The organism is Archangium gephyra, assembly GCF_049060025.1.
GTDB lineage: Bacteria > Myxococcota > Myxococcia > Myxococcales > Myxococcaceae > Archangium > Archangium gephyra_A.
In genome coordinates this window covers 2875085-3105770 of sequence record NZ_JBMEQQ010000002.1, presented here as the reverse complement: position 1 = coordinate 3105770, position 230686 = coordinate 2875085, and the positions used below count along the sequence as shown (strand labels likewise).

The window sequence follows — 230686 nt, the reverse complement described above, 5'->3', positions numbered from 1 at the left end:
GGGCGGGGGATTCGGGGGACGTGGCGTCCTGCGGGGAGAGCGCCAGCAGGGCCGTCAGGGCGAGGGAGGTCGTGGTCGCGAACATGCCGGCCTGTACTGCAGTGGACGGGCCAGGGATGTGCACTGCTGGAAATTCCGGCACTTGGGGCGCTGAACCCGGCCCGTGTACAGCGGCCTTCACAGGCATCCGGCCGGCTGCGCACCCGGTCGCTCGCCCGGGGAACGGCCGTGTCAGACCGGCCTGCTATGCCGCCCGAGGGCTCCCACGAGGAGGAAGAGAGCAGGCAGGGGCCCGAACCCAGGCCGCCTGTGGAATCGGTTGAGGAAGGGTAGGGTCTGTTCTCGCCCGGACAGCCCCCTGGTCGTCAGGCCGGTGGGCGCCATGCTTGCCTGCTCGCATATCGTCACGCATGGCAGGGTCATGCTTGATCGGCTGAGATCCAGCGTGCTACTCGTCTGATCGCTCCGAGGCCGATTTTTCGGCCTCCGGAACGCTTTCTCGCCCGTCCGCTCACCTTTCGGGAGCACGTTTCACATGCGAATCAAGCGCCTCGACATCACCGGCTTCAAATCGTTCATGGAACGCAGCGTCTTCACGTTCGATGACGGCGTGACGGGCATCGTCGGCCCCAACGGGTGCGGCAAGTCGAACGTGGTGGACTCCATCCGCTGGGTGATGGGCGAGCAGAGCGCCAAGAACCTCCGTGGCCGCGGCATGGAGGACGTCATCTTCAACGGCTCGGAGTCCAAGCCGCCCCTGTCCATGGCCGAGGTGTCGCTCACCTTCCACGTGGACGAGACGGACACCCTCCCGGTCCACCTCTCGGGCCTGCCGGAAGTCACCGTGACGCGCCGCCTCTTCCGCAGCGGCGAGTCCGAGTACCTCATCAACAAGACCACCTGCCGCCTGCTGGACATCACCGAGCTCTTCCTCGGCACCGGCGTGGGCACCAAGGCCTACTCCATCATCGAGCAGGGCCGCGTGGGCCTCATCGTCTCCAGCAAGCCCGAGGACCGCCGCAACCTCATCGAAGAGGCCGCCGGCGTCACCAAGTACAAGTCCCGCCGCAAGGCCGCCGAGCGCAAGCTGGAGGCCACCCAGGCCAACCTCCTGCGCGTCACGGATATCACCAGCGAGCTCGAGCGCCGCCTGGAGAGCCTGTCGCGCCAGGCCAAGAAGGCCGAGAAGTACAAGAAGCTCAAGGCGCGCATGCGGGAGATCGACCTGCACTCGGCCTCGCACCGCTTCCTGGAGCTGCACGCCGAGTCCAAGGTGCTGGTGGAGAAGCTCAACAGCCTGGGCGGCGAGGAGCGCGAGAACCTCGAGAAGATGCGCGAGCTGGAGGTGGTCATCACCAACCGCCGCACCTCGCTGGAGTCCGAGACCGAGGCCCTGCAGAAGCTTTCCGCCGAGGTGCACACGCTGGAGAGCGCCGTGCAGCGCGCGGACCAGGACCTGGCCTACTGGCGCAAGGACCTGGAGGAGACCAGCGCCCGCGTCGCCCAGTCCGAGACCGAGCTGCACACCGTCAAGTCCCGCCAGTCCGAGCTGGCCGAGACCATGGCCGCCCGCGAGTCCGAGCTGAGCAACATCGCCGGCTCGTGGAAGGAGGACGAGGTCTCCATGAAGGTGGCGCAGGAGGAACTGCGCCGGGTGAGCCAGCTCCAGGCGGAGATCTCCCTGCGGCTGGAGCAGGAGCGGGCCGCCGTCGTCACCGTGGCGAGCCGCCTGGCCAACCACGAGAGCAACCTCGTCAACCTGGCCCGCCAGAAGACGGACCTGGAGTCCCGCCGCGCCCGCAGCCGCGCCGAGGCGGATGCGCTGCGCGAGCAGGAGAAGCAGCTCGAGGACGCGCGCCAGCATGTGGCCCGCCGGGTGGAGGACAGCCGCCACCTGTCCATGGAGCTCGCCGAGCGCAAGGGCCATGAGGAAGAGGCCCTGATGCGCACGCGCCAGGCCTTCATGGAGAACGAGGTCCAGGTCATCGGCCTGCGCGAGGAGCTCAGCGACAAGCGCAGCCGGCTGGCCTCCCTGGAGGCGCTCCAGAAGGACTACGAGGGCTTCGACAAGGGCGTGCGCGCGGTGATGGTGCGCGCCGGTGAGGAGGCCCGGCAGCAGGGCATCTTCGGCCTCGTGGCGGACGTCATCTCCACCACGCCGCGCTACGAGCGCGCGGTGGAGGCCGTGCTGGGCGAGCGCCTGCAGCACGTCGTCGTGGAGAGCCGCGGCAAGGGCGTGGAGCTGGTGGAGTACCTCAAGTCCGCCCTCGAGGGCCGCGGCAGCTTCCTGCCCGTGCCCACCCCCGAGCGCGTGCCCTCCGCCGTGCAGCCGGACGTGTCCCGTGCCGGCGTGCTGGCCCGCGCCCTCGATGAGGTGACGTGCGAGGAGTCGCTCAAGCCCGTGGTGCAACTGCTCCTCGGGGACGTGGTCATCGTGGAGGACCTGGGCGTCGCCAAGGCGTACGCCGAGGCCGAGGGCTCCGCGTGCACGCTCGTCACCCTGGACGGTGAGGTGTTCCGCCCGGACGGCACCATCACCGGCGGCGAGCGCGAGGGCGCCGCCGTGGGCGCCCTGCAGAAGAAGCGTGAGATCATCGAGCTGGCCGCCGAGGTGGCCCGGGTGGAGGAGCGCTACAACGAGATCCTCACCCGCCACTACACCCTGCAGAAGCAGATGGGGGACACCGAGGACGTCCTCAAGGGCCTGGCGAAGAACCAGCACGCCGAGGAGCTGAGCCTCGCCAACCAGGAGAAGGATCTGCACAAGGCGAGCGAGGATCTCGCCCGGGTGCGGGACAGGCTCCGGGCGCTGGACGCCGACGAGGCGCAGCTCACGCAGATGTACGACGGGCTGGCCCACGAGGAGGAGAACAGCCGCGGCGAGGTGGCGCACGGCCAGGCGGACCGCGAGGCCCGTGAGGAGCGCGTGAAGCAGCTCGTGGGCGAGCTGGAGTCGCTCAAGCAGCGGGCGGAGACGGCCACCAACAACCTCACCACCCTCAAGGTGAAGGTGGCCGCTGGTGGCGAGCGCGGCGAGGCGGCCCGCAAGGAGCTGGAGAGCCTGCTGGCCCAGAAGGAGGAGATGGCCAACCGGGTGCGCAAGCTGGAGTCCACGGTGCGCGAGGGCTCGTCGCGGGTGGAGGAGTTCCAGCGCCGCATCTCCGAGACGGAGGCGGAGCGCGCCAAGAAGGCCGAGGATCTGGCCGTGACGGCCGGCGTCCTGGAGTCGCGGCGCTCGGCCCATGGCACGGCCTCGACCGAGATTCGCGAGCAGGACAACGTGCTGCGCGAGCTGCGCACCCGGCTGGAGGGCCTCACCCAGGGCCTGTCGCAGATCACCCTGCGCGAGCGGGAGATCGCCCTGGAGCTGGAGCACCTGGTGGCGGGCATCCGCGAGCGCCACGGGACGGAGCTGCCGGAGGAGGTGCACAAGTACCACCTGCTGCCGTCGCTGAACGAGGAGACGGAGCAGGAGCTGAAGGAGCTGCGCGCCCAGGTGGAGAAGATGGGGGAGATCAACCTCACGGCCATCGACGAGCACGCGGACCTGACGAGCCGCTCGGAGTTCCTGCTGACGCAGAAGAAGGACCTGTCGGACTCGATGGAGAAGCTGCAGGAGGCCATCCGGCGCATCGACGCGTCCAGCCGGGAGCGCTTCAAGCAGACGTTCGACATCGTCAACGAGAAGTTCCAGGCCATCTTCCCGCGGCTGTTCGGCGGCGGCCGGGCGAGCCTCGTGCTGACGAACGAAGGGCAGGGGGGCGAGCCGGGCGTGGAGATCGTCGCGCAGCCGCCGGGCAAGAAGCTGCAGAGCATGAACCTGCTGTCCGGCGGCGAGAAGGCGCTGACGGCCGTGGCGCTCATCTTCGCCATCTTCCTCATCAAGCCGACGCCCTTCTGCCTCCTGGACGAGGTCGACGCCCCGTTGGATGAAGGCAACGTGGGCCGCTACAACGACATGGTGAAGGAGATGAGCAAGCAGTCGCAGTTCATCCTCATCACCCACAACAAGCGCACCATGGAAGTGGCGGACACGCTCTACGGCGTGACGATGGAGGAGCCGGGTATCTCCAAGCTGGTGAGCGTGAAGCTGCGCGAGGCCAAGGCGGCCAACGACAACATCACCGCGGCCTGAGCACCGCCGCGAGCTGTCCCTGAGTGAAGGCGCGGAACCTGACTCCAGGTCCCGCGCCTTCGCCGTTTCAGGGTCTGGTAGAACCGCCCCATGCGCAAGCGCACGCTCGCGGTGGCAGTGGCCCTGGGGCTGGGACTCGGGTTGCTGCTGCTCCTCACTCTTCCGTCGCGCGAGGCCGAAGCGCCCTCCGGTAGCACCCCGGCCGTGACGTCGGGCCCACGGCGGCCGCGCCCGGCCGTCCGGACGGAACGTGCCGAGGACCCGGAGGTTCTCGGCACGGCGGAGGCGGGCGGCACTCCGCCCCTCGCACACCCCGCCACCGAGGCCGATGGTGTCCTGCGGGTCGAGGTGTTCGCGAAGGAGCGGCCCGTGCCGGGCGCCAGCGTGCGGCTGTACTGGCGGGGCCCTCGGGATCCCAACCTGGGGGAGGTGCTGTGGCGTCTGGCGGGCTCGGGCTCCACGGATGCGCGGGGACACGTGCGGCTGCCCTCGCGGCCCGGCAACTACCTCGTGACTGTGCGGGCCCCCGGTCAGGCCACGCAATCGCGCGACGTGGTGCGCCCCCATGGCGAGGCCCTCACCCACCTGCGGCTCACACTCGACGCGGGACTCAGTCTCTCCGGGCGCACCGTGGAGAAGGGCTCCGGCGAGCCCCTGCCCCTGGTGGAGCTTCTCCCTCATCCCCCATGGCCGGAAGCTGAATCCCTGGGAGGAGGTGACGGCGCCCCTCGAGGAGCGGGTATTCGCCCACAGCGATGCCCGGGGCGCCTTCCGGGTGGAGGGGCTGGCCGCCGGTACCTGGCTGCTGCGGGCCTCGGCGCCCGGGTACGGGCCCGCGCTGTTGAACGAGGTGCGCGTGCCCGCGCGGGGGCCGCTGGAGATCGCCCTCTCCCGGGCGGGCATCATCGAGGGCTTCGTCGTGGATGCCGGGGGCCGGCCCGCTCCGGGCGCCGAGGTGCGGGTGAGTGGCGGCCTCACCCAGCAGGTGGTCACCACGGGCGAGGGCGGAGGCTTCTCCGCGGAGGTGGAGGCCGGGAGCCATACGGTGTCCGCGCGCCGGGGGAACGAAGCGGGCGCGCTGGAGACGCCCGTGGTGGTGGCCGCGGGTGGGACGGTGCGGGACGTGCGGGTGCGGCTCGGCGCGAGTTCCCTCCTCGAGGGCCGGGTGGTGGCTCGCACGAGCAAGGCGCCCGTGGTGGGCGCCACCGTCGACGTCAGCCCCGCGGGCGCCAACGGGGACTCGGGCCGCGCGGTGACGGATGCGGAGGGCCGCTTCTCCGTGGGGGGCCTCGCTCCCGGCCTCTACGACGTGGTGGCCGCCGCCACGGGCTTCTCCGACGTCATCTGGCAGAACCTGACGCTGGCACCGGGCGAGCGCTTCCTCGTGGAGCTCGAGCTGGAGGGCACCGGCGCGGTGGAGGGTACGGTGAGGGACTCGGCGGGCCGTGCCCTCGCTGGCGTGCGGGTGTTGGGCGGCGAGGCCTGGACGGAGGAGGGCCCGAGCGCCTCGCCCGTCGAGGCCCGCACCAACGCCGAGGGACACTACCGGCTCGAGGGCCTGTCCTCGGGCCCGGAGCGCCTCATCGCGCGTCGGGAGGGGGCCTCGGCCGGGGAGGAGCGCTTCGTCTTCATCGAGGAGGGAGGGACGGCGCGGGCGGACTTCACCCTGGCGGAGACGGGCATCCTGGAGGGCGTGGTCCGCATGGTCTCGGGCCCGCTGCCCACAGGAGCGCTCCAGGTGTACGCCTACCGGAATCAGGGGGAGAGCGGCCGCTCGCCAGGGGACAGTGGAAGGGCCGAGGTGGAGGGCGCGGGCACCTTCCGGATGGTGCTCCCTCCGGGCCTCTACGACGTGTACGCGGAGCCCCTGGAGAACGCCGGCCCTCGCCAGCTCCTTCCGTCGCAGGTGGACGTGGAGGCGGGGAAGACGGTCCGGGTGGAGCTGATCCTCGCGGAGCTCGAATCCCCTCGAGGCCTGCTTCGCGGGCGTGTCCTCGAGCCAGACGGCTCACCCTCGCCCTCGGCCCTCATCATCGGGGAGGGCCCCGTGGAAGATCAGCAGTCGCACTTCTGGGTGAACGCGGATGCGGAAGGGCGCTTCCAGCACTCCATTCCCGCGGAGGCCTCCCTCACGTTGCGCGCGAGCAACGGAGGGCGTTTCGGCATGGTCCAGGGGGTGAAGGCCGGACAGGAGGTGGTGGTGACGCTTCAGCCGGCGGCCTCGATTCGCGGCCGCGTGGTGCGCGCCAACGGCGCCCCCGTGCGGGGCTTCACCGTCGGCGTGGAGCCGCTGCGGCCCGGCTCGGCCCCATGGACGGGGAATGAGCAGGAGTACGCCGCGGAGCGCTTCGAGTTGAAGGACGTGCCGGGCGAGAGCGTGAGGTTGGAGGTGCGCACGAAGGATGGCGCCCGGGGCGAGGCGGCGGTGAGTCTGACTCCCGGCGCGAGCGCCGAGGTGGAGATCCTCGTGCGTGACATGGCCCGCGTGCGCGGCCGGATCGTGGACGCGACGGGGGCCGCCGTGGCCGGTGCGTCCATCTTCCTCTCGACGGCCGAGTCCACCCGGTTCCAGGACACCACGCGGGCCGATGGCCGCTTCCTCGTCGAGGGCCTGTCCGAGGGCGAGCACATGCTGCTCGTCTTCGGCCTGGACGAGGCGGTCCGCGAGAGCCGCCCTGTCACGCTGCGGGCGGGCCAGACGCTCGAGCTGGGCGACGTCCCGCTCCGCCCGCCCTCCCGGTGAGGAAAGACAAAAGGCGCGGAACCCGCCGGGAGGGCTCCGCGCCTTCGTCATGTCAGGCCCGTTTCCGGGCGCCGGTCACTTGTAGTTGACCTTCGGGCAGGCGCCCTGGTCGGCCTTGAGCCGCTCCTGGGCGTTCTTCACGTCCTGCTCGGTGGCCGTCACGGCCTCCTGCAGCCTGCCCTCGAGCTCAGCCCAGGCCGCGTCCTTGGCCTTGAGCTCCTGGACGTTGGCCAACGACTGCTGCTCCGACTGGAGCTGCGCGTTGAGGGCGTCCACGGACTGCTTGGAGGCCTCGACGAGCGCGTTGCACTTGCTGGTCAGCTCCGGCAGCAGATCGTACTGCTTCTTCGGCGGGGTCTTCTGGAACTTGACGATCACCGCCTCGTACGTCTCCGCGGCGTTGGCGCGGGCGCCGAAGGCGATGGCCGTGTTCGCGGCGCGCTGATTGCGCAGCAGATCGAGCTGGTAGAAGCGCAGCTCGGGCGTCATGTCCGCGGACGCCTCGGTGGCCTGCGAGTGGAAGTGGGTGAAGCGGTAGGGGAACTTCACCTCGGTGACGTCCAGCTTCACCGGAATGGCCATCATCTTGGCCTGGAGGCAGGCGGCGAGCTGATCACCCTCGGGGGTGTTGGTGGGCTCGAAGACGATCTCCGCCGCGGTCGCCGACTCCTTCTTCAGGTCCACGGAGGCCTTGAGCTGGGGCGGGGCCTTGGTGGTGAAGGGGGCGTAGCACTCGCACCAGGAGGGCTGGGCGAGCCGCACGGCGCCCGAGAAGTCCGAGCCCGGGTTGAGGCCGAACTTGACGCTGGCGCTGTTGCCCACCTCGTGGACGAAGGTGCTCTCGGACTCCACCGGCTGGGCGCCCTTGGGCAGGGCGGTGAGCGGCACGCGCGCATCCACCACCTTCTGGATGCAGGCGGTGCCCTCCGGGGTGAGGTTCTCGCCGGTGATGGCGTGGGTGCCGCCCTGCTCGTTGACGGTGGTCTTCACCACCACGCGGGTGGACTCGGCCTCACCGCGGGACTTGGGGTCCACCAGGCACTCCATCACCTCCGGGCGGGTGGTGAGGAGCGCGCCCACGAGGATGCCCTGGTTGGTGGGATTGGGCAGGGTGAGGGACTTGGGCTGGCACACCGCCACGTCGAAGGGCGGCTGGTTGGTGATGCGCAACCGCTCCTCGGTGGTGGTCGGGCCCTTCTTCTGGGCCTGCTGCTGGCCGGCACACCCGGCCGCGAGGAGGACGGAAGCGATGGCGATACGGCGCATCATGCTGGGGGAACTCCCTTGGGGTTGGGGAAAAGCGAGGGCCTATTTATCAAGGCCCTCGGCATTCTTGAGATCCTTCAACCGCAGCCCGTTCTTCTTCAGGAGGCGGTAGAGGCTCTGCATGGACAGGCCGGTGTGCTGCTCGGCCGTCTTCATGTCGAAGTTGGACACGCGCATGACCTCGGCGAAGTAGAGGCGCTCGAAGTCGGCCACCACCCGGTCCTTGGCCTCGTGGTAGGGCATGCCCGTCACCAGGGCGGCCACGCTGGTGGAGGGCGGCTGGCCCTCGTCCTTGCGCTCGGGCTGGGCCATGAAGTCCAGCCAGCTCACGTTGCCCGTCTCCTGCATGAGGGCCCCGCGCTCGAGCACGTTGCGCAGCTCGCGCACGTTGCCGGGCCAGTCGTAGCCCTCGAAGAGGCCGAGCGTCTGGGCGGTGAGCTCGAAGGAGGACTTGAGGCCGCGCAGCAGGGACTGGGCGAGCACGGGGATGTCCTCGCGCCGGGTGCGCAGCGGGGGCAGGCGCACGCGCGCCACCGCCAGGCGGTAGTAGAGGTCCGCCCGGAAGCGGCCCTGGCGCACGTCCTCCTCGAGGTTGCGGTGCGTGGAGGCGATGACGCGCACGTCCACCGGCACCGGCGCCCCGTCCAGCGAGGGCACCTCGCGCGACTCCAGCACGCGCAGCAGCTTGGGCTGCAAGGACAGCGGCAGCTCGCCCACCTCGTCCAGGAAGAGGGTGCCGCCCTGGGCCGCCTCGAAGACGCCCTTGCCGCCCTCGTCGCCGTTGGAGCGCAGGCCGCCGAACAGCTCGCGCTCGGCCTTCTCCTCGGTGATGAGGTTGCAGTCCACCACCTTGAAGGGGCCATGGCGCCGGCGCGAGTGCTCGTGCACCGCGCGCGCCGCCAGCTCCTTGCCCGTGCCCGTCTCGCCTTCCAAGAGGAGGTTCATGTCCTCCCGGGCGATGCCGCGCAGCTGCGCGAAGACGACGCGCATCTTCTCCGAGGTGGCCACCAGGGCGCCGAAGGCATCCGCCCCGCCCATCACCTCCACCTCGGTGGCGCGCGCCTCCTGCTTGAGCGCCAGCTTGGTCTTGCCCAGCATCACCTTGTCACCCGGCTGTATCAGCGCCTGCATCACCTGATGGCCGTCCAGGAAGGTGCCGTTGCGGCTGCCGAGGTCGCGCAGGACGATGCCCTTGCTCGTGCGCTCCAGCTCGATGTGCCGGCGGCTCACCGTCTGGTCACTCAGCACCAGGTCGCTCGCCACATCCGAGCCCACGCGCAGCAGCGCATCCTGCGTGGTGACCTTCTTGCCCTTGTCCGGGCCGGCTACCACCTCCACCGTCCAGTCGCGCACTTGAATCCGCGTCGAGCGCCCCTCGGGGCTCTGCACGGTCTGGGTGACCTCCGGCCTGTCGTCGATCATTGGCGTAGACCCTCCAACCCGGGGCGGCGGAGTGGGTACTCCGCCAAGCGTCGCGGGAGTTTCCTGTTTATGGGGCTAATACGGCGGGAGCAAGCGTTAGTGTCGGACTGTGCGGGGCGCTGTGTCAGGGCAGCAGCCTTCCGGGAAGATTCCCATCGGGGCGGCGGGCGCGCGCGAAACGAAGCGGCCCGGGGAGGCCAACCCCCCCGGGCGCGCGTGCTTCGTCGGGTATCCGGGGCCCGCTAGTACCGGGCGGGCGAGTCGCTGGCCGGGAAGGACTCCTTGGAGTCCTCGTCCACGATGTCATCCGACTCGTTGCCGCCGGACTTCACCTTGGCGTTGGTCTGGGCCCCGGGGGAGGCGCCGCCCTTGGCCTTGAGCTTCTTGCCGCCTCGGGTCTGGGCGCTACCGCTGGCCTTCACGCCCTCGGTGCGGACCAGCCGCGCGCCCAGCAGGTTCTTCGCGCGCTCGGCCAGGTCTCTCTGGGACTCCTGGTAGTCGCGGAAGAAGTCCACCAGCTCCTGATCGCCGCTCTCCTCGGCGTCCTGGATGTACTGGCCGATCTCCGAGGCTCCCTGGAGACAGTGGTAGAGAACGCTGATGACGTCGTAGTTCTCGTCCTTGGTCCCCGTGGCCTGCTCCCCTGCCTCTGCCATCGTCCACCTCCGTGCGTGAGCAATTGCTCCGGGCAACCTGCGCACGGGGAAACCGGGGTGCCCGGGGAGCACGGCTGCCCGCCTGCCCCCGGGGGACGGGGCCCTGGTTTCAGGCCTGGAGCATCGGGTCGAGCCGCCCCTCGCTCTCCAGCCGGGCGAGATCCGAATAGCCGCCCACGTGGGTGTCGCCGATGAAGATTTGCGGCACGGTCCTCTGGCCGCCGCTCATCTCCACCAGCTTCGACCGCATGTCGTCGTCTCCGGTGACGTCCAGCTCCTCGTACTTCACGCCCTTGCGCGTCAGCAGGTCCTTGGCCCGGACGCAGTAACCGCAATAGGTGGTGGTGTAGATTTTCACGGGCTTCACGCGTGTCCTCCCTCGTGTCTTTCTCCAAACTAAGAGGGGGAGGGACGCCACGCCACCCGGCGCACGCCCGGCTCCCTGAAACGCGAACGGCCCCCGGCTCCACGAGGGAACCGGAGGCCGTCCGAGAGACACCGGAGCGCGGGAGGCACCCGCGCTCCAGGGTCTGGGGGCGACTACATGCCCATGCCGCCCATACCGCCCATGCCGCCCATGCCGCCCATACCGCCGCCGGCGGGCATGTCCTTCTCCTCCTTCGGGCGCTCGGCCACCATGGCCTCGGTGGTGAGCATGAGGGAGGCGACGGAGGCCGCGTTCTGCAGTGCGTAGCGGCTCACCTTGGCCGGGTCGATGACGCCGGCGGCCAGCAGGTCCTCGTAGACGCTGGTGGCGGCGTTGAAGCCGTACGAGCCAGTGCCCTCCTTGACCTTGTTCACGATGACGCTGCCCTCGAGACCGCCGTTGCCGACGATCTGGCGCAGGGGCTCCTCGACGGCGCGGCGGATGATGTCCACGCCGAACTTCTCACCGGCCTCCACCTTGAGGGTGTCCAGCACCTTGGAGCAGCGCAGCAGGGCCACGCCACCGCCGGGGACCACGCCCTCCTCGACGGCCGCGCGGGTCGCGTTGAGCGCGTCCTCCACGCGGGCCTTCTTCTCCTTCATCTCCGTCTCGGTCGCGGCGCCCACGTTGATGACGGCCACGCCGCCCACCAGCTTCGCCAGACGCTCCTGGAGCTTCTCGCGATCGTAGTCGCTGCTGGTCTCCTCGATCTGGGCGCGGATCTGCTTCACGCGCGCCTCGATGTCCTTCTGCACGCCCGCACCGTCGACGATGGTGGTGTTGTCCTTGTCGATGGTGATGCGCTTGGCCTTGCCCAGGTCGTTGAGCGTCAGCGTCTCCATCTTGATGCCCAGGTCCTCGGCGATCATCCGGCCGCCCGTCAGGGTGGCGATGTCCTCGAGCATGGCCTTGCGGCGGTCACCGAAGCCCGGCGCCTTCACCGCGGCCACGTTCAGCACGCCACGGATCTTGTTCACCACCAGGGTGGCCAGGGCCTCGCCCTCGATGTCCTCGGCGATGATCAGCAGCGGCTTGCCGGAGCGGGCCACCTGCTCGAGGATCGGGAGCATGTCCTTCATCGAGGAGATCTTCTTCTCGTTGATGAGGATGAGGCAGTCGTTGAGGACGACCTCCATGCGCTCCGGGTCCGTCACGAAGTACGGGGAGAGGTAGCCGCGGTCGAACTGCATGCCCTCGACCACGTCCAGGGTGGTGTCGAGGCCCTTGGCCTCCTCCACCGTGATGACGCCCTCCTTGCCGACCTTCTCCATCGCATCGGCGATGATCTGCCCGATGGTGGTGTCGCCGTTGGCGGAGATGGTACCGACCTGGGCGATCTCCTTCTTGTCCTTGGTCGGCTTGGCCAGGTTCTTCAGCTCGGCCACGATGGCCGCCACGGCCTTGTCGATGCCGCGCTTGATGTCCATCGGGTTGTGACCGGCGGCCACCAGCTTCGCGCCCTCGCGGAAGATGGCCTGGGCCAGCACGGTCGCGGTGGTGGTGCCGTCACCGGCCACGTCGGAGGTCTTGGAAGCAACCTCCTTCACCATCTGCGCGCCCATGTTCTCGAACTTGTTCTCCAGCTCGATCTCCTTGGCGACGGTCACGCCGTCCTTGGTGATCGTGGGGGAGCCGAAGGACTTCTCGATCACCACGTTGCGGCCCTTGGGCCCCAGGGTGACCTTGACCGCGTCGGCCAGGATGTTCACGCCGCGGAGAATGGCCTCACGAGCGCGCACGTCGAACAGAATGTCTTTCGCCATAGTAATGAATTCCTTTGGGTAGGGTTGAGGAGCGGGGAAGGGGACGACTACTTCTCGATCACGCCGAGCACATCCTCCTCACGGAGGATGAGGTGCTCCTCACCGTCGATCTTGATCTCGGTGCCCGCGTACTTGCTGAACAGGATGGTGTCACCGGCCTTGATGTCGAGCGGGCGGACCTTGCCGTCCTCGAGCACCTTGCCGTTGCCGACCGCGATCACGTGGCCCTCGAGGGGCTTCTCCTTGGCGGTGTCGGGGATGAACAGACCGCCCTTGGTCTTGTTCTCCTCGGCCACGCGCTTGACGATCAGGCGGTCCTGCAGGGGACGAATCTTCATGGTCTGTCTCCTTGAGATGGGGCGCCCCGGCATGCGGAGCACCCATGGGGGTTGGGGATGAGGGCCTCGCGGCCCGGGCCGTTAGCACTCGCACCTCGCGAGTGCCAATCAGCCGGCGCGCGGGATAATAACCAGGGAAGTCGACCCGTCAAGCGAGCCGGGACGATGGGGAGGGATTCCGCCAAGTCCCCGTCACAACTCGGGTTTTCGCCTCTGTCTCCCTGTGGACGTTGGGATGCGGGCAGGGGGCCGTCCCCCCGTTTCTGGCAGTCGCGAGGGTCGAGTGCCAGCGTAAGTACCCGGAATGATTGGGGGTCTTTTTGCCGCGTGTGGGGGGTCGTTGGTAACTTTTACGGGGCGCCCCCGGCCCGTTCAACCTCGGGGGGCGTTGGAGGTCGAGAGTCCATGAGTCAACTGGTGACGGCCCCGTCGTTGAAGGAGTTCTTCAAGGCGCTGTTGGAAGAAGTCATCCGGCGCCAGAAGCTCGCAGTCGGGGAGACGACCGAGTTCTACCTGGTCAACCTGCTGGCCGAGTTCGCCTGCACCGACAACCTGTTCAGCAAGGGAGAGGACGGGCGCAAGGAGCAGGAGCCGCTGGCGGTGCTCTACCACCGCTCGCTGCAGCAGCAACGCGACGAGCGCATCCGCACGCTGAGGCGCCTGGGGGACGTGTCGCTCTACCAGGCGGGCTTCTTCTCCGGCGCGCTGCGCGAGGGCCCGGTGGGGCAGGACTACTACATTCAAATGGGCGGGGCGGCCTACGGGCAGCTCGCGGACCTGGCCCCCGCCGCGGGCTTCGCCGCCGTCTACCGGGAGCTGAGCGCCCGCTTCCGCGCCCTGGTGGACGTGCTGGAGGAGATCGCCGCGCGCGGGTTGGTGCAGAACCCCTCGGGCGCCCTCAAGGTGTACGAGAGCTGGGTGCGCACGGGCAGCGACAAGCTGGAGCAGGTGTTGGTGGATGCCGGCCTGGTGATGCCCAAGGGCCTGCCGAACTGAAGCGGGGAGGCCCTGAATGATAGGCCGCGTGCAAGAGCACCTGGAGGCCATCTACGGCATCACCTGCGCCGCGCGGGCGGAGGGCTTCGTGGTGGACACGGAGGCCGCCGTCCAGCTCGGCGCCACCGGCCGGTGTGAGGAGGAGCTCCTCGTCCACGAGGCGGAAGGGGAGCTGGAGATGGCCCTCTACCTCGCCCCCGCGCTGCTCCACCGTCTCGCGCCCTACTGGAGCGGCGGCCCCCTGGACTCGCTGCTGGAGCGCGAGCTGGACGGCTTCTGCCAGCTCGCCGAGGGCGTCTCCCACTTCCTCTATGTGGCGCACACGGCCACACATGGACGCACCGTGTCCCTGTTGGAGCTGGAGGCGCAGGCGGAGGTGGACAAGTTCGCCCTGTGCCTGCTGCACCGGTGGGGGGACGGGGTGGAGGCGTGGGCGGAGGAGCTGCTGGGGAGGCTGTTCGACCGGGTGTCCTACCGGGAGCGGCTGTCCGAGGCGGAGCGCTGGCGGTACGAGGAGGCCAACCGGCTGTCGCGCAACTTCTGCTCCCGGCTGATGGGACACGTGACGGGGAGGCGGCTGGAGCGGCTGCTGACGGACCTGCGTTACGCGTACCGGTTGGGCGCAGAAGCCAAGCTGCGGCATTTCGGACAAGTCTCCTGACCGCGGCGGCCGGGCATCGGTTACCTTGAGGGCCTATGCCCCGTGAGGCGTCCGCCGGAGGAGTAGTCATCCGAGAGCAGGGGGGCGAGCTGGAGGTGGCCGTCATCCGGCCCCACGGCCGCTCCCTGTGGGCGCTTCCCAAGGGGCATGTGGATCCGGGGGAGACGCCCGAGCAGACGGCCGTGCGCGAGGTGTGGGAGGAGACGGGCCTGAGGGCCACGCTCGTCGCGCCGCTGGGGGAGATCCGCTACGTCTACCAGTTCCGGGGCCAGCGCATCTTCAAGCGCGTGCACTTCTACCTGTTCCGCTACCAGTCCGGGCTGCTGGGAGACATCCAGCACGCGGGGCACCGGGTGGAGGTGGACGAGACGCGTTGGGTGCCACTGGCACGGGTGGCGGCGCTGCTGGGCTACAAGGGCGAGAAGGCCATCGCCGCGCGCGCGGCCAGGATGCTGCTGCGCGCGGGGGCCAGCCTCGCCCTGTCCGGGGTGATACGCCCGGAGGGCTCCGGCGACTAGGCGCCGTTGGCCTTGTCGTCCTTGTTGTACTTGCCGGTGAGGGCCTCGCGCACGTCCCGGTCGAACTTCACGCGGCCGGTGGCGACCTCGCGCAGCGAGAGCACGGGCGGCTTGTTCTTCGAGATCTCGATGATGGGGCGGGCGCCGGCCATGAGCTGACGGGCGCGCTTGGCCGCCAGCAGCACGAGCGCGAAGCGGTTGTCGACCAGGGGGAGGCAGTCTTCGACTGTGACGCGAGCCATGGTGGGAAACGTCCTTCGCTAAGTACTGGGGAGAAAGGGATCAACCTAGAGAGTGGCCTCTGGCGAGTCAAGGAAGGATGAGGCCCGCTGTCGGACGGGGGAAGGATCACCGGGGGACTCGGCCGCCCGTGTGCTAACCTTATAGGCGCCTGTACGGACAGACCGGCTGTCGATGCCCAGGAGCCTCCCTTCCCCGTGAACTCCGACATGCTCCGTTCATCCGGACCCGAGCTGGAGCAGCCCGAGACCGTCCCACGGGGAGGCGTGTGGAGCCCCCGGCTCGTCTGGGTGCTCTGTGGCGTCATCCTCTTCTTCTTCTGGGTGGATGGCCTCTACCTGGGCGCCTTCAGTGCCTGGATGCTGGGCATCCGCGTGGTGTGGGCCTCGAGCTTGCTGGGCTACACGTACTTGATCCGCTCGGCGCCCCTCTCCTGGGCGGGTCCGCTCACGGACCTGAACGTGCTGGTCTCCACGGTCTGTGTCCTGGGGCTCACCGTGGAGATGGGAGGCGTGGGCGGCCCCTACTTCCTCATGGTGCCCGCCCTGCCCATGGTCATCACCCTCATCTACCGGCGGCACGTGCGGGCCGTGCTCCTGTGCGGCGTGGTGGGAATCGCCGGGACCGCCGTGCTCCTGGGGTGGCAGGGCCATTCCCCCAACCAGGCCTTCACCTGGCTGGCCGTGGTGACGGGCATGGCCCTGCTCGCGGCGTACTTCGCCCGGCAGACGCTCCAGGTCCAGCAGGTGGATCAGCGCGCCCGGCTCGAGCGCGCCCGCCGCGAGTCGCTCGAGGCCCTGGCCTGCAGCGAGCACCGCCGGGCCCAGTCGGAGAAGCTGGCCATCGTCGGGCGGCTGGCGTCGGGCGTGGCGCATGAGATCAACAACCCGCTGGCCTACGTGGGCTCCAACGTCAACTTCGTGCACACCGAGCTGCTGGAGGCACGGGAGCTGAACCGGGAGGAGCTGGCCGAGGTGCTCACGGAGACGCGCGTGGGCATCCAGCACATCCAGCAGATCGTCTCGGACCTGAGGGGCTTCGCGCGCATGGACGCCAACGAGCCCACGGAGTGCTCGCTGGCGGACGTGGTGGCCGATGCGATGAAGCTGGCCTCGCTCCGGTTGAAGCACGTGTCGTTCCTGCAGGTGGACGTACCCGCCGAGCTGCCGGAGATCCTCGTCCTGCGGCAGCGGCTGGTCCAGGTGGTGCTCAACCTGCTGATCAACGCCGGAGACGTGCTGGAGTCCCACCCGGTGCCGGGCAGCGAGGTGCGGTTGATCGGCCGCGCCGAGCAGGAGCGCGTGGTGCTGCTCATCGAGGACAACGGGCCCGGCTTCGCCCCGCATGTGTTGCCCCGGCTCTTCGAGGCCTTCTTCACCACCAAGAGCCCCGACAAGGGCACCGGCCTGGGCCTGACGCTGTCGCGCGAGCTGGTGGAGCAGTTCGGCGGCACGCTCTCCGCCAGCAACCGTCCGGAGGGCGGCGCGCGCCTGCGCATCGAGCTTCCCCGTCCGCCCGGCCAGGCTCTCCGAGGAGCCCGCCACCGGGGAGGACGAGGACAGGGTGCGCGGAGCCGCCTGACCCACAAGGCCGCCGGGCTCACGCGACCCGTTCGGTCTCACCCACTTCCGCGTCGAAGCGCTCCACGAGCTTGTGGGGCGTGTCGTTGAACATCAGCCGGAGCACGTCCGGGCGAGCGTAGTGTCCCGCCGGATCCGCCACGGCCTTGGCGAGCGGGATGAGCCCCAGATCGAGGTCCGCGTAGACGAGGCCCTCGGCGCGCTCGTCCAGCGGCTGGGCCAGGGCCCGGCCATCCGGACCGAAGATCATCGCGAAGCCGCCCCCGGCCAGCAGCATCTTCGCCCGGTCCGGCGCATCGCACAGCAGGGCCGTCATCTCCTCGGAGACCGTGGCGCACGAAGCGATGACGAAGCACTGTCCCTCCACCGCGTACATCCGGCTGGCGGCGAGATTCACCTCGGGCCCGAGCGCGTACGCCATGTCCCGATAGAGCGAGAAGCTGGGCCACGCCGACACATGCACCTGCTCGCCCTGGGTGAACATCGCCTGCTTCACCAGCGGCTGGAGGTGCTCCCAGCAGTTGAGTGCCCCCAGCCTGCCGAGCGCCGTGGGGTGCACCTTCAGATCCCCGCCGTCTCCCTCTCCGAATACCGTGCGCTCGGCGTGCGTGGGCTTGAGCTTGCGCCGCGCGGCGATGAGCCCCCCCTCCGGGCCGATCAGCGCCTGGCCCATGTAGAGGCTGGACCCGGAACGCTCGCTGTAGCCCATCACCACGTGGATGTTGTTCTGCCGGGCCGCCTCGCGCAGCCGTGACATGTGGGGGCCCGCCACCTCGAGCGACTGGTCGAAGTAACGCTGCACGAACTGCATGCCCCAGCCGGGCGCGCCGAGCCAGATCCAGAACGGGTAGCCGGGCAGCCACGTCTCCGGAAAGGCGATGAGCGAGGCGCCGTTGCTCGCCGCCTCGGTGATGAGGCGCACGGCCTTGTCCACACCGGCGTCGAGGTCGAGGAACGCGGGAGCGGCCTGGACGGCCGCGGCCTTGAATCGGGGATGGGTCGTCTTCATGGCTCATGGGTACCGCGCGTCCGCGCACGCGGCTTGACCGGGAGCGCACGGCGGCTTGACCCGGAGTGCACGGGGCGCACAGGGGGTACCTCGCGTGGCGGGAGGCGGACCGTTAGCGTTCGGGGCATGGGGAGCCTCCTGACGACGGCGCGAGTGCCGCCGCGCGAGCAGTTCGACTTCTGGCGTGAGGTGGTCTGCCAACGGTTCGTCCCCCTGGACACCCGGCGCCAGGACGCTGGCCCGTTCCTGGGGAGCCTCGAGGCGACGCCGGTGGGTGGCCTCGTGGTGACGGACATCACTGCGGACCCACAGCAGGTGGTGCGCTCGCGCCAGTCCATCAAGAGCTCGGACCCGGACGTGCTCATGGCCTGCCTCCACCTCGGAGGCGCTGGCGCGGTGGAGCAGGACGAGCGCGTGGCGCGGCTCTCGCCCGGGGACCTGGTGATGTTCGACAGCACGCGCCCGTACCGGCTGCTCTTCGACAGCCGCTTCCGGCAGCTCGTGTTCCACTTCCCCCGGCAGCGGCTGTTGCCCCGGCTGGCCGCTCCAGAGGCGGCGATGGCGGTGTCCGTGGGCGGGCGCGCCGGGGTGGGTCGGATCGCCGCGGACTTCCTGCGCTCCCTCGGGGAACAGGCCGGAGCGCTGGATGACCGCAGCGCCCCCGCCATCGTCGAGCAGGTGTTGGGGTTGCTCGCCCTGGCCTTCGGCACGTCTCCCGAGCCCGAGGACGCGCCCGCCTCGCCGGCCCACCTCGCCCGGTTGAAGCGGCTCCAGGCGTACCTCGAGGAGCACCTGGCCGAGCCGGAGTTGTCTCCAGCGGACCTGGCCGCCGCGCACCACATCTCGGTGCGCTACCTGCACCGGCTGTTCGAGCTTCTCGGGGTGCTCCATGGGCGACTGGTTGCGCGAGCGGCGGCTGGTGCGCTGTGCCGAGGCGCTCGTGGATCCCCGTCAGGCGGGGCGGAGTGTCTCGGAGATCGCCTTCGCCTGGGGCTTCAACGACGCGAGCCACTTCAGCCGCGCCTTCAAACAACGCTTCGGCATGAGCCCGAGGGACTACCGCGCCCGGGCCCGCGAGTAGTGCCCGCCAGGGGCGTCCATGACAAAGTGCGCTCCCAGAGAGCCACCATGCATCGTCTCCTCCCGCTGATCGCCGCCTTCGCGCTGTGTTCCCTCGCCTGCGAGCGGAAGTCCCCGCCTCCTTCGGCCCCCGCTCCGGTGGCCGCTCCGGCGGAGCAGCGCGCCCCCTCACAGGAGGGGCCCATTCTCATCGGCACGCTGGGGAGTCTCACGGGCTCGGAGGCCTCGTTCGGCACGGTGGTGCGCGATGGCATCCAGTTCGCCGTGGAGCAGGTGAACGCCGCGGGCGGAGTGAAGGGCCGCGAGGTGGAGCTCCGCTCCTATGACACCCAGGGCAAGCTCGAGGAGTCCGTGGCCGCGGCCAAGCGTCTCCTCACGCAGGACCGCGTGGTGCTCATCCTCGGAGACGTGACGTCGTCCGGCTCGCTGGCCATCGCCGACGCGGTGCAGGCGGCGCAAGTGCCCATGGTGACGCCTTCGTCCACCCACCCGGACGTGACGAAGAAGGGCGATTTCGTCTTCCGCACCTGCTTCATCGATCCCTTCCAGGGGGGCGCCATGGCGCGCTTCGCCCGGGAGAACCTGAAGCTCGAGCGCGTGGCGGTGTTGCACGACAGCAAGAACGCCTCGTCGCTCGGCCTGAGCGAGGCCTTCACCGAGGCCTTCCGGAAGCTGGGCGGGAAGGTGGTGGCGGTGGAGAGCTACTCGAAGGGGGACACGGACTACCGCGCGCCGCTGCTGGCCGTGAAGAAGGTGAAGCCCCAGGCCCTGTACCTGCCGGGCTTCTACAGCGAGGTGGGGGTCATCGCCCGCCAGGCGCGCGAGATGGGCCTGACGCAGCCGCTGCTGGGCGGGGATGGTTGGGAGTCGGACCGCCTCTTCGAGCTCGCCGGCGGCGCGCTGGAAGGCGCCTACTTCTCGTCGCACTACGCCGAGGACAACCCCGCCCCCGAGCTTCCAGCGCTTCATCACCGCGTTCCGCGAGCGCTACGGCCGCTCTCCCGAGGCCGCCTCCGCGCTGGGCTATGACGCGGCGAAGGTGGCGCTCGCGGCCATCGAGCGGGCGAAGTCGCTCTCCGGCCCGGACATCCGCGAGGCGCTCGCGAACACCCAGAACCACCCCGGCGCCACGGGCACCCTCACCCTCGACGCGGATCGCAACCCGGTGAAGCCCGCCGTCATTCTCACGATTCGCGAAGGCAAGCGCCGCTTCGCCGCCGCCGTGACGCCGTGAACGCTGACGCACCGCGGTAGCTTCCACCGGAGAACATCCGCTTCTTTTCCGGGGATGACGGATGGTCCGGAGTGCGGATGTTCGCGGCCACGCTCCGGGAGGTCTGAATGGCGGATATGCGCGACGAAGCGGTGGCCGCGGAAGGCTCATCGCTGAAGGTCGTGATGATTGCCTCGGTGGCCGCCGTGGGTGGCTTCTTGTTCGGCTATGACACGGCGGTCATCAATGGCGCCGTCGGGGCCCTGGAGGCGACCTTCCAGGCGGGGGACACGGCCATCGGGCTCTCGGTGTCCTCGGCGCTCATCGGCTCGGCCATCGGGGCGTTCATGGGCGGGCAGCTGGCGGATCGCCTGGGCCGCATCCGGACGATGGTGGTGGCCTCGGTGCTCTTCTCGGCGAGCGCGCTGGGCTCGGGGCTCGCCTTCGGGCTCGTGGACTTCAGCCTGTGGCGCCTGGTGGGCGGCGTCGCGGTGGGGATGGCCAGCGTCATCGCCCCCGCCTACATCGCGGAGATCGCTCCGGCCCACCTGCGCGGGCGGCTCGGTTCGCTCCAGCAACTGGCCATCGTGACCGGCATCTTCTCCGCGCTGCTCGTGGATTACGGCATCGCCGCCGGGGCGGGAGGCTCCGCGCAGAATCCCTTCTGGCTCGGACTCGGGGCCTGGCGGTGGATGCTCCTGTCCGAGCTTCCCGTCGCCATCCTCTATGGCATCGGCGCCCTCATGATTCCCGAGTCCCCCCGCTACCTGGTCGCGAAGCATCGCGATGAGAAGGCTCGGGAAGTGCTCCGCTCCATCATCGGGCGCCGCGCGGAGTCCAAGGTGGAGGAGATCCGCCAGAGCCTCTCGGGCGAGCAGACTGGCACGTTCGCGGACCTCCGGGGGCGCTTCGGGCTGCTCCCCATCGTCTGGGTGGGCATCGGGCTGTCGCTCTTCCAGCAGTTCGTGGGAATCAACGTCATCTTCTACTACTCGAGCGTCCTCTGGCAGGCGGTCGGGTTCTCGGAGCGGGACTCGCTGGCCATCACCGTCATCACCAGCGTCACCAACATCGTCACCACCTTCATCGCCATCGGCACGGTGGACCGTTTCGGGCGCAAGCCGCTGCTCATCGTGGGCTCGGTGGGCATGTCGCTGACGCTCGGGACGATGGCGTACCTGTTCGGCACGGCCGGGATGGATGCCGCGGGCAAGCCCGTCCTGGAGGGGACGGCGGGCACCCTCGCCCTGGTGGCCGCCAATCTCTACGTCTTCTGCTTCGGCCTGTCGTGGGGACCCATGGTGTGGGTGCTGCTCGGGGAGATGTTCAACAACCGCATCCGCGCCCGGGCCCTGGCGCTCGCGGGCTCGGCGCAGTGGGTCGCCAACTTCCTCGTCTCCGCCACGTTCCCCGCCCTGCGGACGGCGGGCCTGGGGCTGGCCTACGGGCTCTACACTGCCTCCGCCATGGCCTCGCTCGTGTTCGTGCTCCTCTTCATCCGGGAGACCAAGGGCAAGGAACTGGAGGACATGTAGCCTCCCGCCGGGCCGTGCTTCACGGCTCCAGCGCGGACACGTCCGGGCACGCCGAGGCACTGCCCACCACGGCCGTCTCCCAGCTTCGTTTCAAGTAGGTGAGCCGGAAGCGGGCGTCCCAGCACTCCACCTGTGTCGCGGTGAAGCCCGCGGGCACGTCTCCGCCCGTCACCGAGATGATTCCCACGCCCCCCCGGTCCTTCGTCCACCGGCTGAGGATGGCGAGGTCCTCCTTCTGGGTGCCGGGGAGGATGTCGGTGTCCTCCAGCAGGAAGCCCATTTCTCCGAGGCCGCCGGGAAGCTCGCGATAGGCGTAGAGGAACTCGGACGCCGTTTGGGGTGAGGCGGGCACGAAGCGCATCCGCACGCTGATGGGGAGAGCGCGCGTCTGGTAGACGATCTCCAACAGGTCCAGGTCCGCGAGCCCTCCGGCGTCGAAGCCGTGGGCCTTCGTCTGCTTCACGAGGAGCCTCACCGCGCCCGTGCCCTTGCGCAGCCCACCGTCCGGCTGGAAGGTGCCCTCCACGGCGGACCACCACCGGTCCTCGCCGGAACCCCGAGGCCGGTACTGGAGCAGATAGGTGAATTGCTCGGGCTCGCGCTTCATCGCGAAGCGCACCTCGTGACCGGGGTGGTTCGGGGCCGGCCAGGGTCCCCACACGCGCACGTCCGGCGCACGTGTCGTGGGCGGCAGCTTCCGGATCTCCTCCAGCAGGGTGAGCAGTCCATCCATCCCCCTGTTGAACGCGTCCGAGGCCGCGCGCGTGTCCCGGTAGAGCGGGGACGGCTCTCCCACGGCCAGGGCATCCGAGCGCTGTCGCAGGCCTCCCTCGCTCACCGGGCCGCTGGAGGCGGGCAGCTTGGAGGCGAGGTCCTCGCGGGTGGGCAGGGCGTTGAGGAACTCGAGATCGTCGTTGGAGAAGTTCCCGCCACACGCGGCGGCGAGGCAGCCCAACAGCAGGAGCCAGCAGGTGCGCATCACGTGCTCCCTGTCAGAGGCGGTACGTCACGAGCGCGCCGAGCTCCCAGTAGCCCAGGGAGCGCTGTGCGTCGACGTTGTAGAGGAGGTAGTGGACGCGGGCGCGCCCGGTGAGCTCGAAGCGATCCGACATCCGCCAGCGCACGCCGCCCACGAGGCCCGGGGTGAGCACGGCGTAGAACTGGTCCGGGAGGCTCGCGTCCTCGAAGTCCCGGCCCATGACGAGGTAGGCGAGCCGGGGGCCGACGAAGGGGGACACACGGCCCAGGGGCCACTCGGCCACCAGTGAGGTGCCCACGGTCAGCAGCGAATAGCGGTAGCGCGGCCCCGAGAGGGTAGGGAGCTCCAGCGTGGCCTGCCGCCCACCGAGCGCCAGGTCGATGTCCCAGCGCCAGTTCTCGCGGAAGTAGTGGTGCAGCCCCACCTCGAGGCCGAGCAGCGGCGTGGAGAGGAAGAGGTTCTCGCGGGTGGGCGTATCGAAGAAGGAGTGGTAGCCGCCGGTGAGTCCCAGTGTCCAGTACGTGCGCGGTCCGCGCTCGCGGGGCGCCACGCCCTTCACCGGATCATCCGAGAAGGGCGCGTCGCGCAGCCGGGACTCGTCGAGCACCGTGGTGCGCCCGCGCTGGACCTCGGCCTCGCCGATGCGCAGCCGGTCCGCCAGCCGCCGCTTCACCGTGTACCGGCCCGGGGCCAGGGCCAGCCGCCGCTCGGTGTCCACGGCCTTGTCCAGCTCCGCCACCACCAGTCCACCCGGGTTCACGAAGTAGTAGGCCCCCGCGGGTGCGGTGCGAGGCACCAGCAGCCCCTCGTCGCGTCCCCGCAGGTCCGTCAGCACCAGCTCGCCATTGCCAGCGAGGTCGTAGCTGAAGGTGGGGTGCTGGGCTCCGGCGCTGCTGTCCGCGGTGTCCGCCACGGTGCGGGCGTAGGCATGTGAGTATGCTTCGAAGAGCGTCACCTGCCCGTCGCCCGAGCGGTCCGCCTCCCCCAACAGCCCGCTGCCCAGGTGGTGGGTGAAGTAGCTGCCCCCCAGCAGATCCGACTCCTGCGAGTCCTCGTCCGCCGAGCTGGAGGTGAGGATGACGAGCCCCCGGGCCTCGCGCGTGGCGCCCGCGTCGATGGCGAAGGCGGGCGCGCGCCGGGCGCCTTTCGTCCGCGTGAGCGCTCCGGAGCGGCACGAGTCCAGGATGGCGATGCGGATGTCCGCGGGAGCCGCCAGCAGCCGCCGCTTGAGGGATTCCAGGTCCAGCGCGCTGTCGCCCAGCCGCAGCGCGCCGTCCTTCGCATGGCCCGAGTAATAGACGATGAGCGCGGTGCGCTCGCCCCGGGCCCGTGCCGTCCGTGCACCCGACTCCAGCTCGGCCAGGGCCCGGAGGAAGTCTCCGCTGTCCTCGTCCAGCAGCAGCCGCGCGTCACCGGGCTCCACTCCGCCCAGCCGCGTCAGCAGGCCGTGCATCTTGCGCGCGTCGTCCCGGGCGAAGCGCAGCGGCCGGGTGTCCGCGCCGCCCTCGTCGTTGCCCGCCACCAGCGCGAAGCGGCGCAGCGGCTGGGCCTGCACCACGGCCGCCAGCACCAGCGCCAGGACGAGCACCAGGCCTTGTCCGGGCAGGCGTCTCATGGCTTGCGCAGCAGCCAGTGGGTCTCTTCGCCACCCGAGTCCAGCGTGGTCATCGCCTCCACCTTGCCCCCGGCCGCCTCCCAAGCCCGCCGGGCCGACGCCTGGACCGCCTCCACGCTCAACGGCCTGTCGGAGAGCACCATCACCACGCGCTCGTGGCCCGAGCCGGTGAACACCACGCTGTCGGGCAGCCAGCGTCTGCCGGGGCCCGCCTCCACGGGGAGGCTCATTCCCCCCTGGGCGTAGAGCTCCGACACCTCGCCCGCCTCGTCCACTGACACCGCCAGCACGTAGCGGTAGGGCCCGGCCACGTACCCCAGCCGCACCTTCTCGCCCGGCTCCAGCTCCTCGGTGTCTCCCGGCAGGACGCCCCGCTGGGGTCCGCCTCCGCCGATGCGCAGCTCCGCCGAGGCCCCGCCCTTGAGCCGGTTGGTGGGGGGGTTGGAGAGCATCGGCCGCACCAGCACCACCAGCAGCACCGAGGCCGCCACCGCGACCAGCACCCCATTGAGCAGGGGACGCGAGGGCCCCGTCTTCGGCTTGTTCAGGGCACGCTCCACTCCGGCCTCGAAACGCGCGAAGGGCACTTCCTTCTCGAAGCGGGCCTGGTCCGCCTCGAGGCCCTCGAGGAGCGCCTGGCACTCCGCGCACCCGGACACGTGCTCCCGGGCCAGTTCGGACTCCTTGCCGGGGAGCTCTCCGGCATGCAGCCGCCGCAACGTCCACTCCGACAGGTGCGCGCTCATGGGACCTTCAGCTCCTCGTTCGACAGGGTGGCGAACTGCTCCAGCCGCTTCCGCACCGTGGGCACCGAGCGCCCCAGCATCGCCGCCACCTCTTCCAGCGTCATCCCGTCCACCCAGTAGTGCACCACCGCCGCCTGTGTCTCCACGTCCACCCGCGACAGCAGCGAGCGCACCAGCTCCCGCGTCTCCAGCTTCCGCGCTCCGTCGTCACCTTCCGGCCGGGCCAGCTCGTCCCGCTCGAACCAGCGCCGCCACGGGGCCCGCTCCGCGCGCAACTGGTTGAGGCAGTGGTGGGTGGCGATCTTCATCAACCACGCCAGGGGCGAGGACCCGGCATGCAACGTCTCCGAGTGGGTGAGGGCGCGGGCGAACACCTCCTGCATCGCGTCCTCGGCCTTGCTGGCGTCCTTCAACAGGTAGCGGCAGCGCCCGTACACGCTGCCGCCATACGCCGTGTACAGCTCGCGCAGAAGCGCTCGCCGATCCTTCTGACCGCCATCGAGGCCCTTCAGGGCCGGTGGGCTCGCTCCTGCCACGAACTGCCTCATCTCGCTGCGGGGTGGGAAGTCCCGAGCTTACAACGAGCGCCCACCCCGAGGGCTCACAACGAGGAGTAGTCGGCCGTGGTGAAGGCGCAGTCGCTCGCCTCGATGCCGTAGCGCACCTGGGGGAGGGCGTAGCTGGCGTGCAGGTAGCGGCTGGCGAAGGCGGTGTCCCAGCACTCGTTGGCGGTGGCGGACTCCGTCCCCAGGTCTCCGCCCGTCAGCTCGACATCCGAGCGGCCAGCGCCCGACTCCAGCCAGCGGCTCCTGATGGTGAGGGTCTCCTTCGCGGCCGAACCGGACATCTTGTGCCAGTCCTGGCTCAGCTTGAAGTCGAACTGGCCGCCCTGGGTGGGGGTGGCGGCGTAGCGGTAGTCCGCGTCCACGCGCTTGCTGGCGTCGTTCTCGTCACGCACCTGGCGGAACGCCGCGTCCACGGTGGCGGAGCTCTTCTCGTCCAGGCGCGCGTACTTGACGGTGAAGCGGCCCACGTTGAGGCCATGCTCGGGCAGCGTCGCCTCCTTGTCCCAGTCGAGGGTGAACTCCCCCTGGCCGAAGCCCTTCCGCGGCTCGCCGGCCTCGTCCACCGAGGCGGTATGGGTGCCGGTGATGACGTCCACGAAGGCCGAGTCCTGCGCCTCCTTCGCCTTGGCCGACACGGTGTAGCTGTACGTCTGGTCGCCCGTCTTCTTCACGGTGAGCTTCCAGGTGTTGCGCGCGAGCGGCTCGGTGTGCGGGCCCCACACGGCGGTGTCCTCGGTGAGGGTGGTGGGCCGGTGCTCCGTCACCGCGTCCACCAGCCCGAGCACCAGCAGCGTGCCGCCGTTGACCCGCTTGGTGGTGGACCGGGTCAGGGTGTAGAGCTCGCTCAGGTCGCCCTGGCCCTGCCCGTGAACCTCTCCGGACGTGAGTGCCTGGCCGCTCTTCGCCGGCGTCTTCACCTCCACCAGCTCCTGCGTGGGCAGCACGGAGCGGAACTCCGCCTCGCGGTCCATCCGGCCACAGCCAGCGAGCATCAGGGCGGAGATCAGCAGGCTCTTGCGCAGCGTCATGTATCGATCCTTTCGGGGGTCCGCCCGGCCTTCCGAGCCGGTGCGGGTCATCTGCCCGGAGGGACACAGCAGGGTCCAAAAACAGAAAAGGCGATTTTCGGCGGGAGGAAACCCCAGGAATTCCAATGCCTTGGAGGCCCCCTGGTTGCTCTCCAGGCATACCGGACGGGGGCTCCGACGAGAAAAAGGACCCGTTCCTAGGTTTGCCCCATGGAAAAGCGACACCCCAACCACCCCGGGGAGATGGGAATCGACGCCTCACTCGCCGAGAGGAGCCGGACCACGGACGAGATCAACGCCCGTGGCCGCGCCATCGAGGTGTTGCTGGACGCCGGTGTGCCGTTCCTCGTGGGCGGCGCCTACGCCTACTCCACGTATACGGGCATCTATCGCGACACCAAGGACCTGGATCTCTTCCCGCGAAAACGGGACGCGGAACGGGCGCTGGTGGAGCTGGAGAAGGATGGCTGGCGCACCGAGCGCGCCGACGAGGCGTGGATCTACAAGGCCTACAAGGGCGAGTACTTCGTGGACTTCATCTTCTCCTCGGGCAACGGCGTGGCCTCGGTGGACGATGAATGGTTCGTCCACGCCCGGACGGCGTCCGTCTTCGGCCACCGGTGCCTCATCGCGCCGGCCGAGGAAACCATCTGGTCCAAGGCCTTCGTCAACGAGCGCGAGCGCTACGACGGGGCGGACATCAACCACCTCATCCTCAAGGTGGGGCGGAGCATGGACTGGGAGCGGCTGCTGCGGCGCTTCGACCGGTACTGGGAGGTGCTGCTCAGCCACCTGATGATGTTCCGCTTCGCCTACCCGTGCGAGCGGGACCTGGTGCCGACGTGGCTGATGACGGAGCTGATGTCGCGCACCCTGGACACGCTCAAGGAAGGCAACTGGGACGAGCGGCTGTGCCGCGGGAATCTCATCTCGCGGGTCAACTACGCGGTGGACATCCATCACTGGGGCTACGGCGACGGCCGGTCCTGGGACGAGCGAGACCGAGAGAAGGGGGAGGCACGTGGCGCGGGACGCGAACTCGAAAATACGCTTGGCGGCGGTCGGTGACTTGCACTGCCGCGAGGATCAACACGGGCGCTTCCGCCAGCTCGTCAAGCAGGTCAACGCGGAAGCGGACATGCTGCTGCTGTGCGGGGACCTGACGGATCGGGGCATGGTGGAGGAGGGCAAGGTGCTCGCCGAGGAGCTGTCGGCGCTCCGGGTGCCGGTGGCGGCGGTGCTCGGCAACCACGACTACGAGCACAGCCAGGCCAAGGAGATCTGCGGCGAGCTGTCGAGGGCGGGGGTACACATCCTCGATGGGGACCACTTCATCTTCGAGAAGGTGCTGGGAGTGGCCGGGGTGAAGGGCTTCGGCGGCGGCTTCGGCAACGCCACGCTGCAGGCCTTCGGCGAGGGGCAGACGAAGTCCTTCGTGCAGGAGGCGGTGCAAGAGTCGCTCAAGCTGGAAGCGGCGCTCAGCCACCTCGACACGGAGAAGAAGGTGGTCATCATGCACTACGCCCCGGTGCCGGAGACGCTGGAGGGCGAGAACATCGAGATCCGCCCCTTCCTCGGGACGAGCCGCCTGGCGATGCCGGTGGACCACTACGGAGCGGAGGCCGTCTTCCACGGGCACGCGCACCATGGCGCGCACGCCGGAAAGACGAAGAGCGGCATCCCCGTCTACAACGTGGCGATGCCGCTCATGACCAAGATGCACCCCGACCAGCGCTTCATGCTGCTCGAGGTGTGAGGCGGGAGCTGAAGGGGTGCCGGTCCCGGCCGGCGCCCAGCTAGGCTGGGCCTCATGAAGACCGAATTCATCCTGCTCCGCCATGGTGAGACGGAGTGGAACACCCTGGGGCGCCTGCAGGGGCACCTGGACAGTCCGCTGAGCGCCAAGGGCCTGCGTCAGGCGGAGGCGCTCGCCGCGCGCCTCGCGTCCGTCTCCTTCCAGGCGCTCTACTGCAGTGACCTGGGACGGGCCCAGGAGACGGCGCGCCGCATCGCCGCGCGCACGGGCCACTCCGTCCTCGAGGACCTGCGCCTGCGCGAGCGCGGCCTGGGAATCCTGGAAGGGCTCACGCGGGACGAGGCGAGCCAGCGCCACCCCGAGGTGTTCGCGGAGTACGCGGCGGGCGGGCCGGACTTCGTCGTCCCCGGGGGCGAGAGCGCGTCCCAGCGGCTCCGCCATGCGGTCGGGTGCCTGGAGGAACTCGGAGCCCGGCACGGGGGAGGGCGCGTCGTGGTGGTCACCCACGGGGGCGTGCTCAGCAGCCTGTTCCGGCACTGCCTGGGGATTCCGCCCGGTACGCCGCGCACCTTCTCCGTGCTCAACGCGAGCTGGAGCCAGTTCGACTACCACGAGGGGGCCTTCCGGCTGGTGACCTGGGGGGACGTGAACCACCTGAGGGACGCCAGCCGCGACGACACCTGAGGGGCGGCTCGTGGAGCGCCAGCGCCAGCCAAATCCAGACGCGGCGGATGAGGAAGCGCTCGGACGTCCAGCCGCCGCTACTGTCCGCGCGAGTGAGGTTGCCTGCTCATGGAGCAAACACTGACTGTTGTGCCTGCTCGCCCTGGGTAAACACTCATCATCCAGACAGGATACGTACGTCTACGGATACAAAGTGTTGAGTATCCAATGGTATGCGGAGCCCCTTCGCCATCAACGAGGGGTTTCATGCCCGTAAGCGGTCGCGGCCGTTGTCTGCCGCTCTTCCTTCTTCTGCTCGCCACCACCCTGCTCACGCGCTGCGCGTGCACGGACTCGGCGCTTCCGGTGGTGTACACGCCCAGCGGCTGCGGCGTGAACTGCGCGGAGGGCCAGACGTGCGTGGCAGGTGAGTGCCTCCCCGAGACGTGTGGCGGAGAAGTCTGCAACGCGGACGAGGTGTGCCAGGGCGAGCGCTGTCTCGCGAGGACCTGCGTGGGGGTGCTGTGTCCCGGCAGCCAGGTGTGCGTGGCGGGAACGTGTCTGCCGCATGCATGCGGGGAGACGGAGTGCGGCGCCAACGAGGCGTGCGTGAGCGGGACGTGCCAGGACGTGCGGTGCGTGGGGCGCGAGTGCGCGGCGGGCACGGTGTGCGCCAATGGCACGTGCTACGCGCAGTCCTGTGAGGGCCAGGCGTGCAAGGCCGGCCAGGAAGTGTGCGTGGACGGCGCGTGCGAGGACCGGCGGTGCGTCGGGGTGGTGTGCCCCACGGGCCTGCAGTGCGCGGAGGGCCACTGCGGCAAGTGCCCCTCGGGCTTCTACGAGGAGGCCGGCGGGTGCGTGCCCAAGCGGGACGACAGCGCGGCCTGCACCGACAGCAGGCAGTGCGGTAGCGGGAGCTGCGCGGATGGCGTGTGCTGCGCCACGGCCTGTAACGGGCCGTGCGAGACGTGCGGCGCCGACGGCCGGTGTGCCCCGGTGGCGGCGGGCGGGGCGGACCCGGCCTGCGGCACGTACGCGTGCAACGCGGCGGGGGCGTGCGAGACGGGCTGCACCACGGATGCGCAGTGCCAGACGGATGCGCGCTGCATCGACGGGACGTGCACGGCCACGCGCCCGCAGGGCACGGCGTGCGTGACGGGCCTGGAGTGCAAGAGCGGCAACTGCGTGGACGGCGTCTGCTGCGACTCGGCCTGCGAGGGCGCCTGTGAGAGCTGCGCCCAGGAAGGGCGCGTGGGCGTGTGTCTGCCGCTGCCGGCCGGCACGGTGGGCGAGGCGGGGACGGGGACGTGTGCCCCCTACCTTTGTGACGGCTCGGGCACGGCGTGCCCCGAGAGCTGCGAGCTGCACCGGGAGGTGCGCCGACGGCAACTACTGCGACGGCCGCGCCTGCGTGCCCAAGCTGGACGCGGGCGAGGCGTGCTCCCTGGCCGAGCAGTGCGAGAGCAGCCACTGCGTGGACGGCGTGTGCTGCAACACCTCCTGCGACGGGGCGTGCGATGCCTGCGACCTGCTGGGCAACAAGGGCAACTGCTCGCCGGTGCCGCCGGGCGATACCGGCGCTCCCTCCTGCTCGCCGTACACGTGCGATGGCACCGGGACGTCCTGCCCCGCGGGGTGTACCGCTGACGCCCAGTGCGCCGAGGGCAACTTCTGCAATGCCTCCGGCACCTGTGAGACGAAGAAGACGCCGGGCAATGCGTGCGGCGTGGAGACGCAGTGCGCCAGCGGCCAGTGCGTGGACGGCGTGTGCTGCGACACGGCGTGCACCGGCGCCTGCGATTCCTGCGACGTGCCGGGCAAGACGGGTACCTGCAGCCCGGTAGCGGCGGGCGGAACGGGCAGCCCCTCGTGCGGTGCCTACGTGTGCGGTGGCGGCTCGGCGGCTTGTCCCAGCGCGTGCACCTCGGATGCGCAGTGCGCGGCCGGCAACTTCTGCCAGGCCGGTGCGTGCGTGCCGAAGCAGACCCACAGCACCGCCTGCACCGCGAACAACCAGTGCGGCAGCGGCCAGTGCGTGGACGGCGTGTGCTGCGACACGGCGTGCACCGGTGCCTGCGATGCCTGCAACGTGGCGGGCAGCGCCGGTACGTGCAGCCCGGTGGCGGCGGGCAACCCGGGCTCGCCCTCGTGCGGTGCCTACGTGTGCGACGGCACCTCCGCGAGCTGCGGCTCCACCTGTGCCTCGGATGCCCAGTGCTCCGCGGGCAACTACTGCAAGGCGGGCACGTGTGCACCCAAGGAGACCAACGGCACGAGCTGCGGCGGCACCAACGCGTGCGCCTCGGGCCAGTGCGTGGACGGGGTGTGCTGCGATACCGCCTGTGATGGGGCCTGTAACTCCTGCGCCCTGCCCGGCAACGTGGGGAGCTGCACGCCCTTCCCGGACGGCAGCGCGGGCAGCCCCACGTGCGCCCCCTTCGTGTGCAGCGGTGGCGGCGCGTCCTGCCCCTCGGCCTGCACGAGTGATGCGCAGTGCGTCTCGGGTAACTACTGCGACGCGGGAGCGTGCGTGCCGAAGAAGACCAATGGTGGCACGTGCACGGCGGCCAACCAGTGCGGCAGCGGCCAGTGCGTGGACGGCGTGTGCTGCAACTCGGCGTGCACCGGCTCCTGCGATGCCTGCAACGTGACGGGCAGCGTGGGTACCTGCGGCCCGGTGGCGGCGGGCAACCCGGGCTCGCCCTCGTGCGGCGCCTACGTGTGCAACGGCTCCTCCGCGAGCTGCCCCACCGCCTGCACCTTGGACGCCCAGTGCGGCGGCGGCAACTTCTGCGACGCGGGCGCGTGCGTGCCGAAGAAGACCAACGGTGGGGCGTGCTCGGCGGCCAACCAGTGTGGCAGCGGCCAGTGCGTGGACGGCGTGTGCTGCAACTCGGCGTGCACCGGCTCCTGCGATGCCTGCAACCTGCCCGGCGGCGTGGGCACCTGCGGCCCCGTGGCGTCGGGGAGCACGGGCTCTCCCTCGTGCGCCCCGTACGTGTGCGGTGGCACCTCGGCGAGCTGCCCCACCTCCTGCACCAGCGACGCCCAATGCATCGCCGGTGACTACTGCAACGCCGGTAGCTGCGTGCCGAAGAAGTCCGCGGGCGCCACCTGCTCGGCGGCCAACCAGTGCGGCAGCGGGAGCTGCGCGGACGGCGTGTGCTGCAACACGGCGTGCGGCGGCTCCTGCGATGCGTGCAACCTGCCCGGCAGCATGGGCACGTGCAGCCCCGTGGCCTCGGGGAGCTCCGGCAGCCCCACCTGCGCGCCGTTCCTGTGCAATGGCTCCTCGGCCTCCTGCCCCACCACCTGCACCAGCGACACCCAGTGCGCGGCCGGCAGCACCTGCTCCGGCGGAGTCTGCACCAGCCTGAAGCCCAACGGTGGCGCGTGCACGGCGGGCTCCCAGTGCCTCAGCGGAAGCTGCGTGGACGGCTTCTGCTGCAACACGGCATGCGGTGGCTCCTGCGATGCCTGCAACCTGGCCGGCAAGGAGGGCACGTGCAGCCCCGTGGCCTCGGGGAGCACCGGTAGCCCGAGCTGCGCACCCTACGTGTGCGGCGGCTCGGCTTCCTGCCCCTCGGCGTGCACCAGCGACGCCCAGTGCAGCGGCGGCAACTACTGCGACGCGGGCGCGTGCGTGCCGAAGAAGACGAACGGTGGCACGTGCACGGCGGCCAACCAGTGCGGCAGCGGCCAGTGCGTGGACGGCGTGTGCTGCAACTCGGCGTGCACCGGCTCCTGCGATACCTGCAACGTGGCGGGCAGCGTGGGCACCTGCGGCCCGGTGGCGGCGGGCAACACCGGCTCGCCCTCGTGCGGCGCCTACGTGTGCAACGGCTCCTCCGCGAGCTGCCCCACCGCCTGCACCTCGGACGCCCAGTGCGGCGGCGGCAACTTCTGCGACGCGGGCGCGTGCGTGCCGAAGAAGACCAACGGTGGCACGTGCTCGTCCGCCGGCCAGTGCGGCAGCGGCCAGTGCGTGGACGGCGTGTGCTGCAACTCGGCGTGCTCCGGCTCCTGCGATGCCTGCAACGTGGCGGGCAGCGTGGGTACCTGCGGCCCGGTGGCGGCGGGCAACACCGGCTCGCCCTCGTGCGGCGCCTACGTGTGCAACGGCTCCTCCGCGAGCTGCCCTACCGCCTGCACCTCGGACACCCAGTGCGGCGGCGGCAACTTCTGCGACGCGGGAGCGTGCGTGCCGAAGAAGACCAACGGTGGCACGTGCTCGTCCGCCAGCCAGTGCGGCAGCGGCAACTGCGTGGACGGCGTCTGCTGCAACACCACGTGCGGCGGCGGCGCTTGTGATTCGTGCAACCTGCCGGGCTCCGTGGGGACGTGCAGCCTCATGCCCTCCTCCTTCCAGTGCCGCGGCTCGGCGGGCACGTGCGACCCGGCCGAGTTCTGCACCGGCTCCAGCGCGGTGTGCCCCGCCGACGCGCGCTCCAGCGCCACGACGGTGTGCCGCCCGGCCTCGGACTCGTGTGACGTGGCGGAGACCTGCGATGGCTCCAGCGTCTCCTGCCCGGCCGATGCCCTGGTGAGCGCGGGCTCCGTCTGCCGTGCCTCCTCGGGCACCTGTGACGTGGCGGAGACGTGCAACGGCTCCAGCAAGGCCTGCCCCGCGGACGCGGTGGTGCCCGCGGGCTCCGTCTGCCGGGGCTCGGCGGGGGCGTGCGACCCGGCCGAAGCCTGCAACGGCAGCTCCAAGTCCTGCCCGGCCGACACCCTGACCGCAGCGGGCACCACGTGCCGCGGCTCGGCGGGGGCGTGCGACCCGGCCGAGACGTGCACCGGCTCGAGCGCGGCCTGCCCGGCCGACACCCTGACGGCCGCGGGCACCGTGTGCCGGGGCTCGGCGGGAGCGTGCGATCCGGCCGAGTACTGCACCGGCTCCGGCGCCTCCTGCCCGGCCAACACCCTGACGGCCGCGGGCACCGTGTGCCGCAGCGCCACCGGGGCGTGTGACGTGAGGGAGACGTGCACCGGCTCCAGCGCGAGCTGCCCCGCCGATGGCTATCGGAGCGACGGCACGAGCTGTGGCAGCGCCAGCTACGGTGGCTGGAGCACGTGCGGTGGTTTCTCGGGCACCTGCGGCCAGACGGGCAGCCAGTCCCGCGGCGTCACCACCTATGCCTGCAGCTCTGGCTCCTGCCTGGGGTCCACCTCCAGCGAGTCCCAGAGTTGCAGCCGCAGCACCACGGGGAATAGCTGTGGCAGCACCAGCTACGGTGGCTGGAGCGCGTGCGGTGGCTTCTCGGGCACCTGCGGCGAGTCGGGCAGCCAGTCCCGCACCGTCACCACGTATTCCTGCGGCTCCGGCTCTTGCGGGGCCTCGAGCTACACCGACACCCAGAGCTGCAGCCGCAGCACCACGGGGGCGAGCTGCGGCGCCACGGTCTACGGGGCATGGAGTGCGTGCGGTGGCTTCAGCGGCACCTGCGGCGAGTCGGGTACCCAGTCCCGCACCGTCACCACGTATTCCTGCGGCTCCGGCTCCTGCCAGCCCTCGAGCTACACAGAGACCCAGGCCTGCTCCCGGAGCACCGCGGGGAATAGCTGCGGCACCACCACCTATGGCTCGTGGGGGACCTGCGTGCGCTGGAGCGTGTGCGGTCCGGGCGAGCAGACCCGCACCGTCACCACCTACACCTGCTCCGCTGGCGGTTGCGTGGGGAACACCGGCACGGGCTGGCAGAGCTGCCCCGGCAACACCTGCCCCTCTGGCACGTCGTGCCAGTGCGGCGGCGATGAATGCCTCCGGCCCGGTCAGGTGTGCCGGTAGCGGGGGGGTAGGGCCGGGCCGCCGGTGTGTCAATCGCCGTTGACGCGTCAGAAAGGTCCTTTGACGCGTCAATCCGGTCCGGCCAGCCCGGGAAGACGCCTTTCTCCTCCCCCCGCCCCTCGGAAGTGCCCGGAATTCCTCTACATGGGTCGTGGGCATGATTCGTGGTAGGGCCCCCCACGACAGGGACCGCGACCGCGGTCCGCGAGTGGAGGAGAGCCTTGTCTGTACGAGTACTTCGACAATGTCTGAGCGGTGCCCTCATTCTCGGGGCGTGTAGCGCACTGGCGCAGGAGCAGCGCATCCCCAGCTTCGAGCTGGAGCGGCTCCAGCTCAATCCGGGCGCGAGGGACAGCCTCGTGCTGTCCACGGGAGATCTGCTTCTCCAGGGGCAGTACCGGCTCGCGCTGACGGGCCACTGGGAGCACAACCCCCTGGTGCTGCTCGAGAATGGCGAGCGCACGGCCGTCATCGTCAAGGACCGCGTGACGGCGCACGTGAGCGGCGCCTACGCCCTCTATGACTGGCTCGAGCTGGGCGCGCAGGTCCCGCTGGTGGGGCAGTGGGCCGGCAACCCGGGCGCCGTGGGGCTGGCGGCGCCTTCGTCCTTCGCGCTGGGCACTCCCTGGGTGCAGGGCCGTGCGCGCCTGCTGTCCGAGGCGAACGAGGACGCGCTGGACCTCGGGGTGCACCTGGGCGTGGCGCTCCCGCTGGGCAGCGCGGAGGCGCTGACGCGGGATCAGGGCTTCACCTTCACGCCGCGCGTGGGGCTCGGCAAGCAACTGGGCAGTGGGTGGCGCGTGGGCGCCGACGTGGGCGCGCTGCTGCGCACGAAGACGTACGTGCTCTCGCCCGACACGGCCCAGCCCCGGGACGAGCTGGGCGTGGAGATCAACGGCGGCCTCAACATCACGGGCCCGCTGGTGAGCAAGGTGCGCGGCGAGCTGCTGCTGCGCGGCACCGTGCCGCTGGCCCGCTCCCCCCTGTCCATGGAGGCCCTGCTGGGCCTGCGCGCCCCGGTGGGCCCTGTGGAGGTGTACGCCATGGGCGGCCCCGGCTTCGGCAACACGGTGGGCACGCCGGCCTTCCGCTTCCTGGCCGGAGTGGCCTACGCCCCGAGCGACAAGCCCGTGTGCGTGGAAGGCCAGTCCTACCCGGTGGCGCTGTGCCCCGAGCTCGACGCGGACGGCGATGGCGTGAAGAACGTCGCGGATCGCTGCCCCCAGGATCCCGGCCTCGCTCAGCTCGAGGGCTGTGCGGACAAGGATGACGACGGGGATGGCGTGCTCAACCTGGCGGACCGCTGCCCGAAGGAGCCGGAGAACGTCAACGGCTTCGAGGACGGCGATGGCTGCCCGGATGACCCGGACTCGGATGGCGACGGCATCGCCGACTCGAAGGACCGCTGCCCGAAGGAGCCCGAGGACAAGGATGGCTTCCAGGACGAGGACGGCTGCCCGGATCCCGACAACGACGGGGATGGCGTGGCGGACAAGGACGACTCCTGCCCGCTCGAGGCGGGGCCCGCGGCGAACAAGGGTTGCCCGGACAAGGATCGGGATGCGGACACCGTCGTCGACCGGCTGGACAACTGCCCCGACGAGCCCGGCACCGTGCAGAACAACGGCTGCAAGGAGAAGCAGCGCGTGCGCATCGAGACGGGCCGCCTCGAGATCCTCGAGTCCGTCTACTTCGAGCTGAACAAGGACGTCATCGATCCGCGCAGCTACAAGCTGCTGGACAACGTGGCCTCCATCCTCAAGGCGCACCCGGAGATCGAGAAGATGCGCGTGGAAGGCCACACCGACAACCAGGGCGACGCCGAGTACAACACCGGCCTGTCCCAGCGCCGTGCCGAGTCCGTCGTGAAGTACCTCGTCGGCAAGGGCGTGGCGCGCGAGCGGCTGGAGGCCAAGGGTTTTGGCCCCACGAAGCCCATCGCGGAGAACACCAACAAGGAAGGCCGCGCGAAGAACCGCCGCGTGGAGTTCCACATCGTCGGCGATACCGAGGGCGTGGAGACGCGCCCTGGTGAGCCGAGCCCCGACACCGTCAAGTGAGACCGACCATGAACCTGAAATCCAATTCCTGGCGGAGCCCGGTGATGCTCGGGCTCGTCCTCCTCTTCAACGCGGCGGGCTGCGATGCGCAGTTGGAGCAGCCCTCCGCCGACTCCGCCCTGGTGCAGTCCAGCCAGCCGCTCGCCTCTGTCTGTGGCAACGGCCTCGTCGAGGAAGGCGAGGCGTGCGATGACTCGAACACGGTCGCGGGTGATGGGTGTGATGCCACCTGCGCCATCGAGCCGGGCTCCAGCTGCCACGACGCGCCCTCCCTCTGCACCGCCGGGTGCGGCGATGGGACGCTCGGCGAGGGCGAGCAGTGCGAGGACGGGAACAGCACCGCCGGTGACGGATGCTCCGCCACCTGCACCGTCGAGCCGGGTTACGTCTGCGCCGGCACGCCCGTGTCGGTGTGCACGGTGACGTGCGGCGATGGCGTCAAGGCCCCTTCCGAGGCCTGCGACGATGGCAACAGGACCAACGGCGACGGCTGCTCGGCCACCTGCACCATCGAGGCGGCACAGGGCTATGGCTGCCAGAACACGGGGAAGAGCTTCTTCTACTCCCGCCTGGGCAAGAGGGACTGCACGAATGTCAGGGACCTGGTCACCCCGGATCTGACCGCCCTCCCGGCCCTGCCCGCGCTCAGCACGCCGGACCGCTACCGCATCCGCTACGTCGCCGGTGCCGTCAGCTACTCCGGCACCAACAACTGGTTCCCCGGCATCTTCGGCGTCAATCCCACGGAGGGTTCGACGAGCGGGGCGTTCGCGCTCGGGTACAGCCCGCCGGGCTCGAGCCCCACGCGGGAGCTGGCCGTGAGCAGGGCCTTCACGAGCTCGCTGGTGAAGGACTTCGATGCGGCCTCCGGTGGGGTGCGGATCGCGCTCATCGACACCGACTGCGTCCTGTTGAACAACACCGAAACCGCCGTCTTCTACCGAGTGGATGCGCTCTCCATCTGCCAGCTCATCCCCGTCATCACCACCCCGGCCGAGGGCGCCACGTCCTCCGGGACCATCTCGGGCACGGCGACGCCGGGCTCCACGGTGAACGTCTACGTCGATGGAAGCACCACCCCCGCGTGCACGGCCACGACGGCCGCCGATGGCACGTGGACGTGCACGGTGCCGGGCATCACCGACCGGGTGCAGACGATCGTGGCCCGCTCCACCGTACTGAGCGCCACGGAGAGCTCGACCCCCCGGACCTTCGTCGGGGACATCATCCCGCCCGACACCACCATCCCCGCGGGTCCGCCCACGAGCGGCCCGGAGCGCACCGGCAGGTTCGAGTACGCCTCGGACGATCCCACGGCCACCTTCGAGTGCAGCCTGGACGGAGGGGCCTTCGTCCCCTGCGAGGCGGAGTACACCGTCGAGCCGGGGCCGCACACCCTGGTCGTCCGCGCGGTGGATCCGGCGGGCAACGTGGATCCGACGCCGGCCGAGTACTCCTGGACGGTGGTGGATGACACCCCGCCCGACACCACCATCACCCAAGGACCGCCCGAGCGTGGCACGGGGCGCACCGGCGGGTTCGAGTTCTCCTCCACCGAGCCTGGCTCCACCTTCGAGTGCAGCCTGGACGGAGGGGCCTACGCTCCCTGCGAGGCGGAGTACACCGTCGAGCCGGGGGAGCACACCCTGCGCGTCCGCGCGGTGGACCCGGCGGGCAACGTGGATCCGACGCCGGCCGAGTACACCTGGACGGTGGTGAATGACACCCGGACGTTCGCGGGCGGTGGGTGCAGTGCCATGCCCGGGCCGTCGCTCGTGTCGCTGTTGGCGTTGATTGCCCTCTGCCGGCGCAACCGCCGCTGAGAGGGACGGGGGGCCCCTGGTGGATGCACCAGGGGCTCCTCCCGGACCGCCAGACCAACGCACCTTTCCGACGGGAGCCGTGTTATCGCCCGTATGCTTGAAAAACATACACGGAGGCGGATCCATGCGTTCACAGGCTCTTTCGGCATTACTCTTCATCCTGCTACTCACCTCGTGCAGCTCCGCGAGGCCACGGCCCGAGATGGGCAACGAGGGGCCCTCGGGCGCGCAGAGCGGCAACGTCGCTTTCGCCGGTGCCGCGGGAAGCGTTCAGAGCATGGACGCCAACCTGACCACCTACAGCTATGTCGCCGTCACCAACGGCGTCATTTCCGAGCCTCGGTTCCGGCACTCCTCCGGCCGGCGCCATCCAGCTCCCCGCGGGCGCGGCCGTCTACCCGGGGTTCATCGACAGCCACTCCCACGCGGTCAGCTTCCTCGTCCCCACCATCAATGGCCCGGACGGGAGCCCTTTCTGGCTCAACCTCGCGAACGTCAACGTGATGTTGCAGCCGAACTGCCCGGCGCAGCCGTCTTGCTTCGCGCCCATGACCACGCAGGACCAGGTCATCAACGCCCTCAAATCCGCCAAGCCCAACGCCATTGGCTGGGTGCTCGGCTGGAATTACGAGCCCTCGCGCCTCTCCTGCAACGGCAACAAGAGCTACGGCTTTCTCTGCCCGGATAACTTCGAGAACGCAAACCAGCAAACGGCCCTGCAGCAGATGGACGCGATCCGCAGCGACGTCCCGATGATGGTCACCAGCGAGTCCGGCCACATCGTGTATGTGAATACGAAGGGTCTCGCGGCCCTGAACCTCTGCCCTTCGGGTAGCGCCACGGCGAAGTGCCAGGCGCCCATCGTCAATCCCAGCGCCGAGTGGAAACTCGCCCAGAATGGTCAGTTGGACGAGGACCTCGCGATGTCTGCCGCCAGCTACATCCTCGGCCAGATGAACGAGGTCATGAAGACCCAGGACGACCCGCTGCCGGTGTTCCGGCAGTTGATCACGTCGTCGACGCGGAAGTACAGCCAGCTCGGCTTCACCACCGTCCAGGAAGGCGCCGCCAACCCCGCGCTGATCGCCGCCTATGTCGCCGTCGCTCGAGCCGCCCCGCTGCCCGTCCGCATGGCGTTGCTCGATTACATCGAGCTTTCTCCCAGCGACGCCGCCACCTACCAGAAACGGATCGCCGTCGCGGCCGCCCTGCGCGACAGCCTCGCCGGCTCCGACATGTTCCTCGCCGGCATCAAGCTCTTCGCCGACGGCAGCAATCAGAGCTACACGGGCGATATGTCGAGCCCCGTTCAGTACTCGAACCTGAACAAGCCCTTCACTGACTCCACGATCTTCCCGCAGCAGCCCTACGACGGCCTGCCCGATCTCGACGCGAACGCCCTCGGTCAGGTGGTCCAGTGGGCGCATGCGAAGCAACTCCCCGTCTTCATCCACACGAACGGCAATCAGGCGCAGGCGAACACGATCGCCGCGCTCACCGGGAACCCGGCGGCGGGGATCCGCGACGTCATCGTCCACTTCACCATGCCCACCCAGGCGCAGATCCAGAGCCTCGCGAAGGCCGGCAACATTGGCGTTACCTTCCTGATGAACGATTTCTATTACTATTACCAGCCGCTCTGCGAGCAGGTGCTCGAGGTGTCCTCGACCGCCAACATGTACCCCGCGGCGTGGGCTGCCTCCGCCGGCCTCCGCCTGGGCCTGCACTCGGATACCAGCGTCACGCCGCCGTCACCGCTTTTCAGTGCGTGGGTCGCCTCGACTCGCAGCGTCCAGGCCCCGGCGTGGATGCCCGCCCTGAGCCCGCAGTGCCAGGCGAACCGGACCAACCAGACCATCTCTCGGTTGCAGGCGATCAAGGCCTACACCAGTGACGCCGCATGGCTGTACAACCGCGACGCGGCGCGCACGGGCATCACCCCCATCGGTTCGCTGCAGAATCAGTATGCGGGTGACCTCGTCGTCTTCTCGGCTGACCCGCTGAACCCCGCGACGGACCTCTCCACCGTGAAGGTGCTCTACACGGTTCACAACGGCAAGATCGTCTATTCCGATCCCACCGGCAGCAATCCGGTGGTCTGGCCGAATTAGAACGGCCTGGGTCTGCGAAGGCCTTGCACCCGCGGTTGGCTGAGCCCGGCCGCCTCGCGGAGGGGCTCCAGCGCTTCATCCTGGCGCCCCAGGCCGTTCTCGGGGGAGGGGAGCAGCTCGCGGAAGAGGGTGATGGCCTCCAGCGCCTCCCCTCCGTTTCCCGCATGGCCGCCTGCGCCTCCTCCGGGCGAGCCAACACGCCTCTGCATGCCAACGACAGGCAGAGGCTGGCGGGAGGCGCTGACCGATGGTGCCCTCGGCTCGCTCACACTATCTGATGCGTGCAACCGAACCCATTCACATTCCCCGGGGGTGCTGTGCAGAGCCCTTCCTGACCAACAAACCGACGCACCTGTGGTCGGCCGGGTTGTATGAAAACTGAATGACGTCGGTGTCGGCAAGCTCTTGAATCACATCAATGTAAGCCTGGGAAGCGCCGGAAACCTCGCACCAGCCCGTAGCGCCGTTGCTATCCTTGGCATCGCATCTCAAATAGTTGTACACACCGGACGATGAGGCATTCACCTGAAAAACGCACTCAATGGATTGGGTCGAGTCGGATGAATTGTAAGCCCCGGCCATCGAGCCTGATACCATACAGAGGGTCGAAACTGGACAGTTGACCTTGACTTCGACGTTCTTTCTTTCCCCTGCAGACGCGGCTGTGCCCAGAAGCAGAATGCCAACAAAGAGCAGATGTGCGGCTTTCATGAGTTCCTCCTCACATATCGAGAGCTGAACAACAGGACTAACCTACTTTATCCGCGAAGTCCTGTCGATCCCTGGTAGTCGGCTTTTGCAGCAAGGGAGGGGCCGGCCGTGTCGTTCAGAAGCGGGCGGAGGATGGCCGCATCGCGTACAGGATGAAGCGCCCGCTGCCCGAAGGCCGTGGGGCCCCAGGCCTTGACGGTGGCGGCGTGCTCAGGCCAGGGGGAGCAACAGGGCGCGGAGCCTCCTCGGGCGCGTGGAGCACCTGCCATCCCTTGGGGGAGAGGGAGAGCAACTTTCTGGAGGCCAATGCCGCCAGGGCCCGGTCCACGCTGCGCCGCGCCGCTCCTATCTCCAGCGCCAGCCGCTGACGGGAGAGGGGATGGCGGATGACGAGCCCTTCTTCTCCCGGGCGGCCGAAGTGCTCCGCGTACTCCAGCAACACGCGGATGAGCCGCTGCTCGCACCCATCGAAGCCCATGGCGCGGCTGACCCGGATGGTGCCCTCGAAGCTGGCCGCCAGGTTCGTCAGCACCGCGGTGGTGAAGCCGTGGTCCATCGCGAGGGCCTCGCGGAACACGGGGGCCGGGAGGACGTATCCCTCCAGGGGCGTGAGCGCCTCCGCGGAGGCCACCCAACGGCGGGCCTGCATCACCTCGAGCACCCCGAGGATGTGCGGTGCCCGGAGCAGCTTCACGGTGAACTGACAGTCCGGCGACAGGGCGTGGAAGATCCGCACCACGCCCTGCGACAGGAGCGTGAGGCCCTCGACGGCCTCCCCGGCGGTGTGGAAGGTCGTTCCAGCGGGAAGCTCGAGCGGAAGGACCGCGGCCTCCAACTGGCTCCGTGTCGTCCGGGCGCATGTGCTCAGCGGGCTCCAGGGGGGCAGCGGGCGACGCACGTCCATACCCGAGAGAGGGCCCGGGCCCGCCCGCATCCCAGAAATCGGATTTCGGCGGGATTTTCCCGCGCTCGCACTGCGCCAGATGTCGCAACCTGTTTTGGGGGGATATTGGGTTTAAGTGGGTAGTCCAGTATTCCTGGGTTGTTCCCACGGCAACCCCCGGAGGCAATCCCCCATGTTTCGATTCCAGACCCAGTTCGTGGCGCTGTCCCTTCTCTCCCTTTCGCTCGCCGTGACCGGCTGTGGTGGTGTCGAGACGGAGGACATGGCTCCGGATGAGCAGGCGTCCTACGACGCGAACCACGACGTCCACGCCGACCACGGGCATGAGCAGGACATCGGCACCACGGAGTCGGCGGTGTGTGGCAACTGCGACAACTGCGTGCTGCACGCGCGCTGCCGACAGCCCAACCTCCCGTACGGCCTGACCTACTGGAGCGACAAGGTCGCGATCATCAACAGCAACCACGCCCACAGGGGTTGCGTGGCGATGATCCCGACGTCGAGTGTGTACGGCCACGTCGCGTATGTCTCGAACGTGGACACCGCGCCGAACCCGAACCGCATCACCCTGCAGGAGGCCAACTGGGTGGGCAACACCTGCAGCTCGCGCACGGGCACGAAGGATGGGTTGAACATCCGCAACTACTGGTGCCCCGCCGGCGCGCACACCGCGAACTGCGCTGGCCGGCTGTAAGACCCGCACCCGCGGGTTCTTGGCTCGGCGTGCCCGTGCGTTTGGAGCGTCCAATGCTGTTTCAGTATGACGTCTGGCCGTCCGGTGAACACCGGGCCAGGACGGACCCGTACACGGGCGCCGGGACATGCGTTAAGCTCCACGGCGTGAGTCTCACGCACATCCAGTCCTTCATCGCCGTGGCCGAGGAGCGCAACGTGGGGCGCGCCGCGCGCCGGCTCCACCTCACGCAGCCGCCGCTCAGCCGCCACATCCTCGCGCTCGAGGACGAGCTCGGCACCCGGCTGTTCGAGCGCACGCCGAGCGGCATGCACCTGCTGCCGGCCGGCGAGGCTTTCCTCCAGCACGCGCGCCGCATCCTCGCCGAGGTGGACGCCGCGGTGCACACCGTCCGGGGTGTCGCGGCGCGCAAGCAGGACTCCTAGTCAAACTCCGGGGTGGCCGCCGGCTCGAGCAACGCCTGCTACACCCAGGCCAGCACCTGCTCCTGCGTGACGCCCAACTGACCGGCGAGCCCGTGGGCTCTCCCGAGGCTGGAAGCCGGCGCGAATTTCCATGCACTGGAGGCCATCGCCCTGTGGGCCTGCCTGGCCATCGGCGCGGCGGTGGCCCCCCGTCGGTGGTCTGGACGTGGCTCTAAACAGGAAATAGCCGCCTATTCACTTTAATCAGTAAAATTTGCAAGAGACGTTCAAAGGATACCCCCATGACGCCCCTCCGCCGTCGCTCCCTTGGAGCATCCGCCGCGCTCGCCGTCTGCCTCAACGTCTCCCTCCAGGCAGGCGCTGCTCCCCGGCCCGTGTACGCGCCGGGTAGCGGGTTCGCCGACCCTTCCGTGGTCAATCACAACAACCAGTTCTACGGCATGTCGACCGGGAGCCTCGTCCCGGCGGCCCAGGGGAACATCGCCTCCGGTCCCTGGGTGGCCGAGGGTCCGGCCCTCACCTCGAAGCCCTCGTGGGCCACGGGCGGCGGCATGTGGGCCCCGGACCTGGAGCGGATCAGCGCGAACGAGTGGGTGCTCTACTTCTCCGCTCCCGTGGACGGGCTGGGCGCCAACCAGCGCTGTATCGGCGCGGCCACCGCCAGCTCGCCGCTCGGGCCGTTCACCCCGGTCGCGGGCGGACCGCTGGTCTGCCCGGGACTGGCGAACGTCCCCACCGCGGGTGACACCGTCCCGGGCCGCCCCCTCACGAACGCCGGTGTCATCGACCCGTCCGGGTTCAAGGACAGCGATGGGACGCGCCTCCTGCTCTACAAGACGCAGCAGCTGCCCTCGTCGCTGCGCATCGTCCGGCTCAACGCCGCCGGCACCCACGTGGCCAGCGGCGCCACCAGCCGTCAGTTGCTGCGGTCGGACCGCATCGTGGAGAACCCGGTCCTGGTGAAGCGCGCCGGGGACTACTTCCTGTTCGCCTCGCGCGGGCCGTACAACAAGTGCACCTACGAGACCATCTGGATGCGGGCCAACGGCGTGGGCACCAACGCCTTCAACGCCGTCACGCAGCACCCCCTGCTCACGGATGGGAACACCGGCGGCGTGTGTGGCCCCGGCGGCGCGGACATCGCCGAGGCGATCGACACCGGGCAGCGGATCTTCTTTCACGGCTGGCTGTGCGGCAGCGGCCCCTGCCCGATCAACTTCGACGCGCAGACCGACGACGGGGGCCGCCGGGGCATGTACCTGGGCGTGCTGGGTTGGGACTCCCAGAACAACCCGGTCGTCAACAAGTTCCTCAGCCCGGAGTGACCCGGTCCCTTCGCGCCTCCCCGCTCCAGTCCCATTCACCCCCCTGAAAAACCATGCTCAAACTCTTGTCCTCGGCATTCCTCGGCCTGCTCGTCTCCCTGGGGTTCATGCCTTCCACCAGTCCGGAGGAGACGGTGGCGCTCGCCGCCACGACGACCACTGTCGCGACCCACAACACCCTTCACGGGAGCGCGAACCTCAGGCCGCTCGCGGACGTCATCGGCTGGCAGGAGGTGGACACCGACGAGGGCCATTCCAAGCTCGGCGCGCTCGAGTACTACAACCACTACCGTCCTGGTGAGAATCGGCTCGACGCCCGCAACTCCATCGCCATCTCGTGGCGCAAGAACAAGTACGAGAGAACGGGAGGCGGCTCCCGGCTCACGCACGGAGGTGAGGCCGGGGTGACGCCCTCGCGCTTCGTGAACTGGGTGGTGCTGAAGAACCTGGACACCGGCGCGAAGCTGGCGTTCATCAACACCCACTACATCTCCGGCGCCTGGAACGGTGAGCACCCCGAGCGCCAGGAGCGCTGGCGGACGCACAACGCCGTGGTGCGCGAGGTCGTTGCGGATCTGCTCTCACAGGGGCTGCCCGTCGTCCTGGTGGGCGACTTCAACCGTCAGCTCTCGCAGGACATCCCAGGGATGAACCACCTGCGGACGGCGGGAGTCGACGGCGTGCCCATCGACCAGATCTACGTCACCCGTGGCATCGGCACCGGTCCCGCCGACCGCTTGGAGAAGTACGGCTCCGACCACTTCGCCTACACCACGACCGTCCAGTACTGACGCACGGCGAGCTCGCGGATACGGGTGGAGGATCATAGGCGGAATAGGCGCCTTGTTGAGGGATCGGGCTGGTGCAAAGGCGTCGAGGAGGGCCGCTGCCGGAGCGAGCAGGACCGAGCGCCGCGCCGGTGCCTTGTCCATCAATTCGAAAGGACATGAAGCGCTGGACCGTGATGTGCCGCACGGCTTCGGCATCCACCTGTCGAAGTTCTCGAATCGGGGTGACAACGCCGGCAACAGCGTCATGCTCCGCGGTTCCAGAAGGAATCCGCCCGGCTCGGCTGGGGAAGGGAGCTCGTTCATGTACGCATCACGTCTGTGGCCTCGTCTCTTGTTGGCCGCCACATTGGGTCTGGCCTGTGTGGAGCAGACCGGCAACCCCGCTTCGGATGCAGGCACCCCGGATGCGGGGGAGACGGACGGCCCTGATGCCGGCCACGGTGACGCGGGGTCGCAAGACGCGGGGCTTCCGGATTCGGGGACACCTGACGCCGGGTTCCCCGATGCCGGTCCCCCTCATGCGCGAGCCCGGATCTTCTTCTCGGGCCACAGCCTGCTCGACAACCCGATGCCCGACTACGTCGACAGCATCGCCAGGAGCCTGGGCAAGGACATCCTCTGGAACCAGCAGAACAGCATCGGTTCACCGCTCCGGGTGCGCACCTGGGGCAACACGGGTTGGGAAGGGTACCGCCAGGGCAAGAACCGTGAGGGATATGGCATGAACGTGGTTCAGGAATTGCTGTCGCCGCGGACGCTGGGCCCGGGAGACCAATACGACACCCTGCTCATCACCGAACGGCACGACATCCTGGGAACCATCGAGTGGGAGAATACGATTGGCTACCTGCGCCACTACCATGACCGTCTGATTGCCGGTAACCCCGAGGGCATCACCTATTTTTATCATACGTGGCTGGATATTGATAAAGCCAACCCGGCCCGGTGGATCAACTACGAGAAGAACGCACTGGCCGCATGGGAGTGCGTGTCCTCGAAGGTGAACCTCACGTTGCAGGACGCGGGGCGAGGTGATCGCGTGGTGACGCTCCCAGGTGGCGCCGCCCTGGTCGACCTGGTGGAACGCGTCCTCGCGAACCAGGTCCCGGGGATCAGCGGCACCACGGAGCAGAAGCTGAACATGATCTTCAGCGACAACGTGCACCTGACGGCCCTGGGCGCGTATTACCTGGCCGCCGTCCACCACGCGTCCGTGTTCCGGGATTCTCCGGCCGGCGCGGCGGGTCCGCCCGAGGCCAACGCGGAGACTGTCCGGGCGCTCCAGACCATCGCGTGGAACTTCGTGAGTGCCTATTACGCCCAGCCCGGCGCGGGCACGCGGACGATGGCGGACTGCCGCACGCGCATCTCCCAGGACGTCTGCCCCGGCTTCTGGACGATCCTGGGCCAGCCCAGGAACACCGCGGGTTGTCAGAACTACTTCAGCAACGCGAACCCCGGTCCCGGTGGAAACCCGTTCGTCTGGCCCGATCCGAACTGGCAGCCGCTGCCCTCTCCGTGAGCCGCCCGTCATCGCACCTGGATGGCGTCTGTGCTCCCCCTGCTCCAGGAGAGGAAGCCCCTGGCTCCTGGATTGCTTGATCGTGAACCATGCTCCACCATCTGCGATTCTTCGCTGAACGAAACCCCGAGGCGCATCAGGTCCACCAGGAGAGTTTCTGTGGCGTGTGCCAGGGCCAGGGGCGCTTCACCGGGGCCGTGAGCACCCTGGCGATCAACTACCTCCAGGCCTACTTCAACCTGCTCGCCTGCGGGCTGGAGGGGGCGCCGTCACAGACGAACGCCTGCCGGACCGAGCGGTGGACACAGGTGGGCGTCCGGCGCGCTTCGCCCCCGGTGGAGCGCTTCCTGGCGGCGGCGAACCTGGCGCTGCTCGCCTCCTGGCTGCGCCACCAGAAGGAGAAGGGGGACCGTCGGGCCCCGGTCGCATTGTTCCTGGTGCGCTCGGGCCTGCGCAAGGCCGAGGCGGAGCTGCGTGAGGCCGGCCTGGAGCCGGCTCGCTTCGAGGGGCTGCCCCGGGCCCCCCCCCTCGCCGACGAGGGCCTGCCAGCGGTGTTCGCGGACATCATGGTCCGGCTCGCCCGGCTGTGCGGGCGGCCGGAGCAGGAGGAGCGGATGGCCCGGACGGGACGCGCCCTGGCCCGGAGCCTGGTGCTGTGGCACGTGTCGCTCCCGCCCAGTCCCGACAACCCGGATTGGTTCCCCGAGCTGCGCCAGGAGCTGGCGGGCCATCCCGAGGCGCTTCGTCAGCAGCGGGAGCTGCACCTGGCCGAGCTGCGTGAGCACCTGGAGGCGCTGCCCCTGGGCGAGTCCCGGCAGGCCGCGCTGGCGGTGGTGGACTCCATGGCGGAGGGAGAGCGCGTCCAGCAGCCCTTGAGGGGCGATCCCTTCGAGGCCTTCAAGCGCCGGTGGATCCAGTCCGGCGATCCCTGCGAGCTGCCCGGCGGCACCATCCGCCGCTGAGCGCGGGTGGAAGGCGTCGCCAGCCACCACCCGGAATGGTCTCAGGGGGTGCCGGACGCGGCCGGTGCTCCGTCCATGAGCTCCGTCAGGGCGAGGGGCAGGGCCTCGAGGGTGGACTTCTCCACCTCGAGCACGTCCTCGGACGAGCCGCGGGCCCACAGGCGCTGCGGGTTGCCCTTCACCGGAGTCCCGAGCCTCAGCCGGGCCACCTCCTGGCCCTGCGCGTCCTGCAGCGTCACCCCGCCGGACGTGTCGCTGATTCCGTACTTGCTCCAGCTCTTCGGGCTGGACTCGCCGATGGCCGACGCCTCGAGCTTCTCCAGCGAGCCGAGCAGCGAGGCCACCTTGAACTGTCTGGCGTTGGCCACCATGGGGCTCGCCATCTCCCACTTGCCGGTGTCGGGGGCCAGCACGACGGAGATCGTCTCCCCGCCGGGGGCGGCCGGGTGGATGACGATGCGGTGCACGTCGCGGACGGAGAAGGAGAGCACCTTCCGGTCCTTGAAGTCCTTGGGCTCGAGCTCCAGCGCATTCAGGGCGAGGCTGTCCACCTGGGAGAGCATGGACTCCGAGTCCCACTCGGACAGGGCGAAGGTCTGCTTCACGCCGTCCAGCTCCAGCTCGGTGAGGCGCACGCGCACCGGCCCGCCGATCTTCCGCACGAAGGTCGCCTGCGCCAGGGGCTTCTCCAGGGCCTGACGCACCTTCTCCTCGTGCTTCGGCTCGGGGAAGGAGATGGCGCGGTACCCGTTGAGCGCCGACACCATCCGCGTCACCTGCCCGGTCGCCGCGCGCAGCTCCACCGGCTGCGCCAGCTTCCACGGCTTCTCGGTGGTGGCGCGCTCCAGCACGAAGGCGTTCTTGCGGGCCTTCACCTCGATGCGCAGGAGCGAGGGCTCCTCCACGGGGAAGGCCACGCGGTCTCGCCATTCATTGGTGTGCTTGAGCAGCAGGAAGCGGAGCCCGCCCTGGGCGGTGTAGACGCGCGGGTCACCCTCGCGGCGCACGTACACCGAGCCGTCGAAGTTGTTCTCCAGGCCCAGGTAGACGGTGATCGAGCGCTGGCGCGCCGGATCGTCCGCGCCGCCGCCCTGGGCGTCCGGCACGTAGGCCCGGGCCATGATGGTGGCGCGGGGCTGCTTCAGCCCGTAGCGCTCGATGTCGGCGTCGGTGGGGTTCTCCTCCAGCGTGGCCTTGAACTTCGCGGCCGAGAGCTGGCTGACGAGCGTGCTCACCTCCGTCTTGTCCGCCAGTGCGGACACCGGCGAGGTGATGCGCCAGGTGTTGTCCTGGAGCTCCATCACCGTCTTGCCCTGGGCCACGTCGACGGACAGCCAGGTGAAGACGGGCTCGGGCGAGGTCCCTCCGTCCGTGCCGGGCTCCCCGGGGGACTGGACGGCGAAGACCTTCTCCTCGGCCTGCTTGCGCTGGGCGTCCTGCTGCTCCGGCTGCATGACGCCGAAGTACGCGTAGAGACCGAGCCCGCCGGCCACCAGGGCCACGGCGAGCAACGTGACGAGGTTCTTCTGTTGGACGTTCACTTGTTGCGCCTCGAGAGCCAGATGGCCAGGCCCACGCCGAGCAGCGACAGGGGCAGGACGTCGGTGGATACGAAACGGATGCGGTTGAGCATGTCCGCATCCAGTTGGAGGGTGGAGGCCGCGCGGTCCGGCGGGCGGATGGTGACCTTGTCCACCTGGCTGGTGGCCCAGCCGAACGCGTTCATCACCAGGTTGCGGTTGCCCTCATGGCCCCAGTTGGAGTCCATGAGGATCTCCGAGTCACCCACCACCACGAGCCGCGCCTCGTCGAAGCGCCTGTTCTGCGCGCCCGAGGTGGTGCGCGTGCTGGCCGTCACCAGGGGAATCTGGCCGGTCCGCTCGCCCTCACCAGCGGCCGGCTTCTCGTCGGGCGTCAGCTCCGCCCAGCCGAAGGGCGAGCTGCTGACGACCGGCACCACCTTCACGCCCTCGGCCAGCCCTTGGGTCAGCACGGTGAGGGGGCGCGCGGTGGGGAACTCGATGTTGAGCTGCCGCTGGCTGAGGGGCAGGGAGATCTCGTGCTGGCCGTAGAAGAGCGAGAGGACGACGTAGGGGCTGCCGCCGTTGAACTGCGCATCGGCGACCACGCCCTTGTCGACGGCCACGCCGTACTCGGCGAGCAACCCGGACATCTCGGGGCCGGGCTCACCGTAGGCCTCGGCGAAGTAGACCATGCGGCCGCCGCCGGCGAGGTACTGGCGCAGGGAGTCCACCTCGGAGGGGCTGAAGCGTCCCTTGGCGCCCGCGACGACCACCAGCGCGGCATCCCGGGGCACCGTGGTGCCGCCCGCGAGGTTGATCTCCCGGGTGCTGTAGCCCTCCTGGTTGAGCTGCTGCTTCATCTCCGAGAGGCTCGTCGTCCGGCCGCGCTGGCCGGGCATGGGCACCGGCTGCTCCAACGGCCACTCGCCGTGGCCCACCACGAAGTACACCCGCTGCTGGCTCACCTGGGTGAGCTTGATGAGGGCGTTGGTGAGTTCCTGCTCGCTGATGACGTTGAGCGAGGTGTGTGACTCGCTGGAGCCCTCGCCGCGGGTGAGCACCACCGTCGTCTGGGCCTCGGTGAGCTGGTACTTCTCGGCCAGGTCCGGGTAGCGGCGCGGATCCTTGAAGGAGTACTCGAACTTGTCCGGCGCCTCCGTGTGGTAGCGCTCGAAGGTGGCCTGCAGGGCCTCGTAGGCGGGGTGATCCGGGGGGATGAAGCCGATGGCGCGCACCGGCTCGTCCAGGCCCTGGAGCGTGAGCAGCGTTTGGGGCGAGAGCGTGAAGATCTTCTGCTCCGTCAGATCCCAACGCACGTTCTTCTTGTGGGCGATGTAGTTGATGGCCACCAGGGCGCCGAGCGTCAGCAGCAGCATGAGCGCGGTGCTGCCGAAGAAGAAGCTGGAGCGCCGCGAGGCGAACTGGCCGAACTGCTTGAAGTTCGTGGCGACGTAGAGCCCCAGCAGCACCAGACCGGCCACCACCTTGGTGGCGACGATGGCGAAGGAGCCCGAGGAGAAGAAGAGGGTGAAGGGGCTGGAGAACAGCAGCAGCAGCCCGAAGCCACCCAGTATCTTGCCGATGTTGGCCGCTTTCATGGGCACACTCGAGGGGGGCACGTCATGCCCAGCGCTGCGCTTCCACCGTGCGGTGGCTGAGCAGCAGCGAGAAGAAGATGACGGAGAAGAAGAAGACGATCGCCTTCAAGTCCAGCACGCCGCGCATCAGGCCCTGGAGCTGCGAGCCGAAGGACAGGTAGTTGATGAAGGAGCGCACCGGCTCCTCGGTGGCCTGCGCCAGCCCCTGCAGCAGCATCCACGGCAGCAGCACCGCGAAGGTGACGAGCGCGGCCACCATCTGGCTCTCCGTCAGGGAGGAGATGAAGAGGCCCACGGCCATGCAGGTGGCACCCCAGAGCAGCAGCCCGCCGTAGCCCAGCAGCACGGTGCTCCACTCCAGCGCGCTGCCGGAGTCGGCCCGGCCGAAGACGGTGAGCAGCAGGGGGAAGAAGATGGTGAGCCCCAGGGTGGCGGTGATGATGCCCAGGCCGCCGAGGTACTTGCCCAGGACGATCTCCACCGGCCGCACCGGCGCCGTCATCAGCAGCTCGAACGTCTTGTTGCGCTTCTCCTCCGCGAACAGCCGCATGGAGAGGAAGGGCACCACGAAGAGCGTGATGATCATCACCGTGGACCAGAAGGGCACCATCACCCCGTCGGTGAGGTTGCGGAACTCCTGGGGGATGCGCTCCCAGCCGTACGCGCGCGCCATCTCCTGGGCGCGCTGGAACTCGTAGAGGCCGTTGACGAAGAAGAACGACGAGATGGCCAGCATCGCCGTGAAGACGGCGTAGGCCCAGGGCGTGGTGAAGTAGATGGACAGCTCTTTGCGGGCGATGGCCAGCGCGGTGCGCATGGGGCCTCCAGGACCGTGTGCGGGGGGACTCGCGCGCCTCAGGCCGCGGTCAACTTGATGAAGATCTCCTCCAGCGAGACGTTCTCCGCCTTGCCGCCGTGCACCTTCGCGAGCTTGCGGATCTGATCGTACGCCACCACCCGGCCCTGGTTGATGATGAGGACCTTCTCGCAGGTCATCGTCACCTCGGGGAGGATGTGGGTGGAGAGGATGACGGTGTGCTTGCCCGCCAGGCCCTTGATGAGGGAGCGCACCTCGGCGCGCTGGGCGGGATCCAACCCCTCGGTGGGCTCGTCGAGGATGAGCACCGGCGGGGAGCCGAGCAGGGCCTGGGCAATCCCCACGCGCTGCTTGTAGCCCTTGGAGAGGTTCTGGATGACGCGGCCCATCACGTCCGCCAGCCCGGTGAGGCCGGCCACCCGCTCCAGCTCGGCGCGGATGCCGCGGCCGGGCAGCCGCTTGAGCTCGGCCACGAACTTCAGGTACCCGGCCACCGTCATCTCCGGGTAGAGGGGCGGGGTCTCGGGCAGGTAGCCGATCCGCCGCTTGACCTCCAGGGGCTGCTCGAAGACGTCGAAGCCCGCCACCTTCGCCGTGCCCTCGGAGGGGGGCAGGAACCCGGTGAGGATCTTCATGGTGGTGGACTTGCCCGCGCCGTTGGGCCCGAGGAACCCGAGGATTTCTCCCTCGGCGACCGAGAAGTTCAGGCAATCCACCGCGACCCGCTCCCGGTATCGCTTGGTGAGGTTCTGGACCTCGATCATGGGCATGGGAAGGCTCCGGAAAGAAGCGTTCGACCGGCGGCCGATATAAGAGCCGGTTTCGGACTGTCAAGGCGGGCAGGCAGGCGTGGGAGAGACACGGGGTAGCGCTGGCGAGCCTTGTGCATGAGGGACTTCCAGTGTGTCTGGGCGGACACGCCCGGCAGGTTACCTGTGACCTTCACCGGGCCCTAGGAACAAAGCAGCGGGTGCTTTATGCCGATTGTGGTTCAGAAGTACGGCGGCTCGTCGGTCGCCGATGTGGAGAAGATCCGCAAGGTCGCACTCCGGGTGAAGGAGACGCGGGAGCGGGGCTACCAGGTGGTGGTGGTGGTGTCCGCCATGGGGGACACGACGGACGAGCTGCTGGCGCTGGCCAAGCAGGTGTCGCCGGATCCGCCGAGGCGCGAGCTGGACATGCTGCTGACGTGCGGGGAGCGCATCTCGATGGCGCTCCTGTCGATGGCGCTGCAGGAGCAGGGGGTGCCGGCCATCAGCTTCACGGGGAGCCAGAGCGGCATCATCACGAACGACACGCACTCGCAGGCGCGCATCGTGGAGGTGAGGCCGTACCGCATCCAGGACGAGCTGGCGCGGGGCAAGGTGGTGATCGTCGCGGGGTACCAGGGCGTCTCGTTCAAGCGGGAGGTCACGACGCTGGGGCGGGGGGGCTCGGACACGACGGCGGTGGCGCTGGCGGCGGCGCTGAGCGCGGAGTCGTGTGAAATCTACTCGGACGTGGACGGGGTGTTCAGCGCGGATCCGCGGGTGGTGCCGGACGCGAGGAAGCTGGAGACGCTCTCGTACGACGAGATGCAGGAGCTGGCGAGCGCGGGGGCGAAGGTGCTGAACGCGCAGGCGGTGGAGTTCGCGAAGGCGAAGGGCATCGTCATCCTGGCGCGCACGGCGCATACGGCGGGGACGGGGACGGCGGTGCAGGAGTGGGTGGCGCCGGCGGACACGCGGGTGAAGGGGGTGACGGCGGAGGCGGAGATGGCGGTGCTGTCGGCGGCGGTGGAGGCGGTGAAGCTGCCGGAGCTGCTGGAGTTCCTGGACGCGCGAGGGGTGCGCGGGAGGGCGCTGGCGTTCGACGGGCTGATGGGGCAGGGGAGGACGTTCATCGCGGTGCCGTTGCAGGACGTGCACGGGCTGGAGGTGCTGAAGCGGGACGTGGGGGCGCGCTTCGGCGAGGCGGTGACGCCGCGGGAGGAAGTAGGGACGGTGACGGCGGTGGGGGCGGGGATGAACGCGGACTGGAGCTACCTGCGGAGGGCGCTCGGGGTCGCGGAGGAGCTGGGCGCGAGGGTGCACGCGGTGCACACGTCGCCGTTGCAGCTCACGTTGTTGGTGGACAAGCAGCACCTCAAACCGCTCACGGCGAGGCTGCACCGGGAATTCCTCGGAGCCTGAGTCACGAGACCGAGGCCATCGCCGTGTTGAATGGGAAGATCGGAACGGACCCTGGCGCCGACACCACGGCGCGGGAGATCGAGCAGACGCTGGCCCAGAGCCGGGCCTCCGCCGAGCGGAGCATCGCGCTCTACCGTGTCTGGATCGTGGGTGCCGTCGGCGCGCTCGCCATCTGGCCCTTCCTGGCGGGCGGGAGCGCGTTCTCGTTCATCGTCTCCAGCGTCTACCTCGCCTATTCGCTGGGGGTGCTGGCCTGGACGCACCGCCGCATGCCGCGCTGGCTGGGCGAGGCCACCCTGTTGGTGGATCTCGTCTCCATGGCCGTCTTCTACGTGGTGCTCTCGCGCTTCGATGGGTCCGGGGAGACGCCGCGCTGGACGCTGTACATCCTGCCGTCGTTGATGATGGCCACCCTGCTCAGCAACTTCCTGCGGTACTCGGGCCGGTTCGCCATCGCCAGCAGCGCGGTGGCGGCGGTGCTGTTCCTGGGGGTGAGCGTCTCGCAGGACGACTTCCATCCGGCGCAGGTGTCCACGGCGGCCATCCTCGTGGTCTCCGGCTTCATCGCCGCGAGCAGTGGGGCGCGGGCCCGGCAGAACCTGGATACCTTCGCCCGGCTGCGCCTGTTGCGCCGGTACCTGCCCAAGGTCGCGGTGGAGCGGGTGCTGGAGGATCCGCGCGCGGGCATGGCGCTGGGAGGCCGCTCCGTGACGGTGACGCTGCTGGCGGCGGACCTGCGGGGCTTCACCTCGATGAGCGAGAAGCTCTCGCCGGAGGAGGTGGTGCGCCAGCTCAACGCGTATCACGCCACGCTGCTCGAGCAGGTGGAGCGGCACGGGGGGACGCTCGACAAGTTCATCGGGGACGGAGCGCTGGTGGTGTTCGGCTTCGGAGCACCGGAGGCTCCCGGGTCGGACCACGGCGCGGCGGCGGCGCTGGCCTGCGCGAGAGACATGCTGGACGGGCTCGAGCGCCTCAACCGGGAACGCGCCCAGGCGGGCCAGGCGCCCCTGCGGATGGGGATGGGCCTGCACACGGGCCTGGTGGTGGCGGGGAACATCGGCGTGCCCGGCGTCCGGCTGGAGTTCACGGTGATTGGGGACGCGGTGAATACGGCCGCGCGGCTGGAGGGGCTCACCAAGGAGGCGGGGGTGCCCGTGCTCATCTCGGCGGAGACGGTGGCCCGGCTGGAGGCACCGGCGCTGCGCGAGCTGCCCGCGATGCGCGTCCGGGGCAGGGACGAGGCGGTGCGGGTCTTCACGCTGCCCTGATAGAATGCGGCCCGATGGCTACGTACAACATCTCCCTGGCGGATCTGAGGCAGGACATCGCGGGGGTCATCCCGGCCGGGCTCGTGCTGGGCTGGAACGGGCAGGAGAAGACCTCCGCGCGGCACGAGCACCTGCTGGCGCCCTTCCGGAAGCGGGGGACGCTCGTCTCCACGGACTCGGCGGGACTGTCCACGCTGACCCAGCGTTACTCCCTGGCCCAGGTGATGAAGCTCGTCTCCGAGCCCAAGGAGGTGATCCACGCCTACGGGACGGCGATCGGCGGAGAGGCCATCGGCATCTGGGCGGCGGACAACTCGCAGATGTTCTTCGAGGAGCAGATTGCCCCGGCGCGAGTGGTGGCGCAGATGCTCGCGGTGCAGCAGCGGGTCAAGGCCCTGCGGGTGCAGGTGGGAATCGGCATCCACGCGTGCGAGTGCTACAAGGTGGGCGGGGGGCTCTTCGGCGAGGGGGCTGACTTCATCGAGGCCATCGCGGAGGACGAGACCTCGGGAGGAGAGATCGTCCTGTCGCGGACGATCGTCGAGCGCCTCACGGGCCCGGTGCGCGACGCGGCCCGGGTGCGCGAGGATCTCCAGGCGGAGGGGGAGCTGTGGTCGCTGACGGACTTCTCCGGGCGCGTGGAGGCCGTGGAGGGCGGCAACCCGCACTATCCGACGCCTTTCGACGCGGCGTTCTTCCAGCGGGTGCGTTCGACGTCCATGGAGGCGCTCGGGAAGGAGGAGTTTCCCGAGTACCGGAAGAAGCGGACGGTGGTGTTCGTGAAGGTGGACCACCGCCCGCACGAGTTCCTGCTGGACTCGTTCACGGACATGTCGCTCATCGACCTCGCGATCCGCCGGATCGCGTCGTCGCATGGAGCGGACGTCGTGAAGTCCAACGGCACGCTGGCGATCGTGCTCTTCGAGGAGGGCCGTGAGGCGGTCGCGTTCGCGCGGGACATCATCGAGGGGAATCGCGCCCTGGGCTTCAAGGCCCATGCCGGACTGGCGCGGGGCGAGGTCTACCTCTTCCCACTGGCCAACGGGGAGCGGGAGATCGCGGGCAATCCCGTCAACATCGCCTCCAAGCTCGCGGAGGACTCGGGCCTGGAGGGAGTGCTCGTCGAGAAGCCCGTCGCGCTCGGAGCGCTCGCGGGGCAGGGGGAGCCCTTCCAGCTCACCCTCTCGAAGGTGGAGTTGACCGGACAGCGTTTCGAGGTCTGAAGGGCGTTCGGCCGGTGGGCTACCCTCGGGCGCTCCCGAGTTGCTGCGAGAGGACGATAGCGCGGCCGTTCTGGAGACCGACGAGCACACTAAGGAGCGAGTCGAATGTCCGGCGTGCGCCGGAATGGCGCTCGAGCTCGGGGCGGTGCTCGCTCCAGATGAGCTCCAGCAAGCTGATCAGCGCGTCATGTTGCTTCGTGTCGGGGGAGGGTTTCCTGTGAATACACGAGGCGGATGTGGAGCGGGTGAGCCAGAGCAACGACTCGACCCGGAGGCGTCTGGCGGCGGGAGTTTGGAGCAATGACAGAAAGGCCGTAGCGCTCTCTGGCTCAGCCATCGCGCTCCCGGCCCAATGGCTCCATTGCTTGCGCAGCGCGGTGGCGAGGGACTCTTGCTTGGCGTGCCAGTAGCACTGGAGTGCTTCATCGTCCTGGCAACCGAGGAGCAGGCAGAGAGTTTTTCCACGGTGCAGGGGCGCGGATGCTTGCCCAACGGAGGCGAAATCGAGGATTTCGGTGAGAGTGGCGCGGAAGAAGGGCGTTTCTCCCGTCTTGGGAAGGCCTTCCCCATAGAGCGATTCCAGGAAGGAAGCGGTCCATTCTTCACGGTACTCGGGCAGACGCAGCCAGGGCTCCCAGAGGCGGCGCCGGGTCGCGCTGTCGGCGATGTGGACCGTGTAGATGACACTCAATGCGGGGAGGTAGGTGCCTTGGTGTGGAAAAGACCAGGACCCGTCCGGCCTCTGCTCCAGATCGCCCGTTGGAGCCCAATACAGGGAGGACACCATGAGCTGCTGCAACCTCTCGACAGCGCCGATGAGGAAGGCGCGATCCGGGAGGTCCTGGTACTGTGCTTCTGGGTACAGCCAGCTCCAGGCCGCGAGCAGATAGTTGATGTGGAACCCTGGCTTTGGAACCGCAGCGGGGGATGTGAACCCCTCCGGTACAGCCGAGGCGAGCCCTGTCCAGTCCACGGGGAGGGGCGGCAGGCTCTTGTCGGCGAAGGACTCCCGAAGGCGCGCGAATACCGAGTCCACCTCCTGCTTCCACGCGTCCGTGATAGGCCTTGCCTGTGCGAGGACACGTAGCCGTGAGAACCAGAGCGCGAGATGGAGGAGCCGCTGGAAGTCTTCAGGCACGCGAGTGCGGTGATGTGCTGCGCCCATGAACAGCTGCACGACGGTCTCGTTCAACTGGGCTCCGGCCAACCTGGCCATGGACCGGCGCAGGTCGGGTGCGTCTGGCTCTTCGCTCCACAAGCCGACGATGCCTCTGGCACACAGGTTGGTCCACTCATCGAAGAAGACGTCAGTGAAATCGGTCTCGTAATCGAAAACGGATGAGGTCAAGGACGAGCACGCCTCGACCAACCACTTCTGGCACTGCTGCTTCCACTCTGGATGCTCTCGTAGGTATCGGGGGAAGCGAACGATGGCGATCGCGGCGGCACCACATCGCTTCAAGAGCGTGGTCTCCCCATTCTCCCTGGAGAGGCTGCTGGTGGATGAGAGAAGTCCTTCGATCTGCTCCTCCGTCATCGGCTCCGTTCCGTTGAGGACGCCGTGGAAATAGGCAGTCCGCGTCATGGGGAAGTTGAAGAAGAGACCTCTGGCCTGCTCTTGGAGCTGCTGTGTCAGCTGCTCTTCACGGAGGCGTTGCTCTGGAGGAAGAACGAACTCGAGGTGGGTCGTGCCATCCGGAGCGCGCTGGGTCCTCCAATTCCTGGAGTCCAACTGTGCTGGCAGTCTCTCGCGCAGGAGCGGAGCCACTTGTGCAGTGGGAAAATCCTTCCACTTCGCGAGCAGCCGATCCACGGCGGGCCACTGCCATTCTCTCCGTGCGAAGGTCTCCGTGACGGCGGTCAGGAGGTCCACGGGACGATGGGGGAACTGGCGCCATTTGAGCGCGATGGGGCGCAGCTCTGGCTGGTCACCCCAGGGCAGTGGCGTCAACGCTGCAAGACTGTCGCGGCTGAAGGTCCATTGGTAGAGCGCGGGTTGTTCCACCAGCGACTCAAGGGGTCCTTCCAGAAGCTCTGGATACCGTAGGGCCATCTCCATGAGCACACCGATCATGGCAACGGAGTGACTCGAGTGCAGCAGTGTCTCCAGGAAGTCGGGCGGCAGCTGCTCCTGCTCCAGCTGCTCATACAGCCAGGCTTCCAATGCCATCAGGGCCGCGGCGAGGACTTTGGGCTGTGAGCTGTCTTTGTGCCACGAGAAGACGTTTTGATTGCCAACGTAGACGCTGCTCTCGCCTTGAGTACTCAGCGTGAGCCCTGAGCGTGCTTCCTCGTCGCGCTCCACCTCGACTTCCTCACTCCAACGTTCGGTGGCGAAGTCGACCAACGCCATCACGAACTTCAATCCGTGTTCCGGGTACCGGTTGAGCAGCCACCACGCGGGATCAAGGTCGTAGGGAGGACTGTCTGGCCTCCTGGGGTGGAGGAGATCGACCTGTGACGGAAGGCGGGCGAGGTGAAGCCAGTTGCTGCCTCTGGGGCTGCGCGGATGCTCCAGGAGCAGCGCGAGGAAGACCTCCAACGCTAGATTCAGGTCAAGCGAGCTCAGCCAGGCTGTTCCGGGATGGGAGAGCACGGCGGCGCGGAAGTCCTCATCCGGGGGCCATTGTGGTCCTTCGGGCCAGGAAGAGGAGGCGGTCTGGGCCGCGAGGGACTCTCGGTCTGCCGGGCGTCCCGACAGCTTCCGGATGAGGGCGGTGGCGCGGGCGGGCTCCGTGCGGCCCGCCAGCAGGGCGAGTGCATAGGTCCACATGCGGTTCTCTCCCGCGCGTGGAGGGTCTCCCTGTGCGTGGCTCCATTCCGCGATGCTCAGGACCAGCTCGCTGAGTGGCTGGAGAAGGCGGGGCTCCAATGGACGGAGGTTCGCGTCCTCCACGAGCCAAGCCGTGGCGATCAGGATGAGCTCATCCGGGGCGTGGGTGTAGAGCTGCTTCCATCGGCGCTCAAGCCACTCCAGGGTGGGCAGCCCAAGTCGGGGGATGGGCGTTCTCTGCCGCGTCGTCAGCACGCTGCGGAGTTCCTTGGGGGCACTCTCCAGGAGATGGGAGTGAGGCACGGTCGCGGTGTAGAAGAACCGGATCAGGAAGCGCCGCAGCAGCACGGCCTCGTGCTCGGAGAGCACCGGCGGAAAGATCTCATCGAGGAACGGGCCAGGCCGCGCGGTGAAAACGAGGGCCTCCAGCAGCAGGTCCATGCCGGCGCTGCCAGTGGGCTCCTCGGTCTCCATCTGTTGGAGCAGCTCCCGCCACTCCTCCAGGCCGTGCTCTCCCGCCCGCGCGGGCTGCTCCAGCAGGTGCAGTCCCAGCAGCCGGACGGCGCGGTGCCAGAGCGGGTTGCCAATCCGCTTGAGCATCTCCTCGATGCGCTGGGCCCGGAGCTGTCCCAGCAGGTATTGCTGGCGGGCGTAGTCCGCATGGAGATCATGGGTGAAGCGGAGGGTGTCCTCCCTCTCCGAGAGGACGCCCAGGCGCACCAGCTCGGGGACGAGCTTCGTTTCTTCTCCCGACAAATCAGGGAAGGGCGTGACGAACTGGCGCTCATCGGCCTGCGTCTGGGCCAGCTTCTCCACAAGGCGAGCAGCCTGGAGGCCTCGTCCTCCTGCTCGCAGGTAGCGCTCCCAATACCACCGGATGAGGCTGGACTCCCCCTTCCACTCCGCTCCCTCCGGGAGGCGCACCTCCGCGACGGCACGGGCCAGGAGGTCCAGCACCTTGGCGTTGCTCGTGAGGGGTCTCAGGTCCGCGCGAGCGAGGATGGGTTCGAGGGTTGGCACCCGCTGTCTGAGTGTCCGGAGTTCCTCCTCTTCGAAGGGGTCGAGGGAGATGACGAAGGAGGGCGAGAGGGGGACGCCACGGGCCTGCAGCTCATCCCGCAGCCCTTCCCAGGCGGCTCGCTGGCAGAGGAGGAGCAGCCGCCAGGGGGCGCCTTCCTCCCGGAGGCGGAGTGCTCGCAGGAGGCGGGAGACGGACTCGAAGTCCTGTGGGCGTGAGAGCCGTTCCAGCCCATCGAGCGCCAGGAGGGCCCATGCCGCAGGCTGGGTGGACACCAGCTCCTCCAGTGGCCGAGAGGGCGCCAGGGTGTGGGCCCGCTCGTCGAGACGCGCCACCTCATCCGCGGGGAGGCAGAAGGTGGGGCCGGGGAGCCCTCTAGCGGTCATCAGGCCCTTGAGCAGGGCGGATTTTCCGCAACCAGAGTCTCCCAGGATGACGAGGGCGCGGTGGGTCTTCAGGGCGTCGTGGAGCCCCTGGAGTGCGCTTCGCCGGGGGAGGTGGAGGCCTCCAATCGTATCCTGCGTATCCCCCAGCCAACGGGTGGTGAGCTTCTCCATCCGCTCCCAGTCCGGAGCGTGGTTCGGGTGATGCTTCAACCGCACCCGGCCCCGCAGCCGGTCGAGGAGTCTCTCAAGGGTAAGCTCGCCCGCCGAGGCCCGTAGATCCTTCACGAATGCGAGGAGTGCCTCCCAGAGTCCGAGACTGTCCTCCTCGCCGCCGGACTCCACCAGCTCACGGCAGAGCCGGAGGGCGTCGGCCCTGCTGCCCGCGTCCACCCGGGTGAAATCGAACTCCAGGAAGCGGACGGCCTTGAGGAGGGCACCCGCCTTCTTTCCATGAACGGGATGCGCCCCGGGAAGGTCCGGGGGACAGGCGAAGCTCTCGATGAAGGTGCGGACCTCCTGGCTGCACCAGCTCTTCTTTCGCAGGCGCTCGTCGAGGCGTTCCGGGGATTCATGGAGGGCTCTCTGGAGCGCGTCATCCACGGTGTCCCGGTGGCGCTTGGAGAGCCGGGAGGTGATGAGGACTAGGTAGTCTTGCGAGGCATCGAAGCCGGTTTCCCTGGGGTTCAGGTGCTGCTCCCAGCAGTCCCGGACGAAATCCTGGGGGGCCCGGCTGGCCTTGAGGACGTCCCCGCTCTTCACGGAGATGGCCGCGCGGACGGGGCCATCGCGGGGAGCGAAGTTGGCGACCAGATCGTCCAGGAGCCAGCCGTCGGCACGGGCCTGGAACGAGAGCTGCGTGGGCGGCCCTGCTCTCGTATCCAGGGGACAGCGCCCCGCCAGCAGGTTCAGCATCCACCAAGCGCTGACTTCGTCCTCGAAGTTGTATCCACCACCCCCCGAACTCTTGGGGGATGCGATCTCGCGAGCCATGTCCTGCCTCTTGGATGGGGAGCCACGGAGGCCCGTCAGGGGGTTGGATAGTGCTCAATGTGGGGCCGCTGTGGATTCGCCTCTTTGTAGCAGTCGTCTATGCCGCTGGAGTCGGTGTGTTTGCTGCCACGGTGCCAATCTGTCCGACATGCCTCTCTTGGATGGGTGAAACACTTCCCATGCTGTGGCTCGTGCTTACCCTCGCAGCCCCAAGGGGGTCGGGAGGCGGGCATGGGAAAGGGCGTTCGAGTCATCGGGGTGTTTGTTGCCGTACTCTGCCTCCTGGGCCTGACCGGAGGGTGTGAGGAGACCGGGACGGGGCCGGGCGAGCCGAATGGCGGTGGGCGCGACAATCCCCCACTGCAGCGCTCGGATGGTGGAGAGCCGGACATCGTGGACGGGGGCCCGACGCCGCCTCCGGAGGATGGAGGGACGGATCCGGTTCCACTTCCGCCGCATGACGCGCAGGCGATCCGCAAGGAGAACGCGCGTCCGGGGACGGCGGCGTGGCGCATCACCAGGCGGGCCGCCAACAACAATGAAATCGAAGGGTACGCGCTCGTCTCCACGGTGACGCAGGGAGAGCGGGTGCCGATCGCGGTCTCGGTGACGGGAGGGCCGCGCAAGTTCAGCTGGGAGGTGTACCGGCTCGGCTACTACGGGGGCCTGGGCGGGCGGGAGGTGGTGCGCGGAGGGCCGCTGCAGGCGGTGCCGCAGGCGCCGTGCCCGCCGCAGAAGCCCACGGGCATCGTCGCGTGCAACTGGACGCCGACGCTGGAACTCGAGACGAACGCGAGCTGGGTGCGCGGGGTGTACGTGGTGAAGCTGGTGCGGGACGACGGCTACCAGCGCTACGTGCCGTTCTTCGTGAGGGATGTGCAGCCGCGCTCGGAGGTGACGGTGATCATCCCGACGGCGACGTGGGCGGCCTACAACACCTGGGGCGGCACGAGCCTCTACGACGACAAGTTCCGCGTCACCGGGAAGGGGCGCGCCTTCCAGTCCTCCTACGATCGGCCTTTCTACCGGGGCTACGGCTCGGGGCACCTGCTGGATGACGAGCAGGGGCTCATCATGTGGCTGGAGGCCCAGGGGCTGGACGTGGCGTACGTGACCAACGAGGAGTTGGATCGGAGCGGGGACTCGCTGCGCGAGGCGAAGGTGCTGGTGATGTCCGGGCACGACGAGTACTGGACGCGGACGATCCGTGACCGTGCGGACAAGGCGGTGGCGGAGGGCCGGTCGATCGTCAATCTCGGAGCGAACCAGGCCTACTGGCAGGTGCGGCTGGAGCCCGCGGCGGACGGCAGGGCGAGGCGCATCGTCACCTGTTACAAGGGGGACGCGCAGGATCCGGTGGGGCTGAGGAGCCCGGATCGGACGGCGAAGTTCAGGGACCTGGCCACGCCGCGGCCGGAGAACGCGCTGTTGGGGGTGATGTTCTCCAGCCGGTGGCACCAGTTCGCCTTCCCGACGGTCATCACGGACGCGAACCACTGGGCCTTCGACGGGACGGGGTTGCGCAACGGGGACACGCTGTGGAAGGCGAACGGCTACGAGCAGGATCAGGTGGTGGACAACGGCCACTCGCCCGCGGGGCTGGAGGTGCTGGCGGAGTCTCCGGCGTTGTCGCTGCAGGGCGCGTTCGGCTTCGGGCAGATGGTGGTGTTCCGCAAGGGGAACGCGTGGGTGTTCTCGGCGGGAGGCGTGGACTTCGTGCACACGCTGGGGACGAGTGACTCGGCGGATCCGCGCGCGGCGCGCCTGGTGGCGAACGTCCTCTACCGTGCGCTGGGGCGGGCGGTGCCGAAGGATCTGGTGGTGCTCCCGGCGACGCCGTTGCCGAAGCCGCGAGGCTCCTACGCGCCGGCGGTGCGCACGGTGGCGGGGGAGGCGGGGCGGCGCGGAGATCAGGACGGTGCGCCGGGCCGGGGTCTGCTGGCGGCGCCCGTGGCGGTGGCGGTGCTGCCCGGCGGAGGCTGGGCGGTGGCGGACGCGATGGCCAACAAGGTGAAGCGGGTGGCGCCGGACGGGAGCATCTCGACGCTCTCGCCGGTGCGGCTCAACGGCCCGATGGGGATTGCCGCGGACGCGCAGGGCAACGTCTACGTCGCCGACTCGGACAACTACTGCATCCGCCGCATCACGCCGGACGGGACGACGACGGTCTTCGCCGGAGCGGTGATGGAGCCGGGCCTGGTGGACGGGCCGGCGGCGCAGGCGCGCTTCAACCAGCCGGCGGGGCTGACGATCACGCCGCAGGGGGAGTTGCTGGTGGCGGACCTGGGCAACGGCGTCATCCGGCGGATCGATCTGCTGGCTCCGGGGAGCCCGGTGACGACGCTGCCGTCGAACCTGTGGCTGTACCGGCCCTCGGCGGTGGCGGTGGGGGCGGACGGGACGGTGTACGTGGTGGAGACGGGGATGTCGCGCGTGGTGGCCCTGCGCAACGGCACGGTGAGCGTGGTGGCGGGAGCGCCGCCGGGAGGCTTCGCGGACGGTGCCGCGGAGAACGCGCGGATGCTGCCGTACCTGGGCCTGGCGGTGCTGGCGGACGGGAGCCTGGCGGTGTCGGATCCCGGCAACTACCGCGTGCGGCGCATCTCCCCGAGTGGAGAGGTGACGACGCTGGCGGGCACGGGCCGCTTCGGTTCGCGCAACGGGACAGGAGCCGAGGCGGACCTGGTGCTGCCCGCGGGTCTCGCGGTGGGCCCGGACGGAACGTTGTACGTGGCGGAATCCGGCAACGCGCTGCTGCGAGCCATCACGCCGTGAGCTGAGCCAGTCGGCTCACGGGACCCACCGGCCTCCCGGCCGCGCTCTCCATCAACTGGTCCAACAATCGGACCAGTTGCTCGCGACCGGGCCCGGCGACCGGCGGGCTCAGCGCCCCGGGCCGCGCATGCCGCCCGGAGGTGGGCCGGGCCGGATGTCCAACTCCTGACGCATGCGCCGCTGGTCCGGCGTCTCCTTGGGCAGCTCCACGAAGCTGCACATCTCGCACAGCCGGCTGTAGATGCGCTCGCCCACGCGCTCGCGCAGCAGCTCCACGTCACGCGCCGCGCTCTTCGCGTCCTCCGTGGTGCGGTAGCCGCTCGGCGCCGCGGACCGGACGCTCTTGCGCTCGGGCTCCAGCGAGTAGTTCGTCGCGAAGAGGGTGGTGCGGCCCGCGTTGTAGCGGCGGGCGATCAGCTCATCGAGCGTCTCCATCTCGAACTGGCTGCCGCGCCCCTTGCCCATCTCGTCGATGGCCAGCACCTCCACGTCCGACAGGGGGCCGATGATCTCCCCGCCGCTCTTGCCCTCCTGGAAGCCGCGCCGGATGGTGGCGTAGAGCAGGGAGATCTCCACGTAGCGCGCCTCCAGGCCCACCTCGAGCACCAGGTGCTTGAGCGTGGCGGCCAGCAGGTGCGTCTTCCCCGTGCCCACCGGGCCGCTGAGGATGAAGCCCTTGTTCACCCCGCCCTTGGTGTAGTGGTGGGCGAAGTGCATGGCCTGGTTGCGCGCCCGATCCTGCGCCTCGTTGAAGGCCCGGTAGTTCTCGAAGCCCGAGTGCGCCACCACGCCGGGCAGCCCCACCTGGTTGAAGTGATCCATGCGCTTCGCCCGGTGCTGGCAGACGCACGGCACGAGCACCTCGTAGCGCTTGGGGCCCACCTTCGCGCTGAAGGTCTCCTCGCGCACCTCGTACGCGTACCCTCGGCCCTCACACAAGCCGCACCGGGCCGAGCACGTGCACACCCGTGCATGCGCCCGGTCTCCGCGCCGTTCGATGAGGTACGTCCGTCCCCCACACTCGCCACACACCTCGCCGCTCGCCTTGGTGCCCATGACCGCAGGCCATAGCAGAGCGCCCTGACGCTCGTCAGCATGCTACACGGACCTTCACCCACCTACCGCTCTAGGAATCCATCAGCCCCAGCCGCCGGCGCACCACCGCCAGCAGCCGGAAGCGCCGGGCCAGCCGCCGCGCGCGGAAGGACATGTACTGCTGGTCCGTGTCCTCTCCTCGCGCCGTGCGCCACAGCTCCAGCCGCTCGGGGAAGGGGAGGGCGCGCAGCAGCATCAGCCCCACCAGTGTCTCCAGGGCCTCCATCCGCGCGAAATCCGTGGGCACCTCGTGCAGCACGGCTTCCAGCAGCCGGTGGACGCGGGGGGCCAGCACCGGCTCCCGCTCGGCCAGCCGCTCCAGCGAGGCCTGGAGCTGGCCGTGGCGCAGCTCCTCCCACGAGCGCGTCCGGGCCGTGCGCCCGGTGCCTTCGCTGCCGGCGCCCGCCGTGAGCGCCCGGTGCTTCTTGAGCTCCGCCTCCACCTGCCTGCGGCACGCCCGGAGGCTGCGCAGCACCGGCTCCCCGGGGCGCGCGTCCCACAGCGCCTTCTCCGCCGAGCGGGCGATGCCCCGCGCCACCACCTCGAAGGGAACTCCCTGCTCGGCCCAGGACGTCAAAAGCTCCACGTCCAGCGCGGACAGCATCAATCCGCTGCCTCGCATCGCGAGGAAGTAGTCCTGCACCAGCTCCTCGAAGCTGGCGCTCTCGGGCAGGAGGCTCATGTGTCGCTACATCTCCCTGGTGGGCAACCGGACGGCCGGGCGCAAGGCTCCCCTTACCAGCAGGGGCTGACAGAGCAACCTGCACGACGCTTTTCGCACAGCCCCTCTGAAATCTTTCCGGCTGGGTCCAAGCAGCCCAGCATGCCCCCAAGGCCCTGTTGACCGGCCACAACGCACCGCGCATAGTGCGCAGCCTTCCAGATGGAAATTCCCGAAGAGTCCCGGACACTTGCCGAGCAGGCGAGGGGCCGGGCCGGTAGAACCCCGCAGAGGAACCCCATGCGCCGTACGCTCCTCCTCAGCCTTCTGCTCCTGGCCACGACGGCCGACGCGCAGGACAAGAAAGCGCCGCGCGACGCCGCCCTCGGCAAGAAGAGCTCCACTGCCGTGGTGGACAAGTCGCTCGCTGGCGATATCAGCCGCAAGAAGGAGAAGCAGGACAACGCTCCCGCCCTCCAATACGACCAGTTCCGTCTCGGCGTGGAAGGCCAGGTCGCCACCAAGCGCCGCGAGCAGATCGAGTCGCTCAAGAAGATCATCTCCCTCTCGGCGGATCAGAAGGAGCAGCCCTCGCTGCTCTTCCGCCTGGGCGAGCTGTACTGGGAGGAGTCGAAGTTCTACTTCTTCGAGGCGAACCGCAAGGACGACGAGCTCCTCGACGCGATGAACCGCGGTGACACCGCGGGCCAGAATCGCGCCAAGGCGGGCAAGGCCGAGCTGCTCACGCGGATGAAGCAGTACGGCAAGCTCGCCCTCGAGCAGTACACGAAGATCGTCCAGGAGTACCCGGACTTCGAGCGCTCCGACGAGGTGCTCTTCTTCCTCGGCACCTACCTGATGGAGGACGGCCAGGACCGCAAGGCGCTGGTGGCCTTCAAGCGCCTGGTGGAGAAGCACCCGAAGTCCAAGTACATCCCCGACGCCTGGCTGGCCTTCGGCGAGTACTACTTCAACAACTCGAAGGGCAAGCACTCGGACCTGGAGAAGGCGCTCGCCGCCTACAAGAAGGCCGCCGACTTCCCCGAGAGCCAGGTGTACGCCTTCGCGCTGTACAAGCAGGGCTGGTGCCACTTCAACCTCGGCGACTACACCAGCGCCAAGGACAAGTGGAAGGCCGTGGTGCTCTACGGCGAGCTGGCCGGTGCGGCGGCGGTGGAGAAGGACGGCACGGCCAACAAGAAGGGCAGCTCGCTGGTGCGCGAGGCGCGCACCGACTACGTCCGCGCCTACGCCCGCGAGGGTGACGTGATGCTGGCCCGCGAGGACTTCTCCAAGGTCGCCACCAACCCGGACGACCGCTTCGCGATGATGCGGACGCTGGCCAACATGTATTACGGCGATGGCAAGGACCGCGAGGCGGCCATCACCTACAACACCCTCATCAAGGAGAAGCCGCTCTCCCCCGAGGCCCCGGGCTTCCAGGGCCGCATCGTCGACATCGTCCTCCGCATGGGCAACAAGGAGCGCACCGTCACGCAGGTGCGCCGGCTCGTGAAGATCATGAAGGAGGTCGAGGGCTCCGGTGTCATCAAGGAGGAGAAGGACAAGAAGGCGCTCGCGGAGGCCAAGGATCTGGCCGAGCGCACCCTGTCCAACCTCGCCGTCACCTGGCACAACGAGGCGAAGAAGACGCGCGAGGAGGCCACGTTCGGCTACGCCGACATGATCTACTCGGACTACCTCACGCTCTTCCCGGAGAAGCTCCAAGGCGTACGACCTGCGCTTCTTCTGGGCCGAGCTCCTCAACGACAACCTCCAGAAGTACGACAAGGCCGCGGCCAACTACACGCTCGTCGTGTTGCAGGACGTGAAGCAGCTCGAGGCCAAGGACGAGCAGGGCAACCCCAAGCCCGGCAAGCCGGGCAAGTGGCTCAACAACGCCGCGTACAACGCCGTGCTCGCCTATGACGAGATGGTGAAGGACGCCGAGGCCAAGGGGATGTTCAAGGAGGAGGTCAGCAAGGACATCCGCAAGAAGGCCGCCATCCCGCAGGCCCGGAAGGATCTGCTGGAGGCCTGCGAGCGCTACCTGAAGTACGTGCCCAAGGGCGACAAGAAGGTGGAGATCGCCTTCAAGGCGGCCAACATCTACTACCGCCACAACCACTTCGACGAGGCGGTGCTGCGCTTCAGCGAGATCGCCCTCGGCTCGCCCGAGTACAAGTTCGAGACCGGCGAGCGCGCCGCGGAGATCTCCGCCAACCTGATCCTCGACTCGTACAACCTGCTCGAGGACTGGGCGAAGGTGAACGAGTGGGCCCGCAAGTTCTACGCCAACGACAAGCTGGCCACCGGCAAGTTCCGCGACGAGCTCTCCAAGGTCATCGAGCAGTCCAGCTTCAAGCTGGTGAGCCAGCTCGAGGCCAAGGGCCAGTTCGAGAAGGCGGCCGAGGCCTACCTGTCCTTCGTGGCGGACTTCCCCCAGACGGAGATCGCCGACGTGGCGCTCTTCAACGCCTCGGTGGACTACTACAAGGCGAAGATGCTGGATAAGGCCATCCAGGTCCGCCAGCGCATCATCGAGCAGTACCCGTCCTCGCGCTTCGTGCCGGAGTGCATCTACAACAACGCGGAGGCGCTGGAGGCCATTGGTGACTTCCAGGAGTCCGCGGACGTGTACGAGCAGTACGTCGCCGGCTACGAGAACAGCAAGAATGGCGGCTCGGCCCGCGCGGCCCCGGCTCGCGCCAAGAAGGGCAAGGGCAAGGGCAAGGCCTCCCCGGTGGTGTCGGACAAGCCCGGCGCTCCGCAGAAGTGGGAGGAGTCCAAGGCCCAGGTGGCGCTCTTCAACGCGGCCACCTACCGCGAGGGTCTCGGCCAGTTCAAGGCGGCGCTGGCCCTGCGCGAGCGCTACCTGACGCTCTGGCCCAAGGCCAAGGACGCCGAGGACGTGTTCCTCGCCATCGTCGACCTGCACGAGAAGACGGGCAACTACATCAAGGCCATGACGCAGCTCGAGGAGTACGAGCGCCAGTACATGCGCAGCCCCAGCAAGTTCCTCATGGCCGAGGGCCGCATCGTCGACATCTACGAGAACAAGCTGCGCCGTCCCAAGGACACCGAGCGGCTGTACGCCCGCATCCTCGACTACTACGAGAAGCTGCCCAAGCGTCTGCAGCAGTCGCTGGAGAAGTCGGCGCTGGAGCCCGTGGGCCGTGCCCAGTTCCGCAGCGTGGAGCAGGACTTCCAGTTCTACTCGCGCCTGAAGCTGTCCTGGGGCCGCCCGGCCAGCCCGGAGAAGTTCAAGGGCTCCATCAAGGACAAGAACGACTCGCGCGCGGTGGTGGAGAAGAAGTACGTGCAGACGGTGCAGATCGGCGCGGCCGAGCCCGGTATCTGCGCCCTGTACCGCCTGGGCCTCGTCTACGACAACTTCGCCGACAAGCTCATCAACGCTCCCATGCCCCCGGGTATCGACGAGGAGACGGAGATGGCCCTGCGCGACGAGTTCGGCAACAACGCCCAGCCGCTCAAGGAGAGCGCCGCCGACGCCTTCGGCAACGCCGTGGCCAAGGCCCGCGAGCTGGACATCTTCAACAACTGCGCGGCCGAGAGCTTGAAGATGCTGCGCAACACCTACCGCCCCGAGCAGTTCCCCACGATGCTCGAGGAGACGGTGGCCCTCTCCAAGGGCCGTGACCTGGTCATCGGTGGAGATCTGCTCACCGCCATCCAGGACGTGCCGCCGCCCGTCGTCGAGACCGCCACGGCCGAGAAGAGCCAGACGCAAGAAGCCGTCGAGGACGTCTCGGATCTGGCCAGGCGGCTGCAGCAGCAGACGGCCACCCAGGTCGATGGTCCGTCCGCTCCCACCAAGGAAGGGACGCCCAAGAAGGCCGGGACGGACGAGCAGGAACCGGAGGACTTCCTCTAATGAATCGCCCCCCCATGATGCGCTCACTCCTCCTGGCCGCTCTCGCGGCGCTGTTCGCCGCGGGCTGCGCGGGCACCAAGGCCGCCAGCACGGATGGCGGCACCACCGGTGGCAAGTCGGCCACCAAGCCCAACGAGCCGCCCCCCATCTCCAACCGCGCCAAGCTCCTCTTCGAGGACGCGCTCGGCGCGCTGGAGGCCCAGAAGAAGGCCAACGCCTTCGACTACCCGTCGCTCGAGCGGAAGTTCAAGACCGCGCTGGACGCGGACCCGAACCTGGCCGAGGCCGAGTACAACCTCGGTGTGCTCGCCGAGCGCCAGGGCAACATGCAGGAGGCCATCTCCCGCTACCAGGTGGCCCTCAAGAAGAAGCCCACCCTGCGCCAGGCCTCCGAGAACCTGGCGGTGATCGCCCAGAACGCCGGCGACATCTCCGGCGCGGTGTCCATCTACCAGGGCATCCTCAAGATCTACCCGGACGACGGCAACGCCCGCGCCCGGCTGGCGGAGATCTACCGGCAGACCGGTGATCACGAGAAGGCCATGGAGCTCTCGCGCGCCGCCCTCATGCGCGAGCCCCAGTCCGTCACCGCCTACAAGGTGATGATGCGCAGCTACCTGGAGCGCAAGCAGCTCGCCATGGCCAAGCTGGTGGCCCTCCGGGCGATGAAGATCGACCAGAACGATCCCGAGCTGCACCACACCATCGGCCTCATCCTCCTGCAGGAGGAGAAGAAGGACGCGGCGCGCCTGTCCTTCAAGCGCGCCGTCGAGGTCCGCGCCGACTACGTCCCCTCGCGCGTGCTGCTGGCGCAGATGGACCTGGAGGCCGAGGACTACCCCGGCGCCGAGGAGCACCTGCGCCGCATCCTCCAGGCCGACAGCAAGAACGCCGCCGCCCACCTCAACCTGGGCATCGCCTACAAGGGCCAGGGCCAGCTCGACAAGGCCATGCAGGAGTACGACGAGGCGGAGAAGCTCGATCCGAAGATGGCCGCCATCTACCTCAACCGCGCCGTCATGCTGCACCGCCACAAGGGTGCTCCGGAGCGGGCCATCGAGCTGTACCGCAAGTACATCGCCATGTCCGGTGGCGAGGTGGCCCTCAACGCCGAGCACCCCATCTTCGGGCTGCTGCGCGAGGCGGAGTCCATCGTCCAGGCCCAGCGCGAGGCCCTGGCCGCCGAGGAGCAGCAGAAGAAGCTTGAGGAAGCTCCAGAAGCAGCAGCAGGAGCTGATGAAGGCCGAGGAGGCCAGGCAGGGTGGCACCGTCACCCCCGCCGCGGGCACCGACGCCCCGGCGCCGGCCACCCCGGCCGGTGGGACTCAGCCTCCCGCCGCCAACACCCCGCCCGCCGACGCTCAGCCGGCCGCCGCGCCCCAGCAGAAGAATCCAGCCAAGACGGATCCAGCCGAGCCGTCTGACGACATCTTCTAGGAGGCTGTGGCGAGGGTGGGGGGATTGATGCGAACCTTCGTCCGCTGGCGCCGGATTCCGGCGCCGGTGGACGTGATGCGGAACCCCGGTGGGGGAGCCGCTCGGAGAAAGTCATGCGGAAGCTCCTGATGCTGTGCGTGGTACTGGCGGTGACCCCGGCCGTTGCCCAGGACGAGGGCGACAGTGCGCCGCGCCGGGAGGCCGGTGGTGGTGGCAAGGCCCAGAAGGGCCCCCAGACCATCGACTTCGAGGACGACACCATCGAGGGTGACCTCACCAAGCCGGACGGCGAGTACGTCGAGGCTCGCAAGAAGGTCCAGCACTCCAACCTGATCCGCATCCGCGAGGACTTCGAGGACAAGGTCATGCAGTCGGTGGGTGAGCTGTAAAAAAGCCGGGAACCCGCCACCGCACGTGTTGTCCTAGAGATCGCCGAAAGCCAACTGGGGAATTTCCATGCCCGTCCCTCTGACACTCAAGGTCTTCAAGGGTGAGACGCTCGTCACCGCGAAGGACTTCGAGCGCGACATCATCAAGATTGGCCGTCTGGCCTCCGCACACCTGTGCCTGGAGGACGAGAAGGTCAGCCGCATCCACTCCGTCATCGAGGTCGCCGCCGACGGCAGCCTGTCGATCATCGACATGGGCAGCGTCGAAGGCACCTACGTCAACGGCAAGCGCGTCAACAAGGGACTGCTGTCCTTCGGCGATGAGATCAAGGTCGGTGGCACCACCATCCGCCTGGAGAATCCCGCCGCCGTGGCCGCGGTGAACCTGGCGTCCGCCGCGGCGAGCACCGCGCCGGCGCCGGCCCCGGTGGCCGCTCCCGTGGCCGAGACGCCGCTGGCCGTGGGCCTGTCCCAGGCGGCGGTGTCCCCGGCCGCCGCGGCCGCCGTGACGCCCGCCCCCGTACCGGTGGTGGTGCAGCAGCCGGTGGCGGCTCCCGCTCCCGCTCCTGCTCCCAAGGCCGCCGCGCAGCCGGTGGCGGCTCCCGTGGCGGAGTTGGCCGAGCCTGCTCCGCGCGTGCGCCGGGTGGCCCGCAAGGGCAACGGCCCGCTCGGTCTGGGCATGCACTTCGTGTGGGGCGATCAGCGCGTGGGCGACTACTTCCTCGCCCCGGGCCAGAAGCGCTCCTTCACCGTTGGCTCGGCCAAGGGTGTCGACTTCATCATGGGCGACGCCAAGCTGGGCGGCGAGCGCTTCGAGGTCGTGCGCACCGACGGCCAGGGCTACACCGTGCTCTTCACCGGCAAGATGAAGGGCGAGCTGACCCGCAAGGGCGAGACCTCGGACCTCAAGGCCGTCATCGAGTCCGGCAAGGCCAGCCACGAGGGCGAGGCCTACGCGCTCACCCTCAAGGAGGATGATTTCCTCTGGGTGGACCTGGGTGGCGTGACGCTGGAGGTCCTCTTCGAGTCCGTGCCCAAGCGCGCCGTGGCGCCGCTGGGCGAGTCGATGGACTTCGCGGTCATCAACATCTTCCTGGTGATGTTCTTCCTCGCGTCGATGTTCGTCATCGCCGCGGCCAACCACGCCGCGGCCGGTGAGGAGTTCGCGGACGAGCTGGCGGGCAACAACTCGCGCCTGGCCAAGCTGATCGTCAAGCCGCCCGAGACGCAGAAGAACAAGTTCCTCGAGAAGCTCAACCAGCAGAAGGAGGAGAAGAAGGCCGCCAAGGCGAAGAAGGAGGCGGGGGCGAAGAAGGAGGTCGTGAAGCAGACCGCCCAGCCCGCGTCCAACGCCAAGCCCGACAAGAAGGCGGCGGCCAAGAACATGGCGGCCAAGATCTTCGGCGGCAAGGGCGGCGCCTCCAGCCTCTTCGGCGGTGGCGGCCTCGGCGGTGATCTGAAGAGCGCCATGGGCGGCCTCGTCGGCAAGGGCAGCATGGTGGGCGGCCTCGGTGGCCTCGGTCTGAAGGGCGGCGGCGGCGGTGGTGGTGGCGGCGGTGACGTCATCGGCATCGGCGCGGTCGGCACCAAGGGCCGCGGCGGTGGCATGGGCGGCTACGGCTCCGGCGTGGGCGGCCTGGGTGGCAAGCAGAGCGTGGACGTGGGCATCGCGGCCGAGGAGGCCACGGTGAGCGGCTCGCTCGACAAGGAGCTCATCCGCCAGGTCATCCAGCGCAACAAGGGGCAGATCCGCTTCTGCTACGAGAGCCTGCTCAACCGCTACCCGAAGCTGGGCGGCAAGGTGTCCATCCGCTTCACCATCGCCTCCGAGGGTAACGTCATCACCTCCACGGTGGCCCAGTCCTCCGCGGGCAACGCCGAGCTGGAGCAGTGCGTGGCCGGCCGTGTCCGTACCTGGGCCTTCCCCAAGCCCAAGGGCGGCGGCTCGGTGGTCGTCACGTACCCGTTCATCTTCAAGGCGGCCGGCGAGTAGTCTCCGCTGAGCGGTGAAAACGTTCAGGTGGGCGGTTCCGCCGAGGCGGGGCCGCCCATCTTGCTTTTTGGCACTGGCGTCCCGGCGCTGCTGGGCTAACGTCCGCCCCCGCATGAAAGCCTTCCGCCCCTTTGTCGTTTGCGCCGCTCTGGCCCTTCCCGCGCTCGCGCATGCGCAGGCCGCCGGTGACAGGCCGGCCGAGTCCTTCGAGGAGATCGAGCGCGGCATCTACTTCTCGGTGCTCGGTGGCCCGTTCTTCATCGTCAACCCGCCGGCCCCCATGGGCAGCCCGCGGCCCTTCTCTCCCGGGCAGATGGCCCAGGTGGAGGTGGGCGTGGACCTCGGCGAGCGCCTGTCGCTGGGCGTCTTCGTGATGGGGGCCTCCAACCGGGCGGGCTCGGAGTACGTGGGGAACTCGGGAGGCGCGGCCTCCGGAGACTTCTCCATGCTGGTGCCCGGCGCGGTGGCGCGCTTCCACCTGGTGGGTCTGGCCGATGCCCAGGACGTCCAGCGCACGTGGATCTACCTGCGCGGTGGTGCCGGCTACGCCCTGTTCAGGCCCCAGCAACTCCTGCCGGACCCCGACATTCTGGTATTCGCCGGACCGGGACTGGAGTACTACACACGCCTTCGCCACTTCTCGGTAGGTATCGAGGTGACGGGCAGCTTTTTCGTCAGGTCTCAGTCATTCGGGTTCGCGGTGACGCCGAACCTTCGCTACGCGTTTTAGCGGGAGAGTCACGTGCCTCAGGAGAATGGAAGCGGTGGTCCGCGCGGTGGTGGGCGGGGCCCGGGCGGCGGTCCTGGTCAGGGTCCGCGCCGTGAGGGTCCGGGTGGTGGTTTTGGTGGTCGCGACGGGGGTTTTGGCGGTCGTGACGGCGGTCGCGGACGGGGCGATGGTCCCGGACGTGGCCGTGGGCGCGATCGTGCGGAGGGCCCCGTCGGTCCTGGCCAGCGCGTCATCGCCGATTTGAGCACCCTGGAGAAGGCGCTGGGCAAGAGCGATTTCGCCGCCCAGAAGTCGCCGCTCGAGTCGATCGTCCGCTCGCTGCGGACCATGCGGGTGAAGTCGCTCGAGGAGCTGGACCTCAACGTGCGCGGCCGGCTCATCACCACGCTGCTGCGCGTGCAGCGCCAGACGCGTCCGCCCGAGGCCGGCGCCGCCGAGGCCACCCCGGACGCGGGTGCCGAGGTCCCGCAGGCTCCCGCGGAGGTCACGGCCGCCGAGGGCGCTCCGGCGGAGGGCGCGGAGGCTGCCGCTCCCGCGGAGGGCGCGGCTACGCCCGCGGCTCCTGCGGCTCCCGCGGCGGATCCGGTGAAGGAGAAGTTCCAGGCCTACGTGGACGTCATGTACCTGGTGGGCCGTGCCTGGCGCGCCGCGGGTGATCAGGAGCGTGCCTCGGCCGCCTTCGCGCTGAGCGGCCGCGAGCCGCAGGCCGAGCGCGAGGAGCCCGCCGCCGCCCGTCCTCCCGCCGGGGAGCGCCGGGAGGGTGAGCGCGGTGAGCGCCGCGAGGGCCGGGGAGAGCGCCGCGAGGGCCGGGGTGAGCGCGGCGAGCGCCGTGAAGGCCGTGAGGGCGAGCGTCGTGAGCGCCCTGAGCGCGGCGAGCGCCGGGAGCGCGGCGAGCGTGCCCCCGAGGGCGAGCGCCGGGGTCGTGACGATCGCGAGCGCCGGCAGCCCCTGCCGGAGCTGACGGGTGACTGGCCGGAGCAGGCGAAGCAGCTCGAGGGCATGGGCCGTACCCGCGACGCGGCGCGCATGCACGAGCGCAACAACTCCTTCGCCGATGCCACCCGGCTCTTCGAGGCCGGTGGGGATCTGAAGAGCGCGCTGCGCACCGCGCTGGCGGGCAAGGACAACGACACCGCCCGCCGCCTCATGGCGACGGTCCCCGCCGAGCAGCTCCCCCAGGTGCTCGAGAAGGCGGGTGCCTATCGGCTTCCTGATGGAGATCTACATCGGCAAGGGTGACTTCGAGAACGTCGCCCGGCTGTACGAGCGTGCCCGTCAGTTCGATCAGGCGGCGCTCGCCTACGAGCGTGCCGGGAAGCTGGCGCTGGCGCGCAAGGCGTACGAGCGCACCCGCGACTTCGCGGCGGCCAACCGCATCCGGGACCTGGAGGTGAAGGCCCTGGTGGAGCGTGGGGACCGGCTCGGTGCGGCCACCCTGCTGGTGAACGCCGGCCGCGGCAAGGAGGCCGTGGAGGTGCTCGGCACGCTGCCGCCGCCCAAGGCCTTCCACTTCCTCAACCGGCTGAAGCTGGCCGACGAGGCCAAGGCCCTGGCGCAGAAGGAGCTCGCGCGCGCCGAGGCGGAGAACAAGCCGGCCGGCCGCGCCCGGTGGCTGGAGCTGCTCGGGGAGTCCGCCACCGCGGCGGCGCTCTACGAGGAGATCGGCCGCAAGGAGAAGGCCATGGTGCTCTACGAGCAGATTGGCCACCTGCCCAAGGCCGCCGCCCTGGCCGAGGAGCTCCAACTGCGGGACAAGGCGACCGAACTGTTCACCAAGCTCGGTGACAACGAGGGCGTGCAGCGCGCCCAGGCCTTGCCCGCCACTCCACCCCCCAAGCGCCCCGCGGATGCCGCCGCGGCCGCCGAAGAGGCTGAAGAGACTGGCGCCGAGGGCGAGAAGGGCTCCGAGGCGAGCTCGTCCGCTCCGGCTGCAAACGAGCAAGAAAGCCAATAAATCTCGACAGTTGGCGGGATTTACGCGATTGCTGGGGGCGGTGAGCGGGCTGTAGAGTCCGTTCCCGCCCCTTTCTTTTCGCGAGGCCTGCCCTTCATGGATCAGTCGAACCTCCGTCGACCCGCTGAGCGTGTCGCTTCCGACCGGCCTTTCGCCGAGGTCGAGGCTTCACTCGAGAAGGCTGGCCGCGTCGAGGATCTCATCCGTCTGTACGAGGGACGTGCGCGTGAGACCCCGAACGCCGAGGCGGTCCGGGTGCTCGTGCGCGCGGGACAGCTCGCCTACGAGCGGCTGCGCAACCCTGGCCGTTCCGAGGAGCTGCTGCGGCGCGCGCTGCTGATCGCCGAGGACCCGAGGCCCGTGCTGCGCGGGCTGAAGATCGTCTACGAGGCGCGCCAGGACATGGCCGCGCTCGTGGACGTGCTGGAGCGGCTCGGTGGCCTGAGCCAGGGCGAGGAGGCCGCGTCCTTCTTCCTGAAGGCGGCCAACCTCCACGAGCAGAAGCTGTTCCGGAGGGATCGTGCGGTGCTGTGCCTGCAGCGCGCCGCGCGCGCGAAGCCGGAGCGCGCCACCTTCAAGCGGGCCCGTCAGTTGCTGATGGCCGAGGAGCGCTTCCAGCCCGTCTTCGAGTCGCTGGAGCGCGAGAGGAACGCGCTCGGTGGCGAGGGCATGGTGGAGGAGTACGCCGCCTTCGCCGAGCGGCTGGTGGAGGATCCCACTGAGCACGTGCTCGCCCAGCAGGCGCTGGCCGTCGTGCGGGAGCTGGATCCGCAGCACGCCCGGGCGGAGAAGGCCACGCAGACGCTGCAGCGCTTCGAGCAGGCGTGGCGCGAGCGTGCGCGCATGCTGCGCGGCATGTCCCTGGAGGAGCGCGATCGCAAGAGCGCGGCGCGGCTGTCCCTCCTGGTGGCCAAGCTGCACGCCTGGTACGAGCCGGCCGCCACGGACAAGGTGAAGGAGGCGCTGGATCGCTGCTTCCTGCTGTGGCCCGGCATGCCCGAGGCCCTCAACCTCATCGAGCGCGTCGCCGAGCGCAACGGTGACTTCGGGCCCGCGCAGACCTGGTTCGAGGCGATGGCGGGCGAGGCGCGCGAGCGCAACACCCAGGTGGACCTGTGGCTGCGGCTGGGCACGCTGCGCCTCACCCGGCTCAACGACGCGGCCTCGGCGCTCGCCGCCTTCGAGAAGGCCGTCAGCGTGGACCCGTCGCGCGCGGACGTGGCGAGCCTCGGCGCCGAGCTGCTGCTGGAGCAGGGCAGGGCGGCGGACGCCCTCGCCATGCTGGAGCGCTACCTCGGCACGGTGAAGGATCGCGTGACGCAGGTGGCCCTGCGGCTGCGGCTGGCGGACCTCTGCCTGCACCAGAAGGACGGGGACGGGGCGCGCGCGCACCTCGAGGCCGCGCTCAAGTTGGATCCGGCCAACGCGCTCGCGGCCTTCCAGTTGGCCCGCCTCCTGGCGGAGGACGAGAACTTCGAGGCGATGGAGCCGCTGCTGGACCTGGCGCTGCTCGCTCCCCGCCCGCGCTCCGAGCGCGTGGCCTTCTGCGAGGGACTCGCGCTTCTCTATGAGGAGGCGGACAACGCGCGCGGAGCCTTCGAGGTGCTGGCCCGCGCCCTGGCGTTGGAGCCCGGCCGGCCCATGCTGCTGGACTCCGTGGTGGAGCAGGCGGGCAAGGCCCACGCGGAGCCCGCGCTCGCGGTGGCGCTGCGGCGGGCGGCCGTGATCGCTCCCCCCGATGCGGCCCTCACGCTCTGGCGGCACCTCGCGCAGTTGCTCCAGGGCACGCTGGCGGATCCCGCGGGCGCCGAGGCGGCTTGGCGGGAGGTGCTCGCGCGTTCGCCGGGTGACAGCGCCGCGCAGGAAGCGGTGAAGTCGCTCCGGTCCGCCGCCGCGCTCGCGGATGACCCGAAGGCGCGCCTGGAGGGCGAGATTGCCCGGCGCGAGGCCACCGGCACGGCTCCGTCCGAGCTGGAGCCGATGGTGCGCGAGCTGGTGAAGCTCGCTCCGGAGGATCCGTCCCCCGTGCGGCGCCTGCAGGCGCTGTGCGTGGCGCTGTCCAAGTTCGAGGAGGCCGCGGCGCTGGCCGGGAAGCTGGCGAAGCTGGCCGAGACTCAGGTGGAGCGCAGCGACTGGGCGGCGCGCCAGGCCCGGCTCTACGCCGAGCGCCTGAACCGTCCGCAGGACGCGGTGGGCATCTTCCTCCAGTTGCTCGCGGAGAACGTCGCCACGGGCGTGGTGCTGGGCGGGCTCGAGCGGCTCTCGGCGGCCGGTGTGCGCACGGCGGAGATCTCCGAGGCGCTGGCCGGCCATTACGGCCGCGCCGGCGACCACCAGCGCCAGGTGTCCGCGATGCTGCAGCAGCTCGAGGCCACGAAGGACGCGGCGCTGCGTCAGCGGCTGTCCGGGCAGATCGCCGACATCCACGAGAAGCAGTTGGCCGACGGCCGGGCCGCCTTCGACCTGCGCGTGAAGGCCTTGCGCGAGGCTCCCGCGGACGAGGTGAACCGCGCCGAGGCGGCGCGTCTGGCGCACGACTTGTCCTCGCACGCCGAGCTGGTGCGCGTGCTGCGGGCGCTGGCCACCGAGGCCGAAGTGCCCGCGCTCGCGGTGCAGTTGCTCACCGAGGCGGCGACGCTGGCCGAGCAGTCCGGGGCGCTCCCGGAGGCCATCGGCTCGCTGGAGACGGCGCTGCAGCGCGAGCCCGAGTCGCCCGAGGTGCTCGGCCGGCTGATCACCCTGTACGGCAAGTCGGGGCGCGCGGCGGACGCGGATGCCCTGCTGCGCAAGCGGATCGGCACCGCCACGAAGGCGGAGAAGATCGAGCTGCAGATGCAGCTCGTGGAGCTCAACGCCGGGCTGGGCCGGCCGCTGCAGGCCGCCGAGGCCCTCCAGGCCGCCATCCACTCCGGCGCGGACGAGGTGCGTCACCTGCCTCGTCTGGCCGAGCTATACGAGAAGGCCGGCCGCAAGCGGGAGCTGGGCGAGGTGCTCGCGCGGCAGATCGCGCTCGCGGAGGACGCGGGTGATCTGGATCGCGTGGCGCGCCTGACGCTCAAGCGCTCGCAGGTGTTGCAGGACTCCTCGGGGGACCGCACCGACGTGGTGCGCAGCTTCGCGGACATCCTCCGCCAGCGCCCCTCCGACGTGGACGCCCGTGCCGCGCTCGAGGGGATGCTCGGCTCCGGCAACGCCCGCGAGGAGGCCGCGCGCGCCCTCATTCCCGCCTACGAGGCCACGAAGGACCACCGCAAGCTGGTGGCCGCCCTCGACGTGCTCGCCGAGGTGGCTCGTGACGACGCGGCCCGTGTGCTGGTGCTCCGTCAGGCCGCGCAGGTGCACCTGACGCAGCTGCGCCAGCCGGAGCTGGCCTTCGCCTCGCTCGCCCGGGCCCTGCGCCTGGCACCGGGGGACATGCCGCTGCGCGCCGCCGCGCGCCAGGCCGCCGAGGACGCGGACTCGCTGGACGCCTACGCGGAAATCATCATCGAGCTGGTGGAGGAAGGGCACGCGGGTTCCGCCCAGGCGGGGCTGCTGCGCGAGCTGGCCGAGGTCCAGGAGAAGAAGCTCGACGATCGCGATGCCGCGCTGAAGTCGCTCCGCGACCTGTTGGCGCTGGAGCCGGGCAACCTCGACTGCCTGCGCTCGCTGCAGCGCCTGCACCGCGCGGGTGAGGAGTGGGCCGCGCTCGCCGAGGTGCTGGAGAAGCTGGCCGCCGCCGCGCCCGAGCTGGCCGAGCAGCTCGCGTACCTGCGCGAGGCCGCCCTGCTGCACGAGTCGAAGCTGGCCGACAACGAGAGCGCCGCCGCCGCGTGGCGCGCCATCGCCGAGCGGGATCCGCTCCAGCGCGAGGCCGCCGTCGCCCTGGACCGGCTCTACGCGGAGCTGGGCCATGAGAAGGATCTGGCGTGGGCGCTCGGCCTGCGGCGGACGCAGGAGGGCCAGAGCCCGCAAGGCCGCGAGGTCTCCTTCCGCCTCGCCGAGCTGAAGCGCACCCGGCTGGATGACCCCAACGGCGCGCTCCAGCTCTACCAGGGCATCCTCGCCGAGGACCCGGGCCACCCCGGCGCCCGTGCGGCGCTCGAGGAGTGGGTGAAGGCCGCCGTGCCGATGAGCGCGGGGGCGCTGGAGGTGCTGGATCCCGTGCTCGCGCGGCTGGGCGATCACCCGCGCCGCGTGGCCCTGCGCGAGGCGCGCATGGCCTCCGCTCTCAGCGCGGAGAAGGTGCAGCTCGCCGCGGACATCCGCCGCATCTACGAGCAGGACATGCAGCAGCCGTCGCTCGCCTTCATGGCGGCGGTGAAGGCCTTCTCGCAGGGCCTGGATCGCGAGGGCCAGCAGCCGGATCTGGAGCGGCTCGCGCGGGAGACGGGCTCGTTCGAGATGCTCGCCGAGCTGTACGAAGAGGCCGCCTCGGACCTGCCCACGGGCGACCCCTCGGGGCTGGGCCTGCTGCGCCGGTCCGCGGAGCTGCGCGAGCAGGTGGGCCAGACGGAGGAGGCCGCCACCGTCTGGAAGAAGATCCTGGAGGACGCGCCGCAGGACCGGCAGGCGCTCGAGGCCCTCTCGCGCCTGTACGAGCGCGGGCAGAACGCCAAGAGCCTCTCCGAGGTCTACGCCGCCCAGTCGGCGCTGGCCAAGGACCCCGAGGACCGGCGCGCCCTGCTGGTGAAGTCCGGCGAGGCCTACGCGGCCGCGGGCGACGACGCCAAGGCCATCGAGACGTGGCGCCAGGCGCTGGCCATCCGCAGGGCGGCCGACGGGCTGCTCGCGCTGGACAAGCTGTTCGGCAAGGCGCGGCGCTTCACGGAGCAGGCGGACGTGTTGGACCTGCTCGCCGAGCTGGCCACGGACACCGAGTCCCGCCGCGGCTTCATCCTGCGCCGGGCACAGTTGGTGGAGAAGGAGGGCAGCCACGCCGAGGCGCTGAGCGCGTACCGCGACCTGCTGGCGCTGACGCCGGGAGATCCGCAGTCCGTCGCGGGCCTGGAGCGCATGCTTCAGGTCGATGCGCAGCGGGTGGAAGCGGCCCGGTTGCTGGAGCCCGTCTACCGCGGCCTCAACGACACCCGGAAGCTGGTGGAGGTGCTGGAGATCCTCCTGCCCGTCACGCAGCCCGTGCGGCGGCTGGAGCGCATCCAGGAGATCGCCACCCTGCGCGAGGCGCTGGGCCAGACGTCGCTCGCCTTCGCCGCGCGCCTGCGTGCCTTCAACGAGGCCCCGCAGGACGACGGCGTGCGCGACGACCTGGAGCGGCTCGCGGCCGACTCCGGCTCCTTCGAGGAGGTGGCGGCGGCGTACGAGGATCAGCTCGAGCGCGGAGCCACCGAGCCCCTGGCGGGCGATCTGTGGCGGCGGCTCGCGGGCATCTACGACGGGCGCCTCAAGCGCTACGATCTGGCGGTGCGCGCGCTGGAGGAGGTCAGCCGGCGCGATCCGCAGAACAAGCAGGTGCTGGAGTCCATCGCCCGCGTGCACCGGCGGACCGGTGCCAACCGTGAGCTGGCGCTGGCCATGCGCCGGCAGGTGGGCGCCGAGCCGTCCGTCCCCGCGCAGGTGAACCTGCTCTTCGAGCTGGCCCACCTCGCCGAGGAGACGCTCTCCGACAAGGCGCTCGCGGCGCAGACGTACCGCGACATCCTCGAGCGCCGGCCCGAGGACGCCAACGCGCTCAAGCTGCTGGGCCGCGTGCTGACGCAGATGGAGCGCTGGCCGGAGCTGGCGCAGCACATCGAGCGGGAGATCCAGCTCACGGATGCGCGCAAGGCCCAGGAAGAGGGCAGCGAGCTGCGCGTGCGCCTGGGCCGCCTGAAGTTCAGCCGCCTGGATGATCCGCGCGGGGCGCTGGAGCTGTACCAGGAAGTGCTCCGCCGCCGCGAGGGACACCCCGGAGCGGTGGGTGCGCTGGAGGAGATGGCGCGCTCGGAGAGCCCGCTGCGTGGGCAGGCGGCGCTGGCGCTCGAGCCGGTGTTCGCGTTGGTGGGCGACCACCTCAAGCAGGTGCAGATGCTGGAGTCGCGCGTCTCCGCCGAGCCGGTGCCCCAGGAGCGCGCGGCGCTGCTGCGCCGCATCGCGGAGACGTACGCGGGCCCGCTGGACAACGTGGAAATGGCCTTCCTGGCCGCTACCCGCGCGCTGCGTGACGCGTCGGATGACGCCCGCACGTTGGAACTGTGCCTCTCGCTGGTGGACAAGGCGGGAGCGGCCGAGGAGTTCGCGGCCGTCCTCTCGGAGATTGCGCCCCGGGCGAGTGACTCGGCCCGCGCCGAGCTGTACCGGGCCCTGGCCCGGCTGCAGGCGCGCCTGGGCGAGGATGACGAGGCCCTGGCCTCGTGGCGCAAGGTGCTGACGCTGCGCCCCACGGACACCGACGCGCTCGACAGCGTGGCGCGGCTGGTGGCGGATACGGGCACGCCGCAGGAGCTGTTGGAGGTGCTGCGCCGCCAGCTCGCGAGCGCCGAGGAGCCGGCACGCCGTGCGGCGGTGCTGCTGCAGATCGCCGTGCTCCAGGAGGAGAAGCTGCAGGACGGGCTGGGCGCCCTGGCCACCCTGCGGCGCCTGCTGGACGTGAAGCAGGACGACGCCTCCGCGCTCACGCGGATGGACAACCTGTGCCAGAAGCTGGAGCGCTGGCCGGAGATGGCGGACGTGCTGTCCCGCCGCATCGCGCTCGTGACGCCCGAGGAGGGGCTGGAGCTGCGCTTCCGCCTCGCGGTGCTGCGCGAGACGAAGCTGCTGGACAAGGCGGGGGCGCTGGCCCTCTACGGCGAGGTGCTCTCGGTGCAGCCCAACCATGCCGGCGCGGTGGGCCGGTTGGAGGCGCTGGTGAGCCGCGAGCCGCAGAACCTGCTCGCCGTGGAGACGCTGCTGCGCGCCTTCCGGGCGAGCGGGGACGTGGCGCGGCTCGCGTCGGTCATCGAGACGCGGGCGGGCGTGTCGCCGGACTCGTACGAGCGCAAGGCGCTGTTGAGCGAGCTGGCCACGCTGCGCGAGAGCCAGGGCGAGCCGGAGCTCACCTTCCTGGCGCTCTTCCGCGCCTTCAAGGAGGACCCGAACGACGGCGAGCTGCGCCGGCGGTTGGAGAACGCCACGGAGGCGGCCGGCTCGTATGACGAGCTGGTGGTGGCCTACGAGGAGTCGCTGCCGCGCGTGGCCGAGGCCAAGGACGCGTCGGACATGTGCCTCAAGCTGGGCCACCTGTTCGAGGCACGCCTGCAGGAGCCCGAGCGCGCCGTCGTCTACTACGAGCGCGCGCGCACGCTGAACCCGGCGGCACAGCAGAAGGCGCTGGTCGCGCTGGATCGGCTGTACGTCACGCTGGAGGCGTGGCCGGAGCTGGCCAACGTGCTGGAGGCGCTGGCCTCCTCGGCGGAGGAGACGGCGGACAAGGTCGGCTTCCTCTTCCGTCTGGGCCAGTTGGTCCAGGAGAAGCTGGACGGCATGGACCGGGCGGCCTCCGCGTTCGAGCAGGTGCTGAAGCTGGAGCCCGGGCACCTCGCCTCGGCGCGGCTGCTGGAGACCATCTACGACTCGGCCGGCGCGCACGACAAGCTGTACAACATCCTCAAGCTGCAGTCCGAGCGCGTCACCGGCCCGGAGCGTGAGCGTGTCCTCACGCGCATGGCGCAGGTGTCCTCCGAGGGGCTGGAGGACCTGGACCGCTCCATCGAGCTGTACCGCGAGCTGCTGGCGAAGAACCCCCGCAACGAGCAGGCGTTCACGGCGCTGGAGGGACTCCTCGAGAAGTCCGGCCGGCACGAGGAGCTGCGCACGCTCTTGGCGGACCGGCTGGCGCAGACGCTGGATCCGCGCGAGGTGGTGCGGCTCAACGAGCGGCTGGGCCGGGTGCTGTACCGTCTGCTGAAGCAGCCCGAGGCGGCGGTGAGCTACCTCAAGGCCGCGCTGGATCGCGACGCGCGGCACCGGGGCGTGCTGGACACGCTGCGCGAGCTCTACGAGGAGACGGCTCAGGCGGAGGAGCTGGTGGGCATCCTGCGGCGGCTCATTCCGCTGCAGGAGGCGGCCGAGGGCGTGAAGGCCCTGAGGCTGCGGCTGGCCGAGGTGCTCTCGGGCATGGGCCGCCGCGAGGAGGCCCTGGACGCGGCCCGCCGCGCCCTGGAAGTGGAGCCCCACACGGTGGCGGACCTGGAGCGCGTCCATGCGCTCTTCGTCTCGCTGCGCGCCTACAACGACGCGGTGCGGGCGCTTGAGCTGAAGGTGCAGGTGCACCAGCAGGCCGAGGAGCGAGAGCAGGCGGTGGCCACGTGGTTCGCGGTGGCGGACCTGTGGACGGGCGCGGGCAACAAGCCCGAGCTGGCCGGTGGCGCGCTGGAGAAGGTGCTGGAGCTCGATCCGGCCAACCCCACGGCGTACGCCCGCGTGTGCGAGCTGTACCGGACGCACAACGACTGGCGTGCCTACGCGCAGGTGGTGGATCGCTACCTGCCGCACCTCGTCACCGAAGAGGAGAAGCTGGGCACCCTCAAGGAGCTGGCGAGGGTGCAGGAGCAGCGGCTCGGCCAGAAGGACGTGGCCTTCCTGGCGCTGTGCCGTGCGCTGCAGATCGACGCGTCGGACGACACGCTGCGCGAGGAAGTGGAGCGGCTCGCCGACGAGACGGGCTCTCACGAGGAGCTCGCCGCCGTCTACGAGGAGGTGGCGGATGCCCTGCCGCGCGGTCCGCTGGCCGAGCGCATGTACGCCACGCTGTCGCGCGTCCATGACCTGAAGCTGAACGATGCGCAGGCGGCCGAGGCGGCGCTGCGGAAGATCCTCGAGTTCGATCCGACGAACGCCACGGCGCTCGATGGGCTCGCGGGGATGTTCCAGCGGCGGGGCCGTGAGCGCGAGTACGTGGTCGCGCTGGAGCAGAAGCTCGAGGCCGCCGGTTCCATCGAGGCGCGCAAGGGCATCCTCCGGGAGATCGCCCGCGTCTTCGAGGAGCAGGGAGACCCCGACGAGTCCGCGAGCGCGCTGCTGCGCTCGTTGGACCTGGAGCCGGACGCGGAGACGCTCGGGGTGCTCACCGAGCTGTACCGCCGCCAGAAGGCCTGGCGGGAGGTGGCCTCCACGCTGCTCCGGGCGCGGGACCTGGCGGCGACCGTCGAGGAGCGGGCGCGCATCCAGATCGAGGTGGCGAACGTCTACGAGCGCGACATCGGCGACGACGAGGCGGCGGTGGCCGCCTTCCGTCAGGCGCTCGAGTTCGAGCCGTACAACCTCCAGGCGCTGGAGTCGATGGAGCGCCTGTACACGAAGCTGGATCAGCCGGCGGAGCTGCTCTCCATCTACGAGCGCATGCTCGAGGTGGTCGGTGACTACCGTGAGCGTGTGCGGGTGATGTTCCGCTGCGCGAGCATCTGGGAGGACAAGTACCAGAACCCGGCCAACGCGGACGCCTTCATCGAGGGCGTGCTGGCGATCGATCCGCAGAACCTGCAGGCCATCAAGACGCTGATCCGCCTGCGGCGCGTGCAGGCGCGGTGGGAGGACCTGGTCGCCGCCTACGAGCGGCAGTTGCAACTCGCCACGTCGACGCAGGAGCAGGCCGAGCTGTACGTGGAGATCGGCAACGTCTACCACCAGCAGCTCAAGCAGGTGGACCGGGCGGTGAACACGTACCACCACGCGTTGGGGGTGGACCCCGGCTGCCGGCCCGCGCTGCACGCGCTCGGCAAGCTGTACGAGCGCAGCGGCAACTGGCCCTACGCCCTGGAGATGCTGCATCAGGAGGCGCAGTTGGCGGGCGCCGCGCCCGACGCGGTGGAGCTGTACTACCGCATGGGCAAGATGAACGAGGACATGCTGATGGACACGGGCAGTGCCCGTGCGGCCTATCAGAACGCCCTCTCCATCGACCCGGGCCACCTGCCCAGCATCCGCGCCCTCAAGGGCATCCAGGAGCAGGAGAAGGACTGGGGCGGCTACGAGCAGACGCTGCTCCAGGAGGCGCAGCAGACCGAGGACGCGGAGGCCAAGGCGCGCTCGCTGCTCGAGGTGGCGCGCTACAACGCCGAGACGAAGGGCGACCCGGAGATGGCCACGGCCTACTACGAGGAGACCCTCAAGTACGCCCCGGACAGCCTGGAGGCGGCGCGTCCGCTCTCGGATGTCTACAGTGCGCGCGAAGACTGGGTGTCCGCCGAGCGGATGCTCGACATCGTGGTGCGCAAGATGGCGGAGAAGGCCATCGCGGAGAAGGATCCCGCGATCGCCGCGGAACTCTGCCGGCAGCTCTACCGGCTGGGCTACGTGGCGGACAAGCTGGGCAACCGCGACAAGGCGCTCGCCTCGTACAAGAAGGCGTACGACCTCGATGCGACCTACCTGCCGGTGCTCGAGGGCTACGGCCACCTGCTCGTGCAGCACGCGAAGCGCTACGACGACGCGCTGCGCATCTTCCAGACCATCCTCATCCATCACCGTGAAGAGCTCACGGACATGGAGGTGGTGGAGGTCTACTGGCAGCTCGGCGACATCCACGCGAAGCTGAACCAGGCGGACAGGGCGCAGAACCACTTCGAGAAGGCGCTGGCCGTCGACCCCAGCCACGAGGCATCCCTGCGTGCGCTGGTGGCGCTGATGGACCAGGGCAGCCGCTGGGAGCGGGCCGCCGAGGTCCGCCAGCAGCTCGCCAACGTGCTGGAAGGGGAGGCGAAGGCCCGGGTCTTCCTGGAGCTGGGCCAGCTCGCGCGCGAGAAGCTGAAGGATCCGTACCAGGCCATCGACGCGTACACCGGCGCGCTCAAGCTCATGCCGGAGTCGCTCGAGGTGCTGGACGCGCTCTACGTGCTGTTGCGTGAGGCGCGCCAGGGCCAGAAGGCCGCGGACATGCTGGAGCGGATGCTCCGGTTGCCCGCGCTCGTCGCCGAGCCCAACAAGGCGAAGCGGGTGTGGTTCGCGCTCGGCGAGCTGCGCCGGGACGAACTGCGCGACGTGGAGGGCGCGGCCGTGGCCTTCAACACGGCGCTGGACCTGGATCACCGCTTCATCGAGGCCTTCAGCGCCCTCGAGGCGATGCTGGGCGGCGCGGGCCAGTGGAAGTCCCTGGAGGAGAACTACGCGAGGATGCTCGGGCGCATGCCGAAGACGCCCGACACGCACGGCGCGCGCATGGGGCTGTGGCGGGCGCTGGGTGACCTCTACCGCCAGGTGATGAAGAACCAGGAGGGCGCGGTGGCGGCCTACGGCGTCGTCGCCAAGGGCCTGCCGGACGATGCGCAGGTGCAGGAGGTCTACGCCGAGCTGGCCGCGGCCTCTCCGGGCAAGGAGGACGAGGCCATCGCCGCGCTCCGCCGCGCCCTGCCCAACACGAGCGACGCGCGCAAGGTCGTCTCGCAGCTGGTGCGCCTGTCCGCGGTGCGCAAGGACTACGACGGCGCGTGGATGGCCGCGCAGGCGGCGGCGGGGCTGCTCGGCGAGGCGGGGGATGACGAGAAGGAAATCCTCACCAAGCTGGGGCCCTACGCGAAGCGCAAGGAAGTCGCCCAGCGGCCGCTGTCCGACCAGATGTGGCTGACGCACCTGCTGCACCCGAAGCTGCGGGGGCCGCTCACCGAGCTGATGGGGCTGCTCTTCGTGCAGGTGGGCCACCTGTACGCGGTGCCCCACCAGAACTACCAGATCGTCCCGAAGAAGCACCGGGTCGACCTGGCGAGCGCGCAGGAGTACCACGTGCAGCACTACCGGTACGTGGCGCGCCTGTTCGGAATGGACGCGGTGGAGCTGTACTCGCCGCACCTGGTGATCCGCCGCGAGAACATGGCGAAGCGCTCCAACGAGCCGGCGCCGGATCCGCTCGTCAACGTGGAGGTGCTGCAGACGCACCCGGCCTGTGTGCGCGCGGGTGGGCGCTTCTTCGCGGAGCAGGGGCAGCGCGAGGCGTACTACCTGCTGGGGCGGACGCTCGCCCTGGTGCGTCCGGAGCTGGCCATGAGCCAGCGGCTGGTCCCGGAGCGGCTCGAGGCCGTGGTGCAGGCCGCGCTGAGCCTGGTGGTGCCCAACCTGCGCTTCACGGTGGACCCGCGGCTGGTGGATGCCGAGCGCAAGCCGCTGGAGAAGGCCTTCAGCGAGCCGGCCCGCGCGGCCCTGGCCAAGGTGGCGCGTGTCTACCTGCCCACGGCCACGCCGGGGGATGTGCGCCAGTACCTCGAGGGCGCGGAGCTGACGGCCGCGCGCGCCGGCCTCTTCGCCGCGGGCGAGTGCGAGCCCGTCAAGCGCATGGTGATGGGAGAGACCGGTTCGGCCTTCCGGGTCCCTCCGAAGACGAAGTTGAAGGAGCTGCTCCTGTTCGCCACGTCCGACGAGCTCCGCGAGTTGCGTGTCGCGGTAGGTACGGACGTGGAGGTACAGGTAAGGAAGTAGATGAGCGGCTCGAGTGTGCGTGAGACCCGAAAAGGGGTCTCACGCGTTGAACGAGCGACCGGGCGGGCAAGAGCGGCATCCTTGACCCCCCCGGAAGCCACCTCTACGATTCCGGCGGATTTTCTGCCGTCATTTCTGAGAGTTGCGGGGAACGATGCGTTTCGTCTGCGATAGCTGCCGCGCGCAGTACATGATTAGCGACGACAAGGTTGGCGCGAAGGGCGTCAAGGTCCGTTGCAAGAAGTGCGGCTACAACATCGTGGTCCGCCCAGCCGGCTCCGAGCCGGTGAAGGAGGAGGGGACGGGTGGTGAGGCCGCTGGCGATGCGGCCGCGTCCCAGGGCCAATCGACCAACGACGGCTTCGGGTTGCCCCCGACGCTGGGCACGCCTCCCGAGGGCGGCATCTTCAGCGGTGTCGAAGATGACGAGCTCGGAGCCGTGTTCGACCAGGTGCTCAACTCCGGGTCTCACAGGATTCCGGCGGGCGAGGCGGCCGGTCCGGCGCAGCTGGACTCGTCGGCCCTGTCGGACGCTGGCGAGACGGTGCGCAAGCTCGCGGAGGCCGAGGGGAACGCGAAGTCCGCGGCCTCGCACGAGTGGTTCGTCGCCATCGACGAGAAGCAGGTCGGTCCGCTGTCGATGGACAAGGTGAAGGACTACTGGGATCGGGGCGAGGTCGGTCCTGACAGCCTGTGCTGGCGCGCGGGCTTCAGCGACTGGATTCCGCTCTCCGAGACCTCGGAGCTGGCGTCGGTGCTGGCGCCGCGTCCGACGAAGCCGGTCATCGTGGAGCCCGCGCCGATGGCGTCGTCCGCGCCGGTGGCGTCCGGGCCCGTCGAGTCCGCCTTCGCCAGTGGCCTGGCGAAGCCGGCGAAGTCCGATACGCCGGCGCCGGTGCCGTCCGCGCAGGATACGGGCTGGAAGCCGTCGGCCGCGAGCGTGCTCGCCTCGCTGGTGAAGGAGGAGAACGAGGCGCTGTCGAAGCCCGCGTCCAAGGCCGCGCCGGCGGAGGAGAAGAAGGTGAAGCCCGCGGCCTCGGGGCTGCTGGATGTGCCTCCGCCGGAGACCGGTCCCGTGGCGGTACAGAGCCCGCTGATGGCCGAGCCTCCCGCGCCCGCTCCGGCGCCGTACCTGCAGCACGCTCCGGCGCCGGCCTATGCGCAGCCGCCCCCGCAGGCGTACGCGCCACAGCCGATGGGCCAGCCGTATGCGCCGCAGGCGCAGCCGTACGCGCCGCCTCAGGGATACCCTGGCTATCCGCCGCAGGCCGCGCCGAAGCAGGGCGGAAAGATGGGGATCATCATCGGCGCTGCAGCCGTGGTGGTGCTGCTGATCGGTGGGGTCGCCTTCATCGCGACCCGGTCCTCCGAGCAGCCGGCACCCGTGCCGCAGCCCGCGGCGACGCAGCCGATGGCCCAGGCGCCGTCCAAGCCGGCAGAGCTGCCGCCCATGCCGGCTCCTCCGGCGGCGGTGGCGCAGAACACCGCCACGCCCGCGCCGGGCACGGCCCAGCCGGCCACGGCGCCGGGCACCGCTCCGGCGACTGCCCCGGCGGTCGCCGCCGCGGGGACTCCTGGGACCGCGCCGACGGCCGCCCCCGTGACGCCTCCACCCGCCGAGACGGTGAAGCCCGCCGAGCCGGTGAAGACGGAGCCGCAGCAGGTGGCCAAGGCCGAGGTGCCGGCCAAGCGGACCCCGACTCCGGTCAGCCGTCCTCAGCCCGCCCGGGAGGAAGAGCCGGTCGTGCGCAGCAAGCCGCAGCCCGCCAGGAGCGGCGGGAGCGCGGATGACGAGTTCGATGAGCTCTTCGGCACGAAGAAGCCCAGCTCTTCCAAGAGCGACACGGTGTCGGCGAACGGCCGTACGGCCTACATCCCGCCGGAGCCTGGCGGTGGTGGTGCGGCGCAGGACAAGCTCGGGCAGTCGGACATCATGCAGGTGGTGCTGGCCAACAAGCCGGCCATCATCAAGTGCGTGAACGAGCAGAAGAAGAAGGATCCGGGCCTGAGCGGCAAGCTGGTGATGCGCTGGACGATCCAGACCAACGGCAAGACGAAGAACGTGTCCTGCCAGACGTCGGAGTTCCGCACGACCTACATGGCGACCTGTATTTCGGGGCTCATCAAGGGCTGGAGCTTCCCGAAGCACAAGGTGCAGGGCGATCCCATCGATTTCCCGTTCACGTTCTAATAATCCGAGGAGCGGACAGTCACGTTTGAGTCACTTGGCTCGTACGACTGTCCGCTTCCAGGGATGTTGAATTGCCTCTTGGAGGATGCGTCGAAGGTCGCGTCGACATTCGTTGACACGTCTGGAGCGCCGGGACTAAAGCCGCGCGCTGAAGGGGGGCCTGAGTGAGTGGCCGGCGGCCCGCCTCATGCGACGTATCCATTCAGGAGGAAGTCGAAACATGCAACTTCGCAAGATGACGTTGATGGTCGCTATGCTGGGCGCGATGAGCATGGTGCTGACGGGTTGCCCCGACGGTGGCCGTGAGAGCCTGGCCTGTACGGCGGATACGGACTGCGATACGTCCGAGATCTGTCATCCGAACGCCAAGATGTGCGTGCAGACCTGTACCATCGGAGATGATTGCCCCGAGTCGTCCAAGACCTGCGAGGCGATCAGCGCCACGAACAGCACGAAGATCTGCAAGTGCGCCACGGATGCGCTGTGTCAGCGCGACGAGCGCGTGTCTGATGCTTCGGGCCTGACGTGCTCGAACGGGGTTTGCACGTCGCCCGGTGGTACCACGCCCGCCTGCACCACGGACGCGAACTGCGCCTCGGGCCAGGTGTGCTCTAACGGCACGTGCACGGCCGCCAGCGCCACCTGCTCGGGCGAGGGCAAGAGCACCTGCGCCTACGGTCAGTTCTGCAGCAGCAACACGTGTGCGGCGGTCCCTGCTCCTACGTGCGAGAACTACGAGAACTTCACCCAGCGTAACGAGCTGGGCACGACCGGCCCCATCATCTTCAAGGCCGTGACGACGAGCGCGGCACTGGATAGCTTTTGCGGCACTGGGTCGACTCCCAAGCGGGTGAGGGTCACCGTGTCGGCCTATTCCAGCACTCCGTTCCCGGCGACCAAGGACGAGCTGAACGGCCTCTTTTATGTTCGGGTTGCGGGTGTCAAGGTGGATGGCTCCGACATCATCAGCAGCTCGGCTGGCAACTACACGGTGACCGGAACTAACCGTGAGCGCGCGGACTTCGTCATGAGCTTCTGCGTTGCTGAGGCTAGCGACACCCTGTCTATTGGGGCCTACTTCACCAATGGCAACTTCTTCTGCTACCAGGCGAACTACTGACGCTCCAGGTATGAGCGTTCGCTAGTTTCCTGACAGCCGCAGTCATTCCCTTGGAACCCCATCCAGTGTGTCACTGGGTGGGGTTCTGCTTTTTTGAAGTGGTAGGCTTTCAACCCGGCGACTAACGATTCCGCATCGGGAATCGGCTCTGAATTTCTCCTGAACAGGAACGTCATTTGAAGTGAGCACACGGGATTCCGGCGTACTCATCAAGGAGAAGCACATGCTGCATTCGAAGCTGACTCGCACGCTCGTTATCGGACTGACCCTTGCCGCCCCCATTGCGTTCGCGCAGGGCACTGCCTCCAGCAGTGGCTCCACCCCCAAGCTGACGTGCCCCGCGGGGACGAAGCAGACCGGCAACCAGAATGATGGCCTCTACTGCCGGAAGGTCGATGCGAAGGCCGGCAGGAACGATGCGCATGGGCCGTACGCTTCCTACTTCCCCAACGGCAAGAAGAGCGCCGAGGGGCAGTACGTCGATGGTTTCCGCTCCGGTCTGTGGACCTTCTACAGCGAGGACGGCCAAGTTCGCGGCCGGACTGAGTTCCAGGGGGGCAACTACCACGGCAAGCACGTGGAGTACTTCCCCAACGGAAAGCAGCGACTGGTCGAGGAGTTCGCGAACGGCAAGCGCCACGGTCTCGTCCAGGAGTTCTCCGAGGACGGCAAGCTCGTTCGCCAAGCTCAGTATCGTGATGATCAGCAGGTCGCCGCGAAGTAGGCGCTCCGCCTCACGGTGACTCCCTGAGGGCCCTCTCCGAGCAGGCGAGGGCCTTCTGCTTTTCCGGAAGCGCTTCCTTCGATGGGCGGGCTCGGCTAGAAGCCCAAGCGTGAAGTCCGCGCCCACTATCCCACAGTTGCCCGATATCCCCGTTTGCACCGTGGCGGACATGGGCCTCCGCGAGCTCGAGCGCATCCGGCTCATCCTTCGAGGAGGCTCGGTCATCGACTGGCGACGGATGCACTTCCAGAGCCGGGACGAGGTCGACCGCTTCCTCCGGCTCTGTCAGATCGACACTTCTCGGTCCGAGGACGAGGCCTGGGCCCGCACAGTCCTCGCCGATGCCGTCGAGTACCTCCGGCAGACCTTCGACTACCGGGTCGCGGATTCCGTGGCGGAACCGGAGGAGATCCACGATCTCTTCCTCTATGCCTCCGGAGTGAAGGGTCTCCCGAGGCACCGTCGCATCGCCTGCATCGTGCTCAAGGTGATGCACGTCCTCCAGCACATCGAAGGCCGGGACCTGATGCACCGCCTGGCGGTCTCCGAGGCGGATCTGTCCGAGCTGGTGACCGCCAAAGTGTTGGGTGTGGCGCAGGTGCTCCGGGACAAGGGGCTGCCCGTTGCCGAGTTCGCCCATTCCATCAAGTCGCGCGAGTCCCTCATCACGAAGCTGCTGGCCAAGAAGGAAACGGTCGCGGCCCAGATCTACGACCGGACGCGCTTCCGCATCATCACCCAGAAGCCGACGGACATCGTTCCGGTCCTCTATTTCCTGACGCAGCACCTCTTCCCCTTCAACTTCGTCGTCCCTGGCCAGACCGAAAATACGCTCGTCTCGTTCAAGTCGGTGCTCGAAGAGAACCCCCATCTCAAGCAGTTCGCTCAGCAACTGCATCTGGACCTCGACTACGAGGACCGCGAGGATCGCACTCGCAACCTGTTCTCAGGAAACACCTACCGGGCGTTGAACTTCGTCGTGGATGTGCCTGTTCGGATGGATGCGTACCTACCGCCACCGGCAGAGGACACGCGCGAGCGCAAGAACAGGACGGTCTTCACACTCGTGGAGTTCCAGATCATGGACGAGGAGACCGCTCGCCAGAACGAGGAAGGGGAGAACGCCCACAAACTTTACAAGCGACGGCAGAAGCGGCGTGTCCTGCGTCGCCTGTCCCGTGGGCTTGTCGTTCCTAAGCGGCAAGACTGAATCTTAGCCCTGCCGCTCTCAACGAGCTCAGAAACCTTTACTGTGGGAATTGTCGTCTTGAGTGGTTGTTTAGGAGCTGAGGGACCTATTCGTTGTAGCGTTGCATGTAAGCATATTCCCCGCCGCCGCTCCCTGCTGCATTGCGGCCCTCGTGCCAGACGAGTACAGGTCTCCCGACCGAATCAAGGACAAGCGCTGGTTGCGCGCTGCTTTTCTGACTCTGGTTCATACCATCCTCGACGGTTAGGCTATTCCAAGATTTGGTGTCCCAGTAGCTGGCAAACAGATGCATGTATCCTGTCTCGGATATTCCATCGAACTCTGTCCAAGTGACGAAAAGCTTGCCAGTGGGGGTGGCTCGGAGCCGTGCCTGCCCTGCATAGGTGTAACCGCCGTATGCGCTCAGGGGGCTTCCAACCCGTTCCCAGGACTGTGGACCAGTAGAACGGAAGATTTGGATGTCCCTGGGTCCATCAAAATAAGACTCTTCAGCCCAGGCCAAATACAAGTTGTTCTGGGCATCAATGGTCAACGAGCAGTCGCGCGCCCATGTGTCTCCTCCTGAGGAAGCGCTGAGGCCGCCGGATACGTAGCCGCTGGTATCGTCACCGTAGAAGGGTGGAACTGCATAGGCCCAGTAGCCGTCTGGCTGCAGGCGCATGACGTAGATGTTCGTGGGAGAGTATTCTTCCAAAGTCTGTTCTTGGAAGGCCACAATGGGTTGGCCATTGCTGTCCAACACGAGTGAGGGCTTGGTTCCACTGGTCAACTTGCTTACAGCACTGATTGTGCCTCCACCATGACCCACTCCGATGAAGGCTCCACCATCGACTGACTTCCGGACATAGATGGAGGAGAACTCATCGGCGTTCATTTCATCCCAAGCGACGTATATCTCATTCCCGCGCACTGCGAGTGAGGGGTTTTTTGCTGGTGTTGGCTTTGGAGTGGTACGAGTGTCATTCTCTGCGGATAGCGCTCCCGTCCCCACTGACTGCCAGGCAGTTCCGGTCCAGCGCCTGATGTAGATGTTCTCGTTGAACCCATCCGACTCCTGCCATGCAACGATGGGGTTCCCGCTGCCATCGAGCACCAGGGCAGGCTTGTAGGCGGAGCCGCTCGGTGTGCCGTTCAGGCCGCTGCCAATCGGGGTGAACGCATGACCATCCCAGCGATAGACGAAGATGGATGTCCTGCCTCCAGGCGCGGACTCTTCGCTCCAGGCAACCACCGGGTTGTCACGGCTGTCGAGAGCCATCGCGGTATCTTTCAGCAGGGTACTGCCGCCCACTGCATTCAATGGCCCGCCGAACGAGTACCAGTGCGGAAGCTCAAAGCTCCACGCCGTGCTCGGAACGATGAGAGCATTGCCGGCTGTGTCGGTGATGCCGCTGCTCAGACCAATCGAGAAGGTGGCTGGCAGAGGCGGCTTTGCCTTGGGCACGAGGGTCAGCGTTCTGCCGTCGCTCGAAAGCGAGAGGGTCTTCTCCGCCAGCACCCCAGCGACAGCGAAGCTCACGGTGGTGTCGCTGATCGTCGTGGCCTTCACTGGCTTCGTGAAAACCACCTGGATGGGCGTGCTGTAGGCCACGTTGGTCGCGCCCGGGGCCGGCGAACGCGAAGCGACCTGCAGGTTGGTGCGGTCGACGATGACGGTCACGGGCGCGCTGGAGAACGTCCGGCCTGACCTCGTGGCGTGAGCTGTCAGCGTGTAGCTGCCCTCGGGCTCGGCTGCGGTATTCCAGGTGTACGTGTAGGGCGCGGAAAGCGTTGCGAGCTCCACCGCATCCTTGAAGAGCCGCACCACCTCGGGCGTCCCTCCGCGGACATCGACGGAGATGGCCACGGATCCGCTGGTGTAGAACGTGCCCGTTGGAGCGGTGATCGTGACAGTCAGGTCAGGTGTTCCTGAGTCCGGCGTATCCACCGCTCCCGCGTCTGGCTGCTGTGGGGTGCTGGTGTCGATCTCCGGCATGTCGAGGCATGCGGACATTAATCCGGCGAGGAACAGGGGAAGGTAGCGTTTGAGGGTTGGCATGCCACTCCGCAGTGCAGGGTCCATTCCAGGAGCCTGTGGCTGAGTCCCAGGGTCTTACGCGCGTAAGCCCCCGAAACGACTCGCGGAGAATGCCTCAGTTCTGCTCGGGTCGTGAATCGGCTCGTGAGACCTCGTCCCGCTCCCTGGACGCAGCGTCTACGAAGCGGGACCCCCTGGTCCCTCGAAGCACCCGCGCCGCTCCAGGAGGCCCTCCTTGGGGCTTCCTGAGCGGCGCGTAGGTGACACCGGAGTCCGCGGTGGCGGCTACTTCTTCTTCCGGTTCTTCTTCTTGTTTTCCTTCTCGCGCTTGCGGCGCTCCTTGATGGCGTCCTTGTTCTCGGGCTTGGCGGCCGAGGGCGGGGCGTACCCCATCATCCGCGCCTTGGCCATCGCCGCCTGTCCCATCGGCGCCGTGTAGCCCGGGGCGATCTGCGGCATCTGCATCGGCATGCCGCCCATCCCCATCCCCGCCATGGCCTTCTCCATCATCTTCGGGTCCTTCCCGAAGACGCTCGACAGGTCCATGTTCTTCATCTGCGCCAACTGGCCCATCTGCTTGAAGCCCGGGATGCGCCCCAGCAGGCCGGGGTTCTGGCCAATCGTCCCCATCACCTGCTGCATCATCCCGAACTTCTGCAGCAGCTCGCGCACCTCTTCCGTCTTGCGGCCGCTGCCCTTCGCGATGCGCTTCACCCGGCTGTCGTTGATCAGGTGCGGACGCAGCCGCTCCTGCTCCGTCATCGAGTCGTACATCGCCTCGATCTTCGTCAGCTCCTTCTCGTCCGGGTTGAGCTGCTCGGTCATCTCGCCGAAGAGCGGGAACTTCTCCAGCAGATCCTTCAGCGGACCCATCTTCCGCACCATGCGGATCTGCTCGACGAAGTCCTTCATCGAGAAGTTGCCCGACAGCAGCTTCTGCGCGTCCTCGGCCGCCTTCTTCTCGTCGACGACGCCCTCGAAGTCCTTCATCAGGCCGACGATGTCGCCAAAGCCGAGAATCCGGCTCGCCAGGCCGTCCGGGCGGAACTCCTCGAGCTTGTCCATCGACTCGCCCATGCCCAGGAACTTGATGGGCTTGCCCGTCACTTCCTTGATGGACAGCGCCGCGCCACCGCGCGCATCACCGTCCAGCTTCGTGAGGATGAAGCCGTCCAGGCTCAGGCGCCGGTCGAACTCGGCCGCCGTGCGCACCGCGTCCTGGCCAATCATCGCGTCGCACACCAGCAGGATGTTGTCCGGCCGGACGTTGCTCTTGATGGCCTCCAGCTCGGTCATCAACGCCTCGTCGATGGCCAGCCGGCCCGCGGTGTCGATGAGCACCACGTCGCACTTCTGCTCGCGCGCCGCGGCGTACCCGCGCTTCGCCAGCTCCGGCGGCGACACGTTGGGCTCGAAGTACACCGGTACCTTCAGCCGCTCGCCCAGCACCTTGAGCTGATCCACGGCCGCCGGACGGTAGATGTCCGCCGCCACCAGCAGCGGCTTGCGCCCCTCCTTGAGGAGCTTGCTGGCGAGCTTGCCCGTGGTCGTCGTCTTACCCGAGCCCTGCAGGCCCACCATCATGATGCCGCTGACCTGGTCCTTGGGCTTGAGCTGGATGCTCGTGTCCACCGGACCCATCAGGGCCTCGAGCTCGTCGTGGCAGATCTTCACGAAGTGATCGCCCGCCGAGACGCGGTGCTTCTGGCCGGCCTTGTCGGTGACGGTCGTCTGCACCACCTCCCCGACGGCCTTCTCGCGCACCCGCGCGACGAACTTCTTCACGACATCGAAAGCGACGTCCGCTTCGAGCAGGGAGACGCGGATGTCGCGAAGCGACTCGTCCACCATCTCCGGGGTGATCTCTCTCTTGCCCGCAAGGCGGTTCTTGGCGGCTCGGAAGCCCTTGGCGACGGTCTCAAGCATGGCGGTCGCTATATAACAGCGCAGGCCAGGACGGGATGCCCAAGTGCGTGGAGGCGTCCAGCAGTCGAGAGATGGCGGTTTGTCACCCCCCGTCCCGCCCCAGCATCCGGCCGGCAGAGACCCGGGCAGCCCGGTTGCCCTCCGCGGGGCCCGTGGGCCGCCAGGGGAGGGGACGCGCTCCCTGGCTCCCAGGAGGGCCACCAAGAGCGGAGAGCGGATGACCGGGCCGGGCCCAGCAAGGCGCCTGCCGCCCGGGCTGGACGGCAGGTCCTGGCACTGCCTCAGTTGGGGCGCGACTGCGCCTCCATCTTCTTGCGCAGGCTCAGGGGCCGCATGTCGGTCCACACCTGCTTGATGTGCTCCAGGCACTCGGCCTTGGGGCCCTGCTTGCCCGCGTCCTTCCAGCCCGGCGCGTTCTCGCGATCCGCCGGCCAGATGGAGTACTGCTCCTCGTGGTTCATCACGACCTTGTAGACGGTCGTATCCTCGTGCTCGCTCATGGCTGCGTGCTCCTACAGGTGAAGGGGAGGGTGGGACTTCAGAAGAAGAGCTCCGCCTGGACGTAGGGCAGCGTGGCGGTGATTCCCCGCTCCTGGCTCCAGGCCAGCAGCTTGCGGGCCTCGACGAGCTGCGGCGAATTCTCGTGGTAGCCCATCGCCATCACGTGGCCCATCCAGGGCTCGCGGCCCATGGCGTAGATGTGGACCTGCTTGGGGTTGATGCGCCGGGCGATCTCGATGGCCCGCTCGGCGTTGGAGCCGTTGAGGCGCCGCGACTGGTCCATCTTGCGCGGCAGCGGCGCGGGCAGCATCGGCCCATACATCCAGCTCAGCGGCCCTCCCTCGGACTCCATCCCGAGGAACAGCACGTCGATGTCCCCCACGGCCGCGTGGACATGATCGTACAGGCGCGGCTCGAGCGCGTTGGAGTCCGCCGCCATCAGCAGCGAGCGGCCCTTGAGCTGCACCAGGTGGGCGATCTTCGCCTGGATGTTGAGGTCCGCGTGCTCGCCGATGAAGGGCACGCCGGTGATGGAGCCGTCCGGCAGCTCGAGGCTCTCCAGCTCGGACAGGGTCACCACGTTCTTGAAGCCCACCGCCTTCAGCATCAGCTTGAGCGAGGGGTCCGCCAGCGCACCGCCGTTGCTCGCCGGGACCACCACGGTGCCGATCCGCTGGCGTAGCTGCAGCAGCGGCTCGAACATCAGGTGGTCGGCGTGCCCGTGGGTGATGAGCACGTAGTCGATCTTCTCCGGCAGATCCGCGTAGGTGTAGCGGGGCAGGTCGCTCGGGAAGTCGTAGCTGACGACGGGATCCGTCAGGATGCTCACGTCGCGCGTCTCGATGAGCACGCAGGCGTGGCCGAAGTAGCGCACGCGCACGCCGTCACCGTCGTAGCGCGAGGCCGGGCGCGGAGCCTGGTCGGTGAAGAAGGTGGAGAAGAGCTCGGCGTCCTTGGCGCCAATGCCCATGGCCTCGCGGATGGCCTCCACCGGGCCCGGGGTGCGCCGCATGGCGTAGAGCCTGTCGATGGCCTCGTGGCGGAAGGGGAGGTGCACGTGGAGCGTGTCCTTGTCCGAGTCCAGCCGCGGCGTGCTGAAGACGTACGGCCGGGAATCCCCCTTCAGCAGGCGGAAGGACAAACTCTGCGAGGTCTCCTTGTAATGGGGGCTGCGGTAGAGGAGCGACTCGAAGAAGCGCGCCGACGCCCGGTTGTTCAGGTCGTACGTCAGCTCCACGTACCCCTGGAGGATGTCCGGCACCTTCTTGTACAGCTCCTCCAGGGACGAGCCGTTGGCCGGAGCCAGCAGCTTGTCCAGTTCCGCCACCGCCTGGGCGAACTGGAGCGACGCCGCCTGCTCCTTGCGCGTCCGCTCCAGCAGCTCCTTGACCTCGCCCGCCCGCTCGACGCCGTAGTTGAGGTAGGGGCCACCGGCCAGCGCCGGGTTCTTCAGCGCGGCCACGTGGATGGCCGGGTTGGCCACGAACGACTCCATGAGCTTCACATGGTGGTTGGCCACGTACAACGGCGCGGTCGCGGGGGCCACGAGGTACCACCACGCGTACCACTGGTTGTACAGCGGCTCGACGGCGACGTTCTGCTTCAAGTACAGCGCGGGCTGGGACACGCAGGGCTCCTCGGGCCCCCAGGAGCCCGGATGCGAGAGGGGTGGGGTGATGATGAAAGAGCGGGAAGCCCGCGGCAAGGGGGGGCCCGTGCCTCGGCTCCCGGAGGCTAGAAGGAGGTACCTGCCTCCAGCAGCGTGAGGTGCATGGATACTCCGCGGCCCGGCCACTCCGAGCCCACTCCCACCCCGAGCTCGAACAGCGAGAACTGCGTCCCGGAGTGGGTGAAGCGCAGGGGGGCGAGCTGCAGCCCCACGGTGAGCGCGGGGGCCACCACGGGCGTGGAGCGGGCGGACGTCATGAAGCGCATGCCCCCACCCGCCATCCCCGAGACCATCACCAGCGCCGCGGGAGTCCAGGTCCCTTGCCGCTGGATGCCCGCTCCCGCGCGCAGCTCCACCGCGTTGCCGAGCCCCAGCAGGTAGCGCGCATCGGCCTGGAAGATGAACCGCTCATCCACGGTGTCACGCACGCCGAGTCCTCCCCCGATACCTCCCATCGTGCGGAAGTCGGAGAGGAAGAGGCCCAGTCCCGAGTGCACATAGGCGGTGATGCGGTGGGAGCCAGGCTTCGCGGGGGCCGCGTCCTCCTGGGCGATGGCCGTGGACCCCAGCAACACTCCCAGCCACAGTCCGAGCCGGAACCCCGAGCACTGCGTCTTCATTGGGGTCCTCCCGCCCAGGTGGCCAGGCCCACGGCGGATACCTGCACCGCCCGGCGGAAGAAGTCGGGCGCGAGCGTCTCCGGCTTGTCCGACTCCCGGTGGTAGTGCGGGTTGCGGAAGTTGGCCGTGTCGGTGAGGAAGAGGGCCTTGTGCCCCTTGTACCAGAAGGGGGCGTGGTCGCTGCGCATCAGGCTCGCGCTGACGGGCACGGCGGAGGTGCCATCTCCAGGGGCGATGATGGACACCAGGTTCATGAGCTCCAGGTGATCATTGAGCTGGTGGAGCTCCGAGGCCATGTCGAGCGAGTGGTCGTTGCCGATGATGGCGAGGAAGTCCCCCGTGTCCGGAGAGGGAAGGCCGGGCATGGACCTCTGCGAGCCGGGCTTCGTGTCGTAGTAGCCGATGGAGTCGAAGATGACGGTGGCCACCAGCTTTTCGTCACCGATCATGTCCACGTAGTGGCCGCTCCCCACGTCGCCCAGTTCCTCGAGATCGAAGCCCACGAAGCGCAGGGTGCGCTCGAAGCGGTACTGGGAGAGGACGCGGGCCAGCTCCAGCACCCCCGCCACGCCCGTCGAGTTGTCATCCGCGCCCATGTAGTGGGCATCGAAGTGGGCGCCGACCAGGACGATCTCCTCGGGCCGCGTGGTGCCCGGAAGATCCGCCAGCAGGTTGGTGAAGGTGAACTCTCCGCGCTGGCCCTCCTGGTTACGCACCTGGAGCCCCGCCTCCTCCAGGCGAGCTCGCATCAGGGCTCGCGCCCGGTCTCGCGTCAGGTAGCAGACGGGGACGTGCCGCTCGCGTTGCTCGGGCGAGCAGCTCAGCGGGGTCTCCTCCACGTGCGCTCCGGTCAGCGCCTGGACATGGTCCATCAGCCGCGTGGTCTCGATCTGACCGGCCAGCGTGGAGAGCCGGGCGAGCTGCTCCTCCGAGAACCCGGAGGTGGGCGAGCACGCGCTGCCCAGCAGCAGGCCGGCGGCGGCGAGGCCCCGGCGCCAGAAGCCTGGACGTGTCTGGGTCATAGCAAGCCTCCGAGGCTCAGCAGACCGAGCTGCAGGCGCAGGCTGGCGCTCGGCGCTCGAAGGCCGGTGCCCACATGGAGTTGGAGCGCGCTCGCCTGGAAGCGGCCCACCTGGAAGCGCAGGGGAGCCATGACGAAGGAGCCATAGGCCGGGCCGAGGGTCGCGTCCTCCAGCCCCTCGAGCCGATTGTGGGGAAACAGCCGGATGGCGACGCGCTGGTTGAAACCCGTCAGCCCCAGCTCGAAGCCTCCCGCGGGCCGCCAGAAGCCCAGCTTCGCGCCGAGCTGCACCCGGAAGAAGGCCTCCAGGGGCAGCTTCTCCGGAGCCTGGGGCCAGCCCACCCGGAGCCCACCGCCGAACTGCACGGCGCTCAAGGGGCCCTCCTCGGCCGCGGTCCGCAGGCCGGCCACCTCCACCAGCATGAAATCCGGCGAGGAGCGGAACGTCCCCATCTGGAACATGGTGGACAGGCCCGCCGACAGTTCGTGGCGGGGTGCGGCCCCGGCGGTGGTGGCCAGCAACAGGGGCGCCATCAGCAACAGCCGTCGTCCGTTCATGTCTCGGCGAGCGACTCTATCCCGCACGAGAACAGGATTCTACGCCCACCCCTGAAAGCGCCCTTCCCAGAGGGAGAGGCCGGTTCTGGGCGGGTGTCGGCCCACCTGGACACGGGAGCTGGTAAGGAAGAGGGGCGGTCGGCTTCATTTCCAGTGCTGCCTCGTAGCAACATGGCCCAAGGGCCCCGCGCACCTTCGTTGGTCGTCCCGAAGGAATGGACGCGGAGACTCGCCTCCGCGGCGAGCCCTGGGCGAGTTCGGGCTTTTGGACCTCAGGAGATGAACGGCATGGACGGTGTACAGCGGCTGGTTGCACGGCGTGTGGAGAAGATGCTGGATGCGCTTGCCGCCCAGGTGGCTCGCGGGCGCACGGGAGAGGAGGTGCCGACCTTCAACCTCACCCTGCACCTGGCGCAGGGGATCCGCCTCTCGGGGGTGCTGATCGACTATCTCCCGCGCGAGGCGCTCCTCCTGGCCTCCGCCAAGGAGGGGTTGCTGTCCCGGAACGAGGCGGTCACGTACGTGGAGTTCTCCTCCATCGTGGCGGTGACGGTCGAGTCTCCGGCGGTGCTCAACCAGGTGCCCTTCCTCGTCCGGCCCGCCCTCAACAAGGAGGACCTGCTTCGGCATGCGGAGCGGCTGGCCAGGGGGCTCACCGAGCAGTTCTGGCCCTCGGAGTCGCAACTCGGCGGCCAGAACATGAGCTTCGAGGTGGACTGGGTGGAGCTGGACACGGAGCCCGGGAGGCGCGCGCTGGAAGACGCGATGAACGCCGTGACGCACGCGTTGCGCCTCATCGGACGGGAGCAGAACGGGCGGGACAACATCCGGCGCATCGCCCGGGTGAAGTTCTCCAAGGGCCGCCAGATGGCGGCCACCCTCGAGGGAGACACGGGGCGGGTGTCGATCGAACCGTCCGCCTCCGTGCCGCCCGCGCAGGTCTTCCGCAAGGGGCTCTCCGCGGGTCTCTGAGCCCGCGTGGCCTCAGGGGAGGGGCTTGTTGGCCGTTGCCTTCGGCTCCTCCTTCGGAGGCAGGGGCACGACGGTGGGCTTGTCGGGCAGGGCCTTCGCGCCCGCGAGCAATTGCTGCTCCACCATGCGCACCCACAGGGAGGGCGCGCTGCCCACCAGCACGTTGTCCTCCACCTTCAGCGTCCGCTCGTTCTGGGCGCGGCGGTAGAGGCGCTCGGGAATCGACGGCTGCTTCGGATCCGAGTCGCTCACCGCCACCTGCTCCTGCAGGGTGATGGCGTCGGCCCCGAAGGTGAGGGTGGACGTCAGCTCGAACTTGCGGCGCAGGCCGCTGGGCAGCTCGAAGACCTGCTCGCGGCTGAGGGGGAACCAGGCCGCGCCCAGGCACTTCCGCTCGGAGTCGGACACCGCTTCCGCGAAGAAGCGCCCGCTGCGGAGCGGCAGGATGCGCGCGGCCCTGCGGCACACCTGGGGCTCCTCATGGGTACAGGCGTCTCCTTCGGCCACCAGTACGTCCGTGGAACCCACGTGCTCCATTCGCAGCCGGACGTTCTCCGTCATGCCGCGCATGGAACCCAGTCCCCGGACGGTGAATCCCTTCGGCGTGGTCTCCACCAGGGCCACGGGACCCAGGCCCTCCCCGTTGCTGAAGCGCCGGGTGATGACCCATACCAGCCGCTCATTGGCCTGGGTGGTCTCCAGCACCAGGTCCTCCTCGGTCAACCGCTCCTTGGGGGGAAGCGGCGTGGGCTGGGGGCCCGGCTCGCGGCACTCGTCCGCCGCGGGCTCCTCCCACGCCACGGGTGCGCCCGAGCAGTCCACGGCGGGCCGTGGCACGGCTCCCCGGTTCTCGTCGAAGCCGTGCAGCAGCAGGGCGAACCACGTGTTCGGCGTGGGAAACGAGCGTTTCTGGGGGGAGACCTCGGCCTCGCACAGCCGGGCCTTCGGAACGGTGGCGCAGCCCGCCAGGGCGGACACTGCGAGGGCTGCGACCAGAAGTCTTCGGTTCATTGTTTCCTCGCTAGGCCTCGGCGAAGCGGATGTCCCAATCCCCCTCGGGGGAGAGGGCGATGTTCAGTTGGGGCGGAAGCGGGCCGGCGGCCAGGCGCTGGAGCAGCTCGCGGGAGAGGGCGGGCATCAACGAGCCCTGGAGGATGTGCTCCGCGTTGCGCGCTCCCGTCTCGGCCTCGGTGCAGCGGCGCGCCAGGTTGTCGAGCAGCTCGGGGGCGAGCGTCGTCTCCACCCCATGGGCCGCGCGCAGACGCCCCACCATCTTGTCGAGCTTCATGGCGACGATCTCCCGCATGATGCTGGTCCCCACGGGGGCGTAGGGGACGATCGTCATGCGCGCCAGCAGGGCCGGCTTGAAATGCTTGCTGAGGGTGGGGCGCACCCGGGCGATCATCTCCTCGGCGGTGGGCGTCGCGCCAGATTCGTGCATCCGCATGAGGATGTCCGAGCCCAGGTTGCTGGTGAGGATGATGATGGTGTTGCGGAAGTCGACGGCGCGGCCCTCGCTGTCGTTGAGCACGCCCTTGTCGAACACCTGGTAGAAGAGGTTCATCACCTCCAGGTCGGCCTTCTCGCACTCGTCCAACAGCACGACGGAGTAGGGCCGCTGCCGCACGGCCTCCGTCAGCAGGCCGCCCTCGCCGTAACCCACGTAGCCGGGCGGAGAGCCGATGAGGCGCGAGACGGTGTGCTTCTCCTGGAACTCGCTCATGTTGAGCGTGGTCATGAAGCGCTCGCCACCGTAGAGGCTGTCGGCCAGAGCCAGGGCCGTCTCCGTCTTGCCCACGCCGCTCGGGCCCACGAAGAGCATCACGCCGATGGGCGCGTCCGGGTTGCGGATGCCCGCCTGGGAGATGCGGACGATCTCCGCCACCTTGCGCAGGGCGGGGTCCTGACCGCGCACGCGCCCGGTCAGCTTCGTCTCGAGGCTCAACACCGCCGAGAGCACATCGCTCCGCATCTTGCCCACGGGGATGCCCGTCCAGCTCGCCACCACGCGCGCCACGATGTCCGCGTCCACCTCCGCGTGGACCAGCGGCTCCTCTCCGCGCACCCGGGCCAGCGTCGCCGAGGCCTCCTCCAACGCGGTCTTCAGGGGCGCCTTGTCCGCCTCGGGAGGCGCGGAGAGCAGGGCCTTGCGCGCGGCCATCAGCCCGGCCACCGCGGCGCGCTCGGTCTCCCACCGGGACTGCATCGAGACGAGCTGGTCGCGCACCGCGGCCAGCTTCTCGTCCAGTTTCGTCACCCTCTCGGCGTCGCCCGGGTGGCCCTCGGCGAGGTCCCTCCGCCGGGCGTCACGCTCGCGCTCCAAGGCGGAGATCTCCTGCTCGAGCGCCACCAGCTCGTCGGGCTTCGTGGACAGCTCGATCTTCACGCGTGCGGCCGCCGTGTCGAGCAGATCCACCGCCTTGTCCGGGAGCTGGCGGCCGGAGATGTACCGGCTGGACAGCCGCACCGCCGCGGAGACGGCCTCGTCACGGATGGTGATGCCGTGCGCCGCCTCGTAGGTGGGGCGCAGGCCCCGGAGCATCAGCTCCGCGTCCTCGACGCCCGGCTCGTCCACCTTGACGGGCTGGAAGCGCCGCTCGAGCGCGGCATCCTTCTCGAAGTACTTCTTGTACTCGCCCCAGGTGGTGGCGGCGATGGTGCGCAGCTCACCCCGCGCGAGCGCGGGCTTGAGCAGGTTGGCGCCGTCGCTTCCGCCCGCTCCGGCTCCGGAGCCGATGAGCGTGTGGGCCTCGTCGATGAAGAGGATGATGGGGGTGGGGGAGGCCTTCACCTCGGAGATGACGGACTTGAGCCGGTTCTCGAACTCGCCCCGCACGCCCGCGCCGGCCTGGAGCAGGCCGAGGTCGAGCCCCAGGAGTTCCACGTTCTTCAGTGCGTCGGGCACCTCGCCCTTCACGATGGCCCAGGCGAGCCCCTCCACCAGCGCCGTCTTTCCCACGCCCGGCTCACCCACCAGGATGGGGTTGTTCTTCCGGCGCCGGGAGAGGATGTCCACCATCTGGCGGATCTCCTGGTGGCGGCCGAAAATGGGATCGATCTTCCCCTCGCGCACCCGGCCCGTGAAGGACGTGGCGAAGCGGCGGAGCGCCTCGCCGCCGGCCGAGCCACCCGTGGACGCTTCCGAGGCGGCACCCGGGACGGGCTCGGGTCCCACCTCCAACGTCTCGGGCGAGGGCCGCAGCACGGCATCCAGGGAGGCCATGAGCTCGTCGCGGGAGATTCCCTCCAGCTCCGGGAAGAGCTCGGCGGTGTAGCGGTTGCGGCGGGCCACGAACTGGGCGAAGAGCGCCCCGGAGCGCAGGCGCGTGGCCCCGTGCTCGACGGAGGCCGTCAACCAGGCGTCCTCGAACCATTGGAAGAGCGATTCGGAGAAGACGGGCCGGCCGGCGTTGCCGGAGCGCAGCCCCTGGAGCGCTCGTTCCACGCTGGTGGCCAGCCGGCGGCGGTCCACCTGGAAGTGCTGCAGCAGGCGGGCGACGTCCGAGTCCTCTGGCTCGAGCAGTTGCGCGAGCATGTGCTCGACCACGATTTCATAGAAGCGCCCGCTGCTGGCGCGCGCGACCGCGGCCTCCAGCGTGCGGGTGGCCGTGGGCGTCAGACGGCGGACGAGGGCTTTCGGTTCGACTCGGATGGCGGCACCCTCCAACAGGGGACGGCACAAGGTCTATCAGGAGCGCCAACGCCGTCGGTTGCCGGCACCCCCCGGAATCTTGCTTCACATGCCTGGAATCGAGAGACGTACCTGCCGGCCCTTCCCCAACCACGTGTCCCGCCCCAACTGGGCCGACTGTGTGCTCGAGAGGTTGAACGTCTGGGTGACGCCTTCCGTCAGCCCCAGCTCGAACTCGTACTCGAGGGGATCCTTCAGGAAGAGCCGTACCACCTCTCGCACCTGGGGCAACAGGTCTCCCCCGGGCAGCATCCGCCGGTACACGGAGGTGGGCATGGGTTCGATGTGGATCTTGACCTTCCCCATCCGGTCGAAGGCCTTGCCGCCCAGTACGGTATTCTTCCCGAGGCTGTTGTTGTCGCGGCCCAGCTGCAGCCGGGCATCGATGTCCACCCATCGGCCCACGAACTGCTCCACCCGCACCCGTGCGCCCGCCAGCTCCTCGCCGAGCACGTCCTCCAGGGCGGCCTCCAGCTTCTCGGCGGTGCGCGCGCGGGAAGCCAGCAGCGGGACGATGCGCAGCAGTCGCCGGATGGGGAGCTTGCTCGTGCGCTCGCCCTCGTACGTGTCGAAGCCGGCGAGCGCCAGCAACCGCCGCGACCACTGGTCGGTGTTGTCGAAGTTGGACTCGCTGCTGACGCGGTACTTGGACTCGATGCGGTAGAGCAGGGACAGCAGCCGGTGGTGGAAGAGGTCCAGGAACTCCCGGCGGACGGCATGGTCCGGATCCTCCTGAGCGACCTCCTCGGCGATGTACATCGGCAGCGGGCTGATCGAACCGGTGAGCCCGAGGAAGTGGGTGACGACCTCGAAGAGGGGGCGTCGCGAGTGGGGCTCCTCCGCGCGCACCGGCACCTGGCGCAGCGTCACCGAGCTGACGTCCCCCGAGGAGAAGCCCAGCGAGGGATCATGCCGGAAGCGGATCATCTCCTCGTTCACCGGGCCGGCGCTCCCGACGCGAGCCGTCCCGGAGGCCGTCAGGCGCTCCAGGTAGGCCACGAGCTGGAAGAAGCCCAGGCGGGGGGCTTCCTCGGTCAGCTTGCGGGCCGGCTCTACAAGAGCTTCAGGGAGCCGTTCCTCGGGAGCCATGAGAACTCGGTTTGCGAGGGCTGGAGCCGGATGGCCAGCTCGTTGAAGGAGTTGAGGGTGACGTGGGAGGCCAGCAGCTCGTCGAGGATGCATCCGAAGAGGAAGGCATCCCCCACGCCCATGAAGTTCGTCTCGTCGAGCTCCACCAGCGTGCGGTTGCCGCGCAGGGGAGATCCCTCGAGGAAGCGGGTGAGGGGCCGGGTCTCCACGGTGCGGATGGCATTGATGCGCAGGCGGCTGGCGCGGGCGGCGAGGTTGTCCGCGAGTGCCTGGAAGTTGTACAGGTCCAGCAGGCGCCGGAGCGCGGCGGCATCCGCGATGGAGTGCTGGTTGATGGCGAGGTGCGAGAGCAGCCGCCAGTGAAGCTCCGTGCCCAGCGGTGCGCGGGCCGGCCGGCTCACCGGAGAGATGTTCTTGAACTTCGCGTTGGTGGGCGACGCCGACGTGGGCAGGCAGATGTCCCCCACCTGCAGCCGCGCCGGCAGCGTGCGGTTGGTGCAGGTGAGGTCGATGGACAGCACCTCCTCGGTTCCCAGAGTGGGCACCACGTCCCGCGGTGTCTCCAGGGTGAGGTAGGTGTCGATGCCGTCATCGACGGGGGAGTGGATCCGCCGCAGGCGATAGAAGGCCGACTCGGCTCCTTCCCCCGCGGTGTGCTCGAACTCATGGAAGGGCCGGTAGGTACGGCGCTCGCTGCGCCCGGCCGTCAGCCCCGTCACCGAGTCCACGGAGTACACCTCCGCGTGCTGGGGAGGCAGCTCCGAGGCCCGGACCAGGTGCTCGCGGTCCAGGGTCTGGTGGAAGAGCGGATCCGCGGGAGCCCGGAAGAGGTTGATGACCGGGGCGCAGTGCAGGCGGAACATCTCCCGGGTGATGCGCGCATCCAGCGGTGGCGGGCGCTCCAGGTGGAAGGCGATCTCGAAGCGCTCCTCCATCACCGACGCAGCCGCCTCCAGCCCCTGTACATCGAAGAAGAGGAACTTCTCCGGCAGGGTGAAGTACTCCTGGAGCAGCCGGTAACCCTCGAAGGCTCGTGGCCAGGGCAGCAGGGGGAAGTCGCGATCGAAACCCACGGGGCGGATGCACTTGGGCTGGAGCACCACACCGTCCCCACCGGAGGCGCCGCGCACCCTCACCTGGCGGCAGTAGCGCAGCAGCCACAGGAGGATGAGCGTGCTCGCGGACATCTCCCCGTGGATGAAGAGGCGCAGGCCCTGGGGGCGTTGCAACTCCTCGCGTCCCTGCTCCGTCGTCTGGAAGAAGAGGCGCAGCACGGGTGAGGACACGGACGAGCGGTCCAGCAGGGCGTCCTGCACGCTGAGCGGCAGCAGATCCACGTCGCTGGTGGTGCGGAAGACACAGCTGGTGCCGTCGAGCGCCTGTGAGGCCACCTCGGCGCCCGCGGCGATGCGGGAACGGCCGCGCAAGGCGCGAATCTGGGGCGTGAACTCCACGATGGAGCACGCGGGCACCGGGCGCAGGTAGTGGGGCAGCAGCAGCTCGGACAGCCCCTGCACCATCTCGGGGACATCGTCCTCCACCCGCTCCCGGATGCGCGCGGTGAGGAAGGCGAAACCCTCCAGCAGCCGCTCCACGTCGGGATCCGCGCCGCGCTCCACCAGCAGGCCGGCGACGCTCGGGTTGGCCAGGCCAAAGGCCCGTCCCATCTCCCGAAGGTAGCTGAGCTCGCTCAGGTAGTACTTGCTGAACATCCTCGCCCTTTCACCAGAGGTCCACGCGGCCGCCGGGGTGCAACTCGGTGTGGAAGCGCACGGTGCCGTGCGCTTCCTTGAGGTTGAGCTGCGCGATGACGTCGAACCGGAGCGCGGTGGGCTCCTTCTCGTCCGGCACGTGCAGGACGACGACGTTCTTCAGCCGCGGCTCGAACTCCTGGATGGCGGTGCGGATGGACTGCTGCATCCTCGGGACGGCGGCCGGGAAGAGGTGGATGATGTCGTTGAAATCCATGATCCCGAAATTCGGGGCGGCGGCGGCCTCCCCCTTTCGGGTGTTGAGCAATGCCTTGAGGTGCTCGGCGATGGCGCTCACCGCGTTGCCCCGGGGCGCGAGCGAGCCCTGGCTGCTGGCGGCCAGACGTGTCAGGAGTCCTCGTTCGGCCATGGCGGGTGAGTTCTGCTCCGGAGCGCCCAGGGCTCACCCGGGCGCTCCGGAAGCACGGTGTACTAGCGCTGGGTGTCCCAGGTGTCGGTGTGCGTCACGCCACCGTTGGTGATGGTCCAGTCGATCGTGTGGAACACGAAGGTGACCTCCTCCATCGGCGGCAGGTTGGTGCTGGTCGGCACGAAGCTGTCCGGCACGTGCTGCTTGATGCTGTTGATGCGGCCCTTCTTGATGGCGATGCTGTAGAACTGCTCGGTGGTGCCATCACCGGTCGGGTTGGGGCGGAAGAACTTGAAGGTGCCCTCGATGACCTGGTTCTCGCACAGGGCCTTCATCATCAGCGGCGACGACTTGTCGATGCGCTTGGTGATGGTGATGGGCGGGTACTGACGGCGGCCCGTCGCCAGACCGGAGCCGGCCTCGCGCGCGGTGATGACCTCGTGCGTGAAGGCGATGCACTCGATGGAGTCCCCACGCCCCAGGCTCGTCTGCGTGCTCTCGCCCTTGATGTCCGTGCCATTCGCCTTCAGGTACAGGTGTACTGACTCAGCCATTAGCCACCTCATTGCGCCGTTTCGGGCGCGGAAGGCCGGGCTCCATCAGGGAGCCCGGGTTGCTGGAGCCCGCGAGCTGAAAAACCACGCGTCACGGGTGCGACGGGCTCACTCCTTGTCCAGCTTGCCCACCAGGGACAACGTGAAGGCCGCGCCCATGTACTTGAAGTGCGGGCGCACCTGGAGGTTGCAGCGGTACCAGCCCGGCTGTCCCTCCACGTCCTCCACCGTCACGCGCGCGGCGCGCAGCGGGCGGCGTGAGCGGACGGAGGGGGCCGGGTCATCCATGTCGGCGATGTACTGGCTCATCCACTGGTTCAGTTCGCGCTCCAGGTCCGAGCGCTCCTTCCAGCTGCCGATCTGCTCGCGCTGCAGCACCTTCACGTAGTGCGCCAGGCGCGTCATGATGAACATGTACGGCAGCTGCGTGCCGAGCCGGTAGTTGGTCTCCGCCGCCTTGCCCTCCGGCGTGCTGCCGAAGAACCGGGGCTTCTGCGCCGAGTTGGCCGAGAAGAAGGCCGCGTTGTCCGCGTCCTTGCGGAACACCAGGCCGATGAAGCCCTCCTCGCTCAGCTCGTACTCGCGCCGCTCGGTGAGCAGCACCTCGGTGGGCACCTTGGTCTGGATCTCCCCCATGGCCTCGTACTGGTGCAGCGGCATCATCTCCACCGCGCCACCGGACTGCGGGCCGATGATGTTCGGGCTCCAGCGGAACTTGGCGAACGAGTCCGCCACGCGGGTGGCGAACGCCGTGGAGGCGTGGCCCCACAGGTAGCGGTCGTGGTGGCCGACGACATCCTCGGTGAAGTTGAAGGCCTTCACCGGAATCGTCTTCTCGCCGTAGGGCAGGCGCAGCAGGAAGCGCGGCATGCACAGGCCCACGTAGCGCGCGTCCTCGCTCTCGCGGAACGAGTGCCACCGGGCGTACTGCGGGCCCTCGAACTGGGACTTGAGATCCTTGAGGTTGGGCAGGTTGAGGAAGTTCTGCTCGCCGAACATCTCCGGGCTGGCGTTGGCGATGAAGGGCGCGTGCGCCATGGCCGCCACGGACGCGCACTTGCGCAGCAGATCGATGTCCTGCGGCCCCGGGCCGAAGTCGTAGTTGCCCAGCAGCAGGCCGTAGGGCTTGCCACCGAACACGCCGTACTCATTGGAGTAGGCGAGCCGGTACAGGCCGGACTTCACCACCTCGGGCGAGTCCTCGAAGTCCTTGAGCAGATCCTCCTTGGAGACATTGAGCATCTCCACGCGGATGTTCTCGCGGAAGTCCACCCGGTCCACGAGGAACTTCAGCGAGCGCCACGAGGACTCCAGCTTCTGGACCTCCTCGTGGTGCATGATCTCATTGACCTGGGACGTCAGGCGCCGGTCGATCTCCGCGATCATCGCGTCGACGAGGGCCTTGTCCACGCGCTCCTCGGAGCGGTGGGGCGCCAGCATTTCGGAAATGAAGGCCTGCACGCCCCGGCGCGCGATGTCGTAGCCCTCGTCCTTGGGCTTGATCTTCGCCTCGGAGAGGATCTCGTCGAGCAGGGAGGGAGAGGGCACGGCCGCCGCGGGGGTCGCGGACTTCTGGGAAATGATCTCAGTGCTCATGGTTCACGCTCTCTGCTGGGGCTACTTGGTCTGGTCGCCGCTGCCGTCGATCTTCAGGCCGAGCTCGTCGATGAGGCGCTTGCGGCCCTCGTCGTCGGCGAGCATCGCCTGGAGCTTCTTGCGGAAGGCCGGCACGTTGCCCAGGGGGCCCTTGAGCGCGGTGAGCGCGCTGCGCAGCTCCAGCAGCGTCCGCAGCTCGGGCACCTGGTTGACGAGGCTCTCGGGCGCGAAGTCCGCGAGGGTCTTGAACTGCAGGTCCATCGACAGGGTGGCGCCCTGCTCGTTGGACAGCTTGTCCGCGACGGAGACGTTCACCTTGAGGTCCTGCTGCGCCATGACCTCGTTGAAGTTCGTCTTGTCCACGTTGATGGGCGCGCGCTCCTCGAGCGGGCGGTCATCCTGTCGGCCGGTGAAGTCACCCATCATCAGCATCTTCAGGGGCAGCTCGACCTGCTCCTGCATGTTCCCCGTGGCCGACTTGTAGACGATGTTGACGCGCTCGGTAGGGGCGACGGAACTCTCTTTGCTCATCTGTGGCTATCTCCTTGCGTGATGGGTGCTTCGTGGGCTCGTCGCCAGGTGGAGCTTGTCCGTGAAGGCTGCCGGGGTGTCAGGGTTGAACGCGCAAGGCGGCAGCGGGGTCGAGCTTGGCGAGACGACGATAACGGATCCAAAAATCTCCTACCAGACCGTTTGATGAATCTTTCTCGTGGGTGATGCAGGTGAGGAAGCCCTCGAGGCAGGCGGCGGCGAGCGCCGGTTCCCAATCATCGAGAGAATGCGATGTGCATTCGGCATCGAGCGCCTCGTAGAGGGCGCGGGCGATGGAGGTGTGTCCCGCCTGGGCGCACTGCCGCGCGAGCCGCAGCCGTGCGACGAAGCGTGCGCGAGCCGTCGTGGCGGCGGCGACATGGCCCTGGAGTTGTTCGGCTGTCCGGGCTTCTCCCTCCGAGGACGCGCCCTCGGGTGGCGCCTCGAGGTCGCGCGGAAGTGGCGGCGGGGGAAGGTGCCGTGGCGCGGCGGTGGGTTTCGCGAGCACTTCGCGTTGCAGCCACTCCTTCGTGGCCGCATCCGCCAGGGGAGTGCCGTCCGCGGCCACGAGCTCCACCACCCCCGGCATGCGTTTGAGAAGGCTGCTCAATTCCAGCAGCAATGTCTCTCGCGCGGATGCATGGGTGGAGCCAAGGGCTGTCAGTGCACTGGTAGTGAAACGTTGCAGGTCCAATGCAAAACGATACTGAACCGTGGCGGACTCGGTCTCGTCGAGCAGCTCCACCCAGCGGGCATTGGCTGCCAGGGTTTCCAGCTTCGTGCGAAGCGCGGGGGGGAGCGGCGGGAGGGAGGTCCTGCCATGGGCACCGGTGGGCGGCGGCTGGGAAATATGCAGCCACAGCCCGGTGCGGAGGATGCGGTAGGCGAGCGGGTCGGCGGGGTTGGCGCGGCGCAGCACTCCGGCCGCGCTCGCCAGCGACGAGCCGATGTTTCGCAGGAAGTCCGTGGCGGCATCCGCGCTGGTGAGCTCGCCGGCGGGGGTGGTGGGGAGCTGGGCGGCGAGGGCAGCCGAGGCGGGAGGCGGTGGGGCCGTGGTGGGAGTGGGGGCCGGGCTCGCGGCGGCCGGAGCCTCCACGGGAGTGGCTGGTGCGGGAGTGGAGACAGTGGGAGGGAGGGCCGCAGTGGCGGGGGGCGTGGCCGCCACGGCGGGGGGCGTCCCGGTGGGAAGGCTCGTGCGCAGCCGTTCGATGTTCGTGAGGAGCGGCCCCAGTGCCGGGCCGTGGGTGGCGAGGCGCGCACGTGTCACCTCCGCGAGCTTCGACACCGCGGCGGCCAGGGCCTCCACCACCGCGGGCGAGGTGCCGTCGGCCTGCACGGTGGGGAGCACCCGGGTCATGTGCTCCACGTACCAGGACAGGGCGAGTCCGCGGCTGCGCAGGCGGGAGGCCTCCGGGAAGAGGCCCTGCCAGTAGTTCTCGGTCAGCTCGGCGAGCAGGGTGGCCCCGGTGATGGCGCCGGGAAGGCCCTCGGTCGCGTACAGCCCGTAGGCGAAGTAGGAGGCCAGCCACAGGTCCTTGGAAGTGCTCCGCAGCAACTCCCCGGCGCCCTGGACGACGTGCTCCCAGCGCACGGCCTCGCCCGCGGGGGACTCGAGCCTGGCCACCTCCGTGAAGACGGCCTCGTAGGTGGGGTGGTGCTTCGACGGAGTCCCGCAGGGGGCCTCGGCGGAGATGGGCTCCAGCCAGGCGCGGGCGCGCTCGCGAAGCGAGTCGATGGAGGGCGTCATGAGGGGCGCTCCTTTCTCGCGAGGGCGCTCAGGAGCTGCTCGAGCGTGCTGTGGGAGGAGTCGATGACCTGGCGCTGGCTGGGGGAGAGCGCCTGCTTCGCCTGGGCCATGGCGGCGGGCCGCTCGGTGCGCAGGGGCCAGAGGTGATTGGCCGTACGCGCGGGTTGGGCCAGGTGGAGCAGGAGGGTGGGGGGCGCCGCGCCCAGGCAGAGCAGGAGCCGGGGCTGCTCTCCCTCGGACCAGAAGAAGGTGGGGGGCAGGGAGGACCAGCGCAGCAGCCGCGTGGCGAGCTCCAGCCAGGCAGTGGGGCCCAGGTGCGAGGGGAAGGGGCAGTCCAGCATCACGCTCGCCAGCCCCTGCTCGCGGTGGCGCTCGCCCGCGCACGCGGTGAGGAAGGTGTGCAGCGCGTAGTAGCGGCCCTCGGCAGGCTGCTCTCCACTGACGTACTGGAGCAGCTCCGCGCAGCGCTTCTCGGAGAGCAGGGCCTCGCGGAGCCGCTCGGCCACGCGGATGTCGCCGGGCCGCACGGAAGGCAGCTTCGCCGCGCGCTCCTGCAGGCGAGGCACCTCGAGGGAGGGCGCCTCGCTCAGCAGCTCCATGCTGGCCCGGAGGAATGGCTGGAAGCTCTCCGGCAGCAGGGCATAGCGGTCCACCACGGACGACGCGGGCACCTCCTGGAAGACCGTCAGGGGGAAGGCACGCCCCAGGCTGTCCGTGCTCGGCGCGAGGACGCCCACCAGCACCGAGCTCTCGCCCGGGACGGTGAAGACGAAGCTCGCGGAGGACGTGGGCAGCGCGCTCCGGGCCCCGTGCAGCCGGCCGGTGCCCTCCTCCAGCCATCGGAGGAGGTACCGCGCCAGGGAACTGGACGCGTTGTGCCGGATGAACTCCGCGTGGCGCGGAGTCTTGCCCAGCAGCCCGATGTGAGGCGCCTGCGTCATCCTCAGGGGGCTCCGTTCGCGCTCACGGCAGCCTCGCTGATGCAGCCCTTGCCGCCACGAGCGATTCCACGTGGGGGCGACAGGCCCGGATCCCGGAAGATCTGCAGCAGCCGGGAGGTGTTGTTGCCCGACAGGCCGAAGAACGGGTTGGCGGTGCGCTCGGGGCGGAAGTCGATGGCGATGAGCGCCCCGTTCATGTCCTCGATCTCCCAGATGGCGGTGAAGAAGCGCCCATCGCCGCTGGGCTCGACGCGCTTCACCCGCTCAAGCAGCCGGAACAGGCCCCACTCGCCGGGCTCGTCGAGGTCCGCGGTGGCTCCCGAGGCGTTCTCCACATGGATGTGCGCGCCCAGCTTGCCGGCCACGCCCGGCCAGAGCATGGGCTTCCAGACATTGTCCGGACCGTTGCGGTAGACCTCGTCGGTGCCATCGATCGTCAGCGTGATGGCGGAGATCTCCGATGGGGCCGTGTCCGGTGACGTGCCCGCGCGAACGCGCACCTGGAAGCGGACGAGCGGATCCACGGTGTCACCTGGGAAGAGGGTGGTCGCCAGGGCGTTCGCCTTATCCAGGAAGGTGAGCAGCTCATCGCGGTACATGTCGCGAGTGTTGAGGTTGGCGAACGTCGACTTACGGCCAGAGAAGAGGACCTCGTCGGCCAGGTTCTGCTGGACGAACTTGCGCAGCGTGCCACCCGAGGGCCGTAGGAACTCCGAGACCTCGGCCAGGGGAGCGTCCCGCATGGACGTGCGGTCGAACGGGTAGCGGTTGGCCATGATCTGTGAGAACGGATGGGCGACGGCCTCGCACCAGTCGTTGCTCTTGGATTGCGCCACGCCGGCGAAGACGATCGTGCGCATGTCCCGGAAGGGCGGCAGCAACAGCTTCTCGAGGATGGGGACGCCGCTCTCGTACTTCTTGACGAGCATGGCCACGCTCTCGCGCGTGGTCTTGATCTTCTCGAGCAGCGCTCCGGACTCCGAGGGCTTCTCCTTCACACCCAGCAGGGCGTTGTGCACCAGCGCGAGCTGGTCCTGGTAGAAGTCCATCGCCGTCAACTGCTCCTCGCCGTCACCCGAGGGGGACTTCTCGTTGCTGAACCGGATGAGGGTGGCGAACTCCTTCTCCACGTCCCGGGGCCCGAGCGTGTACTCGCCCGTGGACGCGTTCGGATCGATCAGCTTCTTCTCGTCCTTCTTGTCGCTCGGCAGGACCTGCTCGAGCATCTTCCGCGCCGTGCTCTTCTCCTCCTGCTTCGGGCTGCGCTCCAGCTGCACGTTGTAGGCGAGCGCCCGGAACAACTTGCCGAAGGCGGACGGCTTGCCGCGCGTGAGGCTCTCGAGCAGTGACTGCATCTGGTCCACGTCATCCGGAGGCCGGACGGTGATGGCGTTGAGGAAGTCCCGCCACTCCTGGATGTACTGCTGGTAGTAGCGCGTGCGCAGATCGGCGCGGGACTGCTCCTCGTCCTCCTTGGCGTCCCGGTCCAGCACCCAGGCTTCCTTGTTCTTGAAGGCGGACTCCAGGCGCGAGCGCACCACCTGGTCCCAGGCGGTCTTGGTGAAGGCTCCGCGGACGCGCTTGGTGCCGCGCATGGCAGGCACGGCGCCGACGATGTCGTCCAGCGTCTGGTCCGGGTACTCGCGGCCCACGTCGGCGACGATGCGATCCATCTCCAACGTGGTGATGTGAATGTTGTTGAGCGCCCGGCGCGAGGCACGCACGATGTTGTTGTTGCGGGCGAAGCCCAGCTCCTCCGGATCCGCCGCCAGCATCTCGATGTAGAGGCGGGCGTGACGGCTGATGTCCCGCTGCAGGTTGGCCTCGCCTTCCGTGCCCTTCACGTGCGTCCAGTGCCGCACCATCTGGTCCACCAGCCAGTCCTGATGCGCTTCGTCGAGCGAGGGCTCACGCTGGGTGTGCGGCCAGGTGATGAGCAGGTACATCTTCAGCGCATCGAAGTGGTGCGCGTAGTCCTCGGCGCGGGGCTTCCACTCCGGCGAGTCCTGGTTGTCCGAGAAGATCTTCAGGTTCTGCTCGATGCGCTCGTACTGGTTGCCGAGCAGCACCCGGCGCAGGGCGGTGTTGTAGAAGGACTGCGCCAGCGGGAAGAGCTTCTCGCCCTGGTACATGCCGAAGCGCAGCCAGAAGGGGGTGCCCTCCGTCTTGTGCTCCGTCAGCGCCTGGAGCTGTGTCCGCAGCGGAGACAGCTCCTTGATGCGCGCGAGGTCGTCACGGTCATCGAGCCGCACGGCGGTGATGGCATCGCGCACGTCGCGCGCGAGCGCCCGGTTCTGGAAGTAGGAGACGATGGGCAGCACCAGCATCAGGGCCGCGGCCGTGAAGTAGGTGGCCGTGAGCACCAGCTGCCGCCGCCGGTAGCGCTGCTCCTCGATGGAGCTGCGGACGGCCATCTCCTGGTCCTGGAACATCACCTTGGTGAAGATGTCCCACAGGAAGTAGCTGCGGCCCTCCGCGCTCGTCTCCGGCTGCGAGCGCGAGTCGCCGAAGAGCTCGCCCGCGGCGTTGCCCAGCCGCTCCTGCGGCTTCACGTCCTGGGTGCCGCTGGTGAAGTACAGCCCACGCATCACCGGCGTGTCCTGGTACACGTTGTCCAGGAAGAGCGGCTGGATGAACTCGGCCAGGTTCTTGCGCAGCGAGTCGAACTTCTGGGGGAACTGGTAGATGTTCTCGCGCGCCTCCAGCCGGCGCTCCTGGCCCAGCCGCTTCAGCGTGCGCTGCTCCAGCACCGTCACCAGCTCGTCGAAGCGCTCCAGCAGCAGGTCCGTGGAGGCCTCCGCCTGAGCATCCATGGGCGAGGTGAAGCCCCAGATCTGCCCGCGCTCGGAGCGGGTCAGGTCCGCGTACATCTCCGTGAAGCCGGGGATGAGATCACACTTGGTGATCATCAGGTACACGGGCACCAGCGTGCGCAGGCGCGAGGTGATCTCGTCCAGGCGCTCGCGGATGCCCTGTCCCAGCTCACCAGCGACGTGGGGATCCACGCCCATCAGCTCGCTGACACTCACCGCCACGATGAGGCCGTTGATGGGCCGCTTCGGGCGGTACTTCGTCAGCGTGTCGAGAAAGGCGAACCACTCGGGCTTGTCGTCCTCGCTGCTCACGTAGCGGCCGGCGGTGTCGAGGATGACGGCCTCGTTGGTGAGCCACCAGTCGCAGTTGCGCGTGCCTCCCACGCCCCGCACGCCGCCGCCCTTGGCGGACAGGTAGGGGAACTTCAGCCCCGAGTTGCGCAGCGCGGTGCTCTTCCCCGCGCCCGGCGGCCCGACGATGAGGTACCAGGGCAGCACCGCGAGAGCGTCCTTGCGGCCCCGCGACAGCTTGGAGGTCTTGAGCGCCTCCACCGCCTTGGAGAACTCGGCCTGCATGGCCTTGATCTCCGGCTGCAGATCCGGCCGGACCGTCTTGAGCTGCTCCTCGGCCTGCTGCTCCAGCGCGCCCTCGAGCTTCTTGGCCGCCTTGCGCGCCTTCACCTTCCCGACGATCCACCTGCCGATCGCGAACAGCAGCAGCATGCCCGTGGCGACGAGCCCGGTGAGGATCGGCGGCATTCCCAGCATGGAGATCGCCCCCCAGGCCAGGCCCGCCAGCATCGTGATGACGATGGCCCAGATCACTGAGTCCCCCCGTGGTGGTGGCCATGTGGAGTTTGATCTCGTTCAAGAAGGTGTCGACCTTGCCGTCCAGTCCGAGCAGCAGCCCGCCATAGACGAGCAGGGCGAGCATCATCGCCCCCAGCGAGATGACCATCGGCGAGAGCCTGCGCTGGCCGGTGAGCATGGACTCGGTGGGCCGCTCACCGTGTGGCGCCAGGACGTCGTAATCAAAGGGCTTGGCGCGCTCCAGGTCCTTCTGGACCGAGTCGATGAGCGTCATCAGCTCCAGCTCGCCGCCGCGGATGCGGTAGCGGCCCTGGAAGCCGAAGAGCATGCACAGATAGTAGACCTGCAGCACCTCGGCGCGGTGTGGATCCTTCCGGATGCCCTGGAGGCGGTGGAAGAAGCCGTCACCGGCGACGTTCTCGTTGAAGTACTGGAGCTGCAGCAGGTTGGTCATCCAGAACGAGCGGTACGGCTCGGGCCGGCTGAGGGCGACCTCGTCGAGCAGGGCGACCAGCGCATAGGCCATGTCCTGGGCGTCCTGGTGGCTGAAGCCCAGCACGGCGGCGCGCCGCAGCACCTCGTCCACGACTCCGCGCAGACGGTGGTGCAGCACCTCTGGAGGGGGGACGGAGGCGGCATCCGAGTTGCGGATCCGGATCGCCGCGTCGAAGCAGTCCTTGGTGGCTTCGGTGACTCGTTGCATGGCGTGGGGTCTTCTTCAGCGGCTGGCGGTGGGGACGGCGAGCAGCTCCACCGTCGTCTGTGCGGCGTCGAAGGGGTGTGGCAGGTAGAGGGCGAGCGTGCGATCCCGCATCGCGCTCCTCCAGTAGCCGTCCGAGGTGAAGAGGGAGAAGTAGAGCGTCCCCGGCTGGATGGGCACCTCGGGCGGGGGCCGGTAGTTGACCTGGATGGGGACACCGGGCGAGGCGGCCTGCACCAGGCCCTGGATGTCCACCCAGCTGGCCAGCTTGGCGAGCTTGGGGAGCTGCTCGGCCACCACCTTCTCCGGCAGCTCGCTGCGCACGGAGAGGAAGAACTGGCCGCAGCGATCCAGCCGCTCGTCCTCCAGCTTGCCGCGGTAGAGCCGATCCTCGCCGGACTGCATCTGCACCGCGAGACACTGCTCGAGGGCCACGGAGCGCAGCAGCGACTGAAGGCGGCGGAACAGCTCCTCGAAGGTGGCGCGCAGCTGGATGAACTGGAAGGGGGGCAGCGTGGTGGGGTCCGCGTCCGCCACGAACGTGCTCAGCTGCCCGGCGCACTGGCTGAGCGCCAGGTAGAGGGCGTGCGGCCGCATGTTGCCCGCGTCGATGGCGTGCTGCAGCAGCGGGATGATGCCGTTGAGGGCGCTGAGCTCCAGGAAGAGCGTCACGTCCGAGGCGGTGAACTCGAGCGCGGACGCGTCCCGGTGCTTGCGCCGCGAGGCGAGCTGGCGCTGCTTGGCCACGATGAGCCGCAGCAGGTTGCGCAACTCGCTCATGATGTAGGGCGACGCGTCGATGCGCAGCGTGGGCGGGATGTAGTTCTCGACGAGCGTCAGGTTGCCGGAGCGGTCGCGCGACAGCTCGGCGATCTTGATGGCGTCATAGTCCTCGCGCGGCTCGGTGCCGAAGAGCAGCCGCACGTTGCGCTGCGCGAAGGCCACCGGGACGATGGAGGTGGACGAGGTCAGGTCGTTCACCGGCCGGTTGGCCGGGCTGAAGCGGGGGTTGCCACTGGTGCGCTCGCTACCGCCGTAGCTCTCCACTCCGCTGCGTTCGCGCGGGACGCCGAGATAGACGTCCAGCACCTGCTGGGCCGGTGGGAAGACGCCCTCCGTGGGACGGGACGGCGGAGCCTCGGGGTCTCCATTCTGGAGGGCGAGGGGCATGCCGTCGGGGAGCACGCCGTTGAAGTGGCGCAGCTGCACCCGGCCGGCGCGCAGCGCCTCCATGTCGAACTCGAGGGAGAACACACCCCAGGGGTAGGGCTCCAGCGCGCTCAGCCGGAGATCCAGCAGGTTCTCATGATAGAGGTCGAGCTGCTGCATGTGGTGGGGACTCATGAACATCCCCTCCGACCAGACAACGCGTTGCGCGTTCTTCATGCACTTCCCCTGGGGTGGGCTGGCACCCCGGCCGCAGACGGGACGGCGGGCACCGGCTGCGTCAGCGAGAACTGGGGGCGAAGGATGTCGATCTGATAGCCCTGGAGCCGGTAGCGCAGCTGCACGTCACCGGGCCAGGGCTCGCCCTGATCGCCTGCGGGTCTCTCGAAGCAGAAGGGCTCGGGCACGGGATCGAGCGCGGTGACGGTGCGCCACGAGTAGCCGAGCGGCTGGCGGAAGTGGCCCATGGTCAGGATGAAGCGGGCCTTGGGATCTCGCTGGATCCACCGCTGAAGCTTCTGGCCGGGGGCGACGGTGAACTCGGCCACCTGGAGCAGATCCTCTCCGAGGAACTCCTTGGGGCGGCCCCACAGGTCACGAAAGCCCGCGCGCTCCAGCTTCGCACTGTCCTTGAGCTGGATGACCTGCACCACCGTGGGCAGCGAGCGCCCGCGTGCATCCGGGTTCACCTGCTCGGAGACATCCAGGACGACCTGCATGGGAGGAGGGGTCTCGCACGGAGTGGGACCCACGCGCTTCGCGCACGAGGTGCCAGCAGTGGCCGCGAGCAGGATCGTGAGCAGGACTCCCTTGCTTCGGCTGTCGGAACGGACGCACGCCTTGGGGCTTGCGTGCGGCTGCGCCTTCACGATTGCTCTTGGCACGTGCGGTAGCTCCCCCCCACAACAGGTTCGATTGGCGGCGTAGAAACTGACAGAGTGGAAGACAGGCCGCAAGTTCATGGTCAATGCCCACTCGGAACGTAAGGGTTTCCCGGGTGGTGGGGACAGGCCTGTCGCGGTATGGAGCAACAGCCAGACGGTAGTTTTCCCACTCTTGCTTGATCAATTCGAAGGAGCGCGGAAGTCTTCAGGATTGGAACAAGACGCTGCTAGAGTGCTTCGGCCTTGCATTTCTGCTCTATGCAGTGGCGCGCCTTTCGTGGGCCGCGACACATCCGAAGCGGGGGATTCATGGGACGAAGGATGCTTGGGCCGGTCGCACTGATGCTGTTCCTGGTGTTGCCAGGAATGGTGGCCTTCGCGCAGCCCTCTCTGCACAACTTCGAGCTGGAGCGGCTGGATCTGAATCCTGGCGCCGAGGGCTCGTTGTTGGTGGGAATGGGGGAGATGTTGCAAGCGGGTCGGTTCCGCCTCTCCGCCGTGGGGCACTACTCCCATAACCCGCTGGTGCTCTACCGGGAGGGGGTGGGCTCCACGCCCATCGTGGGGGTGCGGACCACGATGCACGTGGCTGCCGCTTATGCCCTGATGAACTGGCTCCAGTTGGGGGTACAACTCCCGGTAGTGGCTCTCCAGCAGGGCGCGGGGCCGAGCCAGACGGGTCTGCTGAGTCCGCAGTCCTTCGGACTGGGAACGCCCGCTGTGGGACTGCGGCTGGGGCTGCTCACCCAGGACGCGCGGGGCGGTTTCGACGTGGCGGTGGAGGGAGTGGTGGGGCTACCGGTGGGCAGTGAGGCGGGCCTCGGGCGGGATGAGGGGATGCGTTACATGCCAAGGGTGATGGTGGGTCGGCGCTTCGGTTTCTTCCGGGCCGGGCTGGACGTGGGCTTCATGGCGCGCCCGGTGGGACGCATCAGCGAACTGGGCCCGGAGGATGTCCAGGACGTGGGCAACGAGCTGCGCATCGGAGCGGCGCTGGTCTCGACGGGGCGGCGGCTCCGGTACGAGTTCAACGTGCGGGGAATGATTCCGCTGTCGGGGCAGGCCGGCTCGGCGGAGCTCCTGCCGGGAGCGCGGTACCTGGTGAACCCCTCGTTGGAGGTGTTCGCGCTGGCGGGGGTGGGGATAGGGGCGACGCCGGGGACTCCCTTGTTCCGGGTGCTTGCTGGAGGTTCCTTCGGGGACGTGACGCCGCGGCAAGGTCCCGGGGAAACTTCCGTGAAGTGCGAACTGGGTACTGCCGTGGACATTGTGAACGAGTGCCCGGACATGGATCATGACCGCGACGGTGTGCGTAACGGCCTGGACAAGTGCTGGGACAAGGCAGGCGATCCCGCTCGCGGTGGATGTCCACGGACGGACTCGGATTCGGATGGCATCGAGGACTCCCTGGACGCCTGTCCGACGGAGCCGGGCGATGCCGCGCGCCAGGGCTGCCCGATGCGCGATCAGGACAAGGACGGCGTCGAGGACGAGTTGGACAGCTGCCCGGCGGAGCCCGGCCCAGCGGAGAGCCGGGGCTGCCCGCTCAAGGACCGGGATAAGGACGGCATCGAGAACGACCAGGATGAGTGCCCCGACGAGCCCGGTCCGATTGAGCGCAAGGGCTGCCCGGAGGAGGACGCGGACAAGGACGGCGTGCCCAACCGGGTGGACACCTGCGCTCGGGAGCCGGGAACGGAGAGCAACCTGGGCTGCCCCGAGCACGAGGTGCCCCGGCTGGCCATCACGCCCAGTGAGCTCAAGCTGAGCAACGGCGCCAAGGTATATTTTGACGCCAACACGGCTCGTATCCAGCCGCGCTCCTTCGAACTGCTGGATTGGGTGGCCAAGGTGCTGCGCGAGCACCCGGAGATCCCGCGCGTGGTGGTGGGGGGGCACACAGACGACCGGGGCTTCCCGGATGAGCTTCGTCGGTTCTCGCAGCAGCGCGCGGAGGCTGTGCGGCGCTACCTGATCGACAAGGGAGTGGCCGCCGAGCGGCTGGTGGCGCGAGGCTACGGTCCGGATAGGCCCATCGACAGCAACGCGACGTCGACTGGCCGCGAGAACAACCGCCGGGTGGACTTCAAGATCATGCGCAATGGCGAGGAGGGCTCCGATGCGCCCTAGCGCCAGGTGTGGAGGCAGCGGGGGCGTTACGCCCTCGCCGCTGTATGGAGCGGAAACTCTTGCTGAACTGTCTTGGGCATCAGGCCCGAGGGCTGATGCGATGGGGGTGACGTCATGAAAGCGCTCAAGACCTTGCTGAGCCTGTGGGTGCTCATGGGAGCATCATTGGCATCCGCCGAGCCGGATACCTTCTTCTTGGGCAATGGGCGGTCGGAGAACTTGGTCGTGAATTCCGGCCAATTCTTCCCAAATAAATACGCCAAGCCCTTGGCGGATGTTCTAGCCGGGAGCCTGTCGCCCATCTCCATTGACGATGTCTCCATTCTTGGACCTGGACAGCTCGTTCTATTCATCCAGGCCAAAGGTTCTTCGTTGGGGAACGATAGTCCCATCGATTTGGATAAAGCCACTGACCCCAAGAGCGTGGGTCTTTGGGAGTTTGCACGGCTCGCAGAGTCTGGTGGTGAGGCGGGCAAACTGAATCTGGAAAGACCATTGGTCAATTCCTACAAAAAGGAGCAGACCCAGATCGTTACCGTTCCCGAGTATGATTTCGTATATGTTGCTGCTGGGGGGGTGATCAGGGCGGGTTCCTGGGCTGACGGCAAGGGAGGGGTACTTGCATTTCTGGTGAGGGGCTCGCTCTTCAACGACGGAAAGATTTCGGCGGGTGAAGCTGGTCTGTTCGATGGCGCAGGCTTCCGAGGCGCACCTGCCAACCTCAATAAGCTGTTCTGTAATCAGAATGAGCCAGCAGGTCGCGGCGAGGGACTGGAGGATGGCGAGAGTTCCTCGGGGAAAGAGAACAAAGCCAATGGTGGGGGCGGGGGTCAGTGCCAGCGTGCTGGCGGCGGCGGAGGTGGTAATGGGGGAATGGGTGGACAAGGCGCATCCAACGTCATCGGAGAAGTTTTGGTGGGTGAACTCGGTGGTTTGGGGGGGGCCGAGCTTTCCTATTCAGATTTTCCCGGACGACTGATTCTGGGCGGAGGCGGTGGCGCAGGCCATAGTGGAAATCCTGGTGCTGCGGGTGGGGCAGGCGGGGGCGTGATCTTCATTCGCGCCGGCTCGTTGTCCGGTGCTGGAACCATCTCCGCTGACGGTTCCAACGGTGCAAACTCAGAAAACGGAGGAGCCGGAGGCGGTGGGGCAGGTGGCACCATCATCTTGCGTGTCGCGGGTCGCATCCACGAGTGTCCTACCTTCAGTGTGAAAGGGGGCTCGGGGGGCGCTAACACTGGCGCTACCGACTATGGACCTGGTGGAGGCGGTGGGGGGGGGCATATCTATCTTCAGGGAAAAGGTGCCGCCGCCTGTTCCCTCGCCAGCGATCCGGTTCTCAAGGGCGGAGCGGCGGGTTTGCTGAAGGATGGTACCACCTCTGGTACGAATCTAGGGGCAGAAGATGGCTTGGATGGCTCGTCTAGCACGAGTGACATGGCCATGGTTCCGCCAGGGGATGCGGTGGTGGTTTCCGTTTCACCCATGCATGGAGGTTTCGTCTACGCGCCGAAGCCTACCGTCAAGGTGAAGGCACCTCCCGGCAGGACGGTCTTTCTCCGCTTCGATGATGGCGACCCGGTAGGGACGACCAAAACTCCCGGGTCTCCTGATTCAGAGTACACAGGGGCGCCAGTCTCGAATCTCGCCGACGGCACGCACACTGTCGTGGCCTATGCTGTGTACGAAGGGCTTCGGGGACCTGAGAGCTATGTGCAGTTCGAGTTCAATGTGGATGCCACTGCTCCTGATACGAGCATTGTCCCCATCAAGCCAGCCGCTCCATTTTCTGTCACGAACTTGCGCTCGGTGGTGTTTGGCTTTGAGGCGAAGAATGATTCCGGTACTGATGAGATCGGAGCCACCTTTGAATGCCGTTTGGGCGTGGGGGGCACTTGGTCTCCATGTGCCGAAAGCACGACCTACGGCGATGCCACATTGGTAGAGGGAAGCCACACTCTATTTGTCAGGGCTATTGATATCGCGGGTAACGAAGACAAGTCTCCTGATGATTTCTCCTGGGAGTTCGATTGGTCGCCTCCAGGCAAGCCAGTATTGAACGCGGTCCCGTCATTCGTGAATAACAGGGAATATCCCTTCACGGGGACCGTGGATGCGAATGCCAAGGTGCACGTCTATGTCGACGACAACAAGGTGGGGGCGGCGATCGTTGCAGGCGTGAACTGGCACTTCACTCCTCCTCCTCTCGGCACTCCCCCGCTGCTGAGCGACGGCCCGCATTGGATCCGGGTGGCCGCGGAGGACGAGGCTGGGAATGTGGGCCCCTTCTCCGACACCGCATTCTTCACCGTGGATACGGTGAAACCTCTCATCAGCATCACCTATCCAGGGGCGGGGGCGTTCATTCGAGACGATAAAGTCGTCATCCTGGGGACTGCCGAACCGGGGAGCTCCGTTGAGATCAAGCTCCGGATAAAGGGGATGGACGGTGATTGGATCCCCGTGCCGGTCGTGGCTGGCACTCCAGGGACCTGTACTACGGAGGAGGCGAGTTCCAATTGTACGAATTGGCGCTACGAAGTGTTGGCGTCACTGGATGATGCGACCTACGTGGTGGATGCAAGGGCCACGGATGCTGCGAATAACACCACTGAAACCTTCGCCAGTAGCGAGTTCACGCTGGATCAGAGCCCGCCGACCACCACCGTGAATGGGCGTCTTCCGGACTCGACCACCAAAGACTGTTCCGAAGAATTCGTCACCAACGCGGGCGAATTGGTGTTCTCTCTCGACTCCAGCGAGGCGGGTGTGACCTATGAGTGTATGCTGGAGGGGGACTTCGGCTTCGCCATGCTGCTGCCCGAATGCCCGGGCACCCTGAAGAGTGACGACTACCCAGACTCGAAATATACGCTCAGGGTTCGTGCCAAGGACAGGGCCGGCAATGTGGATCCATCCCCTGCCATTTGCACCTGGACATGGGATACGACACCGCCAGATGCCGTGAGCCTGCCCATCGCGCCCGATGAGAAGAGCTATCCTCCTCCTGCGGTTACCGACTCGACTCTCGCTGTCTTCTTGTTCAGCACGAAGGATGCACTGAGCGAGACGGTTACCTTCGAGTGCCTCCTGGATGCCGATCCCGCTGATCCTACCAAGACATTCAAGGAGTGCCCTTCCAATGTTGAGGGGGGAACGCTGCGGGCAGGTGCGGAATATAGCGCCTACCCAGAGGGCTTGGCCCCTCTCGACGTTTCCAAGAGGCAGTTCACGAGCTTCTACGCCACCACCGTTACGGAGACCTCCCACTACTTGTATGTCCGTGCCAGGGATCAGGCGGGCAATCGCTCCACGCCGGTGAAGCACGAATGGTTGGTCGATACGCGGCTGCCCGTTCCTGATATTTTTCCGGGCAAGGGCGCCAGCAAAGCGACGAATGCGAAGAATGCGACCTTCACGTTCGCCCTCCGGAGCAAGGACATCGACATCAGCAATATCGAGTTCTTCTACACGCTCAATGCCGGTGAGTCGAACCCCGACAATTTCATCAAGGTGGACACGATTGTGAATGGGCAACCCACCGTGACCATTGAGCATTCGGTAGAGAAGTCGTACTTCATGTTCGCACGTGCCTATGACAAGGAGACCAAGCTCGAGACGCCCTCTCACCTGTGGGACTCGTACGAGTGGGAGGCCGACTGGTCTCTTCCCGCGGTCGATATCGCCGTCGGACCCGCGACGTGGACGCGGTTCCCCACGGCCAACTTCGTGTTCTCGGCACCGGGCGAGGAAGTGAGGAATGTCAGAACCTTCCTCTGCACGATCAGCGACTGTTTGCCCCCGGAGATGGAGCATGAGCGCCAGGACTGCTCGGATGGCGCTCCCATCGAGGGTCGCGCCAACTACCAGGTGACCAAGGGGCTCAAGGAGGGGCGCAACTGCATCTCGGTCTGGGCGCAGGATCTGGCGGGCAACCAGAGTTCGGAGCCCGCCAGCTATGAGTGGAACCTGGATACCCAGCCCCCGGAGCCGCCGGTGATCGACACGCACGAAGGCCAACTGACGGTGGCCGCGCGCTCCCCTGTCGTGAAGGGCAGCTCCGAGCCCTTCGCGGATGTGGCCGTGTTGCTCGACAGTGGGACCGAGCCGGTGGTTCGGGTGAGCGCTGATGACAAGGGCCGCTGGCTGGCGCGGATCTCCCAACTGGAGGCGTTGGACGGTTCGCATACCCTCCGGACTTCGGCGAAGGACCGAGCGGGCAATGAGAGCATGGTCTCCGCGCCGGTCGACATCCTGGTGGAGGCCTCCCCGGCAAGTGTGATTGGTGGAGGCTTGGGCTGTTCCACCTCGGGGACGGGTGGCTCACTGCTGGCGCTGTTGGGGCTGGCCCGGTTGCTGGTCCGAGGCAGGTGGCGCCAGCGCACCTAGAGGAGAGGTAGGCCTCCGGCCAGGATGCTTTCCGCATCCTGGACAAGCCATGCCGGGTGCTGTTGTCTTCCGGCATGGCGTTCCAGGGGGCCTCGATTTGAAAGCGGGTCGAAACCCAGGACGCTCGCATGACAAGAGGCTTGGGGCTTGTAGGGAAAGGGTTTTGATGAAGCTCGGAATGTTACACACATGTTTCAGGGCAGTGCTGGCCGTATCCGTGTTGGGCGGAGGGCCCGTGTGGGCCGAGGGCACCCACGGACCTCAGGCGCAGGCAATACAGGCCGTGCGGAATGGACAGGCCTTGGTGGCGGCACAAGGGGTTGCGCCGGGGACCTGGGTCGTCGTTCAGCCGGCGGATGACGAGGCGTCGCCGTCCTGGGAGCTGGTGCAGGTGCTGGCTGCGGGCGAACAAGGCCTGGAGTTGAGCAGGCCCCTGGTGGGTCGCGCGCGAACCTCTGGAGAGCAGGTCAGCTTGCTCGCGGTATCGCAGGAGCCGGATGGGAGCGCCGGCGCCTGGCTGGACAGGCCGCGTCAGGGCGATCGAGTCCCGGGTGGCGCACTGCCGGTGGAGGGCTGGGCCCAGCAGGGGTCGCAGGTGCTCATCTTCGTCGATGGAGTGGAGGGAGCCCGCCTGGAGGTAGATGACTCGGGATGGTTCTCGGGAGCCATCGAACTGCCGCTCGCCCCGGGCAGCCATCAACTGCAGGTCGTTCGTGGCACCGAGGACGCTTGGCGTTTGCAGCCGGAGCCCGTCACCATCGAGAGCCTTGCTCCTCCGCTCACGCCTGTCGTGCTCGAGCCGGCGAGCGGTGCCTATACCAACGACACCACGCCGCTCTTTCGTGGTACGGCAGAGCCGGGTGCCAAGGTGTTCGTCGCCATCTCGGGGGTAGATGTGGGCTCCGCGGACGTGGATGGCTCGGGCAACTGGTCGCTGTCCCTGAGCTCCGCGCTGGCGGAAGGGGTCTACTCCGCTTCGGTCAGGGCCCAGTCCTCGAGCGGGGAGGTCAGTGGGCTGGTCACCGTGGGCTTCACTGTGGATATCACTCCCCCCAATGCCAGCTTTTCGTCGTCGCCGGATGGGTTGACCACCTCGTCCACGTCACTCCGCATTCGTTTCAACGGGAGCGGAGAGGCGGGAACCTTCCAATGTAGCTTCGATGGCAGCGCTTTCGAGCCCTGCACCAGTCCCCGTGACCTCACTGGGCTTTCGGACGGGCCTCACACTTTCGTGGTTCGCATGACGGATCGTGCGGGGAACGAAGATGCGACTCCCGCGCAAGCCCGATTCGTGGTTGATACCACTCCACCCGTCGTGGAAATCCTCAGTGGGCCTCCTCTCTGGTCGATGGAGAACCGGGCTGTTTTCACACTGCGGGCCAGTGAGTCCGCGCGCTACGCGTGCACGCTGGATGGAGTGGCGGTGTCCGACTGTAACGCTGTATTGCCCAACCTGTCCGAGGGGCCGCATGCCTTCAGCGTGCGCGGCATCGATGAGGTGAACAACGCCGGGGCAGAGGTGTCCTATCAGTGGAACGTGGACCTCACCGCTCCCTCAGCGCCCGTGCTCCAGCAGCCCGTGGCGGAGGCGCTGTTGAATGTTTCAACCCCGGACATCTCTGGCACGGCGGAGCCTGGCAGCACGGTGAAGGTGTTCCTCAAGGGCACCGAGCGTTGCACGGCCACTGTGGATGCCTCTGGTAGTTGGACCTGCAGGCCGGCCAGCGAGCTGACGACGGCGTCCTACGAGCTGGACCTTCAGGTGCAGGATAGGGCCGGCAATGTCAACGACGAGTTCGCGCCCATCTCCTTCGACGTGGATGTCAATCTGCCGGAGACGTTCATCGATGTGCCGGAGACTTTCCTCACGGATGGGTCTGAATCCATTACCCAGAATGAGAACCCGGCGTTTGGTTTCCGCTCCAATGAGGAGGGGGTGACCTTCGAGTGCAGCGTGGACGAGGCGTCTTTCGGGTCGTGTGCCCAACTCGCCAATGGCTCCCTCCCGTTCGCGCCAGGCCGGCACACCCTGCGTGTTCGTGCGCGCGATAGGGCGGGCAACGTGGATGACTCGCCGGCCACGGAGACGTGGCGCTTCAGCATCTATCAAGGCACTGGTGGTGGCCTCACGGGCTGCGCGGCTTCCGGTGTCGCGCCGTTGCTGCCCCTGGTGCCGCTGCTGGCCTTCCTGAAGCGCCGCCGGTCGTCGCGGTCCTCCCGTCGGGAGGTGGCTGGCCGTGGGGGTCTGCTGGCCGCGTTGCTGGTGTTCCTGGCGGGCCCCGCCCGTGCGCAGGGCGTTGACCTGCAGCAGTACAAGCCGGCACCGGGCTCCAGGGACGTGCTGGGGGTGTACAGCCCCCAGGTGGCCCATGGCCTGGGTCTGCATGCGGGCCTGTCGGTCAGCTATGGCCGCAACCCGCTGGTGTTGAGGACCGCGAGAGATGGCAATTTCGCCCAGAGCATCGTCTCCGATCAGCTCACCGCGGACGTGCTGGCGTCCATCTCCTTCCTCGACCATTTCGAGTTGGGGCTGGCGCTTCCCGTCACCGGCCAGTGGGGTCCGGATTCCGGAAACCTGGGTATCTTCATTCCCCAGAATGCCACGGGCACGGGCCTGGGGGACTTGCGGCTGGTTCCCAAGGCCGTGTTGCCCCTGGGGGCGCTGAGCCTGGGCCTGGCCGCGGTCGTGTCGCTCCCCACCGCCAGTGACCAGAGCTTTCTTGGTGCCGGTGGAGTCGGCGTGCAGCCCACGCTGATGGTGCAATGGGCTTCCAGTGATCAGCTGCGAGTGCTGGCCAACGTGGGAGGCCGGTTTCAGCCCGATAGGCGGGTCACGCTGCTCGACTTGAACGTGGGCAACGAGTTGACCTACGCGCTGGGAGCGTATTGGGCTCCGGCGGCTGACTCCAAGTTGTTCGTGCAGGGTAGCCTGGAGGGGGCTTTCTCACTGGGCAACCAAGGCTCCAACCCACCCCCGCTGGAGCTGCTGGCCGCCGTGGGTTACTCGCTCCCTGGCGGTCTTGCCGTCCGGTTGGGCGGTGGCCCTGGCCTCACCAGCGGTTACGGCACTCCCAACTTCCGACTGTTCGCCAGCATCGACTGGTCGTCCCAGCCGCCCGCCGCTGCCAGTGTCCCGATGAGGGGAGAGCAAGCACAGTAATTGCTCTCTCGGGAGCGCGCCCTGAGAGGAGTACGCGGAGGGTACTCGTTGTGCTCGCCTCTCAGAGCTGCTGTCGACTGTAATTGATTACCGTGCTCGGGGCTGTGCTCTCTCAATCAGGAGACACAGCCCCAGTTTTTTAACAGAATTGAACTCCAACGCCTTTCGCGCAAAGGCCCAGCCATGGGTGTGCGCATGGTTGCACTTGCCCCTCTTCCTGGCAGCACGTCGGTGTTCCGGTTCCAGGTGTCCGGCTGTGCGGTGGAGCTGTGCGTGGTGCGCTTCTCCGGGCACGAGGGACTGTCGAACCTCTACGAGTACCGGCTCGAGCTGGCCTGCGAGGATCCCGCTCTGAGCTTCTCGGAGGTCGTGGGCAAGACGGCCCTCCTCACCGTTGGGCGCGTCGGCCCGGCTTGCGCGCGGTTTCCGAGTCAAGGACGATCTGGTAACGGTGCCCCTTCACCATTTTCTGGATCACCCATACTGTGCGGTTGTCCGTGGTCTGGTACGTTCGGCCATCGGCCAAGCTACCTGTCCAGTTGGGCATGTACTGCTACTCCACAGGGTGTTGAAGTGGTACTGCGAGGAGGCTGCGAGGGGTGTTGAAGTGGGTACTTCGGAGGGGTGGGCGAGTGGGTACCAAGCGCGGTGTCAGGGGGGACCGCGCGGGGTGGGTACCAAGTGGGTACCGGAAGCGCAAAGCGGGGCGTAGGGGTGTAAGTTGTTGAAGTTACTGACGCACGAGTGGCGAAACTGGCAGACGCAGCGGACTTAAAATCCGCTGGCCCGAAGGGGCCGTCCGGGTTCGATCCCCGGCTCGTGCATTCCTAAGTGCCGGACTTCACTGAGGATTCTCTCCTGTCCCGCGCCATGTGCCCCCAGTGTGCCCCTCGAGCGCGCGCACGGCGTCCTTCTTCACGTCCGGACTGAGGTGGGCGTAGCGCATCGTCATCTCGATGGTGGCGTGCCCGAGCAACTCTTGGACGGCCTTGAGCGGTACCCCGCGCGCGACGAGGTGGCTGGCGAAGCTGTGCCGCAGCGTGTGCCAACCGATGGGACGCAGACCGGCCCGCTTGCTGGCCCGGAGGATGGCGTTCCGGCAGGTGTCGTTCTTGAGGTAGGCGCCCGTGGCATCGCAGAAGACGAAGGCCCCGCGGAGGTGCCGGTGGGCAGCTCCGGTTGGGCTCGCGGCCCGTGTCCGCGCTGCTTGCGTGCACTCGCCGGCGGCGTCGCCTCCGCGGCTGGCTTGCGCTTCTCGCTGGAGGCGCCGAACAGGCGCTGCTGCATGAGGGCCAGCTGCTCCTTGAGCTGCGTCAGCTCCAGTTGCAACCGCTCCTGGGCGTCCTCGCCCTTGAGCCGCGCATTCTCCTGCACCAGCACCTCCAAGCCGCTGGTGCAGCCGCGCATTCTCCACCTCGAGCAGCGCGGCCATCTGCTTCGCCGTCTCCAGGTCCGTCACGTGCTCGAGGCGCACCATACTTGCGCGGTAGTGCTACACGGCGTGCACCACCGCAAGCTCTTTCTCTTCGAAGGCGGGGGGTGACAGCTTCCAGCGCCCAGCCAGCTCGCAGCCCTCCAAAAACAGTGACAGCTCGGCCACCGTCAGCTCCACGCTCGGCGCACCCGCCTGTACCCAGGGCCTGGCGAAGCGTCCCTTGAAGAGGCGTTTGGTGAGCAGCAAAAGCCCCGTCCCGTCGAAGTACAGCACCTTGGCGCGGCGGCGGCACCGTCCGACGAAGAGGAAGACATCGCCCTTGAGAAGCTGCCCTCCCAGCTGCTGCTCCACCAGGGCGCTCAACCCGTCGAAGCCCTTGCGCATGTCCACCGGCTGCGCACAGGCGAATACGCGCACTGCCCTCGTGAGCGTCAGCACGCCAGCCTCCGCAGCAACTGCGCCGCTTCCTCCAGGCCCAGCCCTTCCACGCGCCAGCCCTGGGGCGACACTACCGCGAAGGTAGTCGCCACTGGCGAGGGTGCGTGCTCCTTCGGCGCGTGCACCACCACGGGCAGCAGCGGCGCGGCCCTCGGCTCACTGCTCTGCGTCTTCTTGCCGCCGGGCGTCTGCCCCCGCCTCCACGCCTGCAACGTCGGCTCCGACACCCCCAGCCTCTCCACCACCGCCTTCAGCGTGTCGCCCTTCTCCTGCGCGTACGCCAGGTAGCGCACCGCGAACGCGCGCAGCGGCTCCGGGAATGGGCCCGAGCCTGCTTTGCGCCCTGCTCGCAGCCGCTCCAGTTCCTGCCGGAACTGCTCCAACTCCTTCTCCATGTGCACCTCCAGGTTTGTGGCCCGGAGGTCTCACGCCACGGCCCCTCTCGTCATGACGGGGTCCGGCGAGCAGTTACAGAAGAACAACTTCCGGAAGACGGTGGGCGGCACCAGCCTGGGCGGCTTCGGCTTCACCCATGACGGCGCCATCGCCACGCTTGACGAGTTCCTCGCGCAGCCCGTTTTCGGCACCTTCTCCACGGACCCGACGCGCCGCGCGAACCTCACCGCCTACCTGCTGACCTTCCCCACCGGCATGGCCCCGGCCGTGGGCTACTCGCTCACCATCAGCTCCGCCAACGCCAGCAGCACGGCGGTGGAGGCCGAAGTCACCCTGCTCGAGACCCAGGCCCGCGTGGGGAAGATCGACCTCATCATCAAGGGCAAGGTGAACGGCGTGGTGCGCGGCCTCTACTACAACCCGCTCACCCGCGTGTACGACGTGGACGCGGCCGGTGCCTCCAGCATGACCCGGGCGCAGCTCCAGGACTCGGCCGCTGGCGGGGAACTCGCACTTCACGCTGATGGGCGTGCCGCCGGGCACGGGCGTGCGCATGGGCATCGACCGCGATGCCGACGGCGTCCTCGTCGCCAACGAGTGAGCCTCCTCCGTCACGGCGAAGAGGGAAGGGGAGCCCGCATGGCCCATGTGGGCGCCCTCGGTTCGAAGTCCCCGCGCCGGGGCCCTGCGGGGCCCGGCCAGGTTACTGGGCCTGGGGCTGGGTGGCCTTCATGGCCGCGTGCACCTTCTCGCGCAGGGCCTGCTTGCGCTCCCGGAGTTGCTGCTTCTGCTCCTCGGTGAACTGGCCCCCGCCGGCCTGGAGCTGCGCCTGGGCGTCATCGCGGAGTTTCCGGGCCTCGGCGAGGAACGTGTCCGCCTGCTCGCGCGTGAGGCGGCCGCGCTCGACGGCGCGGTTGAGCCGGTGCTCCATACGCTCCAGCTTGCGGAGCATCCTCGCGTCCCTGTTCTTCTCCTTGTGCTTGTGCTTGTGATGGTGCCCCTCGTGGCTGGTGGCGGCGGGCTCCGCGGCGAGCGCGGGAGCGGCGAACAGCAGCGAGGCAACGGCGGCGGACAGGGCGAGCTTCAGACGCATGGCGGGGTTCTCCTTCGGGTGATGCGCCGGGACTGCTTCCCGGCGTCATCTGCCCCTGGAAAACCCCGGAGCTGGTGGAAGGTTAAAGTCCGCGATAACTCACCTAACCCTGAGTGGATGTGCCTGCTGATGTGGTCCTGGGTGGGTGCGACCCTGCCTGTTGCGGTGGAGGTTCCGAACAGGACCCAGCAGGCAGGGTCGTGGTTCTATGTCGTCTCGTAGGTGATACCATCGCCCCAGATAAACCAGCGCACCGTTACGAGGCCGAGTTCACAGAACTTCCTCGGGCTCTCCGGTGAAACGCAGTGGCTCTGCATTGATCTTGGAAGACAGGGCCGCGCAATCTGGGGATACGAGAATGAGTTATTGGGTCTTCAAGGTTTCAGAGCAGGAGAAGTATCCTGATGAATACGGCAGGACATATGTTTACGACAACCTGCATTCACGTCGTATCAGGCAGGGTGATTGCTTCCTTTACTTGTATGTGAAGAAGAAAAAGGGGGAGTACCGTATTGTGGGTACGGGACTTGTGGATGGCGTGGAGTCACGAGCGGCGCCCGAATCCCAAAGGCGGTTGCCCGGGGTGGTCGAGATCTTTACGGCCCGTCTGTGTGATGTGTATTTTTTTAAGCCTCCTGTCGATCTTTCGTCGCGCACCAGAGAGGGACTTCAAAATAGATCTCGGATCGGAATCAGTGATTTCAATCTCGCGGGCTGGAGTGGTTCGATCATCTCAATTGGCAGCGGCCTGCACGAAAGAATTCTCGATTTGGCTGGTGCCACCAGCAGGTACGAAGCCGTCGAAGATGCAGTGCTGCCTCAGTCCAATCGGGAGTATTCCATTTCCGGAATAGACGAATCTAGGACATGGTTTGTGGAAGACGCATGGTCTCCCGTCAAACGGCGCATGCGTACCAGTTACTTCAGCGGACGGGTTTTGGAGAGACACGGATTTGTATGCGCTGTTTGTGGCACTGGAGTCCGTGACCTCATCGTGGCTGCGCATATTCGTGGATGGGCACAGGATAAAGGCAATCGGGCCAATCCAGCCAATGGGATAGCCCTGTGTTGCTTTTGTCATGTGGCTTTTGATGCATGCCTGATCGCCATATCGCCCACGGGTGAGTTGATGGTGAGTCAGGCTTGCCGCGAGGATTCCATCGCTATGGCTCACTTCAGCTTCATTGCACCTGAGATCCGAAGGGGATGGCTTGCTGGGATCAATCCCGAGTTTCTCAAGGAAAGGGTGGTTGCTTTCAAAATGGCTGAAGGCCACCTGCGCCGCACCAGGAAGAGGTCCAACTGAGGCCCCAAAGCACCTCAATCTTGAGAATGTTGGTCCTGAGTAGCAGCTTCAGGTGTAATGCGAGCAACTACTCGTCCCCGGGCTCTGGCTGCGGAAGAAGTCTGTGGAGGCGGTGATGCTGGGATTCGGAGCCGCCCCAAACGGAAATGGGGCGGCTATTCGATCATTGGATCTGGCGAAGGTTTCTTTTCAAATCACCAGTACCCTGATTTTTCGAATTCCGTTCCAGAGCCGCTCAGGCGCGCTTGCGGCGGGACGTGGGCTCGAAGGGGGCGGCGTCGATGCGCACTCCCACATACGAGGGGAAGCGCGGCACGCCGTCGTTGGACAGCTCCTGGTAGCGGAAGGTGATGATGGTGCCCACCGCGGGCGGGTTCTCCCGCTCCTGGTCCGAGAGGCCGGTGCCCACGGAGAAGCGGGTGCCGTCGCGCAGCTCCACCTCCAGCGCTCCCAGCCGGCCCTTGTGCCTGCCCGCTCCCGCCGCGTGCCCCACCACGCGCGCCTCGTCGTCCTTGAAGCTCTTCACCTTCAGCAGCGTGTGCGAGCGGCCCGGCTCGTAGCGCGAGCCCGGCTTGCGCAGCATCAGCCCCTCGCCGCCCAGGCCCTCCACCCGCGCCAGCTCCTCGCGCAGGTGCGTCACGCCCTTGCAGGGCGCGTGCTCCAGCCACTCGGCGTACGGGGGCGCCACGTCCTCCACGAACCGCTGGCAGTGGGCGAGCCGCTCCTCGAAAGGCGCGTCCAGCTTCGGTGCGTCGAAGATGACGAAGGCGAGCTCCTTCCAGTCGTCACTCCGGTCCTGCCGCCGCACGACGCTCACCGTGCGCTGGAACTTCTTGCGCCCGCCGAACAGCTCGCCGTCGAGCGGGTAATCGGGAAGCTTCGCGGTGAACCAGTCGGGCGCGAAGAACGGATTGCCCTGGCGGGAGAAGAACTGCTTGCCATCCCAGTAGGCCCGGACCCCGTCGAGCTTCTCGCTCATCCACCAGCCCGTCAGGTCGACGTCGTTCTCCCACGAGTGGGCCAGCAGCAGCGGCGGGGCGGTGACGGCGTCGGACTCGGCGCCCGCGACCGTGTTCGCGCCGGACTTGGGGCGGACGTTGCGCGCCGCCGGCCGGGCCGGAGCACTGGTGTCCGAGGCGCCCACCCGGGCGTCCTCCGCCGCATCCCCCCGGACCTTGCGCAGGTGCTTGCACGTCCGCCGCTCGATGGCGATGGACTGGTTGCGCCACGCCGGGCACGAGCACGAGTACACGCCACCGGTGTTCTTCAGGATGTACGGCTTGGAGCCAGAGCCCTGCAGTTCGACCTGGGCGCCGTCCGCGATGTCTGCCACGAGTCCCTCCCTTTGCGCGCCACGGTGGTCTCGCGGCGACGAAGGGAATCGTATCCGGTGGGTCTGACAGGAGCGGAGGACCGCACAGGGCGGGTCGGCGGCATGACTTCCGAGGAAAGGAGAGGGGCTCAGCCCTCCCGGGCCGGCACCTCGTAGAGGTAGATGGGGGTGCGGTACAGGTCGTCGACGGCGAGGGTGCGCAGGGGCTTCCACCCTCGGAGCGCGAAGGTGTGACTGAGGATGCGGGTGCCGGGAGCGAGCTCCCGGGCCAGCTTGGGCGCCAGGCGGCTCATGGCCCCGGGGTAGAGGTAGCAGACGACGGCCGAGGCCTCCGCGAAGGAGGTGCGGAAGAAGTCCTCGCGCACGAGCTGGAGGTTGGGGCGCGGGGCGAGGCGCTGGCGCAGCCGCGAGAAGGCATGGGGAAGCGGGGACAGCTCGAAGGCCACCACCCGGGCACGAGGGCAGCGGTCCGCCAGCGCGAAGGCCAGCGAGCCCCAGCCGGAGCCCAGCTCCAGCAGCGTGCCCTCGAGCTCCTCGGGGAGCAGGGAGAGCAACTGGCGGCGCACCTTCCCCGAGGTGGGCATGGGGGAGATGCCCGTCCTCAGCGTGTGGAAGACGATGGACAGCATCCCCGCCAGCAGCAGGGCCAACAGGAGCAGAAAGAGGAGGGCGCCGGCCGTGCTCACGCCGCGCATGCTACGCGCCCCTCATGTGTTTGGGTCCAACAAGAACCACTCTATCGACCCACAAGGCCCCCGGCGGCCCTCCTCGGCCCCTCCGCTCTCGTCCTTGCCTTCAACAGGCCTTCCGTCCTTCTGATGCTTCGTGCTTAATGGATTCTAGACATCAAAGGAGAATGAGCATGAAGACAGTCAAATCAAAAGACGGAACGGTATTGGCGTATGATGTCCATGGTAGCGGACCCGCGCTTGTCTATATTACTGGAGCAATCTGCTTCCGCTCATTCAAACCCATCCTGCAAGATGTCAAGGAATTCGCCAAGGAGTTTACCGTCTACAGCTACGACCGCCGAGGGCGCGGCGACAGCGGCGACACGGCACCGTACTCGATAGAGCGCGAAGTCGAAGACCTCGAGGCCATGATTGACGCGGCTGGCGGCAAGGCCAATCTCTATGGTCACTCCTCTGGTGCCGTGCTGGCGCTCGAGGCTGCCCTGCGCTTGGGAGACAAGGTCAACAAAGTGGTGATGTACGACCCTCCCTATGTGCACGACCAGGCGGGAAAGCTCACATACGGTCAGTTGAGCCAGAAAGTGCACAAGCTGCTCGATGACGGCAAAAACAAGGAGGCGATGCGCACCTTTTTGAAGGGCATCGGCATGCCCGGCATGTTCGTTTGGCTCCTGCCCCTGTTTCCTGGTTGGAAGACGATGGTCGCGCTTGCGCCAACCCTTGCGTACGATATCGCCTTGACCCAGGACCTTCCGCCGGTTGAGCGGGCCGCTCGAGTGACCGTACCCACGCAAATCATCGTGGGCGAGAAAAGCCCAGCCGGTATACACGATGTCGCGAACCAACTGACGACAGCGATTCCAAACGCAAGATTCGAAAAGATCGCAGGTCAAGACCACATGGTCAGCGCGAAAGTCTTGCTGCCCGTACTTTCGCGCTTTCTTAAGCAGTAACCCCTTCAGGCGGGGGCTCACGAGCCCTCGATCTCCATGCGGTAGCCCACTCCGCGCACCGTCTGGAGCGCGAACCGTGAGGCGCTGTTCCACCCCAGCTTCCGTTTGAGGCTGGAGACGAAGTTGTCCACCGTGTGCGGGTCCACCACCACGTCCCGTCCCCACACCGCGTCGAGGATTTCATCCCGGCGCAGCACGCGCTCGCGCTCGCGCACGAAGTAGGCGAGCAGGTCGAACTCGGTGCGCGTCAGCTCCACCGTCTTCCCATCCGGCGTCTCCACCTTGCGCCGGTCCAGGTCCATCCGGTAGCCCGCGAAGCGCAGCATCTGCACCGGCACGCCGCCGCCTCGCCGCACCAGTGCTCCCACCCGCGCCAGCAGCTCGCGCAACCGGTAGGGCTTGCCCAGGTAGTCCTGCGCCCCCGCTTCGAAGCCCCGCACCACGTCGTCCTCGAGCGTGCGCGCCGTCAGCATCAGCACCGGCGTCGTCACCCCCTCCTGACGCAGCGTCCGGCACAGCGTGTAGCCGTCCCCATCCGGCAGCATCACGTCCAGCAAGATGAGCTGGAAGGTGCGCCGGGCCAGGTGCGCGCGGGCCTCGGCCACCGTGGTGGCCTCTTCCACGCCGTAGCCTCCCTGGTTCTCCAGGTTGTCGCGCAGCGCGAGCCGCAGGTTGAGGTCATCCTCCACCAACAGGATGGCGGGAGCAGGGGAGTTCATTCAGCGCCTCTCCGGAAAGGTGAGCTCGAAAGTGGTTCCCTCGGGACTCGAGGCCGCCACACGGAGGTCTCCCCCGTGCAGCCGCAGGATGCGCCGGCACAGCGCCAGGCCCAGGCCGCTGCCCGGCACCTCCCGCCCCGGTCCTCGCAGCCGGTAGAATTCGCCGAAGATGCGCTCCCACTCGGCCTCGGGGATGCCCACGCCGTTGTCCGAGAAGCGCACCCGCCCGTCCGCCAGTGCCTCCACGCGCAGGCACACGGGGTTCCGCGTGTTGTAGGCACAGGCGTTGCGCGCCAGGTTCGCCAGCAACAGCCGCATCAACTGCGGGTCCGCGAGCAGCTCGCGCTCACCCACCTCGGCCGTCAGCTCCACCGGCACCCGCGCCCAGGCCTCCAGGTCCCTGCGCAGCGTGGCCACCAGCTCGTCCAGCCGCACCACCGACAGGTGCGGCACCCACCGGCCCTTGTCGATCCGGTTGAAGGACAGCAGGTTCTCCACCAGGAAGCCCAGTCCGTCCGCCTCGTGGATGATGCGCGCCGGGTAGTCCTTCGTCTCCGCCCCCTGCGCCAGCCGCCACTCCAGCGTCTCGGCCAGCAGCCGGATGGAGGCCAGCGGCGTGCGCAGCTCGTGCGACACGGTGGCCACGAAGTCACTCTTGAGTTCCAGGAAGCGGTACTTGCGGTGCTGGGCCACGAAGGCGAGCCCGGCGATCGTCAGCGCCAGCCCCGCGCACAGCACCACCATGCCCGTCTTCAGCCGGTAGCGCTGCTCCAGCGCGCCTTCCTCCTTCTCCCACAGCGGCGTCTCCACCCCCAGGGGCAGGTTCGCCAGCGGCAGCACCTCCTCCGTCCCGAGCAGCCGCACGTGTCCCTCGGGGCCGAGCAGTCCGCGCTCGCGCATCTCCTGCGTCAGGATGTCCAGCAGCGCCGCGGGAGCCACCGCCACGCCCCGGACATGATCCTTGTCCTTCGGCTCCAGGTACCAGCCGGAGCGCACCAGCACCGGGCCGGGAATCGAGCCGGGCAGGGGCAGGGGCTCGGCGGCCAGCTCCGCGGTCCGTGCCTCGAAGTCGATGACGGGCGTCCCCGTCCGCCGGGACAGCTCCACCACGCGTTCCTGCAGGAAGTAGAAGTCGCTCCGGGTGAAGCGCGAGCGCTTGAGGAGCAGCAGCCGTTGCAGCCCCTCCAGCCGGTGGCCCTGGCCGTCCTCCATTCCGTAGTGGAGCAGCGACTGCATGAGGGGGCGCTCCGGGCCGGCCCGCTCCGCGAGGGACTCCAGCACCACCAGGAAGCCGGGCACGTCCCGCGTGGAGGCGAGCACGTACCGCACCCGGTGCTGGAGGAAGGCCACCAGCGCATCGGTGGTGCTCCGCGCATCCCGGCGCTCCAGCCCCCGTTCCACCGCCCGCATCAGCGCGAGCCGCTCCGTCCAGGGGTCCTCCTCCCCCTCGGGGAGCTCCTTGCCCGCGTGCAGCCGCGTGTACCGCTCCCGGGCGGGGGAGTCCTCCCCCACGTCATGCAGGGCCAGCCGCGGCAGGAGTTGCTCCCCGCGCTCGCGCAGGTAGAGCCCCGCGGCGGGAGCGAGTGGATCCGCCGCGGCGAGCTCCAGCGCGGGCCGGACCTCCTCCAGCTTCTCCCTCAGGGTCTGCCTCAGGGAGACGAGGGCGTACTGATCGAGGGCCTCGCGCCGGGAGCGGAGCGAGGCCCGCGCATCCTCGCGCTCGGTGGCGAAGATGCGCTGGAGCTGCCACAGACCCCACCCGAGCCCGGCCAGGCCGAGCACGAGGGCGGAAAGGGTGGGGAGCAGCCTGCGGAGCATGGGGACTCTCTACTTGATGACCGGGACGCGGTCGAAGTCCATGGTGACCACGGGCGCGAGCTGCTCGAAGCGATCCGTGCGCCGGTCGAGCCCGTGGGCCTTGCGGATGAGCGAGCCGAGCTCCCTCACGTCCGGCCGGTCGCGCAGGGGCTCGTCCAGCTCCTCCCACAGTGAATAGAGCTGCGGCCAGGAGAGCGTGCGGACCCAATAGGAGCCACGCAGCTTCTCGGCGAAGGCGGCCGCCACGTAGGACAGGCGCGTGGGGGGCGCGGTGCGGCCGTAGGCCGGCCTCAGGACGCTGGAGGGCAGGTGCTTCTCCAGCTCCCGCGAGTCGCCCCCTTGCGGCGCCTTGTAGCGGATGCGCAGCGTGGCGAAGGAGCCGGTGGGCTCGCGCAGCTTCACCTCGTAGATGGCAGTGACGCTGTGGCCCGCGCCCACCTCGCCCGCGTCCACCCGGTCATCGGTGAACTGCTCCTTGGCGAGCATCCGGTTCTCGTAGCCCACCAGCCGGTAGCGGGCCACGGCCTGGCGGTCGAACTCGAGCTGCAGCTTCACGTCCTTGGCCACCACCTGGAGGGTGCCGGTGAGGTTCTGCACGAAGATGCGGCGCGCCTCCTCCAACTGGTCCACGTACGCGTAGTTGCCCTCGCCCACCTGGGCCAGCCGCTCCATCAGCACGTCGTTGTAGTTGCCCATGCCGAAGCCGATGGTGGTCAGGGTGATGCCCCGCGCGGCCTGGGCGCGCACCCGCTCCCAGATGCCGTCCGCGTCGGTGATGCCGTTGTTGGCGACTCCGTCCGAGCACAGGATGACGCGGTTGATGCCGCCCTCGAGCAGGTGCTCGGAGGCCATGGAATAGCCCAGCTCGATGCCGGCCTGGGCGTTGGTGGAGCCGTCGGAGGAGAGCTTGTCGATGGCGGCCATCAGCTTGTGCTTGTCGGCGGCGCTCGTGGGCCCGAGCACCGGGTGCGCCGTCGAGCCGTAGACGGCGATGGACACCCGGTCGCGCTCGTCCAGCTCGTCCACCAGCAGCCGCAGCGCCTGCTTCACCAGCCCGAGCCGGTTCTCGATGTTCATGGAGCCGGACACGTCGATGACGAAGACGAGGTGGGCGGGCTTGCGGGCCTCCCGGCTCACCTCGCGCGCCTTCAGGCCGATGTGCACCACGTGGTAGCCCTTGCGGCTGGGCGAGGGAAAGCCCTCCACGTGCACGCTGAAGGGCGCCTCGGGGTCGCCCTGGTAGCCGTAGTCGAAGCTGTTGACGAACTCCTCCACCCGCACCGCCTGCTCGTCGGGCAGCGCCCCCCGCTCCAGGTAGCCGCGCGTCAGCGCGTAGGAGGCCCTGTCCACGTCCACGGAGAAGGTGGAGAAGCGCTCCTCCTCGGTGTCGATGGTCGGGTTCACCCCGTAGCTCTTGAAGTACATGTCCGAGAAGGGCTGCGGGGGGAGCGCCGTGATGCGCTCGGGCGGCGGAGGCGCCGCCGGGGTGGATCTGGAGGGCGGGGGATTCGGGAGAGGCGGCGGGCTGGGGTTCTTCCGGCCTCCGAAGAAGTCGCTGATGCTTCGGCCGATGGCGCCGAAGTCGAGGGGGGGCGCACCGCCGCCCGACACCACGATCATCTCCTCGGCGAAGCTCTCGGGCAGGAGCTCCACGTTCACGCGGATGGTGCGATCCAGGTTCAGCTTGATGTTCGAGCGCACGAACGGGCGGTAGAACTCCTTGTCGAAGCGCAGGGTGTAGACGCCCGGTGGAAGCTGGGGGATACGGAAGTTGCCCTTCGCGTCCGTCACCACGACCTGCTCGCCCATGAGGTTGGGGGACGTCGCGGTGACCACCACGTCCTGGAGGGGCTTCTTGTCATCGGCGCTGGAGACCGTGCCGATGATGACGCTATCGGCGAGGGCCGGCGCGGAGAGCAGCAGGAGGACACAGCAGAGGGCACTTCGCAGGGCGTGCTTCATCGTCGGAGCCACCTCGGACAACGGGGAGACACGACCCATCATCCAGATGCGGCCCGCATGGTGCCTCATGCGGGGCTCCGCTCTTCATCATGGTTTCATCACGCGGGCCCGTCCGCGGGGCGAGCGGGCCCGGCGGTGTTCGTTCCTGGGACGACGCTTTCCACAACCGGGCAGCCGTCCCCGGAGCCCCCCCAGCTCCCCGAGTGATTCCGGGAGGTTGGGAGGCGGACCGGTCCTGGCACGCCCTTCGCTCTAGGGCCCGGACGTGGACATTCCCAAGAAACCCAAGACCCGTCGCAAGCCCTGGCTCCTCGCGGGCCTCGGCGTGCTCGTGCTCGTCGGCGTGACGGTGGGCCTTTCCCGGCTCCGCGCCGCCGCCCCCACGGTGGAGCGCGGCACGGTGTGGCTCGACACGGTGAAGCGGGGGCCGATGATCCGCCAGGTCAAGGGCGCGGGCACGCTGGTGCCCGAGCACATCCGCTGGCTCACCGCCGACACCGCGGGCCGCGTCGAGCGCATCCACGTGCGGCCCGGCACGTCCGTGGAGCCGGGCACGCTGCTGCTCGAGCTGTCCAACCCGGACGTCCAGCTCCAGGCCCTGGAGGCCGAGCGCCAGCTCGCCAGCGCGGAGGCCGAGCTCATCTCCCTGCGCACCAATCTGGAGACGCAGCGCATCTCCCAGGCGGCCACCATCGCCACCCTGGAGACGGAGGCCATCAACGCCGAGAACCAGGCCCAGGCCACGGTGGCGCTGATGGACCGTTCCTTCGTGCCGAAGCTGGAGCTCCAGCAGGTGAAGGGCAAGGCGGGCGAGATGGCCACGCGGCTCGGCCTCGAGCGCCAGCGGCTCTCGGTGATCCAGTCCAGCACGCGTGAGCAGCTCGCGGCGCAGCAGGGGCAGATCGAGCGGCTGAAGGCGGTGGCGCGCTTCCGCCGCAACCAGGTGGACTCCATGCAGGTGAAGGCGGGGGAGGGCGGGGTGCTGTCGGAGTTGCCGCTGGAGCTGGGGCAATGGGTGACGCCGGGCACCGTACTGGCCAAGGTGGTGAAGCCCGAGAAGCTGAAGGCGGAGCTGCGCATCGCGGAGACGCAGGCGCGGGACATCCAGGTGGGCCAGCGCGCGGAGGTGGATACGCGCAACGGCCTCGTCGAGGGCACGGTGGCCCGCATCGCTCCGGCGGCCAGCCAGGGCACGGTGCGCGTGGAGGTGATGCTCACGGGCGAGCTGCCCCGGGGCGCGCGGCCGGATCTCACCGTGGAGGGCACGGTGGAACTGGAGCGGCTGGGCGAGGTGCTCTCCATGGGCCGGCCCGCGGGCGCCCAGCCCAACGCCACGGTGTCGCTCTTCAAGCTGGTGCCGGGCAGTGACGAGGCGGTGCGGGTTCCGGTGCGGCTCGGCCGGGGCTCGGTGAATTCCATCGAGGTCGTTGAGGGCCTCGCCGAGGGTGAGCAGGTGGTGCTCTCGGACATGACCGCGTGGGACGCGGTGGAACGGGTGAGGCTGCGATGATGACGGTGACCGCGGTACAGACTCAGGAGACGGCTCCGGTGGAAACCCCTTCGATGGTTCAGCAGAAGGCCCTCCTGCAGCTCGAGGGAATCACGAAGGTCTTCGAGACGGAGGAGGTGGAGACGCACGCGCTCTCCGACGTCCACTTCGCGGTGCGGCCCGGCGAGTGGGTCTCCATCGTGGGGCCCTCGGGCTCCGGGAAGACGACGCTGCTGGCCCTGCTGGGGCTGCTGGACACGGCCTCCAAGGGCACCTACCTGCTGGATGGCCGGTCTGTGTTGGACCTGTCCCCGGCAGAGCGGGCGCTGGTGCGCAACCAGCACATCGGCTTCATCTTCCAGAGCTTCAACCTGATCGGAGACCTGTCCGTCTACGAGAACGTGGAGCTGCCGCTCACCTACCGCGGCATGCCGGCGGACGAGCGCCGCCAGCGGGTGGAGCGGGCGCTGGAGCGGGTGGGCATGGGCCACCGGGCGCGGCACATGCCGGGGCAGCTCTCCGGCGGTCAGCAGCAGCGCGTGGCCGTGGCGCGCGCCGTGGCGGGAGATCCGCTCATCCTCCTGGCCGACGAGCCCACCGGTAACCTCGACTCCAAGAATGGCGAGCAGGTGATGCAGCTCCTCTCCGAGCTTCCACAAGGGCGGCGCCACCCTCATCATGGTGACGCACGATCCGAACCAGGCGCGGCTCGGTACGCGCATGGTGAGCCTCTTCGACGGCCGCGTCGTCCAGGACGAGCGCCTCCGCTGATCCCCTGAAGTCCTCCCCTCGGGAACCCCCATGGACACCTTCCTCCAGGATGCCCGCTTCGCGCTGCGCCTGCTCCGCAAGAGCCCCGGTTTCACGCTGGCGGCCGTCATCACGCTGGCGCTCGGCATCGGCGCCAACACCGCCATCTTCAGTGTGGTGAATGGCGTGCTGTTGCGCCCGCTGCCTTACAAGGCTCCCGAGCAGCTCGTCTTCATCCAGGAAGGCACGCCCAGCTTCCCGTCGATGAGCGTGAGCATTCCCGACTTCATCGACTGGAGGGAGGGACAGAAGAGCTTCACGGACCTGGCCGCCTACCGGAACGGGGCCTTTGATCTCACCGGGGTGGACATCCCCGAGCGGCTCGGGACGCGGCTGGTGAGCGCCTCGTTCCTGCCGTTGCTGGGCGTCAATCCCGTGCTGGGGCGCAACTTCCTTCCCGAGGAGGACGTGCTCGGCGGGCCTCCGGCGGTGATGCTCTCCCATGGCTTCTGGGTGCGGCGCTTCGGCCAGGACCGGAACATCCTCGGCAAGAGCCTGACGCTCAATGGCGTGCCGCACACCGTGGTGGGTGTCCTGCCCGAGGACTTCCAGTTCTACACGGCCCAGGACATCTGGGTGCCCCTGGCCCGGACGGAGAAGCGGTTCTTCGAGCAGCGGGGCAACCACCCGGGAATGTACGTGCTGGGACGGCTCAAGCCCGGGGTGACGCTGGAGCAGGCGCGGGCGGATCTCGAGGCCATCGGCCAGCGGCTGCAGGAGGCCCATCCGGACTCCAACAGCAAGGTGCTGCCGCGCCTCTCGATGTTCCATGACCGGCTCGTGAGGGATCTGCGTCCCAGCCTGCTGGCCCTCATGGCGGCGGTGGGCTTCGTGTTGCTGATCGCCGCCATCAACGTGGTCAACCTGCTGCTCGCCCGCGGCGCGGCCCGCCAGCGCGAGCTGGTCATCCGTGCGTCGCTCGGAGCCGGGCGCGGCCGGCTGATCCGCCAGATGCTGGTGGAGTCCGCGCTGCTGGCGTTGGTGGGCGGAGGGCTCGGACTGGTGCTCGCCTTGTGGGGCGTGGACGTGCTCGCGGCCTCGAGGCCGGAGGGCATTCCCAGCACCGCGACCTTCTCCGTGGATGGCAAGGTGCTGGCCTTCACGCTCGTGCTGTCGCTCGGGGTGGGGGTGCTGCTCGGCATCCTTCCGGCGCTCCGGGCCAGCCAGGTCTCGCTGGTGGAGACGCTCAAGGACACGGGGGCGGGGGCTTCGCGTTTCCGGGGCCGGGCGCGCGACGCCCTGGTGGTGGCCGAGGTGGCCCTGGCGCTCACGCTGCTGGTGGGGGCGGGGTTGCTGACGCGCACCTTCGTCCAGCTCAAGGGGTTGGATCTGGGCTTCCGGCCCGAGAACGTGCTGACCCTGCGCATGTCCGCACCGGAGAGCCGCTTCCCGGGCCCGGAGGCACTCCGCAACTTCATCGAGCAGTCGCGCGAGCGGCTGCAGGCGATGCCCGGGGTGCGCGCGGCCACGTATTCCAACGGAATGCCGCTGATCGGCTTCTCCGACACGAGCTTCAAGATCGCGGGCCGGCCGCCTCCCGAGAAGGGGGAGTCGCCGCAGTCGGTCATCTTCATCACCGCCTCCAATTACTTCGAGGCCATGGGCATCCCGCTGCTGGAGGGACGGGGATTCGGGCCGGGTGATCGCGTGGGGAGCACGCCGGTCATCGTGGTGGACGAGGTGCTGGCGAAGCGCTTCTTCCCTGGGCAGAGCGCGGTGGGGCAGCGGATCCTCACCCAGGGCGACCGGGAGTTCGAGATCATCGGCGTGGCCAAGCACCTCATCGCCTACGGCCCCGGAGAGCCGGAGCCCGCGCCCTTCCAGTTCTACCTGCCCTTCCAGCAGGTGCCGGACGAGTTCGTGACCCAGATTGGCCGCTCGCTGACGCTGGCCGTCCGGGGCGAGGGCGGCACCGACGCGCTGATGTCTCGGGTGCGCGAGGAGTTCAAGGCGATGGACCCGGATCAGGCGCTGTCGGGGGTGGCCACCATGGACTCGGTGGTGGAGAACTCCATGGCGGATCGCCGGTTCGTGCTCGGGCTGGTGGGCCTGTTCGCCGTGCTGGCCCTGGTGCTCTCGAGCATCGGCATCTACAGCGTCATGTCCTATACGGTGGCGCTGCGCACCCGGGAGATGGGCATCCGCATGGCGCTCGGGGCGCGCGAGATGGATGTGGTGCGCCTGGTGGTGGGCTACGGGGTGCGGTTGGCCCTCATCGGCGTCGCCATCGGCGCGGTGGCCGCGGGCATCCTCACCCGGCTGCTCGACAGTCTGGTGCAGGGCGTGGGGACGACGGATCCGCTGACCTTTGGCGGGACGGCGGTGGTGCTGGCGGGCGTGGCCGTGCTCGCGAGCTGGGTGCCGGCGCGGCGCGCGGTGAAGGTGGACCCCGCCCAGACGCTCCGCGCCGAGTGAGGGGAGCGAGCAAGCGTCATCGCCGGCCCCTCCGTTTTCCCTCCGGGCCAATGCTTCTGGCAGAGTCTCCTCCTCCCAGGTGTCCGCCGTGTCCGAGTCCGCCACCCCCGCCCCCGCCAGCGCGCCCCAGCCGCGCATCCTCATCGCCGACGACCAGGCCGACGTGCTGGAGGCCCTGCGCTTCCTGCTCAAGCGCGACGGGTATGTCATCCACACCGCCCAGTCCCCGGCCGGCGTCCTGGCCACGCTGGAATCCCAGGACGTGGACGTGGTGCTGATGGATCTCAACTACGCGCGGGACACCACGTCCGGGCGCGAGGGGTTGGATCTGCTCGCGCGCGTGCGCCAGTTGGATTCCTCGTTGCCGGTGGTGGTGATGACGGCGTGGGGCAGCGTGGAGGGCGCGGTGGAGGCCATGCGCGGTGGAGCGCGCGACTACGTGCAGAAGCCGTGGGACAACACGCGGCTGCTCGCCACGTTGCGCACCCAGCTCGAGCTGGGCCGGGCGCTGCGCCGCTCGCGCCGGTTGGAGGAGGAAAACACCCACCTGCGCAAGGGCGGGGAGCGTCCCACCTTCGTCGGCGAATCCCGGGCCATGCAGCCCATCCGCCGCATGGTGGAGCGCGTGGCACCCTCGGGGGCCAACGTCCTCATCACCGGCGAGCACGGCACGGGCAAGGAAGTGGTGGCGCGGTGGATCCACACCGCCTCGGGCCGTCCCGAGCGGCCCTTCGTCGCCGTCAACTCGGGCGGCCTGTCCGAGGGCATCTTCGAGAGCGAGCTGTTCGGCCACGTGAAGGGCGCCTTCACCGACGCGAAGACGGACCGCATCGGCTGTTTCGAGCTGGCCGACGGGGGGACGCTCTTCCTGGACGAGATCGGCAACATGCCGCTCACGCAGCAGGCCAAGTTGCTGCGCGTGCTCCAGACGGGCGAGCTGCACCCGGTGGGCTCCTCCAAGGTGCGCCGGGTGTCGGTGCGCGTCGTCTCCGCGACGAACGTGGACCTGTCCAAGGCGGTGGCCGAGGGCCGCTTCCGAGAGGATCTGCTCTACCGCCTCAACACGGTGGAGGTGCACCTGCCTCCGTTGAGGGAGCGGCGCGAGGACATCGCCCTGCTGGCGGCGCACTTCCTCACCATCCACGGCCAGCGCTACGGGCGCTCGGGGCTGAAGCTGTCGCCGTCCGCGCTGGATGCGCTGATGGCCTATGCCTGGCCCGGCAACGTGCGCGAGCTGGAGCACGCGGTGGAGCGCGCGCTGCTCATGGCCGGCACGGACGAGGTGACGGCGGAGGACTTCCTCCTGCGCCGCGGCGGGGGCGGCGGCCGCGAGGGCCAGGCCCGGCTGGAGGAGATGACGCTGGAGGAGGTGGAGCGTTACCTCATCGAGCGCTCGCTCGGCCGGCACGAGGGGAATGTCAGTGACGCGGCGAAGGCGCTCGGCCTGTCGCGCAGCGCGCTCTACCGCCGCATGCAGTACTACGGCATCAAGGGCGCGCGGTGAGCCGGCGCAAGCCGCTCGCGCACGACGTCCACATCTTCCTGCTGGCGCTGCTGGCGGGACTGCCGGGTTCCGTCACCGCGCTCGTGCTCCTGTGGGGGGGCGACGCGAGCGCGAAGGTGTGCTGGACGCTCTCCCTCCTGGTGCTGGGCGTGCACCTGGGCGCGGCGCTCGCCGTCCGCGAGCGCGTCACCCGTCCGTTGCAGACGGTGGCCAACCTGCTCGGGGCCCTGCGCGAGGGGGACTACTCGGTGCGCGGGCGCGGCGCGCGGGGGGGAGATCCCCTGGGCGAGGTGTACCTGGAGTCCAACGCCCTGGCGGACACGTTGCGCGAGCAGCGGCTGGGGGCCATGGAGGCGGACGTGCTCCTCACCCAGGTGATGCAGGAGATCGACGTCGCGGTGCTCACCTTCGACGCGGAGGGGACGCTGAAGTTCGTCAACCGCGCCGGGGAGCGGCTGCTCGGGTTGCCTCGCGCGCGGTTGATGAACCAGAGGGCCGAGGGGCTCGGGCTGGCGGAGCTGCTGGAGGGCCCGGTGCCGCGGCGGCTCACGCGCACCTTCGCGGCGGAGGGCGGGCCGTACGAGCTGCGCCGGGGGACGTTCCGGCAGGGGGGACTGCCCCACCAGCTGGTGGTGCTCGCGGATCTGCGCCTGGCGCTGCGCGAGGAGGAGCGCGAGGCGTGGCGGCGGATGGTCCGGGTGCTGAGCCATGAGATCAACAACTCGCTGGCGCCCATCCACTCCATCTCGGATGCGCTGAAGGACTCGCTGGGGCAGGTGCCGCGGGCGGCGGACTGGGAGGAGGACGCGCGGATGGGCCTGGGCATCATCGCGCGGCGCAGCGAGGCGCTGGGGCGCTTCATGTCCGCCTATGCCCGGCTGGCGCGCCTGCCACCGCCGAGGATCTCTCCTCTGGAGGTGGACCCGTGGGTGCGGCGGGTGGCGGCGCTGGAGACGCGGCTGCCGGTGGAAGTGCGCCCGGGGCCCATGCTCGCGGTGAGCGCGGACAGCGATCAGTTGGAGCAGCTCCTCATCAACCTGGTGCGCAACGCGGTGGACGCGGCGCGCGAGCGGCGGGGCAGGGTGTGGGTGTCGTGGACGGCCCCGTCCGCGGACGCGGTGGAGGTGTGGGTGGAGGACGAGGGCCCGGGCCTGGCGGACACGGCCAACCTCTTCGTGCCCTTCTTCACGACGAAGCCGGAGGGCAGTGGCATCGGCCTGGCGCTCAGCCGGCAGATCGCCGAGGCCCACGGGGGCAGCCTGCGCCTGGAGAACCGGACGGAGGGCCCGGGGTGCCGCGCGCGGCTGCGGCTGCCGTTGAACGCGCCCGGGCTGCGGCGCTGAACCTCAGCGCTGCGCGGAGGGCAGGCGGATGGTGAAGGTGCTGCCCTGGCCCGGCTGGCTCTGCACGTCGATGCGGCCCTTGTGCCTGGCGATGATGCCGTAGCTCACGGACAGCCCCAGCCCCGTGCCCTGGCCGCGCGGCTTGGTGGTGAAGAAGGGCGTGAAGAGCTTGGAGATCGTCTCCTGCGTCATCCCCTTGCCGGTGTCGGCGATCTCCACCACCACCTCGTTGCCCTCCTGCCGGGTGCGGATGCGGATCTCTCCCCGCGTTTCGATCGCCTGCGCCGCGTTGACGAGCAGGTTGGTGAAGACCTGGGAGATCTGCGTGGGGTGGCAGCTCACGGGCGGCAGCGGACCGAAGTCGCGCTTCACCTCGCATTTGTACTTGAGCTCGTTCCAGACGATCTTCAGCGTGGAGGCCAGCTCGGTGTTCACGTCCACGAGCTGCGGCTCGCCCGTGTCCTCGCGCGCGAACGAGCGCAGGCTCTGGGCGATCTCCTTGATGCGCCGGGTGCCCGCCAGCGACTCCTCGATGAGCTCCGGCATGTCGCTGAGCAGGTAGTCCACTTCCTCCTGCTTCCACAGTTCGCCCATGCGCTCGAGCAGCTCCGCGTTGGCGCCGCCCGGGTTGGACAGCAGCTCTCGCTGCAGTTGCAGCAGCGGGGTGAGCGAGGAGACGTACTGGTCGAGCGTCCCCAGGTTGCTCATCACGTAGCTCACCGGGTTGTTGATTTCATGCGCGACGCCCGCGGCCATCTGCCCCAGCGAGGCCATCTTCTCGGCCTGGATGAGCTGGGCCTGCTGCTCCTCCAGCTCGATGGTGGCCTTGAGCAGCTTCTCGCTGCGGTTGCGCACCAGCTCCTCGAGGCTGTCGCGGTGGCGCCGCAGCTCCTCCTCCTGCTGCAGCAGGCGCACCTCGGACTGCTTGCGGTCGGTGATGTTGCGGATGATGGACACGGCCTCGTCCTGCCCACTGCGCAGGATGCGGGCCTCGAAGTACTCGCGCCCGCCAGGCAGGTCCAACGCGTAGTCGAAGACCTCCAGGGTGCCTTCCCGGATGGCGCGCCCCAGATGCATGAACATCTTGTCGAGCAGCGGCGCGGGGAAGGGCGTCTGGCGCATGTTGCTGCCGATGATCTGCTCGGGGGGGATGGCCAGGTCCTCCGCCCGGGAGGCGTGGTAGTCCAGGTAGGTGCCATCCGCGCTCTGGCGCAGCACGAGATCCGGAAGGGTGCGGATCAGCGCGCGCAGGCGCTCCTCGGTGCGCTTCTGGGCGGTGATGTCCACGTTGGTGCCCACCATGCGCAGCGGGCGGCCCTGCTCGTCGCGCGCCACCACCCGGGCCCGGGTCAGCACCCAGGTCCAGCCTCCATCCTTGCGCCGCAGGCGTTGCTGGTTCTCGATGAGCGGCGTGATGCCCTTCAGGTGCTCCTGGACGAGCCGCTCGGCCTCCTCCGCGTCCTCGGGATGGCACAGGCCGGCCCATGTGGCCTGCGTCTGCTCCAGCTCGTCCTCGGCGTAGCCCAGCATGCCCAGCCAGGCCCGGTTCGCGAACAGCCGGCCCGTGATCATGTCCAGGTCCCACAGGCCGTCCTGCACGCTCTCCATCACCAGCCGCAGCCGCTCGGCCAACAGCCGCACGCGCTCCGCGCTCGCTTCCTGGGTCTGGCGCATCTCCTGCTCGGCCCGGCGCCGCCGCTGCTCCTGGCGCCCCCCCGTGAGGAGGCCGCCGCAGGCGTGCACGAAGGGCAGGAGGAAGTCGATGACACCGGTGTCGTAGCCGCCCGGGCGCTGTGCGAGCCCCACCACTCCCACCCGCTCCCCTCCGCACTCCAGGGGCAGCCCGAGGAAGGTGTGCCGCGCGCCGGGACCTCCGGACAGCACGGGCGCTCCCGTGGAGAAGACGGCCCCCACGAGCGCGCGCGGCTCCCCCGGCTCCTGGCCTGGGGCGTGGAGCTCCCACGTGGTGCCGTCCTCCTCCCGCGGGAAGCTGGCGAGGAGCCGGAGCGAGGGGGGGCCACCGGCGCCGGCGAGCACCTCGCCGATGACGCCGGAGGTGCTGCCCGTCAGCTCCAGCACCACCGTGAGCAGCCGCTGGAGGAGCTCCCTCGGCTCTCCCCCTTGGATGAAGTCCGCCTGGGCCTCGGAGATCGCCCGCAGCAGGGCGTGGCTGGCCCGAAGCTTCTCCTCGGCGGAGCTCTCGCCACCGGTGGTCATACCGGACGGGGCCCGGGAAGCGGGAGCGGGGCCTTGGGGGAGGGATGCCATGGGAGGGAACCTTGGGAGAGTGCGGCGACGGCGCCCGGGGACGTAAATCTACCTGAAATCTCCTGGAGTTACACGTGTCCGCTCCCGGGACACTCCGTGTCAGCCGAAGAACACCATCAGCAGATGGCCCAGCGAGGCGAGCACCACCGCGGCGGCCGTCGTGCACGCGGCCGTCAAGAGGACGGGGTGCTTGTCCACCGAGCGGAGGGCCTCGTGGAGCCCGCGCTTCATCAGCGTCCGCTGGCACTGCACGTGGATGCGGCCCTCCATGACCTCCTGGAGCACCTGCATCATCTCGTCCACGGACTGGTAGCGCTGCGCCGGCTCCTTCGCGAAGCCCTTGTGGAGGAACCAGCGCAGCTCGGAGGGCACCGGGGGCTGGTGCGCGGTCGAGCCGTCGGCGAACAGCCCGGGCGCCTCCTTCTGCACGCCCTCGAGCACCTTGGCCAGCGACTCACGCCCCTCCAGGTAGTGGCGCAGGAAGAGCAGCTCGTGGAAGAGCACGGAGAGGCTGTACGTGTCGCTGCGCTCGTCCACGGCGTCGTGCTGTCCCCGGGCCTGCTCGGGCGACATGTAGAAGGGCGTTCCCACCACGGCGCCCATCTGCGTCTGGAGCGAGGCCGCGTCGCGCAGGCTGGCGGGCGCGCCGCCGGTGGACGAGGCCCCCGGGGCCGCGCTTGCCGGGGTGCGCACGCGCCGGGCCAGGCCCCAGTCCATCACGGTGACCTCGCCGTAGGGCCCCACCATGATGTTGGCGGGCTTGAGATCGCGGTGGATGAAGCCCTTGCGGTGCGCGTACGCCAGCGCGTTGAGCACGCCGAGGAAGAGCTGCACGCGCATGGGGAAGGTGAAGCGCGCGTGCGTGGCGCGGTCCCCCTGGCGCAGCTTGTGGATGATGGTCTCCAGCGTGTCGCCCTGCAGGTGCTTCATCACGAAGAAGTAGCGGCCCTGCTGGTCGATACCGACGTCGTGCACCGGGACGATGTTGGGATGGTCCAACTGCCCGATGGTGCGGATCTCCTCCACGAAGCGGAGCACGCGATCCAGGTCCGTCGCCTCCGTCAGGCGCTTGAGGGCCACCATCCGCTCGATGTCGTGATCCTTGAGCAGCACCACCTCGCCCATGCCGCCCTGGCCCAGCGGCTGGAGCTCCTCGAAACGCTCCCGCTCGAAGGGGACCACGTTGGGCTTGTCTCCGGTCCACTCCACCCGGGGGAGCACCGTGCTGCGCCGCGCGGCGCCGGATGCCGGAGGGCTCTGGGGCAGCCCAACGGAGGCGGGGGCATTCCCAGGCTGCGCGGCCGGGGAGATGAAGGTGGCATCCAGGCTGGCGTTCGGGACGTATCGGAGCGTGTCCGTCATGGGGTTCCCTGAATAACAGAACCTCCGCCGTCACGCCCGGCTGCCTGCTTCCTTCCTCCATCTTGTGGCGTATTGGCCTACACCGTGCGCCCCCTAGGCATCTCGCGGCAGGCGGCGTGCGACCTCGCGCAGGGTGACGCGCTTGTGCTCGGGCTCCATGTCGTAGAGCACGACGTAGTCCCCCACCACGAGGGAGAGCGACGTGAGCAGACACACGGTCTTCAGCAGCGTCAGGGTGTGCGGTCCCAGGTTCGCCAGCCGGGCGGCGACCGCGTCCAACTCGCCGCGGACGCGCTGGTAGGTCTCCAGGGGCAGGTGGGAGAGCTGCTTCCAGGCCCCGGAAGACACCTCGATGCTGTAGGCGGTGACGTTCTCGGAGAGGCTCATCTCGCGGATGGGTGAAGCACAAACCAGGCCAACCCGCGCTCCCTGCGGATCTCCGCACCTGTCCGGCGGGACACCCCGGACCCGTGGCTTTTTTTCAGGAAGAAAGGTGAAGGAATGACCGCTCTCTCCGGGAGGGGAGGCCCTCACGCGGTCAGGGAGAGGGTGTCCTCCGGACCCTTGTCGCAGGAGCGGCCCGCGGTCAGGGGGTGGCGCGAGAGGCAGACGCGGAACGTCGTTCCCTCCTCGGCGGTGGAGCGCACGGTGATGGAGCCGCCGTGGGCCCGCACGAGATCCTGGGCGATGTAGAGCCCGAGTCCCAGGCTCGTGCGCTCCGTCCCGGCCGGCGTCTCTCCCCGCCGGAAGGGCTCGAAGAGCAGGGGCAGCAGGTGCTCGGGGATGGGCGCTCCCTGGTTGCTCACCTCGAGGAGCACGCTCTCCGCGTCCTGCTCCCGGGTGGAGAGCCGCACGGGCGTGTGGTCGGGGCTGTACTTGAACGCGTTGTCCAGCAGGTTGGCGAGCACCTGCGCCAGCCGCGCCTGGTCCCACTCTCCCTGCAGCACGCCGGGGGCGAGGTCACACAGGAGGAGCCGCTGCGGGCGCGCGGCCTGGAGCTCGTCGGCGACCCTCCGGCACATCTCGTTGAGATCCCCGGGACGGCGGGACACCGGGATGCCGCCGCCGAGGCGGGCGCGGGTGAAGTCGAGCAGCAGATCCACGATCTGCCGGATGCGCTCGCCCCCCCGCTCCACGCGCTCGAAGGCCCTGCGCTGGGCCGGCTCGAGGTGGTCCGACGCCAACTGGGTCTGCGCCGTGGCGAGGATGGCGGACAAGGGCGTGCGGATGTCGTGGCCGACGATGCCCACGAGCTGCTGCTCCAGCTCGGCCGCGCGCTCGAACTCCTCCTGGGCGCGGCGGTGCTCGGCGAGCTCCAGCGCCTGGCGCTTGAGTTGCTCGCCCCGCAGGTAGAGGTCCACGAAGACCTGCACCTTGGAGCGCAGGATGTCCGGATCCACCGGCTTGAGCAGGTAGTCCACCGCGCCCTGCTCGTAGCCGCGGGTGATGTAGGCCGCCTCGCGGCTGAGCGCGGTGATGAAGAGGAGGGGAATATGCCGGGTGCGCTCGCGCGAGCGGATGAGCGCGGCCGTCTCCAGGCCGGTGAGCCCTGGCATCTGCACGTCCATGAGGATGCAGGCGAAATCCTTCTGGAGGAGCTGCAGCAGGGCCTCGTCTCCCGAGTGCGCCAGCACCACCTCCTGCTCCAGGGGCTCCAGGATGGCCTGCAACGCGAGCAGGTTGGCCGGAACGTCGTCCACCAAGAGGATACGGGCACGCACCGGCTCGGCGTTGAACGCATCCGCCGCCCGGGGCGGCCCCAACCGTGAAAGCTTGCTGGACGACACCGCTCTCCCTGTTCCGTCGAAGAAGAAAGGACACGGCGAGCAGGTCTGGGCACGCACCCCCTCAACACCTGCCCGCCTCGCACTGGGCGCACCAGGGAACACCGGTGGCGGGCACCTTCATCCGGCAGGCGCGCGAATGTTCGCGATGTAGGGGGAACGCACACCTCAGGGGTAGACGTCTACCACCGTCAGTCGTGGGGGGGGGCTTCAGTAGGCCGGGAACGTCAGGGAGCGGCCCGCTTCGAAGCGGGGATCCTTCTGGAGCGATTCCAACACGCCGGAGGTGCAGTGGAGCGTCACCAGGGGGATGCTGCCCGGGTCGCTGACCCATTTCACCGAGTCCATCAGCGCATGGGACTGGAGGTAGCTCACCACGGTGTCGCGAAACTGCTCACCCATGGCGCACGCCTCGGCCTGGAGGGCCGCCCGGTCCCGCTGGGGCGCGGGGCGGTAGTGGGCGGCGGGCTCTTCCCGGGGCATGACAATGGTTTCGATCCACATGCTGAGCCTCCGGTCTCACAAGCCAAGAAAAGCGGTCATTAGATTATCGCAAGTGACGGGTTTTGGGTTGCGTCATTTCTCATTTCTCACCGGAGCCATGTGGGGCGCCTGGAGGGGATGTATTCGGGGGCGGGGTGCTGTTGAGCGATGACCAGATGCGCGAGGCCTGAGGCGAATCGGCCTTGCCCCGCACCACGGCGAGCACCCGGCCCTGGGCATCGAGGGCGAAGACGGAGGGCAGCTCGCTGGAGCCGAGGCCCAGCGTGTCGGCGAGGGAGCCATCTCGGTCGAGCAGGGTGTCATCCCAGAAGGGCCGGGGCACCTGCTCCTGCACGCGGCGGCGCACCGTGCCCGTGCCCACGAAGAAGGGCAACTGGAGGGAGATGACGGACTCGCGCTGGATGCGCGCGGGGAGGTGCTGGTCCGCGGCCTCGAACCACCGCCGCATTTCCTCCCCCGCGTCCTTGTCGGTGATGGCGACGAGCAGCGTGGGCCGGCCCTGGTACTCCCGGCTCGAGTGCTCCTTGCCGAGGAGATCCCTGGCCGTGAAGCCGGGCAGGGGCTCTCCCACGCCGGGCCTGTCCGAGGCCCACGCGGGAAGCGCCAGGGCGCTGGCCGTGAGCAGCACCTTCCACCCGGCACGGGTTGCTCGAAGCTCCGGCATGCACTCCTCCTCGTGGAGATGGATGCGGCTCTTCGTAGAATGTGACGGCGGGGTGGCCGGAGCCCGGTGGCCGGGTCCCTGGGCGGGCGGGCGGACCGGGCGCCCGCTCAGAAATCCTGGGCGATGGGGAGCCGGAGGGTGAAGGTGCTGCCCTGGCCGAACTGGCTCTGCACCTCGATGCGGCCCTTGTGGTTCGAGACGATGCCCTCGCTGATGGACAGGCCCAGCCCGGCGCCCTTGCCGGGCGGTTTGGTGGTGAAGAACGGGCTGAAGATCTTGGTGAGCACCTCCGGCCTCATCCCGTGGCCCGTGTCGGTGATGCGTACGAGCACCTCGTCCCCCTCGTGCAGGGTGGTGACGTGGATGACGCCGCGCTCGGGAATGGCCTGGACGGCGTTGAGCAGGAGGTGGGTGAACACCTGGTTGAGCTGGGCGGGGCGGCCGAGGATGGGAGGCACCTGGGCGTAATCGCACTTCACCTCGCACCGGTACTTGAGCTGGTTCCACACCACCTTGAGCGTGGTGGCCAGCTCCTTGTTCACGTCCACCAGCTCCGGCTGCTTGGAGTCTTCCCGGACGAAGGCCTTCAGGCTCTGCACGATGTCCGCCACGCGGTGGGAACCTTCGCGCGAGTCGTTGAGCAGGTCGGTCACATCGCCCAGGAGGTAGTCGAGATCCTCCTGCTCCTGGAGGGTGCGGATGCGCGCGAGCAGCTCGGCCTGGGGGCCCTGGGACTCCGGGCCGAGCCCGTCCGCCAGCTCGCGGTAGAGCTTGAGCAGCTCGGTGAAGACCGAGAGGTACTGGGTGAGGGTGGTCAGGTTGCTGGTGATGTAGCCCAGCGGGTTGTTGATCTCATGGGCGATGCCGGCCACGAGCTGTCCCAGCGAGGCCATGCGCTCGGAGTGGAGGAGCTGGGCCTGGCGCTCCTCGAGCGCCACGGTGGTGTGGAGCAGCGACTCGGTGCGGCTCTGCACCAGCTCCTCCAGGTGATCCCGGTGGCGCTGGAGCTCCTCCTCGCGCTGGCGCAGCAACTCCTCGGTGTCGCGCTGCTGCTGCCGGCCGCGCCAGCCCAGGATGATGCTGCAGCAGGTGGCGACGAAGGGCTGGAGGAACTCGATGAGCTCCGGGCCGTAGCCGCCGGGGCGGTTGGCGATGCCCACCGTGCCCACCAGCTCGTCGCCGGACTTGAGGGGCAGGCCGAGGAACGCATTCAGGGGCGGGTAGCCCGGAGGGAGGCCGCCCGCATGGGGGTCCGTCTGGGGCTCGTTGGTGACCACGGCCTCGCCGGTGGTGAGCACCCGGCCGAAGAGCGTCTCGAGGTTGCGGAGCTCCAGGCCGTGGGTGATGGCATGGGTGCGCACATAGGGGGCGCCTTGCGCATCCCGGAGCACCTCGCCGATGAAGCCGTACTCGCTCTCCGTCAACTCCAGCAGCACGGCGAGCAGCTTGTCGAACAGGTGATGGGCCTCACTGCCCTCGATGAACTCGAGCTGGGCCTCGGTGAGCGCCTGGAGCAGGCTGTTGCTGGCATGGAGCGCCCGCTCGGCCACGAGCGCACGCGAGCGGGTGCGACCCTGGGCTGAGTCCGGTCGGCGGCCCGAGACGGCTTTGCTCATCGTTTCACCATGCTAACCCGCTTGGGGGCGCGGACCGGCTCCATCATCGGTCCACCTGGGAATATGTCCAAGCTCGCATGCTCGGAGTGCTGCCGGCCTTACACGCGGTGCTGTTTCCAGCGTCCTCGGCGGAACACCCAGGCGCCCAGCAGGGCGAAGGCGGAGAAGGCGACGGCGATGGAGACGAAGGCCCCCGTGGGCCCCAGCTTCAGGGGCCCGGTCAGCAGCCAGGCGAGCGGGAAGCTCCAGTACCCAGAAGCACAGGAGGTTGAGCAGCATCGGGGTGGTGGTATCACCTGCTCCGTTGAGCGCCTGGGTGAGCACCATGCCGTAGGCATAGAAGAGGAAGCCGGCGCTCACGACGCGCAGGCAGCGCACGGCGATGGCGGCCACCTCGGGGTCCTGGGTGAAGGTGGAGATCAGCGGCTCGGCGAAGAGGATGAAGCCGAGCCCCACCGAGCCGAGGAACACCATGTTGTAGAGGCCCGCGCGCCAGACGGCCTGCTCGGCGCGCTCGGGCCTGCGGGCGCCCAGGTTCTGTCCCACCAGCGTGGCCGCGGCGTTGCTCATCCCCCACGAGGGCAGGAGGGCGAACAGGATGATGCGCATGCCGATGGTGTAGCCCGCCACCGCGGCACTGCCGGCCGCCGCCACGATGCGCACCAGCACCGTCCAGCTCGCGGTGCCCAGCATCGTCTGGAACACGGCGCTGCCCGACAGCCTCAGCATGGCGAGCAGGGTGGCCGGCTCGAAGTGCAGGTGCTCGCGGCGGATGGACACCCGGCTGGTGCCCCGGAAGAGCCGGTAGAACTGGTAGCAGACACCCACCCCGCGGCCGATCGTGGTCGCCAGGGCCGCGCCCACCACGCCCAGCTCCGGGAAGGGCCCCAGGCCGAGCACGAGACACGGGCACAGGAGGATGTTGAGCGCGTTGGCGAGCCCGAGCACGCGCATGGACACGGCGGCATCGCCCACGCCGCGGAAGATGGCGTTGATGAGGAAGAGCAGGAGGATGATGACGTTGCCGCCCAGGAGGATCTGCGTGTAGCGGTACCCCTCTTCCACGACCCAGCGTGAGCCGCCGAGCAGCGCGAGCAGGGGCTGGGCGAACACCACGCCGGCCACGGCGATGGGCACGGAGACGAGCACGCCCAGGGCGATGGTCTGCACGGCCACGCGTGCGGCCGCGTCCGGATCCTTCTCGCCGGTGCGCCGGGCGATCATCGCCGTGGCCCCGATGCTCAACCCCATGGCCAGGGCGTACAGCAGCGCGAGGATGGACTCGGTGAGCCCGACGGTGGCGATGGCCTCGGAGCCCAGGCGGGACACGAAGAACACGTCCACGAGGGCGAAGACGGACTCCATCAACATCTCGAGGACCATGGGGACGGACAGCAGCAGGATGGCCCGTCCCACGGGGGCCTCGGTGAAGTCCTGCTCGGTCCCCCGGACGGCTTCCTTCAGGGAGTCCCAGAGACTCGGGGCAGGGCCTTCATGTGCGCTCATGGGCCCCACATAGCCCGAAGCGCCTCTGGATTCTCAGGAATCCAGCAGCGGGAAGAAATGGCCGATGGGACCATTGCCCCGGCCGATCGCGAGCGGGTGCTGGAGGGCCCGGGTGACATACTGCTTGGCCTGCCGGGTGGCCTCGAGCAGTCCGAGCCCCAGGGCGAGGTTGGCGGCGATGGCCGCGGACAGCGTGCACCCGGTGCCGTGCGTGTTGCGCGTCTCCAGCGAGGCCAGGTGCAGCGTCTCGAAGCGCTCGCCGTCGAACCAGACGTCGGTGCCGCACAGGGAGCCCGGCATGGCGCCGCCCTTGACGAGCACCGCCCTGGGCCCGAGCCGGTGGATGCGGCGCGCGGCCTCCCGCATGTCCTCCAGCGTGTGGAACTCCAGGCCCGCGAGAAGCTGCGCCTCGTGCCGGTTGGGGGTGACGAGGGTGGCCAGGGGGAGGAGCTGGTCGCGCAGGGCCGACACGGCCTCGTCGTCGATGAGGCGGGAGCCCGCGCGGGACACCATGACGGGATCCACGACGAGCGGGGTGATGCCGAGCGTCCGGACGCGCTCGGCCACGGTGGAGATGATCGCCCGGTTGACGAGCATGCCCGTCTTGGCGGCGCCGATGCCGATGTCCGAGGCGACGGCGTCGATCTGGGCGGCGACGGACTCGGGGGGCATGACGTCCACCCGGGTGACGCCGAGCGTGTTCTGGGCCGTCAGCGCGGTGAGGGCGCTGGTGCCATGGACGCGGTGGAACGAGAAGGTGCGCAGGTCCGCCTGGATGCCCGCGCCACCACCACTATCCGAGCCCGCGATCGTGAGCGCGGTCGCTACCTTCCTGGGGTGCTCCATGGGGGGGAACATAATTCCGAGGGAGTGCCGTCTCCACGCAACTTCTGGGGCGGCTTCGGCGATAATGGAATTCGGACTTCCCACCCGTACGGGCGGTGTCCCCCTGGAGACTCCATGTCCACCATCAACGGCCTGACCGGTCCCCGCCTGCCCACCTCGACGACGGCCTCGTCCTCGGCGGGCGCGGCCTCCCGCACGAGCTTCCTCTCGCGCGTGCAGGCGAGCGCCAGCGGCGCCGTGGCGATCCGCCCGGCCAACGCCCCCCTCGTCTCCGGCCGCGACATCGTCTCCCAGACGGTCTCCGCCGCCCGGAAGGAGGCTGCCGCCGGTTCCACCCAGGACGCGGCCGCCCCCGCCATGTCCCCGGAGGAGCAGGCCGTCCGGGAGATGTCACGCATGTCCCTGATGAACACCGTCCAGTCCATCTTCCAGGGCTTCGGCCAGATGCCCAAGCCCGATCAGGACTGAGCGCCGCCTCAGAACTTCGGGATGCGCAGCGTCTTGCTGATCATCGCGCTGCCGCTGGCGAAGTAGAGCAGCACGATGGGGTGGAACTGGAAGGGGCCCACGTCCCACACGCCGAAGGGGAGCGAGTCCCCGGTCTGGCCCTTCCAGAAGAAGAAGGCGAGCACCATCACCAGCGCCAGGCTGGTGGGGATGGGGGTGCCCTCGAAGTACTTCACCTTGCCCGTGTTGTCCGAGAGGGTGGCCGCGGTGACGTTGAAGCGCGCCAGGCGGCTGATGCCGCAGCCCACGAAGTAGAGCAGCACCGCCACGTCCAGCGCGCCGCGCAGCCCCATGGCGAAGGCCAGCGCCGCGGGCGCCATGCCGAAGGAGACGACGTCCGAGAGCGAGTCCAGATCCGCCCCCAGTGGCGAGGACTGGAAGCGCCAGCGCGCGATGCGGCCGTCTAGGGCATCGAGGATGAAGGCCAGCGGCAGCAGCCCGAAGGCCAGCCACAGCCAGTGGTGCATCCCGGTGGCCAGGTACTGCATCTGCGCCAGGATGGAGCCCGCGCCCGAGAAGGCATTGCCCAGCGTGACGAAGTCCGCCGGCGTGAAGGTGCGAATCATCGAGAAGTGGCGCGGCTCACGTTTCTGCGGCGACTCCGTCGGCATGCTTTCCCTCCGCGGCCCCCGGGGGGCGTGGAACCCGAGGCTTAGCGCATCTTGCGGCCTTCGCCGCTTTCTTTGCGGGGCGGTGCGCAGGAATTGCACGGGCCGTGAGCCGGCCCTCCGCTACGCCTGCCCGCCCGGCCGGTGGTGGCGGACCGCCTCGCGGAAGCCGCGGAACTTCTCCACCAGCTCCTCCATGGCCCGCTGCGACACGTCCGTCACGTCCTCGGCGAGCTTCTCCGCGTCGCGCACCACGGGCTCCAGCTCCTTCCACTTCTCCCGGGCCTCCATGCCGGCCAGGTGGATGTCCACGCGGATCTCATCGCGCAGGGTTTTCAGCCGGCCGAGGTTCTCCTTCATCCAGTCGCGCATCTGTCGCTCGTTCATGACGCGTCCCTCCGTTTCGTGCTGTGTCCAGGGCGGAAGAGAGCAAGCGACGTGCCGGTCCTCTATCGGACGCGGGTCGTGCCGTTCCGCCCGGTAGCGGACACGCGCGCAGGTGGGAGTCGCGGGGGAATGCCTGTCCCGGACGGAGGGAGCGGGGTGGGCGTTGCCCCCCCCACCCTGGGTGCCTAGCTTCGCACCCTGATTCCTCCGGGTCCCTCGCAGGGGCTCCGGGTGGGTGGGCGCAGGGTGGGGTGGGGAAGGGGAATGGGATCCATGAGCAGGCGCTGGGGCCTGTGTGTCCTCGCAGTGTTGTCGGTGCTGACGGGGTGTGCCGATCGTGACCGTCCGGCCATTGCCGATGGCAGGCTGACGGCGACGCCGGGTGGGTTGGACTTCCAGCGGGTGGCGATCTTCGACGGGCGCGAAGCGGAAGTGGTGCTGCGCAACGTGGGGCGCTCCCGCATCATCGTGGACGAGGCCTGGGTGGAAGGTCCCCCGGGGACCTGGCAGGTGGACTTCACCCACGAGGGGCCGCACTCGCTCGTTCCGGGCGGGGATTGCTCGCTGCGGGTGCGCTTCACGCCGCAGGGGGAAGGGACGCTGCCGGCCACGCTGGTGGTGCGCTCGGACTCGAAGAAGGAGCCGCTCATCCGCGTGCCGTTGCAGGGCAGCGGGGTGGATGCCTGGGCGCGCGTGACGCCGCGGCGGCTGGACTTCGGGCGCATCGAGGCCGACTCCTCCAAGACGCTCACCTTCACGGTCAACAACCCCACGGACATGCCGGTGGAGGTGTTGCCGAAGCTGGTGGGAGCGGACCGGGACGAGTTCACCTCGGCGCCGGTGACGCTGGGGCCTGGGGAGCAGCGCGAGGTACCCATTACCTTCTCGCCGGGGCGGGTGGGCCGCAAGCAGGTGGCGCTGGCGGTGTCGCCGTGCAGGGGCTGCTCGGACGTGGCGGTGCAGGTGGCGGCCGAGTCGCTGGAGCAGGCGGTGGTGGCCGAGCCGCCGCTGCTCGACTTCGGCTCCATTCCCGTGGACAAGGACAGCTTCCGGCTGGCGCGCCTGCGCAACCTCAGCACGGAGCCCATGACGATCACGGAGCTGAAGCTGGAGGGCCGGGATGCCTCCTTCAGCCATGGCGCCCCGGGGCTGCCGCTGGTGCTGGAGGGCGGCGAGACGCGCACCTGGGAGCTGCGTTACAGCCCGGGCCACATGGGGCCGGCCGAGGACATGGCCTTCTTCCACGTGGTGAGCAAGCGCCACCCCACCACGGACGTGGCGCTGCGCGGCTATGGCGGCGCGGCGGAGCTGTGTGTGTCGCCCCTGGCCCATGACTTCGGGCGCCAGCCGAGGGGCTCGAAGACGGCGGTGACCGTCAACGTGAAGAACTGCGGTGCCGCCAACGGGGGGCCGCTCACCCTCTACGGGCTCGAGTTCCAATCGGCGGACGGGCACCCGGACGCGGACGTCCAGTTCAACGTGGCCCCGCTGGCGCTGCCACACCGGCTGTTGCCCGGTGAGGAGGTGAACTTCAAGGTCTTCTACGAGCCCATGCGCGAGGGCGCCGCGGCGGGCCGGCTGCTGATGACGACGGACGTGTACACGGGCAGCACCACGGAGATGAACTTCACGGGCCTGGCCGAGCCGCACCTGCCCTGCCGGCTGGCTGTCACGCCGGCGGAGGTGGACTTCGGCACGGTGGAGCCGGGGTATGGCGCGGTGCTGGGCGTGAAGGTGGCCAACACCGGCACGGACCTCTGCGCGGTGAAGAACATCCGCCTGAGCGACGACGGGGGCGGGGTGTTCAGCCTGCCCGGCGGCGCGCTGGACGGCGTCATCATCTATCCGGGGGACTACTTCAGCTACATGGTGGCCTTCCGCTCGCCCGTGACGGGGGGTGACTTCACGGGGGTGGTGCAGTTCGAGCCGGCGGATCCCGCCACTCCGGTGGTGCGGGTGCCGCTGATGGCCCACTCGCAGAACGCGTGCCTGGTGGCCTCGCCGCGCTTCGTGGACTACGGCGTGTCGCGCCCGGACTGCGCTCCGGCCCCGCGCGAGGTGAACTACCTCAACGCCTGCCGCTCGCCGGTGACGGTGTCCAACGTCCTCATCGGCCCGGGCACCACGGATGGGGAGTTCGAGCTCCACGACGCACCGGCCACGCCCTTCACGCTGGACTCGAACGACGGCTTCACCGTGACGGTGGGCTACCTGGCCCAGGTGTACGGGCTCAACATGTCGCCGCTCTTCGTGGACTCGTCGGATCTGCCGGTGCCGCTGCTCGTCCCGCTCATCGGCGAGTCCTCCAGGCGCATGGACAAGACGGACACGTTCATCCAGCAGGACGGCTCCAAGGTGGACGTGCTCTTCGTGGTGGACAACACCGCGTCCATGGTGGAGGAGCAGCCGCGCATCGTGGCGGCCATGCCCGCCTTCGCCGACGCGGCCCTGGGCAAGGGCGTGGACCTGCACGTGGCGGTCACCACCACGGGCATCGACGAGGCCTCCGCCGCGTGCCCCGGCGGGGCCAACGGTGGAGAGGCGGGCCGCTTCGTCCCGGTGGACAACAGCCGGCCGCGCATCCTGACGAACCGCACGCCGGGCCTGGCGTCCGTGCTGCAGCAGAACGTGAACGTGGGCCAGTGCGCCCAGGTGGAGCAGGGCTTCGAGGCCGTGCGGCGCGCCCTGTCGCCGCCGCTGGTGAACAACGCGGACGACGTGCGCACGCCTCCGAAGAACGACGGCAACCTGGGCTTCCTGCGCGACGAGGCGGCGCTGGTGGTCGTCTTCATGGGCGACGAGGATGACCACTCGCCCGACAGCGTGGACACCTACGTGCGCTTCCTCCGCACGCGCAAGGGCGAGAACCAGCCGCAGCGCATGACCATCTATGCCATCGCGCCCACGGCCTCGGGCTGCCCCACCTCGGGCGGCGCCGGGACGCGCTACGCCGAGGCCGCCTCCCGCACCGGTGGCGAGGTGCTCTCCGCGTGCGCCGCGGACTACGCGCCGCTGCTCCGCTCGGTGGCCACCAAGGCGTTCTCCGCCCAGGACCGCTTCCCGCTCAGCGAGCCGCCAGACGCCGGCAGCATCGCGGTGCGCGTGAATGGAACCGCGGTTACTGGATGGACCTACGACGGCGCCACCAACAGCGTCGTCTTCTCCACGGCGCCCGCTCCGGGCGCGAAGGTGGAGGTCTACTACCGCCGCGCCTGCCGCTGAGCAGTGCGGCGGGGGAGCGCTCCGGAGCCGGTAAACCGGCTCCGGAAGGGACATGTCGGCCCTGGGTGCTACAGCTCTGCATCGGTCTGTGCGGTTGACCGGAAAATTGGAGGGCAACCCATGCTGAGTACCCTGAGGGCGTCCCCGCAGCAGGAGGCGACGGTGAGCTCCCGACAGCACGAAGACAATTCCACGCCCGAGCGCCCGCTCACCCGCCACGCATCCACGCCATCCGCCCGCTCGCCTGGCGGCTTGCGTGTCATCGAGGGCGGAGGGCAGCGCCGGCAGGACGAGCCGCTCGTCTCCCGTGACGCGGTCGCCCGCGTGCTCATGGAGGCGGGCGTGGATCTGCTCCTGCGCCGCATCAGCACGGCCCGGGCCGCGGAGATCGAGCGCAAGGTGGACCGGGTGCTGGATTTGTTCGACCGGGTGGATGCCGCGCCCCTGCTGATGCCGGTGCTGCAGCGGCACCTGGACGAGCTGGAAGCCCTCATGAGGGAGACCCGCCAGGTCAGAGCCCCGGCCCGCCGCGGCGGGTAGTGCGGTAAGGGGGGGCGTGCGGGGAAAAGTGCGACAGGACGTTTGACCCTCCCGGCCGGGGCGCTTACGCTCGGGGCCCCTTTGGCCTCCGGGTGTTGCCCGCCGCACCGTGTCGAACGAGAACTACGGCAAATACCAGCTCCTCAAGCGGCTCGCCATGGGAGGCATGGCGCAGATCTACCTTGCGCGCCAGCGGGGGCCCGAGGGCTTCGAGAAGCTGCTGGTCATCAAGCGCATCCTCCCGCACCTGGCGGAGAACGAGGACTTCGTCCGGATGTTCCTGGACGAGGCGCGCATCGCGGCCCGGTTGGATCACCCCAACATCGTCGACATCTACGATCTGGGGGCGCAGGACGACAGCTTCTTCATCGCCATGGAGTACATCCACGGCGAGGACTTGCGGCGCGTGTGGAAGCGCGCGGAGCGCAGCGGCCAGCTCATTCCGGTGCCGCTGGTGTGCCGCATCATGATCGAGGCCTGCGCGGGCCTGGACCATGCGCACAAGCAGAAGGACGCGCAGGGCAAGCCGCTGGGCATCGTCCACCGGGACATCTCCCCGCAGAACATCCTCCTGACGTTCGAGGGGCGGGTGAAGGTGGTGGACTTCGGCATCGCCAAGGCGGCGGACCAGGCCACCGTGACGCGCTCGGGGGTGCTCAAGGGCAAGTACTCGTACATGGCGCCGGAGCAGGCCGCCGGGCAGAAGAACCTGGACTGCCGCACGGACATCTTCGCGCTGGGCGTGGTGCTCTACGAGCTGCTCACCGGGATGCGCCTCTTCAAGCGCCTCACGGACATGGCCACGCTGCAGGCGGTGGCGGATTGCGAGATCGCTCTGCCCTCGCAGATCAACCCGCGGGTGCCCAAGGACCTGGATCCCATCGTCATGAAGGCGCTGACGCGCGAGCCGGAGGACCGGTACGCGGAGGCGCTGCAGCTCCAGCTCGCGCTGGAGGACTGGCTGCTCTCGCACCAGTTGCCGTCGTCCACGGCGCACGTGGCGGCCTTCATGAAGGAGCTGTACGCCGCGCGGCTGGCCGAGGAGGCCCGGCTGGGGGATGTGCTGGTGGAGGAGGCCGATTCCGGCTCGCCCGCCGGCGTTGGCAAGACGCCCGAGAAGGCGCCCGAGAAGTCCGGCGTGGAGACGATGGCGGCACCGCGCAAGGCGGACACGCACGTGCCGCCACCGGAGCGTCCCTCGCAGCGCACCCCGGGCCGGCGTGATCCGCGTGGCTCCTCGGAGCGCAAGGCCCTGGAGCCCCAGCCCCGGCGCACCGTGGACATCCGCCGGGCTCCGGCTCTCGAGCTCGGGGAGGAGCCGCGTTCCTTCTCCTCCGACAAGCCCGGACGGCGCCGGACCCCTGCTCCCGAGCCCACGGAGGAGTCGCGCTCCGAGGCGTCCGATCCCGAGAAGACGTTGGCGCCGAGGTCGAGCCGGTCGCGTCAGCCGGCCGTGCCTCCTCCCGCCGAGGCGCCCCCCCGGAAGCCGTACCGGCTCGCCCTGCTGGCGGTGGGCCTGGGACTCTTCGTGGGCGTGGGCCTGGGCGGGTGGTTGGCCCTGCGCTCCGAGCCTTCCCGGGTGGCGGCGGGGCCCGTGGCGCAGCCCGCCGCGCCGGAGCCCTCGCGGCCCGCCGCCGAGCCATCCGCGCCCTCCGTCGAGGAGACGAAGCCCGCGGGGGCCGCGCCCGTTCCCCCGGCCCGGGAAGAGCCGAAGCCGGAGCCCGAGCGGCTCGCCACGGGCACGGTGGAGCGTACGGCGCCGCAGGAGTCTCGCCGGGGCACGGTGCGCTTCGCGGTCACCCCGTGGGCCGAGGTGTCCTGCGGTGGGCGCAACCTGGGCAGCACCCCGCTGCCGGACGTCCACTTCACCGCGGGCGTGTACGAGTGCAGGTTCTCCAACCCGGAATTGGGGACGCGTACCCAGCGGGTCGAAGTGAAGCCCAACGGCCACACCAAAGTGGTCGTGAAGTTCTAGCCCGTTCTCCAGGATCTCCGCCGTGACACTCGAAGCAGGCACCCCCATCGGCAAGTACGTCGTCAAGCGCAAGCTCGCCGAGGGAGGAATGGCTGAAATCTACCTGGCCACCTCCACGGGCGCCGAGGGCTTCGAGAAGGAAGTCGTCATCAAGCGCGTGCGCTCGTTCCTGTCGGACGACGAGAGCTTCGTGCAGATGTTCATCGCGGAGGCGCGGCTGGCCTCGGGGCTCAACCACGCCAACGTGGTGCAGATCTTCGACTTCGCCAAGCACGAGGACTCGTACTACCTGGCGATGGAGTACGTGCGCGGCTGCTCGCTGTGGGATTTGCGCAAGCGCTGCCGGGAGAAGGGCATCTCCGTGCCGCCGGTGCTGGTGGCGCACATCGGCGCGCAGGTGGCGGCCGGGCTGCACTACGCGCACCGGCTCAAGTCCTCGGACGGGGAGCTGGTGCACCTGGTGCACCGGGATGTCACCCCGCACAACGTGCTGCTGTCCTACGACGGCGCGGTGAAGCTCACCGACTTCGGCATCGCCAAGGCCAGCAACAAGCTGACGCAGCCGGGCGTGCTCAAGGGCAAGTTCGCGTACATGTCCCCGGAGCAGGCGCGCGGCGAGGTGGTGGATGCGCGCACGGACGTCTTCGCGCTGGGCGTGGTGCTCTGGGAGATGCTCACCGGGGGCCGGTTGTTCGACGGGGACTCGGAGATGGCCGTGCTCCGGGCGGTGCAGGAGAGCGTCATCGCGCCGCCGGCCCGCCTCAACCCGGACGTGCCCGAGGAGCTGGACCGGGTGGTGTGCACCGCGCTCGAGCGTGACCCGGAGGCCCGCTACCAGTCCGCGGGCGAGCTGGAGCGCGCGCTCGCCCAGTGCGTGCTGCACCGCGCGACCAGCGTGGACGAGACGGACGTGGGCACCTTCATACGGCGGCTCTTCGACGTGCCCCTCACCCAGTTCATCGCGGTCCCGTCCGCGCTGATGGACCGTTCGCAGCGCAGCCGCTCCGGCAGCGTGCCCGTGGCGGGGACGACCCCGGGCGTGCGCGCGCCGGAGCCCGCTCCCCAGGTGCCCGCGCCCGCTCGCGAGGCCACCGCGGTGCTGCCCGGCTCCAACCCGGCCTCGGGGCGTGACAGGCCCGTGCGCCCGGAGACTCCCGAGGAGTCCCTGGTCTCCGCGTCCACCCAGGTGCTGTCCCGCGACCCGCTCCCGCCGCGCTCCACCCTGCCGCTGCCCTCGGCCCCGGGGGAGCGCAACTCCCGCCCCATGCCCGTGGTCAGCCCGGCGGGGCAGGGGCGCTCGCTGGAGCCCGTGGCCGTCGAATCCGCTCCCGCTCCCGCTCCTGTCCCGGCGGCCCAGGTGATGCCCGCGGGGGCTTCCGCTCAGGCGGCTAACGGGCCGAAGCGCGGGGGCAAGGGACTGTGGGTCGGCGCGAGCGTGGCGGCCGTGGTCCTCATCGGTGGGGCGGCCGCCCTGGTGGGGCCGTCGAAGCCGCCGGCTCCCGAGGCGTCCGTCTCCGCACCGGGCACTCCGGAGCCAGGTGCGGCGCCGGCTCCCTCCGCTTCCTCCCCGGCGAAGGCCGAGGTTCCCCCGCCGCCCGCCCCCGAGCCCGTTCTCGCGGACGCGCCCGACGCGGGGTCGCCCGATGCCGGTGCCGTGGCGGCCGTGACGCCTCCGTCCGAGGCTCCTCCGGCCCCGGCGGGGACCGGGGGGCAGACTCCGGCGAAGCAGGCTCCGGCCGCGCAGGCCGAGGGGACGCTCACCGTCAAGGCCGTGCCGTATGCCGACGTCTATGTCGGCGGCGAGCGCGTCAGGCGGGAGCTGCAGGGGACCGCGAACCTCCGGCTCGCGCCGGGCACCTACAAGGTGACGTTCAAGCACCCCGCGCGCACCGAGTCCTTCGACGTCACCATCACCCCCAATGGCCGGGTGACGAAGGCGTTCAACGCGACCCGCAAGTAGCGCGCCCGCCGTTCACTTCCCGACTCCGTAACCCCCGCGCCGCCGGTTGACCCCGGCGCGCCAGGGCCCTCGTACGCCCGGTGCTACCGGCTGCTACAGGCTTTTGTTGACAGATTCCCGGGCTCTCTGGCATTCAATGGCCTCCATTCAGTAGCATATATTCAATGGAAGGCATGCGGTTGCTGGAGCCCGACGAGCTCGAACGCATCGAACGCGACTTCGCCGGAGGGCTGCCCGCGAGGGAGATCCTCGAGATCTTCCGTCCCCGGGGCGTTCAGCTCTCCGAGGCGACGTTCCGCAAGTACGTGCAGGTAGGCCTGTTGCCCCGCAGCCGCCGGGTGGGGCGCAAGGGCAAGCACCAGGGGAGCCGGGGGCTGTACCCGGTGGAATCAGTTCGGCGGATCAACGCCATCAAAAAAATGATGGCCGAGGGTCACACCCTGGAGGACATCAAACGCTCCTTCTTGTTTCACAAGAATCACATCGATCAGCTCGAGCGGGATCTCTCCGAGGTATTCGAGGGGTTTCAGGATCAGATGGGGGAGCGCGCCTTCGGTACGGAGTACCGGCGCACATTGGAGGCGGAGCTGGCCGCATTGAAGTCAAGGGCTCGGGAGCTGGTCCGGGACGTGTCCCGGCTGGGGAGTGCGGTCACCGCGCGCCGAGACGAAAAGCTCCATTCGCAATAGGATGAAGGGTGGGGGACCGGGTAGAGTGGAATCATCGCTGGAGGGGACATGTCTGAAGTGAAGCAGCAGCGGCCGGAGGAGGAGGCGCCCGCGGAGGCGGATGGTGGGGTGGAGCGCCGTCGCTCGAAGACGATGTCGCGGAAGGAGATGGCGAGGGATCTGCGCCGCCGCCGCTTGACGGGGCAGATCGATCCCGAGGAGAGCGAGCTCCTCACCGCCGTCGACTCGCAGCGTCCGAAGACGCGGGCGGACTGTGTGAACGGTCCCCGTCCGTGCCTCTTCGTGTCCTGCAAGCACAACCTCTATTTGGATGTGAACCCGGAGACCGGGTCCATCAAGCTCAACTTCCCGGACAAGGAGATCTGGGAGCTGGAGCACACCTGCGCCCTGGACGTGGCGGAGAAGGGCGGCATCACGCTCGAGGAGGTGGGCGCCATCATGAACCTCACCCGCGAGCGCATCCGTCAGGTGGAGACGCGCGGTCTGCTCAAGCTGCGCGAGGCCACCGAGGCCGAGCCCCCGGTCTCGGCCCGCAAGCCCTGAAAATCGCGCCGGAATCCGCTGGCGCACACGGGTTGCATGCTTCGTTGACACATAGGGGGGTGGTTGCTACACGAACCGCCTCTCCTACAGACAGAGGCGTGCAACCCCGTGCTGGCTCTCCTCAGCGTTTCCGATAAACGCGGTCTGGTCCCCTTCGCGCAAGGGCTCGTCCGGCTCGGCTTCGAGCTGCTCTCCACCGGAGGCACGCTCGCCGCGCTCCAGTCCGCGGGCGTCCCCGCCAGGAAGGTCTCCGAGCACACCCAGAGCCCGGAGATCCTCGGCGGGCGGGTGAAGACGCTCCACCCCCGCATCCACGGCGGCCTCCTCGGACGGCCGGACCTGGAGAGTGACCGGGCGGAGATGGCCGCCAACGGCATCAGCCCCATCACCCTGGTGGCCGTCAACCTCTACCCCTTCCGCCAGACGGTGGCCTCCGGCGCCTCCGAGGCCGACGTCATCGAGCAGATCGACATCGGCGGTCCGGCCATGGTGCGCGCCTCGGCCAAGAACTTCCGCCACGTGACGGTGGTGGTGGACCCGGACGACTACGAGGCCGTGCTGGCCGAGCTGGAGAAGTCGCGCGCCACCAGCGAGGAGACGCGCCGGCGGCTGATGCGCAAGGCCTTCGCGCACACCGCGGCCTATGACGCCTCCATCTCGGGCTGGCTGTCGGCGCAGGCCGGCGAGCCGTTCCCCCAGGAGCAGACGCTCGCGTTCCAGAAGGTGCAGAACCTGCGCTACGGCGAGAACCCGCACCAGCGCGGCGCCTTCTACCGCGAGCACGCCGCGCCCTCCGAGCCCACCGTGGCCTTCTCCCGCGTCCTTCAGGGCAAGGAGCTCTCGTACAACAACATCCTGGACCTGGATGCGGCGCTGGGCCTGGTGCTCGAGTTCCCCGAGCAGCCCTGCGCCGTCATCATCAAGCACAACACGCCCTGCGGCGTGGCGCTGGATGCGTCGCTGGTGACGGCCTACCGCACGGCGCGCGCCATCGACGAGGTGTCCGCCTTCGGTGGCATCGTCGCGCTCAACCGCGAGGTGGATCGCACCTGCGCCGAGGCCCTCGCGGAGACGTTCCTCGAGGCCGTCATCGCCCCGTCCTACTCGGCCGAGGCCCTGCAGGTGCTGGCGGCGAAGAAGAACCTGCGCCTCCTGGAGGCGGGCCCTGGCCTGGCCTCGACGTCTGCCCGGCCGAGGGCCCAGGTAGAGGCCCGGAGCGTGTCTGGCGGTCTGGTCCTCCAGGACCGGGATGCCGTCGAGCCCCCGCTCGAGTGGAAGGTCGTCAGCAAGCGCGCGCCCACCCCGGAGGAGGAGAGGGCTCTGCGCTTCGCCTGGAGGGTGTGCAAGCACGTGAAGAGCAATGCCATCGTGTTCGCCCATGGCTCGAAGCTGCTGGCCGCCGGAGGAGGGCAGACGAGCCGGGTGGACTCGGCGAAGATCGCCGCCAACCGGGGGGGCGAGGCCCTCAAGGGGAGTGCCGTGGCCTCGGATGCCTTCTTCCCCTTCAGGGATGGGCTCGACGAGGCCGCCCGGGCGGGGGCCACCTGCGTCATCCAGCCTGGCGGCTCGGTGAGGGACTCAGAGATCATCGCCGCGGCCGATGAACATGGAATGGCCATGGTGCTCACCGGAGTGCGACACTTCCGGCACTGAGCCATGCGGATCATCTGCCAAAAATGTGCGGCGGCCTACGCCATCGATGACCGGGTCATCACGCCCAAGGGTGTGCGCGCGCAGTGCCCGCGCTGCCGTCACCTCCAGTTGGTGAAGCGTGAGGATTCGCCCGCGGTCCCGGAGTCCAAGCCCGCTGCCGCCGTGCCGAAACCCGCCGCCCCCGCGGCCAAACCCGCTCCCGCGGCGAAGCCCGCCGTGGCGGCGAAGCCCGCTGCCGCCAACGCGAGACCGGCCACTCCGTCCGCGTCCCTGACCGACTCGCTGTTCGGCGATCTCGGGGACCTCGAGCCGGCGCCGGATCCCAACGAGGCTCCAGCGAGCTCGCTGCTGAACGACCTCGAGTCGCTCGGAAGACCGGCCACGCCCGCGGCTCCGCTGGACAAGGACTCGCTGTTCGGCGACCTCGCCGAGCTCACCCAGTCCTCTCCGTCCAATCCGGCGATCGACCTCGCCGCCGCGTCCACGCCGGCCGCGCCGAGCTATTCGATTCCGTCGGATCTGATGTTCGACGAGATCGCGCCGCCTCCGGCCCCCGTGCCGCAGCCCAGGCCGGCCGCACCGGTGCAGGCCCGGCCCGCCGCGCCCGCGCCGCAGCCCAAGCCGGCCGCTCCGGCCTACTCGGTTCCGTCGGACGACGCGCTGTTCGACTTCAACGCGCCGCCTGGATTCGATCCGCCGCCTCCCGCGCCGAAGCCCGCCGCGCCCGCAGCGAAGCCCGCCGCCGCGTTGCCGGAGATGGCGGACGACGGCATCTTCGATTTCAACTCGCCGCCCGGCTTCGACTCGCCGCCTCCCGTGGCCGCTCCGGCCCGGCCCGCCGCCGCGTTGCCGGAGATGGCCGACGACGGCATCTTCGACTTCAACGCGCCGCCCGGCTTCGACGCACCGCCTCCGGCGGCTGCTCCCGCGGCCGCGGACGCTGATCCGCTGCTGGACTTCTTCGGTGCACCGCCCTCGCAGCCAGCGCCCGCCGCGGCGCCCATGCCCGTCGCGGCTCCGGCACCCGCCAGGGCTCCCGCTCCCGTTGCCTCCGGCGGAATCCAGAAGACGTGCCGTGAGTGCGGCAAGCAGATGGTGGACCCGTTCGATCTGGCGCTCGGTTCATGCGAGGACTGCCGGCATCGCGGACAGCAGAAGCCCACGCCCGCTCCCGTTCCCGAGTCCCGGTCGGTGGAAGTCATCAACCTGCCGCCGCTCGGCGATACGGGGAATGCCGGAGGCGCGCCGATGCCTCCGGAGCCCGGCAGTGGCGCCCGCGCCGCTCCCGTGCTGGCGCCCGAGTCGCGCAGCGCCGTCGCGCAGCGTTCCGGCGTGGCCGTGTCCGCTTCCAGCGGTGGAGGCCGTGGTGCCCTGGTGGCGGCCGCGGTGGTCCTGCTGCTCGCCGGTGGCGGTGGGGCCGCGTACTTCTTCGTCCCCCAGGTGAAGGCGCTGGTGGGCGGTGGCGAGTCCGGCGGAGGCGGGGAGTCCACGGCCTCGTCCGGCCAGAAGCCCTCGGCCGCCGCGCTGCCTCCCGCACTGGAGTCCGTGCTGCCTCGCTGGCAGCTCATGTTCGTGGACGCCAACGGCGGCGACAGCAAGCAGCTCCTCTCGCAGGGCCAGTCGCTGCTCGAGAAGGATCAGCGCATCGCCTACTCGGAGGCCGCGGAGGCCTTCCAGCGGGCGCTGTTGGCGGATCCCCGGAATGACGCGGCCATCGGCGGCTATGTCCAGGCGCTCGCGCTGGGGCTCGGCTCGCGGATGGATGACCCGACCTTCCAGGAGGCGAGCTCCTCATCGAGGCCGCCGAGAGCCGGTCCCGCCGCGGGCCGGATCTGCTGGTGGCACACGCCAACCTCCTGCTCGCGCGCTCCGGCAACTCGGACAACGTGCAGCAGGCGCAGAAGCTCGCCGAGGAGGTGCTGGCCAACCCCAAGAATGGCACCGCGGCGCAGAAGGCCGAGGCCCACCTGGTGCTGGGCCGCGTCTTCCTGACGTCCTCCCGCGAGCTGGCCAACCAGCACTTCGAGTCAGCGCTGGCCATCGCCTCGGACTTCCAGCGCGTGCACTACTACCGCGCGCTGGCCGACGAGACGGCCGGTGACTACTCGCTGGCGATCGAGCGGCTGCAGAAGCGGCTCGCGCAGGATCCCGACCACTGGGAGACCCGGTCCACCCTGGCCCGCATCTTCATGGAGGTGGGGCAGGTGGAACAGGCGCGCGAGCTCTACGAGTCGCGTCTCAAGAGCGCTCCGGCCGACTTCCAGGCGCTCCTGGCGATCGCGGTGATGCGCTACCAGGTGGAGAACGGGCTCACCGGTGGGCTTGGGGCCATGCGTGCCCTGCTGCGCAGCCGCGACAAGTACGACGAGCGCGAGGTCTCGGAGCTGCTGCTGCACCTGTCGGCCGCGGAGCGCTCGGCCAACAACCTGGAGGCGTCGGCCAAGGCGGCCCGCGAGTCGCTGCAACTGGTGAAGAACAACCCGGGGGCGCACCTGCAGCTCTTCCTGGTGGCCGTGCAGCGCAAGGACGCCAAGGCGGCGGCCGAACACCTCGCCAGCCTCAAGGGCCACCTGGATCTGCCCGTGGTGGAGAAGATGCTCGAGGGCCGGCTGCGGCTGCTCGAGCGCAAGCCCGCCGAGGCCATGACGCTCTTCCTGGAGGCCTCGAAGCTGGATGAGCGCTACGTGGATGCGCTGATCCTGGCCGGAGTGGCCGCCGCGCAGGATGGACGCCGCGACGAGGCCTTCCGCATGCTCGGCCATGCCGCCAAGGGAGATCCGCTGCGGCTGACTCCCCGGCCGGTCGTCACGCCCTTCTACCTGCGTCCGGGAGATCTGCTCGACGGGCTCGAGGGCTCCATCGTGGGCGCTGCCCGCGGGTCCGATGACATCCTGGCCAACCTCTACGAGGGCATCCTCCGCTTCCACCAGGGCGAGGGCGCGGCGGCGGAGAAGCTGCTCAAGAAGGTGAACGACGTCGACACCAACCACGCTGTCGCGTCCACCTACCGGGCCCTCATCTCCCTGGGCCGCAAGGACCTGAAGGCGGCGAAGCTGCATGCCGCTCGCGCCGTGGCGGGGGGCCGCAACGAGGGCATCGCCCACCTGGTGCAGGGCGTGGTGTGGGTGGAGTCCAAGGAAATGGAGCTGGCCAAGCGCTCCCTGCGCGACGCGCTGACAAACGCGCCGAAGCTGTACTCGGCGGAGGCGAAGCTGGCCGAGCTGGAGGGGGCCTCCAGCCGCGAACGGCTGGTCAGGCTCCTGAGCCTGGATCCTTCGTTCCTGCCCGCCAAACGCGTCCTCTACTCACTCGACAAACGAGGTTGATGTGAAGGTCCTTCTGCTCGGCTCTGGCGCGCGGGAGCACGCGCTCGCGTGGAAGCTGTCCCAGAGCCCGAAGCTGACGAAGCTGCTGGTGGGCCCGGGCAATCCGGGCACCGCCCGCGTGGCCACCAACGTGCCGCTCAAGGCGGACGCGCCCGAGGAGGTGGTGGCGCTCGCCCGGCGGGAGCAGGTGGACCTGGTGGTGGTGGGCCCGGAGGCGCCGCTGGTGGCGGGTGTGGCGGATGCGCTCGCCGCGGCCGGCATTCCCTGCTTCGGACCGGTGGCGGGGGCCGCGCTCATCGAGGGCTCCAAGGCCTTCGCCAAGGAGATCATGGCCGAGGCGGGCGTGCCCACCGCCGGCTTCGAGGTCTTCACCGACGTGGCCCAGGCCGAGGCCTACGCGGTGAAGCAGGGCCGCATCGTCGTGAAGGCGGACGGGCTGGCGGCGGGCAAGGGCGTCATCGTGGCGCAGGACGCGCAGGCCGCCCGCGAGGCGGTGCGCGCGGTGGGCGCCATGGGCAGCGCGGGCCAGCGGATGGTGCTGGAGGAACTGCTGGAGGGCGAGGAGGTGTCCGTCATCGCCCTGTGCGACGGCGAGCGCTACGTGCTGCTCCCGCCGGCGCAGGACCACAAGCGCGTAGGGGAGGGCGACACGGGGCCCAACACCGGAGGTATGGGCGCGTACGCACCGGCCCCCTTCCTCTCCGACGCGCAGCTCTCCGAGGTGGGCGAGCAGGTGATCGCCCCGACGCTGGCGACGCTGCGGCGGCGGGGAATCCCGTTCCGGGGCGCGCTGTATGCGGGCTTGATGCTGACGCGCAGTGGGCCGAAGGTGCTCGAGTTCAACGCGCGTTTCGGTGACCCCGAGACGCAGGTGCTGATGATGCAACTCGCGGAGGATGTGCTGCCGCTGCTGGACGCGTGTGCGCGCGGCACGCTGGAGCAGCGCCCGCTCGCGGTACATCCCGGGGCCTCGGTGGGCGTGGTGCTCGCAGCCCAGGGCTACCCGGAGACGCCTCGGCGGGGCGATCGCATCGACGGAGTCGACGCGGTTCCGGCCAGTTGCCCGGTGTTCGCCGCGGGCGTGGAGGAGAAGGGTGGAGCGTGGCTCACGGCCGGTGGCCGGGTGCTCACCGTGTGCGCGCGGGGCGCGGACCTGGCGGAGGCCCGTTCCCAGGCGTACGCCGCCACGGCCTGGCTCCGTTTCGAGGGCATGCATTTCCGCCGGGACATCGGCGCCAAGGGGCTGCGGGCGCCCGCCGTGAAGTGACGTGACGCCGTGAGCCTGCTCTCCCGCTATCTGCTCAAGGAGGCTCGTCGTCCCCCTCGTGGTGTGGGTGGCGTTCCTGTTCCTGCTCCTCTTCGTCATGCAGTTCCTCCGGGGCTCCGAGGTCATCCTCGGCTCGTCCGTGTCGCTGGCGGACCTGGGGCAGCTCATCGTCTACCTCGCGCCGCACTTCCTGATGATGGCGCTGCCGGTCGCCTTCCTGCTGGCCATCCTCCTGGGCCTCGGCCGGCTGTCGGAGGACCGCGAGCTCACCGCGCTCCAGGCGCTCGGCATCGGCCCGGTGCAACTGCTCGCGGGGCCACTGGCCATCGGCCTGGTGCTCTCCGCGCTCATGGTGTTCATCACCTCCACCGCCGAGCCGTGGGGCCTCACCAGCATCAAGGGCTTCGTCGCGGAGCTCATCAAGAAGAACGTGGTGGGCGACGTGAAGTCGGGCGTCTTCTACGAGGACCTGTCCAACCTCACCCTCTACGCCGAGACGGTCCACGAGGAGGATCGCCGGTGGACCAACGTGCTGCTGCATGACGATCGGGAGCCGTCCTCGCCCCTGTTGATGCTCGCGCGCAACGGCCAGGTGAACACCAACCGCTCCGGGCAGGTGCTGACGCTGGAGCTCGGAGATGGAGAGGCGCACCGGGCCAACCAGGATTCCGAGTCCTACTCGGTGGTCACCTTCCAGCAGGCGGAGATCGCCGTGGGCGTGGAGGGCTCCATGGGGCGGCGCAACCGCTTCCGCTCGCCGAAGGAGGAGCTCACGCCGTCCGAGCTGCTCCAGGCCGCCGACGAGGCCGAGCGCACCGGGGGAGACCCGAAGCCCTTCCTGAACTCGCTGTACAACCGGCTGGGGAATTCGCTGGCGCCGCTGGCCTTCGCGCTGCTGGGCACGCCGCTGGCCATCGGGCGGCGGCAGGGCGGACGCGCGTGGGGCTACCTGCTGTCGCTGGCCGGTTACGTGGCCTACCACCTGCTGATGCGCTTCTGCGAGCAGTTGGGCCTGCAGGACCGGCTGCCGCTGCCGCTGGCCAACCAGCTCGCCAACATCATCTTCTGCGCGGTGGGCCTGGTGGCCATGTACCGCGTCAGCCGCGCGGGGACGGTGCGGTGAAGGGCACGCTCTTCCGCTACGTGCTCCGCACGTACCTCCAGTTCGCGGTGGGCATCCTCGCCGCCGTGCTCTCCATCTTCCTGGTGGTGGACTTCGTGGACCGGGCGCGCCAGTACACCGGCGAGGGCTGGCTGTGGAACGTGGTGCTGCTGTACGCCAACAAGGCGCTGGTGGCCACGCAGCAGCTCGGGCCCGTGGCGCTGCTGCTGGCGGCGGGCACCTCGGTGTCCTCCCTGCGCAAGCGCGGCGAGGTGACGGCCATGCAGTCGCTCACCTTCGGCCCCAACGCCCTCTACCTGCCGGTGGCGCTGTGCGTGGGGCTGGCCTGCGTGGGGCTCATCGCCTTCGACGAGTGGGTGGTGGTGAAGGCGGCCCGGCGCGTGGAGGAGATCACCACCCAGCGCTTCAACCGCTGGGGAGACTGGGGCGTGTACCACTCGCCCAAGCAGTGGTTCCGCAAGGGAGATCAGATCTTCTACCTGCGCGGTGGCAGCGCGCAGGAGGGCTTCGAGAACGTGGCCATCCTCACCGTCACCCCGGAGTTCCGGCTGGCGCGGCGCCTGGACGCGCAGACGATGCGCCCGGTGGAGGGCACCCGCTGGGTGCTGGGCGGCGTGGTGGAGCGCTCCTTCACGAAGGACGGCCAGTCCCAGGTGCGCCAGGCGGCGGAGGCCGAGTACGACCTGGGCGTCACCCCGGACACGTTCCGCATCCGCCCCGGCCGGCCCGAGCAGATGCGGATACCGGTGCTGCGCGAGCAGATCCGCTCACGTGGGGAGGTGGGGCTGGCCACGGGGCAGTTCTCGCTCGTGCTCCACAACCGCTTCTCCCACCCGATGGCGAGCTTCCCCGCGGCCATGCTGGCGGTGGGCCTGGCCCTGCGCCCGGGACGCAAGGGGCACATGACGGTGGCCATCGTCGAGGGCCTGCTCATCTCCGTGACGATGTGGGGTTTGATGGTGGTGACCCGGACGCTGGCGCTCTCCGAGCGGCTGGCGCCTCCGGTGGCCGCGTGGCTTCCGGTGGGGCTGCTGGCGGTGGCCGCGGCCCTGCTGTGGCTGCGCGGTGAGGGCCGGCTGGGAGGCAGTGGCGCGTGAACGTCCGGTCCGAGGTGCTCGAGCGCTGGTTCCTGGTGTGCCTGGCCCTGTGGGGCGTGGGGTGCCTGTTCCTGGAGGCGCTCGCGGCGGTGGGGCTCGTCGCGTGCGCGCTGGTGGCACTGGTGGCGGCCCGGCAGGGCGGCGTCACCGTGCGGGGTGCGCTGCGCGCCTGGTGGCCCCTGGTGGCCTTCCTCGCGTGGGCGCTGCTGGTACCGGCGCTGTCCGGACACCGGCCGAGCGGGACGGGCGTGGCGCGCCTGCTGGACTTCGTGGGCATCCCCGTGGCGGCGATGGCGATCGCCCACCTGTCCGGCGCGCGGCGGGTGCGCCTGGCGTGGATTCTGAGTGGGGTGTTCCTCGTCTCGTGCGCGGTGGCGGGACTGCAGCACTTCGGCATGTGGCCCTCGCAGGAGGCCCTGCAGCCGCTGCGCTGGATGCGCCTGTCGTTCGAGCGCGTCTATGAGGCCGTGCCCGGCACGGAGAACCGCTTCATGGCCGGGGGCCTGCTGTTCCACCGGCTGAAGTTCTCGCACATCGGCGGCATGGCGGTGGCCTTCGCGCTGGGCGTGGGGCTGCTCCTGAAGGGACGGCAGCGGACGGCGGCGCTCGTGGTCGCGGCGGTGGGGCTCGTCTCGGTGGGGCTCTTCCCGTACGCCCGGGCGGCGAGCGTGGCCCTGGTGGCGGTGATGGGGCTGGTGGTGCTGCTCGGCCTGCCGAGGCGCGTGGCGCTGCCCGCCTGCGCCGCGGTGCTGGGGCTGGCCGTGCTGACGCTGGCCGTCAACCGGCCCATGCGCGAGCGCTTCCTCAACAGCTCCACGGAGAAGGGCTCGGGGAGCCGGTCCGCGCTGCTGGAGACGGGCCTGTGCGCGGTGCGCGCGAACCCTGTCACCGGCGTGGGGCCGGGACGCTTCCAGGCCCGCCTCTGGGCCACCCCGGACATGCCGGACCAGGCGCGTGAGCACCCGGGTAAGGCCCACAACCAGTTCGTCAGCATGGCCGCGGAGACGGGCGTGCCGGGTGCGATCCTCTTCGTGCTGCTGCTCGGCTGGGTGGCCTGGCGCCTCCCCCGCAACCGGCCCGAGGGCCTGGGTGCGCTCGGGGCGCTCGTGTTCTTCTGCCTGCTGTCCCTGCTGCACGATCCGCTCTTCCACGTCCAGGCCTCGCAGGCCCTCGTGCTCATCCTGGGCGCGGGGCTCAGCGCCGTGCCCCGGCGCGCCTGAGGGGCACTGGCGGAAGGGTCTCGAAGCGGGCTAAGTCATGGCTCAGGGCCCGCCCCCTGTGTGGCCCGATGCCTCCCATGACTCAACCGGCTGCCAGTGACATTCGCGTGGGCGCGGTCCTGCGGGACACGTACGAGATCACCTCGCTGCTCGGGAAGGGAGGCATGGGCACGGTCTTCCTGGCCCGCCACCGCCGACTCCCGGGCAAGCAGGTGGCCGTCAAGGTCCTCCACAACAGCGAGAGCCTCAACCCGGAGATGTACGCGCGCTTCCGCCGCGAGGCGGAGATCGCCTCCCAGCTCGGCCATCCCAACATCGTCCAGGTGCTCGACTTCGACACGCTGCAGGACGGCGCGCCCTTCCTGGTGATGGAGTACCTGCGCGGCGAAAGCCTCGAGCAGCGGCTGACGCGCGGCCCGCTCCCGGTCCATGAGGCGCTCTCCATCACCCGGCAGGTCTGCTCGGCCCTCCAGGCGGCCCACCGCGCCGGAGTCGTCCACCGCGACCTCAAGCCCGCCAACGTCTTCCTCGTCCCCACCGACTCCGGGGGGGTGGTGGCCGAGCAGGTGAAGCTGCTCGATTTCGGCATCTCGAAGATGCTCGACTCGCAGACGCTCCAGACGCAGGACACGGTGCTCATCGGCACGCCGCAGTACATGGCGCCCGAGCAGGCCCTGGGGAAGAACAGCGAGGTGGATGCCCGCACCGACATCTTCGCGCTCGGGTGCATCGTCTACGAGCTGCTGTCCGGCAGTCCGCCGTTCGCCGGAGACGGTGGCAGCCTCGTGCAGGTGATCTTCCGCATCGTTCACGGGCAGCCCGAGCCCCTGGCGTCTCTCTGCCCGGGCCTTCCGTCGGAGGTTCTCCGGGCCGTGGAGAAGGCGCTCGCGAAGAGCCCGCAGGACCGCTACCCGGATGTCGGCTCCTTCATCGCCGAGCTGACCGGCAGCCCGCTCCAGTCGCTCGCCGGAGTGGCGATTCCCACGTTCTCCTCTTCGCGTGCGGCCTCCGTGCTTTCCAGCCCGGCGGATGAGGGTGGATTCGCCGCGACGCACATGCCTTCGTCCACGGCTCAGTTCGCGGCTCCCTCCGCCGCCGTGCCGGATGATGGGGGATTCGCCGCGACGCACATGCCCTCGTCCACGGCGCGCTTCGCGGCTCCTGCTGCCGCCACGCCGGATGAGGGTGGCTTCGCCGCGACACACATGCCCGCGTCCACGGCGCGCTTCCCGGCTCCCGCCGCCGTGACGGATGAGCGCGGACTCGCCGCGACGCATGTGCCCTCGTCCATGGCGAGCATCCCGGCTCCCGTGGCGCAGCCCGCACCGGTGAGCCCCGCTCCCGTCGTTCCTGCCGCGGCAGTGGCCCCCGTGCCCGAGGCCGTTCAGGTCACCGCGCCACAGGCTGTCCCGGCTCGCTCAAGACAGGGAATGGGCGTGGTGGCGGGGGCGGGGATGTTGGTCCTCGCCCTCGTGGCCCTGGGCGGATGGTTCGCCACCCGGTCCGCTCCTGGCCCGGCGAGCGGCGCGCCCGATACCGTGGCCGTGACTCCCATGCCCGCCCCCGAGGCTCCCAAGGTGCCGGAGGCCCCAGCCGCACCCGAGCCCGTTGCCGCACCCGAGCCCGTTGCCGCACCCGAGCCCGTCGCGGCCGCCTCCGCACCCACGGCTCCCGTGGCGACCGCGAGCAAGCCGTCCACGCGCCTGTCCGCGAGCGAGGCCATGCCGGAGGAGGTGCGTGAGATGCTCGAGAAGGCAGAGCGCGCGCTGACCGACGGTGATGTCGAGGAGGCCATCCGTCTTGCCCGCGCCAGCCAGCGGGAGAAGGTCACCCCCGCGTCGTTCTCCGTGCTCGCGCGTGCCTTCTGCCGCCAGGGGAATCTCTCCAACGCCAAAGCGGCATGGCGCCAGGGCATGCAGAAGATGTCCCGGCCGGAGCGCACCCGGGTCATCGCGTTCTGCGACAAGCACGACATTTCGCTCTAGTTCCAAGCGCTCGCGCCCGCTCCGCGCGGGCCCTGGCGCACCCCACAGGAGGCAGATGTGAGAGCCGTTCTGGCGATGTTCATCGCGGTAGGAGTGCTGTGTGCGGTCCCTGCCCGGGCGGCGGCGCCCGTGGAAGCGGGGAAGGTGTTCTCCGGCCCGGAAGGGGAGCAGGTGGCGCTCGTTCTGCTTTCCCCCGTGGAGAGCAAGAAGGCCCTCCTGCGCGTGCAGGGCACGGGGAGCGAGCTCGACGGCAAGGTGCTCCCCCATGACGTGAACGAGTCGGGCGCCTACGTGCACTACACCACCGAGCTGCGGGGCCGGAGCTTCGCCACCCTCGTCGCGCGTTCGGGTGGAGGGGGAAGCAGGAGCTACGTCCTCAACGTGCCCGGCCGGCGTGACAGCATCAAGGTGTCCTTCGACGACGCGCGCACCAAGGCCCTCAAGGGCGAGGAGTTGTACACGCAGCACCAGAAGCAGAAGGCGGATGGCACGCTCACCCGGATGATGGCGTTCGACCGGAAGGCCGAGATGGCCGAAGCCGAGAAGTCGCTCTCCGAGCCGGTGAAGTCGATGAACGCGGCGTGCGGCACCTCGGCGGCGGTGGCCATCGACTGGAACAGCATCCCGGATGAGCTGCTCAAGTCGTACAGCATCGCCTCCTACTGCGAGTCCCCGTTCACCGCCCTGGAGAAGCTGTGCGCGACGGCCGAGGGCAAGAAGGCCATCCAGGCCCAGGTGAAGGAGGTCTCCTGCCGCTTCGGTGAGGCCCTGAAGCTGGAGGTGCAGGCGGGCCGGGTCGCCTGGACGACCGCGAAGGACGCGGCGAACCAGGAGGAGTTCGCCACGAAGTACTTCACGGAGAACCTCGAGTCCGCTCGGGGCCAGGGCGAGAAGCTCGCCGAGCGGCTGCGCCTGGAGAAGATCCGCGTGTGCGCGGATGGCAAGGGGCACTACGTGGCGCTGCTGCCCCACGAGACGCAGAACGTGCAGCTGGCCTACGGCGACGGCAAGAAGTTCGTCCAGGTCGCGCCCCCGCCCTGGGTGCTCTCCGGCTACCACTTCCTCGAGCCGCGCTTCTTCCACAAGACGATGAACCCCTCGTTCCGCGGGCTCGACATGCGCGTGTATTCGGAGGTGGAGCTGAGCGAGGAGAAGAAGAGCTGCGCGGTCCGCTGCGGCGAGCGGACCATCCCGTTCACGCTGCTCGAGTCCGAGAAGGCCCAGGAGCTGGTGCAGAAGGCCTCCTTCGAGCCCAACCCGCAGAAGTTCGTGCCCTATGCGCTGCTGCGCGATCAGCAGGGCCGCTACTACCTGGTGGAGCGGGGCTTCCAGCCGGCCGACGAGCGCAACTTCCGGGTCTCCATCGGTCCCAAGGGCAACCTGCAGCAGCAGAAGATGACGGACATCGTCTCCGACTCGGAGGGAGAGATCTTCGCCACGAAGAAGGGCGAGCTCCGGCTGGTGCTGGACCGCACGGCTCCCTCGACGTGGCTGGAGAACAAGAAGAAGACCGAGCTGCGCCCGGTGCCCGTCGAGGAGAACCTCCCGCTCATCTACAACGAGCTGGGGGTCTACACCGGTGCCCGCCTGGGCACGCCGTGTGACGATCAGTGACGCCGTGAGGGAAGGAAGTGGGTGGGTTTTGCAACGCCGAGCACAAAAGCAGGGTCCACCCGTGAACATCCGCCCTTCACATCGTGAGGGGCCCTCCCAATCATCCGCCCGGTATGGAGAACGAGAAGAACAATCTGGCGGATGGTGGCGCGTTGCACCTCCGCTTCGGCAACCACCTGCGCCGCCTGAGGACCGCACAGAATCTCACCCAGGAGCAGCTCGCGGAGCGCAGTGGGTTGTCGGTCGATGCCATCCGGCGCATCGAGCGGGGGGCGTTCTCCCCCTCGCTCGAGACGTTGGCCAAGCTGACGGAGGGGCTCGACGTCTCCTTGAAGACGCTGTTCCAGACCTTCGAGCGCGAGAAGTCCGACCGGGTCGCGGAGATCTGCGACTTCCTGTCCAACCGCTCCGGACGCGACGTGCAGCTCGTCTGGCGTGTCGTGCGCGCCATGTTCGAGGAGCGCTGAGCACCCGGAGGATCCTCATGGCCGGACCGGGCGGATGTTCTCTGTTCCCCGAGTGCCTGCTGGTCTAGTCACTCTCGGACATGCCCCTTCCTTCCCCCGTCGTCCTCGTGGTCGAGGACGAGACCGACCTTCGCGAGATCATCCAGGATGTTCTCGCCGGGGAGGGTTACCAGGTGACCTGCGCGAGCGATGGTGCCCAGGCGCTCGACTGGCTGGCGAGCGGACTGCGGCCTGGCGTGGTGCTGCTCGACTTCTACATGCCCCGGCTGGATGGCTGGGCCTTCCTCGAGCGGATGAGGACCGGGCTGGGCCTCGGCGAGGTGCCGGTCGTGGCCATCAGCGGCTCGGTCGTGTCGCATCCGTCCGTGGCCGCCGTGCTGCAGAAGCCCTTCGACATCAGCGAGCTGCTGGAGATGGTGCAGCGGTTCTCGCGCGCTGAATGAGGTGGAGCGTGAAGGCCCGCTGAGGGCTGGCTCTTCCGCTCGCTCCGCGGCCGGGCATCGAGCGGGAGCCCCGGGTCCCCGGGTGCGCTGCGCGTGACCGCTATACGCTGAGTGGCCCCGGTGTGTTCCAGACCGGGGTCATTCGCCGCATGAGCGCACACCGTCTCGAACAGCTCCGCGAGGATGTCCGCGCCCGCGCCGAGAACCGTCCTGGGGTCTACCGCATGAGGGGCCCTTCGGGAGAGGTGCTCTACGTGGGCAAATCGGTGAAGGTGCGCACGCGGTTGCTCTCCTACTTCCGGGCCCAGCGCGGGGAGAAGGGGGCGGAGATCATCGGGCATGCGCACGGGGTGGAGTGGGACTACGCGCCCAGCGAGTTCGCCGCGCTGCTGCAGGAGTTCCGGCTCATCAAGCGCTGGCGGCCCCCCTTCAACGTGCAGCACAAGCGCGACAACTCGCTGTGCTTCATCAAGCTGACCCGGGAGGCCGTGCCGAGGCTGCTGGTGGTGGGCCACGTCATCAACGATGGGGCCGAGTACTTCGGTCCCCTCCGAGGGCGGCAGAGCGCCACCGAGGCGGTGCGGGCGGTGAGTGATCTGCTGGAGCTGCGCGACTGCTCCTCGGACACGCCCATGCGGCTGGCGGATCAGATCGAGCTCTTCCGGCTGAAGGAGGATCCGCGTTGCATGCGGGGCCAGGTGGGGCGCTGCCTGTCTCCCTGTGCTGGCGGATGCACGCGCACCGAGTACGTGGCGCGCGTCGACCAGGCCCGGGACTTCCTGAATGGGGTGACGGACCAACCGCTCGCCCTGCTGCGCGATCGCATGGGTGTCGCGTCCCGACGCCTCCAATTCGAGTACGCCGCCGAGCTGCGAGACCGGGCGGAGACGCTGGAGCGGGTGCAGGGCGAGTTGCTCCGGATCGGCCAGTTCGTGGAACGGCTGTCCTTCGTCTACACGGTGCCCGGTCACGACGGAGAGGACCGCGCCTACGTCATCCGCCGGGGGAGCGTGCGTGCCGAGATGGCCGCCCCACGGACGACGCATGAGCGGCTCGCGCTGGAGGTGACGGTGGGCGAGGTCTTCGAGCGGCCGGAGCCGGCGACGATCGGCCTGCGGGCCCACGAGGCGCAGGAGGTGCTACTCGTGGCGCGCTGGTTCCGCCTCAACCCGGAGGAGCTGGAGCGGACCGTGTCCGTGGCGGCCTTTTCCTCCTCCGCTGGCGGGCACCACGCGGCTTCCTAGGGGAAGAGTCCGCGGAGCTGCCCCTTCCGGCCCCGAGATGCTCCGACTGGTCCGATTGTTGGACCAGTTGGTCGAGCTCGCGCCCGGAGCAGGGGAGGGCTCAACCGACGACGGTGAAACTCCCCAGGTCCGTGGCCCGGCCGTTCACGAGCGCCTCGACCCGGTGTGTGCCCGCGTAGTGCTTGCGCGTCGTCATCGTGGCGAAGGAGATCGACTTCTCGAAAGTGCAGGACGCGCCGGGGAGGAGATCGACCTTACCTCCCTTGAAGACCTTCGGACTGGCCGAGCCGTTCGCCTTGATGAAGTGCACGGCGAAGTCGACGACGGCCTGCTGACGTGTCTTCGCACGGTTGGTGAAGGACAGGGTCAGTCCGACGCTCTGGCCGAGCCGGACCCGCTTGGGTTGGAACGAGGCCGTCACCTCGATCTCTCCGCCTCCACGGAACCCGAGCACCGAGAGGGCGCGAGTGTCCCCGCGTTTCACGGCGGAGCGGAGCGCGTGGCGGATGATCCACAGGCGCTCGGGTGAGGCACCGTCCTTCCACCGTGCGCAGGTGTCCACGAGGACCTCCGGGTGGTCCTTGCCGATGTCGTTCAGGTTGTTGGCGACGGAGCGCCGGACGTAGAGCTCGGGGTCATCCTTGAGCAGCTCGAGGAGCGCGAGCACCGGGCTCGGGTCTTCCTGGAACGAGCGGAGCCGGGAGGCCCAGGGCAGCCGGGGCCTCGTGCCCTCGGAGACGAGCCGCCGGACGTGGACATTCGGATCTCCGGCCCACAGGTGGAGGCGCTCCAGGGTTTCGCGAGGGTAGCGCTCGAGGAACGGGCGGATGGAGAACTCCGCGGTGAAGCGCTTGGTGAGCTCGTAGTGGGCGTGCATCGACGTCTCGAAATGGCCGAGCCCGTGCTCCGCGACGTACATGGTGTGGGGCATGTAGATGAACACCCCCATGCCCTGTAGTTCCTGGCGTTCGAGCTCCGGCCCGAGCGAGCGCAGGAGGATTCCGGCGGCGCGCTCGAAGTCGGAGGGGAGCGCCCGGTGCATGGCCTGCATGATGTGGCGGGCACGGCCCAGGAGCTCGTGGTCCTCGAGCCCATCGGTGGCCTCGGAGAGGAATCGTGGCTCCGGAAAGGACGGGTGGGCGGCACGCAGCATGGAGGCGATGCGCTCCACCACTCCGCGGTCGAAGAAGTTCTTGAGCTGCTCGGGCATGTCTTCCTTCAATCCTCGGAGGACTCCGGTTCAGCCTCCTCCTGCTGTTCCTGCGCGGCCTTCAATCTTTCCCTTTCCTCTCTCAGGCGCGAAAGGGAATGCAGGGTGTGGCGGTTGAACTTCTTGTGATACACGGCGTGGTAGCGCTCACCCGCGATGGTCACCAGTAACATGGGAGAGGCGGGGTTGCTCGTCAACCATTCCAGGGCCTCCTCCCGGGTGTTGAATGATGCGGCAACGGGAGGTAGACGGTTCGAGCTGGAATCGTCGAGGAACAGTTCCACTATGTCGTTTCGCAATAACTCGCGAACACCATCCTCGCGTGAATACCAGATGCTGTAATACTCGTCTCCAATCAGCACGTTGCCGCCACTGGGCGGTTGCGAGAGACTGTTCAGCCAGGCGTATGCCTCGTCGCGCGTGTTGAAGTAGGTGATGGCTAGTGGGGGAGTGGATCGATAGTCTACGATGTGTTTTTTGAAGGCCTCTTGCTGGTTGGTGTCTGCGATGAAATTGAGCAGTTCGATAATGACGAGGGTGTACAGTTTTTGTGCCGGATCGGCTGTTTCATCAAGTGCTCGGAGGAGAAGTGCCATGCCCTGCTGCGCCAGTGCATCTGTGTGCGCTTCGAAGGCGGCGCTCACGTAGGAGGTGCGCGTGGGGTCCAGCCCTGAGCGGTAGTCTTCAAAGACGTAGACCTGGCCGGTGCTGACCGTGAAGATCCAGTGTTCGTGCACGTGCTGCCAGGCAGCAAAATCTTCTTCTCTTCCGGCCAATTCAGCCGCCTGCCGCAGGCGCCCAAGCCTTAACAAGCCTTCATTGAGGAGATCATGGATTTGCATTCAAGACCTCGGCGACTCGTGGGGCCGCGGGCAATTCCGATGGCGGCTCTATCGAAGTCACCGCAAGGAACGGTACGAGGCAGAGAGCGCCTCCCCCCGAGCCTGCAACTGCGGCGACGAATGCCACGCCCGCGATGACGATGATGGTGCCGGTCACGATTTCCTTCCGGTGGTTCTTGAGCCAATCAACAGCGGTGTCCACCCTCGTGAACTCTTGAGCTTCCTGCTCGGCCCATGGCCCCTGCCCTTGGAGGCACCTCTGGTGGAAGTCCGTGCAGGTGCGTTCACACCAGCGGCCCCTGTTTTTTGCCCATGACCCAAGATAGCTCGGGTATTTTTTACCTTCGATCGGGATGGGTCTCGGGCTGCTCGTGCATAGGTTGATGCACATACTCTGTTTGGTGTCGCAATGGGCGGAGGACGTCGCGACGCGCACGAGCCTTCCAGCAAGTCCACCGTGTCTTGCGTGGTAGGGATAGTTCGTCAAATCGAATTCCTCGAGGGGTTTCCAGGAGTGGCTCACCTGCCTGTCCGGAGACTCCTCGATGACGAGCACGTGCCTGGCCAGTTCCCGTGTGCTCGTGGGTCCGGGGACCGGGTAGCGGGTGGTGGTAATGGGCGGATCTCAGCGCGACTCGAGCGCCCGGCGGTAGGTGGCCAGCGTGCGACGCGCGCAGTCCTCCCAGTTGAAGAGCGCGGCGCGCTCGCGGCCCTTGTCCGAGAGCTCGCGGCGCAGGGCATCGTCCCGCAGCAGCTTCAGTGCCGTCTCCCGCCACGCGTTCGCATCATCCGGGGAGAGCAGCAGCGCGGCCTCGCCCACCACCTCCGGCAGTGACGTGGCCCGCGCGGCCATCACCGGCGTCCCGCACGCCATGGCCTCCAGCGGCGGCAGCCCGAAGCCCTCGTAGCGCGAAGGCATCAACAGTGCCGTCGCCGCCCCGTAGAGGCGTGGCATGTCGTCCTCGGGCAGGTCGGCCAACTCGATCGTCGACTCCGGGAAGCCCAGCTCCCACACCGCGCCCTTGCCCGCCAGCAGCACGATGGGCGCCGGCAGTGACGGCGCGATCTCCGCCAGCATCCCCAGGTTCTTGAAGGCCTTCGTATTGCCCACCGCGAGGAAGAAGCGTGGCGGCAGCCCCCGGCGCTCGCGGAAGTCCTTCAGCTCCGAGGCCGTCGACGGCTGGTAGCGCGCGTCCACCCCATTCGGAATCACCTGCAGCCGGTAGGGCGACAGGCCCAGCTCCCTCGCCAGCTCCGCTCGGGAGAACTCGGAGACGGTGATGAGCGCCCGGGCCGTCTTCGCCCTCGGGCCCACCACCAGCTTGTAGTAGGCGCGGCGGCCCGGGCCGTACTCCGCCGAAAGCACCAGGTGGTTGGCGTCGTGCAGCGTGGCCACCAGCCTCCCCGGCCACAGCGCGGGCACCGAGAAGGACGTCGCGTGGAACAGATCGGGCGCCAGCCGGACGAGCGAGGCGGCGAGCGCCGGCTGCTCCAGCGGCGACAGGAAGCCCACCGGGCAGCGGTGCAGGGGGATTCTCGGCGTGAGGGCTCCCAGCCCCGCCGGCAGTCCCTCCGGACCCGTGAGGCCGCTGAAGCTCAGGTCCGGGGCCAGCTCCGGCAGCCGGCTCGCCAGCTCCAGCGCATACCGCGCGATGCCGTGCAGCCGGCCACGCACCATCCGCAGGTCGATGAGGACGCTCGCCACGGGGGAGCCACTACCACACGCATGGACCCAAGTGGGGGGCTCGGTTGGCTGGTTGTCGGCAAGCGGGCCCGGCAGTGGTACAAGGCCCGCCCGTGAAGGTCGCCCTCGTCCATGACTGGCTCGTCACCCAGCGCGGCGGTGAGCACGTGCTCGAGGCACTGTGCGAGCTGTTCCCGCAGGCGGACATCCATACCCTCGTGCACCGCCCCGGCGTCGTGCATCCGCGCATCGAGTCGCGGCCCATCCACACCTCCGTCCTCCAGCGCATCCCCCGCATCCACAAGCTCTACCGCCACTTCCTCCCCGTCCTCCCCCAGGTCATCGAGTCCATGCGTCTGGAGGGTTATGACCTCGTCATCTCCTCCAGCCACTGTGTGGCCAAGGGCATCCGCAAGCCGCCCGGGGCGAAGCACCTCGCCTACGTGCACGCGCCCATGCGCTACATGTGGGACCTCTTCGACGACTACTTCGGGCCGGGGCGGGCCTCGCTGCCGGTGCGCGTGGCGGCGCACGCCGTGCGCCCGTACCTCCAGAAGTGGGACCGGGAGAGCACCGCCGGGGTGGACCGCATCCTCGTCAACAGCCAGCACATCGCCGGCAAGGTGCAGCGCTTCTGGGACCGCGAGGCCTCCGTGGTGTACCCGCCCATCGCCCTGGATCGCTTCTGCCAGCACCCGCTCGAGGGGCTCGGCCAGGGCGGCTACTACCTGTGGCTGGGCGCCTTCGCCCCCTACAAGCGGCTCGACATCGCCCTCGAGGCCTTCCGCCACCTGGACGCCCCCCTGTGGGTGGTGGGCACCGGCCAGGAGGCCGCGAAGCTCACCTCGGGGCCGCTGCCCTCCCACATCCGCTTCCTCGGCTCCGTGCCCAACGAGGCGCTCGCCGGTCTCTACCGCGACGCGCGCGCCCTCATCTTCACCCCCGAGGAGGACTTCGGCATCGTCCCCCTGGAGGCCCAGGCTTCTGGCCGCCCCGTCATCGCCTACGGGCGGGGTGGGGCGCTGGAGACGGTCAGCCCCCGCACGGGCCTCTTCTTCGACGAGCAGACGCCCGACGCCCTGGTGGAGGCCGTGCGCCGCTTCGAGCAGTGGGAGCCCGCCTTCCAGCCCGCCGACGCCCGCGCCCAGGCCGAGCGTTTCAGCCGCGCCGCCTTCCTGCGCGCGGTGCGGGCCGAGGTGGACGCGATGATGGGCGCCCCGTCCGTCCCCGCCCGCAGGGCCGCCGTACCCTGACACCGCTGTCCTGGCGGGAGCCTTTTCCGAGGGGCTCTCGCCTGCCCACGGGGCTCGCACCGTTGGCCACAAGCCCGGGCAACCCCTTGGATTCCGGACGCTTTCCGTGTTAGGAGCGCACCCGGCCGCATGGGCTGTCCGCTACAGGACGGCACGTGGGAGCGGGGTGCGACGATTGCAGGTCGCGGCCGAGCGTCTTGCAGGCCACAGAAGGAGGCCCGCGTGTTCAACCGGTTCCAGCGCTTCTATACGTCCATCAAGGTCGCCGCCGACGTGGTGATGCTGACGCTGGCGTTCGCGCTCGCCTACGTCAGCCGCTTCGAGGGCCCCATCCCCGTCTTCTACGGTCTGCCCGCCGTGGAGGAGACGCTGGTGTCGCTGGCGACGGTGCTCATCGTCTTCCCCGTCACCTACCGGCAGGCGCGGCTGTACGCCACCAACCGGGCGCGCACGCACATCGGCGAGGTGTTCGAGGTCTTCAAGGCCACCATCATGGCCACGCTCATCGTGGTGGCCCTCACGTACTTCACCCGCGAGCGTTACTCGCGTCTGATGCTGGCCTTCTTCTCCGGCTACTCGTTCGTGGGCGTGTCCGCGGTGCGCCTGGTGCTGCGCGCGGTGCTCAACGAGGTGCGCCGGCGCGGCTTCAACCTCAAGTCCATCCTCGTCATCGGCGCGGGCGAGCTGGGCCAGCGCGTCATCGAGACGGTCGAGGGCCACAAGGAGCTGGGTTTCCGCGTGGAGGGCGTGCTCACGCTGCGCCCCGAGAAGGTGGGCCAGCAGGTGCAGGGCGTGCCCGTGGTGGGCCACGTCAAGGACGTGGACACCGTGCTGGATTCGCACCCGGTGGACCAGGTCATCATCGCCGTGCCGCTCGAGGATCAGGCCGCCGTCAAGCCGCTCATGGAGCAGCTCGCGCTGCGCACCGTGGACGTGAAGGTGGTGCCGGACCTCTACCAGTACGTCACCCTGTACGGCGGGCTCGAGGAGTTCGGCGGGCTGCCCATCATCAGCCTCCAGGGCGATCCGATGACGGGCTGGAACATGGTGGCCAAGCGCGTCTTCGACGTCCTTTTCGCGCTGGTGGCCATCGCCGTGAGCGCCCCCATCATGCTGGCCGTGGCGCTCGCGGTGAAGCTCACCAGCCGCGGGCCCCTGCTCTATGCCCAGGAGCGCATGGGCCTGGACGGCGACACCTTCCACATCCTCAAGTTCCGCACCATGCGCGTGGACGCCGAAGTCACCGGCGCCATGATGGCCAGCAAGGATGACCCGCGGCGCACGCCCATCGGCACCTTCCTGCGCAAGTACTCGCTCGACGAGCTGCCCCAGTTCTTCAACGTGCTCTGGGGGGACATGAGCCTCGTGGGCCCGCGCCCCGAGCGGCCCGTGTTCATCGAGGAGTTCAAGAAGCAGATTCCCCGCTACCACCTGCGCCACAAGGTCAAGGCCGGCATCACCGGCTGGGCGCAGATCAACGGCCTGCGCGGCCAGACGTCCATCCAGAAGCGGATAGAGTACGACCTGTACTACATCGAGAACTGGTCCTTGCTGATGGACCTGAAGATTCTCATCCGCACTGCACTGGGCGGTTTCCTGTCGAAGAACGCCTACTAGCTCGGTAGCGGAGCACCCGGGCGGGTGTGTGGGCTGCCGCACGCCTGGGGCCGAGACTCCTGCGCTCCCGGTGGCGGACCGGTCTAGTATCGGGCACGCATGGCTGAACAGCTCGGAGCGCATCTGGTCCGCAAGGGCCTCATCACGCAGGCGCAGCTCGATGAGGCGCTGAAGTCGCAACTCATCTACGGCGGCAGTCTGGGGACCAACCTGGTCGAGCTGGGTCTGCTCGACATGGCCACGTTGGGCCAGGGACTGTCCGACGCGTACCACTTCCCACTCGCGCCCGACGCCGAGCTGGAGGCGGTGACGGCCGAGACGATCGCCCTGCTCAAGCCCGAGCAGGTGCGCAACCACCTCGCGTTCCCGCTGGCCCTCGAGGGCCGCCGGCTGCGCGTGGCCATGGTGAATCCGCAGGATCCCCGGCACGTGGACGCGCTCGGTTTCGCCACGGGCATGCGCATCGTGCCCGCCATCCTTCCGGAGCTGCGCCTCTTCGAGTTGCTGGAGAAGCGCTACGGCATCCCCAAGCCCGTGCGCCCCGTGCGCCCCGGCCAGCCCAAGCCCGCGGTGGGGCAGGGGGCTCCCGCCGTGCAGCGGCCCGCGTCGTTGTCCCCGCTGACGCCGGCGCCCGCCTCGGCCCAGCCAGCTCCGGCCGCTCCTCCGCGGCCCGCGGCTCCGGCTCCTTCGGCTCCGGCTCCTTCGGCTCCGGGTGCCTCGCAGCCTCCTGTCGCGGGTGCTCCGGGCGCGGTGGCCGCCGCTCCGCGCCCCGGGGTCGCTGCTCCCCTGGCTCCCGCTCCGGGCACCAACCCCGGGATGAACCCCCAGGCGCAGCCTCCGGCGTCCGCCGCGGGCCAGCCCCCGGGCATGCGTCCCTCGCCCGCCGCTCCTCCTCCCGCCGCCGCCGGTGTTGCCGCGAAGCCCGCTGCCGCTCCGGTGGCGGGTGCGCCCGCCGCTCCGGGTGCCGCGCCCTCGGGTGCCGTGGCTCCGAGGCCTCCGGCGCCCGTGGGAAGCGCTCCGGTGCCAGGGGCTCCCGGGCCTGCTCCGGCCGGGGCCGTGGCGCCTCGTCCGCCGGTTTCGCCCGGAGCGCCGGGGAGTGCTCCGGCTGGCGCCGCGCCCGCTCAGCCTCCCGCCGCGCCGGGCTCGCCCGCTGGAGCCCCGGCCGGAGCCGTGTCTCCGCAGGCCGCCGCCGCGCCGAGAGCACCTGTGGCTCCGGGTGCACCCGGGGCACCGCCCTCCGCGACCGTGGCTCCGCGTCCGGCTCCCGCTGGCGTGCCCGGTACGCCTGGCGCCCCGGGCGCGGCCGCCGCGGCACCCGCCGGAGTTGGAACGCAGCCGCCCGTGGCCGCGAAGGCTCCTGCCGCACCGGCTCCCGCGAGTGGTGCCCCGCCGTCCGCGACGTCTTCCGCGCAGGGCGCTCCCGTGGCCGCGAAGCCCGTGGGGGCCGCACCGGTCGCGGCCGGCCCCGCACAACCCGGGCAGAGCCTGCCTCCGGGCATGATGCCGAGGAGCGCTCAGGGGACGGCCCAGCCGGGAGCCCCGGGTGCCGCCGCGCCTGCTTCGGGCCCGAGCGCGGGACAGGTTCCGCCCCAGGCCGTGCGCCCTCCGGCTCCTGGGACGTCGCCTGTTCCTCCTGGGGCCCAGGCTCCCGCCGGGGCCCCCGCGATGGCTCGTCCTCCCGTGGGTGCTCCGCCCGCTGGGATGCCTCCGCGCCAGGAGCCTCCCGGCGCCGCGGCTCGTCCCGCTCCGGTGGGCGCGCCGCCCCCCGGGGCTCCTGCTCCCGCGCCGGTACAGGGCGGTGCGGTGCCTCCGGCGGGTGCGGGTCCGGCAACGGCTCCCGTGGCCACGGCTTCGGGTACGTCGCCTCAGCCCGTGCCGGCTCCCAAGGCGGCGGCTCCCGGTGTGGCGGCTCCGCGCGCTCCCGTGGCCCCGCCCGCGCCTGCCGCTCCTCGGGCTCCCGCCGCGCCCCAGGCCGCCGTGACCGCGGCGTCCGCCGCTCCGCAGGCCGTGACGCCTGGAAGCGTGCCGTCCGCTCCGGTGCCGGGGCCGGTCCAGAGCACGCCTCCCGCTCAGCCCTCGCCCGCCGCTCCCGTGCCCGAGGCCAAACCCGTGGCGGCGTCTCCGGACCCCGCTCGCAAGCCCGAGGCTCCCTCCACGCCAGCGGCGGTGGTGGCTCCTCCGGCGGCGCCGGCCCCTGCCCCCGCGCAGGCCACGGCGTCTCCGGCTCCTGCCTTCGCTCAGAGAGAGGCTTTTCCCGTCACTCTCGACTACGTGCCGTTCATGACGCCGGAGGCCGAGCCGGCGCAGGAGAAGCGGGCGGTTCCGCTGATGGCGGAGGAGCCTCCCACTGCTCCCGCACAGGAGCCCGCGGCCCCCGTAGCCAGCGCGCAGCCGTCTCCGGCGGCCGAGTCCACGCCCACCGCTCCGTCTCCCGCACAGGAGCCGAAGAAGGCGGAGCCCGTGGCCGAGGTGCCTGTCGCGGTGCCTCCTTCGTCCGGGACGTCTGCCCCGCCGGCCCGCGAGCCCCTCGCGGCCAGCCCGGCGCCGCTCGCCGGGGACACGGCCCCCGCGTCTCCCGAGCGCAAGCCGCGGAGCGTTTCCGTGCAGCCGGTCGAGCTGCCCTCGGAGCCCGTGGGTGACATGCAGGTGGCGTCGCACCAGGAGCTCATGGACTGGCGCCAGTCGGAGACGGCGAATGCCGGGCCGGGCGCTGAATCCTCGTCTCCCTGGGCCCGGCGGGCCATCGAGGTGGATTTCTCGTCGCAGGAGGATCTCCCCACCCAGGCGGGCGGCTCCGATGCGGAGGGGGAGATCCCGCTCGCGTCCGTGCACGAGTTCATCCCGACCTGGGATCCCTCGGCCGAGCCGCCTCCGGCGGAGACGGATGTAGGTGCGCCGCCCGCGGAGGACTTCACCGGGTGGCAGGCCGCCGAGACGGGTGCTCCCGAGGGCGCTCCGGCTGGGGACTCGCAGCCCATCCAGCTCAAGCAGTTCCAGGAGTCGCTCGAGGCCCTGCGGCAGGCGACGACGCGCAACGAGCTCGCCAAGGTGCTGCTGGACTACTGCCAGGGGCGTTTCCCGCGAGGCTTCCTGCTCGGCGAGACGTTCGGCGTCGCCCGCGTGGGCCGCGCCTACGGACCCGGCAGCGACAGGAACGAGGTCTCGGCGTTGCAGGTGGATCTCGAGGCGCCTTCGTTGCTGGCCATGGCCGCGGCGGGTGGCAGGGCCGTCGTCTCCAGCATGCCGGAGAGCCCGGTGGACGAGCAGCTCTTCGCCGCCCTGGGCGAGTCGTTCTCGCACCTGATGGCCGCGCCCATCCGGTTGCACCAGCGCACGGTGGGCTTCGTCGTCCTCGACGGCGGGCCCTCTCCGTTCGGCGCCGAGGAGCTCGATGAGCTGGAGCAGCTCCTCTCGGTGGCCTCCGAGACCTACGGCCGGCTGCACGAAGCCTCGTCCTGACCCGGGGGCGCTTCGTGCCCGTCCTGCTGCTCTCGCCGCGCTTCAGTGATGATTCGATCGCACTCGCCACGGAGGCCTCCCGCCTCTCGTGGCGCGTGCACCGGTTGCACGATCGGCGTCCTCCCGCGCGGCTGGCCGAGGAGGAGCTCGTCTTCTACGGCGAGTCGTTGCTGGCGGACACCGTCGGGAAGGCGCTGGCACTGGCGCTGCTCGAGCCCGCGGCCGATACGCTGTCCCTGCTGCCCGCGGAGTTCGTTCGCCGGGACGTGCGCTTCACCACGCTCGGCGCGGCTCGGAGCGAGCGGTTTCCCCGGTTCGTCAAACCCGCGGATGAGAAGCAGTTCCGGGCGGCGGTCTACCCGTCCGCCGAGGCGCTTCCCGGCTCGGAGATTCTCGAGGACGGTCTGCCCGTCCTGACAGCGGAGCCGGTGCGCTGGCTCGATGAGTACCGCTGTTTCGTGCTCGAGGGCCAGGTCGTCACCGCGAGCCCCTACGCCTGGATGGGCGAGCGCGAGGCTCATTCGCACACCGCATTCGAGCTGGAGGCGGCGAAGGCGTTTGCCTCGGACGTGAGCGCGAGGGCAGGGGAGTTGTTTCCTCCCGCGGTTGTCCTCGACGTGGGCCGGATTGAAGGCCGCGGATGGGCCGTGGTGGAGCTGAACCCCGCCTGGAAGCTCGGGCCTGTATGCGTGTGACCCGGCCGGAGCGCTGCGAGTGATCCAGCGCGCCTCGGGGACTCAGCGGACCTCGGCGCCCCGTGATGCACGGTGGCTTCGTCCGCTGCCTGAGATCGAGGGGTAATGAAAGAGGCCCCGGTACGCTTGTACCGGAGCCCCTTTGCATCACGGGTTCATGTCAGGGATTCGTGCAGACCCTCACCCCGTCCCTCTCCCAGAGGGAGAGGGGAGTGGTTTGAACCCGAGTCCTTCCGGCACCCTCACCCCGTCCCTCTCCCGAGGGGAGAGGGGATGGGTGCTCAGCTGCAGCCGCTCGTGGTGCCGCAGTTGCTGCACTTGTAGCAGGCGCCGTTGCGCACCATGATCTCGCCGCACGTGTGGCACGGCGGCGCGTCCGCCTGGTTCAGGTACGTCTTGCGCGGCGTCGACATCGGCAGCGCCACCGCCGTCACCTGCACCGGCTTCGCCGCGGGCTCGGCCAGCACCTGCTTCTCCACCGCCTCCACCACACCCTCGGCCTCCTGCTCGCTCGGCAGGAACTTCAGCGACAGCCACCGGAAGATGTAGTCGACGATCGACTTGGCGATCGGCACCGCCGGGTTGCCCGTGAAGCCGCTCGGCTCGAAGCGCGTGTGGCTGAACTTGTCCACCAGCACCTGCAGGGGCACTCCGTACTGCAACGCCAGCGACACCGCCGTGGCGAAGCTGTCCATCAGCCCGCTCACCACCGAGCCTTCCTTCGCCATCACGCAGAAGAGCTCGCCCGGCGTCCCGTCCTCGTACATGCCCACCGTCAGGTAGCCCTCGTGGCCACCGATGGAGAACTTGTGCGTGATCGCCTGCCGCTCGTCCGGCAGCCGCCGCCTCATCGCGTTGGCGTCCTTCACCGCCGCCAGCGCCGGCTCGGCCACCGCCGCCTTCGTGTCCTTCACCTTGTCCTTCGAGGTGTTCAGCGGCTGCGTCCGCTTGCACCCGTCGCGGTACACCGCCACCGCCTTCAGGCCCAGCCTCCACGCCTCGATGTACGCCTTCTCGATGTCCTCCACCGAGGCGTCCGACGGCATGTTCACCGTCTTCGAGATGGCTCCCGACAGGAAGGGCTGCGTCGCGCCCATCATCTTCAGGTGGCCCATCCACTGGATGCTGCGCTGGCCCTTCGCCGGCTTGAAGGCGCAGTCGAACACCGGCAGGTGCTCGGGCTTGAGGTGCGGGGCGCCCTCGATCGTCTCGTGCTTGTCCAGGTAGGTGATGATGTCCTGCGCCTGGGTCTGCGGGTAGCCCAGCTTCTCCAGCGCCTGCGGCACCGTCTGGTTGACGATCTTCAGCATGCCGCCGCCCACCAGCTTCTTGTACTTGATGAGCGCGATGTCCGGCTCGATGCCGGTGGTGTCGCAGTCCATCATGAAGCCGATGGTGCCCGTGGGGGCCAGCACCGTCACCTGGCTGTTGCGGTAGCCGGACTCCGTGCCCTGCGCGAGCGCCTCATCCCAGGCCTTCTTCTGCGCCTCGAACAGCTCCGGGCTCACACCCTCGGACGCCACGTTGTAGGCCGCCTTGCGGTGCTTGCGGATGACGCCGAGGAACGGCTCCTCGTTCTTCGCGTAGCCCTGGAAGGGGCCCATCTTGCCGGCCATCCGCGCGCTCATCGCGTACGCCTCGCCGCACATCAGCGAGGTGATGGCCGCCGCGTAGTTGCGGCCCGCGTCCGAGTCGTACGGCAGGCCCGTGGCCATCAGCAGCGCGCCCAGGTTCGCGTAGCCCAGGCCCAGCGGACGGAACGCGTGGCTGTTCTGGGTGATCTTCTCCGAGGGGTACTTGGAGAAGCCGACGATGATCTCCATCGCCAGCAGCACCACGTCCACCGCGTGCTTGAACGCGTTGACGTCGAAGTCGCCGTCGATGGTGCGGAAGTGCATCAGGTTCAGCGACGCCAGGTTGCAGGCCGAGTCGTCGAGGAACATGTACTCCGAGCACGGGTTGGACGCGTTGATCCGATCCGTGTTCGAGCAGGTGTGCCAGGTGTTGATGGTGGTGTCGAACTGCAGGCCCGGGTCACCGCACAGGTGGGCCGCCGCGGAGATCTCCCGGAACAGCTCGCGCGCCTTGTAGGTGTCCATGGGACGCCCGTCGCGCACCGCCCGCGTCGTCCACGCGCTGTCGTTCATCACCGCGCGCATGAACTCGTCCGTCACGCGCACCGAGTTGTTCGAGTTCTGGAAGAACACCGACGAGTAGGCCTCGCCGTTGAAGCTCGGGTCATACCCGGCATCGATGAGCGCCCAGGCCTTCTTCTCCTCGCTGGACTTGCAGCGGATGAAGTCCAGCACGTCCGGATGGTCCGCGTTGAGGATGACCATCTTCGCCGCGCGCCGCGTCTTGCCGCCGCTCTTGATGACCCCGGCGAACGCGTCGAAGCCCTTCATGAAGGACACCGGGCCGGACGCCGTGCCGCCACCGGCCAGCAGCTCCTTGCTCGAGCGGATGGTGGACAGGTTGCTGCCCGTGCCCGAGCCGTACTTGAAGAGCATGCCCTCCGTCTTCGCCAGCCCGAGGATGGACTCCATGGAGTCGCCCACCGAGTTGATGAAGCACGCCGAGCACTGCGGGTGCTCCTCCACGCCCACGTTGAACCAGACGGGGGAGTTGAAGGCCGCCTTCTGGCGCAGCAGCAGGTGCGTGAGCTCGGAGTGGAACGTGTCGCGGTCCGTCGACGTGGCGAAGTAGCCGCCCTCGGCGCCCCAGCGCGTCAGCGTGTCCACCACGCGGCCCACCAGCTTGCGCACGCTCGTCTCGCGCTCCGGCGTCCCCGGCGTGCCCCGGAAGTACTTCGACGCCACCACGTTGGTGGCCAGCATCGACCAGGACTTGGGCACCTCCACGTTCTTCTGCTCGAACACGGACTTGCCGTCCTCGCCCGAGATGGAAGCCGTGCGCAGCTCCCACGCCAGCTCATCGGCGGGATCCACGCCCGGCGTCGTGAAGAAGCGCTCCACCGTCAGACCGCCAGCAGGGGCTCTCGTCTTCAGCCCCGCCACCGTCTCCTTACCGTCCAGAACTGCTGCCGTGGCGCTCAGGTCGCGTTCCATGGTCCCTCCCACTGCTTTCACTCAGCGTATGACTGCAAAATTTGCGAAAAGCCAAGCCCGCGAGATCTCTCAGGATCGAGTGATCTCGATTCGACACGCCTCTTCCGGGTGAGGGGAGGTGCGTGGCGTTGGTTTCAAACCCTTGTTTTTTGGGAGCCCGCCTGCTTGTTCGTCCAGCGGGCAGGTAGGCAAAGGTACGATCTTCGTTCCGGACTCGTCAAGGTTCTCTGCCCCCCAGATCTTGTGTCCGCTGACATTGCGCCACCTATGGATAGGGGAGTGTGACCGATTGGACGGTCCACGTCCGGGTGCCCGCCCGCGGTCCGGGACCGGTGCGAGGGAGCCGATCTAAAGCCTGCTTGGCTGGCGATCAACTCTCTTGCGCAGCCCTTTGTGCAGTGGATCGTCAATGGATGACGAGTCATGTAGGGTCACTCCAGCGGAAAGGTCGATGATCACTAGCGGATGTTTGCTGTGAGTCTGTGCACGGATCGTCCGGCCGCCTAGGGCCCGAGGCAAGAAAGGGGCAGGAGGGGCACGAACCGGTTAGTCGCTTTCGAACGAAAGCCGCGTTAAGGGGAGGACATGCCCCCCTTCAAGCGTCACGTATTCGTCTGCACCAACCGCCGCCCGGACGGGAACCCCAAGGGCTGCTGCGCCACCAAGGGCGCCGAGGACGTCCGCGCCCGCTTCAAGGAGGAGCTGGAGAAGCGGGGCATGAAGGGGCAGATGCGCGCCAACGCGGCCGGGTGCCTGGACACGTGCTCGTTCGGCGTGTCGGTGGTCGTCTACCCCGAGGGCACCTGGTACGGCGGGGTGAAGCCCGAGGACGTGCCCGCCATCGTCGACGAGCACCTCGTGGGCGGCCAGCCCGTGGAGCGGCTGCTGATGCCGTTCTCGCGCAAGAAGGCCGCGGAGTAGGCCCGGCTCAGTCGAAGAGATTGGAGAGCCAGCCCAGGGGGCTGCTGGTGCTGCGATTCTCGAAGTAGCAGAGGTCCACCATGAGCGTGGCGGCGAGCACCATCTGCCGCAGCCGCGCGTCGGTGAGGCCCGGGTGGAATTCCACGCCGAAGAAGTCGGAGTCGGTGAAGGCCTCGCGGACCAGCCCGCTCCACTGCTTGCGGATGGTGGCTACCTCCTCGCCGCGCTGCTTGACGAGGAAGGTCCACGGCCGCCAGAACGGGCCCACCAGCGTGGCCATCACCGCGCCCCCGGGCGAGCACAGCTCGAAGGTGCGGCGCAGCAGGCTGAAGCGCTGCTCGATGGTGCCCAGGAGGCGCCCATCCCAGGCCTTCACCTCCACGCGCGTGAAGAAGAACGTCCAGGGCCGCTGGATGCTGAGGGCGAGCGTGCCCCCCTTCGTCATGAACTCGAGCTCCACGCGGCGGAAGGGCCAGAGGTTGCGCAGCAGCGCGTTGCCCCAGCCCTCGCCCGTCTCGCCGATGTACAGCATGAAGTGGCCGTCCGCGCCGCTGGCCTCGTAGCGGTTGCGCGTCTCCCAGCCGACGAGGATCTCCCCCCACTCGTGGATCTGCCGGACGCCGAAGCCGTCCCCCTCCAACAGGGGGGCCAGCTCGTGACGGAGCTCCGGGCTCATGTGGCGGCTGTCCCCGGGGGCGCCCCGGCCCGCGCCCACCGCGGCGAGCGCCGTGTCCTGGGTGCGCTGCTCCGGCGCGGTGCGGCCCTGCCAATCCAGATCCAGCCCGCTGTCGTCCTGTGGCCGCCGGTTGTCGTTGCCCATGCCGGCGAGGCTAAGCCAGGAGGGGTAGGTCCTGACAGGGGGGAGGTTCCGGCCGCGATGGGGAGCAACTGGTCCGATTGTTGGACCAGTCGGCACGCCGTGCGGCCGGAAGGCGCCCCGTGCGTTCCCGCGGGAAGAACTTGCTTCCACTGGCTTGGTCCGCGCGGCCAAGAAAAAGGCGGCGGGCCCGGGAGCCCACCGCCTCGTCTTCGTTCACCGCGGTGCTGCGCTCAGCGGCGGGAGCCGAACAGGCGCATCAGGGCGATGAAGAGGTTGATGAAGTCCAGGTACAGCACCAGCGCGCCGGAGATGCTCAGCGAAGCGGCCGACTCGTAGCCCGCCTCGGCATGCATCTCGCGCAGCTTCTGCGTGTCGTACGCGGTGAGGCCCGAGAAGGTGAGCACGCCCGCGCACCCCAGCACGAAGTTGAGCATGGAGCTCTGCACGAAGACCTGCACGATGCTGGCGACGAAAATGCCAATCATGCCCATGTAGAGGAAGGTGCCCCAGGAGCTCAGGTCCTTCTTGGTGAAGGTGGCGAAGGCGCTCATCGCTCCGAAGGCGCCCGCGCTCATCAGGAAGACGCTGGCGATGGAGCCGGTCGTGTAGACGTAGAAGAGCACCGAGAAGGTGAGCCCGGTGAGCACCGAGTAGCCGAGGAAGAGCGCTCCTGCCACCGCGCCGGAGAGCTGGTGCACCCGCGACGAGAGGAACCACACCAGGCCGATCTGCGCGACGAAGAACAGCCAGCGGAACTGGGCGATCTTCATCACCATCTGCGGGGAGGCGGCCGTGAGGAGCGCCACCATGCCCGTCACGGACAGGCCGGCGAACATCCAGCCGTACACGCGCGACATGAACGCGCGCCGCGACTCGGCGATGAGGGCGTCATTGACGTTGCCTCGCGCCACCTGAAAACCGGGAGTCTGCCAAGACATGGAATCGAGAGTCCTTTCTTGAGACAGGACGGAGTCCCCCCCGCCCGACATTTTCCTTTATAGCGCGCCTTCAACCATCGTGCGGAACATCCCTTCCCGAGGTCCCGCCCCGGCGATCAAATCGCCTTCCAGGCCATGAGGAGCTTCTGGGCCACCTCGGTGGTGATGAGCGGCAGCACGCCGCCCCCGCCCACGATGTTCACAATCTCCGAGGTGGAGCCCCGGCACACCCCGCCCCAGGCCGGCTGCTTCGCCAGTCCCACCGAGGCGTACGCGGAGTAATCCACGTGCAGCGACAGCGGCGTCACACCGCTCTCCTCGCACAGCAGGTGCTCCTCGGGAGTGGTCTCCACCACCTCCTGCACCACGAAGCCGCCACCCGCCGGGTCCGTGGCGGCGCGCTCGCACAGCTCCGCCCACGTGGGGACGGTGCCGTAGGCGGCCCGCGCCCGCTCCTCGAACGCCGGGGTGCCCACCGAACGGCCCAGGTACACCGCCCGGCCGCCGTAGTCCCAGGAGCGCTTGAGGACGAAGCGCCTGGGCTCCGCCGCCACGAGCGCCACCAGATCCTCCGCCCGCTGCCCGTCCGGGTCCACGCCGGGGCCGCGCCGGAAGGGCCTCGTCCAGGGCACCGACGTGCGCACCGCCTCCAGCTCCTCGGGCGTCAGTCCGGCGGCCTCGGCGCGCGCGGGCTCCACCAACGCCTGGGAGAGCAGGGCGAACGTCGCTTTCACCTCCACCGGTGAGGCCGGCGGGTTGAGCAGCACCGCCTTGCGTCCCGGCACCGTGCCGAAGAAGTCCTCCACCCACGCAGACGGCGTCTCCTCCAGCCGCCGCGTGAAGAGGTGCCGGTACACCAGGTCGTAGCGCTTGCCGCGCACCTCGAAGTGCTCCTCGCCGGAGACCTCGTCCGGGTGGACGACGTCCGCATCCGCGCCGAACTCACGGAAGCGCTCGCACAGGTAGCGCTGCTCGGTGATTTGCGCGTCGTTGCGGCGGCAGAGCAGGGCGATGGTGTCCGGCATCTTCCCGTCGCGCTCGGCGGCGTAGCCGTCCAGCAGGGCACGGTAGAGGGCCAGCGCGTTGCTGCCGTTGGCGGAGATGACCGCGTACAGGGCCTTCTCGGGGTAGCGGAAGTGCCGGGCCACCACCTCGATGAAGGTGCGCGCGGCGATGTCCGAATAGCCCTGCATGGCCGGGATGGTGGCGTTGAGCTCCAGGGCGCGCGGCTTCGTGTCCACGAAGTAGTCCACCCGCGTGGTGGCCAGCCGCTCCACGTTCGCGAAGGTGCGCTCGGTGAGCGCGCGCTCGAGCGGCGAGAGACCGCCCAGCACCAGCTCCTTCTCCTCGCTGGCGAGCACCGCGCGCGTCACCTTCACGGTGGCCGAGGCCAGGTGCGCCGAGAGGGTGGCCCGCCGGCGGATCTCCTCCGCATCGAGGATGATGGGGGTGGCGGTGACGGGGATGGGCCGGGTGGAGCCGTCCTTCTGGGTGACGGCCAGTCCACGCTCGTACGCGGTGCGGGCCAGCTCCGGCCCGAAGTGGACCGCCTGTCGCCGCAGCACTTCCAGGAGTTCTTGCACGGGTCTTCCTTCGACGTATCTCAGGGCCCTTCCTACCCCGCCCGGGGCACCCGGGGAATGCCTTCGACATGACGCCGGGACGCTTCCGGGGCCGGTTCCTGGGGCTGGCGAGCGTCCAGGGGCTTCCCGGGCGGCCCGATTCGGGGATGATGGCCGGACTTCCGAGGTTCCCACATAGAGAGGAAGCACGGCATGGGCATGGTCACCGGAGGACAGCTCGTCGGGCGGATGCTGAAGAAGGAGGGCGTCCGCCACATCTTCACCCTCTCGGGGCTGCACGTGGCCCCCATCTACGCCGGGTGCGTGGAGGAGGGCATCCAGGTCATCGATACGCGCCACGAGCAGGCGGCCGCCCACGCGGCGGATGCCTACGCCCGGGTGACACGCGGCGTGGGCGTGGCGGTGGTGACGGCCGGCCCCGGCGTCACGGACGCGCTCACCGGCGTGGCCAACGCGTACGCGGCCAGCTCGCCCATGATTCTGCTGGGCGGCGCGGCCCCCATCTTCAACCAGAGCCGCGGCTCGCTGCAGGAGATGGAGCAGGTGGACCTCTTCCACCGCATCTCCAAGTGGTCGGATCGCGTGCCCACGCCGGACCTGGTGCCGGCGTACCTCGCCAAGGCCTTCCGGGTGGCGCTCTCCGGGCGGCCGGGGCCGGTGTTCCTCGAGCTCGCCTGGGACGTGCTCTGCAACGGCGTGGACGAGGACAGTCTGCAGATTCCCAAGAGCTACCGCACGGACGCGCGGCAGGCGCCGGATCCTCGCAAGGTGGACGAGGCCATGGCGCTGCTCAAGTCCGCCGAGCGCCCGGCCATCATCGCCGGCTCGTCGGTGCACTGGGACGGGGCATGGGACGCGCTGCGGCGCTTCGCGGAGACCGCGCAGATTCCCGTGTACCTCAACGGCGCGGGGCGCGGCTGTCTGCCGGCGAGCCATCCGCTCTTCTTCCAGCACACGCGCAAGGAGGCGCTGAGCGGGGCGGACCTGGTGTTCGTCATCGGCACACCCTTCGACTTCCGGCTCAACTACGGCGCCGAGCCCACCTTCAGCGCCGAGTCGAAGATCGTCCAGGTGGACATCGACCCGGTGGAGGTGGGGCGCAACCGCGTGGTGGACGTGGGCATCATCGCCGACAGCTTCAGCGCGCTCTCCGCCTTCGCGGACGCGGCACCCAAGGGCAAGCGCGATTCGTTCATCTCGCAGCTGCGCGAGCGCGAGCAGAAGAAGCTGAGCGGCCTGGCGGCCTGGACGAAGGACGACAGCTCGCCCATCCACCACTACCGGTTGGCCAAGGAGATGTCGGACGTGGCCAACGGGCCGGGGCAGGATCCGGTGTTCATCGCGGATGGCGGCAACTGGGTGGCCATGGCCGCCAAGGTGATCGAGCTGCGCCGGCCGGGCCGGTGGTTGGATCCGGGTCCGCTCGGGTGCCTCGGCGTGGGTGCGCCGTTCGCGCTGGCGTCGAAGGTGCTGCACCCGGAGCGCACGCATTGGATCATCCAGGGTGACGGCTCGTTCGGCCTCAACGGCTTCGATTTCGAGACGGCCATCCGTTTCAAGCTCCCCATGGTGTGCGTGGTGGGCAACGACGCCGCCTGGGGGCAGATCCGCCTGCCTCAGGTGCAGATGTTCGGCGAGGACAAGTCGCCCGGCACGCTCCTGGCTCCCACCCGTTACGACAAGGTGGTGGAGGCCTTCGGCGGCCATGGCGAGTTCGTGACGGAACCGGCACAGATTCGCCCCGCGCTCGAGCGCGCCCTGGCCAGCGGCACCGTGGCGTGCGTCAACGTGATGCTCGATCCGGATGCGCCGGTGAAGGCAGGTGCGATGGGGTACGCCGTCTGATTCATCGCGTGACGCAAGGCGCCGCCATGTCTGGACTTGCATGCGCGAGCGCCCTCGCGTACAGAATACAGACGCAACTGTATTTCCCCTGAAACCGTGTTTCCGTGAGCCACCTCCACCGCCAAGAGCCCGCGCTGAACCGACGGCCCCGCCTGCTGGCGCTGCCGCTGGTGCTGCTGTGTGCGCTGGCGTACCTGGGGAGCGCGGCTCACTTCTTCCTGGTGCAGCACACCCCCTGCGTCGAGCACGGGGACATGCTGCACGAGGCGGGAGCCGAGCAGGGGGAATCGCAGGTCCAGGTGCGCGAGTCCTTCGAGGATGAGCGCATCACCCGCTCGGACGCCGCCCAGGCGTCCGCGCACGGCGCGGATGCACACTGCGCCCATGTCTTCCTCCGCCGGGCGGTGCAGCCACCGGCTGGAGTGATGCTGCCGCCGGAAGCGCCCGTCCTCTCGGGACAGGTGCTGGAGGCGTACAGCGTGGCCGTGGAGCCCCAGGTCGCGTGGCTCCACCTGGCTCCCAAGTCCTCACCGCCGCGGGTCTGATCACGCCCTTCCTCTCTCTCGGGAGAGGAGTGGGGTGAGGGTGCCTCGGGCACCTGGCACGCGTCCTCCCTCTCCCTCTGGGAGAGGGTCGGGGTGAGGGTCTTCCCCAGGTTCGCGTCTCCAGTCCCTTCTCGCGCCCTTCGAGCATCGACAGCGCTCCCTGCCCGCGGAGACTCCCTCACCCGGAGCTTCCAATTCCTGGCATCGGTGCGCGAGGCGATGCCCACCCCTCGTGTGTCCGCGCGCGCGCCTTCCCCACGTTCCTGGAGTCCCAGACCGTCTCCCGGGACGGGAGCGTGGGGGCATTGCAGCACCAACACGTCAACACCTGGAGTCACACATCATGATGAAGAAGTTGCTGTCCGCCTGTCTTCTGTCGAGCGCACTGCTCGTGGGTTGCGGTGGCGAGAAGAACGAGGCCGATGTCGAGGGGTGCGAGCACCTCCAGGAGGGTCCCGCCGCCGCCGTGACCGCGACCGCCGCGGCCAGTGGCGCCCCCGCCGTGAGCAATGATCACAAGCGCTACGACATCACGCTGCCCGCGGGCAGCGGGGGCAACGTGGGCTCGGTGTCGTTCGCGGCCGCCGAGGCCTCCGACTACGTCTTCTTCCTGGGCTCGAACGTGACGCTGAAGGTCACCAGTGCCTCCGGTGAGGCGGTGACGTTCGAGGAGTCCGCGACGAGCTCGGCGGAGTGCACCGCGATCAAGGGCCGCTACGTGGCGCCGCTGCAGGTGGGCACGTACACGCTGACCTTCGGGCCCACGTCCGAGAGCAGTGTCTCGCTGGTCATCGAGGAGGCCGCCCATGAGCACGAGCACTGAGCGCAAGCTGCTGGCCGCGTTCGCCTGCGGGGTGCTGGCTCTGACGGGGTGCGCGAAGTCCTCCACCGCGCTGGAGCCCGAGCTGGCCGCCGCCCACCAGAAGCTGGAGGCCGAGCACCAGGAGATGGAAGCGGCCCACCAGAAGATGGAGGCCGAGCACCGCGAGTGGGTGGCCGAGCACGACCGCGCCAAGGGCGGCGCGGCCGACGCGGAGCACGACGCGCTGGAGGCGCAGCACGAGCAGCTCATCTCCCGCCACCAGGCGGTGGTGGAGCGTCACCAGAAGCTCGTGACGGACCACGGCCAGCTCGAGGCCGCCCACAGTGAGGGCAAGCCCGCTTCGTCCGAGCACGGCCGGATGGAGGACGAGCACCAGAAGATGCGTGAAGAGCACAAGTCCATGGTGAGCGAGCACGAGCGCCTGGGCGAGGAGCACCGCCGGATGCTCGGCGCGCACGGCGCGAAGTAACGGCACCCGGAGCGGGAGGCACGGGTGTCCTCCCGCTCCACTTCCTTCCACTTGATTCCGCAGGAGATGACCATGGGGACCTTCAAGCAGTTCATGGATGAGAAGCAGCTCGCGCCCGAGACGCTGGTGCGCCTGTCCGGCCAGCTCGAGGCCCGCGCCGAGGACGATCGCAAGCTGGCGAAGCAGCGCTCCGACAAGCGGCGCGACAGCGAGAAGAAGACGAAGCCGTACGCCGAGCTGGGCATCGGCAAGCCGAAGAGCGGCCGGGGCGTGAGCGTGCAGCAGGTGGCCGCCGCCCTCGAGGACAAGCCGCTGCCGGCGAAGGTGCGCGGCAAGCTGGTGCGCGCGGTGAACGCCGTGCTGTCCAAGAAGGGCGGCCAGCCGGTGGACTTCCAGGCGCTGTTCGGCGAGGTCCCGGTCCGCAAGGGCACGGCGGCCAAGGCGAGCTGAGGAGACACGCGGATGGGCTCCTCCCTTCTCCACCCCCTCCCGCCGGACGTGCGGCGCGACGGTGAGCGGCTGTTCGAGGTCTCCATGTGGTGCATCGGCCGCGATGTCACCCACGCGGACAACCTGCTGCTGCGTCATGGCTTCACCCGCGAGCGCATGCCCGCGGGACAGAAGGGGACCAGTGCCTACTCGGGGGCTCTGCCCGGGGGAGGGGCCCTCACGCTGTGGGGCTTCGGCGCGTTGTGCCGGGTGTGCGGCGAGTCCATCTACGTGCCGCGCGATGGGTTCTCCCCGGCCGTGGTGGAGGAGGGGCGCGTCACCTGGCCCGTCTTCCAGGCGGCGGGGCTCGGCGGGCCGCGGGAGCCCGTCACCTCGTGTGAGCACTCCGCCGCGCGCGCCGCGGTGGTGGCCCTGGCCTCCTGGATGGCCGGGTACGAGGAGTGGGTGCGGGAGCTGATGGGCACGGGCTGGAGGCACGAGTGCCTCGCGGCGCGGACCAAGGCCTCGCCCGTGCCCGCGGAGTCGTTGGCGGTGGAGTGGCGGCGTCTGGCCGGGCGCGTCGAGGCGCTGCAGCGGCCCGTTGTGGACGAATCGTTTGCCCCGCTCGCCGGGGCGTGAGTGAGGTCACCATGCTTGCGCGACACCTTCGAGCCGAGGATCCCTCCATCTTCCCCTCCACGCCCTGGGACGACGTCCCCGACCTGGAACTGCCCACGCCTCCCCTGCGCGAGGGGCTGGGCCGTGCGCACCTGAAGGTGAGCACCCAGGTGCCCCTGGCCCAGTCGTATTTCGATCAGGGTCTGCGGCTGCTGCACCTCGGCTGGGGCGCCGAGGCCCGGCGCTCCTTCGCGGAGGCCGCGCGGCAGGATCCCCAGCTCGCCATGGCGTATTGGGGTCTGGCCCTGACGCGCGGGGCCGGCGCGCGCTTCGCGGTGGACCGGGCGGACGCCATCCACAAGGCGCTCTCCCTCAGCGAGGGCGTGACGGACGTGGAGCAACGCTACATCGTCGCGGCCACCTTCCTGGCCGACAAGGGCCCCGCCAACGGCCGCCATGGTTTCGTGCGGGAGATGGAGGCGCTCGTCGACCGCTTCCCCGAGGAGCCCGAGGCGCGCCTGCTGCTCGCCGGTTTCCTCTCGGACGGCTACGAGGCGGATGGGCGCCCCGGCGCGGGCCAGCCCTATGCGCAGGCCCTGCTGCGGGAGCTGCTGCGCACGCACCCCCACCACGAGGGTGTCCACCACGCCTGGGTGCAGGTGATGGTGGAGAGCGGGCGGCCCGAGGCGGCCCTGGAGAGCGCCCGGCGGCTGCGGCTGCTGGCGCCTCGCGCGGGGACGGCGCTGCTCGGCTCCGGCCGGTTGCTGCTGCGCACCGGACACACCCGCGAGGCGCGCGAGGTGCTCGAGGCGGTGGTGGCCGCGGATGACGCCTGGCTCTCCCAGGAGTCCCTGCCCGAGTCCGCCGCGCCCGCCGCGGGACTGGCGATGCGGCTGCTCGTCCAGGCCTGCACCGACGCGGGGCGGTATGGCGAGGCCCAGTCCTGGGCGCGCCGCCTGCGCCAGCGCGTGGAACAGGTGACGCCGCACCTCGGACAGGCGCTCGTGTTCGCGGCCGGTGCGCTCTCCGGCGCGCACCTGCGTTTCGGCTTCTGGCGCGCGGCGGCGGAGCTGCGCGTGGAGCTGGCGCCGGAGGCTCGCGTGGCCGAGCGGGGGCTGCTCACCGCCATGGAGACGTATGCCCGCGGGCTGCGCGCCCTGGAGACGGGCAAGCTGGTGGAGGCGGAGCGGGTGTGTGACGAGCTCGACGCGCTCCACCCGCCGCTGTCCGAGGAGCGCAAGGCGGACAACCGCGTCCTCTGCCCGCGTGACGTCGCCCGGGTGGTGGAGCTGGCGGCGTGCGAGCTGCGGGGCGCCCTGGAGGCGCGGCAGGGGGACTTCGCCCGCGCCGAGGCCTCGCTCATCCGCGCCTCCCGGCTGGAGCGCCGGCTGCGCGCGCCGGGCCCCACCGCCTTCTCCCGCCCGGCCCGTGAGACGCTGGCCCGCGCCCGCGTGCGTGCCGGCCGCGAGGACAAGGCGCTGGAGCTGGCCGAGGCCCTCGTGAAGGAGCGGCCCGGCAGTGGCCATGCCTGGTTCCTCCTCGCCGAGGTGCACGTCGCCCGGGGCGCCTTCTCCGAGGCGGCCTCGGCCTTCGCCGCCTTCCTGGAGTGCTGGCGTGACGCGGATCCGCAGTTGCCGGAGCTCCGGCGCGCCCGGGCCTTCATTCTGGGCCGTGGCGGGGTGAGCGTGGAGGCCGCGCTGCCCGGCAACGTCATCCCGCTCCGCGCGCTCGAGAACGTCTCCTGCTGAGGGCCGCGCTCACGCCCGGTGCGGTGCCGCCTCCTCGAGGAACGTGAGGAGGCGCCGCCCGCACTCCTCCGGGTGCTCCATCGGGAAGAGGTGGGTGCCGGGCAGCTCCTCGGCGCGGGCTCCGGGGATCGTCCGTCCGGCGCGGGCCAGGGCCGGTGGGAGGAGCGTGTCCGACTCGCTCCCGCGCAACACCAGCGTGGGCACCGGCACCGAGCGCAGCTTCCGCCAGACACGGCGCGGCGAGGTCTCGAAGACGCGGGCCTCCCAGGCGGTGGGGATGGTGAGCCGGAAGCCGCCGCCGGGGGCCTCGGTGAGGCCGTGGGTGAGGTAGTCCTGGAAGCACTCGGGATCGAAGCGCCGGAAGAGGGGCTTCTTGCGGTAGCTCGTGGCGGCTTCCTCGCGGGAGCCCCAGGACTCGCGGCGGCGGCGGGCCAGGCTCGCGGGAGGAATCCGGCTCCGCATCCCGAGCAGGGTCGCCGCCTGGATGGCCAGCAGGCGTGTGCCCGTGAACAGCACCGGGTCCAACGCCACCACCGCCCGGAAGAGGCCCGGGTGCTTCACCGAGGCGAGCAGGGTGGCCACGCCGCCCATGCTGTGTCCCACGCCCACCACGCCCTCCAGGCCCCGTGCGCGCAGGGCTCCGGCCAAGTCGTCGGCCATGTCCTCCCAGTCGCGCAGGGCCCGAGGGTCCGTCCCCGGCACGAGGCTGCGGCTGCGCAGGGTGAAGACGTGGTAGCGCGGCTTGAGGCGCTCGATGAGCTTGCGGTAGCTGCCCGGGGGAAAGCCGTTGGCGTGCGCGAGGTGCAGCACCGGGCCGGTGCCACCCCAATCATCCAGGTGCAGGGGGTCGCTCATCGCGCTCCCGCATACCGCACGAGGCCCCCGCTGTCCCGTGGCTCAGGCCATCCGGCCGTTCTCGGGGAGGTCCTCGGCGAGGAAGCGGATGACGTCCGAGGGGGTGATCATCCCCAGCAGCTTCTCCTCGCGCACCACGGGCAGGTGGTGGATGCGGTGCTTGCGGAAGAGCTCCATCACCTCGTCGGTGAGATCGAACTCGTTCACCGTCTGCACGGGCGAGGTCATCACCTCTTCCACGGGGGTGCGCAGCGGCAGGCCCCGGAGCAGGGCGTTCATGATGTCCAGCTCGCTGATCATGCCCAGCACCCGCCTATCGTCGTCCGTCACCGGCGCGCCACCGATGCGTTCCTCGACGAGCAGGATGGCGATGTCGGACAGCGGCATCCCCAGGGAGACGGACTTCACCGGCGCGGTCATCAGGTTGCGGGCGTGACCCTTCATGCCTTCGAGCTTGGACACGCGTTGGGGGAGCGTCAAGCTTGACGAGTGGGCGGGGCTTCGGGGAAGGGTGGGGCGCCAACCCAGAGGAGTCCCTTCATGCCCACCTTCCGCCTCAAAAGAGACCAGGCCTCGCTGCTCGTCGTGGACATCCAGGAGCGTCTGACCGCCGCCATGGATCGGGACGCGCTCGACCGGATGCTCAACCGCACCAACGCCGCCATCGAGGGCGCGAAGGCGCTCGAGCTGCCCATCATCGTCACCGAGCAGTACCCCAAAGGTCTGGGGCCCACGCACTCGCTGGTGAAGATGCGGCTGGGCAACTACTCCGCGGTGGAGAAGCTCGACTTCACCGCCTGCGTGCCGGACGTGGCCTCGCGGCTGGGCGAGCGCAAGCAGGTCATCCTCGTGGGCATGGAGACGCATGTGTGCGTCTTCCAGACGGTGCGTGACCTGGCCGAGAAGGGCTTCACCCCCGTCCTCTGCGCGGACGCGGTGATGTCGCGCAACGCGGAGGACCGCCGGGTGGGCCTGGAGATGTGCCGCGAGGCGGGCGCCCACATCGTCACGGTGGAGGCCGCGCTGTTCGATCTGCTCGGGTGCGCGGGCACCCCCGAGTTCAAGAAGGTCTCCGCCGCGGTCCGCTAACGGCCGCGGACCACGAGCTGCTTCAGGCCCCGCGCCAGGAGGGCCAGCACCACCAGCGAGCTCGCGAGCACCGTCTGCGAGCCGCCCACGGGGAAGTTGTAGAAGTAGGCGAAGAGGTAGCCGCCCAGGCCGGAGAGGGCGCCCGCGATCGTGGCCAGCAGGAAGGTCCACGGCAGCCGCAGATCCAACACCAGCGCGGCGATGGCCGACAGGGTGGAGAAGGCGAACACCGGCAGTGCACCGAGCGCCCGCGCCGACACACCCACCATCAGCCCGATGGAGATCATCAGCACCGCGTCGAGCGCACGCACCGGCAGCCCCTGCACCATGGCGCCGGTGCGATCGAAGCTGGCGAAGGTGAGGCCGCGGAACCACCACAGGTGGAAGAGCAGGGTGAGGGCGCCCACCACGGCCACGGCGATGAGCTGGGGCCGCTCCACCAGCACCGCCGTGCCGAAGAGGATGCCCTGGATGTCATGGGACTCCTGGGAGATGCGGTCTCCCACGAGGATGGAGGCGCCGCCGGTGAGCGCGTAGGCCAGGCCCAGCAAGCTCTCGCGGGAGATGCGCAGCCGCGTGGGCTCCATCATCAGCAGCAGCGTGGCCAGCAGGGACAGGCCCACGGCGCCCACGGTGGGGGCCACGTGCAGGCCCAGGTGGATCTCCGCGTAGAAGGCCAGCGCGACGCCCAGGCCGGCCGATTGCGTCACCGCGGCGCTGACGAACACCATGCGCCGCAGCACCACGTACACGCTGAGGAAACCCAGCACGCTGCCCGCGATGAGCGCGCAGAGCATCGGATCCCTGAACAGCTCGTAGGCATCCCAGAACTGTGCCCAGGTGTTGGTCTCAGCCAGTTGCGGGTCCAAGGGTGTGTCCTGAAGAGGGATGGCGGGGGCAGTAATCGTCGCCGTACTGGTGCCGGAAGGCAGGATGGCAGAAGACCGTGTTCGCGTCCCCAAGAACCACGGCCGGGGCCTCTCTATCCACGAAGAGGAGCTGGTCCGCGAACTCGGCCGCCACGCGCAGGTCATGGCTCACCACCACCACCGCCAGCTTCCGCTCGCGCGCCAGCTCCGCCAGACGCTTCATGGTGTCCCGCTCGGCCACGGCGTCCATGGCCGCGGTGGGCTCGTCCAGCAGGACCAGGTCCGACTCGGTGGCCAGCACCCGCGCGAGCAGGGCCCGCTGCTTCTGGCCCTCGGACAGCTCGCGGTAGGGCCGGTTGGCGATGGGGCCCGCCCCGGCCATCTCCAGCGCCGAGTCCACCACCTGGCGGTCCTCCCGTTTGGAGAAGGGCCGCAGGAAGTTCCACCCGGTCAGCCGGCCCCAGTGCACCAGCTCGCGCGAGCGCACCGGAAGCATGGCGTCGATGGCGGAGGTCTGCGGCACGTACGCGCTCTTCACCTGCGGGCTGGAGCGGTACACGCGGCCGGACACCGGATTCTGCAGGCCCAGCAGCGTCTTGAACCACGTGCTCTTGCCCGAGCCGTTGCGGCCGATGACGGCCAGGAAGGTGCCTCGGTGCACCTGGAGGTTGATGGGCGGCAGCAGCGCCTGGCCCTGGTAGCCGATGACCAGGTCCTCGCAGCACAGGAGCAGGTCGGCCTCGTGCTGGTGCGCGTGTCCGGACTTCTCCTTGTCCGGCGTGGGCTCGCCGTTCTTCGTGGGCTCACCGGTCTCCACGGGTCACCTCCGCTTCGGGCGAAATCGTGGCCAGCCGCGCCAGCAGCACGGCGTGGACCTCGGGGTTGGCGTCGGCGCTGATCTCCACCACGCCGTCCGGGTCTTCCTCCAGCGCGCTCCAGTCCACGGGGTCGAAGAGCACGGCCGTCAGCACCAGGTTCAGGTCCAGCTTCGCCCGGGGAGGCGTCGACCGGTCCGAGGGCAGGTCCACCGCGCCGTTGAGCACCGCCACCGGCGCCTCGCTGTCCGGAGCGCGGGTGAGCTCCCACCGGAAGCGGCGCTCGCCGGGGATGCGCGGGGTGGCCCGCCCGTCGCGCACGGTGCCCTCGAGGAGCAGGGCGTCGACGCCCCAGCGGCCCTGGGACACAGTGGCTTCGGGCAGGGCGCAGTCCGGCGTGCACTCCACCGCGCGCTTCTCCGGCGCCAGCAGATTCATCGGCTCGGCCACCGGCAGCGTCGCCACCGTGCTGGAGCCGCCCCCACCGCCCATCTCCGCGGCGATCTGCTCGTAGGGGATGAGCGCTCCGTCAGCGCGGTGGCAGTGGCCGTTGTGGCAGAGCGAGTAGCCCGGAGGCGGGCTGGCGGGATTGAAGCCGCCCGAGCCCGCGGCGATGGCGATCAACTCGATGCCGGACACCCGCATCGAGGCCGCGTCCATGCGGAGCTGATAGTCCGAGCTCAGCCGCTGGTAGCCATCCGGGGCGAGGCGGTCGGCGCGCGGCTCGTACGCGGCGCGCACGGTGGGCTCCACCACCGCGAAGCCCTGACCGGGCTCCCACGCGCAGCCGCCGAGCGTCAGGCAGGACAGGAGGAGGAAGGCGCGGCGCATGGCTCAGTTCCCCTGTCCCTTCAGCCCGTTCTCCAGCTTCGTCACCAGCTCCTCCATGTGCTGGAGGTACGTCTGGCCGCCGCGGACGTTGGTGCCCGAGGTGAAGAGGACGAGGGGCGCGGGAATCTTGCTCGCCACCAGCTTGGAGGTGGTGGTGGGGTAGTAGTCCTCCTGCAGGATGAAGCGGACCTTGCGCTGGCGGGACTGTCCCAGCACCTGGGCCACGTGGGCGGGGTTGGGCGGGATGCCGGGCTTGGGCTCGAGGAAGGCGATGGGCTCGAAGCCCAGCCAGTCCGCGAGGTACGCGGTCGTCCGGTGGTAGGCCACCACGGGCGCGCCCTTCAGCCCGGCCAGGCGCTGCTCCCAGCCCGCGCGCGCCTTCTCCAGCTCCGCGGTGAACTTCTCCAGGTTGGCGCGGTAGGCCGCCGCGTTCTTCTGATCCAACGAGGCCATGCGGTCGGTGATGCCCCGGGCCACCAGCAGCGCGGCCCTCGGGTCATAGAGGAAGTGCGGGTTGCCTCCCGCGTGCACGTCACCCTGGCTGCGATCCACCCGGGTGGTGGGGGCCTCCAGCGTGCGCACGAACTGGGCCGCCTCGAGGTAACCGGGGCTGCCGGAGAGGATGCGGGTGTTGCGGGCACCGTTCTGGAGCGCGGGCAGCCAGCCCACCTCCAGCTCCAGGCCGATGGCGATCAGCAGGTCCGCGCGGTTGACGTCCAGGGCGAGGCTCGGCCGGGCGTCCACGAAGTGGGGGTCCTGCGTGGGCAGGGCCAGGGCCGTCACCTGCACGTGCTCGCCGCCCACCGCCTTGGTGATCGCCGCGAGGTCCGGCAGGGTGGTCACGACCTTCAGGCCGGCGTGGGCGGGAAGGGACAGGAGGCCCAGGAGGACGGCGTTCAGGGCCACGAAGAATCGGAAGGGGCTCATCGAAGGCTCCAGCGCGAAAGGGTTTCAGAAGGCGTGGGCGCCGTGCGCGCCCATCACCACTTCGAGTGCGAGGAAGACCGAGTAGTCCGGACGCTCGCGCCAGCCGGCGATATCCGTGGCGCCCTGCAGGCGCAGGCGGGAGAACTCGGTGGGCCAGAAGGTGACGTTGGCGGAGATGCGCTGGCGGTTCTCGGTCCACAGGTCGTCGAGCGGATCGATCGCGTCGGCGCCACCCTGGCCGAGGGCCGGGGTGCCCAGCTCGTAGCGGCCGGCGGCGGCCCAGCGCTGGTCGAAGCGCCAGGAGAGCTGCGCATAGCCGCTGAGGTCCGACAGCACGTCCTGGGGAACCTGGCGGCGCCGGTAGAGAACCTCGGCCTGGAGGGCCACCGCCGTGAAGTCGGACCCGGTGAGCGGCCGGTACTTGAGGTACACGTCCGTGCCGAACACGTCGGTGCGGTTGCGGTAGCCGGTGGGGTTGGGACCGTTGGCGGCCGACAGGCCCCACAGCAGCGACAGGTCATCCGACAGCGGGAAGAACTGCTTCACCGCCCCGGTGAACTGGAAGTCGAAGGGGGAGGTGACGCCGCCCTGGCCAGCGCCCAGGAAGCTGCGCGCGGTGGACTCGCCCGTGGCGTCGGTGACGGAGCCGAGCACCTCCACGTACCAGGGCAGGGGTGTGAGCCAGGACGTCTCCACGCCCAGCCCGCGGTTGCCCTCGCCGCCGAAGACGCGGCCGATGGCGAAGGGCTGGTCCACGAACTCCCACGAGTGCGGGTGCGTGGGGTTGATGCGGCCAAAGCGGGTGAGGAACTGGCCGGCGCGCACCTGGAGGTTGCCGGGGAGGTTCGTCGTGGTGGCGTACGCCTCCTCGATCTCCACGCCGAACTGGCTGAAGACGATGTTGCCGTCGAAGCGGAAGTACGGGTCCACCGCCGTGTTGATGGACAGCTCCAACTGCTGGAGGTTGAAGCCGTTGGCGGTGGGATCATGCCCGCCCGTCTGCAGCGGCTCCTTCGTGGTGAAGGCGGCGGCGGCCACGTCCAGGATGAAGGCCAGGTTGAGCCCGTGGAAGTCGACGTTCGCCGGGCTGATCGTCACGCCGCTGCTGGAGGCGGGGGACTGGGTGGGCGCGTGGTGATCATGGCCGTCCCCGGTGGCAGCGGCGGCATCGTGGCCGAGCGCCTCCTCGATGTCCTTCATGTCCTCGGCGGACAGGCCCGCGTCCGGAGGGGGCTCCTGGGTGGGTGTACCCGCGTCCGGCGGCGTCTGGGCCGAGGCGGGCAGGGAAGAGAGACAGAACGACAGGCAGACAGCGAGGCCGGCGAGCCGGCACGATGTGGGGGACACGATGCACTCCGCGAACCGGACGCCCGGACAAGGCGGACGTCGACCCAAGCACTTCGCTTCGACGGCGCTAGACGCGCGCTGGAGGCGAGGCCTTGGGGGCGGTATCGAGGACGGACAGCGAGGACTGGGGCCGGGGCGGCGCGGTGGCCGGGCGGCTCACCTCGAGGCACGCCTGGAGGACGGCCTGGACCTGCTCGGGGCTCGTCAGCTCATCCCGGGTGCTGACCGGGACGAAGGCACACTCCTCGTGCAGCAGCGTGCCCCCAGGGGTGGCGGGTGGCTGCTTCTCGAAGGCCATCGCGTCCAGCAGCCGCGCGGCACCCGCCGTGCTTCCATTGCCCGAGGCCTCCTCGAAGGCGCGGTGGGTCGGGCAGTAGCGGTGCGCGTGCTCCTGCGCGTGCGCGATGGCGATCAGCGGCTGGGCGACCCAGAGCACCACCAACAGGGTGGCGATGAGGTGACCAGCGATGTGGGCGCGGATTCTCATCGGGCAGGAAGACGGTAATTATTTGGTCTACTGGTCCCCTGGAGGGGTGTCAAGGGTGCGACGAGGGCTCCGGCCCGGTATTCAGGGAGGAGAGGCCGCTCGACGCGGGGCGTTGAAGGAGACCGATGAACGGACAGGGGGACGAGCACTTCATTCCCGTGGGGCGCCTCGCGGACCTGGACGAGCGGGGCCGGGCGGTGGTGCGGGTCGGGGAGGAGGACGTGGCCCTGGTCCAGGTGGATGGGCGGCTGCATGCCGTGCAGCAGGCCTGTCCCCACCGGGGTGGGCCCTTGTCGGAGGGGGACCAGGACGGGTGCCTCCTCTATTGCCCCCTCCACGCCTGGGCCTTTGATGTCCGTACGGGCGTCAGCCCGACGCATCCGGACGCACGCGTGCGCATCTACGCGGTACGGATCATCGGAGACGAGATTCAGGTGTCGGCTTCGGGTAGGTTGCCCGGCCCCTGAGGTACCGACCTGGCAACGAGGAAGACACGCACCATGGCCGCAACTCGACGGACCCGAGGCGCTCCGCCCACGAAGCCCGACCGGGTGGCCATGGCCGCCGCCATCCAGGACTTCCTGCGCGCGGCGGGCCTGCCGCTGGGCAGCGATCCCAACCTCGTGGGCACCCCGGAGCGGGTGGCCGAGGCGTGGGCCGCCGAGTTCCTCGACGGCTATGAGCGCACGGCGGAGCAGGCCCTGGGGGAGACGTTCCCCGCGCCGCCGGACTCGTCCGGGGAGCTGGTGGTGGTGACGGATCTGCGTTTCCAGTCCATGTGTCCGCACCACCTGCTGCCCTTCGAGGGCCGGGCGCACGTGGCCTACGTGCCGCGGACGCGGGTGGTGGGCTTCGGCCGGTTGGGGGCGTTGGTGGACTGCTTCGCGCACCGGCTCATCCTCCAGGAGGACCTGGCGCGCGAGGTGGCCTCGTCGCTGGCCCGTGTGCTGAAGAGCCCGGCCACCGCCTGCATCATCGAGGCCGAGCAGGCGTGCCTGCGCATCCGGGGCGACCGGCAGCGCGACGCCCGCACGCACGCGGAGGCCTACGAGGGCCAGCTCCGCAAGGACGGAGCCCTGCGCCGGGAGCTGTGGGCGCGGTTGAGCACGATGCGGCGTTAGAGGAGCTGTCCGGATGAGCCTGCCCGCGGAGCGTACCTTCCCCCGAGTTTCTCCCTCCCTGGTGGAGCGTGCGCGGGCCGCGCTGGTGGAGGTGCTCTCTCCCGGCCAGGTGCGCCACGACGCCTCCACCCTGGAGAACTACGCCGAGGACGAGTCCGACTCCGGCGTCTATCCGCCGGACCTCGTGGTGTTTCCCGAGACCACCGAGCAGGTCTCCGCCGTCTTCCGCACCTGCCAGGCGCTCGGCGTGCCCTTCACGCCCTGTGGGGCGCGCAGTGGCAAGAGCGGCGGCTCGCTGCCCCTGTTGGGCGGCGTGGCGGTGAGCCTGGAGCGGATGAACCGCATCCTCTCCGTCTCCGGGGAGGATCTCACCGCGGTGGTGCAGCCGGGCGTCATCACGGGCGAGCTGATGAAGGCCGTGGAGGCGGAGGGCCTCTTCTATCCGCCGGACCCCAACTCGTGGGAGTTCTGCACCCTGGGGGGCAACGTGGCGGAGAACGCCGGAGGCCCCCGGGCGCTCAAGTACGGCGTCACCCGCGACTACGTCATCGGCCTGGAGTGGGTGCTGCCGAGCGGCGAGGTGCTCCGGGTGGGCCGCCGCACCATCAAGGGCGTGGCCGGCTATGACCTGGTGGGCCTCTTCGTGGGCTCCGAGGGCACGCTCGGGGTGGCCACGGAAATCACCCTCCAGCTCATCCCCAAGCCCCGGCACGTGAAGACGGCGCTCGTCATCTTCGACTCGGTGCACACCGCCGCACACGCCATCACCGCCGTGCTGAAGGCCGGCATCCTCCCGCGCACCCTCGAGCTCATCGACGACGTGGCGCTTCAGGCCGTGGATGGCCGGGGCTTCAACTTCCCGCCAGGCGCCGGCTCGGCCGTCATCGCCGAGGTGGACGGCAACATGGAGGAGGGCCTCTTCGCCGAGCTCGCCTGGCTGGGTGAAATCTGCGAGCAGCACGGCGCCCGGGAGGTCCTCGTGGCCCAGGACGAGTCCCAGCGCGAGAAGCTCTGGGCCGCCCGCAGGGTGGTTTCCACCGCGTTGCGCTCCCTCCGCCCGCACAAGATCTCGGAGGACATCGCGGTACCCCGTTCCCGTATTCCCGACATCATCCTGGCCCTCAAGAAAATGGGGGAGGAGCTGGGGTTGCCCGTGGCCACGTACGGCCACGCGGGGGACGGCAACCTGCACGCCAACATCCTCTACGAGGGCCCACACCAGCGCGCCCTCGTGGAGACGGCCATCCAGCGGATGCTGGAGCTCACCGTCTCCATGGGTGGCACCATCACGGGCGAGCACGGGGTGGGACACGCCAAGCGGGAATATCTGGCGATCGAGCAATCCGAGGCCGTGCTGGAGCTGCAGCGCCGGTTGAAGGACTTCTTCGATCCTTCAGGAATGCTCAACCCCGAGAAAATCTTTCCCGCGCCCAAGCGTTCTTGATTCTCAGCGGATACGCTCGTTCCTCGGGGAGCAGTCATCGCCCACCCTGTACCGCGGACCGTCACGAGGTTGTGACGTGGCTCCGGTCTGCTTGTCGCCAGGGTAAGCGGGTCAAATACCCCCGAATGGAAATGAGAAACGCTTCGGCTCGTTGTGCGTCCTAGGGATGTGGACGCGGCACCGGGGGCGAGCGCGTCCGTCACACAGAGGAACGGAGACGCGAAACATGGCGAACAGGACGATGAAGTACGGAGCCGAGGGCCTGTCGCACTACCTGCGTCATCTCGGGGATCATTCGCAGTTGACCCGAGAGCAGGAGTACGAACTGGCCGGGCGCGCTCGCAAGGGTGACGAGTCGGCGCGGCAGCTTCTCGCGCAGTCCAACCTGGCCTTCGTGGTGGCGGTGGCGAAGAAATTCTCCAACCGTGGCGCCCGGCTGGATGACCTCATCCAGGAAGGCAATGTGGGTCTGATGAAGGCCATCGAGCACTTCGACCCCAAGAAGAACGTGCGGTTCGCCACCTACGCGGTGTGGTGGATTCGCGCCTACATCACCCGCTACCTGAAGGACAACCGCAGCCAGGTGCGCGGCGGCGAGGCCGAGCGCGGCAGCATGACGGACTTCTCGCTGGACGCGAGCATCGACGAGGAAGGCGAGACGACCTTCCTGGACCGGCTGGAGGACGGGGGCCCCTCGCCCCAGCAGGTCTTCCTGGCTCGCGAGCAGAACGAGGAAGTGCAGGAGGCGCTGGCCAAGGTGCGCAAGCGCATTGGCGACCTGGGGTGGGACATCCTCCAGGAGCGGCTCACGCAGGACAAGCCGCGCACGCTGGAGGAGCTGGGCCAGCGCTGGGGCGTGTCGCGCGAGCGCGTGCGGCAGGTGGAGCTCAAGACGAAGAACTTCCTCGAGCGCTACCTGGCGGCCTTCAACCAGGATGAGGAGCAGCAGCAGGACGCTTCCTCCGCCGACGCCGCCTGACCTCCAGGACAGGCGCCATGTCGGCCGACAAAACGGGCGGTACCTGAGGTGCCAGGCGCACCGCGGGTACCGCCTTCGTCGTATTCGGGGCCCGGTGGCGGGGGACGGCAGGCGCGTGCTTGCTCGCTCCCCAGGCACCCGGCCAGGGGCTGCGTCACATTTCCCGAAGGCCCTCTCTAAATAAGTACCCAGACGTGTGGGATACGAGGAGAAGCCCCCATGAGAGCGGAGAACCAGTTGGCGACCCCGGACGCGCGCAACCTCGTCGAACTGCTGCTCCAACGGGCGCAGTCCCCCGCGAAGGTCGCGGCGAGTTGGAAGACGGGGGGCCGCTGGGAGGACGTCACCTGGGGACGCATCCTGGAGGACGTCCAGGCGCTGTCCGCCGGCCTCCTCGCCCAGGGCGTGAAGCCGGGGGACCGGGTGGCCATCTTCGCGGACACCAGCCTGCAGTGGTTGGTGTGCGACCTGGCCGTCTCCGCCGCGCAGGCCGTCACCGTCCCCATCTACGCGTCCAACACGCCGGACGAGGCCCGCTACATCCTCAACCACTCCGAGGCGTCGTTCGTCTTCGTGGACCATGACGAGCAGACGCCCAAGCAGGCGGGCCGCGCCACCCGCCTGCGGCAGAAGCTCGCGGAGTGTCCCAGCGTGCGCAAGGTGGTGCTCTTCGAGGGCGCGGCCTCGGGCGACGTGGAGCTATCGCTCTCCCAGGTGATGGAGCAGGGCCGCGCGGCCCACGCCGCCCGTCCGGAGTCCTTCGGCGAGCGGGTGCGGGCGATGGGGCCCGAGGACATCTGCTGCATCATCTACACCTCCGGCACCACGGGGGACCCCAAGGGGGTGCTGCTCACCCATGGCAACTGGGCCTACGAGGCCCGGGGGGTGGCGGGCATCGGGGTGATGTCGCCCGGCGACGTGGTGATGATGTTCCTGCCCCTGGCGCACTCCTTCGGGCAGGTGGTGAAGGCCGGGTGGCTGGCCATGGGCTTCCGCATGGTGTTCGCCGAGTCGGCCGAGAAGCTGCTGGGCAACCTCGTGGAGACTCGCCCCACCATCCTCCCGGCGGTGCCGCGCGTCTACGAGAAGGTCTACAACGGCGTGGTGGCCAATGGCTCCGCCGCGCCGGGCGTGAAGGGCCGCCTGTTCCGCTGGGCCTTCGCCCTCTTCGACGAGTACGTGGACGCGAAGCTCCAGGGCCGCGAGCCCGCCCACGTGGGCCTGGCCCTGGCGCGCAAGCTGGTGTTCAGCAAGGTGCGCGCCTCGCTCGACGAGAAGCTGGGCGGCAACCTGCGCCTGTTCATCTCCGGTGGCGCGCCCCTGTCCCGGAAGATCGCCTGGTTCTTCGATCTGCTCGGCTACAAGGTGCTGGAGGGCTACGGCCTCACCGAGACGTCCGCCGCCTCCTGCGTCAACCCGCCGGAGCGCATCAAGATCGGCACCGTGGGCCCGCCGCTGCCCGGCACCCAGGTGAAGCTCGCCCCGGACGGGGAGATCCTCCTGTACGGCCCGGGGGTGATGAAGGGCTACTACAAGAACCCCGAGGCCACCGCCGAGGTGCTCGAGGCCGACGGCTGGTTCCACACCGGGGACATCGGCGAGGTGGACGCGGACGGCTACGTCACCATCACGGATCGCAAGAAGGACATCATCGTCACCTCCGGGGGCAAGAACGTCTCGCCGCAGAACCTCGAGAGCACGCTCAAGACGTTCCCCCTCATCAGCCAGGCGGTGGTGCACGGAGACAAGCGCAAGTACCTGGTGGCGCTCCTCACGGTGGCCGAGGAGCCCGCGCGCAAGCTGCTCGCCGACAAGGGCGTGAAGGCCGGGAGCTACGCGGAGCTGTGCCGCCATCCGCTGCTCCGGGCCGCGGTGCAGGAGATCCTCGACAAGGTGAACGCGGAGCTGCCGTCCTACAGCACCCTCAAGCGCTTCGCGCTGATGGACGCGGACTTCAGCCAGGAGACGGGGGAGCTGACGCCGAGCCTCAAGGTGAAGCGCAAGCACGTCAGCCAGAAGTTCAAGGCGGTGCTGGACGCGCTCTACGACAAGGACGACCGGGCGGACTGACCCGCACGCGACGACGCCCGTGCCCGTCTCTCGCGGAGGAGAGACCGGCGCGGGCGTGGCACCGCGCGAGACGAGGCGGGGAGCGCCTCAGCCCTGGTGGCTGGTGCTGCGGGCGCTGGCGTCCTTCTCCACCGTGCCGCTGCTGGCGAGCGAGCCGGACGGCTTCTTCTCGTCGGCGGGGGCGTCCTCGCCACCGAAGCCGCGCTTGAAGTTGCGGATGGCGCTACCCAGCGAGGAGCCGAGCTGCGGCAGGCGCGAGGCTCCGAACAGGAGCAGCAGCACCGCCATGATCAGCAGAATCTCCGACATCTTCAGACCCATCGCGCACTCCTCAGAGTAAAGACCGGGGCAGGATAGCCCCCCGGGGCGCGGGTCGCCAGCAAGACGACAGAGACGCTCAGACCTGAACGCCCGCCGAGGAAGCGAGGGCGATGGGGAGTGTAAGGTAGAGCGTCGTCCCCCCCGCGTCGGCCGTCACCCCGACGGAGCCGCCGAGCGCCTCCACCTCCTGCCGGGCCAGCCCCAGCCGCAGGGGATCCTCCAGCTTCTTCTCCCGGAAGGCCCGCTCCTCGCGCGCGAAGGTGAGGGCGAGCTCCTCGTCCGACAGGGGCACCCCGTCGCGCCGCACCTCCACCCGGAGCATCCCTCCCTCCGGCCGGGCCCTCACCCGGAGCTGCTCCCCGGGTTGGGCGCGCAGCAGGTGGTGGCGGATGAAGGCCTCCACGGCGTGCTGCACCCGCCCCCCGTCCACGTCCACCTCGGGCAGGGCCCCTCCGGGCAGCTCCAGGCTCAGCGCCACGCTGGCCGTGCCCGCCGCCTCCAGGTGGTGCTCCACCGCGTGGGCGAGCAGGGGTTCGAGCGCCTGCGGCTCCCGCTCGCAGGCCAGCATGCCCAGGTCCGCGCGGCTCGCGTCGAAGAAGTCCTGGGCGAAGGCCAGCGCCTTGTCCGTGTTCCGCAGGATGGTCTCCAGCCCGCGCTTGGCCTTGGGCTCCAGCGGAATCCGGCCGTTGAGCAGCAGGGCGGCGTACGAGCGCACGTTGGCCAGCGAGCCCCGCAGATCATGCGACGCCAGCCCCAGGTAGCGGACGCGCCGGCGCACCAGCTCGTCGTCCCCCTCCGCGGGCTGCGTCCACACCAGCCGCGTACCGTCCTCCAGGGGGCGCTCGCCGGCCCGCACCAGCCGCCCCTCGTGCTCCCACAGGTCCACCCCCGGCCGTTGCTGGAAACCCACCGACTCGAGCAGCTCCACCAGCGAGCCCGCGCTCTCGGGAAGCCGCTCCACGCCCAGGTGGGACCGCATCCGGCCGTCCACCTCGCGCACATGGCCTCGCCGCGAGACGATGGCGAACCCGGGCTCGTCCTCTCCGGCCGCCGCCTGCCGCCATTCCCCCGCGTGATTCACGCCTGCCGTCTCCTCGTCCATGGGTTAGGAAAACGGTGGGGCGGCAGTGTCGATTTTGCAACGTGCCTGCCTCGTTGCCCTGCGAGCCGGTTGAATTCTTCCGCACCTTCCCGCCCCTTGAGAGAAAATCGGGGGGCGCGCCATCTCATGGAGAAGAACCTGTCTTCCACCAATTCTCAGCACCAGGGGTCCCACGTCGTGCTGGTGGTCGATGACGACCCGGACATCCTCGAGGCCCTCTCGGAGATTCTCGAGGCCGAGGGGTTCGAGATCCGCCGCGCACGCAATGGCAAGGAGGCCCTGGAGCGGCTCGAGCCGGATCCGCCCCAGCTCATCCTCCTGGACTTGATGATGCCGGTGATGGACGGCTGGGAGTTCGCCCAGCGCATGCGGCAGCGGCCCTCGGTGGCCGGCATCCCGCTCATCGTCCTCAGCGCGGATCGCAACGTGGGCAGCAAGGCCACGGACATTGGCGCGGTGGGTCATCTGGCCAAGCCCTTCGAGCTGAACGATCTGTTGGACATGGTCCGGCGCTCGCTGAGCCAGGCCCAGGCCTCCAGCGCCGGCCGTTGAGTCTCCCCGTTGAGCCTCCCTACGTCTTGACCCGCCCGGTCACCGTCATTACGGTGCCGGCCGGACGTTGACTCACCAGTCAATCCCTCAAAAGGAGAGAGCGATGTCGAACGCGCAGGAGATCATCGAGAAGGACATTCCGGCCACGCTGCAGCAGAAGCCGGAGCTGGCCAAGGACATCAACTCGGTCATCCACTTCAACATCACCGGTGACAACGGTGGCACCTGGACGCTGGACTGCACCAAGCCGGACAACTGGGTGTCCAAGGGCGCCGAGGGCGACCCGAAGATGACCGTCACCGTCAGCAACGACGACTTCGTGAAGATCCGCGCCAAGCAGCTCAACGCGCAGATGGCCGCCATGCAGGGCAAGCTCAAGTTCAAGCCGATGGACATGGGCCTCGCCATGAAGCTGGCGAAGCTGCTCGGCTAGTCGCACCGGAGCCGCGCCCCCGGGCGTGTTGCTCCACCAGCGGCGTGTGCTCCTCCTCCGGGGCCGCGCCGCTTCTTTTTGTCCCCCCAGCCCCAACCCCCCCACACATGAACACGCTCCCCCTGTCCGGACTCAAGGTCCTGGATCTCTCCCGTCTTCTGCCCGGCCCCTACGCCACGCTGGTGCTCGCCGATCTCGGCGCCACGGTGGACAAGGTCGAGGACCCCCAGGGCGGTGACTACCTCCGCCAGATGGCCCCGCTGCGCGACGACGAGAGCGCGCTCTTCTACGGGCTCAACCGCAACAAGCGCTCGCTGACGTTGGACCTCAAGGCCCCCGAGTCGCGCGAGGCCTTCAAGCGCCTGGTGCGCGGCTACGACGTGCTGGTGGAGAGCTTCCGCCCCGGCGTCATGGACAAGCTGGGCCTGGGCTGGAGTGTGCTGCACGCGGAGAACCCGCGGCTCGTCTACTGCGCCATCTCCGGCTACGGGCAGACGGGGCCGGACCGGCTCAAGGCGGGGCATGACCTCAACTACGCGGCGCGCGCGGGCGTGCTCGGCTACGGCGGCGAGGCGGACGGCGCGCCGGCCTTCCCCGGCGTGCAGCTGGGGGACATCGGCGGAGGCAGCCTCTTCGCGCTGGTGGGCATCCTCGCGGCGCTCCACGAGCGCGAGCGCACCGGCCAGGGCCGCTTCGTGGACGTGTCCATGACGGACGGCTCCGTGGCCTTCCTCCACATGCACCTGGCGGCGCGCCTCTTCATGGGCGAGCAGGGCCAGCCGTTGCGCCGCGGCCGCGAGACGCTCAACGGCGGCCTCGCCTGCTACGGGCTGTACCGCACCCGTGACGGCCGCTACCTGGCCGTGGGCGCGCTGGAGCCCAAGTTCCTCGCGGGCGTGTGCCAGGTGCTCGGGCGCCCGGAGCTGCTCGCGGAGGCCTATGACACCGGAGAGGCCGGCGCGCGCGTGAAGGCGGAGTTCTCCCGCATCTTCGCCGAGCACCCGTTGGCGTATTGGCAGGAGCGCTTCGCGGGCACGGATGTGTGTGTCGAACCCGTACTCGAAGGCGATGAAGTGCTGATGGATCCTCAACTCCGCGCCAGGAATCTGTTCGTGGAGTCTGAAGACACCCAACGTGGGAGAAGAGTGACCCACCTCCTCACTCCCTTGCGCATGGGCGAGACACCTTTGCGTCCTCCCCCGGCTCTTGGACAGCACACACATAAAATTCTTTCCGAGGCAGGCTTTAGCCCGGAAGAAGTCGAAAGACTGGTCAAATAAGCTCTGCCAGGAATTGGCCGGGAAATCTCACGGGGGCTCCGGACCGTCTCGAATCCCGGATCTCCCGTGAAGTGTGGGGGTCTGCCTTTACCCGCTACCCACGCAATTTGAGACATGCGATTTTGCGGTACGTCGAGTCAGGGCCTCGCATTTCTCTGCGAGTGACGTCTGGCCGCAAGCCGGGGGGCGTGCATCCGTGAGAGGAACCAACGTGCCGGGACCGCAAAACCAAGCGAAACCCGCGAGAGACGCAATTCATTGGCAGTCGGTCGGTTGACACTGGCCGACAGTGCAGTGGACCTTTGACGGATACAGGGAAGGCAACACCCATGACGGAAAGCGATAACCAGCAGGGGTCAGGCACCGGAGCCGCCACGAAGGCGGAGCAAGAGCTGGGAGGCTCCGACGCGGGGACCACGCAGGGGGCGAGAGAAGCGGAGCCCATCGCGGTGGTGGGGCTCGCGTGCCGTCTGCCCGGCGCGCCGGACGCGGAGGCCTTCTGGCGGCTGCTGTGTGAGCGCAAGGAGCTGCTGCGCGAGGTGCCCGAGGACCGGTGGGACAACGGCACCTGGTACGACGCGGATCCCCAGTCGCCGGGGAAGATGAACACCCGTCACGGCTACTTCCTGGACCGGGTGAGCGGGTTCGATCCGCTCTTCTTCGGCATCTCCCCGCGCGAGGCCGCGGAGATGGATCCGCAGCAGCGGTTGATGCTGGAGGTGTGCTGGGAGGCGCTGGAGGACGCGGGCGTGCCGGCGATGGGCCTGAAGGGCTCGCGCACGGGCGTGTTCATGGGCGCCATCTGGCACGACTACGCGGACCGGCACCTGAGCGAGCGCGCGGCGGTGACGCTGCACAGCGCCACGGGCCAGTCGCTCAACATCGTGGCCAACCGGCTCTCGTACTTCCTGGGCCTCAAGGGGCCGAGCCTCACGGTGGACACGGCGTGCTCCTCGTCGCTGGTGGCGGTGCACCTGGCCTGTCAGAGCCTGCGCTCGGGGGAGTCGCGGCTGGCGCTGGTGGGCGGCGTCAACCTGATGTTCTCGCCCGAGGCGAACGTGCTGCTGTCCAAGTTCGGCGGGCTGGCGCCGGACGGGCGCAGCAAGGCGTTCGCGGCGGGCGCGGACGGCTTCGGGCGCGGCGAGGGCGCGGGGCTGGTGGTGCTCCAGCCGCTGTCGGCGGCGCTCGCCTCCGGCGCGCACATCTACTGCACCATCCGCGGCAGCGCGGTGAACAACAACGGCACGGGCAACGGCCTCACCGCGCCGAGCGTGCCCGGCCAGGCGGCGCTGCTGCGCGAGGCGTACGCGCGCGCCGGTGTGCCCACCAACCGCGTGCATTACGTGGAGACGCACGGCACGGGCACGGCGCTGGGAGACCCCACCGAGGCCAGCGCGCTGGGCGCCGCGCTCGGGGAGGGGAGGGCCATCGACCGGCCGCTGCTCATCGGCTCGGTGAAGGCGAACGTGGGCCACCTGGAGGGCGCGGCGGGGATCACCGGCCTCA

Annotated in this window: 168 protein-coding genes, 1 tRNA gene and 5 pseudogenes (2 of these 174 cut by a window edge); 93 read left to right on the top strand and 81 right to left on the bottom strand. The window is 69.0% G+C overall.

The window, feature by feature from the left end:
* Positions 1-85 carry the beginning of a hypothetical protein gene (locus ACN28I_RS13215; RefSeq protein WP_420942396.1) on the bottom strand. Its footprint begins 887 nt before the window's first position, so only the first 85 of its 972 coding nucleotides appear in the window; its start codon is at positions 83-85; its stop codon lies beyond the left edge, outside the window.
* Between the two features lie 450 nt (positions 86-535).
* Here ACN28I_RS13215 and smc point away from each other — a divergent pair, with 450 nt between their 5' ends.
* Positions 536-4135 (top strand): chromosome segregation protein SMC, encoded by a 3600-nt coding sequence (smc, locus tag ACN28I_RS13210; RefSeq protein WP_420942395.1) that lies wholly within the window; start codon positions 536-538, stop codon positions 4133-4135.
* 715 nt (positions 4136-4850) lie between these two features.
* Positions 4851-6878: a carboxypeptidase regulatory-like domain-containing protein gene (locus ACN28I_RS13205; protein WP_420942394.1), complete on the top strand. Its 2028-nt coding sequence runs from the start codon at positions 4851-4853 to the stop codon at positions 6876-6878.
* A gap of 75 nt (positions 6879-6953) precedes the next feature.
* Here the strand turns inward: ACN28I_RS13205 and ACN28I_RS13200 are convergent, their stop codons facing one another.
* The 6 genes from ACN28I_RS13200 to groES form a co-directional block, all read right to left on the bottom strand.
* Complete coding sequence (locus tag ACN28I_RS13200; protein WP_420942393.1) at positions 6954-8147, bottom strand: hypothetical protein; 1194 nt, start codon at positions 8145-8147, stop codon at positions 6954-6956.
* A 39-nt stretch (positions 8148-8186) separates the two neighbouring features.
* Positions 8187-9566: a sigma 54-interacting transcriptional regulator gene (locus tag ACN28I_RS13195; RefSeq protein WP_420942392.1), complete on the bottom strand. Its 1380-nt coding sequence runs from the start codon at positions 9564-9566 to the stop codon at positions 8187-8189.
* Between the two features lie 242 nt (positions 9567-9808).
* A complete protein-coding gene (locus ACN28I_RS13190) occupies positions 9809-10222 on the bottom strand; it encodes a hypothetical protein (protein WP_420942391.1) in 414 nt (137 codons plus the stop codon).
* Between the two features lie 109 nt (positions 10223-10331).
* A complete protein-coding gene (grxC, locus tag ACN28I_RS13185; RefSeq protein WP_420942390.1) occupies positions 10332-10589 on the bottom strand; it encodes a glutaredoxin 3 in 258 nt (85 codons plus the stop codon).
* 173 nt (positions 10590-10762) lie between these two features.
* Complete coding sequence (groL, locus tag ACN28I_RS13180) at positions 10763-12412, bottom strand: chaperonin GroEL (RefSeq protein ID WP_420942389.1); 1650 nt, start codon at positions 12410-12412, stop codon at positions 10763-10765.
* Between the two features lie 47 nt (positions 12413-12459).
* Positions 12460-12750, bottom strand: coding sequence for a co-chaperone GroES (gene groES / locus ACN28I_RS13175; RefSeq protein WP_267538613.1), 291 nt, complete (start codon positions 12748-12750; stop codon positions 12460-12462).
* A gap of 405 nt (positions 12751-13155) precedes the next feature.
* Between groES and ACN28I_RS13170 the strand changes: the two genes are divergently transcribed.
* Genes ACN28I_RS13170 through ACN28I_RS13160 form a run of 3 tightly spaced genes read left to right on the top strand, consistent with a single transcriptional unit; the run spans position 13156 to position 14925 of the window.
* Entirely contained in the window at positions 13156-13746 is a 591-nt protein-coding gene (locus ACN28I_RS13170; protein WP_420942388.1) for a hypothetical protein, read from the top strand.
* Positions 13747-13762: 16 nt separating this feature from the next.
* Complete coding sequence (locus tag ACN28I_RS13165; protein WP_420942387.1) at positions 13763-14407, top strand: hypothetical protein; 645 nt, start codon at positions 13763-13765, stop codon at positions 14405-14407.
* Positions 14408-14442: 35 nt separating this feature from the next.
* Positions 14443-14925 carry an NUDIX hydrolase gene (locus ACN28I_RS13160; protein ID WP_420942386.1) on the top strand — a complete coding sequence of 161 codons (483 nt, stop codon included), beginning with the start codon at positions 14443-14445 and terminating at the stop codon, positions 14923-14925.
* On the opposite strand, the gene rpoZ is transcribed toward ACN28I_RS13160, so the two are convergent.
* The gene (gene rpoZ, locus ACN28I_RS13155; protein ID WP_420942385.1) at positions 14922-15167 is read right to left on the bottom strand and encodes a DNA-directed RNA polymerase subunit omega; all 246 of its coding nucleotides are present in this window, start codon (positions 15165-15167) and stop codon (positions 14922-14924) included. The two genes, ACN28I_RS13160 and rpoZ, sit on opposite strands and share 4 nt — an antisense overlap.
* Before the next feature lie 195 nt (positions 15168-15362).
* On the opposite strand from rpoZ, the gene ACN28I_RS13150 reads away from it, so the two are divergent.
* On the top strand, positions 15363-16835 hold the full coding sequence (locus tag ACN28I_RS13150) for a sensor histidine kinase (protein ID WP_420942384.1): 1473 nt from the start codon (positions 15363-15365) through the stop codon (positions 16833-16835).
* On the opposite strand, the gene ACN28I_RS13145 is transcribed toward ACN28I_RS13150, so the two are convergent.
* On the bottom strand, positions 16765-17754 hold the full coding sequence (locus ACN28I_RS13145; protein ID WP_420942383.1) for a carbon-nitrogen hydrolase family protein: 990 nt from the start codon (positions 17752-17754) through the stop codon (positions 16765-16767). The two genes, ACN28I_RS13150 and ACN28I_RS13145, sit on opposite strands and share 71 nt — an antisense overlap.
* Between ACN28I_RS13145 and ACN28I_RS13140 the strand changes: the two are divergent.
* The 4 genes and pseudogenes from ACN28I_RS13140 to ACN28I_RS13125 form a co-directional block, all read left to right on the top strand.
* A pseudogene (locus ACN28I_RS13140) lies at positions 17740-18441 on the top strand (cupin domain-containing protein); the annotation flags it as partial. The gene ACN28I_RS13145 and the pseudogene ACN28I_RS13140 overlap by 15 nt on opposite strands.
* A 202-nt stretch (positions 18442-18643) precedes the next feature.
* Entirely contained in the window at positions 18644-18835 is a 192-nt protein-coding gene (locus tag ACN28I_RS13135; protein WP_420948631.1) for a helix-turn-helix domain-containing protein, read from the top strand.
* A gap of 47 nt (positions 18836-18882) precedes the next feature.
* Positions 18883-20068 (top strand): annotated as a pseudogene (locus ACN28I_RS13130) (ABC transporter substrate-binding protein).
* 107 nt (positions 20069-20175) lie between these two features.
* A complete protein-coding gene (locus tag ACN28I_RS13125; protein WP_420942382.1) occupies positions 20176-21582 on the top strand; it encodes a sugar porter family MFS transporter in 1407 nt (468 codons plus the stop codon).
* A gap of 19 nt (positions 21583-21601) precedes the next feature.
* Here ACN28I_RS13125 and ACN28I_RS13120 read toward each other — a convergent pair whose 3' ends face one another.
* The 5 genes from ACN28I_RS13120 to ACN28I_RS13100 form a co-directional block, all read right to left on the bottom strand.
* Positions 21602-22561, bottom strand: a complete 960-nt coding sequence (locus ACN28I_RS13120) for a hypothetical protein (protein ID WP_420942381.1) — start codon at positions 22559-22561, stop codon at positions 21602-21604.
* Positions 22562-22574: 13 nt separating this feature from the next.
* Complete coding sequence (locus tag ACN28I_RS13115; protein WP_420942380.1) at positions 22575-24176, bottom strand: caspase family protein; 1602 nt, start codon at positions 24174-24176, stop codon at positions 22575-22577.
* Complete coding sequence (locus tag ACN28I_RS13110) at positions 24173-24922, bottom strand: ACP synthase (protein ID WP_420942379.1); 750 nt, start codon at positions 24920-24922, stop codon at positions 24173-24175. The genes ACN28I_RS13115 and ACN28I_RS13110 overlap by 4 nt, the downstream gene beginning before the upstream one ends.
* Entirely contained in the window at positions 24919-25458 is a 540-nt protein-coding gene (locus ACN28I_RS13105; RefSeq protein WP_420942378.1) for an RNA polymerase sigma factor, read from the bottom strand. Before ACN28I_RS13105 ends, ACN28I_RS13110 begins: the two co-directional genes overlap by 4 nt.
* A 65-nt stretch (positions 25459-25523) precedes the next feature.
* Entirely contained in the window at positions 25524-26516 is a 993-nt protein-coding gene (locus ACN28I_RS13100) for a hypothetical protein (protein WP_420942377.1), read from the bottom strand.
* 210 nt (positions 26517-26726) lie between these two features.
* On the opposite strand from ACN28I_RS13100, the gene ACN28I_RS13095 reads away from it, so the two are divergent.
* From ACN28I_RS13095 to ACN28I_RS13065, 7 genes are all read left to right on the top strand, one after another.
* Positions 26727-27584 carry a hypothetical protein gene (locus ACN28I_RS13095; RefSeq protein ID WP_420942376.1) on the top strand — a complete coding sequence of 286 codons (858 nt, stop codon included), beginning with the start codon at positions 26727-26729 and terminating at the stop codon, positions 27582-27584.
* Positions 27568-28272 carry a metallophosphoesterase family protein gene (locus ACN28I_RS13090; protein ID WP_420942375.1) on the top strand — a complete coding sequence of 235 codons (705 nt, stop codon included), beginning with the start codon at positions 27568-27570 and terminating at the stop codon, positions 28270-28272. The genes ACN28I_RS13095 and ACN28I_RS13090 overlap by 17 nt, the downstream gene beginning before the upstream one ends.
* Before the next feature lie 54 nt (positions 28273-28326).
* The gene (locus ACN28I_RS13085; protein ID WP_420942374.1) at positions 28327-28956 is read left to right on the top strand and encodes a histidine phosphatase family protein; all 630 of its coding nucleotides are present in this window, start codon (positions 28327-28329) and stop codon (positions 28954-28956) included.
* 1390 nt (positions 28957-30346) lie between these two features.
* Positions 30347-34723, top strand: a complete 4377-nt coding sequence (locus ACN28I_RS13080; protein WP_420942373.1) for a hypothetical protein — start codon at positions 30347-30349, stop codon at positions 34721-34723.
* 221 nt (positions 34724-34944) lie between these two features.
* Positions 34945-36783, top strand: a complete 1839-nt coding sequence (locus tag ACN28I_RS13075; protein WP_420942372.1) for an OmpA family protein — start codon at positions 34945-34947, stop codon at positions 36781-36783.
* A gap of 8 nt (positions 36784-36791) precedes the next feature.
* The gene (locus ACN28I_RS13070) at positions 36792-38606 is read left to right on the top strand and encodes a DUF4215 domain-containing protein (RefSeq protein ID WP_420942371.1); all 1815 of its coding nucleotides are present in this window, start codon (positions 36792-36794) and stop codon (positions 38604-38606) included.
* A 305-nt stretch (positions 38607-38911) separates the two neighbouring features.
* Positions 38912-40717, top strand: a complete 1806-nt coding sequence (locus ACN28I_RS13065; protein ID WP_420942370.1) for an amidohydrolase — start codon at positions 38912-38914, stop codon at positions 40715-40717.
* A 297-nt stretch (positions 40718-41014) separates the two neighbouring features.
* On the opposite strand, the gene ACN28I_RS13060 is transcribed toward ACN28I_RS13065, so the two are convergent.
* Positions 41015-41428 (bottom strand): hypothetical protein, encoded by a 414-nt coding sequence (locus tag ACN28I_RS13060; RefSeq protein ID WP_420942369.1) that lies wholly within the window; start codon positions 41426-41428, stop codon positions 41015-41017.
* A 115-nt stretch (positions 41429-41543) separates the two neighbouring features.
* The gene (locus tag ACN28I_RS13055) at positions 41544-42263 is read right to left on the bottom strand and encodes a Crp/Fnr family transcriptional regulator (RefSeq protein ID WP_420942368.1); all 720 of its coding nucleotides are present in this window, start codon (positions 42261-42263) and stop codon (positions 41544-41546) included.
* Between the two features lie 241 nt (positions 42264-42504).
* Between ACN28I_RS13055 and ACN28I_RS13050 the strand changes: the two genes are divergently transcribed.
* The 6 genes from ACN28I_RS13050 to ACN28I_RS13025 all read left to right on the top strand — a co-directional run bounded on the left by ACN28I_RS13050 (position 42505) and on the right by ACN28I_RS13025 (position 48051).
* Positions 42505-43026, top strand: coding sequence for a hypothetical protein (locus tag ACN28I_RS13050; RefSeq protein WP_420942367.1), 522 nt, complete (start codon positions 42505-42507; stop codon positions 43024-43026).
* A gap of 146 nt (positions 43027-43172) precedes the next feature.
* Positions 43173-43451 (top strand): LysR family transcriptional regulator, encoded by a 279-nt coding sequence (locus ACN28I_RS13045; protein ID WP_420942366.1) that lies wholly within the window; start codon positions 43173-43175, stop codon positions 43449-43451.
* A gap of 281 nt (positions 43452-43732) precedes the next feature.
* Positions 43733-44776: a glycoside hydrolase family 43 protein gene (locus ACN28I_RS13040; RefSeq protein WP_420942365.1), complete on the top strand. Its 1044-nt coding sequence runs from the start codon at positions 43733-43735 to the stop codon at positions 44774-44776.
* Positions 44777-44829: 53 nt separating this feature from the next.
* Entirely contained in the window at positions 44830-45567 is a 738-nt protein-coding gene (locus tag ACN28I_RS13035) for an endonuclease/exonuclease/phosphatase family protein (RefSeq protein WP_420942364.1), read from the top strand.
* A 133-nt stretch (positions 45568-45700) separates the two neighbouring features.
* Complete coding sequence (locus ACN28I_RS13030; protein ID WP_420942363.1) at positions 45701-47089, top strand: hypothetical protein; 1389 nt, start codon at positions 45701-45703, stop codon at positions 47087-47089.
* 164 nt (positions 47090-47253) lie between these two features.
* On the top strand, positions 47254-48051 hold the full coding sequence (locus ACN28I_RS13025) for a hypothetical protein (protein WP_420942362.1): 798 nt from the start codon (positions 47254-47256) through the stop codon (positions 48049-48051).
* 41 nt (positions 48052-48092) lie between these two features.
* Here the strand turns inward: ACN28I_RS13025 and ACN28I_RS13020 are convergent, their stop codons facing one another.
* From ACN28I_RS13020 to ACN28I_RS13005, 4 genes are read right to left on the bottom strand one after another with little or no spacing between them, the layout of a single operon-like run.
* Positions 48093-49592, bottom strand: a complete 1500-nt coding sequence (locus ACN28I_RS13020; RefSeq protein ID WP_420942361.1) for a DUF4340 domain-containing protein — start codon at positions 49590-49592, stop codon at positions 48093-48095.
* Positions 49589-51172, bottom strand: coding sequence for a GldG family protein (locus ACN28I_RS13015; RefSeq protein WP_420942360.1), 1584 nt, complete (start codon positions 51170-51172; stop codon positions 49589-49591). Before ACN28I_RS13015 ends, ACN28I_RS13020 begins: the two co-directional genes overlap by 4 nt.
* Before the next feature lie 22 nt (positions 51173-51194).
* Complete coding sequence (locus tag ACN28I_RS13010; RefSeq protein WP_420942359.1) at positions 51195-51989, bottom strand: ABC transporter permease; 795 nt, start codon at positions 51987-51989, stop codon at positions 51195-51197.
* Between the two features lie 38 nt (positions 51990-52027).
* On the bottom strand, positions 52028-52759 hold the full coding sequence (locus tag ACN28I_RS13005; protein WP_420942358.1) for an ABC transporter ATP-binding protein: 732 nt from the start codon (positions 52757-52759) through the stop codon (positions 52028-52030).
* Positions 52760-52966: 207 nt separating this feature from the next.
* On the opposite strand from ACN28I_RS13005, the gene ACN28I_RS13000 reads away from it, so the two are divergent.
* Genes ACN28I_RS13000 through ACN28I_RS12990 form a run of 3 tightly spaced genes read left to right on the top strand, consistent with a single transcriptional unit; the run spans position 52967 to position 56654 of the window.
* The gene (locus ACN28I_RS13000) at positions 52967-54160 is read left to right on the top strand and encodes an aspartate kinase (protein ID WP_420942357.1); all 1194 of its coding nucleotides are present in this window, start codon (positions 52967-52969) and stop codon (positions 54158-54160) included.
* A 23-nt stretch (positions 54161-54183) separates the two neighbouring features.
* The gene (locus ACN28I_RS12995) at positions 54184-55431 is read left to right on the top strand and encodes an adenylate/guanylate cyclase domain-containing protein (protein ID WP_420942356.1); all 1248 of its coding nucleotides are present in this window, start codon (positions 54184-54186) and stop codon (positions 55429-55431) included.
* Positions 55432-55445: 14 nt separating this feature from the next.
* The gene (locus tag ACN28I_RS12990; RefSeq protein WP_420942355.1) at positions 55446-56654 is read left to right on the top strand and encodes a hypothetical protein; all 1209 of its coding nucleotides are present in this window, start codon (positions 55446-55448) and stop codon (positions 56652-56654) included.
* A gap of 19 nt (positions 56655-56673) precedes the next feature.
* Here the strand turns inward: ACN28I_RS12990 and ACN28I_RS12985 are convergent, their stop codons facing one another.
* Positions 56674-61821 carry a hypothetical protein gene (locus ACN28I_RS12985; protein WP_420942354.1) on the bottom strand — a complete coding sequence of 1716 codons (5148 nt, stop codon included), beginning with the start codon at positions 61819-61821 and terminating at the stop codon, positions 56674-56676.
* A gap of 231 nt (positions 61822-62052) precedes the next feature.
* On the opposite strand from ACN28I_RS12985, the gene ACN28I_RS12980 reads away from it, so the two are divergent.
* Positions 62053-64596 (top strand): N,N-dimethylformamidase beta subunit family domain-containing protein, encoded by a 2544-nt coding sequence (locus ACN28I_RS12980; RefSeq protein ID WP_420942353.1) that lies wholly within the window; start codon positions 62053-62055, stop codon positions 64594-64596.
* 108 nt (positions 64597-64704) lie between these two features.
* Here the strand turns inward: ACN28I_RS12980 and ACN28I_RS12975 are convergent, their stop codons facing one another.
* A complete protein-coding gene (locus ACN28I_RS12975; protein ID WP_420942352.1) occupies positions 64705-65652 on the bottom strand; it encodes an ATP-binding protein in 948 nt (315 codons plus the stop codon).
* Positions 65653-65722: 70 nt separating this feature from the next.
* Positions 65723-66373, bottom strand: a complete 651-nt coding sequence (locus ACN28I_RS12970; protein ID WP_420942351.1) for a hypothetical protein — start codon at positions 66371-66373, stop codon at positions 65723-65725.
* Between the two features lie 279 nt (positions 66374-66652).
* Between ACN28I_RS12970 and ACN28I_RS12965 the strand changes: the two are divergent.
* The 12 genes and pseudogenes from ACN28I_RS12965 to ACN28I_RS12910 all read left to right on the top strand — a co-directional run bounded on the left by ACN28I_RS12965 (position 66653) and on the right by ACN28I_RS12910 (position 94358).
* Positions 66653-70247: pseudogene (locus ACN28I_RS12965) on the top strand (tetratricopeptide repeat protein).
* Positions 70248-70261: 14 nt separating this feature from the next.
* Positions 70262-71671, top strand: coding sequence for an adventurous gliding motility TPR repeat lipoprotein GltE (gene gltE / locus ACN28I_RS12960; RefSeq protein WP_420942350.1), 1410 nt, complete (start codon positions 70262-70264; stop codon positions 71669-71671).
* A gap of 126 nt (positions 71672-71797) precedes the next feature.
* The gene (gene cglF, locus ACN28I_RS12955; protein ID WP_420942349.1) at positions 71798-72073 is read left to right on the top strand and encodes an adventurous gliding motility protein CglF; all 276 of its coding nucleotides are present in this window, start codon (positions 71798-71800) and stop codon (positions 72071-72073) included.
* A 67-nt stretch (positions 72074-72140) separates the two neighbouring features.
* Positions 72141-74066: an adventurous gliding motility protein GltG gene (gltG, locus tag ACN28I_RS12950; RefSeq protein WP_420942348.1), complete on the top strand. Its 1926-nt coding sequence runs from the start codon at positions 72141-72143 to the stop codon at positions 74064-74066.
* Positions 74067-74178: 112 nt separating this feature from the next.
* Positions 74179-74796: an adventurous gliding motility protein CglE gene (cglE, locus tag ACN28I_RS12945; protein WP_420942347.1), complete on the top strand. Its 618-nt coding sequence runs from the start codon at positions 74179-74181 to the stop codon at positions 74794-74796.
* Between the two features lie 240 nt (positions 74797-75036).
* Positions 75037-76035, top strand: a complete 999-nt coding sequence (locus ACN28I_RS12940; RefSeq protein ID WP_420942346.1) for a hypothetical protein — start codon at positions 75037-75039, stop codon at positions 76033-76035.
* The gene (locus ACN28I_RS12935) at positions 75992-76750 is read left to right on the top strand and encodes a hypothetical protein (RefSeq protein ID WP_420942345.1); all 759 of its coding nucleotides are present in this window, start codon (positions 75992-75994) and stop codon (positions 76748-76750) included. Before ACN28I_RS12940 ends, ACN28I_RS12935 begins: the two co-directional genes overlap by 44 nt.
* Positions 76751-76846: 96 nt before the next feature.
* Positions 76847-89113 (top strand): tetratricopeptide repeat protein, encoded by a 12267-nt coding sequence (locus ACN28I_RS12930; protein ID WP_420942344.1) that lies wholly within the window; start codon positions 76847-76849, stop codon positions 89111-89113.
* 154 nt (positions 89114-89267) lie between these two features.
* Complete coding sequence (gene gltJ / locus ACN28I_RS12925; RefSeq protein ID WP_420942343.1) at positions 89268-91304, top strand: adventurous gliding motility protein GltJ; 2037 nt, start codon at positions 89268-89270, stop codon at positions 91302-91304.
* 220 nt (positions 91305-91524) lie between these two features.
* The gene (locus ACN28I_RS12920) at positions 91525-92424 is read left to right on the top strand and encodes a hypothetical protein (protein WP_420942342.1); all 900 of its coding nucleotides are present in this window, start codon (positions 91525-91527) and stop codon (positions 92422-92424) included.
* A gap of 223 nt (positions 92425-92647) precedes the next feature.
* Positions 92648-93148 (top strand): toxin-antitoxin system YwqK family antitoxin, encoded by a 501-nt coding sequence (locus tag ACN28I_RS12915; protein WP_420942341.1) that lies wholly within the window; start codon positions 92648-92650, stop codon positions 93146-93148.
* 169 nt (positions 93149-93317) lie between these two features.
* Complete coding sequence (locus ACN28I_RS12910; protein WP_420948630.1) at positions 93318-94358, top strand: TIGR04552 family protein; 1041 nt, start codon at positions 93318-93320, stop codon at positions 94356-94358.
* Positions 94359-94443: 85 nt separating this feature from the next.
* Here ACN28I_RS12910 and ACN28I_RS12905 read toward each other — a convergent pair whose 3' ends face one another.
* The 7 genes from ACN28I_RS12905 to ACN28I_RS12875 all read right to left on the bottom strand — a co-directional run bounded on the left by ACN28I_RS12905 (position 94444) and on the right by ACN28I_RS12875 (position 102670).
* On the bottom strand, positions 94444-96396 hold the full coding sequence (locus ACN28I_RS12905) for an Ig-like domain-containing protein (protein WP_420942340.1): 1953 nt from the start codon (positions 96394-96396) through the stop codon (positions 94444-94446).
* A gap of 264 nt (positions 96397-96660) precedes the next feature.
* Entirely contained in the window at positions 96661-98301 is a 1641-nt protein-coding gene (gene ffh, locus ACN28I_RS12900; RefSeq protein WP_420942339.1) for a signal recognition particle protein, read from the bottom strand.
* Positions 98302-98582: 281 nt separating this feature from the next.
* Positions 98583-98801, bottom strand: a complete 219-nt coding sequence (locus ACN28I_RS12895; RefSeq protein ID WP_375772510.1) for an MbtH family protein — start codon at positions 98799-98801, stop codon at positions 98583-98585.
* 38 nt (positions 98802-98839) lie between these two features.
* Positions 98840-100429 (bottom strand): MBL fold metallo-hydrolase, encoded by a 1590-nt coding sequence (locus ACN28I_RS12890; RefSeq protein WP_420942338.1) that lies wholly within the window; start codon positions 100427-100429, stop codon positions 98840-98842.
* Positions 100430-100536: 107 nt separating this feature from the next.
* Positions 100537-101091, bottom strand: a complete 555-nt coding sequence (locus ACN28I_RS12885; protein ID WP_420942337.1) for a hypothetical protein — start codon at positions 101089-101091, stop codon at positions 100537-100539.
* Positions 101088-102113 (bottom strand): M28 family peptidase, encoded by a 1026-nt coding sequence (locus ACN28I_RS12880; RefSeq protein ID WP_420942336.1) that lies wholly within the window; start codon positions 102111-102113, stop codon positions 101088-101090. The genes ACN28I_RS12885 and ACN28I_RS12880 overlap by 4 nt, the downstream gene beginning before the upstream one ends.
* A complete protein-coding gene (locus tag ACN28I_RS12875) occupies positions 102110-102670 on the bottom strand; it encodes a hypothetical protein (protein ID WP_420942335.1) in 561 nt (186 codons plus the stop codon). The genes ACN28I_RS12880 and ACN28I_RS12875 overlap by 4 nt, the downstream gene beginning before the upstream one ends.
* 288 nt (positions 102671-102958) lie before the next feature.
* Between ACN28I_RS12875 and ACN28I_RS12870 the strand changes: the two genes are divergently transcribed.
* Positions 102959-103642 carry a hypothetical protein gene (locus tag ACN28I_RS12870; RefSeq protein WP_420942334.1) on the top strand — a complete coding sequence of 228 codons (684 nt, stop codon included), beginning with the start codon at positions 102959-102961 and terminating at the stop codon, positions 103640-103642.
* A 12-nt stretch (positions 103643-103654) separates the two neighbouring features.
* Here the strand turns inward: ACN28I_RS12870 and ACN28I_RS12865 are convergent, their stop codons facing one another.
* From ACN28I_RS12865 to tssJ, 14 genes and pseudogenes are all read right to left on the bottom strand, one after another.
* Positions 103655-104653, bottom strand: a complete 999-nt coding sequence (locus ACN28I_RS12865; RefSeq protein ID WP_420942333.1) for a hypothetical protein — start codon at positions 104651-104653, stop codon at positions 103655-103657.
* 10 nt (positions 104654-104663) lie between these two features.
* Positions 104664-107324 (bottom strand): type VI secretion system ATPase TssH, encoded by a 2661-nt coding sequence (tssH, locus tag ACN28I_RS12860; RefSeq protein WP_420942332.1) that lies wholly within the window; start codon positions 107322-107324, stop codon positions 104664-104666.
* A 54-nt stretch (positions 107325-107378) separates the two neighbouring features.
* Positions 107379-108422, bottom strand: coding sequence for a type VI secretion system baseplate subunit TssG (gene tssG, locus ACN28I_RS12855; protein WP_420942331.1), 1044 nt, complete (start codon positions 108420-108422; stop codon positions 107379-107381).
* A complete protein-coding gene (gene tssF, locus ACN28I_RS12850) occupies positions 108386-110134 on the bottom strand; it encodes a type VI secretion system baseplate subunit TssF (protein ID WP_420942330.1) in 1749 nt (582 codons plus the stop codon). Before tssF ends, tssG begins: the two co-directional genes overlap by 37 nt.
* A 10-nt stretch (positions 110135-110144) precedes the next feature.
* Positions 110145-110543 (bottom strand): type VI secretion system baseplate subunit TssE, encoded by a 399-nt coding sequence (gene tssE / locus ACN28I_RS12845; RefSeq protein WP_420942329.1) that lies wholly within the window; start codon positions 110541-110543, stop codon positions 110145-110147.
* Positions 110544-110605: 62 nt separating this feature from the next.
* A complete protein-coding gene (gene tssD, locus ACN28I_RS12840) occupies positions 110606-111097 on the bottom strand; it encodes a type VI secretion system tube protein TssD (protein ID WP_420942328.1) in 492 nt (163 codons plus the stop codon).
* Positions 111098-111205: 108 nt separating this feature from the next.
* The gene (gene tssC / locus ACN28I_RS12835) at positions 111206-112693 is read right to left on the bottom strand and encodes a type VI secretion system contractile sheath large subunit (RefSeq protein WP_420942327.1); all 1488 of its coding nucleotides are present in this window, start codon (positions 112691-112693) and stop codon (positions 111206-111208) included.
* A gap of 21 nt (positions 112694-112714) precedes the next feature.
* Entirely contained in the window at positions 112715-113224 is a 510-nt protein-coding gene (gene tssB, locus ACN28I_RS12830) for a type VI secretion system contractile sheath small subunit (protein WP_420942326.1), read from the bottom strand.
* Positions 113225-113303: 79 nt separating this feature from the next.
* Positions 113304-114971 (bottom strand): type VI secretion system protein TssA, encoded by a 1668-nt coding sequence (gene tssA, locus ACN28I_RS12825; RefSeq protein ID WP_420942325.1) that lies wholly within the window; start codon positions 114969-114971, stop codon positions 113304-113306.
* The gene (gene tagF, locus ACN28I_RS12820; RefSeq protein ID WP_420942324.1) at positions 114968-115912 is read right to left on the bottom strand and encodes a type VI secretion system-associated protein TagF; all 945 of its coding nucleotides are present in this window, start codon (positions 115910-115912) and stop codon (positions 114968-114970) included. Before tagF ends, tssA begins: the two co-directional genes overlap by 4 nt.
* A 2-nt stretch (positions 115913-115914) precedes the next feature.
* A complete protein-coding gene (tssM, locus tag ACN28I_RS12815; RefSeq protein ID WP_420942323.1) occupies positions 115915-119550 on the bottom strand; it encodes a type VI secretion system membrane subunit TssM in 3636 nt (1211 codons plus the stop codon).
* 115 nt (positions 119551-119665) lie between these two features.
* Positions 119666-120238: pseudogene (locus tag ACN28I_RS12810) on the bottom strand (DotU family type IV/VI secretion system protein); the annotation flags it as partial.
* Between the two features lie 15 nt (positions 120239-120253).
* The gene (gene tssK, locus ACN28I_RS12805; RefSeq protein ID WP_420942322.1) at positions 120254-121579 is read right to left on the bottom strand and encodes a type VI secretion system baseplate subunit TssK; all 1326 of its coding nucleotides are present in this window, start codon (positions 121577-121579) and stop codon (positions 120254-120256) included.
* A 38-nt stretch (positions 121580-121617) separates the two neighbouring features.
* Positions 121618-122364 carry a type VI secretion system lipoprotein TssJ gene (gene tssJ / locus ACN28I_RS12800; protein WP_420942321.1) on the bottom strand — a complete coding sequence of 249 codons (747 nt, stop codon included), beginning with the start codon at positions 122362-122364 and terminating at the stop codon, positions 121618-121620.
* Between the two features lie 243 nt (positions 122365-122607).
* Here tssJ and ACN28I_RS12795 point away from each other — a divergent pair, with 243 nt between their 5' ends.
* The 4 genes from ACN28I_RS12795 (at position 122608) to ACN28I_RS12780 (ending at position 132789) form a co-directional block, all read left to right on the top strand.
* Positions 122608-124416, top strand: coding sequence for an OmpA family protein (locus ACN28I_RS12795; RefSeq protein WP_420942320.1), 1809 nt, complete (start codon positions 122608-122610; stop codon positions 124414-124416).
* Positions 124417-124530: 114 nt separating this feature from the next.
* Positions 124531-128805, top strand: a complete 4275-nt coding sequence (gene agmC, locus ACN28I_RS12790) for an adventurous gliding motility protein AgmC (protein WP_420942319.1) — start codon at positions 124531-124533, stop codon at positions 128803-128805.
* Between the two features lie 235 nt (positions 128806-129040).
* A complete protein-coding gene (locus tag ACN28I_RS12785) occupies positions 129041-131965 on the top strand; it encodes an Ig-like domain-containing protein (RefSeq protein ID WP_420942318.1) in 2925 nt (974 codons plus the stop codon).
* A gap of 738 nt (positions 131966-132703) precedes the next feature.
* Positions 132704-132789, top strand: a tRNA-Leu gene (locus ACN28I_RS12780).
* 17 nt (positions 132790-132806) lie between these two features.
* Here the strand turns inward: ACN28I_RS12780 and ACN28I_RS12775 are convergent.
* From ACN28I_RS12775 to ACN28I_RS12765, 3 genes are read right to left on the bottom strand one after another with little or no spacing between them, the layout of a single operon-like run.
* Positions 132807-133442 carry a tyrosine-type recombinase/integrase gene (locus tag ACN28I_RS12775; protein ID WP_420942317.1) on the bottom strand — a complete coding sequence of 212 codons (636 nt, stop codon included), beginning with the start codon at positions 133440-133442 and terminating at the stop codon, positions 132807-132809.
* 15 nt (positions 133443-133457) lie between these two features.
* The gene (gene tnpB / locus ACN28I_RS12770) at positions 133458-133838 is read right to left on the bottom strand and encodes an IS66 family insertion sequence element accessory protein TnpB (protein WP_420942316.1); all 381 of its coding nucleotides are present in this window, start codon (positions 133836-133838) and stop codon (positions 133458-133460) included.
* Positions 133832-134233 (bottom strand): hypothetical protein, encoded by a 402-nt coding sequence (locus tag ACN28I_RS12765; protein WP_420942315.1) that lies wholly within the window; start codon positions 134231-134233, stop codon positions 133832-133834. Before ACN28I_RS12765 ends, tnpB begins: the two co-directional genes overlap by 7 nt.
* 52 nt (positions 134234-134285) lie before the next feature.
* Between ACN28I_RS12765 and ACN28I_RS12760 the strand changes: the two genes are divergently transcribed.
* A complete protein-coding gene (locus ACN28I_RS12760) occupies positions 134286-135035 on the top strand; it encodes a hypothetical protein (RefSeq protein WP_420942314.1) in 750 nt (249 codons plus the stop codon).
* On the opposite strand, the gene ACN28I_RS12755 is transcribed toward ACN28I_RS12760, so the two are convergent.
* On the bottom strand, positions 134938-135327 hold the full coding sequence (locus ACN28I_RS12755; protein WP_420942313.1) for a DUF6076 domain-containing protein: 390 nt from the start codon (positions 135325-135327) through the stop codon (positions 134938-134940). The genes ACN28I_RS12760 and ACN28I_RS12755 overlap by 98 nt on opposite strands.
* Before the next feature lie 358 nt (positions 135328-135685).
* Between ACN28I_RS12755 and ACN28I_RS12750 the strand changes: the two genes are divergently transcribed.
* Positions 135686-136633 (top strand): HNH endonuclease, encoded by a 948-nt coding sequence (locus tag ACN28I_RS12750; protein ID WP_420942312.1) that lies wholly within the window; start codon positions 135686-135688, stop codon positions 136631-136633.
* Positions 136634-136868: 235 nt separating this feature from the next.
* Here the strand turns inward: ACN28I_RS12750 and ACN28I_RS12745 are convergent, their stop codons facing one another.
* On the bottom strand, positions 136869-137966 hold the full coding sequence (locus tag ACN28I_RS12745) for a DNA ligase (RefSeq protein WP_420942311.1): 1098 nt from the start codon (positions 137964-137966) through the stop codon (positions 136869-136871).
* Positions 137967-138094: 128 nt separating this feature from the next.
* Positions 138095-138661 (bottom strand): class I SAM-dependent methyltransferase, encoded by a 567-nt coding sequence (locus ACN28I_RS12740; RefSeq protein ID WP_420942310.1) that lies wholly within the window; start codon positions 138659-138661, stop codon positions 138095-138097.
* A 167-nt stretch (positions 138662-138828) separates the two neighbouring features.
* Between ACN28I_RS12740 and ACN28I_RS12735 the strand changes: the two genes are divergently transcribed.
* A complete protein-coding gene (locus ACN28I_RS12735; protein ID WP_420942309.1) occupies positions 138829-139611 on the top strand; it encodes an alpha/beta fold hydrolase in 783 nt (260 codons plus the stop codon).
* 17 nt (positions 139612-139628) lie between these two features.
* Here the strand turns inward: ACN28I_RS12735 and ACN28I_RS12730 are convergent, their stop codons facing one another.
* The 3 genes from ACN28I_RS12730 to ACN28I_RS12720 are packed head-to-tail and all read right to left on the bottom strand — an operon-like array spanning position 139629 to position 144179.
* A complete protein-coding gene (locus ACN28I_RS12730; RefSeq protein ID WP_420942308.1) occupies positions 139629-140330 on the bottom strand; it encodes a response regulator transcription factor in 702 nt (233 codons plus the stop codon).
* A complete protein-coding gene (locus ACN28I_RS12725; RefSeq protein ID WP_420942307.1) occupies positions 140331-142148 on the bottom strand; it encodes a sensor histidine kinase in 1818 nt (605 codons plus the stop codon).
* A 9-nt stretch (positions 142149-142157) separates the two neighbouring features.
* Entirely contained in the window at positions 142158-144179 is a 2022-nt protein-coding gene (locus ACN28I_RS12720; protein ID WP_420942306.1) for a YfbK domain-containing protein, read from the bottom strand.
* A 196-nt stretch (positions 144180-144375) separates the two neighbouring features.
* Here ACN28I_RS12720 and ACN28I_RS12715 point away from each other — a divergent pair, with 196 nt between their 5' ends.
* The 5 genes and pseudogenes from ACN28I_RS12715 to ACN28I_RS12695 all read left to right on the top strand — a co-directional run bounded on the left by ACN28I_RS12715 (position 144376) and on the right by ACN28I_RS12695 (position 151671).
* Positions 144376-145620, top strand: coding sequence for an HlyD family secretion protein (locus tag ACN28I_RS12715; RefSeq protein ID WP_420942305.1), 1245 nt, complete (start codon positions 144376-144378; stop codon positions 145618-145620).
* Positions 145621-145673: 53 nt separating this feature from the next.
* Positions 145674-146370, top strand: a pseudogene (locus ACN28I_RS12710) (ABC transporter ATP-binding protein).
* Positions 146371-146400: 30 nt separating this feature from the next.
* Entirely contained in the window at positions 146401-148824 is a 2424-nt protein-coding gene (locus ACN28I_RS12705) for an ABC transporter permease (RefSeq protein ID WP_420942304.1), read from the top strand.
* An 88-nt stretch (positions 148825-148912) separates the two neighbouring features.
* Complete coding sequence (locus ACN28I_RS12700; RefSeq protein WP_420942303.1) at positions 148913-150328, top strand: sigma-54-dependent transcriptional regulator; 1416 nt, start codon at positions 148913-148915, stop codon at positions 150326-150328.
* Complete coding sequence (locus tag ACN28I_RS12695; RefSeq protein WP_420942302.1) at positions 150325-151671, top strand: sensor histidine kinase; 1347 nt, start codon at positions 150325-150327, stop codon at positions 151669-151671. Before ACN28I_RS12700 ends, ACN28I_RS12695 begins: the two co-directional genes overlap by 4 nt.
* A 3-nt stretch (positions 151672-151674) precedes the next feature.
* On the opposite strand, the gene ACN28I_RS12690 is transcribed toward ACN28I_RS12695, so the two are convergent.
* The 9 genes from ACN28I_RS12690 to thiD all read right to left on the bottom strand — a co-directional run bounded on the left by ACN28I_RS12690 (position 151675) and on the right by thiD (position 162221).
* Positions 151675-153939, bottom strand: coding sequence for an ATP-binding protein (locus ACN28I_RS12690; protein ID WP_420942301.1), 2265 nt, complete (start codon positions 153937-153939; stop codon positions 151675-151677).
* Between the two features lie 99 nt (positions 153940-154038).
* Positions 154039-155301 (bottom strand): serine/threonine-protein kinase, encoded by a 1263-nt coding sequence (locus tag ACN28I_RS12685; RefSeq protein ID WP_420942300.1) that lies wholly within the window; start codon positions 155299-155301, stop codon positions 154039-154041.
* A gap of 93 nt (positions 155302-155394) precedes the next feature.
* Positions 155395-155688: a type II toxin-antitoxin system RelE family toxin gene (locus tag ACN28I_RS12680; protein ID WP_420942299.1), complete on the bottom strand. Its 294-nt coding sequence runs from the start codon at positions 155686-155688 to the stop codon at positions 155395-155397.
* Between the two features lie 143 nt (positions 155689-155831).
* Positions 155832-157088, bottom strand: a complete 1257-nt coding sequence (locus tag ACN28I_RS12675) for a hybrid sensor histidine kinase/response regulator (RefSeq protein WP_420942298.1) — start codon at positions 157086-157088, stop codon at positions 155832-155834.
* Between the two features lie 207 nt (positions 157089-157295).
* Complete coding sequence (locus tag ACN28I_RS12670; RefSeq protein ID WP_420942297.1) at positions 157296-157589, bottom strand: hypothetical protein; 294 nt, start codon at positions 157587-157589, stop codon at positions 157296-157298.
* Between the two features lie 79 nt (positions 157590-157668).
* Complete coding sequence (locus ACN28I_RS12665; protein WP_420942296.1) at positions 157669-158253, bottom strand: TlpA family protein disulfide reductase; 585 nt, start codon at positions 158251-158253, stop codon at positions 157669-157671.
* 107 nt (positions 158254-158360) lie between these two features.
* Positions 158361-159869, bottom strand: coding sequence for an ATP-binding protein (locus tag ACN28I_RS12660; protein ID WP_420942295.1), 1509 nt, complete (start codon positions 159867-159869; stop codon positions 158361-158363).
* Between the two features lie 12 nt (positions 159870-159881).
* On the bottom strand, positions 159882-161375 hold the full coding sequence (locus ACN28I_RS12655) for an MATE family efflux transporter (protein WP_420942294.1): 1494 nt from the start codon (positions 161373-161375) through the stop codon (positions 159882-159884).
* 33 nt (positions 161376-161408) lie between these two features.
* A complete protein-coding gene (gene thiD, locus ACN28I_RS12650; RefSeq protein ID WP_420942293.1) occupies positions 161409-162221 on the bottom strand; it encodes a bifunctional hydroxymethylpyrimidine kinase/phosphomethylpyrimidine kinase in 813 nt (270 codons plus the stop codon).
* A gap of 114 nt (positions 162222-162335) precedes the next feature.
* Between thiD and ACN28I_RS12645 the strand changes: the two genes are divergently transcribed.
* Positions 162336-162689 carry a hypothetical protein gene (locus tag ACN28I_RS12645; RefSeq protein ID WP_420942292.1) on the top strand — a complete coding sequence of 118 codons (354 nt, stop codon included), beginning with the start codon at positions 162336-162338 and terminating at the stop codon, positions 162687-162689.
* Between the two features lie 8 nt (positions 162690-162697).
* Here ACN28I_RS12645 and ACN28I_RS12640 read toward each other — a convergent pair whose 3' ends face one another.
* Together ACN28I_RS12640 and ACN28I_RS12635 are read right to left on the bottom strand one after the other, a co-directional pair.
* A complete protein-coding gene (locus tag ACN28I_RS12640; protein WP_420942291.1) occupies positions 162698-163339 on the bottom strand; it encodes a CDP-alcohol phosphatidyltransferase family protein in 642 nt (213 codons plus the stop codon).
* Between the two features lie 120 nt (positions 163340-163459).
* Positions 163460-163723, bottom strand: a complete 264-nt coding sequence (locus ACN28I_RS12635) for a hypothetical protein (protein ID WP_420942290.1) — start codon at positions 163721-163723, stop codon at positions 163460-163462.
* A gap of 273 nt (positions 163724-163996) precedes the next feature.
* Between ACN28I_RS12635 and ACN28I_RS12630 the strand changes: the two genes are divergently transcribed.
* From ACN28I_RS12630 to ACN28I_RS12545, 18 genes are all read left to right on the top strand, one after another.
* Positions 163997-166945, top strand: a complete 2949-nt coding sequence (locus ACN28I_RS12630; RefSeq protein WP_420942289.1) for a choice-of-anchor D domain-containing protein — start codon at positions 163997-163999, stop codon at positions 166943-166945.
* Between the two features lie 162 nt (positions 166946-167107).
* Complete coding sequence (locus ACN28I_RS12625) at positions 167108-167485, top strand: hypothetical protein (RefSeq protein ID WP_420942288.1); 378 nt, start codon at positions 167108-167110, stop codon at positions 167483-167485.
* Positions 167486-167594: 109 nt separating this feature from the next.
* On the top strand, positions 167595-169460 hold the full coding sequence (locus ACN28I_RS12620; RefSeq protein ID WP_420942287.1) for a serine/threonine protein kinase: 1866 nt from the start codon (positions 167595-167597) through the stop codon (positions 169458-169460).
* 22 nt (positions 169461-169482) lie between these two features.
* Positions 169483-171420 (top strand): protein kinase domain-containing protein, encoded by a 1938-nt coding sequence (locus ACN28I_RS12615; protein WP_420942286.1) that lies wholly within the window; start codon positions 169483-169485, stop codon positions 171418-171420.
* 164 nt (positions 171421-171584) lie between these two features.
* Positions 171585-172109 (top strand): MerR family transcriptional regulator, encoded by a 525-nt coding sequence (locus ACN28I_RS12610; protein WP_420942285.1) that lies wholly within the window; start codon positions 171585-171587, stop codon positions 172107-172109.
* Positions 172110-172157: 48 nt separating this feature from the next.
* Positions 172158-172652 carry a sigma factor-like helix-turn-helix DNA-binding protein gene (locus ACN28I_RS12605; RefSeq protein WP_420942284.1) on the top strand — a complete coding sequence of 165 codons (495 nt, stop codon included), beginning with the start codon at positions 172158-172160 and terminating at the stop codon, positions 172650-172652.
* A 108-nt stretch (positions 172653-172760) separates the two neighbouring features.
* Positions 172761-174305 (top strand): bifunctional phosphoribosylaminoimidazolecarboxamide formyltransferase/IMP cyclohydrolase, encoded by a 1545-nt coding sequence (gene purH, locus ACN28I_RS12600; protein WP_420942283.1) that lies wholly within the window; start codon positions 172761-172763, stop codon positions 174303-174305.
* A gap of 3 nt (positions 174306-174308) precedes the next feature.
* Positions 174309-176297: a zinc-ribbon domain-containing protein gene (locus ACN28I_RS12595; protein WP_420942282.1), complete on the top strand. Its 1989-nt coding sequence runs from the start codon at positions 174309-174311 to the stop codon at positions 176295-176297.
* A complete protein-coding gene (locus tag ACN28I_RS12590) occupies positions 176192-177631 on the top strand; it encodes a tetratricopeptide repeat protein (protein ID WP_420948629.1) in 1440 nt (479 codons plus the stop codon). Before ACN28I_RS12595 ends, ACN28I_RS12590 begins: the two co-directional genes overlap by 106 nt.
* Before the next feature lies 1 nt (position 177632).
* Positions 177633-178898 (top strand): phosphoribosylamine--glycine ligase, encoded by a 1266-nt coding sequence (gene purD / locus ACN28I_RS12585; RefSeq protein WP_420942281.1) that lies wholly within the window; start codon positions 177633-177635, stop codon positions 178896-178898.
* A 67-nt stretch (positions 178899-178965) separates the two neighbouring features.
* Positions 178966-180021, top strand: a complete 1056-nt coding sequence (locus ACN28I_RS12580; RefSeq protein WP_420942280.1) for an LptF/LptG family permease — start codon at positions 178966-178968, stop codon at positions 180019-180021.
* Complete coding sequence (locus tag ACN28I_RS12575) at positions 180018-181118, top strand: LptF/LptG family permease (RefSeq protein WP_420942279.1); 1101 nt, start codon at positions 180018-180020, stop codon at positions 181116-181118. The genes ACN28I_RS12580 and ACN28I_RS12575 overlap by 4 nt, the downstream gene beginning before the upstream one ends.
* Positions 181115-182338, top strand: a complete 1224-nt coding sequence (locus ACN28I_RS12570) for an O-antigen ligase family protein (protein WP_420942278.1) — start codon at positions 181115-181117, stop codon at positions 182336-182338. Before ACN28I_RS12575 ends, ACN28I_RS12570 begins: the two co-directional genes overlap by 4 nt.
* 77 nt (positions 182339-182415) lie before the next feature.
* Positions 182416-184323 carry a protein kinase domain-containing protein gene (locus ACN28I_RS12565; protein WP_420942277.1) on the top strand — a complete coding sequence of 636 codons (1908 nt, stop codon included), beginning with the start codon at positions 182416-182418 and terminating at the stop codon, positions 184321-184323.
* A gap of 57 nt (positions 184324-184380) precedes the next feature.
* Positions 184381-185937: a hypothetical protein gene (locus tag ACN28I_RS12560; protein ID WP_420942276.1), complete on the top strand. Its 1557-nt coding sequence runs from the start codon at positions 184381-184383 to the stop codon at positions 185935-185937.
* Positions 185938-186050: 113 nt separating this feature from the next.
* Positions 186051-186404: a helix-turn-helix domain-containing protein gene (locus tag ACN28I_RS12555; RefSeq protein WP_420942275.1), complete on the top strand. Its 354-nt coding sequence runs from the start codon at positions 186051-186053 to the stop codon at positions 186402-186404.
* A gap of 80 nt (positions 186405-186484) precedes the next feature.
* Entirely contained in the window at positions 186485-186847 is a 363-nt protein-coding gene (locus ACN28I_RS12550; protein ID WP_420942274.1) for a response regulator, read from the top strand.
* A 149-nt stretch (positions 186848-186996) separates the two neighbouring features.
* The gene (locus ACN28I_RS12545; protein WP_420942273.1) at positions 186997-188091 is read left to right on the top strand and encodes a nuclease; all 1095 of its coding nucleotides are present in this window, start codon (positions 186997-186999) and stop codon (positions 188089-188091) included.
* 100 nt (positions 188092-188191) lie between these two features.
* Here the strand turns inward: ACN28I_RS12545 and ACN28I_RS12540 are convergent, their stop codons facing one another.
* From ACN28I_RS12540 to ACN28I_RS12530, 3 genes are all read right to left on the bottom strand, one after another.
* Positions 188192-189301, bottom strand: coding sequence for a DNA alkylation repair protein (locus ACN28I_RS12540; protein ID WP_420942272.1), 1110 nt, complete (start codon positions 189299-189301; stop codon positions 188192-188194).
* Positions 189302-189309: 8 nt separating this feature from the next.
* Positions 189310-190143, bottom strand: a complete 834-nt coding sequence (locus ACN28I_RS12535; protein WP_420942271.1) for a hypothetical protein — start codon at positions 190141-190143, stop codon at positions 189310-189312.
* Between the two features lie 625 nt (positions 190144-190768).
* Positions 190769-191821, bottom strand: coding sequence for a glycosyltransferase family 4 protein (locus ACN28I_RS12530; RefSeq protein ID WP_420948628.1), 1053 nt, complete (start codon positions 191819-191821; stop codon positions 190769-190771).
* Between the two features lie 119 nt (positions 191822-191940).
* Here ACN28I_RS12530 and ACN28I_RS12525 point away from each other — a divergent pair, with 119 nt between their 5' ends.
* The 4 genes from ACN28I_RS12525 (at position 191941) to ACN28I_RS12510 (ending at position 198851) form a co-directional block, all read left to right on the top strand.
* Positions 191941-193080, top strand: a complete 1140-nt coding sequence (locus tag ACN28I_RS12525) for a glycosyltransferase (RefSeq protein ID WP_420942270.1) — start codon at positions 191941-191943, stop codon at positions 193078-193080.
* Between the two features lie 222 nt (positions 193081-193302).
* Entirely contained in the window at positions 193303-194697 is a 1395-nt protein-coding gene (locus ACN28I_RS12520) for an undecaprenyl-phosphate glucose phosphotransferase (protein ID WP_420942269.1), read from the top strand.
* Positions 194698-194796: 99 nt separating this feature from the next.
* On the top strand, positions 194797-198156 hold the full coding sequence (locus ACN28I_RS12515) for a hypothetical protein (protein WP_420942268.1): 3360 nt from the start codon (positions 194797-194799) through the stop codon (positions 198154-198156).
* Between the two features lie 14 nt (positions 198157-198170).
* Positions 198171-198851, top strand: a complete 681-nt coding sequence (locus ACN28I_RS12510) for an ATP-grasp domain-containing protein (RefSeq protein ID WP_420942267.1) — start codon at positions 198171-198173, stop codon at positions 198849-198851.
* Positions 198852-199132: 281 nt separating this feature from the next.
* Here ACN28I_RS12510 and ACN28I_RS12505 read toward each other — a convergent pair whose 3' ends face one another.
* Positions 199133-201919, bottom strand: a complete 2787-nt coding sequence (locus ACN28I_RS12505) for a vitamin B12-dependent ribonucleotide reductase (protein WP_420942266.1) — start codon at positions 201917-201919, stop codon at positions 199133-199135.
* A gap of 585 nt (positions 201920-202504) precedes the next feature.
* On the opposite strand from ACN28I_RS12505, the gene ACN28I_RS12500 reads away from it, so the two are divergent.
* A complete protein-coding gene (locus ACN28I_RS12500; RefSeq protein ID WP_420942265.1) occupies positions 202505-202840 on the top strand; it encodes a (2Fe-2S) ferredoxin domain-containing protein in 336 nt (111 codons plus the stop codon).
* A 7-nt stretch (positions 202841-202847) separates the two neighbouring features.
* On the opposite strand, the gene ACN28I_RS12495 is transcribed toward ACN28I_RS12500, so the two are convergent.
* The 3 genes from ACN28I_RS12495 to ACN28I_RS12485 form a co-directional block, all read right to left on the bottom strand.
* Complete coding sequence (locus tag ACN28I_RS12495) at positions 202848-203660, bottom strand: phospholipid scramblase-related protein (RefSeq protein ID WP_420942264.1); 813 nt, start codon at positions 203658-203660, stop codon at positions 202848-202850.
* A gap of 230 nt (positions 203661-203890) precedes the next feature.
* Positions 203891-204598 carry a Bax inhibitor-1/YccA family protein gene (locus ACN28I_RS12490; RefSeq protein ID WP_420942263.1) on the bottom strand — a complete coding sequence of 236 codons (708 nt, stop codon included), beginning with the start codon at positions 204596-204598 and terminating at the stop codon, positions 203891-203893.
* A 116-nt stretch (positions 204599-204714) separates the two neighbouring features.
* Entirely contained in the window at positions 204715-206181 is a 1467-nt protein-coding gene (locus ACN28I_RS12485) for a hypothetical protein (protein WP_420942262.1), read from the bottom strand.
* Positions 206182-206373: 192 nt separating this feature from the next.
* On the opposite strand from ACN28I_RS12485, the gene ACN28I_RS12480 reads away from it, so the two are divergent.
* The 7 genes from ACN28I_RS12480 (at position 206374) to ACN28I_RS12450 (ending at position 212658) form a co-directional block, all read left to right on the top strand.
* Entirely contained in the window at positions 206374-208026 is a 1653-nt protein-coding gene (locus ACN28I_RS12480; RefSeq protein ID WP_420942261.1) for a thiamine pyrophosphate-binding protein, read from the top strand.
* Between the two features lie 104 nt (positions 208027-208130).
* Positions 208131-208571 carry a hypothetical protein gene (locus tag ACN28I_RS12475; protein WP_420942260.1) on the top strand — a complete coding sequence of 147 codons (441 nt, stop codon included), beginning with the start codon at positions 208131-208133 and terminating at the stop codon, positions 208569-208571.
* Positions 208572-208914: 343 nt separating this feature from the next.
* Complete coding sequence (locus tag ACN28I_RS12470; RefSeq protein ID WP_420942259.1) at positions 208915-209394, top strand: hypothetical protein; 480 nt, start codon at positions 208915-208917, stop codon at positions 209392-209394.
* Positions 209378-209863 (top strand): hypothetical protein, encoded by a 486-nt coding sequence (locus ACN28I_RS12465; RefSeq protein WP_420942258.1) that lies wholly within the window; start codon positions 209378-209380, stop codon positions 209861-209863. Before ACN28I_RS12470 ends, ACN28I_RS12465 begins: the two co-directional genes overlap by 17 nt.
* Positions 209864-209935: 72 nt before the next feature.
* The gene (locus ACN28I_RS12460; RefSeq protein ID WP_420942257.1) at positions 209936-210313 is read left to right on the top strand and encodes a hypothetical protein; all 378 of its coding nucleotides are present in this window, start codon (positions 209936-209938) and stop codon (positions 210311-210313) included.
* 12 nt (positions 210314-210325) lie between these two features.
* A complete protein-coding gene (locus ACN28I_RS12455) occupies positions 210326-210931 on the top strand; it encodes a hypothetical protein (RefSeq protein WP_420942256.1) in 606 nt (201 codons plus the stop codon).
* Positions 210932-210942: 11 nt separating this feature from the next.
* Positions 210943-212658, top strand: coding sequence for a tetratricopeptide repeat protein (locus ACN28I_RS12450; RefSeq protein WP_420942255.1), 1716 nt, complete (start codon positions 210943-210945; stop codon positions 212656-212658).
* 9 nt (positions 212659-212667) lie between these two features.
* Here ACN28I_RS12450 and ACN28I_RS12445 read toward each other — a convergent pair whose 3' ends face one another.
* Together ACN28I_RS12445 and ACN28I_RS12440 are read right to left on the bottom strand one after the other, a co-directional pair.
* Positions 212668-213513, bottom strand: a complete 846-nt coding sequence (locus ACN28I_RS12445; RefSeq protein ID WP_420942254.1) for an alpha/beta fold hydrolase — start codon at positions 213511-213513, stop codon at positions 212668-212670.
* 42 nt (positions 213514-213555) lie between these two features.
* Complete coding sequence (locus ACN28I_RS12440) at positions 213556-213957, bottom strand: cyclic nucleotide-binding/CBS domain-containing protein (protein ID WP_420942253.1); 402 nt, start codon at positions 213955-213957, stop codon at positions 213556-213558.
* 96 nt (positions 213958-214053) lie between these two features.
* On the opposite strand from ACN28I_RS12440, the gene ACN28I_RS12435 reads away from it, so the two are divergent.
* Entirely contained in the window at positions 214054-214602 is a 549-nt protein-coding gene (locus tag ACN28I_RS12435; RefSeq protein WP_420942252.1) for an isochorismatase family protein, read from the top strand.
* Here the strand turns inward: ACN28I_RS12435 and ACN28I_RS12430 are convergent.
* From ACN28I_RS12430 to ACN28I_RS12405, 6 genes are all read right to left on the bottom strand, one after another.
* On the bottom strand, positions 214599-215471 hold the full coding sequence (locus tag ACN28I_RS12430) for a metal ABC transporter permease (protein WP_420942251.1): 873 nt from the start codon (positions 215469-215471) through the stop codon (positions 214599-214601). The genes ACN28I_RS12435 and ACN28I_RS12430 overlap by 4 nt on opposite strands.
* Positions 215452-216288, bottom strand: coding sequence for a metal ABC transporter ATP-binding protein (locus ACN28I_RS12425; RefSeq protein ID WP_420942250.1), 837 nt, complete (start codon positions 216286-216288; stop codon positions 215452-215454). Before ACN28I_RS12425 ends, ACN28I_RS12430 begins: the two co-directional genes overlap by 20 nt.
* Positions 216275-217117, bottom strand: a complete 843-nt coding sequence (locus ACN28I_RS12420; RefSeq protein WP_420942249.1) for a hypothetical protein — start codon at positions 217115-217117, stop codon at positions 216275-216277. The genes ACN28I_RS12425 and ACN28I_RS12420 overlap by 14 nt, the downstream gene beginning before the upstream one ends.
* Before the next feature lie 3 nt (positions 217118-217120).
* The gene (locus ACN28I_RS12415; RefSeq protein ID WP_420942248.1) at positions 217121-218044 is read right to left on the bottom strand and encodes a metal ABC transporter substrate-binding protein; all 924 of its coding nucleotides are present in this window, start codon (positions 218042-218044) and stop codon (positions 217121-217123) included.
* Positions 218045-218068: 24 nt separating this feature from the next.
* The gene (locus ACN28I_RS12410; protein ID WP_420942247.1) at positions 218069-219391 is read right to left on the bottom strand and encodes a zinc-regulated TonB-dependent outer membrane receptor; all 1323 of its coding nucleotides are present in this window, start codon (positions 219389-219391) and stop codon (positions 218069-218071) included.
* Between the two features lie 67 nt (positions 219392-219458).
* Positions 219459-219878 carry a hypothetical protein gene (locus ACN28I_RS12405; RefSeq protein ID WP_420942246.1) on the bottom strand — a complete coding sequence of 140 codons (420 nt, stop codon included), beginning with the start codon at positions 219876-219878 and terminating at the stop codon, positions 219459-219461.
* A gap of 125 nt (positions 219879-220003) precedes the next feature.
* Between ACN28I_RS12405 and ACN28I_RS12400 the strand changes: the two genes are divergently transcribed.
* The 5 genes from ACN28I_RS12400 (at position 220004) to ACN28I_RS12380 (ending at position 225492) form a co-directional block, all read left to right on the top strand.
* Complete coding sequence (locus ACN28I_RS12400; RefSeq protein ID WP_420942245.1) at positions 220004-220345, top strand: Rieske (2Fe-2S) protein; 342 nt, start codon at positions 220004-220006, stop codon at positions 220343-220345.
* A 33-nt stretch (positions 220346-220378) separates the two neighbouring features.
* Complete coding sequence (folE, locus tag ACN28I_RS12395) at positions 220379-220999, top strand: GTP cyclohydrolase I (RefSeq protein ID WP_420942244.1); 621 nt, start codon at positions 220379-220381, stop codon at positions 220997-220999.
* A gap of 13 nt (positions 221000-221012) precedes the next feature.
* Positions 221013-222443 (top strand): FAD-binding oxidoreductase, encoded by a 1431-nt coding sequence (locus ACN28I_RS12390; protein ID WP_420942243.1) that lies wholly within the window; start codon positions 221013-221015, stop codon positions 222441-222443.
* 226 nt (positions 222444-222669) lie between these two features.
* Positions 222670-223422: a sigma-70 family RNA polymerase sigma factor gene (locus ACN28I_RS12385; protein ID WP_420942242.1), complete on the top strand. Its 753-nt coding sequence runs from the start codon at positions 222670-222672 to the stop codon at positions 223420-223422.
* A gap of 219 nt (positions 223423-223641) precedes the next feature.
* Positions 223642-225492: an AMP-dependent synthetase/ligase gene (locus ACN28I_RS12380; RefSeq protein ID WP_420942241.1), complete on the top strand. Its 1851-nt coding sequence runs from the start codon at positions 223642-223644 to the stop codon at positions 225490-225492.
* Between the two features lie 87 nt (positions 225493-225579).
* Here the strand turns inward: ACN28I_RS12380 and tatA are convergent, their stop codons facing one another.
* Positions 225580-225813: a twin-arginine translocase TatA/TatE family subunit gene (gene tatA / locus ACN28I_RS12375; RefSeq protein ID WP_420942240.1), complete on the bottom strand. Its 234-nt coding sequence runs from the start codon at positions 225811-225813 to the stop codon at positions 225580-225582.
* A gap of 76 nt (positions 225814-225889) precedes the next feature.
* Positions 225890-226894, bottom strand: a complete 1005-nt coding sequence (locus ACN28I_RS12370) for a sensor histidine kinase (RefSeq protein WP_420942239.1) — start codon at positions 226892-226894, stop codon at positions 225890-225892.
* Between the two features lie 147 nt (positions 226895-227041).
* Here ACN28I_RS12370 and ACN28I_RS12365 point away from each other — a divergent pair, with 147 nt between their 5' ends.
* The 4 genes from ACN28I_RS12365 to ACN28I_RS12350 all read left to right on the top strand — a co-directional run.
* Positions 227042-227467 carry a response regulator gene (locus ACN28I_RS12365; RefSeq protein WP_420942238.1) on the top strand — a complete coding sequence of 142 codons (426 nt, stop codon included), beginning with the start codon at positions 227042-227044 and terminating at the stop codon, positions 227465-227467.
* Positions 227468-227570: 103 nt separating this feature from the next.
* On the top strand, positions 227571-227900 hold the full coding sequence (locus ACN28I_RS12360) for an SCP2 sterol-binding domain-containing protein (protein WP_420942237.1): 330 nt from the start codon (positions 227571-227573) through the stop codon (positions 227898-227900).
* A gap of 107 nt (positions 227901-228007) precedes the next feature.
* On the top strand, positions 228008-229180 hold the full coding sequence (locus ACN28I_RS12355; protein ID WP_420942236.1) for a CaiB/BaiF CoA transferase family protein: 1173 nt from the start codon (positions 228008-228010) through the stop codon (positions 229178-229180).
* Between the two features lie 329 nt (positions 229181-229509).
* Positions 229510-230686, top strand: partial view of a type I polyketide synthase gene (locus ACN28I_RS12350; protein ID WP_420942235.1) — the start only. Its footprint extends 1412 nt past the window's final position; the window shows 1177 of its 2589 coding nt (coding positions 1-1177); its start codon is at positions 229510-229512; its stop codon lies off the right edge, out of view.

Bases quoted from the DNA above. Each gene is read 5' to 3' on its own strand.
- ACN28I_RS12640 (WP_420942291.1), bottom strand. From the start codon at position 163,339: ATGCCGACGGAGTCGCCGCAGAAACGTGAGCCGCGCCACTTCTCGATG.
- ACN28I_RS12360 (WP_420942237.1), top strand. From the start codon at position 227,571: ATGTCGAACGCGCAGGAGATCATCGAGAAGGACATTCCGGCCACGCTG.
- ACN28I_RS13145 (WP_420942383.1), bottom strand. From the start codon at position 17,754: ATGAAGACGACCCATCCCCGATTCAAGGCCGCGGCCGTCCAGGCCGCT.
- ACN28I_RS13125 (WP_420942382.1), top strand. From the start codon at position 20,176: ATGGCGGATATGCGCGACGAAGCGGTGGCCGCGGAAGGCTCATCGCTG.
- ACN28I_RS12680 (WP_420942299.1), bottom strand. From the start codon at position 155,688: ATGAGCCTCTCCGAGAACGTCACCGCCTACAGCATCGAGGTGTCTTCC.
- ACN28I_RS13200 (WP_420942393.1), bottom strand. From the start codon at position 8,147: ATGATGCGCCGTATCGCCATCGCTTCCGTCCTCCTCGCGGCCGGGTGT.
- tssJ (WP_420942321.1), bottom strand. From the start codon at position 122,364: ATGAACTTGCGGCCTGTCTTCCACTCTGTCAGTTTCTACGCCGCCAAT.
- ACN28I_RS12445 (WP_420942254.1), bottom strand. From the start codon at position 213,513: ATGAGCGACCCCCTGCACCTGGATGATTGGGGTGGCACCGGCCCGGTG.
- ACN28I_RS12970 (WP_420942351.1), bottom strand. From the start codon at position 66,373: ATGAGCCTCCTGCCCGAGAGCGCCAGCTTCGAGGAGCTGGTGCAGGAC.
- ACN28I_RS13165 (WP_420942387.1), top strand. From the start codon at position 13,763: ATGATAGGCCGCGTGCAAGAGCACCTGGAGGCCATCTACGGCATCACC.
- rpoZ (WP_420942385.1), bottom strand. From the start codon at position 15,167: ATGGCTCGCGTCACAGTCGAAGACTGCCTCCCCCTGGTCGACAACCGC.
- ACN28I_RS12670 (WP_420942297.1), bottom strand. From the start codon at position 157,589: ATGTGGATCGAAACCATTGTCATGCCCCGGGAAGAGCCCGCCGCCCAC.
- ACN28I_RS12490 (WP_420942263.1), bottom strand. From the start codon at position 204,598: ATGTCTTGGCAGACTCCCGGTTTTCAGGTGGCGCGAGGCAACGTCAAT.
- folE (WP_420942244.1), top strand. From the start codon at position 220,379: ATGGCCGCAACTCGACGGACCCGAGGCGCTCCGCCCACGAAGCCCGAC.
- ACN28I_RS12685 (WP_420942300.1), bottom strand. From the start codon at position 155,301: ATGACGGACACGCTCCGATACGTCCCGAACGCCAGCCTGGATGCCACC.
- groL (WP_420942389.1), bottom strand. From the start codon at position 12,412: ATGGCGAAAGACATTCTGTTCGACGTGCGCGCTCGTGAGGCCATTCTC.
- ACN28I_RS12775 (WP_420942317.1), bottom strand. From the start codon at position 133,442: ATGGTGCGCCTCGAGCACGTGACGGACCTGGAGACGGCGAAGCAGATG.
- ACN28I_RS12795 (WP_420942320.1), top strand. From the start codon at position 122,608: ATGCTTGGGCCGGTCGCACTGATGCTGTTCCTGGTGTTGCCAGGAATG.
- ACN28I_RS13060 (WP_420942369.1), bottom strand. From the start codon at position 41,428: ATGAAAGCCGCACATCTGCTCTTTGTTGGCATTCTGCTTCTGGGCACA.
- ACN28I_RS13100 (WP_420942377.1), bottom strand. From the start codon at position 26,516: ATGACGCTGCGCAAGAGCCTGCTGATCTCCGCCCTGATGCTCGCTGGC.
- ACN28I_RS12435 (WP_420942252.1), top strand. From the start codon at position 214,054: ATGCCCACCTTCCGCCTCAAAAGAGACCAGGCCTCGCTGCTCGTCGTG.
- tssK (WP_420942322.1), bottom strand. From the start codon at position 121,579: ATGAGTCCCCACCACATGCAGCAGCTCGACCTCTATCATGAGAACCTG.
- tssA (WP_420942325.1), bottom strand. From the start codon at position 114,971: ATGACGCCCTCCATCGACTCGCTTCGCGAGCGCGCCCGCGCCTGGCTG.
- ACN28I_RS12655 (WP_420942294.1), bottom strand. From the start codon at position 161,375: ATGAGCGCACATGAAGGCCCTGCCCCGAGTCTCTGGGACTCCCTGAAG.
- ACN28I_RS12725 (WP_420942307.1), bottom strand. From the start codon at position 142,148: ATGCTCCGCAGGCTGCTCCCCACCCTTTCCGCCCTCGTGCTCGGCCTG.
- ACN28I_RS12885 (WP_420942337.1), bottom strand. From the start codon at position 101,091: ATGAAGACGCAGTGCTCGGGGTTCCGGCTCGGACTGTGGCTGGGAGTG.
- ACN28I_RS13050 (WP_420942367.1), top strand. From the start codon at position 42,505: ATGTTTCGATTCCAGACCCAGTTCGTGGCGCTGTCCCTTCTCTCCCTT.
- ACN28I_RS12990 (WP_420942355.1), top strand. From the start codon at position 55,446: ATGGCTACGTACAACATCTCCCTGGCGGATCTGAGGCAGGACATCGCG.
- ACN28I_RS12895 (WP_375772510.1), bottom strand. From the start codon at position 98,801: ATGAGCGAGCACGAGGATACGACCGTCTACAAGGTCGTGATGAACCAC.
- ACN28I_RS12595 (WP_420942282.1), top strand. From the start codon at position 174,309: ATGCGGATCATCTGCCAAAAATGTGCGGCGGCCTACGCCATCGATGAC.
- ACN28I_RS12545 (WP_420942273.1), top strand. From the start codon at position 186,997: ATGAGCGCACACCGTCTCGAACAGCTCCGCGAGGATGTCCGCGCCCGC.
- ACN28I_RS12980 (WP_420942353.1), top strand. From the start codon at position 62,053: ATGGGAAAGGGCGTTCGAGTCATCGGGGTGTTTGTTGCCGTACTCTGC.
- ACN28I_RS12530 (WP_420948628.1), bottom strand. From the start codon at position 191,821: ATGGTGCGTGGCCGGCTGCACGGCATCGCGCGGTATGCGCTGGAGCTG.
- ACN28I_RS13085 (WP_420942374.1), top strand. From the start codon at position 28,327: ATGAAGACCGAATTCATCCTGCTCCGCCATGGTGAGACGGAGTGGAAC.
- ACN28I_RS12460 (WP_420942257.1), top strand. From the start codon at position 209,936: ATGGGGACCTTCAAGCAGTTCATGGATGAGAAGCAGCTCGCGCCCGAG.
- ACN28I_RS13000 (WP_420942357.1), top strand. From the start codon at position 52,967: ATGCCGATTGTGGTTCAGAAGTACGGCGGCTCGTCGGTCGCCGATGTG.
- ACN28I_RS12730 (WP_420942308.1), bottom strand. From the start codon at position 140,330: ATGAACTCCCCTGCTCCCGCCATCCTGTTGGTGGAGGATGACCTCAAC.
- tssD (WP_420942328.1), bottom strand. From the start codon at position 111,097: ATGGCTGAGTCAGTACACCTGTACCTGAAGGCGAATGGCACGGACATC.
- tssE (WP_420942329.1), bottom strand. From the start codon at position 110,543: ATGGCCGAACGAGGACTCCTGACACGTCTGGCCGCCAGCAGCCAGGGC.
- ACN28I_RS12565 (WP_420942277.1), top strand. From the start codon at position 182,416: ATGACTCAACCGGCTGCCAGTGACATTCGCGTGGGCGCGGTCCTGCGG.
- ACN28I_RS12465 (WP_420942258.1), top strand. From the start codon at position 209,378: ATGAGCACGAGCACTGAGCGCAAGCTGCTGGCCGCGTTCGCCTGCGGG.
- ACN28I_RS13120 (WP_420942381.1), bottom strand. From the start codon at position 22,561: ATGCGCACCTGCTGGCTCCTGCTGTTGGGCTGCCTCGCCGCCGCGTGT.
- ACN28I_RS12975 (WP_420942352.1), bottom strand. From the start codon at position 65,652: ATGGGCACCAAGGCGAGCGGCGAGGTGTGTGGCGAGTGTGGGGGACGG.
- ACN28I_RS12605 (WP_420942284.1), top strand. From the start codon at position 172,158: ATGTCTGAAGTGAAGCAGCAGCGGCCGGAGGAGGAGGCGCCCGCGGAG.
- ACN28I_RS12610 (WP_420942285.1), top strand. From the start codon at position 171,585: ATGGAAGGCATGCGGTTGCTGGAGCCCGACGAGCTCGAACGCATCGAA.
- ACN28I_RS12385 (WP_420942242.1), top strand. From the start codon at position 222,670: ATGGCGAACAGGACGATGAAGTACGGAGCCGAGGGCCTGTCGCACTAC.
- ACN28I_RS12880 (WP_420942336.1), bottom strand. From the start codon at position 102,113: ATGACCCAGACACGTCCAGGCTTCTGGCGCCGGGGCCTCGCCGCCGCC.
- tssC (WP_420942327.1), bottom strand. From the start codon at position 112,693: ATGAGCACTGAGATCATTTCCCAGAAGTCCGCGACCCCCGCGGCGGCC.
- ACN28I_RS13135 (WP_420948631.1), top strand. From the start codon at position 18,644: ATGGGCGACTGGTTGCGCGAGCGGCGGCTGGTGCGCTGTGCCGAGGCG.
- ACN28I_RS12755 (WP_420942313.1), bottom strand. From the start codon at position 135,327: ATGCGTCTGAAGCTCGCCCTGTCCGCCGCCGTTGCCTCGCTGCTGTTC.
- tagF (WP_420942324.1), bottom strand. From the start codon at position 115,912: ATGACGCAGGCGCCTCACATCGGGCTGCTGGGCAAGACTCCGCGCCAC.
- ffh (WP_420942339.1), bottom strand. From the start codon at position 98,301: ATGCTTGAGACCGTCGCCAAGGGCTTCCGAGCCGCCAAGAACCGCCTT.
- ACN28I_RS13095 (WP_420942376.1), top strand. From the start codon at position 26,727: ATGGAAAAGCGACACCCCAACCACCCCGGGGAGATGGGAATCGACGCC.
- ACN28I_RS12905 (WP_420942340.1), bottom strand. From the start codon at position 96,396: ATGCCAACCCTCAAACGCTACCTTCCCCTGTTCCTCGCCGGATTAATG.
- groES (WP_267538613.1), bottom strand. From the start codon at position 12,750: ATGAAGATTCGTCCCCTGCAGGACCGCCTGATCGTCAAGCGCGTGGCC.
- ACN28I_RS12415 (WP_420942248.1), bottom strand. From the start codon at position 218,044: ATGAGCCCCTTCCGATTCTTCGTGGCCCTGAACGCCGTCCTCCTGGGC.
- ACN28I_RS13195 (WP_420942392.1), bottom strand. From the start codon at position 9,566: ATGATCGACGACAGGCCGGAGGTCACCCAGACCGTGCAGAGCCCCGAG.
- ACN28I_RS12720 (WP_420942306.1), bottom strand. From the start codon at position 144,179: ATGAGGCACCATGCGGGCCGCATCTGGATGATGGGTCGTGTCTCCCCG.
- ACN28I_RS12440 (WP_420942253.1), bottom strand. From the start codon at position 213,957: ATGAAGGGTCACGCCCGCAACCTGATGACCGCGCCGGTGAAGTCCGTC.
- ACN28I_RS12660 (WP_420942295.1), bottom strand. From the start codon at position 159,869: ATGAGCAAAGCCGTCTCGGGCCGCCGACCGGACTCAGCCCAGGGTCGC.
- ACN28I_RS12495 (WP_420942264.1), bottom strand. From the start codon at position 203,660: ATGGGCAACGACAACCGGCGGCCACAGGACGACAGCGGGCTGGATCTG.
- ACN28I_RS12515 (WP_420942268.1), top strand. From the start codon at position 194,797: ATGGCTGAACAGCTCGGAGCGCATCTGGTCCGCAAGGGCCTCATCACG.
- ACN28I_RS13015 (WP_420942360.1), bottom strand. From the start codon at position 51,172: ATGAAAGCGGCCAACATCGGCAAGATACTGGGTGGCTTCGGGCTGCTG.
- tssB (WP_420942326.1), bottom strand. From the start codon at position 113,224: ATGAGCAAAGAGAGTTCCGTCGCCCCTACCGAGCGCGTCAACATCGTC.
- ACN28I_RS13160 (WP_420942386.1), top strand. From the start codon at position 14,443: ATGCCCCGTGAGGCGTCCGCCGGAGGAGTAGTCATCCGAGAGCAGGGG.
- ACN28I_RS12630 (WP_420942289.1), top strand. From the start codon at position 163,997: ATGAGCAGGCGCTGGGGCCTGTGTGTCCTCGCAGTGTTGTCGGTGCTG.
- cglF (WP_420942349.1), top strand. From the start codon at position 71,798: ATGCGGAAGCTCCTGATGCTGTGCGTGGTACTGGCGGTGACCCCGGCC.
- ACN28I_RS12390 (WP_420942243.1), top strand. From the start codon at position 221,013: ATGAGCCTGCCCGCGGAGCGTACCTTCCCCCGAGTTTCTCCCTCCCTG.
- ACN28I_RS12420 (WP_420942249.1), bottom strand. From the start codon at position 217,117: ATGCGCCGCGCCTTCCTCCTCCTGTCCTGCCTGACGCTCGGCGGCTGC.
- ACN28I_RS12400 (WP_420942245.1), top strand. From the start codon at position 220,004: ATGAACGGACAGGGGGACGAGCACTTCATTCCCGTGGGGCGCCTCGCG.
- ACN28I_RS13110 (WP_420942379.1), bottom strand. From the start codon at position 24,922: ATGAGCGCGCACCTGTCGGAGTGGACGTTGCGGCGGCTGCATGCCGGA.
- ACN28I_RS12480 (WP_420942261.1), top strand. From the start codon at position 206,374: ATGGGCATGGTCACCGGAGGACAGCTCGTCGGGCGGATGCTGAAGAAG.
- ACN28I_RS12380 (WP_420942241.1), top strand. From the start codon at position 223,642: ATGAGAGCGGAGAACCAGTTGGCGACCCCGGACGCGCGCAACCTCGTC.
- ACN28I_RS12870 (WP_420942334.1), top strand. From the start codon at position 102,959: ATGGACGGTGTACAGCGGCTGGTTGCACGGCGTGTGGAGAAGATGCTG.
- ACN28I_RS12540 (WP_420942272.1), bottom strand. From the start codon at position 189,301: ATGCCCGAGCAGCTCAAGAACTTCTTCGACCGCGGAGTGGTGGAGCGC.
- ACN28I_RS12740 (WP_420942310.1), bottom strand. From the start codon at position 138,661: ATGCGCGGCGTGAGCACGGCCGGCGCCCTCCTCTTTCTGCTCCTGTTG.
- smc (WP_420942395.1), top strand. From the start codon at position 536: ATGCGAATCAAGCGCCTCGACATCACCGGCTTCAAATCGTTCATGGAA.
- ACN28I_RS12555 (WP_420942275.1), top strand. From the start codon at position 186,051: ATGGAGAACGAGAAGAACAATCTGGCGGATGGTGGCGCGTTGCACCTC.
- ACN28I_RS12505 (WP_420942266.1), bottom strand. From the start codon at position 201,919: ATGGAACGCGACCTGAGCGCCACGGCAGCAGTTCTGGACGGTAAGGAG.
- ACN28I_RS13035 (WP_420942364.1), top strand. From the start codon at position 44,830: ATGCTCAAACTCTTGTCCTCGGCATTCCTCGGCCTGCTCGTCTCCCTG.
- tatA (WP_420942240.1), bottom strand. From the start codon at position 225,813: ATGGGTCTGAAGATGTCGGAGATTCTGCTGATCATGGCGGTGCTGCTG.
- ACN28I_RS12930 (WP_420942344.1), top strand. From the start codon at position 76,847: ATGGATCAGTCGAACCTCCGTCGACCCGCTGAGCGTGTCGCTTCCGAC.
- thiD (WP_420942293.1), bottom strand. From the start codon at position 162,221: ATGGAGCACCCCAGGAAGGTAGCGACCGCGCTCACGATCGCGGGCTCG.
- ACN28I_RS12550 (WP_420942274.1), top strand. From the start codon at position 186,485: ATGCCCCTTCCTTCCCCCGTCGTCCTCGTGGTCGAGGACGAGACCGAC.
- ACN28I_RS13040 (WP_420942365.1), top strand. From the start codon at position 43,733: ATGACGCCCCTCCGCCGTCGCTCCCTTGGAGCATCCGCCGCGCTCGCC.
- ACN28I_RS12405 (WP_420942246.1), bottom strand. From the start codon at position 219,878: ATGAGAATCCGCGCCCACATCGCTGGTCACCTCATCGCCACCCTGTTG.
- ACN28I_RS12500 (WP_420942265.1), top strand. From the start codon at position 202,505: ATGCCCCCCTTCAAGCGTCACGTATTCGTCTGCACCAACCGCCGCCCG.
- ACN28I_RS12985 (WP_420942354.1), bottom strand. From the start codon at position 61,821: ATGGCTCGCGAGATCGCATCCCCCAAGAGTTCGGGGGGTGGTGGATAC.
- ACN28I_RS13170 (WP_420942388.1), top strand. From the start codon at position 13,156: ATGAGTCAACTGGTGACGGCCCCGTCGTTGAAGGAGTTCTTCAAGGCG.
- ACN28I_RS12915 (WP_420942341.1), top strand. From the start codon at position 92,648: ATGCTGCATTCGAAGCTGACTCGCACGCTCGTTATCGGACTGACCCTT.
- ACN28I_RS13115 (WP_420942380.1), bottom strand. From the start codon at position 24,176: ATGAGACGCCTGCCCGGACAAGGCCTGGTGCTCGTCCTGGCGCTGGTG.
- ACN28I_RS12910 (WP_420948630.1), top strand. From the start codon at position 93,318: ATGGGCCTCCGCGAGCTCGAGCGCATCCGGCTCATCCTTCGAGGAGGC.
- ACN28I_RS13005 (WP_420942358.1), bottom strand. From the start codon at position 52,759: ATGCCCATGATCGAGGTCCAGAACCTCACCAAGCGATACCGGGAGCGG.
- gltG (WP_420942348.1), top strand. From the start codon at position 72,141: ATGCCCGTCCCTCTGACACTCAAGGTCTTCAAGGGTGAGACGCTCGTC.
- ACN28I_RS13010 (WP_420942359.1), bottom strand. From the start codon at position 51,989: ATGCGCACCGCGCTGGCCATCGCCCGCAAAGAGCTGTCCATCTACTTC.
- ACN28I_RS12450 (WP_420942255.1), top strand. From the start codon at position 210,943: ATGCTTGCGCGACACCTTCGAGCCGAGGATCCCTCCATCTTCCCCTCC.
- ACN28I_RS12735 (WP_420942309.1), top strand. From the start codon at position 138,829: ATGAAGACAGTCAAATCAAAAGACGGAACGGTATTGGCGTATGATGTC.
- ACN28I_RS13065 (WP_420942370.1), top strand. From the start codon at position 38,912: ATGTCGCCGTCACCAACGGCGTCATTTCCGAGCCTCGGTTCCGGCACT.
- ACN28I_RS12865 (WP_420942333.1), bottom strand. From the start codon at position 104,653: ATGAACCGAAGACTTCTGGTCGCAGCCCTCGCAGTGTCCGCCCTGGCG.
- cglE (WP_420942347.1), top strand. From the start codon at position 74,179: ATGAAAGCCTTCCGCCCCTTTGTCGTTTGCGCCGCTCTGGCCCTTCCC.
- tssF (WP_420942330.1), bottom strand. From the start codon at position 110,134: ATGTTCAGCAAGTACTACCTGAGCGAGCTCAGCTACCTTCGGGAGATG.
- tssG (WP_420942331.1), bottom strand. From the start codon at position 108,422: ATGGCTCCCGAGGAACGGCTCCCTGAAGCTCTTGTAGAGCCGGCCCGC.
- ACN28I_RS12690 (WP_420942301.1), bottom strand. From the start codon at position 153,939: ATGGCATCCCTCCCCCAAGGCCCCGCTCCCGCTTCCCGGGCCCCGTCC.
- ACN28I_RS12365 (WP_420942238.1), top strand. From the start codon at position 227,042: ATGGAGAAGAACCTGTCTTCCACCAATTCTCAGCACCAGGGGTCCCAC.
- ACN28I_RS13190 (WP_420942391.1), bottom strand. From the start codon at position 10,222: ATGGCAGAGGCAGGGGAGCAGGCCACGGGGACCAAGGACGAGAACTAC.
- ACN28I_RS12920 (WP_420942342.1), top strand. From the start codon at position 91,525: ATGCAACTTCGCAAGATGACGTTGATGGTCGCTATGCTGGGCGCGATG.
- ACN28I_RS12635 (WP_420942290.1), bottom strand. From the start codon at position 163,723: ATGAACGAGCGACAGATGCGCGACTGGATGAAGGAGAACCTCGGCCGG.
- ACN28I_RS12470 (WP_420942259.1), top strand. From the start codon at position 208,915: ATGATGAAGAAGTTGCTGTCCGCCTGTCTTCTGTCGAGCGCACTGCTC.
- gltJ (WP_420942343.1), top strand. From the start codon at position 89,268: ATGCGTTTCGTCTGCGATAGCTGCCGCGCGCAGTACATGATTAGCGAC.
- ACN28I_RS12705 (WP_420942304.1), top strand. From the start codon at position 146,401: ATGGACACCTTCCTCCAGGATGCCCGCTTCGCGCTGCGCCTGCTCCGC.
- ACN28I_RS12455 (WP_420942256.1), top strand. From the start codon at position 210,326: ATGGGCTCCTCCCTTCTCCACCCCCTCCCGCCGGACGTGCGGCGCGAC.
- ACN28I_RS12665 (WP_420942296.1), bottom strand. From the start codon at position 158,253: ATGCCGGAGCTTCGAGCAACCCGTGCCGGGTGGAAGGTGCTGCTCACG.
- gltE (WP_420942350.1), top strand. From the start codon at position 70,262: ATGATGCGCTCACTCCTCCTGGCCGCTCTCGCGGCGCTGTTCGCCGCG.
- ACN28I_RS13070 (WP_420942371.1), top strand. From the start codon at position 36,792: ATGAACCTGAAATCCAATTCCTGGCGGAGCCCGGTGATGCTCGGGCTC.
- ACN28I_RS12875 (WP_420942335.1), bottom strand. From the start codon at position 102,670: ATGAACGGACGACGGCTGTTGCTGATGGCGCCCCTGTTGCTGGCCACC.
- agmC (WP_420942319.1), top strand. From the start codon at position 124,531: ATGAAAGCGCTCAAGACCTTGCTGAGCCTGTGGGTGCTCATGGGAGCA.
- ACN28I_RS12765 (WP_420942315.1), bottom strand. From the start codon at position 134,233: ATGGAGAAGGAGTTGGAGCAGTTCCGGCAGGAACTGGAGCGGCTGCGA.
- ACN28I_RS12645 (WP_420942292.1), top strand. From the start codon at position 162,336: ATGTCCACCATCAACGGCCTGACCGGTCCCCGCCTGCCCACCTCGACG.
- ACN28I_RS12760 (WP_420942314.1), top strand. From the start codon at position 134,286: ATGACGGGGTCCGGCGAGCAGTTACAGAAGAACAACTTCCGGAAGACG.
- ACN28I_RS12535 (WP_420942271.1), bottom strand. From the start codon at position 190,143: ATGCAAATCCATGATCTCCTCAATGAAGGCTTGTTAAGGCTTGGGCGC.
- ACN28I_RS12750 (WP_420942312.1), top strand. From the start codon at position 135,686: ATGAGTTATTGGGTCTTCAAGGTTTCAGAGCAGGAGAAGTATCCTGAT.
- ACN28I_RS12355 (WP_420942236.1), top strand. From the start codon at position 228,008: ATGAACACGCTCCCCCTGTCCGGACTCAAGGTCCTGGATCTCTCCCGT.